We start from the raw sequence: 230686 nt of genomic DNA on the forward strand, positions 1-230686 counted from the left end.
ATATAACGATGGAGATAGAGTTGATAATGCCTGTGGCGATGGAGCCGCAGTTAAGGTTTGCAATAAGGGAAGGCGGGAGAACTGTGGGGTCAGGCGTAGTTACTGAAATTATAAAGTAAAAAACTGGAGAATTATCAAGATGGCTGAAAGATTTATTATAACTATGGCTTGCAGCATATGTAAAAACAGAAACTATTATTTTGACAGAGGGAAAAAGCAGGAAGGAAAACTTGCTTTGAAGAAATTTTGTAAAAACTGTGGCAAGCGTACTGAACATAAAGAAACAAAATGATTTTTGAGATAAAAACTTAAAATATTTTGGCATATATTCTTTTATTCGTAAAATGCCGTAATAATTTTGTTGACATCAGCATAGATTTTAAACATAAAAAAAGAAGCGCGGTCTCTGTAATGATTATTGAACAATAGAAGTTTGGGGGCATAAGCTAACGGTAAACTGTTGGTCTCCAAAACCAGCTTTGGAGGTTCAAATCCTTCTGCCCCCGCTTCTCAATATAATTTTGAAGGTGTAATATGAATTTAATAAAGAATGTTATACAGTTTTTCAGAGAAGCATATTATGAGCTTACGAAAGTTACATGGCTTGGCAAAAAAGAAGTTGCAGGCACCACGTTTGTAGTTGTGATATTTGTGATTATAATGTCTATTTTTGTAAGCATAGTTGATATAATTCTCGGCAGAATTTTAGGTTTTATATTATAAGTTTGAGGTAAAAAATGGCTAATCAATGGTATGTTGTACATACATATTCTGGACATGAGGATAAAGTAAAAAAGAGTTTGGAAATGTCCGTCGCAAATTTAGGCATGCAGGATATTATTTCACAGATTCTTGTCCCAACTGAAGACGTAATTGAAGTAAAACAAAATAAAAAAAGAATAAAAAAGAGAAAATTTTATCCGGGTTATGTTTTTGTCGAGATGACTGTCAATAATAGTACATATTGGCTTATCAGAAACACTGCCGGAGTTACCGGTTTTCTAGGCGGTGTAAAACCTGTTCCGATGGCACAAAACGAAGTGGCAAGCCTATTGAACATTATCATCAACCCTGATGTTTCTAAACCTAGACCGGCCGTTTCGTTTGATAGAGAAGAGAACGTGCGTATTATTGAAGGACCGTTCAAACATTTTATCGGCATTGTCGAAGAGATTAATCAGGAAAGAGGTAAACTAAAAGTCATGGTAATGATTTTCGGAAGGCCTACTCCGGTTGAACTCGATTTTTTACAGGTTGAAAAAATATAAATTAGTTTATAGGAGTAAATAAAATGGCGCCAAAAAAAGTAAAAGCAATGATTAAACTTCAGATTCCGGCAGGCGGAGCAAATCCCGCGCCTCCAGTGGGACCTGCATTAGGCCAGCAGGGTGTAAATATAATGGATTTTTGCAAACAGTTCAATGAAAGAACGAAAAAAATGGAACAGGGCATGACAATTCCGGTAGTTATAACCATTTATGAGGACAGATCGTTTACGTTTATAACAAAAATGCCTCCAGTGTCAGCGCTTGTAAAAAAAGCGGCAGGTGTTGCAAAAGCTTCCGGGGTTCCTAACAGAAATAAAGTCGGTAAAATTACTACAGCTCAGGTTGAAGAAATAGCGAAACAGAAAATGCCAGATTTAAACGCAAACGATGATATAAATGCCGCTAAACTTATGGTTGAAGGCACTGCCAGAAGCATGGGCATTGAAATAGTAAAATAATAAGAAAATGAGAATGTGGGAGCAAATTAAATGTGCATAAAACCACGGGAGAAAGAAATGGGAAAAAGACTTAAAGAAGTTTCAAAATTGGTGGATAAAAGCAAGTTGTACACTTTAGATGAGGCTGTTAGTTTGGTAAAGCAGATTGCAAACGCTAAATTTGACGAAACCGTAGAACTTCACATTAAACTTGGAATCGATCCAAAACAGAGCGATCAGATAGTCAGAGGAACCGTAACTCTTCCGCACGGGATAGGGAAAACAAGAAAAGTGGCCGTTATAACGAAAGGCGAAAAACAAAAAGAAGCTCATGACGCTGGTGCCGATTTGGTCGGCGGAGACGATTTGATAGAAGACATATCTAAGGGTGTCCTCGATTTTGACATTTTAGTTGCAACTCCCGACATCATGAAAGATTTAAGTAAAGTCGCAAAAATTTTAGGGCCTAAAGGGCTTATGCCTAATCCTAAAGCAGGTACCGTAACTTTTGAAGTCGGAGAAACGGTAAAAGAGCTTAAAAAAGGCAGAGTCGAATATAAAAATGATTCGTACGGCATTATTCACTGTTCGGTAGGCAAGGTTTCTTTTGATAAAGAAAAACTTGCGGATAATATTAAAGTATTATTTGAAGTAATTTTAAAAGCCAAACCTTCAAGTTCAAAAGGTCAATATATAAAAAGTATCTCGATTTCCTCTACAATGGGACCTGGAGTATATCTCGACCAAAAAATATAATACGAAATCATAAACAACCGACAATGAAACCCGCCGTATTTTTTATACGGCGGGTTTTTTGTATTGATATGGAAAGTACCATACAGGACTTTGACCACTCTTTACTGCTGTAAAAACTTTTTTAATTTTGTTTTGAGCTTTTAACACTGCCAAAACGTAGCGGATTTAAGTTTATTGATTTGTTCATTATATTTTGTCGTATAATTTGCATTGCTGTAAAATTGCAAAATAACCGCCTTTTCGACTGCATAATATAATCTGCACAAAGAAAATTTTATATAGGAGATAAGTATATACCTAAAAATCATTTATCGGATGAAAGAAGTTCCACTAAAGCGGGTTGATTGAACGTTTTTGCATAATCTAGTGCCGTCAGTCCGTCAGGAGCTGTTTTTTTTCTGTTTGCACCGAGTTTAAGAAGGGTTTTTACCGTATTATAGTCGCCTTTTTTCGCCGCTGACATAAGCGGAGTCATGCTCAAAGAGTTGATGTGATCAATATTTGCTTTTTCCGATGATAGATATTCCATCATGTCTGTATCTCCTGCAGACATCGCGTAAAATATTGGAGTATTGCTTTCCGAGTCTCCCAAATTGACGTCGGCGCCTTTTGAAATAAGGAGCCGTGCGATTTCTTTGTTTTTTAGTTTTACGGCGGCGATCAGCGGGGTTATGCCATTTTTGTCAGAGAGATTTATAAGCGCTCCTTCGTTTAAAAGAATTGCAGATATTTCATCCGATGATGCTTCAACAGCTGTCAAAAGAGGAGTTTTCCCTGATTTGCTTTGGGCATTTATGTCTGAACTATATTTCAAAAGCATAATGACGTTTTCCATTTTTGCATTTGCACAGGCATGAATCAGGGCAGATTTTCCATCGATGTTAACTTTATTTACATCTGCCGATTCACACATAAGATATTGGGCTATTTCAAAATTGCTTTTTGATGATGCTATCATAAGCGGAGAGTTTCCATATTTGTCAGTTTTATTTATATCCGCGCCGTTTTTGACAAGAAATTTCACGATTTCAAAATTTTCTGCACTCACGGCCGCCATAAGCGGAGTTGAAGAATCGTAAAAAGGTTTGTCAGTGTCTGCACCTTTTTTGATAAGTTTTTTGACGGTTTTGTAATCATTTCTCTCGATCGCATAATGCAAATCGTATTCGTCGGCATTGAGAAAACGAATAAAAACTAAGAATACGGTTAATGATAAAAATAATGAGGTAAGTATTTTCATATATTAACACAATACCATAAAAATATTAATTTTTCAAAAATACGTGTCGGCAAAACAAAGGGGTATTTGTCGTATTTATTCCGCTTTTGAGAAAAGAAGCGGCGGGCATAGCATGACAGAATATTTATTTTATTTCATTATTGTTAAAGAAGACGTTATAAATATTTCTTACTTTGGAGATTCTGTTCCTGCCGATAACGGCGAAACTCTGGAATCTTACGCAAAAAACAGAAGAGTTGAAATAATTATAAAATAGCTGTCTAGGAGATATGATTTTATGCCGACAACATTTAAAAAAACTTGGCTCTTTTTATGCGTTTTTTTTCTTTTTGCATGTACAAGCAATGCGCAGATGTGGATTTCAGAGAGATTTAAGGATGACGTTGAAATTCGCCAAAGAAGCATAGAACTTGAAAATTTATCAAAAGAACGGGAAGAGAAAGAAGTTTCGCAAAGAAGCGCAGACGGTCTAGAAGATAAAAATGACAAAAAAATAATAAATCTTCAAGAAATTAATTTTTCTCACAGCGATGTTTTAAGCCGTGAATTTTTTGAAAATTTAAGAAAAAAATATCTCAATATAAATTTAAGCGCCAACGACATATTTTCTCTTGTGGAAACGATAAATCAAGAGTATATGCAAAAAGGCTATATAGCTTCGCGGGCATATTTAAAGGAGTAGGATATTTCAAGCGGAAAACTTTTTGTTTCTCTGGTTGAGGGCATGATACTTTCCGTAAACGTCAAAGGCAATAAAACGACATCTGAAAACTATCTTCAAAGATATTTATTTTTAGGAAATGCAGGCACATTTAACGCCGATATTACAAATCAAAATATACTTAATTTCAACGCCTCAAACGACGCGCGCATGCGCATAGCGCTTTCTCCGGGGGAAGTTTTCGGAACATCCATAGTGGATATTGTCGTTGACGAGCCAAACAGATATTCATTCAGCGCGTTTATTGATAATTACGAGCAGAAAGAGACGGGAAAAATCAGGTACGGGGGATATGCTGCGGTAAGAAGTCTCACGGGGTATAGGGATATATTGAATGCAGGTGGAGTTTTTTCATTATTAACCCTATACCTGTGGGGAATAACTTAGTCGTCATTCCCGTGAAAGCGGGAATCCAACAAGTTTAAAATTGAGTTTTTAGAGAAAATTCTTCAAAAATAAAAAGCAGCAAAAAAATAAAAGGGAGGAAGTAAAGATGAAGAAAGTAATTTTGTTTGTAGTATGGTATGTTTGAGTGCATGTGGTAAGGATGAAAAAGTAACCGGTGGTTCAGGATTGCCAGCTGGGTGGAACGCTAGCTTGGAGTCAAATATTCCATCTTTCACTAGTTGGCATGTAGGAACAGAATCAAGTTGAGTCTAGTTATGATACTTCTTCAACACAATGGTGGGTAGAACAAGAAGGTAATATAGTAACGCTTAGTGATACTAAAGGCATAAATACACAAATTACAGCACAAAATTCTGGTCATTTTGTATTACATATGAGGTTTAAAGGTTCAAATCCTTATCAGGATTTACAATTTCATTAAGAGGTATAGATGAAAAAAGCATTGTTATTAGGGATATTGTTTAGCTTAGTTATATTCTTTGGAGGTTGCGGAAAAAGCGGCGCTGGGAAGAAAAACCCGGTAACGCATAATACGGTTAACGGGAGGCAGTTATATTTTACGCCAGCGAGTAATTATTCGAACGTGGATTCCGATGAAAACAATCTGATTTTAGTATCAGGGCAGAAATATGACTTTAAAGCATACGTGGATAAATATGATTCTGAAAGCGGTTATTGGGAATCTGATAATGAATACAATTGTTCAGAGACATTATGGACGATAAGAGGTATAGGGTATTTTGGAAGAGAGGGAGTAACATCGATATCTGGAGAAACGGTAACAATAACAATAAAATGCATCGGCAAATACGAGTGGAAGTTTAAAACTGGAACTAGACGGCATGATATTTTCTTTTCCTGTGAAAGTGGTAGAGAGTTTGTAAATAATAAAAATATGCAATAGTATATGCATAATGAGGATATATGATGACAGCGTTAATATAAAAAAAAGAGTGGAGAGGGAACACTCTTTCTGCTCTTTGTTTTTTGCATAAACTTATCAAACATCTATTTTGCAAATTAACTCCACTTGTGCTATATTTTATGTGAAATATTTATGAATCATTTTGAAAAGGAAACAATGAAAAATACTGTATTTGTTTTGATTTTGGCATTAATTTTTATATTTTCTTCTGTATTCTCGGCATACGCCGATGAAGGAAATGTTATATATAGGACGCAAAGAAATTCAAGGGTAAAGAAGAAAGTTGTTCTTACCGATGAAGAATTGTTTCAAGAAAAGCAGGAAGCTTTGGCTGCAAAATTAAAAGAGCTTGAAGAAGCAAAGGCTGTGGCAGAGGCAAGAAGAATGGATGAAGAAGCTAAAGCGCAGAAAGAAGCGGAAAAGGCTGAACAGGAAAGAATTAAAAAAGAGGCGAGAGAACAGGCAGAAAAAGAAAGGCTTGAATTTGAAGCGGCAAAAAAGGCAGCAGAAGAGGAAAAGAAAAGAATTGAAGGGGAAAAGCGAGCGATAGAAGAAGAAAGAATAAGATTGGAAAAAGAAAGGAAAAAATATGAGTTGCAGGAAAAGGCCAGGGTTGAGCAGGAAGCCAAAGCAGCTGAGGTTGCCAGAAAGCAGGCAGAAGAGGAAGAAAGAGCAAGAATAAATAAAGAGAAAAAAGAAGCAGCGGAAGCTAAAAAGATGGCTAAGGAAGAAGAAAAGCGTAGAAAATTGGAAGAGGCAGAAAAGCAGGCTCAGGCTAAAGAGAGAGCAAGGATAGAAAAAGAAAAAGCGGAAAGAGTCGAGCGTGAGAAGATAATAAAAGAGGAAGCTGCAAGAAAAGAAGCCGAAAGAGAAGAAAAAGAAAGGCAAAGAATTGAATTTGAAAAAATATTGAAAGCTGAAGAAGAGGCAAAAACTGCGGAAATTGCCAGAATAAAAGCCGAAGCTGAAGAAAAGTTGCGTATAGAAAAAGAAAAAAGCGAAAGAGAAAGGCGCGAAGAAGAAGTCACTAAAAAAAGAGCAGAAGAAGAAGCAAAAATTGCGCAGAAAGTAGAAAAAGAAATGCAGAAGTTTCTTGAGAGAGAAAAAAGAGAAGCACAAAAGACTGAGGTTGTGACACTTGAGTCTGCCAAACTTGCCAGAAAGCAGACAGAAATCGAAGAAAAAGAAATCGCCGCAAGACAGAAACGCGAAACTGAACTTGAAAAGAAAAGAGCTAAAAAGGAAACAAAAACTGCACAGAAAATAGAAAGGGAAAAACAGCAATTTCTTGAAACTGAAAGAAAAAAGGCGGAGAAAACCGCAAAACGCGAAGCCGAAGAGCTGGCAAGACAAAATGCCGAATATGAAGCCGAAATTTTGCAGCAGCAGGTTATTCAAAAACGTTTGGAAAAAGAAATTTCCAAAAAAACCGCAGCTGAACAAAAGATGCGTGAAGCGGAAGAGAAACGCAGGGTTGAAACCGAAATCAAGCTTGAAGCCGAAAGGCAAAAGGAAGCCGCAAAGAGAGAAAAGGAAGAAACCAAAAGAATTACGGCCGAAAGGAAATTGAAAGAGGCACAGGAAAAGAGATTGGCTCAAGAGGAAGAAAAAAGATTAAAAAAAGAAGAAAAGTTAAGAAAAATAGAAGAGCGCAAAATAGCCGAAGAAGAAGCAAAGCTGCTTGAAGAGCAGAAAAAGAGAGATGCTGAAGAAAAAATCATTAGCGAAAAAGAAGCTGCGCGTATTGCCGAAGAAAAAAGATTGCAGGAAATTGAAGAGAGAAGAATAGCCATTGAAGCGGAAAAACAAAGAAGGCAGAAGATAGAAGCCGAAATAGCTGAATTTGAAGCAAAATTGGCCGAAGAACAGCGCAAGAAAGAAGAGAAAGTCAAAATCATCGAAGAAAGAGAAGCTGCAAAAAAAGCCGCCGAAGAGCAAAAACGGCTGGATGAAATTAAGGCATACGAAATGAAACTTGCCGAAGAAAAAAGGTTAGAAGAGGAAGCTGAAAGAAAAGCTGCAATTGAGGCCAGAATGAAAGCCGAGCAGGAAGCCAAAGCAGCCGAGCTTGCCAGAAAGCAGGCAGAAGAAGAAGAAAAGAAGAGAATAGCCGAAGAAAAACAAAGAGCAAAAGAATTAAAAATAAAGCAAAAGGAAGGGCTTAGAGCTAAAAAAGAAGAAGAAAAATATCGTAAGCAAAAAGCCAAGGAAGAGGCGGCTGCTAAAAAAGCGGCAGAAAAAGCCGAACAGGCAAGGCTAAAAAAAGAAAAAAAGGAAGAGTCCAAACGGGAACCCAAACAAAAAATATCCGATACGGAGAATGAAAAACTTCCGACTAAACTGCCACAGGAAACTTCTGTACAGAAAAAGCCTGTGCCTACAGTTAAGCCGCAGCCGGACGCTACTGATAAAAAGCCTGTTGCCACCCGGCCTCCTGCGGATATGTTGAAGTCGGGGGAACAACTTAAACTCAGTTTTGTATTAACGCAGGACAAATTGTTTGCAAGCAGTTCTAAGTTTGAACTTTCTGACAATGGAATGAAAGAAGTTGAGAAAGCTGCACTTGCGATAAAAAGGTATATGACGGCTAACAAAAATAGAAAATATAAAATCTACGTTGAGGGATATTCAGACTCCACCGGAGGCAGAGAGATTAATAGGAAGTACTCTTTAAGAAGAGCGGCCGTCGTGGCAAATGAGCTTTCGGAAAATGATGTGGATTATGAAATTATTGAACCGAAAGGATTGGGTGCGATGAATTTCATAAACAAAAGAAATACCTCAGCTCCCGAAAACAGAAGAGTTGAGATAAAAGTGGTAATAATTGCCAAATAGAAATCAGTTTTTAAAAGTGTCAAATTATATCTTCCGGCAAATATAATCCGGAGGATTTTCTTTTGCAGTTTGATAATTTTTAAAATAATCTAAAATATGCTATAATTACTGTTAATTTTAAAGTTAAATTTATGGATAAAATACGTGAAAACATTATTTATATAAAAGAAAACATAGAATCTTTAAAAAAGGTGGACAATGTTGAAATTGTTGCCGTTACAAAAACCTTTCCATATCAAGACGTTTTACAAGTTTTGGAATGCGGTGTCAAACATATAGGAGAAAGCAAAATTCAGGAAGCATTGCCTAAGTTTGAACAAATAGGAAACGGTTTGAAAGGTGTTATCAAGCATTTTATAGGACATCTGCAGTCGAATAAAGCTAAAAAGGCAGTAGAAAATTTTGATTTAATTCATTCTTTAGACAGCCTTGGTTTGGCAAAAGAAATATCAAAATATGCTCACAATACTGCAAAAACACAAAACTGCCTAATTGAAGTCAAAGTTTCACAGGAAGAGACTAAAACTGGTATAAAGCCTGAAGAGGTAAAAGATTTCTGTTTTCAATGTCTTGAAATGCCAAACATTTCTATTAAAGGATTGATGGTAATCACGCCTTTAAGCTGCAATCCCGAAGATTCGCGTCCTTATTTCAAACAAATTTACGATCTATTTACCGATATGCAAAACTCTTTTGGAAAAGATGATTTCAATATTTTGTCTATGGGGATGTCCGATGATTATAAAATTGCCGTTGAAGAAGGTTCAAATATGGTTCGAATAGGTTCGGCAATTTTCGGAAACAGGTATTATGGGAATAAATAATAAAACTATAGTTTTTGTCGGTTCGGGAAATATGGCGCAATCGATAATAGCCGTCATGATAAAAGCCGCAATCGTAAATCCTGAAAACATAATATGCAATGACATTGTTCAAATCAAACTTGACTTGCTCAAAGAAAAGTACGGCGTTTTAGTTTCTTCCGATAAAAGAGAGTCCGTTTCGAAAGCCGATATGATATTTCTTGCCGTTAAGCCTCAAAATATGCCGCAGCTGCTTGAAGAAGTTAAACCTTTCATAAAGCTGGGAGCTTTGGTAATATCAATAGCGGCAGGAATAAGCACGAAATATATTGAGGAAACTCTTGGTGGGAAAGTGTCTGTAGTAAGAGTAATGCCGAACACTCCGGTTCTGGTTGGCTGTGGTGCGTCAGCTCTGTGCGGTGGAAAATTCGCTTGTGATGAAAATTTAAAAGATGTTAAAGATATTTTTGAAGGGGCGGGGATAGCGCGCATTATGTCCGAAGATAAGTTTGATGCCATTACTGCTCTTTCGGGTTCGGGTCCGGCTTATGTGTTTTATTTATGCGAACTGATGCGTGAAGCAGGCGCAAAGCTCGGTCTTGATGTGGAAATTGCTGCTGATTTTGCTGTTCAAACCGTTTTTGGCGCAGGACAAATGCTTGCGCAAACCTCTATTGACGCGGCCGATTTAAGACGGAATGTTACGTCACCGAACGGAACGACTCAGGCGGCTTTAGAATATTTTAAATCTCAGAATCTTTCGGATATCGTATTTGCTGCAATGCAGGCAGCAGTGCGCAGGTCCAAAGAATTTGGCAGATAGGAGGATCGGAAATGATCATAAAAGTAAGAGTGATACCTAATTCTAAGAGAAATGAGGTAGTAAGCAGGATAGGATCTATTTTAAGAGTAAAAATTTCCGCTCCGGCAGTAGAAGGTAAGGCTAATGAAGAACTATGCGAATATTTGTCGGATTTTTTTGATGTAAAAAGGTCTATGGTGTATTTAAGAAAAGGTGAACGCGGAAGAGAGAAAACAATCGAAATTTGCGGCCGCTCGGAAGAAGAGCTTGATAAAGTGCTGGATACGATACCGTAAAAGTCAAATTAATCGTTTAGACAGAGGCATATAAACAAATGGATAAAACGAACAAAAAAGATTACTCTAAAACCGTAATTTTACCAAAAACCGATTTTCAGATGAAAGCAAATCTCGCGCAGAGAGAGCCGGCTTTTATTGAAGAATGGGAAAAGAATAAAGTTTATTTCCACATATGCGAAAAAAATAAAGGCAAAGAAAAATTCATTTTTCACGATGGACCTCCTTATGCCAACGGGCATATACATACAGGAACGGCTTTAAACAAAATACTTAAAGATTTTGTGATAAAATATCGCTCAATGTCCGGCAATTATGTTCCTTTTACTCCGGGCTGGGATTGCCATGGTCTGCCTATAGAAACGCAGGTGTTGAAAGAACTTAAAACCGATAAGAATAAAGTTGACAGGCTTGTTTTCAGAAAACAGGCGGCAGATTTTGCGATGAGGTTTGTTGAAATACAAAAAGCGGAATTTAAAAGGCTAGGAGTTTTGGCAGATTGGGAAAATCCGTATTTGACGTTAGACCCTAAATATGAATCCTCGATAGTAAAAGTTTTCGGACAGCTTACTGAAAAAGGACACATATACCGCAAAAGGAAACCGGTTTACTGGTGTCCTTCATGTGAAACGGCTTTGGCGGACGCAGAAGTAGAGTATGCGGACCATTCTTCCGATTCCATCTTTGTTAAATTTCGGATAAAAGAACTTCCAGCAGCTTTAAAAAATAAAGAATCAAAGTTGAAAGATTATTCCATTCTCATATGGACGACCACTCCGTGGACATTGCCTTCAAATGCTGCTTTGGCTTTCAACGGGGAGGCTGGATACATTGCAGCGGTATTTGATTTTGAAGACGACAGACGGGAAAAAATAATAGTTGCCGAAGCTTTGGCCGAAAACGTAAGAGAAAAAATAAAAGCGAAAAGTTTTACGAAAGAAATTGAAGCTAAAGGTGTTGATTTCGTAAATATAAAATGTCAAAACCCTGTCGTTGACAGACGTTCAGAAGGAATACTTGCGGACTTTGTCAGCATGGAAGACGGAACGGGAATAGTTCATATAGCTCCCGGTCATGGGCAGGAAGATTATCATGCTGGGCTTGAATACGGACTGGAAATAATATCTCCTTTAAATGACAGAGGGCAGTTTACGAAAGAAGTTCCAGAATTCGAAGGGCAGAATGTTTTTAAAGCCAATTCTTTGATAATAGAAAAACTTGAGAAACAAGGAAAACTGCTTGCCAAACTGCAGATAGAGCATTCTTATCCGCATTGCTGGAGATGTAAAAAGCCCGTAATTTTCCGCGCTACGCCTCAATGGTTTTTAGGTATTGAACATGAAGGTTTAAGAAAAAAACTTTTGCAGTCTGTTAAAGACGTAAACTGGATACCGAAATACGGAGAAAATAGAATTTCCGGCATGCTTGAAAGCCGTCCGGACTGGTGTCTAAGCCGTCAGCGCTTGTGGGGAGTGCCGATACCGGTATTTTACTGCAAAGATTGTGGCGAAGCACTGCTTGATTTGAAAATAATTTACAGGATTTCAGAAATATTTAAAGAAAAAGGTTCGGATGCATGGTTTGACATGAGTGTAGAAAAACTGCTTGAAGGCACGCGGGCAAAATGCCCTTCGTGTTCTGGCATAAATTTCAGAAAAGAAGAAGATATTTTAGATGTTTGGTTTGATTCAGGAGTCTCTTGTGAAGCTGTTTTATCAAGTGGAAATTATAAAGATTTAGCATTTCCTGCGGATTTATATCTCGAAGGAAGTGACCAGCATCGCGGCTGGTTTCAAACTTCACTGATTCCGTCTGCAGCCATAAAAGATACCGCTCCCTATCATAATGTTTTAACGCACGGATTCGTTGTGGACGGTCAGGGCAAAAAAATGTCCAAATCCGTAGGCAATACGATTGCTCCAGAAAAAATAATATCCAAATATGGTGCAGACATCTTAAGGCTTTGGGTGGCTTCAAGCGATTACAGGGAAGATATAAGAATATCAGATGAAATACTTAAAGGTTTAAGCGATTCATACAGAAAAATAAGAAACACGGTGCGCTTTTTGCTGGGTAATATCGGAGGTTTTGATGCTTCGAAAACTTTATCTTTTAAAAATATGTGCGAAATAGACAAATATGCTTTAAGTCGTCTTCAAGGTTTAATTAATGGGTCCATAGCTGCTTATGAAAGTTATGAATTTCATAAAGCGGTTAATTCCATAAATAATTTCTGCGTGGTGTTTTTGAGCGGATTTTATCTTGACGCGTTAAAAGACACTCTTTACTGCGACAGTTTGAATTCCAAAGCCAGAATAAGCGCACAGTCGGCAATGCTTGAAATTTGTTCAGTTCTCATAAGGCTTGTTTCTCCTGTGCTTTCGTTTACTGCTGAAGAAGCGTGGAAAGAAATTGTTAAAATTTTGCAGCAATCGCCGCAATCGGTTTTTCTTGCCGATTTTCCACAGACTAACAGCAAATATATTCTTGAAGCCGAAATACTTGAAAAATGGGACATGTTGCTTGAAATAAGGCAGGCCGTAATGGCTGAAAATGAAAAATTGAGGCAGGAAAAAATAATAGGTTCGAATCTCGAAGTCAGGTTACATATTTCTTACGGCGAAAAATATTTTAAAGTTTTTGAAGATGCGGATTTGGCGAATTTGGTTTTCAGCAGTTGGGACATAAATTTTTCAAAAACTGAAGTCGAAAATGAGCTTTTTATAAAAGCCGAAAAATCCGGATTTGCAAAATGTGACAGGTGTTGGAGACATATTGACGGCATAGACGAAAACGGTATATGCCGCAGGTGTGCAGAGGCTTTAAAATAATGAAAAAACCGGTGGTTCTGGCAGCCGCTCTTTTAATATTTGATCAGATTTCAAAATATTTTATTGACGTTTTTGTCATTTATGGGAGTTCAATAAAAGTTATTTCGCATTTTGATTTTTTTAATATAACAAACGTGCGCAATACAGGAGTGGCTTTTAGCTTTTTTCAGGACAGAAATTTAATGCTTGCCGTTCTTTCCGCCGCGGTGCTTGTGTTATTTTGCGTATGGCTTTATAAAAATGGGAAAACTCTTTCAAAAGTTCAGCTATATGCTTTTTGTATCATAATAGCCGGCGGAACGGGAAATGTGATTGACAGGATTTTCAGAGGCGCAGTGGTGGATTTTTTGGATTTCGGAATAAACTCGTTAAGATGGCCTTCTTTTAACGTTGCTGACTCATCCATATGTATTGGCGCGTTTTTAATAATATTGGATTTAATCAAGCCTGTTTTTAAAAATAAAAAGGTATGAAATTATGCATCCTATACTCTTAAGTTTCGGTGGATTTACAATTTATACATATGGTCTTTTTGTGGCTGTCGGCTTTTTTTTGGCGGCTTTATATGTTTCTAAAAACATTAAAAGCGATATTATTTCACAGGATGATATTTACTCTCTGTTTCTATATGCAATAATATCGTCTATAATCGGTGCGCGGCTGTTGTATGTTTTAACAGAAATGCAGGATTTTATGAAATCTCCGCTGGACATTTTTAAAATATGGAACGGCGGTCTTATTTTTTACGGAGGTTTTATCATTGCTGTTACATATATAGTGTGGTATACAAAAAGAAAAAAAATCCCTTTAGCACGTTTAAGCGACATTATGGCGCCGGCGCTGGGGCTGGGTCATTTTTTCGGGCGCATAGGCTGTTTTTTTGCGGGCTGCTGTTATGGAAAAACTTCCAATATGCCATGGTCGGTAGTTTTTAATAATACCGATACTTTAGCTGTCAAAGGCATTCATATTCATCCTACTCAGCTTTATGAAGCTTTCGGAAATCTTGCGATATTTACGATACTTCATTTTTATAATAAAAAAGAACACGCCGCAGGCAAAACTTTTGCTTTATATCTCATAATTTACGCCATTCTAAGATTTACCGTAGAATTTTTTAGAGGAGATTACAGAGGAGCAGAACTCGCTGGCCTTTCCGTTTCACAGATAATTTCGGTTTTTCTCTTTTCCGCAGGATTATTTATCATTTATAAAACTGGTAAAAAATGAAAGAAAAAATAACTTATAATAAAGTTGAAAGAGAAAGAATAGATTTTTTTCTGGCTTGCGTTTATAAAGATTATTCACGTTCATACTTTCAAAGGATTACCGAAAAAAATAAAGTGTTTGTAAACGGCAAATCCGTTCTTTCAAGCCATAGATTAAAATCCGGTGATGAAATAACCGTAGAATTTGAAAAAGAAAAAATTTCCAATGAAATAAAACCGGAAAAAATAAATATAGACATTATATATGAAGATGACGATATTATTTTGATAAATAAGCGTCCAGGAATAGTCGTTCATCCTTCCTACGGACATCTCTCAGGCACTCTTTTAAACGCATTGAAATATCATTCTAAAGGAAAATATGTTCCTTATATGGTGCACAGGCTTGACAAAGATACTTCTGGTATAATAGTTTTTGCAAAAAACGAGAAAGCAAAAATCAGCCTTTCAAAACAGCTTCAAAAAAGAACGGTAAAAAAGACATATTATGCCGCTGTAAAAGGAACGATAGTTGAAAACAGGGGAAGAATAGAGGCGCCTTTGGGAAGGTCAAAAGAAAACAGAAAGCTGATGTCGGTGAATTCGGCGGCAAAAAAAATGGCTGTAACGGAATTTAAAGTCATGGAAAGAAAAGGCGATTTCACACTTGTTGAAATAAGAATCATCACAGGAAGAACTCATCAGATAAGGAGCCATATGAAATATATAAATCATCCTGTAGTAGGCGATACCCAATACGGAGGACCTGAAACGATTGACGGAAAAGAATTTAAAAGACAAATGCTCCACGCATATGCCGTAACGTTTACCCATCCAAAAACTTCAAAACCTGTAGAATTTAAAGCACCTCTTTTAGACGATATGAAAGAAATCTTCAAAATCTGACTGTTTGTAAAAGCCGTAAAATTGAACCCTATAGAATTCTAAAATATGGATAAAATTGCCGGTAAATATTAATAGTTTGAAGGATATTTTTGAAATACAAATTTATCTATTCGCCAAACTTTTCAATTTTAGCGGCAACACCCCTTTATGTCGTTATTATACCACTAAATCAGGAATATTTTTATTTGGATAATTTATATTGAAAAAAATAAATAAATATAGTAATATCTTAATTAGTTAGATTAAACTAAATAAATTATATCTATAAAATAAAATTTAAAATTACAAAACAAATATGGAATTTTATACAATCCCTGAAATAAATAAAGTATTAATAGAATATTGTGCGCCTGTACTTTTGCGCCGAAAACCTGCGGCTCTTTTTACTTTGCCGTCCAAACAATATTTGTCTTTACTAAAACAAACTATAAAAAATGCGCTTAATATTAAAGTGCTGCGCATCTATCAAAAAGGTATTTTAGTAATGATATACGATTATATTTTGCTTGAATCATTGCTTTTAAAAAATGAGAGCATACATGACGCTCTGCTTTTATTTGGATATAGCTCATATACAGATATTGATGACTATTTATGTCATTTGAAAAATAAATTTCAAAATGGCAGCATTTTTCCTCATGAGATAGGTTTATTTTTGGGCTACCCTCCGGAAGATGTTTTTGCTTTTATACACAATAAAGGGCAGGCATACAAATATTGCGGTATTTGGAAAGTTTATAGCGATGAAGAATATTCGCGCAAATGTTTTGAAGAATATAAATATTGCGCAGAATGCCTGCGCAAACATCTTTCAAACGGCGGCAGGATTGAAAATTTTAAAACTATTTATGGAATACAAAAAACGGGAGGAAGCATTTATGAGTAAAGTTGCGGTTATTTATTGGAGCGGGACGGGCAATACCGAGGCGATGGCCAAAAGTATTGAAAAAGGTTTGAAAGAAAAAAGCGCCGAAGCCGATGTTTTTGAGGTTGGTTCAGCTCCGGCAAATTTAGATGCTTATGAAAAAGTAGCTTTCGGTTGTCCTTCAATGGGTGCCGAAGTTTTGGAAGAAAACACTTTTGAGCCTTATTTTACATCGGTTGAGAAATCTCTTAAAGGTAAAAAAGTCGCATTATTTGGTTCTTACGGCTGGGGAGACGGTCAGTGGATGAGAGATTGGGTCGAGCGGACGCGGTCCGCGGAAGCCTTGCTTGTTGATGACGGATTCATACAGAATGAAGCTCCGAATACAGACGAATGCGAGTCATTTGGAAAAAAGTTTGCGGATTTTTAATAATATCCTAAAAGTTTATTAAATTTATAAACCGGCGGCATATTGAATACCGCCGGTTTTTCTTTTTGCCTAGAAAAATCATAAAGAACTATTGACAAAAAATTAACTTAGTGGTAAAATAGCACTTGATTAAAACAAGCGCTAAATATATGGGAGCGCTAAAAAGTGATTAAAATATGTTTAACTACATAGTATCATAAACAAAAAGAGGATTTAATGCGCCACGTGTCAGTAGGAGTTCTCCATGAAAGAAAAGCAAAAATATTAAATGCTGTAATACATCATTTTATTAAGACGGGCAATCCTGTCGGTTCGAATATATTGACAGACGAATACGGCATTAAACTTTCGACTGCAACGGTAAGAAATCTTATGGCGGAACTTGAAAAAGAAGGTTTTTTAACACAGCCGCATACTTCGGCTGGAAGGGTTCCTACTGATAAAGGGTACAGAGCTTATGTGGATTCACTTATCAATCTGCAAAAATTTGCTATTGAAGAAGAGGAAAGAATAAGAAAAGAGTATGAGCGTAAAAGTAAAGAAATAGAGAGTTTTTTATCGGAAACTTCAAAAATACTTTCGTGTTTATCGCATTATACAGGATTTGTTCTTGCTCCGAAAACGCAGTACAATGAGATTGTAAATGTGGAGCTTGTACAGATTGCACGTGAACAGCTTTTAATAGTTCTTTTGACTCATACGGGAATTTTAAAACACAGAACCGTTAACGCTTCTCTCGGACAGTCGGAACTTTTAAGACTTAAAAATTTTTTAAATCAAAACTTAAGAGGGGTTACTCTGGCGCAGGCAAATTCAAAAATTGTGAGTAGAATAAGAGAATTTCAAAATAATGAAAAAAACATATATAACATTATAGGACAAATAAGCGATGTGCTTTTCGGAATTCAGGATGATTTGTACATAGGTGGGACGTCAAACGCCATATCAATTCCGGAATTTAACGATTTTGAACCTATTAAATCCATGATAAAGTTGAATGAAGATAAAGAAAAACTTATGTGCATAATAAATGACGACTTGGACAGTAAAGGGATAAACGTAAAAATCGGCTCGGAAAATCCTCAGGAAGAGTTGAGGGATTTGAGTATAATCACCAAAGTTTACAGTGACGGCGATAAAGCTGTTGGAGTCTTAGGCATAATAGGCCCGAAACGTATGCATTATGACAAAATGATGTCTTTGGTCGGAGCTGTTTCAAAATTATTAAATGATTTTTTTAAAAAGAGTTAGTGAGGAGGATGAGTATAAGTGGCCGAGAACATAAAAAAACAACTAGAGCAAAATTGCACTTGCGAAGAAGATGCGCGCGAAGAAAAACTTTCGGAATTGGAAATTCTAAAACAGTCTTTTGACGAGAAGAAAAAGGAAGCCGAACAATATTACGACCAGCTTTTAAGACTTAAAGCCGATTTTGAAAATTACCGTCGCCGTGTGGAAAAAGAGAAAAAAGATTATCTGGACTGGGGAAAAGAAAAAATTCTTTTAAAACAAATTTCGATGGACGATATTTTGCAGCAGGCATTGAAAAGTGCAAAGAGCGGTGGAAAAGTTGAAGATATAATAACCGGTTTGGATATGGTAAACAGAGAGTTTGAAAAAATGCTTAGAGAAGAAGGTGTCGAAGAAGTAGTATGCGATAAATTTGACCCTAATTTCTGCGAGGCATTGGATACAGTTGACAGTGGTGAAGAAGAAGGGACAATTTTGGATGTTTATCAAAAAGGTTATAAAATGAACGGAAGGCTCATAAGGACGGCAAAAGTGAAAGTTGCAAAAAAGCAAGAGGGTGACGGCATAAAACCGTAGTAAAATTAAAATTAAGTTAAAAATAAAATCGGAGGAAAATAAAATGGCTAAGATTATAGGGATAGATTTAGGAACGTCAAATTCTGCTGCAGCAATTATGGAAGGAGGCAAAACTACTCTTATACCGTCGGCAGAAGGCACTACTCTTGGGGGAAAAGCTTTTCCTTCATACGTGGCTTTCACCAAAGATGGACAGTTGCTTGTCGGCGAGCCAGCCAGAAGGCAGGCGGTTACAAATCCTGAAGGCACGATAAGCGCTTTCAAAAGAAAAATGGGAACAGATTATAAATATAAAATCAATGATAAAGAGTTTACGCCGCAGCAGCTTTCGGCTTTTATTTTGCAGAAAATTAAAAAAGATGTCGAGTCATATCTTGGAGAAAAAATAGAGAAAGCCGTTATAACGGTTCCCGCATATTTCAATGACAATCAGAGGCAGGCTACAAAAGATGCAGGTGCGATTGCTGGTCTTGAAGTTGTAAGGCTCGTAAATGAGCCGACGGCGGCTTCGCTTGCTTACGGTATCGATAAAGTCGGCAGGGAGCAGAAGATACTCGTTTTTGATCTCGGCGGTGGAACTCTCGATGTGACAATTATGGAAATGGGCGCAGAAGGCACGTTCGAAGTTCTTTCGACTTCCGGCGATACGCAGCTTGGCGGAACGGATATGGACAATGCTTTAATAAATTATATAGCCGAAGATTTTAAAAGAACAAACGGTATAGATTTAAGAAACGACAAAATGGCGGTTCAGCGTTTAAAAGAAGCAGCGGAAAAAGCCAAAATAGAACTTTCAAGCGTTTTGGAAACAGACATAAATCTTCCGTTTATAACGGCTGACGCTTCAGGTCCAAAACATCTTACAATGAAATTTACCAGAGCTACTCTTGAAAATCTGGTAAGACCTATAGTTGAAAGATGTAAAACTTCAATAGACACAGCCATTAAAGATGCCAAATTGCCTGTAGATGGAATCACAAAAATAATTCTTGTGGGAGGTCCAACGAGAATGCCGATAGTGCAAAAATTCGTGGAAGAGCATGTCGGCAAGAAAGTTGAACGAGGAATAGACCCTATGGAATGCGTTTGTTTCGGCGCAGCTGTACAAGCGGCCGTATTGACCGGAGACGTCAAAGACATTCTCCTGCTTGACGTAACTCCGCTTACTCTAGGCATTGAAACGGCGGGAGGAATAAGAACTGCTTTAATAGACAGAAATACTACGGTTCCAGCAAAACGGTCTCAGATATTTTCAACTTATTCGGACAATCAGTCCGCGGTTACAGTTAACATTCTACAGGGAGAAAGACCTATGGCGAAGGATAATCTGTCGCTTGGACAGTTTACTCTTGACGGCATAGTTCCCGCTCCCAGAGGCGTACCACAGATAGAAGTTACTTTTGACATAGACGCAAATGGAATTTTACACGTAAGTGCCAAAGACAAAGGAACAGGTAAGGAACAGTCGATTAAAATATCGTCTTCAACAAAACTTTCTAAAAACGATATAGACAAATACATTAAAGAAGCCGAACAATACTCTTCCGAAGACGAAAAAAGAAAGGAAGAAATAGAAGTAAGAAACGAAGCTGACAATCTGATTTATTCAGTTGAAAAAAGCCTCAAAGAACACGGCGACAAAATAAGTGGCGATGAAAGACTTAACATAGATAGAACTTTAGCCGATGCAAAAGAAGCTTTAAAAGGAAACGACATAGAAAAAATAAAATCTACGAAAGAAGCGTTGACATCTGCAAGCCATAAATTAGCCGAAGCGATATATAAGGCAAGTCAGGCACAGGGCGCACAGCAACAACAACCATCCGGTCAGGATGCAGGTTCAAACTCAAACTCTCAATCTGACGGAGACAATGTCGTAGAAGCTGAAGTTGTCGATGAAGATAAAAAGTAATTGTGCCGCAGGGACGTTGTTTTTGGCACAAAATTAAATAAGCTGTAGAATATTTTATGGAAAAAATATCAAGGAAAGAAGACAGCGGGAAATATTTTCATATAATGCCGCAGGTAATTGCAAAGGAAAATATTTTTCATGATGATAATTCAAAAGGTTATTATTTATTATTTAAATTGCTTGAGAGATTCAAAAAGTAAAGCAAATATTTTTATATTTGCTTTTTGCTTTATGGATAACCAAGCACCCCTTTTGCTTGAAGCTGAAAATATATCAAAATGATCTTCTTTTGTGGACAGCGTAAAGACAAAATATTGACTATTGCTCAATATAAAATCGTCTGAGAAAACAGTCTTTAAATGGCTTGAACATGATGATATTGTTTATGAGTCTTTTGAAGAAGAATTGGCAAAAAGATACAATATTCAAAAGATTTATTAAATAGTTAATAAAGGAAGCTATTCAAGAATTGATAGAGCATAGCGGAATAAGTTTGAGGAAAGCGGCAAATTTACTTGAAATAAAGAAATAAATATCCAAAAAAAAGGTCTATAAGTAATTGCTTATGTCAAAAACAGCGTTCCTGCGACACTGTGGACATATAAGGAAAGGAAATAGTAATGGCAAAGAGAGATTATTATGAAGTTTTGGGAGTTACAAAAACGGCTTCTGTCGATGAAATAAAGTCTGCTTACAGAAAGCTGGCTTTAAAGTATCATCCGGACAAAAATCCCGGAAATAAAGAAGCCGAAGAAAAATTTAAAGAGATAAACGAGGCCTACGAGGTGCTTTCGGATGCACAGAAAAAGCAGCACTACGATGCTTTCGGACATGATGCCGCAAATGGCGGTAGTCCTTTCGGCGCGGGCGGGCAGGGCGGATTTCAATATTCCGACGACGTGGGAGATATTTTAGGGGATATATTTGGCAATATTTTCGGAGGCAGTTCAAAAAGGGGCGGCAGAACGTCGCGGAGAAGAGGTGAAGATTTAAGAGCTGACATTGAAGTTTCATATTTAGATGTAATGAAAGGCAGAGAAGTTTCGATAGAAGTTCCAAGAAAAGAAACGTGTTCGCTTTGTCAAGGAACGGGAAGTAAAGATGGGAAAAAACCGAAACAATGTCCCCAATGTAAAGGTTCAGGAAGTATAAGATATTCACAGGGATTTTTTTCTTTTCAGCAGGAATGTCCCCAGTGCAAAGGCTCGGGAAGCATTATAGAAAATCCGTGTCCCCAGTGCAGAGGCGGAGGAACGGTTAAGACAAAAAAAACCATAAAAGTAAAAATTCCAGCAGGTGTAGATGAAGGAACTTCTTTGAAAGTCACCGGTTCTGGAAACGCCGGCTCAAATGGATATCCGTCGGGTGATTTGTATGTTGTCGTTCATTTGAAACGAGACCCTCATTTCCACAGGGATGGAGATAATATTTATACAGAAATAAAAGTTTCGTTTCCGCAGGCGGCTATAGGCACTGAATTTGAAGTTCCCGTAATTGAAGGAACGGTAAAAGTAAAAATTCCGGCAGGCACTCAGCCGGGAACGACTTTAAGAGTTAGAGAGCAGGGATTTCCGCGTCTCGGCATAAGAAACGCGCGCGGCGACTTGTATGTTAAAATAGACATAGAAGTTCCGAAATCTATGAATACTGAGCAGAAAAAAGCTCTTTTTGAATACGCGAAATCCATGGGAGAAGTTTCTGTAGATGCAGTTTATCAAGATGATAGTTTTTTCAGAAAAATTTTCGGCAAATAAATGAAAGAACGGCATAAAGAAATTTCTAAAATTTCTTATTTCAAACTGTATGAACAATTTAATATATGCTGTCGACGATGAAGAAGACATATTGGAGCTTATAGAGATTAACCTTAGAAAGAATTTTTTTAAAGTTAAAACTTTTAGCAGTTCTTCTTTTTTTTTGAAAGCTTTAGAAAAACAAAAGCCTGATTTAGCCATAATTGACATAATGATGCCTTATCCCGATGGTATCGAACTTTCAAAAATCATGAAAACCAGTGAAGAATTTTCCGGTATTCCCATAATATTTTTAAGTGCTAAAAGCGATGAAAGTGACAAAATTATAGGGCTGGAAATGGGCGCAGACGATTACATTACAAAACCCTTTTCAGTTAAAGAACTTATTGCCAGAATTAAAACCATACTCAGAAGAATATCTGCCGTAAACACAAATGTGCATGAAAAGAAACTTTCACAACCGCATAAAATAAAAATAGACAAAGAAAAGTTTAGAGTTTCCGCAGCCGGCGAAGATATTGAACTTACAGTTACGGAATTTAAAATTTTGGAATTGTTTTTGTCAAAGCCGGGCGCTGTTTTTTCAAGAGATAAAATACTTGATTATCTTTGGGGCGATGATAAACTTGTAATAGACAGGACCGTAGATGTGCATATAAAAAATTTGAGGGAAAAACTTGGAAAATACGCGTCGATGATAAAAAATATACGCGGTCTTGGATACAAAATTGAAGAATAGAAAGACTTTGTTTAAGACGCTGTTTATGTTATTTATAATAAAGTACGCCATTTTGGCCGTACTTTTTTTTGCATGTGCCAAAAAATATGTCTATCGGGCAAATATGGAACTTTTCATCCATGAGCTTGGCAGTAATGCAAGGCTCATAATGCCTTTGATAAAGGGTACTCTTTCAGTAGGCGATTATGCTTCTTTAAATAATATGATACGCAATGTGTCGGACGATTCGAGCAAAAGAATAACGATTATTGATGTTTATGGAAATGTTTTAGCCGATTCGCAAAATGATGTGTCTGCTATGACTAATCATATCAACAGAGATGAAATAAGAGAAGTTATGGCAGGAAACCCTTATGGAAAATCGCTCAGATACAGCGCCACGCTTCAGGAGAATATGCTTTATTTGGCGCTTCCGGTAAAGGACGGCACAAAAATTTCAGCGATTTTACGAATGAGCGTTCCGATAAAAAGAATAAGCGTGTTTACAAATACAATATTTAAAAATATGGCGGCGGCTTTTATTTTTATTGCAGTATTGGCATTGACTGCGGCATACGCGATATCTCAAAAGATTTCATCGGGAATTTCGCGGCTGAGCAAAGCTGCTTTAGAGATGTCACATGGAAATCTTGGGGTTAAAGTTGACATAAATGGCGATGACGAAATCTCAGGGCTTGCCGAAACATTTAACAAAATGTCCAGCGAAATAAGAGTTTTGTTTGAAGAAGTTAGCAAAGGCAGAGAAATGCTTGATAAAGTTATAGCTTCTGTTTCCGATGGAATTTTGCTCATGGATAAAAATGGGAAAATTCTTTTGTTTAACGAAGCGTTTAAAAAGATGTTTGAAGGTGCACAGACGGAAAGATATTTCTGGGAATTACTAAGAGGCAAAGAGATTGAAAATGCATTTGAAAACGCCAAAGACGGTTGCCTTCATACCTCTTTGTCAGGTGAGTTTTTCTCGGGAGAAATGTATTTTTCTTATGTTTTTTCAAAAGTAAAAAATGAAGATAAATTTGTAATATCTTTTAAAGATATTACAAATTTAAAACAGCTGGATAATTTTAAAAAAGATTTTGTAACAAATGCTTCGCATGAATTAAAAACGCCCGTAACAACCATAATAGGTTTTTGCGAAACTCTTGAATCTGAAAATCTCCCACAGGAAAGCAGGCATTATATCGACATAATAAAAAAACAGGCTCAGCGTCTGTCAAATATAATAAATGATTTGCTTTCTGTTTCATCTTTTGAAAATATGAAAGAACCGGAAAAAAGTGAAGTCAACATTGCTAAAATAATAGATACTGTGACCGGTTTTTATAAGAAAAAAGCTTTGGATAAAGGCATAAAAATAAGCGTGCGTATATGGGAAGGGCTGAAGAACATTTTTGCAAATGAATTCAATATGGAACAGTTGTTGACAAATCTTGTTGACAATGCTGTAAAATATACGGAAAAAGGAGAGATTGTCGTAGAAGCCAAAAATTATGGCGATTTTGTCTTATTGACCGTTTCTGACACAGGTATAGGAATAGCAAGAAAATATCTTTCAAGACTTTTCGAAAGGTTTTATGTCGTAGACAAATCACGTTCTCGTAAAAGTGGTGGCACTGGGCTTGGACTTTCGATTGTAAAACATATAGTACAGTCGCATGGAGGAACGGTTTCACTTGAAAGCATCGAGGGGGTAGGCAGTCGATTCATGATAAAACTTCCTGCAATTATTAAATAGTATAAAATGTAAACAGTTATATATTGTTTACATTTTATAAAGTTGAAAATTTTAATATTTTTTGTTATTATAATAGTCATTCGATTGAAACTGAAAATAATAAAGGAAGTTGAAAAATGAATAATGATAAAAAGAAAGTAAAACCTCAGACAATGCAGTTGAGAAAGAAAAAATTTCTGCTTCTTGCACAAAGGTCACTCGAACAAATAAACTGCGAAATAAAAAATCCTCAAAAGCATAAAAAAGATAATATGCATTATATAGAAGAAGAAATAGAAAAAATGAAAGAAGCTCTTTCGACAATGATATTCCAGCCTACTTATCCTCTGCATATAGTCGATCATTGGCACCCAAAAGATAAATTTGGTGATTTGTTGCTTGATCTGTACTATGCCTATCTTGATTTAGAGTAAATCAACCCGATATTTTTCTTATGCTGCAAACAGTATGTTTTTTACTGCTCTCAATGAGCCGTTATAATTATTTTTTTCAAAATTTATTTTAATTCTCCTTTCGTTATATATTTTAAATATCATTGCGAAATATGCAGCTGAAACTCTGCCTCTATATTCCCCTCCTTTTGCAAAACCTTCTTTTTTGACAAAAAATTCCGGAAGAGTGAGATTATCCTCCAGATATAAAATTAAAGTTTCAAGCAGTGTTTTTCTTTCCGAATGCGATACGTGCATAAGATAATAGTACAGATAAAACGGGTATGCGCTGCCTTTTTTGATTGCACCGTATTCTGTTAACGCATATTTTTTGAATTTTGCAGCGGACTTTTTTATATATGTGTTAAAATCATCTATATTTATCAAAGCACTTAAAGAGAAAAGCATAAGAATGTCAGGTGAATAATAATTTTCTATGGTATTTTCAAAATATTTTTCTTTTATCGAATTTTTTGTCAGGTATATTTCATCTTCCAGATAGTCCGCACGCGCTGAATGTCCGACGATTTTATTCGCGGACGAACAAATTATCAAAGCGTTTAAATACAAAGCTTCGGACTCAAGAGAATCTATTTCGTTATATCTGCATTTTTCGACAATATTGTCTAAATAAGGGATTATTTTTTTTGTAAGCTCGTATTTTTCTTCAGCATATAAATCGTTACAAAATAATGAAAATTGTTCTATAAGCCATAACAATAATACCGTATTGCTTCCGTTATCTGAGATGGTTTGCCAGTTTTTAAAATATTTATAAAGTTTTGAGGCAAAAGCGTTTTTGTTTCCGCCTCCTAAATATAAACCGTATAAAGACATTATATCGCTTGTCTGTGGAATATAATTTATAAAGTTATCTTTTATAAAAAACGAGTCGGCAAAAGCAGATACCTTAGACGGAAGCTCTTCGTTTACAGATTTATATTTGCCGTCGATAAGTCCATTCACGAAACCGATCAGCTGCATAGTGTAAAGGTGTTTATTTTCTGCGATTGTGTGATTGTTTTTTAATTCGAGAACGTCTATATAACGCATTACGGGGGAAGTGCTGTCAAAATTGCTTAAATATTTTCTTGCGATTTGAAAAAGAGAACTGCCTTCAGAAATATAAGCAAAAAACTCTTCGCCTTCTTTTCCGTTAGTTTTTATATACGAATAAATAGCGTTGAAAATAAGAATGCCCTTTGCTTTGATTTTATATACGACCTTTTCTTCATCGGATATAATTATTTTCCCTGCTTCTGCCGATAATGTTTTATTTCTCTTTGCTTCTCTGTATCCCAGCATATAATATTGCAGCTGGTCAGAATAAAAAGATTTTTTCATTTCTCTTTTACTGCGGCTTATGTTTTCCAGCTTTATTGCAGCATCGGAGAAAAAAGATAACGTGAAATTTATATGGTCAAAACCGCAGTTTTTTATCGTATACAGCATTTCTTCAACACCGGTAGAATCGCTTATGCCTGTTTTGTATATGGCGTTTTGAACATTTTTTGAAGTTAACGCATAAGTGTTTTCTTTCCCCTGATATATCTCGGTATCGTTGTCCTCATATATAAGAATCGTTTTATCATTTAAACCATTTTGAAGTTTTTTGCGAAGATATTCACAGATATGTCGTTTGTCTTTATAGGAATCTATATTTGTTATGAGAAATCCGTCAAAAGAAATGCTCTCTTTTAAAAAATTTAATTTCTCTATAACTGCGAATTCTTTTGAAATTCCGTTATACTGTGCAAATAATATTTTTTCACCGTTGTTGCAGCTTTCGAGAAAACCATCGCTTGAACCTGCGGATTGTGCTAAAGTCATCAAGTTTACTTTGACAAAAAGTTTTATTCCCTTTTCTTTTAATTTTTTGCAGGACTCTCTAAGCTGATTGAAAACCATATATTCCATATATTTGATTTGTTCGATGGCATTATCCCATTTATGCGCGTATGCGGATTTTACTGCGACAATTTCTTCATCGGTCAAAAAATTTTTTCCGCTTAATATTAAAGCTGCCATATATTCAAACCCTTTCTCTGAATTTGTAATAAAATTCGTTTTTTTAAATTTTTCAAATTCTGAAACTTCTTTCGGTTTTGTTTTCAAATATGACAACAATATTCCTGCTGCATAAAATCTTGATGGAACATTCTTCCAAGATTTAAGCTCGGCTTTTTCTTCAAACATAAGCCCGAGAAAACTGTTGTCTTTATATCCTATTCTGTTCATTTCCATTTTCAAATCGGCCAGCATGGGATTAAAAATATTTCCTATTACTGAACCTTTATCCGTCTCGGCATATAAATTTGAAATAATCGCCGAATTGATAACTGCTGGGTCAGCAAGCTTGTTGAGCACAAGAATATCCGATACAATGTTTAAATTTAATGATGGAATTATTCTCTGAGTCGTATTTTCCGTAGAGGTTTCTATGTTTTCTTCGCCATTTTTTGGTGTTAAAGCACTTATCACATCAAATAAAGAATTTATGTATTTTTTTGCATCGGTATAAAAAATGTTTTTATCGAGCTTTACAAGCTTATAATCCTGTGAATCTATTTCCGCGTTTATGCTGCGCCCGAAATTTAATATGAAAGCTGCTTTGGAAAACAATGCCGATATAAGCCCGAGACAAATGGTTTTTTCTGCGATAATATTAAAGTTTTCGGCTTCCTGTGGGAGCTTTAACGGTATTTTTTCTTCCGGAGGAAAAACTATAATATCTTCACTTATGTTTTTATTTATATAAATACTGCAGAAATTTATTTTATTAAGTGTTTCGTCGTTAAAAAATATGTCGTCTATGGTTTGAGGATTGGCAAAAACGCCGGCACCGTCTATCGATATCAGCGAAATCAGATTATTCTGCAATGACTGCTTTGTAATACCTTTAAAATTAGCTGATTGTTTTCCCGAGGATAAAGACTCTTTTAAAAATGCCAACATACCTCTTCCTAGAAAAACTCTTTTTCTTAACGCATCTATGCCATTGTCATATTCCTGCGACAATATACTGTTTATTATTTCGCATTCTTTTTCACTGAGAGTTCCGCTGTATAAAGGTGCGAAAGTTAAGATAGGACAATCATCGGCAAGTTTTTTTATTATGACTTTTGCCGAAACTTCTGTGTCTTCAATGGGAATATTGATAATCGTTCCATCTTCTCCAAAATTTTCGATGTTGTTTTCCAAAACCGCGCTTATGGAATTTATTCCGGCTTGTCGTGAAACCTGAGCGTGCCGTTTATAATCCGGATTTAAGTTCGGAGACAAAAAAATACATATCTTTTGAGTGTGCGAAATATTTTGTGTTACTTCATTTGCGAGTTTATTTGATGTGGATATAGGGTTTAACGTATGTTTTATGGAAGCTAAGCAGGGTGTAAGGATTGACGAACGTTCAACTTTTTGCAGATCATCGTCAAATTCTTTTTTATCCTCATATCTTTCCAAAAATGATTTTATAAAATTATAATATTCATTTGTCGGGTCAGCTTTGCTCAACATAGTTTCGGGCGATTGTACGATATTTATTTTTAGCGGTCTCTCGGAATTGATATAAAATTCTTTATGCAAAGCAAATATCCTAGAAAAAAAGTCATAATACTGCTTTCTTGTTCCACGGTTGGATATAGAAGCTGCCATCTTGGACAGATATACGTCTGCCGATTCTCCGTTGTTTAACATAATGTAAGGTATCATGATATGGTGAAAAAAATCTATCGGAAATTTAGTTCCTTCATAGTTTTCGACAAAATTTCTTAAAGCGTCTATGTAATGTGCAAAACCTTCAGCTTTGACTCCGCTGAGGGATATTGACATAAGCCCGGAAAACGTTGATACTTGTTCTTCGCTACCCTGCTTTTTTATGATATTTTCTAAAGTCTTTCTGAGCATATTGTCTGGAATTTGTTCTGGTTCAAAAGTTTTATATATTTTTTTTATAAGACTCTGTCCAGGTATTTCTTCGCCTATTTCTCCTGCTATAAATAAAGGAAGATTTTGCGATCGTATCTGCTCATAACTTGCCTGCGCGCTTAAAAGCATTATGTCTCCGGACTGTTTTAAATTTCCCAAATACACATAAGAAGGATCTGCAATTACTAGTGAACCTTTTTTCACATTGTTTTGAATAAGTCCTACGGAGTTAAGCAAGGATATTTCGAGCGGTGTCGTCTTTTCCGAATTTATCGCAAAAGCGATTTCATCTAAAATATTTTTATGATTTGAGTTTCCGATATTTAAAATTATTGCTTCAATTTCCGATATATCTTTATCCGCTGTTTCGGGATATTTTATTTTAAGTTCTCCTGAGTTTATATAAGAAAGAATCTCTATCAAAACATTTGTGTCCGACGGACCAGAATTTATTATAAATTCAATTTTTACATTTTTTAAGTTTCCTTTTGACATTATCTTTTTAATCGCTTCCTTTATTTCATTTATACCGACGTTATCAGAACTTATTGAGATAAAAAGTACATCGGGAACTCTTCCGTAACGGACTTTTGACAGCTGAGAGGCTTTGCTTTTTATTATTTCATTTCTTGGATGCTCCGATGTTGGTTTTTCATTTTTTATTCCGTAAATTATATTTGACACTTTAGTGTAAAGCAAGCCATAAACTATTGAAATCCAATGCATAACTATGGAAACTCCGACTCCTGTTATAAAAACCATAAAAAACCTATAAGGACTTTCATAAAAACCGTTCCCGATGGAGTTTATTAGAAAAAACATAAGCGGAAACAATCTTGTCAGCATTTTTCTGAATTTCCACGGCTCGTTAATCCCTATGTCAAATTTTTTCGGGTGGCTTTTGGCATACAGATATTGTTCGGAAAAAGATATGATTTTTTCATTATCATATAATCCGGGTACAAGAGCGTTGCCGATATTTATTAAATTATGCATAGACTTTAAAAATCCTTTTTGTGAAGCATAAATGCCAAAATTTATTCCCATTACGTATCTTACTGCCGCAAGTATCTTAAGTTTTTCAAGAAAAAACAATTTTGTGTTTTTTGATATTCTGTAACCGTTTAAAATGTCCGCATTCATGGCATAACTGAGAGCTTTATAATACGATTGTGCATATTTTCCAATTTCTTCAAAGCTTTTTATTTCAAGAACGGCGCTTTCTTTTTCTAAATCTGTCATATTCTTGATTTTATCCATAGAAGCGTTATAAAGCAGGCTGAAATCTTGTATTATCGAAATAATCTGTTCTTTGTTTTCTGGTATAAAAATATCTTTGTTAAAGACTGTGATTTTGATAATTTGTAAAGCATATTTTCTCATTATTTCAAGCGTATTGACGTTTAGATCGCCGGAATATAATACGCCATGCCATTTTAATAAATAGTTTTGGGAGGCATTTACTATGTCTTTTTGTGGCATTGAAGAGGCAAGATTTTGCATTGAGTTTTCCGAAGGAAGAACGAGATTTTGAAAATATATGTTTGAATAAAATGCTTTATATTGAGCATTTCCATCTATTTCAGTGAGTATGTTTGAAAGTTCTTCTCTTATTTGCGAAAGAGTACGTTTGTCTCCTTCTTTAAAATATAATTGTACTTTTTCTTCGGCTTTGTGAATTTTTTTCAAAAGTCCAGAATTGTCTTTTGATACGGCATTTTTCAAGTCTTCTAAATCTTTTGATATTTCTATAAGCAGTGTATCTTCATCCGAGATGTACTTGAGCTTTTTGAAATATGCTTCGTCAGTTTTTGAAAAATTTTTAATTTTTTCCAAATAGAATTTATTACGTTTGCCGATAAAAATCATAAATCTGTGCAAAAATACGGATAATCCAAGTCCCGTACAAAGTGAAAAGATGATAGTGCCTATTACGCCCGTCTGCCCTATCAGCAGCAAATTGCCGTGTACGCTTGCAAGTGCGGCTATAAAAGCGTATGCAAGAGATTGTATGGTCAAAAATATCGACAATATTCGCTGTATGGCTTTTCTATCTCCCCATCTTTTTTCTATGCCCAAATATGTTTTTTCTGCAGGATGTTCTTTTTCAATAATAAATGTATTTACATCGTATAAAAGAGCGTAATAGTCATACATGGAACCACTTATAGAGTTGCCTAATGCGCAAAGTTTAAAAATTTGTTTTCTGAGAGACTCTTTCTCTTTTTGGAAATTTGTATGCATGCCGAATATCATTCTGTTAAAATGCATTATCTTTGAACGTTCAAATATCGATGATTTAGGAAATATGTATCCGCCGAATATCGATATATTCTCAAAACTGTCCAAGATTCTTAAATATTCGAGCGAATAATATCCGGACAATATAAATAGTTTTTTGAGATTTTTAAGAGTTTGTGCGTCATTGGGAGGTATTCCGCTGTTTTCAGCGATATATTTGTCGATTAACTCTATATTTGTTTCACATTTTTTGACCATGTCTTTGTAGATTAAAACACTTTTTCTTCTTTGAGTATCGTAACTCTTCTTTTTCAATCTCGTATTGATGATTGTTTGGAAAAGCTGATTGTATGAATGTTCTATGGAATTTATAAAAGTGTTATCGCTCGCTTTTTGCAAAAAATCAGAAGCAGGGGTATATTCATATTCAATAAAATCCTGCGGTAAAATTGTTTCTTCCAGACTGACATAAAGAGAATGGGGTTGTTTATAAGTGCTTATATTTATGTTTTCTATAATGTTTTGAAAATTTGGATTCAGTAGCGAATCAAAAAATGACGAATAATTTTCATAAAATTCACCAAACTCTTTATCTATGCTCATTTTCACGAAATACGATAAAGAATCTTCATGATTTTTCATTCTTAAAACAGGTATGAGAATATGCTGTATGAAATCAAGCGCAGGCGGGAAATTTGCCGCGTTTTCATTTCCATAAATATAGCTGTAGAGTTTTGATATATGTTCCCAAAATGACAGATAAATATTTTCATCTTCAAATCTGAATAAAATATTGCCGGTGGTGGTTTCGAATTGTCTGATTTCCCTATTGTCAAGATAGGAAGCTTTTTCCAGAAGGCTCTTTCTTTCAAGTTTGTCACCTATTTTTTCAATGTCGAAGTTATAGTATATTTTAGGAATATTTTTTTTACCAGTTTCGTCTTTCATTATCCACGGCATTTTGTAATTCAATATTTCGTTGTAACTTGCCATTGAAGATATTATTGTTATTTCGCTTTCGGGTTTCATATTTCCGATATAGACATTTCCTGGATTCATGAGAGCGATTCCACCTTTACCGCCGAATGACTGACACGCTCTTACCCCGTTTAAAATGCTTAATTCAAGCGAAGTTATTTTTCTTGCGTTAAAGTTGAATGGCAGTTCTCTGCATACCGCCGATTTGTCTAAACCGTCTATATTAATCGCGCATATTTTTAAATCCGACCATTGCTTGTATTTTATATTTTTAAATCTTATGCGCTTTTTTAACGATTTTATATATTGTGCTATTCCTACAAAAGACGCTCCCGTGCCGTTATCGCTGACATGAATAAATTTAAAATTGACTTTTCCGAGAGGAGTTAAAGATTTCAATTTTTTAAGAGCGTTTTTATAGTATTTTATGTCGTCTTTGTTTTTAACGCATATAAGTACAATGTCTGGCATGGCACCATTTAAAGAATCCAAAGTTTTTGAATATTCGTTCATGATAACGGATTCTCTTGTTGAGTAATTTCTAATAATATTTTGCTTTTGCTTCTGCTTATTAAAAATTTTGACAAGAAGATTTCTTATTGGATTTAAAAAACTTTTTAGCTTTGTTTCTTGCTTATTTTCAATATTATTTATGATTATTCTCTTATTCTTATCTATGGCGGCTTTTAATGGAATTTTTCTTTTGGAAAACCAGTCGTTTACGGCTTTAATCGTTTTTTGCGAGTAGATATTGTCAAAACCTGCCCAAAAATCGATTAAAGCTTTAAAATTATTTCCCTCTAAGCCTATACTTATGAGCGGTGGTGCCAGTGCTGAAGAAACTGACGCGGCGGATATTTGAATAACGCTTTTATATAAATTTTGCGAAGTTTCACATACAGTAGGCATTAAAGATATATAGGATAAATCATCTTTAATCAAATCGACAGTTGTCCCGTGGAAACCGCCTATTACCGCCACATTGACGCTTTTATACGATTTATTGTTAAAAATAATATTATTTTTTGGGGTTTCGCCTGCAAGCGTCCTTTGGATATTTTTATAAAAAATGCTGTTACGTAAAATATTGTTTTCATAGTATTTGACTATTTCGTCGTCGGATAATATCTCGGATATTTTGAGATAATCTTCTTTGTTTAAATATTTGAAACAAGTTTTCAAAATCGAACTTTTATTTTCCAAAACATAATAAAATTCTTTTTCCGACACAGTAAGGGTTTTGTATTTATCCAAAATATCCATAAGAAAATATAAATATACATCTGCATCCGCATATGAAGAGCTGATTATGCCGTCCTGCAATATTTCTGTTTGCAATATGAGCTTGTTTGGGTTTAAAGAGTTTTTAAGCTCATTGAGGTATAACAACCTGGCCAAATTTGGAAACTGTATTAGGATATCATTGAAACGGGTATTTAATAGTGCATATAAATCCGACAGAAATTTGCCGCTTCCGCTTTTTGATGGTTCTTCTGTCAACTTAACAAATTCTGAATATGGAATATTCTTTTTCAAAAATTCCCATACAGAATATATATCTTTGTAAGCATTTTTTTCATTCAAAGATTCTTTTAATTGAGCTATTGTTAAATATTTGTTTATTTCATCATAATATTTTAAATCTATGGAAAAATCTCCGAAGATGCTTCCGGTTTTGCGTATAGATCTTCCCGTGTTTTTGTCAGGATTTTTTACTTCTTCTATGGTTTTTATAATGCCGCGGCTTTTTTTGCCGGCGCCGTAATATAATCTTTCTTTCATGGCTGACAGGAAGCTTTCATTGTTTTCATGTTTTTTGGAGGCTGTCTTTAAGTTGTCTACATATATAGCCCAATCTTCCAGTCCGTAAATGTTTCTAAAATCATTATTTACGGCAAAAACTTCGGCGCCGCTGGCAAGTCCTGAAAAAAGAAATATATCCATGATTTTTTTCTTTCCATCATCTTTGCCGTCAATATTTGAAATATCTATTTTACCATGCGGCGCTCCTTCTGCAAAAACATAATTTAAAACACCGCAGTCATGTAATTTTGAAAGCAGATTGAATATTAGTTTTTGAATATCTGGATTTGTGTGCATATCGTTTACGAATATTATGAGAGGAGTGTCGTACTTATATGATGAATCGACAACTGTAAATCCGCTGAAAATGTCGGATACGACATTTTTATTGTTTGTGGTAAAAGCGTGGCATATATCTGAAGATGCCATTAAAAAAATACATAAAGAAATCGTTAGAGTTATAATTTTTTTTGAGATAGTCATGATGTAAATCTCCTTTTTGTCATATGATAAGAAACAGAAATTAAGAACTTATAAATGTTTTGTTAAAAATGGGTTAAAAATATTTGATGGAATTTAAAAGCGATGTGACTGGCTGAAAATGCTGTTATTTTATGCTGTGACAAAGGACAAGCATGCGCAAAGTTGGTGAGCGTTTTTTATGAATAGTTTATTGCTAACGAAAAATTAACAATTCCTTTATTTTCTCTTAATTTACGTTTTGTATTATTTTGTTGTGAAGAGACAAAATCCGAAGCGGAGTCTTTGAATAACGGACTTGAAATGTCCGCAAAAAAGGGAGGAAAAGGAATGAAGTTTTCAAAAGTGGTATCGGTTTTAGTGGCTGCGGCATTTTTATCAGGAACATCTTTTGCCGGAGAAGTTGACAAGCTTGCAAATATGCTTGCTGAAAAAGGTCTTATTTCATACGGGGAGGCGCAGCAAGTTGTTACGGAAACAAAAGAATCTACAAGGCAGCTCACTGCAAGTGGTTTGAATCCTACGCTTCCTGCGTGGATACAGAATATGTCTATTAAAGGGGATATAAGGGTAAGGCACCAAGTCGATTGGGACGGTGCAAATACAAGAAACAGAGAAAGATTAAGACTTCGTTTTGGAATCGAAACAAGGCCTGTTGAAAGCATTAAAGCGGCGTTTGGAATCGCCAGCGGAGCTCTCGGAGGAAGTGGAGACAAAAATCCTACATCGACAAATCACACTTTTCAATCATTTAATAAAGTACCATTATTTATAGATTATGCATATTTGCAATATGATCCCGTGAGTTGCCTTAAAATAAGCGGCGGTAAAGTCAAAGGAGGAACGCATCTGTGGAATCCCACAGATTTAATCTGGGATACCGATATTAATCCCGACGGTTTTGCTGTCAATTTTAACAAAAGCGCTGGTTCAAAAATAAATATTTTTGCCAATGCGGGCTGGTATATTTTAAATGAAGGCAGAAACGGAAGAATAATGCCCGACACATATATTATTCAGCCTGGAATTTCTTTTGCTACTGGAAATTTCAGCGCGAAGTTTGGTCTTTCTTATCAGCAGTTTAATATGAAAGATAGAGAAGTTGTTTCAAACGAGTCAGGCTCTTATTTGCTGCCCAACGATTCGGATTTCAGATGTATTAATCCGGGCATAGAACTTAAGTTGAAAGAAGTCATCGCGGGCTTAACTTTAGGTATTTTCGGCGATTATGTCAAAAATACCGATGATACCGTTCACAAAAATAATCTTGAAGGCCGCGTTTTTGGTTTTCAATTCGGAAGTGATAAGATTGCGGAATTTGGAACATGGCAGATTAAAGCTATGAACAGATATTTGGAAGAATATGCCGTTCCTTTGGGATTGGGTGATTCAGATGCTTATGGAGGAAAAGGAAACAGTAAAGGCTATGAAGTCATATTGACTTTGGGCATTGCCAAAAATCTGTCGTTTGGGTTCGACTATTATCAAATGGAACAGATTGATGGGTCGAAAAATCCTAAAAGTCTTGCCCAGTTCGACTTAAATTATAAATTTTAAAATTTAAAACAAGGAGAAAAAATAAATGAAAAAATTAATAATCGCAGCTTTGGCGTTTATTTTATGTGCTGGCAACTTGTCAGCCGCAAGGATTGTTGTTGAAGGTTCCACGACGGTTCTTCCGATAGCGCAAAGAGCAGCAGAAGAATATATGGACGCAAACTCTTCCGCAGATATCACGGTAAGAGGCGGCGGTTCTGGAGTGGGAATAAATTCATTAATTTCAGGAACGTGCAATATAGCAAATTCATCAAGAGAGATTAAAGACAACGAACTTCAGTCCGCCGCGTCGAAAAAAGTAAAGCCAAAAGCTTTTGTCATAGCCATGGATGGAATTGCAGTTATAGTGAATAAAAATAATAGCATATCCGCGCTCTCCAAAAAACAAATAGCGGACATTTATACTGGAAAAATAACAAATTGGTCTCAGGTTGGCGGAAAAAATGAGAAAATAGTTGTAATTTCAAGAGATTCGGCAAGCGGAACTTTTGAATCTTTCAGTGAGCTAGCTTTAAACAAACAAAAAGTCGTAAGCGGTGCTCTGATGCAGGCTTCAAATCAAGCTATAGCAACTTCGGTTTCGACGACTCCCGGAGCAATAGGATATGTAGGTTTGGGTTATGTAACATCTTCAGTTAAATCTGTAGCTGTTGATGGCATTGAAGCAAGTGTGGAAGCAGTTTTGAAAAGCAAATACGCTTATTCAAGACCTTTATATATGTACACTAACGGCGAGCCAAAAGGAGAAACAAAAAATTTCATAGATTTTATTTTAAGCGATGACGGACAGACCATAGTGACAGAGGAAGGTTTTGTGTCGTTGAAATAAATATCCGATGGCGCTTTACGAATTGGGGCGGCACATACCCCGCCGCCCCGCCGCACATTATAAAGGAAACGAATGAATAATTTTAAAGAAAAATCAATTAAAATGCTTTTCGCAATTTTGGCTTTTGCTTCATTGTTCTTTTTATTGGGAATAATTTTCGTTTTATTTAAAGAAAGTGTTCCCGTTATAGCAGAAATCAATATATTAAAATTTTTATCTGGTAACCAATGGTATCCGACTCACGAACCTGCAGAATTCGGAATTTTGCCTTTAATAATGGCGTCTTTATGGGTTACGGCTGGTGCGATGTTTGTATGTGTTCCGCTGGGCATAGGAACGGCTTTGTATATAAATGAACTGTCGTCAATCAAGCAAAAACATTTTTTAAAGCCTCTTATAGAAATTTTAGCTGGCATACCGTCGATAGTATATGGTTTTTTCGGAATGCTTATAGTGGCTCCACTGATACAAAAAAGTTTTGCCATACCCACGGGATTATGCGCTTTTACAGCGAGTTTAGTGCTCGGCATAATGGCAATCCCGACGATAGCAAGTATATCGGAAGATGCTTTAAGCTTTGTGCCGAAAAGTTTTAAGGAAGCTTCTTTCGCTTTAGGTGCAAACAGATGGCAGACGCTTATAAAAGTTACCATACCTGCGGCCGCGTCTGGAATTTCTACTTCCGTGATATTGGGGGTAAGCAGAATTGTCGGTGAAACGATGACGGTCTTAATGGTTTCCGGAGGAGCGGCGGTTATACCTAAATCTTTTTTTGACCCTGTCCGTCCGATGACATCAACCATCGCCGCGGAAATGGGAGAAGCCGCAGTAGGAAGCATACATTACCATTCGCTTTTTGCAATAGGTTTAATATTATTTTTGATAACTCTTATTTTTAACGCCACAGCTGAAATAATAAGCAGAAAATACAGAATAAAGTTAGGTTTAGATAGATGAAAAATAAAATAGCTCAAATTTTAGGATTTTCTTTAATAACGGCAAGTATTGTAATAACACTGATATTTCTAGTCACTATAATTTATCTTATTGCTTCAAGAGGTCTTCCAGTAATATCTTGGGAATTTTTAACGTCTGTTCCGAGAAAAGGAATGACAGCTGGAGGCGTAGCGCCGGCGATTATAGGAACTTTTTATTTGACGATCGGAGCTATAATTTTCGCTTTGCCTTTCGGACTGGCCTGTGCCGTATATTTAAATGAGTACAGTTCCAAAGGTTATATGGTAAACATTATAAGAATGAGCATAAACAACCTGGCGGGCGTTCCTTCCGTAGTTTTTGGACTGTTTGGGTTGGCTGTTTTTGTCAAGTTTTTCGGTTTTGGAATTTCGATTTTATCGGGAAGTCTTACACTTGGAATATTGATTCTTCCTGCAGTCATTTCTGCATCGCAAGAAGCGTTGATGGCTGTTCCATACTCTATAAGAGAAGCCTCTTTTGCGCTTGGAGCAACGCAGTGGCAGACTATACGGAAAGCTGTAATTCCTGCAGCCATTCCGGGAATTATGACAGGAGTTATTTTAAGCATAGGAAGAGCTGCTGGCGAAACCGCGCCGATACTTTTTACTGCGGCAACTTTTTATAAAAGAGGTTATCCCGATTCGATTTTTTCTGAAGTTATGGCGCTGCCTTATCATATATATGCGCTTATGACCGAAGGGACAAAACCGGAACAGCAGGTTGTCATAGCTTACGGCTGCGCTCTTATACTTTTGATTGTGGTGCTTATGATTTCATCCATTGCGATATTTCTTAGAAATAAATATGGGAGTTCTTATGTCAATTGAACAAAATATCAGAATAGAAGCAGCATGTGTAAACTTTTATTATGGTGACAAAAAAGCCATAAAAAATATGAGCATTAATTTTTACGATAGAAAAGTTACAGCTTTAATCGGACCTTCGGGCTGTGGCAAATCGACTTTTATTAGACTGCTCAATAAAATGAACGATTTGGTACCAAATACCAAAGTCGAAGGAAACATTTATTTTGACGGCGGAGATATTTTAGACAAAAAATCCGATGTCGTAAAAATAAGAAGAAAAATAGGGATGGTTTTTCAGAAACCCAATCCTTTTCCCAAAAGCATATTTCAAAATATAAGCTACGGTTTGGAAATAAACGGCGGAAAAAGTAAAAAGGCCGTAACTGAAACCGTTGAAAAATCTTTGAGAAAAGCAGCTTTATGGGATGAAGTTAAAGACAGACTTCATGAAAATGCTTTAAAACTTTCTGGAGGGCAACAACAGAGATTGTGCATAGCGAGATGTCTTGCCGTAGAACCGGAAGTCATTCTTTTTGACGAACCCTGTGCCAGCCTTGACCCTATCTCTACAAATAAAATAGAAGAACTTATTTTGGAGTTAAGAAAAAATTACACAATCGCCATCGTCACGCACAATATGCAGCAGGCGGCAAGAGTTTCAGCTTATACGGCTTTTATGTATTTAGGTGAGCTTATAGAATTTAATTCTACAGATAAAATGTTTATAGCGCCGAAAAAAAAGAAAACCGAAGAATATCTGTCGGGAAAGTTTGGTTAAGTCGCTGCCTCTTTTAAAAAATTTAAAAGCAAGAAAATGTAAAATAAAAAATTTATGGAGAGAAAAAATGTTTTCAGAAAAAATTGTCCTGTTGAAAAAAGGCATAATTGATTATGCTGAACACGTTGAAAAAATGATTGTTGAAAGCCTTGAGCGGACAATGAAAAGGGACGAAGCCGTCCTGCACAATATAATAGAAAAAGAAGAAGCCGTTGCAAACAGATATGAAATTGAATTTGACGAAATCTGTGTAAATTATATTGCAAGATACCAACCGGCCGGAAAAAATCTGAGAATGATAATAAGCGCCATAAAAATGAGCAACGATTTAGAAAGAATGGCGGATCATGCGGTAAATATAGCTCAGAACGGCTTATTTTTAATTTCACATCCTTTCGTGAAGCCTTTTATAGATATACCGAAAATGAGCGAGATAACTGTCAGCATGCTCAAAAACGCGATAAAATCTTTTGTAGATGAGGACATGCATCTTGCAAAAAAAGTTTTGGAAAATGACGGGGAAGTTGACAGTTTAAAAATAAAAACCGTTGACGAAATTACCTACATTATGAGTGAAGAACCTAAAACCGTAAGCAGAGCGTTAAAAATTATAAACATAGTTTCAAATCTTGAAAGAGTAGCCGATTTGGCGACAAATATTTGTGAAGATGTCATATATCTCACTGATGGCATGATAGTCAAACATCATCAGGCGGATGCTTAAAGTGTTTAAAAAATATGAAAATTTGTCTGAGACGTTCTATATCTTTAATAAGGATTTAATATCGAAACCATTGCTTCTGTTTTTGTTGTTTTCTCTCTTTGTGAATAAGATTGTCTAACTGTGGAAAAGTGGACAAGACAAGCAAAGAATCAAAGATATGTTTAATCAAATCCAGCAAATAGAATATTGGCTCAACAACATACCAACAGAATGCCTCAACTATTTTACCCTTCAAGATGTCTTTACTTCAACTCTACTGTTGCATTAGCAGCTTGAATTCGTCAATTTTTTTGATTTTATTTTAAGGATTTAATAAAATACGATATTATGTCAAAAACTATAAAAAAGTTGCAAAAAGGCAGTATCATAGTTGTTTCGGCGCCGTCAGGAGCGGGAAAAACCAGTATATGCGATGCAATTATAAAAGAAGATAAAAATACAATTTACTCCATTTCAGCTACGACCAGACTTCCCAGATCACATGAAAAAAATGGCATTGAATATTTTTTTGTCAGTGAAACTAAATTTAAAACAATGATAAAAGAAGAAAAATTTGCTGAATGGGCCAAAGTTCACGGCAATTATTATGGAACTCTGAAATCTTTTCTTGATAAAACTTTAAAAAGCGGTAAAAACATTTTGCTTGACATAGACGTGCAAGGTGGGATAAATATTAAAAGGCAGTACCCTCAGGCATGCATGATTTTTATAATGGCTCCCGATTTGAAAACTATCGAGAAAAGGCTTAGATACAGAAATACAGACAGTGATAAAGTTATAAAAGAAAGGATTAAAAATGCCAAAAAAGAGCTTAAATCGTTTCCAAAATACGAATATTTAGTAATAAATGACAATTTTGAAAAGGCCGTGAAATCCGTATCAACAATAATAAAATCTTTGGAATATAAGATAAAAAAAGGAAAAAAATATTTTTAGGAGAATTAAAATGCTACAGGCAAAACCTTTGGAACAAGCCGTATTTGAATCAAAAATGGGAAGATATGAAGTCGTTAAGCTTGCATTGGAATGGATTGAAATAAAAAAACATGAAGACAATTATAGAAAATTAAGTCAGGCCGGACTCATAACAAAGGCTTTAGATGAAGTTCTAGATGGTACTGCGACTGCTGAAAAAATAAAAGAACTTAAGAAAAAAATAAAAATAAAAGAAACTAAAGCCGAATCGGAGTCCGAATCGACTAAGGCATAATTATGGATTTAAAAAATAAAAACGTAATAATGGGCATCTGCGGAGGAATAGCCGCATATAAAGCCTGCGATATAATACGCGGGCTTGTTAAGCTTGGCGCTAATGTAGAATGCATTCTTACATGCGGCGGCTCAAAATTTATAACTGCTTTGACTTTGCAGACTTTATCTAAAAACAGAGTTTACGTTGGAATGTTTGATGAGCCTGCCGTATGGGAAATAGAGCATATATCTCTGGCAAAAAAAGCCAATATGATTGTTATTGTTCCTGCGACGGCCGATATAATATCAAAGCTGGCATGCGGCAGAGCGGACGATTTGCTGTGTGCGACCGTCCTTGCTTCAAAATCAAAAATACTTGTCTGTCCTGCCATGAACGTTAATATGTTCAGACATAAAGCCGTTCAGACAAATATTCGCACTTTAAAAAGCTACGGATATGATTTTGTCATGCCTGAAAAGGGTGAACTTGCTTGCGGTGACATAGGAGACGGAAGGCTTGCCGGTAGTGAAAATATCATTTCGGAAATTATCAAGGGGCTTTCCAAAAAATGTCCAAAAAAAATCTGATATTTTTAATAACATCAGGTTCAACGAAAGAATATATCGATCCTGTGAGATTTATAAGCAATGATTCTTCCGGGAAAATGGGTGTGGCTCTTGCAAAACAGGCTTTGGCAAAACAAAATAAAGTTATTTTCATATGTGGAAGAAGTGAAGTTCTGCCGCCGAAAAAAGTAAAACTTATAAATGTAGTAAGCGCTTTGGATATGTTTAATGCGGTTAAAGAAAATCTGGATAAAGCAGACATAGTGATAGGTGCAGCCGCTGTAGCCGATTTTGCGCCGGTTTCACTTAAAAATCAAAAGATAAAAAAAGCTGCAAAAATTCCTGTAATAAAACTAAAAAAGAACCCTGATATAATAGCTTATTGCGGCAAAAATAAAAAAAACCAGATAGTTGCAGGCTTTGCTCTTGAAACGGAAAAGTTTCTTGAAAATGCTGAAAAAAAACTGAAATCCAAAGCTCTTGACTTAATAATAGCCAACGGCAAAGAATCTATGGGAGCTGATAAAACTTCGGTCAATATAATTAACAAAGACGGAACTGTTATCAAAATAAATAATTCGGATAAAAATGCAATAGCGGGAAAAATAATAGATGAAACAATCGGAATATTCTCAAATAATAAAGCTGGCAAAAAGGTCCCTTGAAGAGTATCAAAACTGGGACGAAGACGAAATTTATAAGGATCCAGTGATAAAACCCGCGACTGATAAAAGTTTGGAAAAAAATATTGGTGAAAGCAGCTTTTTTGTGAAAAAAGCAGGACCAGCACAGGAACTTGCGGCGTTAAAAGCTGAAACCGATAAATGCGGTAAATGTCCGCTTGGTTCAAGCAGGCTAAACTGCGTTTTTGGAGTAGGAGCAGCCGACGCGGATTTAATGTTTGTCGGTGAGGGACCTGGTTTTGATGAAGACCATAAAGGAGAACCTTTTATAGGAAGGGCAGGCCAGCTTTTAACAAAAATAATCGAAGCGATGGGTTATACACGCGAAACAGTGTATATAGCAAATATAGTAAAATGCCATCCGATGAAAGACCCTTCCGATCCAGAACTGCGTTCTAATGACAGACCCCCCACTCAGGAAGAAATGGACGACTGCCGTCCTTATCTTGACAAACAGCTTGAAATAATACGACCTAAAATTATCGTAACTCTCGGAGCATCTTCGACGAGAGGGCTTCTTGGAAGCGAAGAATCCATAAGCACTATACGCGGAAGCGTGAGAGAATATAACGGCATAAAACTTATGCCTACGTATCATCCGGCGGCATTACTTAGAAATCCGAGTCTTAAAAAAGTTGTTTGGGATGACATGAAAATAGTCACGAAATTTCTCAAAACAGGCAAAATATGAAAGTTCTCGAGGTTGCCGTTGCCGTACCTTTAAATAAAGCATTCTACTACCTTCCTCCGGAAAATATTGCTGCAGAAAATGTTGTGGGAAAAAGAGTAAAAGTTCAGTTCGGAAAAAGAAATTTGACAGCTTATGCTTTGTCCGTATGCGAAACAAAAGAAAATAAATTCAAATTGAAAACTGTTACAGAAATTCTGGATAGCAATCCTATAATTACTAAAGAGTCGGTTGAGCTTGCAAAATATATAAGTGCAAATTATGTGTGTTCTTTGGGGGAAGCGCTTGCGTCCATAATTCCACCATCCATAAAAGCTTCCCCAAAAAAATCTGGAAAACTGTTTGTGAGTGAAGATAATGTTTATGGCGCAAGGCATTTGCTTAATACAGGGCAGCAAAACGCCGTTGATTTAATCAATAACGGCATATTAGAGCAAACCTCAGGGAAATTTCTTCTCTTTGGAATAACCGCTTCCGGAAAAACCGAAATATATTTAAATAATATTGAATATGCTTTGAAACTTGGCAAAAGCGCGATAATGCTTATTCCTGAAATTTCCCTCACGGCGCAGTTTGTGGACATTGTCACAAAAAGATTTATTGGTAAAGTCGGCGTCTGGCACAGCTCCGTAAGCAATATTGAAAAATATAAATTATATATGAAGGCTAAAAACAGCGAAATAAAAATTATGCTCGGGGCACGCTCTGCGGTTTTTGCTCCTTTTGAAAATCTTGGCTTAATAATTATTGATGAGGAGCATGAACATACGTATAAGCAGGAACAAAAACCGTCTTATGATGCCAGAGAAGTGGCGTTTTGGAGAGGGAAATACCATAAAGCCGCAGTTGTTTTGGGATCTGCCACTCCTTCTTTGGAAAGTTACAAAGATGCGCTTGAAAATAAACTTACGTTGATTACGCTTCAGGAAAGAATCGATAAAAAGCAGATGCCCGAAGTGAAAGTTCTTTCTTTAAAAAACAGGCTTTATCTCAGAAGCATTCTCATGACGGAAACGATAGAAGCGATTTCAGACGCATTAAGCAGAAAAGAGCAGATAATCGTTTTTTTAAACAGGAGAGGTTATTCTCCTTCCATAATGTGCCGTAATTGTGGAAACGTTTACCAATGTCCGAACTGTTCTATATCGATGGTTTTTCACAGAAACCCGGATTTGCTGAAATGCCATTATTGCGCAGAGACAAAAGAACTTCCTATAACCTGTCCGATATGCAAAAGCAAAGAAATATCCGTTTTCGGTACGGGAACACAAAAAGTTGAAGATGAATTAAAAAAAATGTTTCCAAAAGCAAAAATATTCAGACTTGATGGAGACACGGCGTCTTCAAAAGAAGTTTATCTTAACGCTTACAAGGGAATAAAAAATGACAAATACGACATTTTGCTTGGGACTCAAATGATTGCGAAAGGTTTTGATTTTCCGCGCGTTAGCCTCGTCTGTGTTATTGACGCTGATACATCCTTATATCTTCCAGATTTTAAGTCGGCTGAAAAAACTTTTCAGATGATTACGCAGGTTGCCGGTCGTTGCGGCAGAGGCGATATGCAGGGTAATGTGATAGTTCAGACGGCGCACCCCGAACATTATGCCATAGAACATGCCAAAAAACACGATTTCGAATCTTTTTATAAAGTGGAGACCGAGCATAGAAAAAAGCTTTTTTATCCGCCTTACTGCGATGTAGCCAAAATAGCTGTACGGAATAAAGACGAAAAAAAAGCCATACATGATTCCGAGCAGCTTCTAATGTTAATCGAAAATATTGCAAAAAGTCTCGCCCTTCCAGTAAAAATTTTAGGGCCGTCTCCCGCTTATATTGCAAAATTGCATAACACTTATAGAAGGCATATAATTATTAAAGGCAAGAAAGAAGACATTTTAAAAGCTGTTCCTTTAATAAGCGAATACAAGAAGTCTACAGGAACACAGGTCAGCATAGAAATTATGCCGTCGGATTTAATATGATAGGAAATATATTAGCAGTATTTTTTGGAGGTGCGCTCGGTGCATTGTTTAGATTTCTGATTTCGGAATTTTTACCCGTAATCAGATGGGGAATACCTTTTACAATAATAATTGTAAACTTTACAGGCTGCTTCATTATGGGTTTTGCCGATTCTTTTTATGAAAGTAAAATTGTTGATTCTTATATAAGATATTTTCTTACGGTAGGACTGCTTGGCGGGTTTACGACTTTTTCGACATTTTCTCTGGAATTTTATGGTTTGATAAAAAGCGGGAATATTGCAGGATCGTTTATATATTTGTTTATTTCAGTTTTTATGTCACTTGCTGGATTTATTGCTGGGTATACAGCTGCACGACTGTTAAAATAATTTTGTTTTGAAATGCGGAGACAAAGAAAGTGGGAAATAAAGAAAAATTTGATAATATATAAAAAATTTGACATTGAAAATACTTTCTGGTATAATTTCCGACATTGTTATTGGGAACGTGGTGTAGCCTGGTTTAACACACTGCCCTGTCAAGGCAGAGACCGCGGGTTCAAATCCCGTCGTTCCCGCCAAGTATATCGTTACAACTTGATATACATGGCGAAGAAGACAATGAAGAAGCCGCTTGTCCGGTTATGGAATCGGATTTTGGCGGCTTTCGCATTTCTCCAGCTAAACTTTCCTTAATATCTACAAAATAGTTAAAAGGCTGTCTGTAAATAATTTTAACAGTTTTGCCTTCAAGAATACTCCCAAAAACCTTAAAATATGGGATTTTTCTATTCTGCTTTATTTCAGCTTTAATTTTAAATCATAGATACTGCCGTGTCTGACACTTCTGTTCCACATTCCATGCATTTAGTCAAAGCCATTGTATAACTCCTTTTATTATATGTTTTTTGTTAGGTGTCTTGAAATCGGTAAAATAAAAAGGCGGCAAATTATATGAGCCACTTAGATAACCCTATAATCTCCGTCTCTGCCTGTTTCCGAAGAAACAGGTTAAAAACAAACGATTATTTGAGGCTCTAAGTGTGTCAAATAAGGTTTTTTATCTTATCCAGCTCAGCACAGTCTTTCTCTGCACTTCCAACAAATAATCAATATTAAGTTTTAATAAACCTTTTGGCTTACGTATACGACAAATGCTCCTAAATCTAACTTTCTTGTATTATATAAAACCAATTCCGGGATTACAAACCATTTAAAATTAAAGATTTTTTTTGATATAATTCTAGAGTCGGTTCTTATCGTATAATCTGGATATTTCAATTTGGAGAGTATTGGAATGTTGTTGCAGACAGATATTAACGATTTAATAAAACATTACGAATTAACAAATCAAGAGGGTTTTTTGTTTTGCTTGTTTGAAGCAATATCAAATGCCCTTTATTCTTCTATTGAAAATACCGATGTAAAAATCAAAGTAAATTTTACGAGACAATACAAGGCAAATGAGATAATAGAAGATAAAGATAATTATATTAAATCTTTTATCATAACAGATAATGGCACTGGTTTTAACGATGTCAACTTTGATAGTTTTACAAGAAAAGCATATAAAACAAATCACGCTTGCGGAAAGGGTTTAGGAAGAATGGCATTTCTTAAAGTTTTTCAAGATGTTAGCATAGACAGTTATTTTGAAGAAAATTCAAAGTTATTTCATAGAAGTTTTGTTTTTGATACATCTGAAATAAAAGACAATAAAGAAAAAGTGAAAGAATCACATAATATTGAAACATCTATTTTATTCAACAATATTAAACCTCAATATCAAAAAAGCACCTTAATTAGCATAGATGATTATCACAAGGAAATACTTAATCATTTTTATATCTTTCTATACTATTTAATAGAAGAAAATAAAACTTTTGAGATTAAATTAACGGATGATAGCGGGAAGGTCTCCGAGAGAATAATCAATACTGAAAATTTAAAAAGTGATAAAGTCAAAAAGGAAAGTATTAGTATTACTGATACTTCTGCATTAGGCGGAATTGATAGTAAAGTTGATTTTGAAATCCTGCATATTAAAACTAAAAATATTGAAGAAAATAAAGCCTTTTACATCGTTGATGAAAGAGCAGCTGGAACAATAAATAATCTTAATTTGCCGCCAAACGTCTTAGAGGATAAGAATGGCTTTAGATACTTTTACAATGTCTATTTAAAGTCTTCGTATTTGAATAGATTTTTGAATGAGTCAAGAACACAGTTGTCCATTCCTACTGATAAGAAGAATCCCAATAAGAGCTTTGTAACTTCCGATAAAATAGAAGCATTGTTAAAGGATAAAGTTGATAAATTTTTAAATTATGAAATTGGAGTTTTAGAGAAGAAAAATGAAGATAGAGTTAGAAAGGTGTTAACTGATAGCGAATATAATAAAATTTCAAATAATAAAGCATATTTATATTTATTGGCAGATGAAGAAACTAAAAAATCATTACTTGGTTCAATTAGATATAATGATTCAAAGAATAGTATTGTTTCAAAGATTAAAGTTTTTCACGAGGAATTGCAGATTAAAACGATTGAAAAAATCAATAGCCTTGTTGAGAATATAAAAGATGTAAAAGGTGATGTTGACTTAAAAAAATTAGAGGAAGAAATAAATGATTTATCTATAAAAGTTAACCTTGAAAATTCTGTTAATCTTTCAAGTTATATTATGTATAGAAAATATGTTTTAAGTTTGTTTAACAATGCTTTGGAGTTATATAAAAATAATAAAAGTCAAAATGAAGCATTATTCCACAATTTATTACTGCCAAAGAAAGCCAACAATAATATTGATTCAAATTTATGGCTGCTTGATGAATTATTTTTGTATTTTGACGGGGCAAGTGAGCAATCTATATCAGATATTAAAATAAAAGGTTCCAAGATAATTAGGGATTTATCTGAAGAAGAAGAGCGGCAATTGAATGAATTTAATGAAAAAAGATTAAACAAACGAATGGATTTACTGTTTTTTCCAGAGGAAAGGAAATGTATTATTATAGAGCTTAAAGATCCAAAAATAGGGGTAAATGAAAATGCAGGGCAAATGGACAAATATGTGGAATTGTTGGCAAATTTTGTAAAGCCTGAGTTTGCAATAGAACATTTTTACACTTATTTGATAACAGATAATTTCAACAAATATGATAAACCGTCAGGCTATAGAAAAATATATAACATTGATGGTTTTGTAAGAGATTCTGCTGATATTAAAAATTTTGAAAATGATTTAACTATAGCCAACCAGTATTCAGAAATAATAAAATATACAGATATATATACAAGAGCAAACAAACGTAATGAAATATTTTTTAATAAACTAAACATTCTATTGAATTAAACTGTTATTTTTATTTGTAAAATGATATGTTCATAATGATAGTTTGCTTTTAAAGTAAGGAGGAAATAAAAATGGCAAAAACAGTAAAAGCTTCAAGAAGTGCAGTTACGGGTAAGTTTGTTTCTAAACAATATTCTCAGCAACATCCTAAAACAACAGTTAGAGAAACAATTAAAAAGAAGAAATAAAAGGTCTTATCGTATATTTTCTATATGATGTTATCTAAGTGAACGGGTATAGTAGAGAATGCAAAATAGTTGTAAATAATTTTAACAGTTTTGCCTTCAAGAATACTCCCAAAAACCTTAAAATATGGGATTTTTCACGGTTATCTGCTGTTCTATAACGTAATTCAAGGTTATTTACTATATTTAGCATTCTATGGGCATTTTGGAGCACTTTTTGGCTATCTGCTTCACAATAACTTAACTTGCTTTTGAGTGTAGCAAGCTCTTCTGTCAATTCCTTTTCCTTTATACTGAATATTTCTTCATTTTTTATACCATCTAAACGCATATCATATAAGTTATGAGGAGTTCTTTTTTGTTTGTTTTTAAGTGTTCTTGCTGTTTTGATATTTCTTTTATACCTTTTTCAATCCAAGAAACAATAACATCTGGTGTAGATACTGATTTTATAACAGGCAAAAATAATTCAGGCATATTTTCTTCTCTGATATACCCGCTGTGTTTATGCTGTCCTTTTGAAAAACTGCAGCGATAATATATATATTTCTTTTTTGCATTTTGTCCGATAATGGTACAATCGCATTTTCCGCATACTAATAACCCTCTGTATGCAAAGTCTTTTTTGCTATACATGGTCTATGAATGTTTTGCAGGGCTTTTTAGGCATTGACCTTTCCCCAAAAAACACATCCATTTGTAAGTTAGTACAGAAATAAGCAAAATATAAGCAAATGGAGGAGGTTTATGGGAAAGAAGAAATTTAGCGAAGAGCAAATAATCGGGATATTGAAAGAGGCGGAAAGCGGTGTGAAGATAGTGGATTTATGCAGGAAGCACGGAATGAGTGATGCGGCATATTACAATTGGAAAACAAAGTATTCGGGCTTAACAGTAAGTGAATTAAGACGGCTTAAAGCATTGGAAGAAGAAAACAGGCGGCTAAAAAATATAGTAGCAGAACAGGCGCTGGATATAAGGGCATTAAAGGAAATAAACGAAAAAAACTTTTAAAGCCTGAGGCGAGAAGGAAGGCAGTAGAGCATTTGAAAGGAAGTCTTGGGCTGAGTGAAAGGCGAGCATGTAAAATAGCAGGCATAGACAGAAGCAGCAAGAGATATAAGAGCAGAAAAAATGATGAGGTGATAAGAGAAAAGCTTATAGGGTTGGCACAGGAGAAAAGGCGATATGGAAGCCCGAGGCTGCATATACTGTTAAGACGGGAAGGATATGTGATAAATCACAAAAGGACGGAGAGAATATATAAAGAAGCGGGTTTATCGTTGAGAAAAAGAAGGCGTAAAAAACAGATATCAGTGATAAGAAAACCGTTGGAAACGGCAAAAGAAGCTAATGAGCAGTGGACGATGGATTTTGTGTTTGAAAGTTTATGGAGTGAAAGAAGGATAAAGATATTGACGATAATTGATAAGTATACGAGAGAATGTCCGTATTTAGAAGTTGATACATCGATAAACGGCAGAAAGATAGTAGAAGTATTGGAACGGATAAGGGATGTAAGAAATTTGCCGCAAGTGATCACGTTAGATAATGGACCTGAGTTTACGGGAAAGATATTGGACGAATGGGCATATAGGAATCAAATAAGGTTGGATTTTATAAGACCGGGGAAGCCTGTAGAAAACGGTTATATTGAAAGTTTTAATGGAAAATTAAGAGATGAATGTTTGAATGAGAACAGATTTTTGAATATCAGAGAAGCGAAAAAAAATAGAAGAATGGCGTAAAGATTACAATGAAACAAGACCACATAGTTCTTTAAACGGTTTAAGTCCGAGTGAATTTATGAAAAAACAAGCAGAAATTACAGCTTCAAAAACGGCTTTTCACTAACTTGCAAGTGGATGAACTTTTGGGGAAAGGTCACTCCACCAAAAAAGCATCAATATTAAGTTGTTTTAGGTTGTGTAAAACACTCCCTATAAGTATTATATAAAAATACAACAATTATTTATATGAAAGAAAATAATATAAAACAAATTATAGAAATACAAATATCGTATCTAGTTTTCTAAGCTATTTGTTTTTACTATAATTTAGTCACATTGGGGGGGATATGAGAATTAAAAAAGCAATCATAAAAAATTATAAAACTTTTAAACATTTTGAAATCTCATTTAATGAAGATATCAATATAATTATAGGTAATAACGAGGCAGGAAAAACCACATTGCTTGAAGCGTTGCATTTAGCCCTGACATGTCAAATACATGGTAGAAATTTAAAATATGAACTTTCTCCTTATTTTTTTAATCTTGATATAGTTAATGAATATATTGCTAATTTACAAATAAATTCACAAACTCCATTGCCAGAAATAAAAATTGAGATATTTTTTCATGAATCGGATAAGTTGAAAGATACTATTTTTTCTGGCAGAAATAATTCTTTACTGGAAGATGCTTATGGTGTATCTTTGACAATAGCTTTTGACTCTGAATTTCAAAATGCCTACACAAGCTATATTGCAGAACCTGCAAAGGTGAAAAACATACCTATAGAGTATTATGAAGTTAAATGGTACACCTTTTCTAATGCGCCTTTTAAATTTACACAACTTCCTTTTAAGAGTTTATTTTAACAAATATTGAAAGCAAGTATTTAAACACAGCAGATAGGCATATTTCTGATATTATAGATAACTATTTAATGGATAAAGAAAATGCCAACCTTTCGCTAATGTACAGGAAATTGAAAGAGTCATTTGGTGATGAAGAAAGTATTAAAAATATTAATAAAAAACTTGTAGAGTCCAGTTCCTCAGTAACAGATAAAAAACTTGCATTATCAGTTGATATTTCTACAAAGAATACATGGGAAACAAACCTAACTCTTTACCTTGATGATGTTCCATTTAAATATATTGGTAAAGGGGAACAAAATGCTATTAAAACAAAGCTTGCTATACAAAATAATTTATCAAAAACAAGTATAGTTATGATTGAAGAACCCGAAACAAGTCTTTCTTTCGGCAATATGCATAAATTGTTAAAAAACATTACAGAAAATTGTTCCAATAAACAAATTTTTGTAAGTACGCATAGCTCTTTTATATTGAATAAAATAGGTGTTGAAAAAGCTATCTTTATTCATAATAATAATGCCATGTCAATGAAGGATATTTCTCCAAAAACACAAGATTATTTCAAAAAATTACCTGGCTACGATACCCTAAGGGTTGTTTTATCAAGTAAAAGCATTCTTGTTGAAGGTCCATCAGATGAGTTGATAGTGCAACGGGCGTATCTTGATACTCATAGCAAACTTCCTATACAGGATGACATTGATGTTATGTCTGTTTCTATGGGTTTTAAGCGTTTTTTGGAAATAGCTAAAAAATTACAAAAAAATATAGTTGTTGTAACGGATAATGATGGAGATATTCCCGCATTGCAAAGCAAATATTCTGATTATCAAAGTGAATCAAATATTAAGATATGCTACTCAAAAGATCAATCTTTAAATACCTTGGAAACAAATATTGTGGCTGTGAATGATTTGGAAGTATTAAATTCAATTCTTGGTCAAAGTTATTCGGATAAAAAATCTCTTTTAACTTATATGATAAAAAGTAAAAATAAAACAAAATGTGCGCTACTAATATTTGAAAGTACACATAAAATTACAATGCCTCAATACATTTTAGATGCTATCCAATGACTGTAAAAAATAATCGTTTTATTTTTGCGGCAGCGGGAACGGGAAAAACAACTCAAATCGTTTCCCAAGCCTTATCTATACCAGAAAAAGAAATATTAATGACTACATACACAATAGAAAACACTAACAATATAATTGATGAAATTATAAGAAAAAACGGATATATTCCTCCAAATATAACTATCTTATCTTGGTTTTCTTTTCTGCTTACTGACCTTATACGCCCATATCAAACATTTCTTTATGATAAAGAACGAATATCAGAAATGGTTTTTTCTAATAAAATTTCAAATCTTTACACTAATAAAACCGATGTTGATAAATACTATTTTAGACGTAATTCTTCAGCTATATATAGCGATAAAATGTCTGCATTTGCCTATGAATGTAATAAAATAGGGGATAATGCAAGTGTAAAAAGACTTGCCAAAAGATACCACTATATATTCATTGACGAAACACAGGATTTAAGTGGTTGGGATTTAGAAGTTATGGAGGATATATTAAATTCTGATATAAACGTTGTTATGGTTGGAGATTCGAGACAAACAACATATAAGACCCATCAGACAAGAAAGAATTTAGCTTATGTGGACATTTATACGTGGTTTGAATATTTGGTTAAGAGAAATTTAGGAAAATTAGTTGTAATGGATAAATCTTATAGATGTAAACAGGAAATTTGTGATTTGGCAGATAGCTTATATCCAAATTTGCCAAAAACAACATCTTTGAATAGTGATACTGTGGAACATTGTGGATTATTTTATATAGCCACATCGGATTTAGCTACATACTATCAAAAATATAAGAAACCATTAATTCTTGTATATGACAGAACTTCACATTCTAAAGCTGGAGGTTTACCTACAATTAATTTCGGGAAAGCAAAAGGTCTTACTACGCATAGAAGCATAATAATACCAAATGGACCTATTGCGAAATTTTTAAAAACTGGAGAGCATTCTCATATAGCAAAAAGTATTGATAAGTTTTATGTGGCGATAACAAGAGCTAAATATAGTGTCGCTTTTGTTACTGATGACACTGTCGTTTTGCCATTAGTAACAAAATATTCAATATTCTGATATAGCTATTTCAAAAAGTTAAATATTACTTACTATTTGACTTTTACCCATTGAGTTTTGTCTTGATTTAACGAGTAAGTTTCATTGCTAGTATTATAATGTAGTATATTTCTTTTTTGAAGCGATTTCAGACATTCTCTTGTTGTGAGAACGTAAAGGTCTGCTCTTTCATCAACAAGTTGCCAATCTGCAAGAGCTTTATTATAGATATATAGAATGATATGAGAAAATATACAAAAGAAGAAAAGAAATCACAAACAATATCTATGCATGCACTTGAAGTATGGCGAGGTAATAAGAAATGGTTTGATGCAGCCGGAAAACCATTAAATTGTACTGAATGCCAAAAAATCTATAAGAAAGTATATGGTCATATTAAAACATATTTATATCATCATTAATATATAAAGAAATGAAAGAAAAGGGGTATTTAGAAGAAAGATATAAGACTGTTGACCCAGTTAAACGCTCAAAATCTTTTCCTGTTTTGCCCAATTTATAGCTTTTATGTTAGATAATTGTTCAAAAATCAATAGTATAAAATGCAAGAAAGCTATTCAACTCCTACATTTTACCCCGTATTACGTATTAGTAGATGCTTAGAACTTTATAAATAATTAAGAGCCTTGAAGTCTTGATTTTTTAACGGATTTTGAGGTTTTTCTTTTTCCGCATAATCAATGCTTTTCTTAATATATACAAAGTATTTAAAAGGCTGTCTATAAGCGGCTTCAGAGATGTAATTCATGCCTGAAGGTATTAAATTTTGGTTATTTGATTGTTTATAGCGTAATTCAAGGGTGGGTTATTGTGTTAATAATTATTATATATAATTACAAAATGATATTTATCCAGTTTGCATTTGGGATTTCAAAGATGTAAAATTTTCAATATTTGTAAGGAGGGTTTGGTTATGGAAAACAAATACGATGTAATAGTTATCGGAGCGGGACATGCCGGCTGCGAGGCCTGTCTTGCGACCGCAAGAATGGGTTTTAAAACTCTTATAATTACTTTAAATGTCGATTCTATAGCAAGAATGCCTTGCAACCCTGCCGTCGGTGGCATTGCAAAAGGGCAGATGGTAAGAGAAATAGACGCTATGGGCGGAGAAATGGCATGGGCAACAGACCATGCGGGGATACAATTTAAAATATTAAACAGTTCAAGAGGCCCTGCGGTTTGGTCGCCGAGAGCTCAGTGCGATAAAGAATTGTATTCCGTGTTAATGTCGAAAACGCTTCAAAATACGAAAAATCTCGATATTTTGCAGTCTGAAGCGACTTCGTTAATCGTAAAAAATGGTAAAGTCTGCGGAGTTAAAATACTTACGGGAGAAAGAATTGAAGCAAAATCCGTAGTCGTCACTACAGGAACGTTCTTGAGAGGAACTATACATCTTGGTAAGATGTTTTTTAATGGTGGCAGATTTAACGAAAGAGAAGCCGCTCATCTGTCAAAATCGTTAATTGAAGACTGCGGGCTTAAACTCGAGAGATTTAAAACTACCACTACTCCGCGTATCAACTCAAATTCAATAGATTATTCAAAAATGAGCGAACAGCCGGGAGACGTAAATCCCAAACCCTTTTCGCATTTCACAGAGATGGAAAGGTGGAGAAAAAATTTAAAACAAGTCTCATGTTGGCTTACTTACACAAATCCCATAACGCATAAAATAGTCGGAGATAATATAGATTTATCATCGATACCGATAAGTAACGGTGACAGTAAAAGTCCGCGCTACTGTCCTGCCATAGAAGAAAAAATCGAAAGGTATCCGCAAAAGACAAGTCATCATATTTTTGTGGAACCCGAAGGATATAATACGAATGAAATTTACCTCAACGGCTTATACACCGGACTGCCTTTCAATTTACAGCAGCAGATGATAAACTCTATAGCCGGACTTGAACATGCAAAAGTTATCAGATACGCTTATGCTATAGAATACGATTATTCAAGTCCTTTGCAGATAAAAAAGAGTTTGGAAACAAAAACCGTAGAAAATATTTTTCTCGGAGGCCAGATTAACGGGACAACCGGATATGAAGAAGCCGCTGCACAGGGGTTTATCGCAGGAGTAAACGCAGGCCTTAAGATTTTAGGCAGGCTTCCCTTAATACTCGGAAGAAACGAATCTTACATAGGAATTCTCATAGATGATATAACCACAAAAGGTATGGACGAACCTTACAGGATGTTTACATCACGTGCGGAATACAGGCTTTCAATAAGAAATGACAATGCGGATTTGCGGCTTATGGACATAGGCCGTTCAATAGGGCTTATTTCTGACGCTATGTACAAAAAGTTTGAATTGTACAAAAAAACTCTAACGGATATTTATGAAGGAAACGAAGAAAATATTCCTACAGATGAAGAACTGGCACCTTGGTCGCTTGAAAAAGTTAAGGAAGAGCTTTATATACACAAAAAATATGAAGGGTATATTGAAATACAAGATAAAATGGCTGCAAAAATGAAAAAAAGTGAAGACCGTAGAATTCCAGACGATTTCGATTATAGTAAACTCGTTTCTCTTTCTGCAGAAACCAAGCAGAGACTTTTTGAAGTGAAACCTCAAACTCTTGGACAAGCCGCAAGAATACATGCCATAAAACCTTCAGATATTGCCATTTTGACGGTTTATCTCGAAAAAGAAAGAAAACGGAGAAAAAATGAAAAACAAATCCATTGATATTTATTTTTTTGGCGGAACAGGAAGCATCTATCTGTCCGCTAAAAAAATTGTGGAAATATTTCATAAAGACGAATGAACTGTAAATATTATCCACCCTATCTCTTTGTTTAGCATTACTATAATTTAATTTTTAATTTGTTTGTATTTTTTCATTCCTGCTTTTTACAAACTTATCCCTGTTATTCACATCAAACTGGATTTGTCTGCAAAAAGAAAAAGAATCAAAAAGAGAATTAACGACATGCCCTGCCTCAACTTCTTTTCCTTCTTTAAAAAACAAATGGCAACTATCAGAAATAACAAAAATATCAACTTTGTTTTTGCAAATAACTTCAGATGCTGTGTTTAACATAGTGAACTTGGTAAATATAAAAACAGATTGAAAGTTCATTTAGAATCTGGTAAAATTTTACTCTATAAATAATATGACAAAAAGGAGAAAGCAGTCATGAGAAAGCCGTTGATGGCAGGAAACTGGAAGATGAACAAAACAGTTGAAGAAGCGGTAAGCATGGTAAAGGCTTTGAAAAAAGCAGTATCGGATATTGAAGATGTAGAAATTTTAATTTGTCCTGCGTTCACCGCTCTTTACGCGGTAAATAATGAAATTAAAGGCACTAATATAAATTTGGGTGCACAAAATCTTTTCTGGGAAGCAAAAGGCGCGTTCACTGGAGAAATTTCTCCGTACATGGTAAAAGATGCGGGCTGTTCTTATGTGATAATAGGACATTCGGAAAGAAGGCAGTATTTCGCCGAAACCGATGAGACGGTAAACAAAAGAGTAAAAGCCGCTTTTTCAGCCGATCTCATTCCGGTCGTATGCGTCGGAGAAACTCTTGAAGAAAGAGAAAAAAACATGACTTTTAAAGTTATCGAAACACAGATAAGAGGTGGTTTGGCGAATTTGAGTGAGGAAGAAGCCTCAGCAATAGTCATAGCTTATGAGCCTGTTTGGGCTATAGGCACAGGAAAAACTGCAACGCCGCTGCAAGCTCAGGAAGTGCACGACTATATAAGAAAACTCTATAAAGAAATATATAAAGATGCTGCTGCTGACAAAATAAGGATTCTTTATGGAGGTTCGGTAAATCCAAAAAACGTTTCCGACCTTATGAAACAGCCGGATATAGACGGCGGTTTGGTAGGCGGAGCAAGCCTTGAAGCTGAATCATTCTCGCAATTAGTAAAATATTCAAAATGAAAAACAAAAAATTCATAACCGTAAATGTGTCTAACAGGCACATTCATTTGACCAGAGAGCATGTCGAAGCTCTTTTCGGAGAAGGTTACAGACTCAGCGTAAAGAAAGTTCTTATGCAGCCCCAGCAGTTTTCCGCTAATGAAGTCGTTGACGTTTTGGGACCGAAAGCCGCTCTTGAAAATGTTAGAATCGTAGGACCCGAAAGAATTCAGACACAGGTAGAAATTACCGCGGCAGAAGCAAGAAAAATAGGCGTTGAGACTTTTGTCAGATTGTCCGGCGATTTGAAAGGAACAGCCGGAGTTATTTTAAAAAGTGCAAAAGGCGCAGTCGAACTTAAAGAAGGCTGCATAGTGGCAAAAAGGCATCTGCATTTTCCGCCACGAGATGCGGCGGAAATGAAACTTAAAAATGGAGATGTAGTTTCCGTAAAAGTTTCAGGAGAAAGAGCACTGTCTTTTGAAAACATGGTAGTAAGAATTGATGAAAAAAACGCTGAAATAGAATGTCATTTGGATATAGATGAAGCCAATGCGGCATTGATAAAAAGCGGTGATAAAGTGGAAATAATAAAATGAAAAAAATAACAAAAGTGGCGTTTGGAAATGATCACGCAGCAGCGGAAGTAAGAAATACAGTTAAACAATATCTGACAAGCATAGGATATGAAATAGAAGATTTCGGTTATGAAGGTACCGGAATCTGTGATTATCCTGACTATGCCGAAAAAGTGGCATATGCGGTTCTTCAGGGGAGAGCCGACAAAGGAGTTCTCATATGCGGTAGCGGAATAGGTATGTGCATTGCTGCCAATAAAGTTAACGGAATAATTGCCGCTCCATGTTGGGACGAAGATACGGCCGCTCTGGCAGCGCAGCATAATTGTGCAGATATTTTGTGTCTCGGTTCGAGAAAGGCGACCGTAAGCGAACTTTGCCACAGAATAAAAATATGGCTTGAAACTTCTTTTGAAGCCCGTCATGAAAAAAGAATAATAAAAATAAAAAAAATTGAGGAAGCACAATGCAAAGTTTAATTGTGTCTGCCTTTGATATAAATATGAAAGAAAATTTATTGTGGCGGCTAAATGCAGTTATGTATACGCTTCCTGACTGGGATATAAGAGACGGCTTGAGGTTTGAAAAATGATAAAAAAAATATTTTTAATGACTGCCTTTTTTCTTGTTTTACAGGCTTGCGCTACTCCGACGGTCATAATAAAGCAGGACTATGATTTTGCTTCGGTAAGAAGCGTAAGAGTCGGAAAATTTGTTTCGAACACCGATTATTCAAATTCCGGCAGCGTGGTGCAAAACGCTTTTATAAGGCATCTTCTTGCGAAAGGATACAATGTGAAAGCCGGTCATGATACGCAAAGCGATGTAATTATCAGAGGAAGCGTTACGACATATGTTCCCGATAAAAAATATCTTATCAGGCTTCCGGAAGAAAACAATTTTTATAACAGAAATTCAAGACATGCGTATACCGTAATTTATGCAAGCGATATTACTGAGATAAGCGGTTCTACGATGTACGATTTGGGTCCTGCTTTAGGATTAAACGAGCCGAATAAAATTATGGCAAGCAATGCGACGGTAGGAGTTTATGCATATATGGAAGACAGCGAAACCGGAGAAATAGTTTGGTCGGACTCATATACGTATGAAGGGCTGGATTTGTCATCAACGCTTGAAGGCGCTGTAAAATACGTATTAAGGTCTTTGCCTGTTCTTAATCGCAACGATGGAATAATAAAATGAAAACGTTTTTCAGCAGCCACTGAGAAGAATTCGAATTTATTTTTTCCATTACACCATACTGTATATAATAAATAGCAGCACGTTTAGAAATTAATATTTTAATGGAAATAACAGGGAGGCATAATGAAAAAGTTTTCGACTTTTATTCTGTCATTAGTTTTTTTGTCGGTACAATGCTATGCTGAAGTTGCCGTAACTGTATATAACAATAACCGTGCACTTGTAAAGGAAGTAAGGGATGTGTCACTTAAAAAAGGCGCTCAGACGCTTGAGTTTGACAATGTCGCTTCACAGATAGACCCAACAAGCGTTCTGCCGAAATTTTTAAGCGACGCTTCAAAAATCAAAATTCTTGAACAGAATTTTGATTACGATTTAGTCAGCACGGAGAAACTTCTCACAAAATACATAGGCAAGGACATTGAAATTGAAAGAACAGGAGAAGACAAAAGAAGTAAACTTGCCGGTAAGTTATTGTCCGTTTCCGGAGGGCTGGTCGTTCAATCATCAAATAAAATAGTAATAAATCCGCAGGGCGAAATTTCTCTTTCGAAACTTCCTGAAAATTTGAGATTGAAACCCACGCTTGTATGGCTTATCGACAGTGAACTTTTTGGAACAAAAAAAATGGAAGTTTCCTATCAAACCGGAGGCATGAGCTGGAATGCTGATTATGTTTTGGTAACCGATGAAAAAGATACAAAAGCCGATATTACCGGTTGGGTGACTTTGCATAATAACAGCGGCGCAGAATTTAAAGATGCTAAACTTAAACTTATCGCCGGAGACGTAAATATTGTCCGTCCCGCCTTGTCAGGAAGGAGAGAAGTATGGGATTTAAAAATGGACAAAACGGCGAACATTCAGTCATTTCAGGAGAAATCGTTTTTTGAATACCATATTTACGAACTACAAAGAAAATCAACGATTAAAAATAATGAAATAAAGCAGATAGAGTTTATTACCGCTTCAAACGTTCCGGTAAAAAAAGTTTTTACTTATAACGGTGCGCAAAACGATACTAAAGTAACAGTAAATCTTGACTTTAAAAACTCCAAAGAAAATAATCTTGGAATTCCACTGCCAAAAGGAAGGATAAGAGTAAATAAATATGACGGTGATTCAATGGAATTTATAGGAGAAGACAATATCGATCATACAGCAAAAGACGTGAAGCTTTCTATTTATATAGGAAACGCTTTTGACATAACAGGAGAAAGAAAGCAGACAAGTTACAAAAACATCTCTTCAAAAAGCGTTGAAGAAAGCTATAAAATAACTTTAAAAAATAGCAAAAACACGACGGTTGAAGTCAATGTAGTCGAATCTATGTACAGATGGAATAATTGGGAGATAACACAGAAATCGGACGTTTTTACAAAAAAAGATTCCAGAACGGTGGAATTTTTGGTAACTGTTCCCGCAAACGGCGAAAAGGAAATTGCTTATACTGTAAAATATTGGTGGAAATAAAAGGATAGGTTATGAAAAAAATATTTTTCTTATCTATCTTATTGTCTTTTTTTGCCAGATTTGTCTCAGCTGATGTTGCCATAACAGTTTACAATAACAATAAAGCGCTGATAAAAGAAACAAGAGAAATTATGCTTAAAGAAGGCGTTCAGACTGTTCGGCTGAAAAAGATATAAAAGCCGATATTATAGGCTTGGTAACTTTAAATAATAACAGTGGTGCAGAATTTAAAGATGCAAAATTAAAACTTGTGGCTGGCGATGTAAAAAATATATCGCCGCCTAAAAATATAGCGCAGGATGAATTAATGGTGTTTAAAACAGCCGACATTGGGCAGTCTTCCAAATCTTATTTTCAGGAGAAATCGTTTTTTGAATACCATATTTATGAACTGCAAAGAAAATCTGCGATTAAAAATAACGAAATAAAACAGATAGAGTTCATTTCAGCGAGAAATGTTCCGATAAAAAAAGTTTTCACTTATAATGGCGTACAAAATGGAAACAAAGTAACAGTAACCCTTGAATTTAAAAATTCCAAAGAAAATAATCTGGGAATTCCATTGCCTAAAGGGAGAGTGCGAGTAAATAAGTATGACGGCAATTCAATGGAATTTATAGGAGAAGACAATATCGATCATACAGCAAAAGACGCTAAACTTTCGATATAAAGGGAGAAAGGGAACGTACGCATTATACGAACTTTGCCCATAATAAAACTATTGAGGAAACCTATAAAATAACTGTAAAAAACAGTAAAAACAACGCTATTAACGTAAATATCGTCGAACCTATGTAGAATCGGAAAGAATGGAAAATCATTGAAAGCTCTGTGAAATTTAATAAGAAAAATTCGCATACTGTAGAAGTTTTGATAAACGTAGCAGCTAATTCGGAAAAGACAGAGACTTACACGGTAAGATACTCATGGTAAATGGAATAGAAAAATATATCGATTATACGCTGCTCAAACCCGATACGCCTTTTGACATGTTTGAAAGGCTTTGCGCCGATGCCGAAAAATATCGGTTTTATTCTGTTTGTGTTCCTCCTTATGTCGTGAAAGAGTGTAAAAAGTTTCTTAAAAATTCTAAAGTAAAAATTACAACCGTTATAGGTTTTCCTTTAGGATACAATTCGACGCAGACAAAATTATTTGAAATGCAAAAAGCTATATCCGATGGAGCCGATGAAACAGACATAGTAATGAACGTATCGGCTTTTAAATCTGGCAGAACCAATTATGTGCTAAACGAGTTAAAAGAACTCAGAAAATCGGCTGGAAAAAGTGTTCTCAAAATCATTATTGAAAGCTGTTGTTTAAGTAAAGAAGAAATCGCGGCAGTTTGCGCTCTAGTGTCGGAAAGTGGTGCAGATTTTGTTAAAACTTCGACGGGGTTTGGTTCCGGTGGTGCAAAAATCGGAGATATAAAATTGATAAAAAATTCCATTCCCCGGCATATAAAAATAAAAGCTTCCGGATGTATAAAAACTTTACAGCAAGCGCAGGAGTTTATAAAAGCAGGAGCTTCAAGAATAGGTACATCGTCACTTTTAAGTGCAGAATTTTAAATGGGAAATATGGAGATGTAAAGCTGCATTTGAAAAGATATAAGTGATTTTCTCAAGCGGCTTAATTCCGGCAGTTATGTCAAAAAGATGAAATTTAATAGCATTGTAAAAAAGGAGCTGTAAATGCAGACATCAGATTTGAAAATAATATCTGCGGAGGTGCGCAAAGATATTATCAAAATGCTAGGGCTTGCGGGTTCTGGACATCCTGGCGGGAGTTTGTCTTCAGTAGAACTTTTGGTCAGTTTGTATTTTAACCATATGAAATTTAATCCTCGCAATCCTGATGATCCGAACAGAGATTATTTTGTCCTTTCGAAAGGGCATGTATGCCCGGTTCTATATGCGGTTTTAGCCCAGCTTAAATGTATAGACGTAGACGAACTTTGCACTTTAAGGCAGGCGGGGAGCCGTCTTCAAGGACACCCGGCAAAAGACAAAAAACTACCTGGCATTGAAATTTCAACAGGTTCTTTGGGATACGGGCTTTCTATAGGCGCGGGCATATGCGCAGGCATTAAACAATTAAAAAAAGAAAATAGAGTTTATGTTTTGATGGGAGACGGCGAACAGCAAGAGGGAAGTGTATGGGAAGCCGCAATGGCCGCGTCGCATTTAAAACTTGACAATTTGTGCGCGATAATCGATGATAACGCTTTGCAGATTGACGGGGAAACAAAAAAAGTCATGAACATACAGCCTTTGGCCGAAAAATATAAATCTTTCGGCTGGAACGTAATAGAAATCGATGGACACGATTTAGATGCAGCAGATAGAGCTTATGCGTCGGCTAAAACTGAAACATGCAGACCTACGGTGATAATAGCAAAAACAATAAAAGGCAAAGGTGTTTCTTTTATGGAGAATCTTGCGGAATGGCATGGTAAGGCTCCTTCAAAAGAGTTGGTTGTCAAAGCTATTGAAGAAATAGATGCCGCCGCGCTGGATAAAAAAATTTAACATATAAATAAGACTAGGAGATAATATGGTTGAAGTGTTTGGAAAGAAAGCCACAAGGTTCGGTTTTGGGGAGGCTTTGGTTGCGCTAGGTGAAAAAGATCCAAAAATATTTGTTTTGGGAGCGGATACTGTTTCTTCAGTGGCAATAAATGATTTTCAGAAAAAATTTCCCGATAGGTTTATAAATGTAGGGATAGCAGAAACAAATTTGATAGGCATGGCCGCCGGACTTGCCGCAGCAGGTTTTATACCGTTTGCCGCGACTTATGGAGTTTTTGCTTCAGGCAGACCGTGGGAACAGATAAGAACTACAGTTTGTTATTCGAATTTAAATGTAAAAATAGGTGGTTCTCATTCAGGACTTATGGTAGGTCCAGATGGTGCGACACATCAGGCTTTGGAAGAAATTGCAATAATGAGATGTATTCCAAAAATGACTGTAATAGCGCCCTGCGATTTAATCGAAACTAAAAAAGCGACAATGATGTCGGCATATTTTGACGGTCCTGTGTACATAAGATACGGAAGAGAAAACGTTCCTATTTTTACAAAACAGGAAACACCTTTTGAAATAGGCAAAGCAAATGTTTTGCGCGATGGAAAAGATGTGGCGATTCTTGCCTGCGGAACAATGGTTTACGAAAGTTTGATGGCGGCTGAAATTTTGGAAAAGAAAGGAATTAAAGCAAGAGTTGTCAATATTCACACCATAAAGCCCATTGATGAGAAAGTGATTATAGATGCTGCTAAAGACTGTGGCGCCATAGTTACGGCCGAAGAACATCAGATTTTTGCGGGTTTCGGTTCGGCTGTTGCAGAAGTTATAGTCAGAAACAGTCCCGTCCCGATGGAGTTTGTCGGAGTCGATGATTCATTTGGTGAGTCGGGAGAAGCTTACGATTTAATTGAAAAATTCGGTTTGAAAGATGTAAATATCGCGCAATCAGCTGAAAAAGTTTTAAAGAGAAAATAATGCCGATAAACAGAATAATTCTGATTGTTTTAGACAGTGCCGGAGTTGGCGCTCTTGCGGATGCAGCCGAATACGGCGATGATGGGGCAGATACAATCGGGCATATTATCGACAAGGTTGGAAACGGTTTTCATCTTCCTAATCTTGAAAAGCTTGGTCTTTACAAAATTTTGGAAAGAAAAACAAATTGTCAGAATTTGGATATTATCGGCTGTTATGGAAAAATGATTACAAAATCGCCTGCAAAAGATACAACGGCAGGTCATTGGGAAATGGCTGGAATAGTTTTGGATAAGCCTTTCCCAACTTATCCGAACGGTTTTCCGCAGGAGTTAATAACCGAATTTGAGAAACTTATCGGAACGAAAATTTTAGGCAATTGTGTGGCAAGCGGTACGGAAATAATTAAACATTTTGGAGATGAACATTATAATACGGGCTATCCTATTGTCTACACTTCGGCGGATTCGGTCTTTCAAATTGCCGCTCATGAATGCGTTTATGGATTGGACAAGCTTTATAAAATATGTAAAATTGCCAGAAAAATGCTTATTGGTAAATATGTCATCGGAAGAGTTATAGCAAGGCCTTTTATCGGAGAAAGTGGAAATTATACTCGTACGGCAAATAGAAAAGATTATTCGCTTACTCCATTGGAGACTACAGTATTGGACGAAATTAAAAATGCGGGTGGAGAAGTTGTCGCCATAGGAAAAATAGAAGATATTTTTAATGGGAAAGGGATTACAAAAACCGTTCACACCAAAGGCAATGCAAATGGCATGGAAGTTACGGCGGAAGAAATAAGGGTTGGCGGCATAAGCAGTAAAAAAACTCTTATTTTTACTAATCTTGTCGATTTCGATATGCTTTGGGGACATCGCAGAGATATAATCTCTTATGCAAAAGCCTTGAAAGAGTTTGACGATTTTCTTCCGGCACTCATGGGCATGCTCGGAGATGGAGATATGCTGATAATAACGGCAGACCACGGATGCGATCCGTCTTTTACGAAACATACCGATCATACAAGGGAGTACGTACCGCTGTTGGTGTACGGAAAAAAGTTACAAAGAAATATCAATCTCGGCGTCAGAAAGACTCTTGCGGATACCGCTCAAACGATAGCAGATATTTTTAATCTCCCGCCGCTTAAGAACGGCACAAGTTTTAAGAAAGAAATAGAAACTTAGCGATTTGAGCGGAATTTTATTTACACAGCGGACAAAGGTAAATGAAGATGGTAAATGTTTTGGAAAAAATACAAAAAACAAAAAAGGCGATTCTGCCTCATTCTGGTTTTAACCTTTCTGCGGCTGTCATTGCTGGTTCGGGATTGGGAGAGCTTAGAAACTCTTTTACGGTTCTTAAAACCGTTAAATATTCTAAAATTCCATACTTTGCAAAAACTACAGTTAAAGGTCATGACGGCGAACTTCATTTGTGCCGCAGCGCAAAAACAGACTTTTTGATTTTTAACGGGCGCTTTCATTTTTATGAAGGACATTCTCCCGAAGATATAATTTATCCCATAAGAGTTGTAAAAATGCTTGGAGCGCAGAAACTTATAATTACAGCCGCCGCAGGCGCGGTAAATAAAAAATATCATGCTGGCGATGCGGTCATTTTAAGCGACCACATAAATTTTACAGGAACAGACCCTCTCAGAGGAAAACATTTTTCGGTTTTTGGAGAACGTTTTCCGAACATGAGCAGTGTTTACGATTTATCTTTGAGAAAAGAAGCATTGAAAGCGGCAAAAAAATATGCATTAAGAGTGCATGAGGGAATATATTTTGGCGTTTCGGGTCCATCGTATGAAACTCCAGCCGCTGTAAAAGCTTATGAAAAACTCGGAGCGGACATTGTAGGCATGTCTGTAGTTTATGAAGCCGAAGCTGCTGTGCAAATGAATATGCGGATTCTCGGCCTTGTTTATGTATCAAATATGGCGGCTGGAATTCACCATATTTCTTTAAAACATGAAGACGTTTTGAAAACCGGAAAACAAACCGTTCCAAAATTTGCCGCCATAATAAAAGAAGTTTTGGAGAAAACTAAGTGAGAGTATATGATATAATATATAAAAAAAGAAACCTTCAAGCTCTTTCGAGAGAAGAAATAGAATTTATGGTTTTTAATTATAACAATGGGGAAATTGCCGACTATCAGATGTCGGCTTTTTTAATGTCGATTTTTTTTGCTTCAATGACCGATGAAGAAATGTTTTATTTGACCGAAGCTATGACAAAGTCCGGCGATATAATCGATTTGTCTTTTTTGGAAATGCCGACAGCAGATAAGCATTCCACCGGAGGAGTAGGCGACGGAACTTCTCTTATTGCTGTGCCGATTGCAGCAAGTGCCGGTATATGCGTTCCGATGATGTCAGGAAGGGGTTTGGGACATACAGGTGGAACATTGGATAAATTGGAATCTATTCCGGGTTTCAGAGTAAATATAGATAAAAAGGAGTTTTTGGAATTTCTGGAATACGCCAATATGGCATTCATAGGGCAGACGCGTGAAATAGCGCCCGCGGATAAAAAAATGTATGCTTTACGCGATGCGACCGCTACGGTAGAATCGCTTCCTTTGATATGCGCCAGCATTATGTCAAAGAAAATTGCAGAAGGAGTGCAGACGCTTGTGCTGGATGTTAAAACCGGAAATGGTGCGTTTATGAAGTCTCATAAGGATGCGTTGGAATTGTCACGGAAAATGATAAGTATCGGAAAAACTTTTAAAAGAAACGTTTCCGCGGTTATTACTGATATGAATACCCCTTTGGGAAACTGCGTGGGAAACTCGATCGAAATTAAGCAGACAGTCGAAATATTGAAAGGTGATTTGAAAAACGATTTATACGAACTTTCAGTTGACCTTGCCGCCATGATGATATTTGGATGTGCTAAAGCGTCAAGAATTGAAGATGCGCGTGAGATTGCAAAAAAGCAAATTTCAAGTGGCGCTGCGCTTGAGAAGTTCAGACAGGTAATAAAGATGCAGGGTGGAAATCCGTCTGTTATCGATAATCCCGTCGGCGTTTTGCCTCAGGCAAAAAATTCGTTAAAGATTAAAGCTGTCAAAACCGGATATATCTCTTGCATGAGAACAAGAGATATAGGCATTGCCTCAGTTATGGCGGGAGCAGGAAGAAATAAAAAAGAAGATTCTATAGATTACAGCGCGGGAATTATGCTGTATAAAAAAACTGGAGATTATGTAAAAGAAGGAGAGACAATCGCAGAACTGCTTTACAATTGTGATAAAAATATTGACGAAGCATTATTTCTTATGAACGGCTCTTATATAATTTTAGAAGAAAAAACAGTAAATCCAGAACTTATAAAGGAAAGACTAAACTAATGGATACGGAAAAAGACAGATATTGGAAATTTTTTCCTAATAATTCTCAAAAAATATCGGAAATTTCACACTCTCTTTCAATTAATCCCAAAATTGCCTCGGTTATGTTAAACAGGGGAATTGACAGCGTTGAAGAAGCCGCTGTTTTTCTGTATGGAGGAATAGAACATCTTTACAATCCTTTTATTTTTCCTGATATGCAGAAAGCTGTTGAAAGAATCAAAAAAGCCATAAGCGGCAAAGAAGCCATTTTGGTCTACGGAGACAGAGATGTCGATGGCATAACCGCCATAAATGTCGTGGTTAACACGATAAGACAACTTTGTGGAAACGCTCAATGGTACGTTCCTGCAGATGAAGGATACGGCATACATAAAGATATACTTACAAAATATTATGCCGAAGGCGTAAAACTTATGATAACGGTTGACTGTGGAATATCCGCTTTTGAAGAGATAGATTATGCCAACAGTCTGGGAATAGATGTTATTTTAACCGATCATCACGAGCCGCCGTATGAAGGCGTTCCTCATGCGTATGCAATTATAAATCCCAAAATTATGGATTCTCCGTATCCGTTTAAAGATATTGCCGGCTGTACGGTAGCTTTTAAAACGGCTCAGGCTTTGGTTATGTCGTTTGCAAAAGACTATGACAGGGAAATCATAATTTGCTATGCGCAAAAGCAGGAGTCATATTTTGATGGATTTTATATGAAAATTAAAAATGACATTTGTATCGATAAACGTCCTTTTTCTTCTGCTTCCGAGATAAAAAGTATTTTTAAACAGGCTTTTAAGTCATATACTAACAGTAAAGAACTGAAAGAAACCGTTATGACAAGTGATGCTCTTTTGAAAGATAAAATCGAAGTTTTTGTAATTCGCGATTTTGATGGAAACGAAAGTATTGAAAAGAAAGTAATGCGCAGCTATAAAATCAAGAGGAATAACGAATCCAGCGCAATGAAAGAGTTCTTTAAAAACAATCTGGATTTATGTGCTTTGGGAACGATTGCCGATTCTATGCCATTAATTGATGAAAACCGCATAATAGTTAAAAAGGGGTTGGAATTGATAGCTGGAAATCCGTCGGCAAGGCCGGGGCTCGGTCTTTTGATTGAAGACGCTTTCGTTTCAAAAAATATACAGTGTATAAATTCCAGAGCCGTTTCATGGAACGTAACGCCCGTTCTTAATTCTTCCGGCCGCATGGGAAGAGGCATGCTTTCGGCGCAGCTTCTTATGACAAAAGATTTTTTTCAGGCAAAAAATCTTTATGCCGATATAGTAAAACTAAATGAAAACAGAAGGTGGCTTCAATCAGAAAATATTGAACAGTTCAAAATTCTTCTAACACAGCAATGCGATTTGGAACATGACAAAGTTTTTATAGTTGACGCGGCCAATCTTGAACACGGCGTGACCGGAATAGTAGCTTCACAGATGGTAAAAACATATATGAAACCGGCTTTTCTTTTAATTTCAGATGGCAATGAGGCCATAGGTGCAGCTAGATCAGTTGTGGGTTTTGATTTGATTGCAGCTCTGGAAGATGTTAAAGATATTCTTCTGAAGTACGGCGGTCACAGTCAGGCTGCTGGGTTTACGATTACCCATTCAAAGATTGAAGAATTTAAAAAGAGAATTAAAGAATATGCCGAAAAAAATATCATTGGGATTGATCCGTGCAAAAATATTGAAATTGATTGTGAACTTAAAATTTCAGATATAAATCTTGATTTTCATAAGCAGCTTGAAGTTTTGGAACCTTTTGGCATGGAAAACCAACGGCCGCTGTTTTATATAAAAGGTGTTTCCGTGACGGAAGTTTCAGTTTTCGGTGGAAATTATAAGCATGTTAAATTTAAAGTGTCACAGAAAGGCAGCAGGAACGTTCAGGTAGTTTTTTGGAATAGTGGAGAGATTGCCGATATGCTGCGAAAAGAAAGTCTGGTAGACATAGTGTTCCACATTGACATTATGGGCAAAAATGACAAACAGATTGTGCAGATGTGTGCTGTAGATATAAAACCGTCTTATTAAAAGAAGCACTTATCATGACAAACAGGAGGGCATAATGTCAGAAAAAGAGAATTCGGCAAAAATTGCATTTATCGGAGGTAGCGGGTTATATGAAATTGACGGTATTGAAAACGTCATTGAAAAAGATATAGACACGCCGTTTGGAAAACCTTCAGATAAAATCACAATAGGGACGATAAACGGAATTAAGTGCGCGTTTCTTCCCAGACATGGCAAAGGGCATACTCTTCTTCCGTCGGAAATAAATCAAAGAGCGAATATGTACGCTTTAAAATTGATAGGTGTGGAACAGATAGTGGCTTTTACGGCATGCGGATCGCTGAAAGAGAAAATGAAACCAAAAGATTTCGTTATTCCCGACCAGATTTTTGACAGGACAAAAAATAGGATTAACACTTTTTTTGGAGAAGGGATAGTCGCTCATGTCGGTATGGCAAGACCTTTTTGCGATGAAATAAGAGAGATTATACATCAGTCAGTTTACGAGTTGGCGATAGAGCATCATTTTGGCGGAACTTACGTATGTATTGAAGGTCCTCAGTTTTCATCTAAAGCTGAATCGGAAGTAAATCGCAGTCACGATTTTTCCATAGTAGGCATGACTGCCATACCGGAGGCGAAACTTGCGCGTGAAGCGGAAATGTGTTATGCAAACATATCTCTGGTAACGGATTTTGACGTGTGGAAAGAAGGGGAAGAAGTTACAAACGACGCCGTTGTCGCCACAGTAGCTGCCAATATTTCAAACAGCAAAAAAGTAATTAAAGACATTGCCGTAAAACTTTCACAAAGGCATACAAAATGCAACTGTCACAAATCTTTGAAGTCGGCAGTTATGACAGCTGCGGAAAAACTTTTGATAAGCCCATCGTATAAAAAACTAGCGTTGTTTTTAGATAAATATTATAACAAATAATATTCCTATGAAAGAAAAAACCTATGTAAACCTTATTGAGAAAGCGAAAACTGCTGCAAAAAACAGTTATAACAAATATTCCAAATTTGCGGTTGGCAGTGCGGTTTTATGCGCAAACGGAAAGATATACTGTGCGGCAAACATTGAAAACGTTTCTTACGGGCTTACTTCTTGTGCGGAACGCAACGCTTTGTTTAATGCCGTGTCAAACGGTGAGAAGAAAATTGAAGCCGCAGCCGTCTGGACTAAATATGGAAATATTTTTCCGTGCGGCGCGTGCAGACAGGTAATTTTCGAGCTTGCGCCTGAAGCCGATGTTATAATAAATAAAAATGATAAAGATATTATAGTGATTAATATACGAGATCTACTCCCTTTTCCTTTTTTGGAAAAAAATTTATTTTAGAATCCAGACAAATGCCAGAAGTTTAGAAAATAGAAACTTGTAAGCTAACGGTAAAGATCCCAACTGCCAATACTATTTTCTTCATCTGTTTCTCCATTGTTTTTATCAATTTCCTGACAAGAGCAATATATAGGGGTTTATATGAAAATTATATATACTAAAAGTCAACTTCATACTAATAAAACACATAAAAACTTTATAATTTCATTTTACTGTTGATATGTCGCCATATCATTAGAACGTTGTTTTTGACATAAAAAATATTATTATGTGCCGCTTGAAGTGAATTGTCCCCAAAAAATCATAAAAATTTAGGTTGTGGTATTTATGGTGTTTTATAGGCTCTTCAAATTTCGTTAAAAATTAAGTATGATTATAATAAAGTAAATAAAATTTTAAAGGAGAAGAAAAGTTATGAAAAAGTTTAGTCTTGTTTTATTGGCATTGACGTTTATGTTTTCGGCGGCAATTTTATATGCTCAAAATGAAAACGCAGAAGTCGGAAGTGAAACTGAAACCTCCGTACCTGTATCTCAAGAAACAAGCGTACCGGTTGTAACGACCATTAAGACAATGGCAAAAACTACTCCTGCGATAACGGCTAAAATCAACAAAACGAATGAAAACAAAGATGAAGAAAACGTTGCTGCTCTGATAACTGAAGCGCAAAAGAGTGAAGCCAAACAAAATGCCTCTATGATAAAGAAACAGGCAAAAGATTTGACCGACAATGCGAAGACGGCAAGAAAAAAAGCCGAAGCCGACGCTAAAGTTATAAAAACACAGGCTAAAAGCGATGAAAAAATAGTAACCGAAAAAGTCGTCACGATGAAAGAAAAAGCTACGGCCGAAAAAAAGCATTCTGATGCGGAAGCAAAAGCGCTTGAAGACAAAGCAAAAGCAATAAGAGAAATGGCAAAAAACAATTATAAAGAAATCGTAAATGAAGCCAATGCGATGGCGCAGAAGGCAAAAGAAACCAGAGAAGCCGCTTTCAGAAGAGCGGATGATTTGGTCAGTACTGCGATACAAAGTGAAAAAGAAGCAAGAAAACAGTCGGAACTTCTTTTACAGAGTATTCCTCAATAACAAAAAATACGAAAAGAAAAGGATTGAAAAAGAATAATCAAATCAAGAATCTTTCCCATATCGTTAGTGGATATTGCCGTTAGAATGCAAGATTTGACATTTCATTTAGGCAGCTCAAAATTTGTTATTCTGGAAAAGTCAAGCAGCTTGCTGAACGTTTTGTCGAAGATTTAAAATATAGACATTGTAGATAGATGATAAATATAATAAATTAAAAAATTTGTTTTCCGGTGCAGACTTAAAACTTGTGCCGGATTATTCCTTTTCCTCAAATAGTTTCAATTTCTAGAAATTTTCCATCAAAAGTGTGCGCGGTATTTTTGTCTTTGTCTTTGATGAGGCTCATTTTCTCCTTTAATTTTCTTTATAAAAAGACTATAATAAATTTATGAAAAAATATATAAGGGTAATAATGTGTTTTTCTATATTTTTGTCTTTAGTATGTCGAGATTTTGCTTTTTCCGCAGCACAAATTGCATACAATGCCAAGATTTTTTTAAGAATTCCAGCAAATGCTGGATTTATATCCGCCAAAAACGTTTCTTCCGAAAACAAAATTTCCATTATAAACATACAGGATTTACATTATAATCCATCAGTTCAAAAAAACATATCTTTAATACTTGAAAATATAGAAAGACAAATTTCGCCTGATGTGGTTTACGTCGAAGGTGCGGTTGGAGAAATCGATACTGGCTGGATAAGTGACATTGGCGATAAGAAGCTTCGCAAGGACATTGCAGAGCATCTTATTTTAAATTCACAGCTTACAGGATACGAATACTACCGCGCGATAAGCGCTGCGGGCATGAGAATTTACGGTATTGAAAGCGAAAAAGTATATAACGATAATTTTTTGCTCTTAAACAAAATAACTGATTACAAAGACGAAACCACTAGGCAATTAAAAATTTTCAATGAAAGCGTAGATGAAATAGCTAAGTCATTTCACGGTGAACGGCGCCTTGACGGTTTGATAAGAAAATATAGAGAAGGAAAAATTTCGCAGATAAAATATTATTCGGTTTTGATAAAGTTATACGATAGTTTCTGCGGCGGGAAAAAGCTTTTAAATATAGCGGGATATTATCCCAAAAATTACCTTTTTAATATAAAATCATTTATTCTGAATTCGCGCGAAATTTCGCTATTGTCTAAAAATACGATTGAAAGACAATATGCCGATTTTTATAATTCTATAAAAAATATGTTACCTTACAAAGAATATGCGGTTTATTCCTCACTAGAAGACAAAACGGAAAATACTTTACGTTATATGGTTCGGTTTGAGCTTGCAAAAAAATATAATGAACTGTTTTCATATCTCACCTGTCTTAAAAATTTAAAATCTATCAACCCTTTAGAGCTTAGAAATGAAGAAATAAGGCTTATCGATTGTTTGAGAGTGGCTGTTTCGGATAATATTGTGCAGCAGGATATGGTTTTTATCAAGGATTTTTCCATTTACTTTAACAGTTTTTTCAACAACAGTATAACCTTTGACGAGTATAAATATTTTTCGAAAAATTTTAAAAAATTTGAAGAGCTTTATTCATATTATAACGATGGCGGTATCCCAGAATTCTTTGTTGAAAATTTTGAGTTATTCGATAAATTTATTTCCAATAATGTTTTAAGAAACTCCGTGTTTGCAGCAAACATTTTAGAAGTTGCGCAAAAGCAAGGTTATAAAAATATCGTTTTAATAACCGGCGGTTTTCATACGGAAGGATTGGAAGAAATTTTTAAAGATGCTGGAGTTAACTTCATAGCATTGACCCCCAATGCTATACTGCGTAAAGATACGCAAGATATATACGATTACAATGTGAAAAAACAATCGGGCGTTTTAAACAATGCCTATGCTTTAAAGCCTTCATCGGTTCTTCCCGAAGAAGAACGGCAGAGAATTATTTTATCTGCCGTTGAAAGCGTAAGGCTGCTTATGGAAACCAATCCGCAAGATTATAATCTAAAGCTTGAAGAAATAGCTGGGCATATTCCGATTTTAAAAGGCTTAAAGGTAAAAACTGGATTTTTAGGAGATTCTAAACTCGTATTTACGTATATTGACGGAGAAATTCGAGATATACGCATTAAAGGCAGCGATGGTAAAAAATCGTCATTAAAAAAAAGGATAAGGTCATTATTTCCATATTTTAACGCAGATAATTATTATAAAGATATTTTTAAATATATGCTGTTTGTCACGTCATTTTTATTTGCTTTTAACATAAACAATACCATTAGTGCCGCTTTGATGATTTTTTTATTTCCACCTGTTGCGATACTCATCTTGCCGGCTATACAAGCTCTTATGCTTTCCGTTTATATTTTTAAGGACAATAAGTCTGTTACGGAATCCCCAAATTATGCTTTACGCATTAAAGAAATGCCAGAAGGCGCGGAGTATTTAAAACAAACTACTTCCATACCTGTATACGACGAACCTTGGCGCATTATCAAACGCACTCTCGAATACGCTATAGATGCAAGAGACAGATACAACAAAAAAGCCGGAGGAGAATATGCAAATATCGTAGTAAGCGATGATGGACTTATGGTTTTTGCAAAAAATAATATTGAGTCGGCTTTAGAAGAAATAGAACGGAAAAATCAAAACGGACAACAATTGAGCACAGAAGAAGAGGAGATTTACTATAGAATTTCTTTTTACAAAGAACACAATATAGGTGTTATAGCAAGACCTAAAGATAAAACTAAGTACTCATGGGGCGATTTCGAAAGAAGAGGACTCTTCAAAAAAGCGAGCAATTTAAACCATTCTTTAATAATAAATAAAATATTGGGAGAGCTTATAGAAAACGGAATGTCATATGAAGATGCTGTAAACAGTGTAAAAAAGCAGCTCATAAACGATAAACCTATATTTGAAAATACATATATATCTGGAAATATTATGGTAGGAGACATCATTTTGCTTTTAGATAAAGATTCAACCGTTGCACCCAATGCCATATCGGCTACTATGACGGAATTTGTGATAGATACGTCTTTGGGATATACACAAAACCAAACAGTTATAAATAATCCCGACGAGACTAGAACCTCGCAAATGCGCGCACAGGAAGGGGATATTATTTGGAAATATGTGGTTCCTTTAGATGCAAGAAATGGATTTGTAAAATTTTTGGGTCACAACGGTTTTATACGAAGAGCCGCTCTTGAGAAATCAGGCTTTTGGTCCGAAGATAATGTGGCCGAAGATTTTGCTATGATTATGAAAATGATTACTATAAAAGACGATATGACAGGAAGAAATTATCATGGCAGACAAATACAATACGAGCATATAACTTTTGAGGAACTTTCCGAACTGAGCATAGAGCAGCTTCAAAACTATGCGTCCAAAAGCAATATAGATTTATCTGAAACAAATTTTTCCTATGAAGAAATAATTGAAAAGCTTGCAATTTTTGGATATACGAGAAAAGAATTTAATGAAATATTAAAAACCGTAAAAGCTCAAAATTCAGTTCCTTTAAGAGCTTTGAATATAATGTTAAATATTTATCTCGAATCGGTTATGTCATTTGGGGAAGGCATGCCGGAAGAGCCTCTTGAAGCTATCAAACAGATGTCAAAATTTGGATTTGGAACTACGGAATTGTGGCTTAATCCCGTCAAGGAATGGTTAAAAAAACGATCGCCGATAACGCCTTTATACAAAGGGGTTCTTTCGGCAAAGCATTTGGATTTCTTTTCAAAAATGAATTTGACTATGGGTTTTATAATGTTTTTATACCCTGTACTAATAACACTTTTTGTGTTTAGCGCACTTTTTTCCCCGTTTTTTCCGTCGTTTTTTAGGCTTGATTTTATACCGCTTATGCTGTTTACGATGCTGGCGGTCAATACACCTATTGTAGTTGACGTTGTCAAAAAAAATAAAGATCGCGGTTTGTTGATTATTTTGAAGGCTCTTTTTCCATCGATTATTGAAAGAGCCGTTTTTAACGTGAGTGTCATGCACAATTCGGCCATAGGTGTGATAAACAGATTGCTTGGAAAAAAGGAAACATTTGGTGCAACCAAAGTTGGTAAGGGAGAAAAAACGGGTGGTATATGGAAAAATGTCAGAGAAAATTTGAAAATTCAATACAGGGCAGGATATCTGTATTTTTCAGCAGTTGCTTTAGTATTAGCACTTTCTTTATTTTTTTCTTTACCGCTTGATGCATTTATAATACTTGCAGGCTTGGGTTCTCTTAATATTCTTCAGGCTATGTTTGCTCCTGTTTATTTTGATTCTTCATTAAGAAAAATTCAGATTTCTAAAAAATTCCGCGATAATATAGCTTATTACGGAAATTCTGCAAGAAAAACTGTTTATTGGCTTTCGAGAAGTGGAAATTTTTCTGCAAAAACCGCTTACAAATTGCTTGAGATGGGATTTAATAATGTCGTAATAGAAATGGATAATTCCAAAAAGGGGGATTTTTTGACAAGATATGACATTGATGGCATAAATTCTAACTTTTCCGTAAGCGCGGCTTTTGAAAATGGACTAATGCGGTTCTATATCAACTCTTCAAATGAAGATTTATTGGATATACAAAAAGATAAGGCTCTTAATGAAGCTTTAAAGCATATAAAGCTTCTTTTATACGGTTCGCCGTTTTTGTCGCCGGATAACAAGAGCTTAAAGATGGTAAAAAAACTATACTCTAAAAATAAACATTTTGGCAGCATAAAATTCAAAGACATAAATTTTGGCGACTCTATAATTTTGCGGGATTCTCAAGATGGCGTTTATAAAACCAAGCAATACATTAACGCTTTGTCTGAAAGTAAAAAGAAAAATGTTATTGCAAAGTTTGAATTTAGAAATGTGGCTCAAATTAAACATTTGTTGAAACAATCATTTTATGATGAAATATTTTTGTCTGTTGAAAATGATAAAATAAGCGCGGATGGAATAAAAAAATTGTCGCAAATATTTAAAAATAGGTACGTGGGGTTAAGCATAGGCGTTGATTTTAAACAGGATAACAAGGACAATGAAACTTTTATAAAAAATTTATCCAAAAATAAAAATATAAAAAATCTTATTATAAATTATACTGGTTTTAGTGGAGAACAAATACTTGAATCACTTAAAAGTTTTGCCGCCTTGAAACAAACAGGAATATTGGTGCGCATAGATGAGGAATTGTTGAAAGATGATATTTTTATATCGGAGATTTCGAAGCTAAAAGATTTGGGTATTTCTTTATTTCAACACAATTTTATTGATTTGGATTTCAAAAACGTGAATTATGGCAATTATTCCAATTTTATAGAAGATGCTTATGAAACAGACATAAGAAACGTGCTTTTCGACATAGAATCTTTTGCAAATATGGCGGCTAGGTCAAATCTGGCTGAACAAATAAATTTGAGCCGATTGGATTTTGATGATATATTTAAGAAATCCACCGAGTCAGACACTGCGGCTATTCTTGAAAATATTCTGTCAGGTTCTATAACTGAAGAAGAAAATATAGATGCAGGCTCTTTGAATATTTACAACTCTAAATCTGTCAATGCAATTTTACAAGCCGCTTAACAAATAAAAAATATACATTTTATTAGAAAACATCTGCTCTTTATGACAGTAATAACAGTAATATTCGTATATTTTGCATTAATACACGACTTGACCGATTAGGTGTCCCTTAATTATTAACACTATACCCCGCAGCTTGCTGTGCGGTATCCCGTATTTCCTGCTTACTCCCTCTTTTATATTCTCCACTATTAGCTCATCCCTGAATTCGTCGGATATTTCTTCCCTTGTCATAAAAAAGCCTCCTTTGGCTTTTGTATTTTACCATTAGAGGCTTTTTTAACCTCTGCTCCCTGTGGACAGACTAGCTTTAGCAAGCAGCAAATAGGGTTTTGATTTATGATTTTAATTAATTTTCTTTAAAAAAGTGTCCCAGAACTTTACCAATAATTTCTAACTTGTTTGTTTTTATTTCTTTATCCTTGGAATTGGCATGTAATGCCAAAATGCTTCCTTTCTGTACAGAAGTTTTAGCTATTGTATAGCCCATATCGGTTTTAATGAACATGTTTTTATCATTTAGAGGACTTATCATCTTTTTTATTACACAAAAAGAGCTTTTTGGGATTTCTGGAAGCATATTGTCGCTTTCATATCTTATGACAAAGGTGGCATCCGAAAACATGCTTATCGGAAGTTCCATAAAATCTTCGAATTCATTTTCCGCATACTTAAAATATCCGTCTTTTTTCCCATCGGTGATATTCAAAATTGGAACATTTATGATTTTAGTCGGTATCGGCATACTGTAAGTGGCTTCGAAACTCTCTATTATATTGATGCCGGCTTCTTTTATTGCGCTGATAATTCTGTCGATTTGCAGTCTACTCAAAGGATGTTTGCCTTCAAGCCAGTTCTCAACCGAATTTACCGGCAGCTTTAATTTTTCTGCAAGCCACTTTGGAGTTTTTTCCAAATCCTTTAAGGCAAGCAGCGCATTCTTTCTTACGACTGCTTCATTGCTTTTTGAATCATAAATTAACTGTTCTTCACTGACATTAAAAAATTTTGCCAGTTTTGAAACTTCGTAAACATTTGGAGTCCTCTTCTCATTTTCCCAGTAATTTACCGTGACCCGAGAGATATTAAGCTCTTTTGCAAGTTCATCTTGTGTGAGATGTCGTTCCCTTCTCATTAGTTCAAGCTTTTTTGAGTTAAATTTTTTCATATTCTGCTCCATTGACTTACTGTAATACTTTTAGTATTTTATGTATATTACAGTTGTCTTAAAATAAATAATGCGTTTCTTTTTAAGAACATACAAAGCTATTTTCTTTAAAATACGCATATTATTGTATTATTATAGTATATAATACTAGCGCAACCACAAATTAATTTCAATATTAACATTGAAATTTAATTGACAACTAATTATAATTATTAAAATGAACAAAATATTTAAGCTTGTATATATTATATCATTATTTTTGTGTTATTTGTCAAGTACTTTTTTTGCAGATGAACTTAAAATAACTAAAATATCTACGGAAAAAGATAATTACAGTATAGTATTGAATAACGCAATAACTATCAATAATATTGCATTGAAGAAAAATAGAAATAACACAAAAATTATAATATTTCCGAGCTATGCTGGAAAAGGAAAAATTTATACACAATTTTCTGTTTTAAACAGGGAATATTTGTTTTATCTTGCCCATTCAATTTCTGAAAATAAGATTTATGATTTTGCAGGAGAAACTTTGTTTGAAATAAATAAGTTTTCACAGACAAAGAAAAAAGGTGGCATAAAAGCTTTTGCTTCCGTTATCTTTGAAAATCTCCTTGAAGTGGAGTGCAGAGTTATGGAAGGAAAAAACGGTTTATGGATAGCGTGGCCGGCAAACAAAACTTCAACTGGCTGGAAAGCCGATTTTATCTTTGTCGATAAAGATCTTAAAAATCGAGTGGAGAAAAGCCTTATTCAGAGATACGATAAAAAAGAAAATGAAAGAAAATAAATTAAGTAAAAACGTTCTTGACATTTTGTCATCGGTAGTATTTCCCGTTGTCGCAGGCGGTCTTTTTATAGTATGGATTATACATTTTATTAAAAACCCTCCGATAATTTTTTTTCTCATATCAATATTAGTTTTGGGTTTATATTATTTTTCCGGACGAGTGTACAGCGGAGTCCTTACCGCATTTGCCGTCATCGCCGCTTTGTTTGGCATCATATTTATCGGCGACAGTTTTTCGGCATTTTTAATTTTACTAGAAAGCGCTTGGCTTGTCGCTTTTTATTTTGTTTTGGAAATGTATACCAATCATTATATTTCAATGAAAAACAGGATGCAAGAAGAGTATGCAACTTTGGACAGAGAGATAACGTTCAAAGATTCGAAAATAAAAGAAGATAATAAAAGAATAAACGCGATTATGCAGCAGATAGACGGCTTTCAGACTATGGGAAGAATGATTCAAACATTTGAGGATTCTCTTAATGAGCGGGAAATAATAGAAAAGTCCGGTAAGCTGGCATCAATGTTTATCGGCAGTGGAAACTGGAAGTTAAAAAAAAACGTTAGCGGTGATATTTTTGCAAAATATGTAAAAACAACTATGCAGCCTTTGATTATCACGGACTTATCAAATGATGTTCGTTTCCCTATGTTTAGAAACAGAGAATTTTCGGTTATTGCGTTTCCCGTGGAAGTAAACGGCGTTTTCTGGGGAATGCTTATAGGAAGTATGCCAAAAAGTAATGCCTTTGAAAATGCAGATATGCGACTTCTTTCAATTCTATCAGGGATAATAAATACAGTTTTGAACAATGCTTACCTTTACCAAAAAATACAGGATTTGGCCATTACCGACGGGCTTACAGGTTTATATACACAGAGCTATTTCAAAGAAAGATTAAAAGAAGAAATGAAACGCTCCAGAAGTAATAAAGTCAAGCTTTCCGTCGCTGTAGTGGACATAGACTTTTTTAAAAAGATTAACGATATGTATGGACATTATTCCGGTGATGTTATTTTACAACAAGTTGCAGTTCTTTTAAGAGGAAGGCTTAGGGAAACAGACCTGATTTCGCGTTATGGCGGTGAAGAATTCGGCATTATAATGCTTCATACTGATGCTGTTGAAGTAAAAAAAATTCTTGAAGATATAAGAAAGAGCATTGAAAAAGAACGCTTTTTTCTTCCTATAGAAAGTTACACGCCCATACAAGTAAAAATAACCGTAAGCATAGGGTTTGCCGAACTTGAAGGAGATTCGCTATCCATAGAAGACGGACTTATAAAGAAAGCTGATAAAGCGCTTTATAAAGCAAAAATTTCAGGAAGAAACTGTACGGTAAAATATGAGAATGAAAACTAAAATTGTTCCATTGATTATTATTATAGCTTTGTCTGTTTTATATTATCTCCTTCCAAAAGGAATGGACATGATGGCATTGGCATATTTTATTATGCTTTCGGGGCTTTATTACGGGAAATGGGTTAAACAATCCGTAATAGCTGGCAGTATTGTGGCGTCTTTTGTCATGATAAAATATACAAACGAATATCTTTTTGTATGCATTGCCTCTACGGCATTTTTTGTATCGGTTATCCCTATACCCTATTATTTTTTAAACAAAACAAAAAAAGAAGAAAAAGAACTTGCAGCAAAAAACGCCAGACTTAAAGAAAAATATACGGATATTCTGGTCGAGTATTCTCATACTTTGGAAGAAAGAAAAAAATATGAAGATGATATAGAACGCATAATGCAGCTATATCTTATAGGAAAAGATTTGTCAAAAAGTGTTTTTATGCAGGATTATATAGAAACTGTTTTAAGGTCTCTTATGGGACGCGGCGGAGTCATAAGTGTGAACTTATTTAAAAGAGAAAAAGGGAAATGGGTTGCTCTGGCTTTTTCAAAACCCTCACAAAAAGACAGCTGGATAAAATATATGACTGGCAACAAATCTCTTGAAAAAGAAAATGGCTGCGCTATAGCCGACACTCCTGATTTTTGCACGTCTGAAGAAAGAATAGTTTTCTTGCCGCTGAAAAGTGAACACAAACTACTCGGCTGCATTTTAATGGCAGTTGAAAAGGAATACATTCTGCATTATGTTGAAGAGGGAGCGATTTTAGGTCCGCAGATATCGCTTGGGGCCAAAAGAGTAAATCTTTTTGCCGAAATAAGTGAACGTTCAAGAAATGACGGACTTACCGGATTGTATTTAAAAAGATATTTTATGGAAAGGCTTCACTTGGAAATTCAAAGAGAAAAACGTTATTCTGGTGGTTTTTATATTATTATGTTGGACATAGACTATTTTAAGAAAATTAATGATAAATACGGACATCTAACTGGAGATAAAGTTTTGTGTGCAATAGCTAAAATCCTCGTTGACTGTGTTCGTCCGGGAGATTTCGTCGGCAGATACGGTGGTGAAGAGTTTATCGTTTTTATGCCCCTGGCTAAGCAATTCGATGCCAAAAAAGTTGCTCAGGAAATAAATGACATGGTTAAAAACAAGAAATTTTGTGAAAATAACGAAATTTTTCACGTAACCATAAGCGCAGGCATAAGTTGTTATCCTAAAGATGGTCAAACGATAGACCAAATAATAGAAGCCGCAGATAAAGCACTTTATAAAGCTAAAGAAAAAGGCAGAAATAGTGTTGTTTTGTACGGAAGCCGATAAACTTGCTGCTGCGGCTACAGATCATTCCATTTTTATCTTTCAACTAACGGTTTTTGCCAATTCTTGACTTGAGCTGTCTAAAAGGATATAATAAGCAATCATTTTCTTAAAAAATCAATAAATTTTGCTTGGGGGAAAGATGGCTGGAATTGTCCTAAAAAACGTTTGGAAGCGGTTCGGAAATTTAGATATTGTAAAAAATTTTAATCTTGAAATACCAGATAAATCTTTTTGCATACTTGTAGGACCTTCCGGCTGCGGAAAAACTACGACACTGCGCATGGTTGCCGGCCTTGAAGAAATATCCGAAGGCGAAATATTTATTGACGGCGTAAAAGTCAACGATGTCCCTCCAAAAAATCGTGACATAGCAATGGTATTTCAAAGTTATGCACTTTACCCTCATATGACGGTATATGACAATATGGCTTTCGGATTAAAGTTAAGAGGTTACAGCAAAAAAGAAATACAGCAGCGTGTAAACGAAGCTGCAGAAATTTTAGGCATCGGACATCTTTTGGAAAGGCGGCCTAAACAACTTTCGGGCGGTCAAAAGCAAAGAGTTGCCGTAGGAAGAGCAATAGTGAGAAAGCCTAAAGTATTTTTATTTGACGAGCCGCTTTCGAATTTGGACGCGAAACTCAGGGTTCAGATGAGAGCGGAGCTCAAAAAGCTTCATGAAAGGCTTCAAAGCACCATGATATATGTTACGCACGACCAGACAGAAGCTATGACTATGGGTGACAGAATATGCGTTATGAAAGAAGGAATAATACAGCAGATAGCAGGTCCTTTAGAACTTTACGATGATCCAGCAAACAAATTCGTTGCGGGTTTTATCGGAAGTCCTCCGATGAACTTTTTTGAAGTTGACGTCATAAACAAAAACGGAGAGATATTTCTAAACGAAGGAACTTTTGAAATAGCTTTGCCTGCTCACCATAAAGATAAAGTTATGCCTTATGCCGGCGCAAAAGTTGTCATGGGAATAAGACCGGAAGATATATACGATAAATTATTTTATAATTTTACAAATAAAGAAATAATCAGTTTTAGCGCTACCGTGGAAATAGCCGAACTGCTTGGCAGCGAAATATATCTGCATTTAAACACTGGCAAAAACGCTTTAGTAGCTAAGGTAGACGCTCATAATCATGCAAAAACCAACCAGATAATAGAGCTTGTATTTAATCTCGGAAAAAGCCATCTTTATGAGCTGAAAGATGGTGTAAAAATTATTTAGAAGGTCGCAGCGTATGAAAAAATTTTTAATATCCTTTTTGGCGGGTTTATTTATCTTAACGGTAAACGCTTGTTCAAATCCCAGAGTTGATAAATCAGAACCTCCGGCCCCAAAACCCAATAATTATATTGATACTGCGGCAGTAGCGGCAAAAAAGATAGATTTTTATGCGCGGCTTGCTTTTGATTTGGCCGATGGATACCTTTCCGATCAAAGCGTAGTAAGAAAAAAATATGGTAAAGATAGCAAGTATGTGGAATCACTTGATTTTGGAAATGCAAAAATTGAAGGGACAATTTCTTCTTTGGATATAAGCAAACCTGTTTTTAAGTATTGGTATCGTGACGAACATGGTACGTCTAATGTTGTGCTTTATGAAAATCTCGATGGTTTTACTACAAGAGATGGAAAAAGAGGAGCTGTTATAGCAAAGGCATCGGGTGCCACTTATCCTACTTATCAATACAGCATAACTTTTTCCCAAACCGATATTCCCAGAGAAGAAGAGTTATTTTTTCCCGTAACTCTTTCAACCGCTCCCCCTTATTTGACTTCAAGAGGTGCATCAATAAATATATCTCTTATTAAAGTTAAAGTTTTGAATTCTTCTGGAGTCTCTAAAGAGTTTGATGTTACGTTTACGAATATTTCTGGAAAAATTAAAGTTGTGGGAGCGGGATATAAACCAAAGCCCGCAGATGAATTTATAATAACCAGCGGAAAAATAAGTTTGACTGGTACTGACACAACAGTTACTCCTAATATGACTTGTACTATTGAACTGGAATATACCGATGATAAAGTCGAAAACAGAACCTACAATTTTACGGTAGTCAGTGGCACTTCAACCGTGAAATATACATATAATATAGATAAAGATACGGCATTCTATACCAAAGATTCCGAACCATCAAAAAAATATTATGTCTATTGGGATTATCCTTTATGAGATGCAATTTTAAAAAAAAAAGCTTTACCAGATAAGGTAAAGCTTTTCTTTTTGTATAAATAATTTGTGGAGATGTGAAATGAAGAAACAAGATACACAAAAACTTTTAAAGGCCGCTCATGAGCCTTCAATTCTTGCCCAAAAAATGCATCCTTTTTATAAAGGAAAAATAGAAGTGCTGCCGAAATGTAGAATTAAAGATTTCAATGATTTCTCAATATGGTACAGTCCGGGCGTTGCCGCGGTATGCGCCAATATTAACAAAAATCCACAGCTTGTTTATGAATATACGAATAAGTGGAACAGCGTAGCCGTAGTAACCGACGGCACAAGAGTTTTAGGTCTGGGAGATATTGGACCCGAAGCGGGAATGCCCGTTATGGAAGGAAAAGCTCTTTTATACAAATATCTTGGCGGAGTTGACGCATACCCTATCTGCCTTGGCACAAAAGATGAAAAAAAGATTATTGAAACGGTGAAAATACTTCAACCTTCTTTTGGCGGAATAAATTTGGAAGATATAGAACAGCCAAAATGTTTTCCGATACTTCATACTTTAAGAAAAGAATGCCGCATACCCGTATGGCATGACGATCAACAAGGCACGGCTCTTGTAACGCTTGCGGGATTTATCAATGCTTTGAAAGTCGTAAATAAAAAAGCCGGCAAAGTTAAAGTTGCCATGATAGGTGCAGGTTCGGCAAATATCTGTATAGCCGGACTTCTAATGCTTTACGGAGTAAAGCCCGGCAATATAATTATGACCGATTCAAAAGGCATTTTGCACAAAGGCAGAATCGAACTCAAAAATTCTCATCCTGAAAAATGGGAAATGTGCGTTAAAACGAATGAAAAAGGTGATCAAGGATATATTGAAGAAGCTATGGAAAATGCAGATGCGGTTATCGCGCTTTCTACTCCGGGACCGGATATTATTAAAAAAGAGTGGATACAGGAAATGGCTAAAAATCCGATAGTTTTTGTCTGTGCAAATCCCGTTCCAGAAATTTGGCCTTGGGAAGCTAAAGAAGCGGGAGCTGCCGTTGTTGCTACCGGCAGAAGTGATTTTGAGAATCAGGTTAACAACTCATTGGGTTTTCCAGGAGTATTCCGCGGTGCACTAGACATAAGAGCTTCAACCATAACCGACGGAATGTGTATAACCGCTGCAACAGAACTTGCAGCCTGCATTGCAGACAATAAAATAAGGCATAATAAAATTCTACCCACTATGGACGATTGGAGAATATTTCCGCGGGTAGCGGCTGCTGTAGGAATGAAAGCGATAAAAGAAAAAGTTGCTGGCAGAAAAATGACAAAAGACATACTGTTTAATCAGGCTGCGGAAATGATAAAAAGAAGCCGAAATATAACCCGGATCATGATGCAGAAAGGGTACATAAAAAAATATAAATAAGGACAAAAATGCGTACTATAACGGCTGACGCAATTACTGCAGCGGTTGAAAAACTTTGTGCGGAAACGAATTTTGAGCTGCCACATGATGTTTTAAAAACTTTGAAAAAATCAGCTTCAAAAGAAGAGGGTATTGCAAAAAGCATCATGAATGAAATCATTGAAAATGCTGCTATAGCACGTGAAAAAAAAGTGCCTCTTTGTCAGGATACGGGTGCGGCCAACTTTTTTATAAAACTCGGCAAAGACGTGCAAATTGATGGTGGCAATATTTACGATGCCGTAAACAAAGGCGTTGTCGCGGGATATAAAAACAATTATCTGAGAAAATCGATAGTTTCAGATCCGCTTGAAAGAAAAAATACCGGAGATAATACTCCCGCAAACATTTATATAGATATTGTCGAAGGCGACAATATTGAAATAGATTTTTTACCTAAAGGCGGAGGAAGCGAAAACGCCAGTGCTTTAAAAATGCTTGAACCTTTGTCCGGCTGGGATGGAATAAAAGAATTTGTCTTAAGTGTGATAAAAGATAAAGGTAAAAATGCTTGTCCGCCTTTAGTGGTAGGCGTTGCTATAGGTGGAGATTTTGCTTCAGTAGGTAAACTGGCAAAAAAAGCGCTTTTAAGAAAAATCGATATGCAAAACGCCGACCCTTTTTATGCCGAAAAGGAATGTGAACTTCTAAAAGAAATAAACAATCTCGGCATAGGTCCCATGGGAATGGGTGGTAAAACTACGGCTTTATCGGTTTTAATTGAAACAAATCCAACTCATATAGCTTCGCTCCCTGCAGCAGTCAGCATTCAATGCCATTCGTGCAGAAGAAAAAAGACGGTGATATAAAAGAGTCCTAACGGATGGAAAATTAGAAAAACAATAGCCGCAAAAGCTCATTTGCCATTGTGCGCGTTATTACAAAATCTTGACAAAAACTCAGAAAAGTAGTTTTTGAAGCCTGATGACCTAAAACAGGACAAATTAAATTGAAGATAAATGTAAAAGATTTGGCATTAGATACAAGCATAGTAAAAGCTGGGGAACAGATTTTACTTTCTGGCGTTCTTTATACTGCCAGAGATGCCGCGCATTTAAGGCTTATAAAAATGCTTGACGAAGGTGTAAAAATGCCGTTTGAATTACAAAATAGCGCAATTTATTATTGTGGACCTTCTCCGGCAAGACCCGGAAACGTAATCGGAGCATGCGGCCCTACTACTTCGGCAAGAATGGATATTTTTACGCCGCGCATGCTTAAAGAAGGTGTAAAGATACTTATAGGCAAAGGCGCCAGAAAAGATTTTGTCATAGATTCAATAAAAGAAAATAAAGCCGTTTATCTTACGGCAACAGGAGGCATTGCGGCTTTGCTTTCAAAAACTGTTAAAAAAGCAGAGGTAATCGCTTTTGAAGACTTAGTGCCCGAAGCTATACGCAAATTGGAAGTTGAAGATATGCCTCTTATCGTAGCCATTGATTCAAAAGGCATAAGCATTTTTGATATACTATAATATATGTATTTTTTCCGTATTTATAAAATTAAAAAAGAGGGCGTTTTATGTTTCTTGCTTTAGATATAGGAAATACGAATATAACAATAGGACTTTTTAAGTTTGAAAACGGAAAAGCGGCTGAAAGCCCGGCAAAAGTCTGGAGAATGTCTACGGAAAAAGGTCAGACAGCCGATGAATACGGTACCTTGCTGATGGACATGTTCTATTATTCGGGTTTCAATGCCGCTGAAGTTTCATATGTGGGCGCTGCAAGTGTAGTTCCTTCGCTTAACAGTGTTTTTGAAGAGTTTGTCAAAAAATATTTTAACAAAAAAATCTTTTTCGTTAATTATTTAAACAGAGGCGGATTAAAATTTGCCGCAGGTAATCCGAAAGAAGCCGGCGCGGACAGAATAGCCGATGCGATAGCCGCATACTCTCATTACGGTGGAGGTACGGTTGTCATAGATTTTGGAACTGCGACAACTTTTGATTGCATAGACCAAAAAGGCAGGTATCTCGGTGGCTCCATAGCTCCGGGACCTGCAATGTCCGCACAGTCTTTAAGCCTGAAAACATCCCAGTTGCCGCATGTCGAAATAAAAAAGCCGGCGAAATCCATTGGCACTGCTACCGTTGAATGCATACAGTCCGGTTTATATTTCGGTTATATAGGACTTGTAAAAGAAATAATCGCGCGGATAAAAAAAGAGATGAAAGTCAATAATATAATTGCAACCGGCGGGCTGGCGGAATTTATGTCCGGCGAAATAGAAGAAATTAAATCCATATGCCCTGATTTGACTCTTGAAGGAATAAAAATCATCTGGGAAAAATCTTATAAAGTTGGGAAAAAATGAAAAAATTTTTAATTATGGCTTTATTGGTTTTTTACAGCGGCACGCTTTTTGCTCACCCTTATGAAGCTTTCAATATAATGCTTTTTCAGTACGAATTTGATGGATACGGTTCGGGCAGTAGGGCAAAGGCTCAAAGGTATCTTGACGAGCTTGCAAAAGACGTTGGTCAGGCCATAGCCGGCGGTTCGTATGGAGTGGTAGGGAATTTTGACACTTTAGGTTTTACCATGAGCATAAAAATGTCTTATCAGCAGGTTACAACTGCAGACGTAATAGTAATGAGAAATGGCGACACGGCAATTTATTATCCTATAATACAAAGCGAATTTTTTCTTTCGGAAAAAATGACAGGAATCGCAAGAATTTCGTATTCCAACGATTCTTTTGTTGCCGGCGGAGGCGTAAAGTATCTGCTATATGAAGGCTATGATTATATTCCTACTATTTCGGCGCAGTCAATTTATAACTATCTTTTAGCCGATGCAGATGATCCATATAAACTCACTACCGGCGAAAATCGTGTAAAATTTAATGCATGGAATATAAAAACTGCGGTTACAGCTTATTTTGGGGATATTCCTTATATACAGCCATATGCGTTTTTAAGTTATGACATAACCGGTTTACACGCTGTCACTTCAAACAGAGCCGGAATGTCTTCAATAATTTCGGGCATAGGTTACGGGATAGGCGGTCAAATGGTTTTAAGTCCTTTAAATCTTTCTTTTACTTTGTCGGTTTATGAATATCGAATAAATTATAATTTCGGAATTTTTTTTAATTTTTAATTTCCTTTCCTTCAAAATTTCCACAAAAAAATAAAAAATGCCTATTGACAAAAAAAATGAATATTTATATAATCAGCAATCATAATATTTGAGCGCTAACATATCAAGAGCGCTACAAAAAATAAAATGACAAAAACTAAGGAGGGATTTCAGAATGATTAGACCATTAGGTGACAAGATTTTAGTTAAGCCTGTAGAGGCAAAAGAAGTAAAAAAAGGGGGTATAATAATTCCCGATACAGCGAAAGAAAAACCTCAAGAAGGTGAGGTTATAGCAGTGGGAAAAGGCAGAACTACCGATGACGGTAAAATTATAGCCCTTGATGTAAAAGCCGGAGACAAAGTACTTTTTGGAAAATACTCGGGCACGGAAATAAAAATTGATGACGTTCAGTATCTTATAATGGGTCAGGACGATATTCTCGGCATATTGGAATAATTAAACGAGAAAGTTTAAATTCAGAATATTTATTAAGGAGACAAGAAAATGGCAAAACAGTTAATTTACAATGATGAAGCCCGTAAAGCTATGAAAAGCGGAGTTGATAAACTTGCTAATGCCGTAAAAATTACTTTAGGTCCTAAAGGAAGATATGTGGTATTGGACAAAAAATTCGGTTCTCCGACAGTGACAAATGACGGTGTAACGATTGCAAAAGAAATCGAACTTGAAGATCCTTTTGAAAATATGGGAGCGCAGCTTGTAAAAGAAGTCGCTTCCAAAACCAACGATATTGCCGGCGATGGTACGACTACTGCGACAGTTCTTGCCCAATCTATGATTACTGAAGGGCTTAAAAACATTACAGCTGGGGCAAATGCCAATCACATAAAGAAAGGTATTGAAAAGGCCACTACTGCTGTAATCGATGAACTTAAAAAAATCGCAAAACAAGTAAAAAATAAAGAAGAGATAGCGCAGATAGCTTCAATTTCGGCAAGCGATAAAGAAATAGGCAATCTTATAGCGGATGCCATGGAAAAAGTCGGCAAAGACGGTGTCATAACCGTTGAAGAAGGCAAATCTTCAGATACCACTCTTGATGTTGTCGAAGGGATGCAGTTTGACAGAGGTTATACTTCGCCTTACTTTGTTACCGACACAGAAAGAATGCAGGGAATTTTGGAAGAACCTTACATTATAATTACGGACAAAAAAATCAGCTCAATGCAGGAAATTCTTCCATTACTTGAAAAAGTTGTACAAACTGGAAAAGCTTTTATAATAATTGCGGAAGACATTGAAGGTGAAGCGCTTGCGACTTTGGTTGTCAATAAAATCAGAGGTACTTTAAAAGTTATGGCGGTAAAAGCGCCGGGATTTGGCGACAGAAGAAAAGATATGCTTCAAGACATAGCGATTCTTACAGGCGGAACGGTAATTTCCGAAGAAACAGGTTTAAAACTTGATAAAGCGGCAATAGATATGCTTGGTCAGGCAAAAAGAGTTGTGGTGGACAAAGAAAATACGACAATAGTTTCCGGATTGGGAAACAAAAAAGAGATAGAAGCAAGAATTTCGACTATCCGCAAGCAGATTGAGGAAACCAAATCCGATTATGATAAAGAAAAACTTCAGGAAAGGCTTGCAAAACTCGTAGGCGGAGTAGCCGTTGTCAACGTAGGAGCCGCAACGGAATCCGAAATGAAAACAAAAAAGTTCAAAGTCGAAGATGCATTAAACGCCACAAGAGCGGGAGTGGAAGAAGGAATAGTTGCTGGCGGAGGAGTAGCGCTTTTAAAAGCCCAGTCTGTTTTAGAAAAAGTAAAAGCGGTTGATGCTGATGAAGAAACCGGAATAGCTATAGTCTGCAAAGCGCTTGAAAGTCCGATAAGAATGATTGTCGAAAACGCAGGACTCGAATCCTCAGTTATCGTAGATAAAATTAAAAATTCGAAAGATGCGTCTTATGGATACAATGCCGATACGAACGAATATGTAGATATGGTAAAAGCCGGAATAGTAGATCCTGCAAAAGTTACAAGAACGGCTTTAGAAAATGCTGCTTCAATAGCTGGACTGGTGCTTACTACAGAAACTTTAATTACTGATATTCCAGAAAAACATCCGAAAATGCCCATGGGCGGAGGAATGCCTCCGATGCCGGAATATTAATTTCCAAAAAACCCAAAGTAGAGAAGTATAAAAAAAGCCTCTAATGGTAAAATATAAAAGCCAAAGGAGGCTTTTTTATTCAATGTTTATATTATTTCAAAACTAAAATCGGACTGTTATCTTTGCGGTGCCAATGAGGTAGTGCAATAATTGCATTTTCCGTCAGGAGTTTATATAATTTTATATCCGACGACAGGAGGATGAATATGAGTTTTAATTACAGAGAATTTTCCATATTCACTCCGCTTTTCAGTGCTTATTTCTTAAAATATTTCAATTTATATTGAGGGCATTATGAATATAATAGATGGGAAAAAAATTTCAAATGATGTAAGGCTAGAAATCAAGAAAAAAATTGAACGATTAAAAAAAGAAACGGGCAAACTTCCCGGACTTGCAACAATACTCGTAGGAGACGATCCTGCAAGTCAGGTTTACATTAAATCAAAAATTAAAGCCTGCATTGACGTGGGAATACATTCGGAACACTGCACGATGCCGAGAAATTCTTCTAAGGAAGAAATTATTGCAAAAATAAAAGAACTTAATGCCAATTCGGATATTGACGGCATATTGCTGCAGCTTCCGCTGCCGGACAACAGGAACGCTCAAGAATGCATAAATGCCATAAGCCCTCTAAAAGATGTCGATGGACTTCACCCTTTTAATGCTGGACTGCTGAATCTTTCGAAAAGCTGGAAAGAGATTGCAGAAAAAAATATTTTGGTTTCCTGCACCCCGCTCGGCGTAATATATCTGCTTCACAAATCTGGTATTCAGATAGAAGGAAAAACTGCTGTAGTGATAGGAAGGTCGAATCTTGTCGGCAAACCTTTGTCAATGCTTCTTCTGGCAAACAATGCGACTGTAATAATGTCGCATTCAAAAACGGAAAATTTAAAAGAAATATGCAAAACCGCCGATATTGTCATCGCGGCAATCGGAAAACCAAAATTCGTTAACAGAGAGTTCATTAAATACAATGCGTGTGTAATTGACGTTGGCATAAACAGGCTGCCGGGAGGACTTTGCGGAGACGTAGATTTTGAAGATGTCAAAGAAATGGACATAACGATAACGCCGGTTCCCGGAGGAGTTGGACCTATGACGATAACAATGCTGTTGGAAAACACGATTAAAGCTTTTGCAAATAGAAGATGAAAAAAGAAATTTTATTGAAGCCAAAAAAAGCTTCTTTGGATTTATTTTTAAGCCTTGAAAAGAAGAAACTTATCAGGCTCATACGTCCGCTGAAAAAAACCGTCGAAACAAAAATAAAGACTGGGTCCGTCGGCAGGTTTTATACTTCTTCGTCCAAGTTTGGAGCGCATACATTGATGAGCGTCGGAAAAAGAAACGAAGAGATAAAATTTAGCTGCCATGACGACAATGAAGATTTTTTGCTTATAAATCCTTTGGGTTTAAAATTTAAAAAACTGTATCTGATTCTTTCTTATTTAAAAAAAAGGAATTTATAAAAAAAGAAGCCGCCGCAAAATTGACGGAAAAAGATTTTATAGCCATTGGACTTGAATTCAATAATCCTTCTTTAAGTTTTTTTATAATGATAAAAAACACGGTTCACTGTGAAATCACGGATAAATCGAAAGGACAGCATCCTGTATTTTTTGTAACAGAACCGTCGCGGCTGAAAGACAATAAAGTAAGAATGAAAAATTTTAATATATGTCTGACGGAGAGCAAATGAACTTAGATTTTGCCGTAACGGCGTTTCTTCCGATTATAACAGGTCTCTTATATTTTTTTATGGCTTTTGAGGTAAAAAGAACAAGCAAATATCGTTCAATAATGTTCGGCGAAATAGGATTTAAAAAACTTGAGATCGCATTTATAATGTTCGCGATTTATTTTATCACACGTCCTCTGCAAAACATAACGGGCCCGCATCCGTGGCCTATGATAATAAATTCGGCAAGGCAGTTTTTTTTGATGTCGGTAATAGCGCCATCGATACTTGTCGCGATTTTTCATTGGGTTCCCGCGACCAGCGGTGCGCCAAAATCATCGACATTTGCGGCTTACATAATAGGTTCGTTAATGGGAGTAATTTTTGTTCTTGTAAACACCATCGCCGCTACGAGTTCCAAAATCATTTACTCCTGGGGAATTATCAGTATGTACGATCCCGTATGGTTTGCATCCGGAGTCCCTCTAATACAGCTTGTGATTATACATTTGATATGCCAGTTCGTTTCTCCTGTAGGATTTCTTCTTCTTGCCGCGGCGTATGTAAAGCATAGAAGACACAATTATCAGCTTACACATATTTACAATTTAATGCCGAAAAAATGGAGATACCTTGAAGCGAGTCTTATGATACTGGCGGGTTCGTTTCTCGCCGCGGGAACTGCCGTGGTTTTCGGTTCTTATTATACTTATGTATGGGTGATTTATTTTATCGGAGCGATAATTTCCGGAGCATTTGAGCTTATCGGAATCAAACTTCCGCCCAGAGAAATTCCAGATGATTTAAAATAAAACTATTGCATTTTATAATTTTCATTTATATAATACGCATATGAAGTTATTATCCCGCTTAAGCGGAGAAAAAAAATGCCGATAGGCAAAAGGAGCCGAACGATGGCTTGTGGATGCAAAGGGAAGAAAGCAGTAGCGCCGAAGAAAAAAGTTGCAGTAAAAAAAGCGGCTGCGCCGAAGAAAAAAGTTACGTCGAAAAAAACCGTAAAAAGTGCTGTTACAAAGAAGAAGAAATAAGAGTGTTTGGTTTGTATAAAAAAGCCGTCTCTTGAGAGACGGCTTTTTTATTATGATATTTTCCGCCGGTTAGGTCTATTTTATATATTTATAGCACTACTTTGCAAAGTCGAATTTTAACTATATTTTAGCCATTAGTTTTACTTTAATTTGTTCGTTACAAACATTGCCATTTACTATCAGAGTTATACTCTCTATTGCATCTATGCCGTCTTTATTTACTCCCCTCATCCTATCTGATATTTTCACGTAGACAATACTTTTGTCTGTTTGCCTTTTTTATCCAGCATTACCACTCCCTTAAATCCTTTTTCCACATTATACTCAAAATCCCATTGCCATAACTCTACATTATCCCCCGTTGCAGTAAAAGTTATTTCTTTATCCTTTTTAGTTCCTGCTTCTTTCCATTCGTAGCTAAGTGTTATACGTGGAGGTTTTTTTATAGGGATTATTCTATCCCTTCTTAGTCTGACTGCTTCTTCTACCGCTACCTTCCCAAACGAAAATACTATGATATATCCACGCCTGCAATTTTTATCAAAACGCTTCATTATAGACTGAGAATTATCGGACTATATTATCGCTTTGTTTTTTAAAGACAGATACAAATGCTAGATATCAAGGGTATATGTTTTATTTTAAGGAGCGTTTTTTTCTCTTTTGTATCCTATATGAAAATACAAAAAAAAGGAGTGATTTTATGTTTTACGGTTATATTCGCGTGAGTACGGATAAGCAAAATATGGAAAATCAGAGATTTGAGATTGAAAAATTTGCTAAGGATAGAAATATCATTATTGATGAATGGCTTAGTGAAACCATTAGTGCAGGCAAAGCGCTGGAAAAAAGAAAATTTGGCAAGTTAATGAAAAGATTGAAAAACGGCGATACTGTAATTTCTACAGAATTATCTCGCTTTGGCAGAAATTTAATGCAGGTTATGGGTATTTTAGATTTTTGTATGAATACGGGGGTGCGAATTTTAACCGCAAAAGAAAAATATGAGTTAGGGGATAATATAAATGCCAAAGTTTTAGCTTTTGCTTTTGGACTTTCTGCAGAAATTGAAAGGAATTTAATTTCACAGAGGACAAAAGAAGCTCTTCAAAGAATCCGTGCAGAGGGCAAAATTTTAGGACGACCAAAAGGCAGAAAAAATACAAGCCTAAAATTAACCAATAAACGCGAGTATATAGGGGACTTGTTAAAAAAGCATAAAAGCAAAAGCGCTATAGCGCGAAAATTAAAAGTACATAGAACGACTTTAAGTAATTTTATAAAAAGTAATATATTTTTCTAAACGCTTATATAATATAGTCTAATGTTAAAGCATTGAGTTTATTTTTGGTTTCACGCCAATGCCAATAATATAACAGATAGGTATCCATATAAGCAATAAACGCTTTGCCATGTTTATAGTGGATTATATGGACAAGTTCGTGAACAATAATGAAGTCAACTTTCACTTATGGCTGTATTCAGATTAACAAAAAAAGCAAACAAATTGTTTGAAAGTTTGTGCTTGGAGTAAAAAAGACAGATTTTAAATTTGATTAATTCCAGTTTTTCTATAAACGAAAGGACATTAGTTTACATATAAAAACTCTTTGGACTCAGTGCCAAAAGAATGTTTAAAAATAAGCTCCGACGGCTGGACTCGAACCAGCAACCGATCGGTTAACAGCCGATTGCTCCACCATTGAGCTACGTCGGAACTAATTATTTTTTAATTTGTTAAATAGCCCTTTGTTTAAATCGAATGTACTAATTATACATTTTTTGAAAAAAAATTCAACTATATTTTTTCGCTGAACATATTTTATATTAAAATAAAAATGATATAATAACACAAAAGATAAAAATGATATGTCAAGAATATAAATATTCGCAATAATACGGATAAAAAACTATATGAAATAGCATCTTTGCAAGTAACTGCGTAATATAAGGGTTGATTAATTACTCATGGTAAAAGAATATAATTTTGAAAAATATTTTGACTGTCTTTTAAAAATAGTGCCGATAAATATAGCTGCTCTTGCAGCAATGACTGCTTACAGGGTATTTTTTTTATTTTATTTCGCAGATTTTGGAAGTTTAAAAGGACTTTACATCGATATTTTTAAAGCTTTTGTGCTGGGGCTTAGATTTGATTTGTCGGTTTTGGCATATTTAAATTCATTCGTTATTTTAATTTTTACGGTTTTTTTGTTTTTAAGAAATTTGAAAGTTTTTAAATTGTTTACCGTCATAATAAAATTATATTTCTGGCTTGCTTTTACAGCAAGTGCTGCTTTAACTATAATAGATTTTGGGTTTTTTACTTATTTTTATGAACACATAAATCTCTTATTTTTTCAGTTTTTTGAAGACGATACGGTTAGTCTTGCAAAAACAATAGTTTATGACTGGCGTTTCCCGATGGCGTTTACAGTTCTTGTCTTCGTAAGCTATACGGCTTATAAGTTTAGTTCGTATACGTGTAAAATGCTTCTGAACATGAAATGCATAATAGCTTCGTCATATTGGAGTTTTCCGCTAAAAACGATAATCGTTTTGATTGTCATATGCATGACTTTCATTACGGCAAGAGGAACCGTATCGATGTTTCCGCTTGGAACTTTTCATACGCAGATTTCGACTAATCATTTTATTAATAAACTTTCAATATCCAGCATGCATTCTCTGACTGATGCTTTATACGCTAAATCCGAACAAAGCAGAAACAAAATAAAGCTTTATGAAAAGCTGGGAATCGAAATTGACTCTGTAGATTTATCTATATTTAATAAGATTACACCACCGAACAGCGATATCACAGTGCTTAAACCGAATGTTGTTTTTATCGTACTTGAAAGTTTTGGCGAAGTACCGATACTTTATAACAGTGAAAATTTCAACGTTTTAGCCGGATTGAAGAAGCATTTTGACGAAGATACCGTTCTTTACAATTTTCTGGCGGCCGGCAGAATCACGATTCACTGCCTTGAATCCACAATTTTAAATATGCCGCAAAGACCTTATGCGCTGCAAATTACGCAAAGCCCTTTAGCATATAACGAATATTCAAGTGCAGCTGCTCTGCCTTATAAAAATGCTGGATACGATACGAAGGCTATTTATGGAGGAAGTCTTACATGGAGAGGAATTGAAAGCTTCTTTAAAACGCAAGGATTTAATAAAACTTTTGGCGAAGGAAGCATCAAAAATAAATATCGACACGAATGGGGCATAAACGATGCTCAATTTTTTGAAATAATTTTAAGAGAGCTCAATGAAGCGACTGATAACCCTAAGTTTATTTATGCGATGTCTACGGGAACGCATCCTCCTTACGAAATACCGCCTTATTACAAGCCGCTTCCTTTAAATATTCCCGCAGAACTCTTACGTATGATGCGCGGAGAAAAGAAATACGGCAGAAAAATATTCGAAACTTATCAGTTTGCCAATCATGAAGCTGCAAAATTTTTAGACGCCATTAAGAATTCGGACCTGGCTGAAAATACTATCGTCGTAATCACCGGTGATCATAATTTGAGAGAAATTAATCCTCTTCCAAAAGAAGATTTATTCAAAAAATATGCTGTCCCAACATACATTTATATGCCGAAAAAGATAAAAAAGCAGATTGACGCAAACATCGCTGCAAGCCATATGGACATAATTCCGACGCTTTACGATTTGTCTCTTTCGGAAACAGCATATGTAGCCGCAGGCGTGAGTTTATTGGACGATTCAAAAAAACATATAGCGTTTAACAGCGAAGGTTTTATTTTGTCGGAAGATAAGGTGGTTTTGTATAATATTGATTCGGATGAAATTTTGTATTTTAACTTTGACACAAAATCAAAAACTTTAACTGAGACGCAATATTCGCAGCGGCACGGAGAAATGCTCGATTACTACAAAAATATAGTTGCAGCTGCTGATATTTATCTCAACACGAAAAAATAAGACATAAGTTTCACAAATTTAAATAAGGAGGAATGGAATGGTTACGATTTTATTGTTTTTAGTCGCTTTGCTTGTTTTGTTTGTCTTGATTGCAGGACTATATCTTCTTGTGACATACAATGCATTTGTCGCTCTCAAAAATAGGGTGAAAGAAGCATGGAGCGATATTGAAGTTCAGATGAAACGCCGTTATGATCTTATTCCGAATCTCGTAGAAATAGTTAAAGGTTACGCGTCGCATGAAAAAAGTACGCTTGAATCCGTTATTCAAGCAAGAAATATGGCCATGGCAAGCAAGGGTTCTCTAGAAGACAAAGCCAAAGCGGAAAATATGCTTACTGGAACTTTGAAATCTCTTTTTGCGTTGTCTGAAAATTATCCGAATCTTAAAGCAAATGAAAACTTTTTGGAATTGCAGAGAGAACTTACAGATACAGAAAATAAAATACAGGCAAGCAGAAGATTTTATAATTCCAACGTGCTTGCGATAAATACCAAGCTTGAAATGTTTCCCAGCAATATAGTAGGAAGAATCTTTGGCTTTGAAAAACAGGAATTTTTTAAGCTCGATGAAAACGAACAGTCCGCTAGACAAGCCGTTAAAATTTCTTTTTAATCAAAGGATTGATAAATGGCAAATATTACAACTTACGATTTTATAGATTCAAATAAAAGAAAAACGATACTGCTTATGATTCTTTTTCTGGTAAGTCTTGTAGTTTTGGTTTATCTGGCAATCTTGTTATTTAGCGCTGTGGGTTCTCCAAATCCAAACAACAACCATATTTCATCCGTCGCCACAGCAAACCGTCTGGCAATACAGGTGCTGCCTGTCGTATCCGTTATTGCCATAGCATGGGTGCTGATAAGCTATTTTTTCGGCCAGAAATTTATTCTTTCTGCAGCGGGCGCGGTAAAACTCACGAAAGAATCGGCTCCAGAAATAATAAGAATTGTCGAGAACATAGCGATAACGGCAGGGCTGCCGATGCCTAAAGTTTACGTAATTAACGATAACTCTTTAAATGCTTTTGCAACGGGAAGAGATCCCAAACATTCTTATATAGCTTTGACAAAAGGCATCATTAAGAAACTTGAAAGACCAGAACTTGAAGGCGTCATTGCGCATGAAATGGCACATATAGGCAACAGAGACATAAGGCTTATGCTTATAATGGTTGTCTGCATAAGTTTTGCCACCATAGCAGCCGAAATATTGCTCAGGATAGCAATGACAAAAAGCGGCGGCTCAGGTAAAAATAAAGGCGGCGGACAGGTTTTATTTTTGGTATTGGCTCTGGCATTATATCTTTACGGATATCTTGTTGCCCCGCTGATAAAGCTCGCAGTTTCAAGGACGAGAGAATATCAGGCGGACGCTACGGCTGCTCTTTTAACTAGAAATCCTGAAGGACTGGTGAATGCTTTAAGAAAAATATCAAAAAATTCCGTCGTAGAAAAACTTAACGACAAAGAAACTATGGCAGCAATGTGCATAGTAACACCGTTGTCTCCGGAAAAACAAAATTCGCTTTTTTCAAAAATTTCGGGTCTGTTCGCGACACATCCTCCGATTGAAGATAGAATAAAAGCTTTAATGACAATGGATGGATACAGAAGCTGAAAAAATAATAGAACGGATACAACTCTCTAAATGCAGTAGTAAAATTAGAGATATCTTAAAGTGTAAGAAAATGTCTTGGTTTCAAGACCCCTCTAGGAGGTTTTTAATTCCTATAAGTTAAGTCCGGAGGTTATTTTATGAGAAAAATTATTGCACTACTTATGCCCTTTATTGTTTCGGCATGTATTCCTATGACAACTATGCAGCAACGGTTGGTGCCGAGAGAAAAAATAAGAGAAATCAAGACAAAAGCTGAGGACACAAGTAGAACTGAATCACTTGCTTTTAAGGAGCTTGATGGGTATTTTTTAAAAAACAGTGTAAAACTTGTCGATGACGTCAATTTTTTTGTTATAAGTTCTCAAAAAATTTTTGACAATTTTCTCAGGCAGTCAAAAACAATAACGGATGTAGCTGCTTTTCCAGATTTTAAAAATAATCTAACTGTAATAATTGCAATGAAACCCTCTCAAATTTTAAATGATATAAAAATTGTAAAGGCATATTTTATAGAGAACGATATTTATATAGAGTATGAAATAGTTCCGCAATCGACGCCGGAAATAGGATATTTTACTTCAAATGTAAAAACTTTTGAAATAGAAAAATCAAAACAGGTTTTAAATGTAAGTTTTGTTGATACGAACAAAAACATGACAATACTTCCGTTTGGCAGAAGAACGGCCGCTTCTCCCGTAAGTATTGATGCTTTGCTGAAATACTATACAGGAAGATATAAGGGAACGATTCCTGCTGCGGATGATGCCGGCATTGCAATGATTTTAACTTTATCAAACGATTATACATATCGTCTTGAGCAAAGTTATCTAAGCAACCCCGCAAGGACTTTTGAATCAGCCGGGAAATGGTCGCCGAGTGACGATTTATCTTTTTTTGTGTTAGATTATGATAAGCCTACAGATGAGCAAATGGCTTTTTATTTTTTAGGCAGAAGTATTATAGAAAAACTTGATATTTACCATGAGAAAATAGAAACATCCCCAGAACTTTACAGATTGAAAAAATGAGAAATAAAATGAATTTGTCAAAATATACGCAGACGGCTTTGGCAGCAGCTGAGGCTGGCGCTAAGGTTTTGATGCGGCATTATAATAAAGATTTAAACATAGAATATAAAGGTGAGATAGATCCAGTATCTCAGGCCGATAGGAATGCGCAAAAAGCTGTTATAAAAGTCGTGAAAAATGTTTTTCCTCAGCATGGTGTTTTAGCCGAAGAAGACGGCGTAAATGATATAAAGAAGGATTTTTGTTGGATAATAGATCCCCTCGACGGTACGGTAAATTTTGTTCACGGACTTCCGATGTTTTGCGTTTCGGTTGCTTTAAAATATAAAAAAGATATAATTTCTGGAGTTGTATATTCCCCTGTAATGAAAGAAGTTTTTGCCGCCGAAAAATCAAAAGGGGCATATCTTAATGGAAAAAAAATAAAAGTTTCTGAAATAAAAGAATTTATACGGGCATTGCCTGTAACGGGCTTTCCATATTATGTTAGAGAAAAAAGTGAAAGAGCAATAAAAAATTTTACGAATATCATGATGCGCACGCAAGGTATGAGGCGGCTCGGTTCCGCAGCTTTGGATTTAGCTTATGTCGCCTGCGGAAGATTTGAATTTTTTTGGGAAGAAGGCCTAAATCCGTGGGATATAGCGGCTGGAGCGTTAATTGTCAAAGAGGCAGGTGGGATAGTTTCAGATTACTACGGAGACAAAGATTTTATCTTTAAAAATACCATATTGGCTTCAAATAATAAAATGGTACATAAAACGGTTTTGGAGATACTGGGATGAAATCGGAAGATAAGAAAAAAAATGTCCTAAAAATAATAAAAATACTTGATAAACAATACAAAAACGTCGATATTGCCTTGGGATTTTCAAATCCTTTCGAACTTCTTGTGGCCGTTATTTTGTCGGCGCAATGTACAGATGAGCGCGTCAATAAAGTGACTGAAGTTTTATTTCGCAAATATAAAACATTAAAAGATTATGCACAGGCGGATAGCACTGAGCTTGAAAATATTATACGTTCAGCTGGTTTTTTTAGAAATAAAGCAAAAAATATTATTAATTCGGCAAAAATGGTGCTTGAAAAATATGGTGGGAAAGTTCCACAGACAATGAAAGAGCTTTTGGAACTTCCTGGAGTTGCAAGAAAAACGGCTAACGTAGTTTTAGGCAGCGCTTTCGGAAAAGCCGAAGGCATAGCTGTAGATACACATGTCATAAGAATTTCAAATTTGTTGAAACTTACAAAATACGATGATCCCGTAAAAATAGAAAAGGACTTAATGGAAATAGTTCCACACAAAAATTGGAGAAAAATATCTTTTTTAATACAAACTCTCGGAAGACGCGTATGCAAGGCCCGCCACCCGGATCATGCACAATGCTTTTTAAATAAAATATGCCCCTCAGCAAATGTTTAATGTTGCTAGGGTCAAGGAGATATGCACTATTTAGATTAAAGAATTCCCTATTCGAAAACAGTCGGCTGTTAAAAATTAAAGACCTGTAGTCTTAAATAATTACAGAATTATCCCATTGTGAATAGTGTATTACTTAATTAGTTCATATTTTTTTAAGTCTTTTATAATTTCGTCTGCATAATATACTTTCAGTTCCTTATTAAGAGCCTTGACATCCCAATCCAATGATACATATTTACGTTTTTTTATGTCTTTGCCGCTGTGGTCTTTTCCTATAATCTCTTCAACATTTATCTCTTCCATAATTTGCCATAATCCTAATGTTGCGGAAAAACATTTTTTAATAATTATCTTATATTCATCTGTTTCTTTCGCTTTTGCAAGAAGTTCATTCCATAATTTTAATAAAGAATCTTCACGTGCGTTTTAGGTAATTCTTTTAATTTTTGTGAAGCCAATGTATTGCCGTCAAAACATAATTCATTACGATAATCACGTTTATCGCTGCCTTTTAGACTGCGACACTTATTTTTAGGAGTTAAGGCAGTATAAAAAAGCATTTTTTTAAAAATATGTTATCTTTCAAATAAGAACCTTGTCCATCGTAGCACTTAGAGTACACGTCTGTTTTCCACTATTTGTCATAAGGAAAATAACTTGCTACAAATATCGGGAGTTTTTCAACAAAATTGTCGGAGCGAACATAAAAGCCGTGACCACGATATTCTGCCGCACGAAGTAATCCAATGTGTTTTCTATCAATTAAAAAGCTGTCAGCAATCATATATGCAATAATGTTATTATTGTAAAGTGGTTTATTTATGGCAATTTTTCTTCCATCTTTTCCAAATTTTGTGCCGTCTTTTTCACAAAGAATCTCGTCTATTTTGTCTGTTTCCATTTTATGCTTGTCGTATGCTTCAGTCAAATTAATGTGTGCTTTACGTAAAATTATATCACCGACCGATTCCGCACAAACAACAGCCTCGTTATTTTGTATATTATAAGGTGTCATTGGCGGTAATTCCTCACGACTTTCATCTATGTTTTGCCACCACATCACACCTGTTGCCGAATTTTGCGGAGCATGAAATTCTTTACGATTACATAAAAATCCGCCGAGAAACTTTTTATTTACAAGTTCTTGATTACGCCAATACTTTGTTGGCGAATATACAATAAATGAATCGGTTGTATTTTTAAGATAGTATTTAAAACCTGACCATATAAAAAGATTGCCAAGCTCGTTTGTGGCTACGCCCTTAACTTCCTTTTTATTTCTTTACAAACAAAACTTTTTTTCCATTTATTTTCCTTTCGTCCCGTTTTTTGAGATCCACCGCTCCCTGATTTAAAATATGGAGGATTTTCCACAATAATTTTAACGCTGTTATTATCCATAACCTTTTCACGATATATTACGAGCATCAATACGATAACGAATAAGGGATTCGTCTTTAACGATATTTATTAATTCAGCTCTTTTATCAATATCGTCATAGCGTATAGTTTCATATTGTATAGTGTTATATATGAGAGGCATCCATTTATTGTTTTTGCTTGCAGCACCAAAATAATTGCCGTGTATCTGTTCATATAAATCTTGTGTTTTGTAAATATAAGCAGTTTCACGAATAAGGTCATTCAAAATTATGGTGGCAGGCATTGTTTCGCCACGTTCTCTACGAGAGCAAGATATTTAATTGCTTGCCATAATGTTTCATTTATACTGTCTATTGTTTTTTTATTTTCAAACAAACAGCCACGAAAAACACCATCAGTGCTGTGAGATAAATCGGAATTTATTCCCAACATTTTGTAAAAATTTTCTTGTAATACTATTTCTTGTTCCACGCATACCTCAAAGTTTAAACTAAAACACACTGTTTTAATAATCCATCAAAGCTATTGCCGTTCATTCTAAACGTAAATTCGTTGATATATCTCTTATATTTTACTGAAATATGATGTAAATTCCATAGATACCTCTTTTCAGTAAAGCCCAAAAACTTTCAATCCCGTTTGTGTGGACACCGCTACTGCTAACATATTGCCCTGCTGAATGATTTACTGACAATATAATATAAATGATTATAATGTATTTTCTTAGGTTCAGTATGACAATGATATACTCCTTCTGTTTTACCGCATTTCGGACATACAACATTGTCGTTATATCTAATCTTAATAAAGTAATCTATTACTGCCTTTTCCGTTGGGAACTTCTTTTGAAATTCAAAGTAATTCATTGCCTTTCTCCTTAACATAACAATTGACTTGCAATTTAATTTTAAGTATAATTTTTAAATATTTTGATAAGCGGGCCTGTAGCTCAGTTGGTTAGAGCACTCGACTCATAATCGAATGGTCGTAGGTTCAAGTCCTACCAGGCCCAATTAAAGATAACTCTTGAGAAATCAAGGGTTTTTTTATTTGCCGTGATGTTTAAAACTTGCTATAATAATCAAAAATTTGTTAAAAAAGGGTAGTTAGCTCAGCGGAAGAGCACTCGCCTCACACGCGAGTGGCCGCAGGTTCGATCCCTGCACTACCCACCATTTAAAATGTGAGGCTGAAATTATAAATTTTTATAAATGGAGTGAAAATGGAAAATTTGAGACAGGATTTGGAACTTTTGTACGAGCTGCAGGAGTACGATATAAAAATAGAAAATATCAGAAATGCCATCTCGGATGTTCCTTTGCAGATTGATAACAAACAGAAAGAACTTGAAATAAAAAAACGAGAAATGGAAGAAAAGAAGAAAAACTATGTAAATCTGAACTCTTTAAGAAAAGAAAAAGAAGCGGTTCTAGACGCAAAAGAAAAAGCTATAGGAAAACATTCTTTGGAATTAAACACCATAAAATCAAACGATACTTATAAGGCTTTGCTTTTGGAAATTGGAAAAGCCAAAGCGGATAAAAGCATCATTGAAGATGAGATTTTAGAATTGATGGACAAAATAGAAAACGAAAATAAGATCGTAAAAGATAGTGAAACAGAACTGAGAGAATTTGAAGTCAAAATAAAAAGCGAAATTGCGGAGATTGAAATTTCCGCAAATAAATATTCGGATGAAATAAAAAAAATTGAAGAAGAAAGAGAGCGGCATAAATTAAAAGTAAATAAAAATATTCTGCAGCAGTACGAAAGGATTCGCGAAGGCAGAAACGGGCAGGGAATATCTATTATAGAAGGTGAAAGCTGCGGCGGATGTGGAATGGTTCTCAGACCTCAGTTGATAAATCAGGCACAAAAATGTCATGACCTTATATTTTGTGATAACTGTTCAAGAATACTTTTAAAAAAATAGGAAAATATTGTACAGACGGACGCGCGCTCGCTTCACTTTCTGTATTTGTGAAGAGGAAAGTCCGAACTTTACCATCAGTCAGTTTTCTGATGATGGAAAACGGTAGCAGGTAATCCCTGTCGCGCGTGAGCGCAGAGGTGCGAGCAGAGACGCCTCGGCCGGAAACGGCCAGGTATCCTTGTACAAGGATAAGCTTTTACAGTAATGTAATAGGTGAAACGGCTAAATCCTTATCGGAAAGCAAGGCTGAAGTATGGCCGCTTGACCGTTAAAAGTGATTTTAACGGCAGAGAAATGATCGCGCTTTCAAAAAGTTTACTTTTTGAAAGACAGAATTCGGTGTACGTTCCGTCTGTATTAAAATAAAATGGAAACAGCAATCTGCATAGGTATCGGTTTGGCCGGAGGTGTTTTAAGCGGTCTTATGGGAGTGGGAGGGGGGATAATTTTGATTCCCCTCATGATTATTTTTTTGAAAATGACACAGCATCAGGCTCAGGGAACATCTCTTGCAATAATAATGCTCAGTTTTTTTTCAATGTTGGTCTATTATAAAAAAGGATATGTAAATTTAATCGTCGCTGCTCTTATAGGGATAGGTTTTATAGCCGGAGGTTTTATCGGAGCATATTTTGCAGCTTCTCTTCCGGAAAATTTGCTAAGAAAATGTTTTGCGGTTTTAATGATTGCCGTAGCGGTAAAAATGCTGTTTTTTAAATAAAATGGATTATCATATCTCCGTAATGCCTTCCGAATCATCACAATATCTTATAACCGATCCTTCGGGATTGTACGTCGATTGTACGTTCGGCGGCGGAGGCCACACTTCCTATCTTCTTGATAAATTCAGAGATATAAAAATAATCACTTTTGATTGGGATGCCGCCGCATTTGAAAGATTTTGTGAACGCCGTGCCGATTTTGAAAACCGAGTGACTTTCATGCGTGATAATTTTAAAAATATTAAAAATGCTTTGGAAAACTCGTCAGTGGGCAAAGTCGATGGAATTTTGGCCGATATCGGGGTTTCTTCCAAACAGTTTGACGACTTGGAAAGGGGTTTTTCTTTTAATTCTAAAAACCTTGATATGCGCATGGATTTAAGAAATCCGCTTACGGCAAAAGAAATAATAAATGAATACGGCGAAGAAGAACTGGCGGACATATTTTATAGATACGGTGAAGAGCATTTGTCGAGACGGATTGCAAAAGCAGTTGTAAATCGTAGAAAAAGAGGCATAATAAATACTTCCATAGAGCTGCGCGATATAATTTGTTCAGTTAAAAATCTGGAAGGAAGAATAAATCCGGCGACGAAAGTTTTTCAATCGTTGAGAATTTTTGTCAATAAAGAACTTGAAAATTTGGAAGGGCTGCTCGATGCTGCTCCGGGACTTTTAAATGATGGAGGGCATATAGTCATAATAAGTTTTCATTCTCTTGAAGACAGGATCATAAAACAGAATTTTAGATGGAACGCTTCCAGAAACATATATAAAATCCTTACGAAAAAAGTCATTACGGCAAGTGCTGAGGAAATAAACGCCAATCCGCGTAGTAGAAGCGCGAAAATCAGGGCTGCGGAGAAAATATATGTATAAACCTTTTGCAGTTGTCATATGCATAATATTTTGTGTTTTTGTATATCTTTGGCAGCAGACTACGGCTACACGTCTCGGCTTTAAAGTGAGCGAAATGCAAAATGAGTATGAAAAAATAAGCGCTGAAAACGACAATTTGCTGTTAAAAATAAATTCGATACTGGCTTTGGAAAAGATGGACAAAATTGCCCAAGAAAAACAGCTTTCAAAGCCCGATGAAAAGTCAGTGGTTTATATAGATTAAAAAAATGAAAAGAAAAATTGAATCTGTTAAGAGAAGAAAAATATTGGCTTTCGCCGTATTTTTCATTTTTTTTGCTTTGTTTGTCAAACTTATTTTTGTCCAGCTTTTTATGTATCCTAAGATAAACAGAGCCGTAGAAAAAATGGTTAGGCGTGAAAATATTGAAATGCCGAAAAGGGGAGATATTCTCGACGCAAAAGGAAGAGTGCTGGCGACGAGTGTCAGAAGGTATAATCTTTTTATCGATCCTAAAATAATCGTCGATTTGAATGAAGTCAAAAATAAGCTCGCCGCTTACGGAATTAGGATTAAGCAAAAAACAGTAAAAGAGTTCGGAGGCAACTCATATGTTCCACTTGCTTTTAATCTGGAAGAAAAAACCGTCAGAAAAATTAAAGCGGAAAAAATTTTCGGCGTAGGTTTTGAAAGCAAGTATGCAAGACAGTATCCGGAAGGAAGGCTTTTAGCGCATATATTGGGAATAACCGGTGCTGATGGCAGCGGGTTGGAAGGAATAGAAAAAATCTGCAATGCTTATTTGTCCGGAGAACAGGTTAAAACAATGCATTCTAAAGATGGTCGCGGCAGAGTAATACGCGATAAATTTGTGGATACTACAAAAATTCGCGGGTTGGACGTTACTTTAACTATAGATAAGAACATGCAATTTATTGCCGAGCAGGAACTCAGAAAAGCTTTTTCAGATTTTAAAGCAAAGAAAGCAATGTGCATAATTCAAAATCCCAAAAACGGAGAAATCCTGGCGATGGTTTCTCTTCCAGATTTTGATTTTTCCGATGAAATAAAAAATGTTGGCGTATTGAGAAATGCGGCGATAAGCGATATTTTTGAGCCCGGTTCGACTTTTAAAATCGTAACGGTTTCGGCTGCTCTCGATAAAAATAAAATAAAATTTACCGATACTTTTTATCTTGAAAATGGAAGAATGAAAATCGGAAAACATACGATTAATGATGATCATAAAATTGCCGGTTATGCTTCACTGAGCAGATCCATGGAACAGTCGTCAAACATAGGAATGGTTAAAATCGCACAAAAGACCGGAAGCCGCGATTTTTATGATTACATAAGAAAGTTTGGTTTCTATTCTTTGACGGGAATAGATCTTCCAGGAGAAGCTAAAGGCATTTTGCTTGACGAGAAAAACTGGAGTTCGTTAAGTTTGCCTACAATCTCCTTCGGGCAGGGCGTAGGGGTGACAGCGATACAGCTTATAAATTCATTTTCCGCCATAGCCAATGGCGGCGTTTTGATGAAGCCGATAATAATAAAAAATATTGAAAATACGCTGCCGGAAAATATGTCATTTTTTGAGCCCAAAGAGATAAGGCGCGTAATTAGCGAAGAAACTGCCAGAGAAATGAAAAAAATCTTAAAGAATGTCGTGGACAAAGGTACCGGTAAAACCGCTAAAATACCCGGATATTCCGCAGGAGGGAAAACCGGTACGGCGCAAAAGATAGACCCTGTGATGAAAAGATATTCTACGAAGCATTATGTGGCTTCATTTTGCGGAATGCTGCCCGCTATGAATCCGGAACTCGTGATTCTCGTCATAATTGACGAACCAAAAGGAGATTATTATGCCGCTTCGGTAACTTCTCCGGTGTTTGCCAAAATAGCCGCAAGAGCAGTTCAGTATCTTGATCTGCGAAAAGACGAACCTGAAGACGTTAAAAATGATAAAATAAAAAATGAAAATAAAAAGGTGAAAAGATGAAAGCAAAAGATATTTTTCCAGTTCAAGATATGCTGTTTGCAGGAGACGGAGATATCGAAATTTCCGGAATTTCCTACGATACAAGAAAATTACAAAAAGGTGATGCTTTTTTTGCTTTACCCGGTCATATGACTGACGGAAAAAATTTTATCCGCGAAGCCGCTGAAAAAGGTGCTTCAGTCATAATTTCACAAGAAAAAGCCGACAATGTCGTTTTACCGCAAATAATTGTTAAAAACATCTTTTCTTTTATGTCGGAGTTTAGTGCCAAATTTTATAATTATCCCGACAGAGAAATGACGATTATAGGTATTACCGGAACTAACGGAAAGACTACTATTACTTATATGATTGAAAGCATTTTGGCTCATTGTGGGATAAGTTGCGGTGTTATCGGTACAGTTAATTACAGGTACGGTGGAAAAGTTTTTAACGCTCCCAATACCACGCCTCAATCCGCAGATATATACAAAATGATGAGGGAAATGTGCTCTTGCGCAATAAGATATCTTGTTATGGAAGTTTCTTCTCACGCGCTTGCTTTGGGACGTGTCGCGGGAATAGATTTTGATATTGCCGTTTTTACAAATTTGACTAGAGATCATCTTGATTTTCATAAAGATATTGAGAGTTATTTTGCGGCTAAAAGCCTTTTATTTTCAGAGCTTGGCAAAGGTATAAAAAGTAATATTAAGTATGCTATAATTAATGCCGATGATAAATACGGCAAAAAGCTTTTTAAAATTGATATTAATGCCAAGAAAAAGTCGTACGGCGTAAAAACAAATGAAGTTGATTTTAAAGCCGCAAATATAAACGTTTCAAGCGTCGGAAGCGAGTTTAATGTGATTGCTGCAAATGCTATGGCGGAGAGAGTTAAAATAAAACACATAGGTTTACACAATATATATAATGTTTTGTCGTCTATTGCCGCATGTGTTGCCTGCGGTATAGATTTTAAGAGAGTCGTTGAAGCTTTGAACGGATGCACACAAGCTCCCGGAAGGCTTGAGAGAGTAAATACTAAAAATTTAGGTTTTGAAATAGTTGTCGATTATGCACATACAGATGACGCGCTTAAAAACGTTTTATCGGCTTTAAATGATTTAAAACCGAAAAGGATAATAACGCTTTTCGGCTGCGGCGGCGACAGAGACAGGACAAAAAGGCCTTTGATGGGAAAAATCGCAGTTGAAATGAGCGATTTTGTTTTCGTTACTTCTGACAATCCCAGAACCGAAGATCCTTTGCAGATTATTTTAGATATAGAAGTAGGAATTAAAAGAATAGGAAAAACAAATTATAAAATCATTGCAGACCGCGAACATGCCATAAAAGAAGCTGTTATGATGGCAAAAAAAGGAGACATAATTCTTTTAGCCGGCAAAGGGCATGAAACCTATCAGATTACAGGAACCCAAAAGATACCTTTCAACGATATTGAGTTTGCACAAAAATATTTGGATTTAAAAGAAAAACAAAAGGCATCGTTAAAATCCTGGCAGACACAGCAAAAGGAGTTCGATTTTTAATGGAGTCATTTTATCTTAAGGATTTTATTAAAGCCGTAAACGGAAAGTTTTTATTAGGCGATCCAAATCTTCTCATAAAAAGCGTTTCGATAGATTCCAGAACCATTAAAAAAGGACAATTTTATTTTGCCTTAAAAGGTAAAAATTTTGATGGACATGATTTTATCAAAGAATGCATTGAAAGAGAAGCAGGAGGAATCGTATATTCTAAAGATGACATAGACTTGACTAAATCTTTTCCACTCTTTCCTTCAATAATAAAAGTCAATGACACTCTTATCGCTTTGGGAGAGCTTGCAAAAGCGTATGTAAAACGCTGCAAAAAAGCAAAAGTCATAGGCATAACGGGTTCAAACGGCAAGACGACGACTAAAGAAATATTGGTTTCGATACTGAAAAGAAGGGGTAAAACAATTTGCAATAAAGGAAATTTTAACAATAGAGTAGGACTGCCTCTCTCCGCACTGAATCTTCAAATGGATACCGAATACGCCGTATTTGAAATGGGAACATCGCTTAGTGGAGAAATCAAAATTCTTTCGGATATAATATCTCCAGACGTGGCCGTAATTACGAACATCGGTTATTCTCATTTGAAAACTTTTGGTTCGCCTATAGGCGTTTTCAAGGAGAAAAGAGCATTACTCGACAGTGTTTGCGCTGATGGCTTCATAGTTTTAAATGCCGATGATGAAATACTGAAAAATGTTTCTCAGAAAATGTATTCTAAAGTTATAACTTTTGGATTTTATGGCGGAGCTGATGTTTACGCGCACAATATAACTTTATGGTTGGATAAACCTAAATTTGAGCTTTATATAAACGGTGTCTCGATTTCTGTGACGATGCCGCTAAAAGGCAGATTTAATATCGCCAACGCTCTTGCCGCTTCCGCAGTTGCGGGAGGATTGGGTTTTTCTGCGGAAGAAATTAAAGATGGAATAGAAGCTTTCGTTCCTCCACCAATGCGGATGGAAACTGTAAAAACCAAATCCGGAGTTATTCTTATAAACGATGCATATAATGCGAATCCTTCATCGGTAAAAGAAGCACTGCAGAGTGTATGTGAATCTTATCCGGACAGCGATATTAATCTTGTTTTTGGTGATATGCTTGAACTGGGGGAAAAAGCCGAAGTTTATCATGGCGAACTCGGAAGTTTTATAGATGGACTGCATAAGATACACAATATTTATCTGCTTGGAGAATTAAGCAAAGGCATGAAAAATTCTATAAATAAAAAACCATCATACCATGTGGAGAACAAGAAAGAACTTTTGGAGCTTTTGGAGAAAAACAGTAATACTGCAAAAACTGTTTATCTTTTTAAAGGTTCGCGCAGTATGAAACTTGAAGAAGTTTATGAATCTTTTAAGATGAAATTGGATTAGAGGAGAAATAAGTGCTGTATCATATTTTTTATGGTTTAAGCGAATATTTCAGCCCGTTTAACGTTTTTCAATATATTACATTCAGAGCAGGAGGTGCGGTTTTGACAAGCCTTGTCATCTGCCTTTTGGCAGGGCCTTTTGTCATCAATAAATTGAGAAATCTGAAAGTGGCACAAACCGTAAGAAGTGACGTTCCTTTTACTCATCATTCAAAAAATGGCACTCCCACTATGGGAGGCCTTTTAATTTTAATATCCATAGCTGTTTCCGCTCTGCTTTGGGCGCGGCTCGACAATAGATTTATAATATGGCTTATTTCTGGTACGCTTTGGCTGGGCTTTATAGGTTTTTGGGATGACTATATAAAACTGAAAAGAAAAGACCCGCGAGGACTTTCCGCCAAAGGAAAACTTTTTGGTCAAACGGTTTTTGCAGTTTCTTTTGCCGCATACTTGAGTTTTTTTCCGGCCAATCCTGATTATTTGACGGCGGTAAATATTCCATTTCTTAAAAATGTTTTTGTTGATTTTTCATTTTTTTACTTCGTATTTGTGATGATAATAGTCGTGGGTAGCTCGAACGCCGTTAATTTGACCGATGGTCTGGACGGTCTTGCCTCTGGATGCATAGTCATAGCCGCTTTTACTTTGGCTTTGTTTGCGTATTTTGCAGGACATTTTAAGATAGCGGGCTATTTGAAAATAGTTTCTGTTCCTGGCGCCGGTGAAATTACTGTTTTTCTTCTTGCCGTTGTCGGAGCTGGATTGGGCTTTTTATGGTATAATTCGCATCCAGCTGAAGTTTTTATGGGAGATACCGGCAGTTTGTTTCTGGGCGGGGTGCTCGGAATGACTGCTGTGTCAATAAAACAGGAATTGATTTTAGTGCTTATAGGAGGAGTTTTTGTCGTTGAAGCCCTTTCCGTGCTGATACAGGTATCGGTTTATAAAAGGACAAAGAAAAGAATTTTTAAAATGGCGCCGCTTCATCATCATTTTGAAATGCTCGGCTTGTCAGAAACAAAAGTTACGATAAGGTTTTGGATAATAGCTATAATACTTGCAATACTTTCATTTGCATCGCTGAAGCTGAGGTAATATTAAGTGAAGAAAATAAAACAGGCCGGCGTTTTGGGTATAGGAAAAAGTGGTGTTGCGGCTGCAAATCTCGCAGTGAAACTTGGTTATAAAGTTTTTGCCAGCGATAGCGGCAAAGAAAGAGAAATAAAAAATCTCGATAAAAAAGTTATGAAAGAGTTTGGTGGGCATACTGATAAAATTCTTACTTCTGATTTTGTCATAAAAAGTCCGGGAATATATCCCGACATTGAAATCATTAAAAAAATTAAAAGAAATAAAATTCCAATTATCAGCGAACTTGAGTTCTCTTTAAAAAATTCAAAATATAAAAAGCTCATCGCGGTAACGGGAACTAACGGAAAAACGACGACTACGGATTTGCTTTCAAAAATAATAAAAGCAGCTTATAAAGATTCAATAGTGACGGGAAACATAGGATTTCCTCTTTCTGATAAAGCTTTGCACACGGCAAAAAATACTTTTATTACGATGGAGCTTTCAAGTTATCAGCTTGAAGATTCTCCTTCTTTCTGTCCAAATATTTCTATTCTGCTTAACATTACCCCCGATCATCTTGAACATCACAAAACCATGCATAAATATATAGCTGCAAAAAAAAACATATTTAAAAATCAGCGGGCAGGAGATTTTTCAGTTATAAATTTTGATGATAAAATATGCAGAAAAATATCTTCCGAAATAAATGCCAAGAAAGTTTTTTTTGCTAAAAGACCCTTAAGAAATGGCGTGTATTTTGATAAAGGTTCGATAGTGATAAATATAGGGAAGAAAAAGTCGGTTATAAAACCAAAAATTCAAATACCAGGGACGCATAATGTCGAAAATATTCTTGCTGCTGTCGCTGCGTCCTACTGCGTCGGAATGAAATCCAGCATAATAGAAAAAGTCATATCTTCGTATAAAGGCGTCAAACACAGGATAGAATTTGTACGCAGAATAAATGGTGTAGATTATTATAATGATTCAAAATCCACAAATGTGGACTCTACCAGAGTCGCTTTGGAAGCTTTTGAAGGAAACATTTTTCTTATTTTGGGAGGCATAGATAAAGGCGCTCCCTACATTCCTTTGAAAAATTTAATAAAAAAAAGAGTGAAAAAAATCTATCTTATAGGTGAAGCCGCAGAAAAAATAAAAAAAGAGTTGGCGGGAGCTTCTTTTTTAGATTGCGGAAATATCGAAAATGCTGTTAAAGAGATTTTTAAAACTGCCGAAAGCGGAGATACGGTTCTTTTGTCTCCGGCATGTGCTTCTTTTGACCAGTTCAAAAATTTCGAAGAGCGCGGTAAATTTTTTAAAAAAATGGTTAAATCAATTAGTGAGTAATTAATATTTTTTTGCATAATTTCCATTTTTGATACTATTTCTTATTCTTCGCTGAAATATCCTATTTGATATATATTATCCGTTCCTCCTCTGTGATTGTTCATTCTCAAAGTGAATGTCTGCTGATTGGCTTTTATATACATATCCGCTACAACAATATTTATATCGCTGTTGTCAATACATCCAGCCAAATCTTTCCATGCCAAAATCCGCCAAGTTATAGTCCAATAAAAATCCTCTACATTTGATTGAGCTATATACATATGCGGAATTCCGCTATCGCCGCCAAAGTTTACGGCGAATCTCACCCATGTCGGTTTTGTAAAAACTTTTGGAGCTGTTATGGTTACTGTCTCGGCGCTTGTAAATCCGTATAAGTGTGTTTTGGAATAAACAAACTTCGGAACGCTGTACTGTGCAAGTTTTGTTTTGGCTGCGGTTGTAATATTTGATAAATCTAATTTGGCAAGAAATGTACTAAATAGCGATTGCGCTATTGTTGAAATAGTTGTTATGTTATCCAAATTCAAGCTCGCTTTGTTTGCTAATCCGTCAATAAACACATTATAATTTGCCTGCGAAGCGGGAACTACAGTATTTGATACAACCATCATTAACGGAAACTGAATATGACGAGGTTGAAATCTGTCTCCCGTATTGACTACTCTTGAAGTGTCGAAAGTGGCTCTATTACTTCTGTTTACCGAACTTGACGCTGTTACAGAACTACCGTATAAAGCAGTGTCGCCTTGTCTGAATGCTCCCTCACCCACTGCTACTAATCCCTGTGGACCTCCAAGCGTGCAGTCAAAATGGCCAGTGATATTTACAATTTGAGCTCTGCCGTATTGTCCTATATTGCCTATGGTTAAACACTGCATTATTGCAACTCTATCATCAAGACGTGGCATTTTAAATTTTTGATTTACGCTGTCAACACCGACAAAGCCGACATTGCCGGAATTATTGTTGTAAGCAGTTTCCCATTGCGTATAAGTTCCCGTGGGTATTATGTTTGTCAGAAGATAATTATCGTAAAAATTTGGAAACATTGAACGCGTATATTCCCCGCCGTATAATCTTAACAAGCCTTCCGGAGTGTCCGTTCTTGCTAAAGATTTAATTTCTCCTATATAAGACAGAGGAGCCACAGCGGTAACAAACCCGATAAACTGCCATGAATAAATCGGCGTCGGAGTGTTTGGAGTATCTACCAGCTGCCACATTCCTGAATTAAATAAGTTTGTCACCCATGTTTTATTCCATACTTCTGAGGCTGTATGAGTTACACCGTTGATTACATATGTGGATTGCGAAATATCGTTTACGTCTAATGTCCATGTTCCGCCTGCACCAAAAATATCCTGACAGGCATAAAGCGTAAGTTCTTCCTGCGTCGGTTGTGCCGAATCAAAGTTTTTAGCGGTTAATGAGCCTCCCGCCGCCGCATTAATTTTTTGATTAATTGCGGTCAAGACTTGATTTAATATATTTTCATCCGTCGTCAAACCCGCGTCAATTATAATATTTTTAAGCTCCGCGGTAATCTGGTTTAATTCCTGCGCTTTCCAAACAGTAGATGAATTCGGCAGTACTCTTGCATTTTGTTTTTGTCCTATATCCATTTTTTACCTCTTATTTTTGACAGATACCAAGTCAAAATTTAATTGATTTTTTGTTCCAACAATTCTATTTGTTTTTTCAGCAATTCGTTTTGTTCTCTCAAAAGTTCTTTTTCGCTTTGTTTGTGTTCTTTTACTTTTGTTTTTTTTGGCTCTTTGCCTGCTCTATTTATCTTTGGAAAATTAAAATCAAATTTGTATCCTATGTTAAAGTTGAAAGTTTGGTAATTTATGCGGTTTTCTTGTACAAGAATATTCTCCAAGTATAGTTTATACATTTCATTATCAGAAGCATATAAAAACTCAAAAATAAAATTTTTATATTCATAGCCTATCCCGAGTCCGTAATGTAAACCAAGATTTTCTTCTTCTATATCTTCATCAAAATCCATAATTTTACTAACGCCGATTTGTAAGATGGAGTATATATCTTTATATATACTCACTTTAGGCGAAATATAAAATGCTTGCAGCGTAAATCCTAAGCTGTCATAATCTTTAACGTTTCTTTTTATCTGCTGAGCATAGCCGATTCCAAACTTAAAAATTGAATTTATTTTCCTGTAATATTCCAAATAAAAAACAGTCCCAATGTTTATATTTGAGAAATTTGAATTTTTTTGTTCATTAAAAAGAACAAAAGTTCTTTCTTGAGAAAATATTGAATACGGCGTTATGCCAAATTTCAAGATGAGCGAATTCTGTTTATCGGCAAATACGCTTTGAGCTAAAAACAAAAATAAACCTAAAAATAATATTTTTTTCATTTTTAATCCTCACTATTTTCGGACATCAAAAGTTTCCTGCGGCTGATATGCGAATTCTTTTGCCTGTTCAACGGGTATGTCAGTATCCGCTGTGTAATCGATTAAATCAAGAGTTGTAATTCTTTTATTAAAATCCGTTTTGATGCCGACAACTTTACATTTCATATAATAAGTTCCTGTTTCTTTCCATTTTGTCAAATCTGTAAACGTCCGTTTTGCAAACAAATTATTATTGTGAAGCATTCTAACATAATCGCCGAGTTCAAGTTCCAAATCAATAATTATGTCAATAGTCAACCTCAACCGTAGTTTTGAAAGTTCTGCATAAATTGTCGGAGCAATAGCATAAGCGAGGTCAACATTATCCGCGGGAAGCAGCTGCGATCCTGATATTTCATAAGTCCTTTCGCCATATTTTTCTTTATTTGTCGGGTGCGGCTCATTTTGCTGGTCGCTGTCAATAACTTTTATATAGTTGCCGTAAGTAACTACAACGCGCGTTTTCAGCCTTGCAATATCGCTTTTTGCACCCGACATTGAAATAATCTCATTATCGGTTAGAGCTTTATATTCCGATGTTTGCTGCCTATTTCTAAAAAAGAATTTATCGTCATAGTCAAAACGATTTCATATATCGCAAGAGAAGCTAACTCTTCTAATGCCTGTAAAATTGACATATTTGTTAGATTACAGATGCTGAGTGGGATGTTTTGTTGTTGATAATAAGACGCATTCATATTAGACAAATTCAAATCATTGCCTTTTGTCGCATTATTTTTTATAACAACTTCAATATAGTTTGAAAAATTATTTATATTACTTCCAATATCAAGTTGTATCCAACTGCTCCACTGTGCATTTGGGTTATCTTTATAACGTGCTTCTATAGATAATTGCGGCATTCCTCCTATAACAGATACATTTGCCTTGAAGTTTGTCCACTGTATAAAATCAGATAATCCTGAATTTGATAAGTTAAATCTTATACCAGACTGGCTATACACAATACCCGCGTTGTCTATGAGTTGTATATTCTGAATAATCAGTTTTCCTGTTCTATACTGCCATATATATAATCCATTCAATGTTCCGTCTGATATCGATATAGAATAGATTAGCGAACTATTTTTATAAATATAAAAAATATTGTTCTGCATACTAAAATTAAAATTTGCAGATCGACCGCCACCTGAAGTTTGAACTAAATTTCCATCTACAACTATCGCAAAACCATCAGAATAATAAAAATTATGATTGTCATAAATCAATATTGTGTGATTTGCAAATATAAATCTTATATAACCAAATGTAGCTATATCTTCGTTGTATATATCCATATTGATACTGCAGAATAAAGACCAATTGCCTGAAGAATAGATTTCAAAATTTCTTGATGCACCGCCACCAGATTTTTTTGGTCTATAACTATATAATTATTACCATCTACACTATTTGCATAAGTAATACTATTGTGTGTATTTGTAAAATTGAAACGAGTTGAGACATTTTGAATAAAATTATTCAGATATAAAATTACATTATTTTGAAAAACAACAGGATCAACAATCCTATGCGATTCGGCTACTCCTGCGCTCGTCAACAATTCATTCACAAGTGTATCAATCGTTATGCCTTTTTTCCAATAAATATAATCCGCACATATATTTTCATTTGATAGCAGAGCGGATTTCAACTCTATAATTGCGCCGTTATTGTAATCGTTAAGCTGTGAAACTGTATAATCTGTTTTTTCGGTTAATTCAACGGCGTCTGAAAGGCTTGTTCCTTTTAACACTCTTTGAATTCTGCCGACTGCGGCATTTGCGGTTTTGCAATGAGTGGTATCTTGCTCGGTCAATTGTTCATTTTTAATTTTTGTTGATACATTTTCCGCTGATATTGTTTTTAGCCAATCAAGGCGATTTAATACTCGCAATTCCACAAGCACTTCATCTTGTCTGTAATTTGGCAATTCCGTCAAATATCCAGTAAAACATTTGACATAATCGTTTAATGTCGGACTTCCTATATAGTATTCAAGTTTTGAGCCGTAAATAATGTAAGGCTGGGGAAATAATCCGTCTTCTTTATCCTGCCAGAAGCGGTTATTCTCATTATATAGCGTCAAAGCCAAATTGCCGACTTTCCAAACATTTGCGGTATCATTATCAAGCTGCTGGGTAATTGAAACATTTGTGCCTTTATGGTTTATTGCGTCGGTAATGTCAACAGGAGTTGTTTCAATAATGTAAGAAGAAGATGCAGTATTCCATTTACGACGGTAAAGTAAAAGTTTATGATGGAGTTCCGATATATTATTATGCTTAAGAAGTGATTTTATTGTAGGGCTAATTTGCCGCATTTTCCTGTGCCTCTAATTTTAAATTGAAGTCAAGCAGCCCGCTCCACCTACTTATTTTGTAATCCAAATCCTGCCGTCTTATAAATACTTCATAGACATCCCTGTCTTCAAAATCCGCAAAAGGGATTATCGTTATAAAGCCGTCCCTCCTGATAAAATTTTTTAACAGCTTGTATTGCTCTTTTGACATATTTTTGATGTTGATATTTGCCGACCATTTGCTGAAATCCGTCCAAGTTATAAGCCTGCCGTTATAAGTTTCTCAAACTGCCGTCTTTTGCGGTATAATTTACGTCGGTATTAGTAGTCGCCTGTAAATCAAAAATTTTTTCTAAAACTCTTAACTGTCCGATTTTTATGCCTTCATTGTTAAAAGTGCTTTGTATGTTAAATATAATTTTTGAAGTCGTTATTTTTTGAGGCAGGGTTATTTTTACTTCGCCGTTTAAATTGTCAGTCAGCGTATAGGCTAAAACTTCATTTTCAGAGTTGTCAATATATTTTATTTGCATTGTCTGCACATTGCAGTTTTGCAAAATAATCGTGTCAATATTTCTTGCTAAAAGTTCCCCAAACTTATCTTTAAACCAACAAGAAAAATTTAACGACGTCTGTGCATACATAAATGCCAAATCGTCGTTATAACATTCGAAATCGCAGAGTTTTAAAAAATCAAGAGGCTGTTCGCTTGATGTCTCAAACAAGCATTTTGTATTTAAATAATTGTATGAATATATTTGTATGGGATTATCTATAGCTTTTGTCATAATGCCACTCCCGACTGCTTTGCACCAACATTATACGTTACTCCCGCAAACTCTAAAGCTTCAAGAGTTCCGCGTCTTATGGCTTGCGTCAAACTGCTTAAGCCGCCGATACTTGAAGTAATTTCTATATTCTGGTTTATGGTAATTGGCGCATTCCCGTTAGATTCAATTCCGGCGCCGTTTGCCAAATTCCACAGATTAGCCTGCTGATTTTTGTTTAAAATCATTTCGCCGCTGTTTACACGGGCAATCATATTGTCGCCGTTCCAAGAGTTTCCGCCTATAATGCCGCCTTGCTCAAATGCTCCCGCCATATTTGCAATAGCCATAAGCCCAGCCAATACTATTGCCGCCGTCACTACTTTTGTATATGGGTTTGGATCTTTTGCGCCGGCATCTGTTGCGCCTACAATTGCGTTAAGAACTGATTTCCCAAGCGCTATGGTTTTTTCCACCGCGAAAGCTGCAAGCTCTTTTGCAATTATATCGGTAAGTGCTTTGATAATGGAATCTTTGAGAGTTCTCCAAATATTCGTTACCGCCATTCCAAACTTTCCCCATGTGTCAATTTGACCGTCAACTAAATTTTGTATTGTTTGGGATATTGAGGAAACAAGCTCGTTATATATTCCCATAAAAACTTCTTTCCAATTTGTAGTTTGATTTATTATCTCTTCAAATGCAAGCGCCCATCCGCTGACAAATTCATAATTTCCAAGCTCGTTTAGCTCTTTTTGATTTTCATATTCCCGCTGCCGTAAAGCATAATACTCTGCACTTCCTTTTTCAGAGGCTGCAAGCCTCTCTTTAATTTGCTGCTGCTCTAACATCAAAGTATCTTGTTTCTGTTTATTGTTGAATTCATCAAATTGAGCTTTTTCATAAGAAATACGGGCATCAATATCTTTTTTTCTGTCTTCGTTTATTTGTTTTTCCACATCAAGTAAAGCCTGTTTGAGTTCAATTTCCTTAAGAGTATTTGTTTTAACATTCGCCAATTCCTGCTGAACCAATTGTAAAAAATTAATTTTTATGCCCGATACTATTGCAGCGATTGTATATTTTGACATATCTAAATTGTTTAATAAAAGCGTAATGGCAACTCCCAATGCCAATATGGCGGTTACTGTTAATCCTATGGGACCGGTAATAATAGTAAAAGCGGCGGCAACTGCACTAATTCCTAAGGCTAGTTTTGAAATAATGGGTAAAATCTGCTCTTCTATTACATTTTTTAACTCTGAAAAATTTGGAAGGCTTGCAGCTTTATTTAAGCTGTCTAAACTGCCTCTAGATTGATTTAACCCTGCACTAAATGCAGAAACTGCCGCGACTATACTAGAAAAAGCATTGCTGACTTTTTTAATATCTTCGCTTGTTTTTGCGATTTCTTGGAGTTTATTTCTGAATTTCTCTAATGCTTTAGCATCTGTTTCTATTTTAACAGACAAATTTTCTTCAGCCATTTTTGTCACCTTTTATTTTGTGGAAAATTTTACATATCTGTTGAATTTACTTTTTTATGGATATTAGCTCTTGAGGAAAAGACTCAATATTTAAAATTTTTGTATATTTTTCATAGGTTTTCCTTTCAAATTGCCGCTTCTCATGGCATTATCGGGCAACATTTAAAAATATATCCTTATATTTAGTATCATCGTATTCTATGAAATTTTTTTAATATTCAATAATTCCCGACGCGCTTACATATGCAAAATAAATGTTTGTTGCTTCATCTCGACTGAATACTCTTCCATCTTTATAAATTACGCATCTTATTGTACCTGGACTTTTGCTCAGTGCCGATATAGCTGCGTAAAAAAAATCGTAATCTCTTTTAAGCTTAATCCTAAAACTTTTAGAATAAGGCAATGATACATTGCTGTAATGTTCTGAATCACCGTCAGCATTATTCAGGCTGATATCGGCTCTGGCGGCCGTCCCCGTAACTTCATATTCTATAATATACTCCTTTTTTCTGTCGCAGGAAGAAAACAAAACGGTGATAAATACAAAAGCAAATACGGCTAATAAAAATTTCCTTGTTTTTATTCTGTTTTGCATAACAAAGGTCATCTCCTTTAACTTTATTTATTATCTTTTTTTCCGTGCTTTTTATGCAAAGCCTGCATTAATATAAGAAGTTCTTCGGGCTGAGGTTCTTTTTGTTCGGCTTGCGGATCTTTGCCGATAATATCTTCTATGGAAAGAGCGCGTTTCCCTTTGCCTCTGTTGACGTTTGCTATAGCTGCCGTAATAAGAGCGGCATTGGCTAATTCTCGGCGATCATTTTGATATTTTCTTCCGCATAAAACTTGAAACAGTTTAGGTGTTAAATTCCAAAACTGTTTTTCCGTCAAATTTAAATCATAAAGAGCAATGCCCCAGAAATCTGATATTTCAGGGGCATTTATGCCAAAGGGGAGGGGGAACCTTCTTTTTTATTTTCCGGCATGGCGTCTTTTATAAGTTCTGTTATCGCCGCGCCTATTGCGGATATATTTGACAAGTCAATAATATCGGCGGTTTCGTCTAAAGTGATATTTTCACATGCACTTTTTAAACACGCCCATAAAAGAACTAAAGTGTCAGTACCGCTGAACTCGCCGTTCATTTTAAAGAAATTTTTGCCCGTTTCTTTTTCAAAAAGCATTATTGTTTTAAAATTAAACTTTAACGTTCTCTCTTTATCCAAAGTAATGGTTTTTATTTTTACAAGTTCGCTCATAATTTATGCTCCTGTAGGAATTGTTGCTGGGGTAAATGTGGTCGTCCCAGTGATTTTTAATGTGGCAGTAAAAGGAATTATTTCGCCTTCAGCTAAATCTCCCACTCTTTTGCAGCTTGAACAAGTCGCCTTTCCTGTAAGCTTTGCAGCAGAACTTTCGCTGCCGACAGTAACTATTTCAATGACCCATTCAAAAACATTACCACTTTGAAAAAAACTGTATATCGCATCTTGCCCTGAGTCAACGGACTTATAATTTCCTTCAAGAGAAATTTCTCCGGGATCGGTAGCGCCGGAAATAAACTCTTTATTTCTGCCTGAACTGTCTAATGTGCTTACGTCTATCTGGTCTGTTACTGCTTCCGGTACGGTTATTGTCTTTAAATCTCCGACATAACTGTAATTTGTATCGCCAACTATGCGTACACCAAAATTACTCCCGCGAGACATTCTTGCCGAACAGTCATCTTTAATCCTTCCTGTGATTAGTTTTTTGCAAATACTTCAAAATCTAAATTTATACGTTTAATTTCCGTCGTTTCTTCATATATTTCCGCATATCCGGTTTTTGTTATTATTCGTATGTCCGTTTCGGAAGCAGTCCATTTTGACATTTCCTGTTCTAAAACGACGGCAATATTATTTGCCTGCGCATAGTCTTCAAATACTACGCTGATTTGGATTTGTTTGCGTCCCTGTATGGAATCGCCTTCAAGAGTATATTCAGAAGAATCTGAAACTATGCGGAAAGCCAAATAAGGTTTTTGTGCTTCGCCAGGAGCAGCAAGAGGATAAATGCGGTTTGAGACTAAATCAGTTATTTCCATGTCCTGCAATAAATAATTATAAAGCTTAATTCCCAAAGACATTTTATGCCTCTTTTTTATTTAGACATATTGTGCAATCTCGAAGAAAAATAATTTATGCGGGTATTTTGAACTAGTGTTATTTACATTATATTACAAAAATATCCTGAATATTATAAGAATTTATGTGTTTTAATGTCAAATTTATCTTTGTAAATATCACAATATATTGAACATTTTGCCATTTAAGAAGCTGGACGAATAATAAAAAGGCATCTGATAGTTTAAAGCTTTGTGATGTTTTTATTGTGTTATACAAAAAAGCTAATTTTTAAGTCTTTCTTGCATTTTTTCACCATATATTGCTAACATTTTAGCAATAATTTTTGAAATTTTAATTTTTTGAATGCTATTATCAAAAGGACAAAATGTTCAACGTAGATTTTAAAAAATATGATTATTCTTTAATGTTTATCATTGCTATCGCTGTGGTTTTCGGCGCAATGATGGTATTTTCTTCGAGCGTTATCATGGCAGACGTAAGATGGTCAAGCCCTTATATGTTTTTTTTAAAACAGATGATTTGGGTAATAGTAGGTTTTATTTCCATGATGATAACAACTTTTTTTATCGACTATAAATTCTATCGTAAATATTCCAAAATTTTGTATATAATCGCTTTAACGGCGGTTATAGCGGTTTTAATATTTGGCGTGACAAGAAGCGGTGCAAGAAGATGGTTTAGCTTAGGTTTTGCTACGATTCAACCTTCTGAAATAGCTAAAATTGCAATGGTAATAATTATCGCGGAATTTATAGAAAGAAAGAAGGATTTAATAGGAGAATGGAAAGGATTAATAGCGCCTATAGTCTTTTTGCTTTTTATTATAATCCCGATAGCCTTAGAACCTGATTTGGGCGCTCCTGTATTAATTGCCGGAGTTTGTTTTGCAATGTTATTTTGTGCCGGAATAAAATTGCAGACCGTATTTGTAATGGCCGGTGCGGGCATCCTTTTAATGACGGCAGAAATTTTAAGAAAACCGTACAGACTTATAAGAATGCGCGATTATTTTGATTCCATAATTAATATTGACGCTTCGTCTTATCAGGTAAAACAATCGCTGTACGCTTTGGGTTCTGGCGGTTTTTTCGGTAAAGGACTTGGCAAAAGTGAAATGAAACTCATGTATCTTCCCGAAGCACATACGGATTTTATTTTTCCGATAGTAGGAGAAGAACTCGGATTTATCGGCGCTGCGGGTGTTATATCTTTTTATATATATATTTTTTTTAAAGGTATTGAAATAAGCAAAAACGCTCCGGATAAATTTACAGAATATCTTGCTCTGGGAATAACGTTTTTGATAGTGTTTCAGGCTTTGATAAATTTATCAGTTGCTACGGGCATATTTCCCGCGAAAGGGCTGTCTTTGCCTTTTATATCTTTCGGTGGAACTTCGCTGATAATAAATATGGCTGCCGCAGGAATACTTATAAATTTATCACAATATAAAAGGTATTGAAATGAAAAATAAAAATATTATTATAGCCGCAAGTGGCACGGGAGGACACATATATCCAGGTATAGCTTTGGCGCAGGAACTGAAAGAAAAAAAATATAATCCAGTTTTTTTTGTGAGCAATAACGAAACTTCTGGAGAGATAATAAAAAACAGCGGTTTTGACTATGTATCATTTAATCTTTTTGGCATGCCAAGAAAAATTTCTTTTTCTTTTGCTGTCTTTTTTATCAAATTGATTTTTGCTTTTTTAAAAGCTTTAAAGAATATGTTTAAACTGAATCCCATTGCGGTTATAGGTGTGGGAGGTTATATTTCAGCGCCTGCCGTCATTGCCGCAAAAATATACGGAAAGAAAACTTTTATACATGAGCAAAATACGATTCCGGGAATAGCAAATAAGTTTTTAAACAGATTTGCCGGCAAAACGTTTATAAGCTTCAGAGACAGTGAAAAATATTTTAAAAATAAAAAAAGTATTATTTTTACCGGTTACCCCGTGAGAAAAGAGATATTGGCAGTTGAAAGAGAGTCCTGCTGTAACGCTCTTAATTTAGACAAAAATATGTTTACTCTTATGATTTTTGGCGGAAGTCTCGGCGCCTTAAAACTTAACAAAATAGCTTTTAAAGCCATAAAAATAATTTCAGAAAAAATGGATATTCAGGTTATACATATAACCGGGAAAAAGGGCTTTGAAGAGATAAATCAGAAAATCAGAAAATCGGCAAATTACCGCGTTTTTGATTATATGCATAATATAGCCCAAGCTTATGCCGCTTCCGATGCGGTTATATGCAGAGCTGGAGCTGGAACAGTTTTTGAATTGACATTTCTTAAAAAGCCTGCAATTTTGGTTCCATATCCATACGCTGCGGACAATCATCAGTATTATAATGCAAAAGAAGCAGCAAGAAACGGCATGATGACGATTATTGAGGAAAAAGATTTAACCGCCGAAAATCTTGCCGGTACAGTTGAAAATATAAAAAGGAGGTTGAAGCCAAATATAAAAAATTCCGTATCTAAATTTCCTCAAGAAATAATGGCGGAAGAGATAATAAATGGCATAAGTTAATAAAAAATGGATACTATTTTAATTTCTAACGATGACGGCGTTAAAGCTCCCGGACTTCAACCGCTGATGAAAGAATTGTCTAAGATAGGAAAAATTTATGTAGTTGTTCCCAAGAATCAGATGTCAGGTTCGGGGCATTCCATAACGCTTGCAAAATTTAAAAAAGCCGAAAAAATAAAAAAAAATTTTTACACTGTTAAAGGTGGAACTCCAGCGGATTGCATAAAATACGCACTCTACTCTTTTTTAAAAAATAAAGTAGACCTCGTAGTTTCGGGAATAAATACATGTCCCAATCTTGGACAGGACGTTATATATTCTGGAACGGTCGGCGCGGCAAGAGAAGGCGCTTTAAAAGGGATACCTTCGATGGCTGTTTCTGCGGTGGAAATGTACGCTCAGGATTATGAAAGTTCAGCTGCCGCTGTAAGAGAAATAGCAGAGAAAATTTTAAAAAGAAAAGAATATTTTAAAAATATCTGCCTCAATATTAACATACCTAGAAATTATAAAGGTGTTAAAATCGTGCCGTTAGGTCTGAGAGCTTATGATGAAAACGTAGAAACTCACGTTGACAAGGAAGGAAACTTCACTTATAAACTTTCAGGCAGATACGTTTCTGGAGGAAAAAACAGAGGAACGGATATAGATATGGTAGAACAAGGTTACATATCGGTAACTCCGCTTATGCTTGACCAGACGGATTATAATCTTGTCAAAAAAGTAAAACTTTGAAATTTCAATGGAAAACAAATTTAAACTTGTTTCAAAATTCAAGCCGTCCGGCGATCAGCCGCAGGCAATTAATGAACTATGCCGCGGCTATAATGCCGGCGTTGACATGCAGGTTCTGCTTGGGGTTACAGGTTCTGGCAAGACTTTTGTCATGGCCAATGTCATAGAAAAACTGCAAATTCCTACTTTGATAATTTCACCTAACAAGATACTTGCCGCGCAGACATACGCCGAGTTCAAGTCTTTTTTTCCGAATAATGTGGTCGAATATTTTATATCATATTACGATTATTATCAGCCGGAAGCTTATATTCCTTCAAGCGATACTTATATAGAAAAAGATTCTTCAATAAATGATCATATTGACAGACTTCGTCTTAAAGCTACTACCTCTCTTCTTGAAAGACAAGACGTTATCGTCGTAGCTTCAGTTTCATGTATATACAATCTCGGTTCGCCTTCGGATTACCGCAATATGTGCGTTGAGATTGCCGCTGGAGTCGAAATATCAATACATCGGATATTAAACGAACTTGTATCCATTCATTACGAAAGAAACGAAGTCGAATTTATACGCGGCAGGTTCAGAGTTAAAGGTGACACAGTTGAAATTTTTCCAGCCTATCTTGAAACTGCGGTAAGAATAGAATTTTATGGCGATTTTGTTGAAAACATAAAAGAGTTTAATCCTTTGACCGGCGAAATTTTACATAAAAAAGACAGAGCTTATATTTATCCTGCAAAACATTTTGTGACCACAGGACCAAAACTTGTAACCGCTTTGAAGACAATAAAATCAGAACTTGATGAAAGGCTTGCAGTGCTTAACTCTCAAAAAAAACTACTTGAAGCGCAAAGGCTTGAACAAAGAACAAAATACGATATGGAAATGCTTGCCGAAACAGGATTTTGTCATGGCGTTGAAAATTATTCAAGACATCTTGCCGGAAATCCTTCGGGTACAAGACCAACTACTCTAATCGATTATTTTTATGAAGCGAATGATGATTTTTTAATAATAGCCGATGAATCACATATATCGCTTCCACAGATTCGCGGCATGTATGAAGGCGACAGGAGCAGAAAACAGACTCTTGTGGATTTCGGGTTCAGGCTCCCTTCTGCTTTAGATAACAGACCTTTAAAATTTTATGAATTTGAGAAACTTATAAAAAAATCCATGATGGTTTCAGCGACACCAGGAACTTATGAGCTGGAAAAAAGCAAAAAGCATATAGTAGATCTTATAATACGTCCAACAGGACTTATTGACCCGGAAGTTATAGTCCGCCCTATCGAAGGACAGATTCGCGATATGATGAATGAAATTCAAAAACGCGTTGAAAAAAAGCAAAGAACGCTTATTACGACGCTTACCAAGAAAATGTCTGAAGATTTGGCTGCTTATTTAAAAGAAAAAGGATTTAAAGTGGAGTATCTTCATTCTGAAATAGAAACTTTGGACAGAATCGAAATATTGAAAAATTTAAGGCTTGGAAAATTTGACGTGCTTGTCGGAATCAATCTCCTAAGGGAAGGACTTGACCTGCCTGAAGTTTCTCTTGTGGTAGTACTTGATGCGGATAAAGAAGGTTTTCTTCGTTCTGAGCCGACGCTCATACAAATATGTGGAAGGTCAGCAAGAAATGTTGACGGTACAGTAATATTTTACGCCGATAATATGACTGGCTCAATGCAAAGAGCACTGAAAGAAATGAGCAGGCGCAGAAAAAAGCAGATAGAATATAACAAAAATAATAAAATAACGCCAAAATCGATTATTAAAGCTGTCCATGAACTTGACGAGTTCAAAAATATTTCAAGGGCGGAAGGTGTAACAAGCCTAATAGCTGAAACTCAGGCTGAATACATATCTTCTGGAAATATTGACGGGGTAATAAAAGATATTGAAGAAAGGATGAAAGAAGTCGCCGACAGTCTTGATTTTGAAACTGCCGCATTACTGCGTGACAAAATGCTTGAACTCAAATCCATGCGTGCAGATAAAGGCAGAGGCAGGGTAAGAAGGCAGAAATGTGGAAGATGAACAGCGACGAATAATAGAAGCAAACGGCACAAATGTAATTTCCTCTTTTATCTTTGTCCTAACATGAATTTTTTTATCCTCTGGGGTGGTATTTTTTGTGTTGCTGTTTGAGTTTATTGTTATCGATATGGGTATATATCTGTGTTGTCGAAATCGAACTGTGCCCCAGCATCTCCTGAACGAAACGTATATCGGCACCACCTGTGAGAAGATGGCTGGCAAAAGAATGTCTTAAAGTGTGTGGAGTTATATTTTTGGCAATCCCTGCATTTTTAGCTATATTTTTCAGCTGGCGCCAAAATTCTACCCGCGAGAGTTTTTTGCCGAGCCGCGATATGAAAATATGCTCGTCTTTGTCCACAACAGGTTTTCTTTTCCGCAGATAAATATCTAAAAAATACCGCGCTTTAGCCCCAAATGGAATAAGCCTTTCTTTCGATCCTTTCCCAAAAACTTTAAGAAAAGCCTCATCAATGTTAATGTTTGAAAATTTTAAGTTTATAAGTTCTGATACTCTTAATCCGGTGGCATACAGAACTTCAATCATGGCTCTGTTTCTTATGTTCATTTCATCAGAACCGTTAACCGAACTTAAAAGAAGTTCAACTTCTTCAAAAGAAAGCATTCCTGGAAGGTCTTCGGAAATTTTCGGGGCCGTAAGATATGATGTAGGATTATTTTTTAGTAAATTTTCAATATTTAAAAATTTATAAAACTGTCTTAAAGATTCAATCATTCTGTAAATCGAACGCGGCTTTAAGCCTTCATTTTTTATTTCCCATAAAAAATCTGTTATGTCATTATGCTGCAAATTTTCGGGTTCGAGAGCTTTTTTTTTACAGAACTCAAAAAATTTATTTAAGTCCGATCTATATGCCGAAATGGTATTTTTTGATAACCCTTTTTCAACGGTTATATAGCTTATAAAATCGTTTAAAGTCTTATTAATATTTATCATAAGTTCCATTAAGATAAGGATTGTGTTGGAGTTCGTTCGCAAGTGTCGTACGGCTTCCGTGTCCCGGATAAATTACAATGGAAGGATTTAATTTTTTGATTTTCTCAAGAGAGCAGATGATTTCTCCAAAATCTCCACCTGGAAAGTCTGTCCTGCCGATTGTTCCAGCAAACAAAATATCTCCGGTTATTATAAAATCGTCAAATAAAAGGCAAATGCCTCCTTTAGTGTGTCCGGGAGTGTGAATGACCGTAAATTTCGTAAAAGAAAGGCTGACTTCCTGATTGTCTTCAAGCTGCATTTCCGGAGTTTTCACGGACTGCGGATTGCCAAACAGTGCCGAAACGTTGAGCTGCGGGTCGGCAAGAATGCTCGCTTCTTCTTTATGAGCGGCCAAAGGTATTTTGTATTTCAAGCGTATCAATTCGTCCGCAAGAATATGGTCGTAATGCCCGTGAGTGTTGATGAGCAACTGCGGTTTTAAAGCATTTTTTTCTATTTCAGCGACAACTTTATCTCCGTCTTCGCCGGGATCAACTATTAAGGCATGCAAAGAATCCACGTCATAAACTATGTAGCAGTTGGCTTCAATGCGTCCTGATATTATCTTTTTTACTTTTATCATTTTAAAATTATATTAAAAATCTGCAAAATTATATTCGTGACAACTCCTGCGGCCATATCGTCAGCAGTTATTCCAAACCCGCCTTTTATTTTCTGAAGATTTTTTATAAACAGCGGTTTTGAAACGTCAAATATCCTAAACAGCACAAAAGCCAAAAATAAAAACAAAATCGTCTTAGGTAAAAACACTACCGCAAGCCATATGCCTGCAACTTCGTCTATTACTATTCTCTGGTCATCTTTTTTGCCGTAAATTTTTTCCGCAAGAGATGAAAATAATACCGAAGCAAAAAACATAAATATTACTGCGGCAGCCTGAAAGATAAAGTTTTCCGGAATAAAAAATGCCCAAATCAAAATTCCGACAAGACTTCCGGCTGTTCCCGGAGCATATTTCACATATCCTGCCCCGCAAACCGATGAAAAAAATAATATCATTTTATGCATTGTCTTTTAAAAGCCATCTGTGTTTAAGTATGTAGTGCGCTCCGGAATAAATCGTCATTACAGTTGTGGCAAGCGTCACCCAGTAAGGCATTTTTCCGATAATAATGGCAAGAGTACGGTACGAACCATTGTCAAAAGTGGCTATAAGCTGCGGAGTGATTCCGTAATATTTCAGGAAATATTCATGAACTATAAGTATCAGTAAAACAAGTATTATTGCCACTATTTGCGAAGTCGTTTTAAACTTTCCGGCTTTATCGGCCGGTATTATTACGTTTTTTGAAGCGGCGATGGAACGCAGTCCCGTTATCAAAAATTCTCTTGAAATAATCGCTATTACCATCCATCCAGGGATACACAAAACATCAATATCCACAAAACATATAAAAGCGGCCGAAATCAAAAGTTTATCAGCAAGAGGGTCTAAAAAAATGCCAAGCGATGTAATTGTGTTATTTCTTCTTGCTATCTGTCCGTCAAGTATATCTGTAAGAGAAGCTATGGTGAAAACCAACAGTGAGAGGATGCTGAACCAAAAAGAGTGAAGTTCCATAAAGACGATAAATAACGGCACCAGACAAATTCTAGTTATTGTAAGTTTATTAGCTAAATTCATTTTTATCTTTTTTGCAGCATAACAGGGCTGCGAATCTCCGCTTTTATATTGTAACCATCATTATCTTTAATGACAATTTTATAAAATTTACCTACATCAAAAACTTTATCAGACATTATTAAAGTAGTTCCGTCAACTTCTGGAGACTGAAATATACATCTTCCGCCGATCAGATATTTTTTGCCTTTTATAACACAGTTTTCGGCAAAAAATTCCGTTTCAGAATTTTTTAAAAACTCCATTTTCGATTTAAAAACTTCGTACTGCACTTTTTCTATTTCAATCCTTCTCTTTTTAGTTGTTGCAGAACTTATATGATTTTTAAACTTTGAAGAAGGCGCATCTTTTTCATCAGAATATTCAAATACTCCCACATATTGAAAATATCCTTGTCTTATAAAATCAATAAGTTCGCGTATGTCGGCTTCTGTTTCACCGGGAAATCCTGCTATAATGGAAGTTCTTAACACCATATCCGGAAGTTTATTTTTAATTTTTTCAATTATTTTTCCGGTATTCAAAGGCCTTCTCATTGAATAAAGAATGTTTTTACTTATATGCTGTATCGGTATATCCATATAACTGCAAATATTTTTATACTCTTTGAAAACATCAAGCAAAGAATCCGTTATGGCAGAAGGATAAGCGTACATCAACCTTATCCATCTGAGACCTTTGATATTTGCAATTTTTGAAAGAAGCTTATCCAGTGCAAAAGCATTATATATGTCTGAACCGTAAGAAGTAGTGTCTTGGGCGGTCAAAATAAGTTCTCTGATGCCAGTACTGACCAAAGAACGCGTTTCGCTATAAAGCGATTCTATCGTGCGGCTTGTATATTTTCCTCTCAGATTTGGAATTATGCAGAAGCTGCAGCCGTGATTACAGCCTTCGGCTATTTTTAAATAAGCCGAAGGTAAAGAGGAAGAAAGAGATCTGTAATTCGAATCGTTAAAACCCCCTGCGGCAGCCTGATTGACGGGTTTTCCATTTAAAATTAAAATGGGAAGCCTATCCAAAGTTCCTGTTCCGACATATCCGTCTATTGAGGGAAATCTTTCCATTATTTCTTCCTTAAGAAGCTGAGGCAAACAGCCTGAAACATAAACTTTTACGTCTTTTTTATCCTTTAAACGAAGAACGTCGTTTATGTATTTTTCCGATTCTTCCCTTGCATCTTGAATAAAAGAACATGTATGTATTATGACTATATCGGCTTCCTGAACATTTCCGCTTATAAAAAAACCTTTATTTTGCAAATTTCCTAGAAGATATTCGGCTTCAACGGTATTTTTAGAGCAGCCAAGAGCTACTACGGCAATGGCTTTTCTCATTTCTTAAAGCCGCCTCTTTAAAACCAACATATTGACGTCGTTAACCGCGCCTTTTCCTGCGTTGATCTCATCTCCGTTAAAATAAATGGTGGCGCCTGGAGTATATCCTATATTTACGACAAAATCATTGTTTGCCTTCCATTCTTTTTTCGTACCTTTCACTATGGTTCCCTGAAATATTTCTCTTCCGTCTCCTTCGACTTTTATCCACACATTTTCTACTGCATTAATTACAAGTTCCTGTTTTTCCTGTATCTTTCTTTCTGAAAGTGCTGTTTTAGTATCGTTTTTCGCCTGAGCGCTTTGTTGTTCTTTAGGAAAAGGGTTCAATTCTTTGTTCTTATTTTCTTCTTCGGTTGATATGACCTTCTGAGGTATATATTCCAAATGTTCCTGTTTCATTTGTAGTTCCTGAATTTTCTGAAACTGTATTTTTTTCTGTTTAAAATCTAAAATTTTATCTGTATCCTCAGTCAAAACTGAAATATTTTTACTGAGATATAAAAAAGTAGCAAACAAAATGCCTGCTACCAATACCGTGGCAAAAAGCTTTTTTAAATCGCTGCCTCTTTCTTTAATTGATTTTTGAGATTTTCTGCCGTTTTTATTTTGCTGACAGTTTTCTTCTTCATTTTTATCGCATTTTCTTTTTTCATACTCTATAAGCAGCTCTATTCCGTTAAAACCTAAAAATTTTGAATACGACTTTACAAAACTTTTATAATAAATTTCAGCTGTAAATACCGTCTTATCGCCTTCTTCAATAGCTGAAATGTACTTTTCCTGAATCTTTGTCGCCGCGTGTACTTTTTCTAAGTCTAGACTAAGCTCTTTACGTTTTTCTTTTAAAATCTTTCCGAGTTCTTTCATCAATAATACCTAAATCCTAATTAAGTTCTATAACTTCCACTCCTTCAGAATGCTTAAATTTAAAAATATCTTTTTTAAATTTCTGATTTATTTTATATTCCGAAATATTTACTGTCACCGCAAGTCCTGCTGCTGTAACAACAGCTTTTGATGCAAGAAAGCTGGTTTTGTCTATGTGAAGCTGCATATTCCAATCACTCTTTTTTGCTGGAGTAATTTCAATAATATAATTTTTATCGTCTTCGCCCACATAACTTACGGAATTGTCTTTTTTAATCGTTTTCCAACTGCTTCCAAAATTTACCATTGAAGCGACGGTAAAATCTCCATTGATGACGTCTTTCCAATTGTCTATGACCGCCTGCGCATTTTCTGGGGTATAAATCGTAATCTTTTTTCCTTCAATGTATATTCTCTGTTCCTGAGGGGTTTTCTGGACTATAAAAATAGTGTCGGGTTTTTTATACTTTAAATTTCCAGTAATATTTTGTTTTTCTTTTGTAGAAGAATAAAAAATTTCCTGCGAATATGATATTTCGGCTGTATTGACTTTTTTATCTGCGGCCTCAATTTTGGAAAGAATATCGTTTAATTTGGCTTCGTTGTCCTGTGCAAAAATATTCATCGAAAAAACAAATAATGCCGCAAACGCAAAAATGTTTATTCTTTTAATCATTTTATACCTCCATGTCAATTTATTTTTACCTTTACCGGCTGTGCACATTAAAACTTTCCGCTTTGGCACAGCTAAGAGATCCTTTCTAGATATTCATTTATTCTATCATAATTTATATGCCATTTGTTAGTTCCTTCTGGCTTTGTAATAAATCCTTTCATTTCGAGAATGCTGAGTATATTGGTTGCCCGCGCAGAACTGCCGAAATTAGCTTTAAGCAAATCCTGTGAAATTCTTCTGCGTTCATTTATAAGAATAAGAGCTGGAATCAAATCTTTTAAGTTTCTTTCCCGTTCAGGATTTTCAGTTTCGGCAGAAACTTCTACTGCTATCGGCTCATAAATACGCGGAAAGTTTTGTTCTTTTATAAAGTTTATTATTTTTTCGGCTTCTTTTAAAGATACGAAAGCGCCCTGTAAACGTACAGGTCTAGCTTCTCCGGGAGGCAGAAATAACATATCTCCTTTGCCTATTAAATCTTCCGCACCTAAAGCATCTAAAATTACGCGCGAATCTATTTTTGAAGTTGTCTGAAATGACAACCGTGCGGGGAAATTTGCTTTAATAACGCCTGTAATAACGTTAACTGAAGGTCTTTGTGTGGCAAGAATCAAATGTATTCCTACGGCTCTTGCCATCTGTGCAAGCCTTTGTATAGAATCTTCGATTTCTTTCTGTGCCACGAGCATTAAATCTGCAAGTTCATCTATGATGACGACAATATAAAACTCTTTTTCTCTTCCTGTTTCGAACATTTTATTATTATAATCTTCTATATTTCTTACCATTTCTTTGGCAAATCTGTTATATCTTTCGTCCATGACATTGACAAGCTTTTTAAGCGACGAGGCTGCTTCCCGCGGATTTGTGATAATGTCCGCATCGGCAGATGATGTACATGGATTGTAAAGATGAGGTATATCATTATAGATTGGCATTTCGACGCGTTTTGGATCTATAATCATAAATTTTACTTCATCGGGACGGGCTTTATATAAAATCGAAAGAATTATTGTATGTATTCCTACGCTTTTACCCGAACCCGTAGCGCCTGCTATAAGCAAATGAGGCATTGAAGTCAGATTTGCGACATAGCCTTCTCCATCCGTAGTTTTTCCCAAAGCCAGCGACAACAGAGATTTTGAATTTTCAAAAGTGCGGCTTTCAAGGATTCCGCGCAATCCGACGATTACGCTTTCTGGATTTGGGACTTCTATGCCTACAGCTGCTTTTTCTGGAACAGGGACGACTCTTATAGAAGAAGTTCTCATTGCAAGAGATATGTTGTCAATAATATTCGTAACGGCCTGTATTTTAACTCCGGGAGCCAAAACCAAATCGTAACGCGTAACTACGGGACCTGGAATAATATCTTTAACTTCGGCTGTTATGTCAAAATCGGCAAGTGTAGTTCTTAAAAGTTCAGCTCTTTCAAGCAGTTGTTCTTTCTTTGTTTCGAAACTCGTTGTCTGATCATTTTTAAGTATATTGGTCGGAGGCAGTCGGTAATCAAAATCTTTGCCTATTGCTTTTTCAGTTTTTTGTTTTTCTTTTTCGGTCTTTTCTTTATTTAATTTTTCTTCTCTTTCTTTTTTGTTGACAATATTGGGTTTTAGAGGTTCAAATTTTGCAATCTCAGTTTCCGATTGAAAAATAGGCGGTTCCTGCTTTTTTTCCAAAACATTCGGTTTAGATTTTTCTTCCTTATCGGGTTTTTCCACAAAATCTCTGATAAAATGGTATACGGCCGAACTAAATGAAATTCTGAATAGTCTTGCGATGGAATATATGAAAATGATAGAAACAATGCAAAAGCCAAGCGTAATACCTAAAAGTTGCTCTAAAAAAGGATATAGTTTGTTTCCAAGCCAGCCGCCAGCAGTATTTACCTCAAATAAAATGCCGGAAAAAGAAAACAACACAGTTCCTGATACCATGCACGCGACAGACCATATAAAGTCCATTCTCTCTCGTAACTCCATAGATTTACTTATATGAACTACAAAAAACCAAAGAAAAATAAAAGGAAGAATATATGTTCCAGTACCGAACATCTGTGACATCACTTCCGAAAACGCTTTGCCTATTATACCGGAATTCTCAGGCACTATTATGGCATAGGCACATATAAATGCAGCCAAAACAAAAAACAGGGCTGCAACTTCCCTGTTTCTATCTGCATTATTTATTTTTTGTTTTTTATTTTTTTCTTTTTTCTTTCCGGCCACTTTTGCTATCCTCAGGGCTTTATAAACCAAAACCGAGCAGAGAACAGTATTTAACGGAAAATGCTCGGCGAGGCTTCATTACCGCATCCGTTATTTAAGAGAAATTCTGTAGCTGTAATCGCTCTGTATTATAGTTACCTTGTTTTCCCTTGAAAGCCAACCTAAAGCAAGATAAAGCATGGTATTCGACAAGCCTAAATTTGCCTTAATTTTTATCGGAGAAGATTCTCCGTTCTCATTTAAATATTTCCAAATTTCTCCCGCCGCGGACCCTATTCTGTCAATCATTTCTGTCATATTTAAACCTCTAGTTTAAACTTTTTCTACTTCAAACAAATCCTGCCCAGAATTTACGGGCTTGCCGTTTTCGACAAGAATTTTTATGATTTTCACTTTAAACGTGGCTTTTATTTCATTCATAACTTTCATGGCTTCGACAATACACAAAGTTTTTCCTGTTTCGACCGTATCTCCTTCTTTGACAAATACAGGGGAAGACGGCGATGGTGACTTATAAAAAACTCCCGTTATGGGAGATTTTATTGTTTCTCCCAAACCTGATGGTGGTTCATGTTTAGGCTGTCGGTTCTGCAAGGTGATTTCCACAGTTTCCGGAACTTTTGCCGAAGGAGAAAAAACATGTGGTTTTGTTTTGTCGGGATTCTTTCTTTTAATGCGAAGTTTGTAATCTTTGGAATTTACTTCCAATTCCTCAATTTTTTCATCTTTCATTATTTCATAAAGAGATTTTACTTTATCTTTAATGTCATTGGCCATGATTTACCCTTTTGTTGTTGTATTCAAAGGCTTTTTTGTCATATCCGTAACTACTACCTACCATACATATTCAATGAATTTTTTGCATAGCCCAACATAATATAATTAACTATTGCTTTGCGGCCTTCATGCTGAGATTTACTCTTCCCTGCTTGTCAATTTCTATAACTTTAACCGTTACTTCATCACCTTCTTTAACTACATCTTCAACTTTTTTTGTATGTTTTTCCGCAAGCTGTGAAATATGTATCAGCCCTTCTTTTCCTGGAAGGACTTCTGCAAAAGCGCCGAAAGCCATAATCTTAACTATTCTTCCTTTATATATTTTCCCGACCTCAACTTCAGCCGTCAATAATTCTACATAATCTTTCGCATGCTGAACGCCTTCGGCGTCGGTTCCTGAAATATATACTTTTCCGGTTTCTTCTATATCAATTTTAGCATTTGTCTCTTCCTGAATTTTTCTTATATTTTTTCCGCCGGGACCGATAAGTTCGCCGATTTTATTTTGCGGAATCATAATGCTTACCATCTGTGGAGCAAAATCCGATATTGATGGTTTAGGAACGGAAATTACCGCGTCCATTTTATCTAAAATAAACATTCTTCCGCGTTTTGCCTGTTCCAGCGACTGAGCAAGAATTTCTGTAGTAAGACCTGAAATTTTTATATCCATCTGCAAAGCCGTAATGCCTTTTCTTGTGCCTGCGACTTTAAAATCCATATCGCCCAGATGATCTTCCATTCCCATAATATCCGTAAGGATGACATAATTATCGCCTTCTTTCATAAGTCCCATAGCCACACCTGCACAGCTTGATTTAACAGGAACGCCGGCGTTAAACAAAGCAAGCGAACCTCCACAAACCGAAGCCATTGAAGAAGAACCGTTGGATTCCAGAATATCCGACACTATTCTTATGGTGTATCCAAAATCCTCTTCTTTCGGAAGAATAGGTCTTAAAGCTCTTTTTGCCAAAGCGCCGTGGCCTATTTCTCTTCTGCTTGTAGATCTTTCGCCTTTAGGCTCTCCTGTGGCAAATCCCGGAAAATTGTAATGCAGCATAAAACGCTCTTTATATTCTCCAGAAAGTTCATCCATTATTTGCATGTCTCCAGGTGTGCCAAGCGTAACTGTAGCTAATGCCTGAGTCTGCCCTCTTGTAAATAGTCCTGACCCGTGAACTCTGGGAAGAATATCGACTTCACATGTTATAGGTCTTACATCTTCAAGTCCGCGCCCATCGCTGCGAACTCTTTTATTTAAAACAAGCTCTCTTGCTTTCTTATAAAAGATATCTTCAAGAATCATGCTTATTGCAGCCGCTTCTTCGGGATATTTTTCAAGCATTCTTGCGGTAATATCTTTTTTAAACGCTGCCCAAAAAGCATCTCTTTCGTCTTTTTCTTTGATAATTACACACTCTTCGGCTTTTGATACAGCTTCGGACTCAATATCGGCTTTTAGAGGTTCATTAACTACAGGCTCGGACACAGTTGTTTTAACTTTTGTAGGCAAACTTTTCTGAAATTTACAAATTTCTTTTATGGTTTCTTTGGCAAGATTTAAAGCATCAAGCATTTCCGATTCGGAAAGCTCCAAAGCGCCTGCTTCAACCATTGTCAAGGCTTCTTCCGTACCGCTTACAACTAAATCCAATTCGCTTTCTTTTTGTTCGGATCTCAAAGGATTTACAATAAATTGTCCATTTACCCTGCCTATTCTGACAGATGCAATAGGCACCGCAAAAGGCAACTCCGAAGCCGTTAAAGCCACCGATGCGCCCAAAATAGCCGCAATATCGGCGTCATTTTCTCCGTCATGCGAAAGAACAATTGCAGAAATCTGTGTATCATTTCTCCAGTATTCAGGAAAAAGAGGCCTTATGCTTCTGTCTATAAGCCTGCTTACAAGTATCTCGCTGTCTCTGGGTCTTGCTTCTCTTTTAAAAAAGCCGCCGGGAATTTTCCCTGCGGCAAATGTTCTTTCTCTATAATCTACGGTCAAAGGCATAAAATCCGTTCCAGATTTAGGCTCTTTTGACCCGACTGCACTGACTAAAACAGTCGTATCTCCAGATTTGACAAGGCACGAACCGCTCGCCTGTTTTGCCATTTTACCGCATTCTATAATAATTTTTTTCCCGGCAACTTCAATTTCTTTTTTTAAATACTCCACTTTTACGCTCCATTGCCCGGCATATTTTGCACAAAAGATCCAAGAAAATGCCTTTTTTAAGCGTTTTATTGCATCCTTTGTAGCCTGCCGGGACTATTTTTATTTTGTTTTGTAAATAACTTACTTTCTAAGATCGAGTTGTTTTATTAAGGTAGTATAACTGCCTTTGTCATGCTTTTTGATATAGTCTAAAAGTCTCCTCCTCTGCCCAATCATTTTTAGGAATCCAACTCTTGAAGCAAAATCCTTTGGATATTTTTTAAAATGGTCAGAAAGATATTTGATTCTTGACGTAAGAAGTGCAACCTGAACTTCTGGAGAACCCGTATCTGTTGCATGAGTTTTAAACTGTTCAACAACCGCTTTTTTTTCAAATGCCATCTTTGCCGCTCCTTGCCTTTTATCACAAAAATTTATACCACAATATTTGTTGATTTTATCATATTTTATTTCAAATGTAAACCAACTAAAACATCACAACATATTGGAGATTTTAGTTTTTGAAAAGATGTTGGAATAATGAAGCGGCGTTTGATAATTTAAGCCTTTATGATGTTTTTTTGAATTATACCAACAAAAATCAATTGTTTTTTTATCCGGATTAATTTATAATATCATAAAAAAATAGAGGAAAGGAGAAAGTATGAAAACGTTTGTTCTTGATACCAACGTCCTTCTTCACGATCCGGATTCCATTTTTTCTTTTGCGGACAATAAAGTGGTCGTTCCAATGACAGTTATCGAAGAGCTTGACACTTTCAAAAAATTGAACGACGAAAGAGGCAGAAGCGCTAGGCTTATTACCAGAAGCCTTGATGAGCTGAGAATGATAGGAAAGCTTTCCGATGGAGTGAAACTTAAATCCGGTGGAATAATTAAAATTGAAATGAGCGGCAATAATGTCGCCGATTTGCCTAAAGATTTTTCGGGACAGAAGTCAGACAATCAGATTCTTTCAATAGCTTTGGTCCTTAAGCAAAAAGGCGAAAGAGTAATTTTTATAACAAAAGATATAAATCTCAGAATCAAGGCTGAAATATTGGATGTTCCCACTCAGGACTATGAAAAATCAAGAGTAAAAATAGAAGAGTTGTATTCCGGCTGGCGCGAAATAAAAGTTCCGGCTTCAAAAATCGACCAATTTTATAAAGAAGGGAAAGTTTTGATAAAACAGAACTTTTATCCCAATGAATGCGTGGCTTTAAAAGACGAAGCTGGTTCTTCAAAAAGCGCTTTGACAAAATTTTCCAAAAAAGATAATGCTCTTGCACCGATTTTTCATCAAAATGCTGCTCCGTGGGGATTGAAACCTTTAAATATAGAACAAAAGTTTGCCGTAGAACTTCTACTCTGCAATGATGTTAATCTTGTAACTCTCATAGGTTTGCCCGGTGCCGGAAAGACTATTCTTGCTTTAGCCTGCGGCCTTCAAAAAACCGTAGAAGAAAGATATTTCAGAAAACTTTATATAGCAAGACCGATTATACCTATGGGAAGGGACATAGGATTTTTGCCTGGAACAAAAGAAGAAAAACTCGATGCATGGATGGGTGCGATTAACGACAACCTTGAATTTTTGGTTGACAAAGGGCATCCTGATGGAAAAACCGAAGAAAAAATAGACTATTTGTTTGGTTCGGGACAGATTGAAGTCGATTCTCTTACTTATATAAGGGGCCGTTCTTTGCCGCAGCAGTACATTATTATAGATGATGCGCAAAATCTTACTCCGCATGAAATAAAAACTATAATTTCCAGAGCAGGAAACGGGACAAAAATAGTTTTAACTGGTGACCCCTATCAGATAGACAATCCTTATTTGGATGCTTCTTCAAACGGTTTGACATATCTTGTCGAAAGGTTTAAAGGGCAGGAAATTTTCGGGCATATAACATTTTCAAAAAGCGAAAGAAGTTCTCTTGCGGCTTTATCCTCAGACCTCCTATGAGCAAGGATGTTGAGTGAGTGCAATGAAAAAATTTCTAAACATAGAGCAGGAATATGAACTCATTGTCCGGGTTCATATAAAGGTGAATCTTCTATAATGGGAACCTTACTGTGTTGTTGAAAAACTTGACAAGGCTAAAGTGTCATTGGAGAAAATGTAAAAATTTATAATGATAGGATACATAAATAAAGGCGTTTTTCTCAATTATATAGATTGTCCGACTTTGGGCTGGATGTCGAAAAGAGGGTTGGTTCCGCGTCAGAACGGACTTAACGATAAACTTTTGATGCTTGAAGGAAGAAATATACACAAATTGTCGTGGAAACTTTTTCCAGATGCAGTAAATGCCAAAAAAAGTGACATACTTGATTCCAACCAACGCACAAAACAGCTTATAGAAGAAGGCGCGTGTACAATTCTAGAAGCTTCTTTTGTTGCCGGCGGTTTTTCCGTCAGGACAGATATAATAGTGAAAACTAAGAACAACAGATGGCATTTATATGAAGTAAAATCCGGTAGCAAGTATAAAGTCAAATATGTTGAAGATATGGCATTTAGCGCCATGGTTTTGTCGAAGTATGGACTTCAAATTGAAAAAGCCTCTCTTATGCATTTGTCGCATAATTACCGTTTGGGAATGAGCGAAGAAAAACTTTTCAGCTCTTTGGACTGTTCCGAAAAAGTTTGCACAAAAGCCTCCGAATATTCTGGCATTTCACAAAAAGCTTTGGATGACATAAAATCTGATAAAATGCCCGACCCTTTTCTTAAAAGGCAATGCAAAAATTGTCCAGTTTTTGATGTCTGCATGGGAAAAGGCATGAAAAATCATATTTTTGATTTGCCGCGGCTTTCTGGAATCGCCATTGAAGGGCTTATAGCGCTCGGCGCGGACACTATAGATAAAGTTCCGGTCGATTTTGAGCTTACTGAACATCAAAAAATAGTGAAAAACTGCGTTCTTACCTCAACATATTATGTCAGTAAAAATCTTAAAGCAGAACTGGAAAAAATAAAATATCCGGTTTTTTATCTGGACTTTGAATCCGTAACCACGATAATGCCTCTTTATCCGGACATTGCTCCGCATACACAGCTTTTAACGCAGTTTTCGATACACAAAAGCGAAAATGTTGAGGAAGCGTTAAAGCATTTTGAATATATAGCCGATCATACAAAAGACTGCCGTCGCGAAATAGCCGAAAAACTTGTCAAATGCTTTGGCAGGGAAGGAAGCATAATAACTTATTCGAATTTTGAAAAAGTCGCAATAAGAAGGCTTGCCCCGATGTTTCCTGATTTGACCGAAGCTTTAAAAAATATAATTGACAGGCTTGTCGATATTGAAGCCATAGTGCGCAATAATTATTATGACGTAAACTTTCATGGACGCTCTTCGATTAAAATAGTTCTCCCTGTAATGGTACCCGAAATGAATTATAAAGATCTTGAAATAGGCGAAGGCGCAGCTGCTGCTGCGGCATTTTCATTTATGGCTATGGGGCTATACGATGAAACAAAAATTAACGAAACGAAAAAAAATCTTCTGCAATACTGCGCTCAAGACACGCTTGCCATGGTCAAAATTCATAAATTCTTAATTGACGCTGCCGCTGAAAAATATAGAAATTAGCTCACCGTTTAGACTGCATATCATTAATATGAATATGATATGAGTAAAATAGCAGGCTAATCAAAAGAAAAATCCATATATTTTTTAAGAACTTACATTTTTTGGCATAATTAAGCATCTTAACCGCATGGGGGGCAATAATCTCCTTCAAAGACACAGGAATGGTCTCAATAATGAAACAGGAGAACTTTATATTTTAGTCATTGCATGTAAATATATCTGCTGCAAAAAGCGGGAAAAGTGAAAACAATAGCAAAAAAAGAAAAAGCTTTAAATTATGAATATGACAAAATATGCTTTATTTTATATAATCTTCTATAAAAATGGGGGAGATTTAAATGTCAATTTTGATTACCGGAGCGGCAGGGTTTATCGCGGGCAAAGTATGCGAAATGCTTCTAAAGTCGGGGAAAGACATCGTTGCAATAGACAATATGAACAATTATTATGATGTGAAAATAAAAAATTACAGGCTTAGAAATCTGAAAAAACTGAAAGGTTTTATATTTTATAAATCAGATATTGAAAATAGAAAAAGTATTGAAAATATAGTAAAAAGACATAAAATTACCGCTATTATAAATCTTGCCGCAAGAGCAGGAGTGCGTTATAGCATGGAAAATCCGTTTATATATGTTTCCACAAATACTATGGGTACGCTTAATCTTCTTGACATTGCAAAAGATTACAAAATCAATAAATTTGTTTTGGCATCAACTTCTTCTTTGTACGCGGGGCAAAAAATGCCTTTCAGCGAAAATCTTGCCGTAAACACTCCTATTTCTCCGTACGCCTCTTCGAAAAAAGGCGCGGAAGCAATTTGTTATTCTTATCATTATTTATACGGTTTGGATATAACGGTTGTCAGATATTTTACCGTTTATGGACCAGCTGGAAGACCCGATATGAGCATAATACGTTTTATCAAATGGATTGATGAAGGAAAACCGATTGAACTTTTCGGGGACGGTTCACAAAGCAGAGATTTCACTTATGTCGATGATATAGCAAGAGGAACAATTAAAGCTTTAAAAAAAACCGGCTATAAAATTATAAATCTTGGAAGCAATAGACCGTATAAACTCAGCCATATGATTAACCTTATAGAAAAATATCTCGGAAAAAAAGCAGCATACGATTATAAACCATTCCATAAAGCTGATATAACCGCGACATGGGCTAACATAAACGAAGCAAAGAAAACATTTGGCTGGACGCCAAAAATTTCTTTAGAGCAGGGCATAAAAAAGACAGTAGATTGGTATATTGAAAATAAATCATGGTTTAAAAATGTTAAATTGTAAAAAATTCATTAAAGGAAAAATAATGTATAAAGAGTTACTGCGGAAAATTAATGACAAAAAAGCGAAAATAGGAATTATCGGTCAGGGATACGTCGGGCTCCCTTTGTCTGTTGAGCTTTGCAAACGCGGATTTAAAGTGACGGGATTTGAAGTTGATAAATCTAAAGTTTCCGATATAAATAGAGGAAAATCTTATATAGGCGATGTTTCATCGGATGATATGAAAGAGCTTGTCAAATCCGGCAGCTTTGACGCTACGTTAGATTTTAAAAGCCTTTCAAAAGAGGACGTAATAATAATATGCGTTCCGACACCTTTAAGAAAGTCAAAAGATCCGGACGTGTCTTATATTTTGTCTGCGGCGCAAAATGTTAAAAATAGTTTAAAAAAAGGTCAGCTTGTAATTCTTGAATCCACGACTTACCCGGGAACTACCAAAGATCTCATGTTGCCGATTTTGAAAGAAACGGGGCTTGAAGCGGGAAAAGATTTCTTTTTGGCTTTCAGTCCAGAAAGGATCGATCCTTCGAATAAAAAATTCGGAATACAAAATACTCCTAAAGTCGCAGGGGGAGTTAGTGTTCATTGTACGGAGCTGGCGGCGGCCGTTTACGGTTCGTTTACAAAAGTGCAGAAAGTTTCTTCGACTGAAGCCGCCGAAATGGTAAAACTTTTGGAAAACACTTTCAGAGCGGTAAATATTGCGCTTGTCAATGAAGTGGCTTTGATGTGTAATAAACTTGAGCTAAACGTTTGGGAAATAATAGATGCGGCTGCGACAAAACCTTTTGGCTTTATGCCTTTTTATCCCGGACCAGGAATAGGCGGGCATTGCATTCCTTTAGATCCTCACTACTTATCGTGGAAACTTAAAACTTTAAATTTTTATTCAAGATTTATAGAACTTGCCGGCGAAATGAATTCAAAAATGCCGGAATACGTCGTTTCAAAAGTCACAGACGCTTTAAACTACAAATCGAAAGCTTTAAAAGGTTCGAAAATTATCATTTTAGGCGCAGCGTACAAGAAAAATGTGGCTGATGTAAGAGAATCGCCCGCTCTTGACGTGATAAATCTTTTAATTTTGAAAGGTGCTAAAGTCTCTTATTACGATCCCTATATACCTTCAATAAAAAATTGCAACTGCGGGCAGAGCTTATTTTCGGAAAAAAATCTTGACGGACTGAAAAAATATGATGCTGTAGTTATCATAGCAGACCATACCTGTGTCGATTATAAAAAAGTCTTAAAAGATTCTAAAATAATAATAGACACGAGAAACGTGTTCAAAGATAACAAATCGGGCAAAATCGTAGGAATATAAAATGAAAAAAAAAGAAAATTTTTTGAAAATTTTTATAAATAATCTGCGTTATTTGTTCAGATATAATATTAAACAGATGGAAAAAAATTCTGTCAAAAAATATGAACTTCCATTTTTGTTTGATAATCTAAAATACGAGTTGGAGTATGATAATGTAAAGCCTGTCAGACCTGAGATATTCGATTATAATGAGACGATAGATATTCTTATAAAATCGGATAAAAGTTTGATTCGTTACGGCGATGGAGAGTTTATGGTAATGATGGGGAAATCCATACCTTTTCAGGAATATAACGAAGATTTGGCAGATAAGTTGAAAAATATTCTCAAAACCAAATCCGAAAAAATTCTTATAGGAATTCCATACGTTACATTTTATTCGTTTGATTTAATGACGGAATATGCAAGAGAATATATGTGGCAATGGAGTATTGAAAACAGAAAAAAGATTATTGAACTCATTGATATTGAAACGAAATACTGTGATACTCTGTGCAGCCAGGTATACGCCAATTATAATATCGATTTTAAGGAATACTTCAAAAAAGTGCAAATGATTTGGGAAGGAAAAGATATAGTGATAATATGCGGCGATAGAGTTTTTAAAAATATAAAAAATAATATTTTCGATAATGCTGCGTCTATAAAGTATTTATATACTTTGTCCAAAAATGCTTTTTATAAATATGATGAGATATTGAAAGAAGCGCTGAAAGAAGATAAAGAAAGACTTATTATAGTTATTTCTGGTCCTACTGCTAACATTTTGGTAAATGATCTGGCGAAAAACGGATACAGAGCCTTGGATTTTGGACATATAGCCAAAGATTATGATTATTACATTGCAAATGTAATTCATACCAAAGAATCAAATCGTCAATTTTTCAGCCCGGATTAGTTTTGTTTTGAAATTTTCATATAAAAATTAAGTATTGAAAGGAGGAAGTTATGGCAAAAGATGAAAAACTTAAAGCTTTGGATTTGGCTCTTTCACAGATAGAAAAAGATTTTGGAAAAGAAGCTATTATGAGGCTCGGTGAGAAACACGCCAAAACGAAAGTTGACGTGATACCTACGGGTGCGCTGCCTTTGGACATAGCGATAGGTGTCGGCGGAATTCCCAGAGGAAGAATAATCGAAATTTATGGACCTGAATCTTCGGGTAAAACTACTTTGGCATTATGTATGGTTGCACAAACACAAAAATCTGGCGGAATAGCCGCATATATAGACGCTGAACCTGCGATGGATCCGGAATATGCTGCGAAACTTGGCGTTGACATAGAAAATCTTTTGATTTCACAGCCTGATTCCGGCGAACAGGCATTGGAAATTGCCGACAAACTCGTCCGCTCTGGGGCTGTTGACATTATTGTTGTTGATTCAGTGGCGGCATTGGTTCCGAGAGCCGAAATCGAAGGGGAAATGGGAGATTCTTTCGTAGGTTTGCAGGCAAGGCTTATGAGCCAGGCTCTTAGAAAGCTTACGGCAAATATATCGAAATCAAAAACGTCAATAATTTTTATAAATCAGCTAAGGCAGAAAATAGGCGTTATGTGGGGAAGTCCTGAAACCACCCCAGGAGGGCTTGCTCTTAAATTTTATTCTTCAGTAAGGCTTGATATCAGAAGGATTGAATCCGTTAAGAAAGGTGATGAAATTTTGGGCAATAGAGTAAGAGTAAAAGTAGTAAAAAATAAAGTTGCGGCTCCGTTTAAACAGGCCGAATTTGAAATAATGTTTGGCGTCGGGATAGACAGAATGGGTTACCTTGTGGATATGGGCGTCGCCGATGGGATAATAGATAAAGCAGGAGCTTTTTTCAGTTATAACGGCGATAGGCTAGGACAGGGAAGAGATAATGTAAAGATATATTTGAGAGAACATCAGGAAATAGCTGTGGAGATAGAATCTAAAATCCGCGCTAAAGCTTTTGGCGTCGGAGAATCTTCTGAAAAGGATAATAAACAAGAAGAAACAAAAACCGAAGTTTCGGCTGCCAAAGAAAAAAATATGAAAATGCAAAAGAAGAGTTAAAGAGTGGACTGCGGAGCTATTGTATTTCGTCTTTGCCGAAACAGGATAATAAGTTTTCGCAAAGCTAAAATACATTAAACTCATTCTTTGTTCTATCTTTAAAAAATAGGGGTTGAAAAATGAAAAAGTATCTTTTTTGTTTATTAAGCATGTTTATTTTTACGGCTTTTCTGAATGCCGAAGTGCCAAATGAAATAAGGTATAACGGAAGGCTTAAAAGTTACAAAACTCCTGTAAATGATACAGCGAAATGAATTTTAAGATGTATGAAAGTGAAGCAGGAGGGACGGCTCTGTGGGAAAGCGGTAATAAAAATATTAGTGTGACAAGCGGGATATTTACTTATACAATGAGTCCGAATATAGACTGGCGTAAAAAAGATATATGGCTTCAACTGGTTGTAAACGGCATAGAGCTTGCTCCCAGAGAAAAAATAATGGCACAAGCGTATGCTTTACATTCAAAATCAGCTGAAAATTTGACAGCATCTTCGGAAATAAAAGTTAATATTTCTACCATTACTTCTTCAATAGGTCTTAATAACAGCGGTGATCGGATTATCTTATAAAGAATACAGGAGAGAAATAGAATGAAAATTTTAATTACAGGCGGTGCGGGCTTTATAGGTTCAAATATTGCGGATGCCGCTGTTGAGAACTCTCATAAGATTGTAATTTTGGATAATCTGTCTTCAGGCAAAAAAGAAAATATAAATAAAAAAGCGAAATTTTATAAAGCGGATATAGTTAATGCCAAAAAGGTGTCTGAAATCTTTAAAAGGGAAAAACCTGATATAATTATACACTGTGCGGCTCAGATTGATGTAAGAAAATCTGTGTCTGACCCTAAGCATGATGCAAAGATTAATATTCTCGGTTCTTTGAACATACTAAAAGCCTGCGTCGAAAATAGAGTAAAAAAAGTCATATTCGCATCTTCGGGTGGAACGATTTACGGAGAATGCGGTTTGAAAGCTCCCGATGAAAATGCTTTTCCTAATCCTTTGTCTCCTTATGGGATTGCAAAATATTCCGTAGAAAATTACATAAAATTTTACTCGGAAATTCATGGGATTAAATATACGATTTTAAGATACGGAAATGTTTACGGTCCGAGGCAGGATCCAAAAGGTGAAGCTGGAGTCATAGCGATTTTTGCGCTTAAAATGCTTAATAATGAGGCAGTCACGGTATTTGGCGATGGCAGACAGCTGAGGGATTATGTGTTTGTTTCAGATGTCGTAAACGCTAATTTAAAAGCTATTACAAAAGCCGACAATCAGATAATAAATATAGGCACGGGAAAAGCGGCTGCATTAAATGATATAGTTATGTTAATGTCTAAATTATCGAAGACAGATAAAAGACCGGTGTATAAACCCAAAAGAGAAGGAGAATTGTTTAAGAGTTTTCTGAATATAAAAAAAGCGGCGAAAGTTTTGATGTGGAAACCGAAAATAAATATTAATCAAGGAATAAAAGATACTATTGATTATTTTTCAAAATAAAATTTACATGAGTTTTTAAATAAAATTAAGAGTTTCAATGGGGGCTTATGAAAGCTTTTGTTTTGGCGGCGGGTGCGGGAACGAGATTAAGACCTTTAACACATGATATTCCAAAACCTATGATTCCGATACTCGGCAAACCTGCTTTATATCATACTTTAAACAATCTCGGAAAATATGGTTTTGACAATGTTTGCATAAACCTTTTTCACTGTCCGGACTGTATAACCGATTATTTCAAAAATAATTATATGGATATAAAGCTCAGTTATTCTTTAGAAAAAAAACTACTCGGCACAGCTGGAGCCATAAAGAAGCAGGAAAAATTTTTAGACGAAACTTTTACCGTTATGTCGGGTGACGGACTGACAGACATCAACCTTGAAAAAGTTTTGGCTTTTCATAAAAAGAAAAAAGCTTTGGCCACGATAGTTTTAAAAAAGACTGATATAAGACTTGAATATGGCATTGTCGTTACAGATAAAACCTCTAGAGTAAAAAAGTTTGTGGAAAAGCCGAAATGGAGCGATATTTTTGCTGACATGGTAAACACCGGGATATATATTTTTGAGCCGGAAATATTAAAATATGTCCCTGAAAATAAATTTTTTGATTTCAGCGTGGATTTGTTCCCCCTATTATTAAAAAATAAGAAAAAAGTTTTTGCTTATCCGATGGAAGAATATTGGACGGATATCGGTAACATTCTAGAATACAAGAAAGGCGTTTTTGACGCTTTGGACGGGAAAGTGAAAATTAATGTCTCCGGATGTAAGAAACAAGGAAGCTATATAAGCAAATATGCAAGGATTGATGAAAGTGCAAAAATAAAATGGCCTTGTTTTATAGATGACAATGCATATATAGGCAGAAATGTTATTATTAATCCTTATTCGGTTATATCCCAGAATGTGAGAATCGAAGATAATGCTGCCATAAAAAGTTCAGTTATATGGGAAGGTTCTCGTATAGGTAATGGTGCAAAGTTAAGCAATACTATAGTAGGATATAAAGGCAGAATTCCAGATGGCATTATGCTGTTTGATTCAATAATAATGAGTTAAAAAATACAGGAGAAAGAAAATGGCTAAACAAAATGGATATGTTTTTACTTCAGAGTCAGTAACTGAAGGACATCCTGATAAAGTCTGCGATATTGTTTCAGACAGTATTTTGGATGCGATACTTACACAAGATCCGAAGGCAAGGGTTGCCTGCGAGACTTTTGCGTCGCCGGGACTTCTTATTATTGGCGGAGAAGTTACCACGAAAACTTATGTCAATATTAAAGAAATTGCAAAAAAAACGCTTAAAAAAATAGGCTATGACAGTCCGGAATTTGGTTTCAGTTATGAGGATTGCGCGATAATAAACTTGATAAACGAGCAATCTCCAGATATTGCACAGGGCGTCGATACTGGAGGTGCAGGCGATCAAGGTCTTATGATAGGATTTGCTTGTAAAGAGACAAAAGAACTCATGCCTTTGCCCATAGTTTTAGCTCATAAACTTGCGATGAACCTTGCGCAGGTAAGAAAAAAAAATATTCTGCCTTATCTTGCCCCCGATGGGAAAACGCAAGTCACGGTTGAATATGAAGATTGGAAGCCGAAAAGAGTTGCAGCCGTAGTTTTATCCACGCAGCATACAAAAGCAATTCTTGATAAGAGCGGTAATAAAATTACGGAGAAATCAAAAAAAGAAATTTTTGACAAAATAATAAAACCTGTGCTGGGCAAATTGATAGATAAAGATACAAAAATCCATATAAATCCTACAGGAAAATTTGTTAAGGGGGGTCCTGCCGCCGATACGGGGCTTACCGGCAGAAAAATTATAGTCGATACCTATGGGGGAATGGCTCCTCACGGGGGAGGCGCATTTTCTGGCAAAGATTCCACCAAAGTTGACAGAAGCGCCGGCTATATGGCAAGACATATTGCAAAAAATATCGTTGCTGCAGGTTTTGCGGATAAATGTACAGTTCAGCTTGCTTATGCTATAGGTGTTTCCGAGCCTGTTTCAGTTATGGTTGACACTCACCACAGTGGTAAAATTGCAGGAGAAGTTCTCGAACCGGCTGTCAGAAAAGTTTTCCCGCTTACCCCTAAAGGCATTATAGATTATCTTGATCTTAGAAAGCCAATTTTTGCAAAAACAGCAGCATACGGACATTTTGGCAGAGAAGACAAAGACTTTAAGTGGGAAGCGGCAAATAAGGTTGAAGAACTTATAAAGACAGTTAACAAGTAGAAAACTTAGATAGCTTTGAAGTCTGGAAGTTTACTAAAGACAAAGACTTTGTTAAACTTCTAATCTCTCTAAGTCTCCAAACTTCCAACAAAGGAGATGTTATGAAATACGATATTAAAGATATTAAATTTGCACAAAAAGGAAATAAAAGAATTTTATGGGCAGAAAAAGAAATGCCCGTATTAAGGCAAATAAAAGAAAGATTTTCAAAACAGAAACCTTTAAATAGAAAAAAAATAGCATGCTGCCTTCACGTTACTGCTGAAACCGCCAATTTAGCGATAACTTTGAAAGCAGGTGGAGCAAATGTTTACTTATGTGCGTCTAATCCTTTGTCGACTCAGGACGATGTTGCGGCTTCGCTTGTAAAACATCATAAGATACCCGTTTTTGCGATAAAAGGCGAAGATAATAAAACTTATTATAGTCATATAAACACACTTTTGTCCGCTTCTCCGGAAATAACCATGGATGACGGAGCAGACCTTGTCACGACGATAATTTTAAAAAGAAAAGATTTATTGGAAGATATTATTGGCGGCACAGAAGAAACTACGACAGGAGTTGTGCGGTTGAGAGCGATGGAAAACGACAAAGTTTTAGCTTATCCCGTTATAGCCGTAAATGACGCTTTGACAAAACATTTTTTTGATAACAGGTATGGAACGGGGCAGTCTACGATTGACGGGATAGTCAGAGCTACAAATATTTTGCTTGCAGGAAGAGTTATCGTAGTTGTCGGTTACGGTTGGTGCGGAAGGGGATTTGCGATGAGGTCGAAAGGGTTGGGTGCACATGTTATAGTTACTGAAGTCGATCATCTCAAAGCTATAGAAGCCGCTATGGATGGATATGAAGTTATGAGAATGAAAGATGCCGCTAAAAAAGGAGATATTTTTGTCACGCTTACCGGCAATTTAAACGTTATAGATAAAGAACACTTTTCTTTAATGAAAAATGGAGCTGTTGTCTGCAATTCAGGGCATTTTAATGACGAAATAAATTTAAAGGCTTTAAAACAGATATCGAAATCCGTTACCAATGTCAGAAATTTTACCGATGAATATACGTTAAAAAATAATAAAAAAATATACGTGCTCGGTGAAGGAAGACTTATAAATCTTGCGGCCGCAGAAGGTCATCCTGCAAGCGTTATGGACATGTCATTTGCAAATCAGGCTTTATCTGTCGAATATATCGTTAAAAATCATAAAAGTCTTGATAAACGCGTATATGCCGTTCCGGAAGAACTCGACAATGAGATTGCGAAGCTTAAATTAAACGCAATGGGCATAAAAATAGATGTCTTGACCGCAGAACAGAAAAGATATCTAAATTCATGGCAAGCCGGAACTTAAGGAAAAATAAATGATAAATATCGCTTTTGGTCTTGACGACAATTTCGCCCCTCACTGCGGAGCCGCGGTAGTTTCAATATTGAGTAATCATAAACTTTTATCCGATGAGGATAAAATACATTTTTTCTTTTTTGGAAATCTCAGCAATGAAAACAAAGAAAAACTTTCCTCACTTAAAGAAATTCAGGATTTTCGAGAAACGTTTATTGAGGTAGATAATTCCGAATTTGACAAACTTCCCCTGCGTAATGGGCAAAGAATCGCTATTTATAATGTATTGATGATACCCGATTTGATTCCCAGTGAGATAAAAAAAGTAATTTTTCTTGACTGCGACATTATAGTAAATAAGGACATATCAGAACTGTGGAATATCGACATTAAAGACCATCTGGTCGCGGCAGTGAAAGACAATTATATGGGAAAACAAAATTATTTTAATTCGGGAGTGATGGTTTTTAATTTGCCAAAGCTTCGTGAGTTTTGTTTCTACGATAAATGGAAAGAATACATAAAATATAATGTCTATAAAATGACTTTACACGATCAAGACATATTAAATCCCGTTTTAATGTCAAATACTTTTTATCTTCCGGTAAATTGGAACGTTCATCACGGTATTTATTTGACTTTATACAAACAATACGATAAAAAAGATATTGACTCTTTTCTTTCTTTCTGTAATATAGTTCACTATTCCACGAAAGTAAAACCTTGGCATTCTCTTTCGGTGCATCCGCTGAAATATTTATATTTCAAATATGCGGAAATTACTCCGTGGAAAAATCAAATAAAAAAATATTCATGGTATGCTAAAACAAAAAGTTTTTTAAAGATATTTTTTAAATATTGGTTTGTTCACCCTGTCTTTTTTGTCAAACCTAAATTCTGGAAGAGTATAAAACAAAAAGGCTGGCTGATGACATTGTATTAAATTAAAATAGGATGTCGATATAAATAAAGACAATAAAAATAAATTTTTGATTTTAAAAATATGATTTTGATGTTGAATTTTTAAAATTAACCAAGCTTGCATTTTTATAAATGTATTTCTTAAATATTGGTTAGTGCACCGACAGGCCTTTTATTAAACCTAAATTTGGAGAACGGCCAGAAAGGCTTGACGAGGAGTATATTGTAATATGATAAAGAAAATAAGAATATGGTTTAAGGAATTTAGAAAATATTTTGCTAAATTAATCTTTGATAAGAAAATAAATCCATCTGCATTTTTGAATATCTCCGAGTCAAAAAATATTTTATTTTTAAAATATGACAATAAAATTGGAGATATGGCAGTACTGTCTCTGGTTTTCAGGGAATTCAAAAGATATTATCCACAAGTCAGAATTTTAGTACTGTGCGGCAAAGATAATAAAGAAATAATCAAATATAATCCGTATGTTGATGAGATAATTGAAATAAGCGGGAAATTTATAAAAGATTTCGGAATATATAAAGCGCTGAAACAGATGACAATAGATATAGCTGTTGATTTTTTTATATTTAATCCAAGACCCAAACATCTGTTTGCAATAAGAACTATTGCTCCGAAGTTTTTGATAGGGTTTCACAAACAAAATTATAAGATGTACGATTTTTCTATCAATTGCGATGTAAACGAACTCCATATTTCAAAAAGATATGAAAGTCTTTTGAAAGAGCTGGGGATAAAGCCTTCTTCTTTGGATTATGATATTTTTTTAAATCCAGAAGATGAAAGAAAAGCGAAAACTTTATTTAAAGATGGCAAAAATAATCTTATAATAAATCCTTTTGCCGCAAGTAAGCATCGCAGTTTTTCTTTTGAAAAATTGCAGGAACTCATAGTCAAATTGAAAGAAAAGAAAGATTTAAATATATACGTAATATGCCCAAAAAGATATTCGAATTTGCTGAATGGTTTATACGGAGCTGTATTGTTGGATATCGATTCAATATTGGAAAGCGCAGCTTTTGTCAAATACTGCGATTATATAATCTCTCCGGACACTTCAATTGTTCACATTGCCGCCGCTTTTAAGAAAAAAATGCTGGCTTTATTTTTGGATTATTCCGATTTCGAAGAAAAGATATGCAAAGTTTGGGCCCCTCCAGATTATGAAGGAGCATTTAAAGTATGCGTTGATACAAAAAATGGTGCTTTAGAAAACGATATTAAGAACATAGACAATAGTTTGATAATTGAAAAATTTATAAATTTGACATTAAGGGTAAATTAATGAAATTAATGATTTCTGTTCCTATTTTTAACAGAAAAAAGTATCTTGAAATTACTGCAAAATCTCTATACGAATGTTTGAATATTGACAAAACTTCGATTAAAGTTTTTGATGATCAAAGTACCGAATTTGACATAAATTACCTTAAGACGCTTTTCAATAAAAAGAATACGGAAGTTATTGAACGCGATAATAAACACGAACATGCAGATGCGCATCAGTATCATATAATTCAGGATTTTTTAGCTACAGATAATGACGTTCTTTTGTTTTGTGATTCCGATTTGTTGTTAAGACCGGATGCAATAGATTATATATTTAAAACATTTGACAGAACTGACGGCATGCTTGGGCTTTATAATTCCGAACTTCACAGAGATATTTACTTTGACGGCGAATTTGTTTATAAGGAAGATGTCGGCTTTGCCGGAATATGCGTATCCAGAAAACTGTTGGAGAAATTTATTTCAGTGCAAAAAAAAGGACGATCAATGGATTTTAAGCTTTCAAAGTTTTTAATATCACAAGGCGTCAGGCTTCTTGTTCCAAAAAGCTGCTATGTTCAGCATATTGGGTTTGACGGTCAAAACTGCGGAAGTTTTTCAGTTGAGTTTACTCAGAATTTTATGCCTTTATCCGAATTTAATAAAGAAATAATACATAAAATGATTCCGATAGCAATAAAAATGCAGTCGGATATGATAAAGTATCTTTTATTTAGCGACAAGTACAGGCGGCACGGTTTTATGCTGCACCAGCCTCATAAATATCTGACAAAAAATAGAAAAATAAAAAAACTCAAAGCGTATTATGCCGAAAATTATCCGGTTAAGAGAAACAGTGATGAAGAACAAGACGCTAAAGCTTAGAAATAATTTTTTTAGATTGGAACTTTCTATTGCATATCTTTTAATATTTCTTGCAATCTTTTTCATTTCAAGGACGGCTCTATATATTGCCGCACAAACTTTTTTTAAGGGTGTTCCCATAACAGTTTTTATATGTGTGCTTGTGCAGGGAATGCGTTTTGACATATTTGCGATCTGTACCTTTTGCGGCGCTTTTATATTTTTGCTGAATCTTCCGGTTAATTCAAAGAAATTTATTAAAATAATATGTGCATTTCTGAACGTTTTCATTCTTGTTTTTTTATTTGTTCTTGCCGCCGACGTAATATATTTCACACTTTTTGAAAAACATCTTACCACTGAATTTTTACTTGCAGAAAGCCACTTCGGCTATTTTTTAAGCCTTGCCTTCGGTGAATACATTTTTATGACAATTTTGATAATAGCTATGACAGTTTTGTTATTTTACTTTTCGTTAAAAATCATTGATAAGTTTTATACTCCTCCGAACAGAAAGATTGTGTTTAACGCTGTTGTTCTTGCAGTAATGACATGCCTGATTATTATCGCTGTGCGAGGCGGCTTGCAGGAAAGGATTCTTTCCATATCAGACGCCTATAAAAAAGGACGCATAATGGGAGAGTTGAAGCTCAATGGAATTTTTACTTCTCTGATAAGCATAAGATCGAAAACCGAAGCGAATAAAATAAATATAGAGTTTGAAGATGCACTAAATATCGTAAAGAAAGCTCTTGCGGATCCAGGAGAGTTTCTGCCCAATGAAAAATATCCTCTTATGAGACAGAGAATTAAATTTAATGTTGTCGGTAAAGGCTATAATGTTATTATAATTCTTCTGGAAAGCTGGCAGAAAGATTATATAGATTCCATGGCAGGCACATCATACGGAGTTACTCCTAATTTTGACGCGTTGGTCAAAAAATCAATAGTGTATGATAGATTTTACGCTAACGGACAGCGCAGCATAATGGGGCTTATGTCGGTTTTTTTTGGCTTTCCTTATGTACGCGGGCTTCCGTATATGGGATATGGACTTGAAAATTTTGGACAGACAAGACTGCCACTTATACTTGCTGAAAACGGATATGACAATGTATTTGTTCAAGGGGACAAGAGAGAGTCTGATAATGCCATAGCGCTTGCAAATTACCTCGGTTTTAAAGAAGCGTACGGCAAACAAGATATACCTCTTCTTAACAGGTATGACGCTAATATCAGTAAAGGATATGATCTAGATGGACTGCAGTTCTTTTTTAATAAAGTTAATTTACTGAAAAGGCCTTTTTTCGCTTTTTATTTTACCACCACAACCCACATACCTTATGCGAAAACCATTTTGAAATCGCTGGAAAAATATCAGGAAGATGGCACGGAAAAAACGGGATATCTTAACAGACTTTATTATGCGGATCATGCCTTGGGCGAATTCATGAGACAGTCGGAAAACGAACCTTGGTTTGAAAATACCGTTTTTATAATGTGCTCGGATCATCAGGCGTACGGCATTGGCGGAAAACACGGCGAGTTTGAAAAAACTAAAATGGATAAAACTTTTAAGATACCTATGATTATATACTCTCCTGCGCTGTTCAAGCCTGAAGTAAACAATGAACTCGGCAGCCAGTTCGATATTGTACCGACGATAATTGATATTCTTAATATTGAAACGCCTTATTCATCGCTGGGGAAAAGTTTATTCTCAAAAGCGGATAAAAGATTTGCATTCCTTTCATATGAAGGGGATCAAGTTTATCTGATAAATAACGAAGGCGCTGCATGGCAGGATTGGAAAGCCCAGTCAAACAGCAGCTATGATATGAATAAAGAAAATGGTAAACTTTTGTTTTCCGTAGAAAAAACGATATATAATCTTATAATACAAGATAAATGGTTTGACAAGAAAAAGCTTAACTAAAAGCGGCTTTTTATAAATTTAATTTTTAATCCGATAATTTTGATTATTTTATATTTTCTTTTGTTCTATGACTTCGGCTCAGGTTGTGAATATTTAAAAACGGCATCTTTAATGCCTTCTTTTGTCGAACCAGTAAATTTAAATATTTTGCGATATACATATAGTTTGTTAACACAATTTCAATTTTCACTGATTTACTTTTAATATTAAAATTACATGTATGAGATTATATTTATTCGCATTTTAAAGGCAGTAAATAGGCTGAGTTTTTGTGAGGAACTGAATATCACATTTTGGCTTTTAAATAGTCGTTGATAATATTGTTAAAATGCTGTCATTTTTGTATAATTTTGCGAATGGATAAAAAGCGGATAAGCAATTATGTTTCCGATATAATCGAAGATATAAAGAAAAACGGCGATAAAGCTATTTTTAAATATCTCAAGAAGTTTGACGGCATTGATTTGTCTAAAAAGGGTTACAAAGTCTCTCAAAAGACAATTGATGAAGCCGTAAAATGTGTTCCTGCCTCATTAAAAAAAGTCTTAAAAGCCTCATATTCAAATGTATCAGCTTTTCACAAATATGAATACTCACAGATAAAAAAGAGCTGGAAATTTACAAAAAACGGCGTGACGGTCGGACAATTTTATAATTCCATAGAATCGGTGGGGCTTTATATTCCAGGCGGACATTTTTCTTATCCTTCTACCGTGATAATGGCTGCCATTGCGGCAAAAGCTGCTGGTGTTAAAAGAATAGTTATGGCAACGCCGCCTAACAAGATGAGTGATGCAGTTCTTTATACAGCTCGATTATGCGGTATAGAAGAGATATACTGTATCGGTGGAATAATGGCCGTTGCCGCTCTGGCTTATGGGAGCGAAACCATAAAAAAAGTTGATATGATTGTCGGTCCAGGAAATGCTTACGTAAATGAAGCCAAAAGGCAGGTATTCGGGCAAGTGGCGATAGATTCGCTGGCAGGCCCGAGTGAAGTCGCTATAATAGCCGATAGAAACGTTCCAGAAAAATATGTTATTTATGATATAATGGCGCAGGTTGAACATGATCCTATGGCAAAAGCATATCTATTATGCGAGTGTAAAAGAAAAATAGCGAGAATTAAAGCTGGACTTCCCAAAGAAGCGTTTAAACAATTGAAAATCGTGCATTGTTCACAGGAAAAAGCCGTTGAGAAAGTTAATATTATAGCTCCAGAACATCTTGAACTTTTGGTAAAAGATTTTTCAAAACTCATAAAAAGCATAAAAAATGCAGGAGCAATTTTTGCCGGTTATCAGACACCTACTGTAGTCGGAGACTATTGGGCGGGTCCATCTCACGTTTTGCCGACTGGTGGATCGGCAAGATTTTCAAGTGGATTGTCGGTAATGTCATTTTTAAAGAAAACCTCTTATATCGAAATGAATAAAAGTAATAAAAAAGCTTATAAAGAAATTATGGCTTTCGCGGAGTGTGAGGGAATGTCATACCATAAAAAATCCACACAGGAGAGATATGAAAGTTAATTTGACTCAGAGAGAAATAGAATATATTTTATTTTTGATTAACCGTTTTGTAGAAAGTTCTGCGGAAAAAACATTTCTTTTGCAAACGAATATATCGAAGAAGATTTAGAGCTTATAGATAAACTTGAAAATCTTTTAAAACTTTTTGAAATCGAAAGGTTAGGGCTTGGAGAAGCTGCAAAAAATAAATACCTAAATTAGGAAAATATGAAACAGAGAAAAGCAAAAATAAGAAGAAAAACAAACGAAACTAACGTTTTTGTGGACTTAAATCTTGACAAAACCGTAAAGCCCTATATTTCATCTGGGATAGGTTTTATGGATCATATGTTTAATTTATTTGCTGTCCATTCAGCTATAGCGTTGAAAATCAAAGCTTCCGGGGATACTTACATAGACGATCATCATCTGGTCGAAGATATAGGAATAACGTTAGGACTTGCGCTGAAAGAAGCGATAGGTGATAAAAAAGGGATTGCCCGTTACGGACATTTTCTTCTTCCTATGGATGAGGCTTTAAGTTATGTCGCTTTAGATTTTTCGGGAAGATTTTATTTAAGCTATGAAGCCGATATTAAATTTCAGACGACAGGATTCAACTATGATTTAATACAGGAATTTTTTTATGCCCTTGCCAGCAATGCGGGTATGACGCTGCACATAAAAATGATAAAAGGAAGAAACAATCATCATATTGCCGAATCTATTTTTAAAGCTTTCGGCCGCTCGTTAAAACAGTCCGTGTCGTATTCAAAAGGCAAAAGGACAATTCCGTCGACAAAGGGCATTCTTTGAAAAATGAAACAGGCAAAAATAGCGGTTATCGATTATGGTTTTGGAAATATTAAAAGCGTTTTAAATGCTTTGGCATATTGTCGAGCGGAAGGTGAAGTAATAAACTCTCCGGAAAAAATATTGGAATATGACGGCGCAATACTTCCTGGAGTAGGCTCGTTTGGGCCTGCTGCAGATTTTCTGAAATCTGCAGGGTTTGACAAAGCCATACATGAATATGCTGGGTCGGGAAAAATGCTTTTAGGCATATGTCTCGGTTTTCAGCTTTTTTTTACAAAAGGATATGAGAACGGTCGGCATCAAGGACTTAATCTCATAGAAGGTGAAGTTAAAAAATTTTCGTTTAATGACAATAATATGAAAATTCCACATATGGGCTGGAATAAAATCGCTATTGCGGATAATGTTTATGCAAAAAAGATGTTTGACGGTATAGATGATAAAGAAGATTTTTATTTCGTGCATTCATATTATGCCATGCCAGAAAATAAAGAAAAAGTTTCAAGTTTTTGCGATTACGGTATAGAGTTCTGTTCTTCAATAGCGTACAAAAATATATGGGGAAGCCAGTTTCACCCTGAAAAAAGCGGAGAAAAAGGATTGAAAATATTAAGCAATTTCATAAATGAGGTAGAGAAATGATTATAATTCCGGCGATTGATATAAGACAAGGCAACTCGGTCAGGCTTAAACAAGGGAAAATCGATGAAGAAACTATACATTCGATGGATCCTGTTTTTATCGCAAAACTGTGGAAAGCAAAAGGTGCTGAAAGAATACATGTTGTCGATTTGGATGGCGCTTTCAGTGGAACCGGACAGAACTCAAAAATAATAAAAGAGATATGTAACTGTGTGGAGATTCCCATTGAAGTCGGCGGCGGGATAAGAAATATGGAAAGGGTTAATGAAATTTTTAAATTGGGTGCATCTTATGTCATTTTGGGTACTGTGGCGGTGTACAATCCTGAAATAGTAAGAAAAGCGATAGACAAGTATGGCGCGGAAAAAATAATTGTTGCGGTAGATGCTAAAGATGGAAAAGTCGCTATAGGTGGCTGGAAAGACATAACGCCGCTTGGCGTTTCGGAGCTTATCGAAAAACTTAAAGAAATCGGTGTTAAAGAAATCCTTTATACCGATATTTCAAGAGACGGAATGCTTGCTGGTCCTGATTTTGAAGGCTTAAAAAAACTCTTTAAAAGCGGCATGCGCATAATAGCATCTGGAGGAGTTAAAACCGTTGATGATTTGATTAAACTTAAAGAATACGAGGATGATGGTGTTTTTGCAGCGATAGTCGGAAGTGCGTTGTATACAGATGATTTTAAGCTTGAAGATGCTATAAAAATTTTGGAAGCCTTAGATAATAAGGAAAAATAATATGCTGGGAAAAAGGCTGATACCCTGTTTAGACGTAAATAAAGGTCGTGTTGTCAAAGGCACAAATTTCATTGATTTAAGAGACGCTGGAGATCCTGTTGAAGTGGCGGAAAGATATAATGACGAAGGCGCAGATGAACTGGTTTTTCTTGACATTACGGCCACTCACGAGGGGAGAGACACTACGGTAGATTTGGTAAGAAGAACAGCTGAAAAAGTTTTTATACCTCTTACAGTTGGTGGCGGCATCAGAACTCTTGATGATATAAGGAATCTTTTAAACGCCGGATCGGATAAAGTTTCCTTAAATTCTTCTGCAGTTAAAAATCCGGATATAATAAAAATCGCAAGCGATAAATTTGGAATGCAGTGCATAGTCGTAGCGGTAGATGCTAAAAAAGTGTCGGATAATAAATGGAACGTTTACATTCACGGCGGTAGAATCGATACGAGGCTTGACGCAGTTGAGTGGACTAAGAAAGTCGTCTCTTTGGGAGCGGGTGAGATCCTTCTTACAAGCATGGATAAAGACGGTACAAAAGATGGCTATGATTTGGAACTCCTAAAAGCTGTGTCGAATGCGGTAAATATTCCAGTGATAGCTTCCGGAGGAGCGGGTAAAATCGAACATTTTGCTGATGCATGTGAAAATGGAGCATCGGCGGTTTTGGCGGCGTCCTTGTTTCATTATAAAGAACTTACAATTAAAGAAGTTAAAAATTATTTAAAATCTAAAAATATTTCCGTAAGGTAAGAAGGCGTAAATACTGGAGTCAAATCAGCGATGAATTCGTTCTCTTCAAAAGACGGCGCGGCAGGCTGAATGCATGCTTGAAGTTTTAAAAAATAATGCTACAGGCCAAACTGTTTTGGAAAAGATTTCTGGAAAATTTCAAAATAATAACAACGAGAAAAAGTAACAGGGAGCATATAAGTGAAAAAAGTAATTAAAGTTTTAAAATTTGACGAAAAAGGATTGATTCCCGTGGTTGTGCAGGATTGGAAAGACAATACCGTTTTAATGGTTGCTTATATGAATAAGGAAGCGGTAAAAAGAACGCTTAAAACGAAGAAAGCTACGTTCTGGAGCCGTTCAAGACAATCTTTCTGGGTTAAAGGCGAAAGTTCGGGAAACATACAGAAAGTTAAAGAATTTTATTATGACTGCGATGGCGACTGTATAGTCATAAAGGTGCAACAGATAGGTGGAGCAGCATGCCATACAGGTTACAGAAGCTGTTTCTTTACAAAAGTAACATCTTCCGGAAATACTAAAGTCGTAGGGAAAAAAATATTTGATCCAGCGAAAGTATATAAAAAAGGAAAATAATAATGGCAAAAGTGAAAATATGCGGTCTTGCAAACTATAATGACGCACTTAACGCCACGAATTTAGGTGCTGATTTTTTAGGATTTCATTTTATAAAAGAATCTCCAAAAAAAGTGTCTGAAAAACTTATCGCGGGTATAGTTTCCAAGCTGCCACCTTTTGTAACGCCGGTGGGTGTTTTTCTTGGGCAGGAAGAAAATGTTATATATAAAACCGTAAAAAAATGTGGTCTAAAAAACATACAGTTTAACGGAAGCGAAACTGCGGATTTTTGTAAATCAGTACGTGAGAAACTCGGAGTAAAGGTTTTTAAATATTTTAAACTTGAAGGAGATGAAAATGCACTTTTAAAACTTCAGCTGTATTCGGAAAAAGTCGATTATTTTGTAATCGACGTTTCTTATGTTGACGTCGACACCGTAAAATATAATTATGAACTTGTGTCAAAAGCAGCGGACTTGAAAGTTCCACTTTTTATTTCCGGAAACATAAAACCCGAAGAAGTTAAAGAGGTGTTAAGCTCTGCCTCTCCTTTCGGTTTGGATGCAGACACGGGAATCGAAAGGCTTCCGAAAAGAAAAGATTATGACAAAATGAATACATTTATAAGGTATGCTCACGGATTAAAGTAATGGAGAAAGAGATATTTGTCCAGTATTTTTGTTAAAAAAACGATAGACGACAAAAACGCATACAAATTTTTTAAAGGTAATAGGATGAATAATAAAATTGCAAAAGAGACTCTTGAAATAGAGTCCAAAGCAGTACAAGAACAGCTTAAGCATCTTGACTTTAACTTTGACAGAGCGGTAAGTTTGATAAAAAACTGTAAAGGAAGAGTCGTGGTTATGGGTTTGGGAAAATCTGGACTTATAGGAAGAAAAATTTCAGCTACAATGTCTTCGGTCGGTATTCCTTCGGCTTTTCTTCATCCTTCGGAAGGGCTTCACGGCGATATAGGTATGATTATGAGAACCGATGTGGTTATAATGCTTTCCTATTCAGGAGAAACTGATGAGATTAAAAAAGTCTTGCCTGTTTTGCTGAGAATGAAAATAAAAGTTATAGTTATGAGCGGAAAAGTAAAAGCGTTGGTCTGGAAAGACTGCGGCTGTGTAATAGATTGTAGCGTTGAAAAAGAAGCATGTCCTTATAATCTTGCGCCTACTTCTTCTACGACAGCTATGCTTGCAATGGGAGATGCCTTGGCACTTACGGTTTCGAATCTGAAAGGTTTTAAAAGGGAAAATCTCGCGTTGTTGCACCCTCTTGGCGCCATAGGCAAAAAACTTACGATGAAAGTTGGAGACATAATGAGAAAAGGTAAACAAAATCCGGTAATAAAACAAAATGCTACCGTAGAAGAAGCTCTTTTGATTATGACAGGAACAAGAATGGGAGCGACGAGCATAGTTGATTCGTCGGGAAAGATTACAGGATTTTTTACCGATGGTGATTTAAGAAGGCATTTGCAGCGCGATGAGAAAATATTAAAGAAGAAAATAATCGAAGTTATGACAAGAGATCCTCGTACTGTAATGCCTGAAATGATGGCCGTTGAAGCGGCAGAAATTTTAAACAGGTATAATATAGATAATATTCCGGTCGTGAATTCCAAAGGAACCCTTTTGGGAATTTTGGATCAGGGTGATTTGCTGGCTGAGGGAATATTTTAAAAATGCAGTGTGGATAGATAAATTTAAAAAAATTAAAATACACAAAGGCTTAAAAGGCGTTTGGGGGTAAAATGGTAACAACAACCGAAAAATCATCGACAAAAAAAGGATTCCCGGCGGGAATTTGGACTAAATGTAAAAAATGCGAACAGATATTTCTTCAAAAAGATTATGAAGAAAATCTCATGGTATGTCCGAAATGCGGATATTATGCGCGTCTTAATGCCCGTAAAAGAATAGAATTTACGGTTGACAAAGGCACGTTTGTTGAAAGCGATAAAGACATGAAGCCTGTTGATTTTTTAAATTTCCCGGGCTATGCAGAGAAAATAAAAAAATCTTTCTCCAATGAGGCCGTATTAACAGGAAAAGCCAAAATCGGCGGTTATATCGTTATGATTGCAGTTATGGATTTTGAGTTTATGGGCGGTAGCATGGGCTCGGTTGTAGGTGAAAAGATAGTAAGAGCGGTCGAAAGCGCAATAGAAAAAAAATGTCCCGTTATAGTGTTTTCGGCTTCAGGAGGAGCGAGAATGCAGGAAGGGATTTTATCTCTTATGCAGATGGGCAAGACCAGCGCGGCTCTTGCCAGACTTTCCGACAATGGACTGCCTTTTATTTCAGTGCTTACAGATCCTACGACAGGCGGAGTTGCGGCAAGTTTTGCCATGCTTGGCGATATAAATATAGCTGAACCCAAAGCTTTAATCGGTTTTGCTGGTCCCAGAGTTATTGAGCAGACTATAAGACAGCAGCTTCCCGAAGGGTTTCAACTTTCTGAATTTCTTGAAAAACACGGAATGGTGGATATAGTCGTAGAAAGAAAATATTTGAGAGACACAATAATAAAATCATTGAAGTTTTTTGTTAAGAAATAAATGTTTTTTGATTCTTTAAAAGAATATGAAGCAATGAAGCCAGGCCTTACGAGAATTAAAAGATTCCTAAATACTGCGGGCAATCCGCAGGAATCTTTTAAATGTGTTCATATAGCCGGCACTAACGGAAAAGGTTCTACAGCAGTATTGGCAGCAAACGCTTGCATTGAGAGCGGATACAAAACAGCTTTGTATACTTCACCTCATTTGAAGGATATAACTGAAAGAATAAAAATTAACGGCAGGAATATACCGAAAAAAATTTTTGAAAACATTGCCGAAAACTATTTGTCTTTGGCGGAGAAATGCAAATTAACGTATTTTGAATATTTAACGGCAATCGCTTTTATATATTTTGCTCGTGAAAAAGTTGAAATTGCTTTTATTGAAGCCGGTCTCGGCGGAAGATTTGATGCCACAAACGTAATTAAAAATCCGCTTGCATGCATAATAACTTCGATAGCTTTCGATCATAGAGAAATTCTCGGCAGCAGCATATCAAAAATATCTTTTGAAAAGGCCGGAATTATCAAAAAAAATGCAGATGTAATATGCGGAAAGCTTTCAAAAACCGCTTTAAATGTAATAAAAACTAAAGCTGAACCGTTTATTTTCAATGGTGATTTTGAAGCGGTAAACGTACACTTTGATGATAAAAATTTCAAATGGCAGTTTGATTACCGCGGTTTAAACAGATATATAAAAAATATAAAACTTTCTCTACGCGGAAGACATCAAGTCATAAACGCGGCCGTTGCGGCCTGTTGTGCTGAAATTATTCAAGAGAAAGGTTTTGCCATAAATTCATCCGCGTTAAAACGCAGCTTTCTTAAAACGAAGTGGCCCGCAAGATTTGATGTCAGAAAAGTTAAGTTTAAAAATAAATGCTTTAAACTTATTATAGATGGCGCACATAATCAACAGGCAATAGAAGCATTTCTTGACACTTTAGAAGTTTACGAAAAGAAGAAGATCGATTTTCTGTTTGCCGCGATGAAAGAGAAAGAATACAAAAAAATTATAGAAAAAATCTTTCCTTATTCGGATAAAATTATTTTGGTAAAGCTTAAAAATGGCAGAGCTGCAGGTGTCTCGGAACTAGAGAAAGAATTTTTAAAATATAAACCGAAGAAAAAAGTTTTTACCGTAGAAAGTGCCGCCGATGCATTTGAAATTCTTAAAGACGGGGAGTCTGCCGCGGTTGTAGGCTCTTTTTATCTGGCAGGCGAACTTTTAAAAATATAAATAATAAGGACTAGAAAATGGCAAAAAAACTCTATCTCGGCATAGATATGGGCGGAACGAATATTAAAATTGCGATAGTTAACTCTAAAGGTCTAATTATTGAAGAAACTATGATAAGAACCGATTTGGCTCAAATCCCGTTAAAGCTAGTCCAAGACATAATAAATCAAGCTTCCTCATTAAAAAATTATTCTAATACAAAAAATATTGGCATAGGTATTGCCGGTGATGTTGATTGCGATAGAGGCATCGTAAGGTTTTCACCAAATATACCGAAATGGAAAAACATCAAACTTAAAAAAATAATTGAAAAACTCACAAAAAAAAGCGTTTTTGTGGATAATGATGCCAATACCGCGGCTATAGGTGCTTTTTGGCTTGATGCTAAAGGAAAATCCAATAACTTGGTATGCATAACTTTGGGAACTGGTGTCGGTGGCGGTTTAATTTTTGGCAAAAAACTCTATAGAGGAACTACTTGTACGGCCGGCGAAATAGGGCATATTACTGTAGAACCCGGAGGACGCAAATGCAAATGCGGAAATTGCGGTTGCGTGGAAACATATGTGGGCGCAAATTATATAACTCAATACTGCACAGATTATTTAAATATGAATAAATCAAAAATAATAGATGAGATGACAGGTAAAGATTATTCTAAAATAACGCCGAAAGTGCTTCATGAGGCCGCATTAAAAGGCGATAAGTCCGCTGTTGAAATTTGGAAATATATCGGAGGAAAGTTAGGTATTTTGCTTGCCGACGTATTAAATTTTGTTAATCCTGATACGATAATATTGTGCGGCGGAGTAAGTCATGCAGGAAGATTTTTAACTGATCCTGCGAAAAAAGAAATGAAAACAAGAGCTTTTAAATCAGCGCAGAAAGCTTGTAAATTAAAAGTGTCTAATTACACGAGCAAACTCGGCGTAGTAGGTGCCGCCATGCTTGCCGATCAATAAGTTTCGATGAAAACTGCTGCTTCAAGAAAAATTATTCCTTTTGTATTAATTTTGGCTTCGGTTGTTTGTGCCTATGCTTATCAAGTGGACATTTCTGCTGATAATCTTCAATACGATCAAAATTGCGGCATAATTACTGCGGAAGGCAATGTCGTTTTGGTATGGCAGGACAAAGAGGTAAAATCGGATTATGTGGAATTTCTTATAGAAGAAAAGATTATGAACGCCATGGGACATGTGCGCATAGAGGAAGATGGCAATTCTTTTTTTGCTGAAAGCATAACATATAAATATGATGACGAAACAGGTGAGATAAGGGAATCTATGGCTTATTCATCGATAATTTTTATGCGTTCGAAAAGCATGGACAGGAAAGGTAAAAACACTTTTGCTGTAAACAATATAACCATATCAAACTGTGATTTAGACGAACCTCACGCGTATTTTAAATCGAAAAAGGGAAAGATAACGCTCAATGAAAGGGTAACTATATATAATGCCGTATTTTATATAGGCAAAATCCCTATTTTCTATCTTCCTATCGTTACAAAATCTTTAAAAGGCGGAAAGGGCATTTCTTCAAAATTTATTTACGGAGCTGAACCCGGTTTTACAAATAACGGAGGAATATCTGTAAAATCGTTTGTGCAATATCAATTTACGGATTCCTTTAAGGGAAAAGCCGTGCTTGATTATTATGGCACTAGAGGCTGGGGGTATGGTACTGAATTTGATTATTATTCTTCCAATGCAAAAGGAACGATTTATGCGTATTATATAAAGGATTTAACCGCCGGATATAACAGATGGACATTGCGTCCTAATTATTGGCATAAAATTAATAAAAATTGGACTATTCAGTCTCAGGCTGAACTTATAAGCGACGAAAGTTTTAATAATTATTACAACGATGATTGGAACAGAGTAATGAGCACTTTGCATTCTTATTTTTCAATCACCAGACAGGGAAAAAGCACAAATCTTTTAATAGCAGCAGACAGAGTCGATACCTATGACAGTATCAAAGGCGATTATGAAACTACTTCAATAACTCTCCCCAAAGTTACTTTCAACATTTATCCCAAAAAAATACTGTGGGATTTAGTCAATAATTTTACATTTAATTATGCAAATATGTATAAAAGATATACAGCCGTTGATCCATTTTACAAAAACACAGTCGATGCAACTTATACTGTTGCCAGGGATTTTAAATTTGGCAGAAAGTTTACGTTAAAACCTTCTTTGGGCATAACGGAAAACTGGTATGACAAAGATGATTATGGCAATGAAGACAACAGTTTTAATACCAGATATTTTGCGACTTTAAATTCACGTTTGAGAGTTACGCGCTGGATGGACTGGAATCTTGCTTATAACGTGCGCATAAGAAGCGCCAGAAACTCTTTTAAAATAGATGATGATTCTAATGAACACAATGATTATGGCATTGAAACAAACTCCCTTTCGTTTACGAATTACATGTATATAGGCAACAGGACTACGGTACGCAATTTTACATCTTATAATTTTGTCGATTACAAAACCGTCCAACCAGTAAGATGGTCGCCTCTTACTACGGAAATAATTTATACGCCTAAACATTATATGACAGTATATTTAAAGCAAACCCAATCCATATCCCCGTTTTTGTTTAAATCGGCTCAACTGGACATTACTTTAGGAGAAATCGAAAAAGTTTATTTTAATTTAGGCGTTTTTTACCAGTATTACGATGAAAAACTCAATCCCTCAATGGCTTACAGAAATCAAGAAATAGATAATATCATAGGCTTCGGACTTTGGCTTAATCCAAAATGGCGGCTGGACTATAATATAAGAATAACTTCGAGAATTGATAAGATATATTCGAGAATGAACGAGCACGAATTCAAAATATATAGAGATATGCATTGTTATAATTTTGGGCTTACGTGGAAAATAAGAGGAATATATCATGAAGTTTTTTTCAAATTTGATTTAAAAACGAATATGCCTTTTTCAAGAACATCAGATGTACGGAGACAGGTCGACGCAAATGAAAGCGCTGAAATCTTTTATCCTTGGCGTTAATTAAAAAGTTTATGCCATAATATAAAATAATCGGAGAAATAAATGGAACTATTAGTAACTGGAGGAGCGGGATTTATAGGGTCTAATTTTATAAGGTATATTTTAAATAAGTATCCAAAATATAAAATCATTAATTATGATAAGCTTACCTATGCCGGCAATTTGGATAATTTGAGAGATGTTGAAAAAGACCGTCGTTATAAATTTGTTAAAGGCGATATATGCGATTTCAATCTTGTAAACAAATATATTAAAAATGCCTCTGCTGTTATTAATTTTGCAGCGGAAACGCATGTTGACCGCTCGATTTTAAGCGCCGATGAGTTCATAAAAACTGCGGTTAATGGAACGTTCTCTCTTTTGGAATCCTCAAGAGCAAATAAAATAAAGAAGTTTATTCATATTTCTACCGATGAGGTGTATGGAAGCATTTTGAAAGGCTCTTTTACGGAAGAATCTCCACTGTGTCCCAACAGTCCGTACTCTGCTGCAAAAGCGTCTTCAGATATGTTGGTGCGTTCTTATTTTGTCACTTATGGACTGCCGGCAATTATTACAAGGTGTTCAAATAATTACGGGCCTTATCAGTACCCTGAAAAAGTTATTCCTCTATTTGTCACAAACGCCATCGATAATAAAGAGCTTCCTTTATACGGAGACGGTAAAAATGTAAGAGACTGGCTTTACGTTTTAGATCATTGCAGGGCAATAGACATAATTCTTCACAAAGGCAAAGATGGTGAGGTTTACAATATAGGCGGTGGCGCTGAGATGAGAAATATAGATCTTACAAAAAAAGTTCTTAAAATCATGCGCAAACCTTTATCCCTGATAAAAAAAGTTTCCGACAGAGCTGGGCATGACAGAAGGTATTCCATAGACTGTTCCAAGCTTGAAAAGCTAGGATACAAACCTGCATATACATTTGAAAAAGCTCTGGCAGAAACAATAAACTGGTACATGGAAAACACATGGCTTTGGCGTAAACTCAAAGATAAAGATTATAAAAAATATTATTTGAAACAATATAAATTAAGATATATCAGACCGGAACAAATCTGAAAGTTTGATTTGGAAATGATTAAAAAATTCTCAAAAACGATTATTGTTGACGGGAAAATATTTATGGCATACGCAATATGCGTGAAAAAGGATTTGAATGTCACACCGCAGGAAAACACCCTTTCTTAAAAAGATTTGAATATTTTAAATAAATAATATAAAATCTTGTAAACTAATCATTTTAAATAGTATATAACATGATTGATTATAAATTTTTTAAAAAGAATAAAGGGCAAGCTCTGGTAGAAGCTGCTTTAACAGCTCCGTTGATAGTTTTTTTTCTTTTCACGATTGTATGGTTTGGGCAGATAATGTTGACATGGCAACAACTTGTCAGCGCGGCTAGGTACGGCACAGACTTAATTGCCTATACTCCTTATAGTAAAGAAGAAATCAAAAAGGATATAGTCAATTATCTTTGTCACGGAAATAATATAGGCAGAATACTGTCGAGAGATCCAGATGATTTGGATGTAAAAGTCGAAATAAATGATTTAGAACGCCCGATAGATTTCACATTATCTATCGATAATATAGGTGCATTTAATCCTATAAATATTTTAGAGATGGTAATGGATTCTAATCCTATAGTTCCCGCAATGTCTTATGTAGAAATTAAATACAGGCATAAAATTCCATTTATTCTGAGATTTTATAGAGAAGAAATATATATAAAAACGCGTCTTGAAGTTTTGGCCGATTCAGGCGCCCCGAAAAGCAACAGGAGAAGAAGATAAAAAATCCGTTTGATTTACAATTAGGCGGTTAGACTCGAATAATATTAAAAGACTTGCACAATGCAATATGATCTAAACAGGGAGGTTAAAATGTTCAGATTTCTCAGAAGCAGAAGAGGGCAGGGTATGGTCGAATACATACTTATAGTGGCCGTGGTTGTCGGAATTGTTTTTGTAGCTTATAAAGCTATGGGTGGAAATGTAAAAACACAGTTTACAAACGCTTCAAATAAAATTGCTACTGCACATGTTCCGGATTAATCCGTAGGAATATTTGCTTATGAAAAAATCAATTTTAATTGCAATTATTTTTGCGATTTTGGCTGTATTTTTTGCCTATACTTATCTTTCCAATCTTGAAAGCACGTACAGAACTATGGCTGAACCCATAACGGTTGTAATCGCCAATCAAAAAATCAGTCAAGGCTCGGTAATAACAAAAGAGATGTTATTAGAAAAGAAAGTTCCAAAAGAGTACGTGCAGCCTAAAGCTTTTGCCACAATAAATAATTTATTTACAAAAGAAGGAAAGTCCATTTATATTTCTTTAAACACCGTTGAAGCCGGCGAGCAAATAATGTCCACAAAAGTTTCAAGAGCAAACGCCGAGACCGGAATAGTCAATATTATTCCCGAAGGTTATAAAGCTTTGGCCGTAAATTTTGATGTGGAAAGTTCAAACGTTATCACTCCCGGCAGTAGAATAGATATTTTGAGCGTTATCGAATATGAGGACACAGATGGTAAAATGCAGGAATCGATATTTATGATAGCTCAAAATATTTTGGTTTTAGCAGTCGGAAACAATTATCTTGGTTCAGTCGCTCAAAAAAATGACGATGAGTCAAGACGTGGATCGATAATCACGCTTGCAGTAACTATTGAAGAAGCGCAGACTATAATGCTTGCCGCAGATAACGGCAGTCTTAAATATATTATACGTCCAGCAGGCGACAGTGAAATTTATAGTATTAAACCTATGAAAATTTCCGATGTTATAAAAGATATTTCAACAATTGCTGTTCGGCAAAAATCCGCTTTCGGAAACGATAAAGAAGATATAAAAGCGATGAAACAACGTCAGAAAGAAGCTTTAGAAATGATAAATAAATACGCAAATCAGAAATAGGTAAAAATGCTTCTAATTTCACCTACATGCAGTTCTCTTCACAGAGCGTTGATAGCAAATGGATTATCTTCGGTATGTAAAAATAACGGATACGAAAATATCATTTTAGATTTTTCCGTGCCTGGAACTGAAGCTTTTTGGTCTGTTTATAAAAACGGAATGAAATATGTCGAAGATATTTTGCCCGTTTTACCCGCAATAAATCCTAAAATGATAAGAAGTTTATTATCTTCTGGCAATATTAATTTTGTGCTGGGACTTAAAAACAAAAAAATTGGCGATATTAATTATGAAAGCATTGTTTATTTGATTGATGTGGTTGAAAATGCCTATAAATACATTTTTTTAATTCTTCCAGAAGAGTTTAACTACAATGTTTCGGAAATTATAAGAAAATCGCAGTCAATACTTTTACCTTTTACTTCGGATCCGATTTCGGCCAAAAATGTTTTGCTAAACGCCGAGTTTTTGTCGGAAAAATGTGCCGCAGCGTTAAAAATATTTCCCTTGAAACTTGACATCGGCTATGAATTCCACAGCGAAAAAATACTGCATTTATCTCAAATATTTAAAAATTGTTTATCCGCTGATTTTAATTTTGAAACGCAGAGTCGGATACTTTCTCCAAAATATTCTTTTAAGGACAGTTCGGATGGTTTTGTTTTGGCTTTAAACGAAATTATCAGACGTTGCAGTTCATATTTAAACAAAAATGCAGATATGGACGAAAGCGGTAAAAACTATTTTCAAAATGAAGAAGTTTATAAAGAGCTGAGAAATAAAATACATACCGAGCTTGTAGAACGAATGAAAGAATATGCTGACGAAATCGATACCGAGCAGCTTAAAAAAACGTCGAGAATAAAAATAGACGAAATATTAAAAAAGCTCGATATCAAACTTCCTGACAATATTTCCCAAAGGCTTTTTAAAGAACTTTGCGATGACGTCGCGGGACTTGGCGTTTTGGAAGATTTTTTAAAAGATAGTGCAATTACCGAAATTATGGTCAACGGACCTGACAGCATTTACATAGAAAAAGCCGGAAAACTTACAGAAACGGGCATTTCTTTCCCAGATGAAAAAAGACTTAGGACTGTTATAGACAGAATTGTTTCTCAGATAGGCAGGCATATTGACGAAGCCTCTCCGATTGTCGATGCAAGACTCAAAGACGGTTCGCGTGTAAATGCTGTTATCCGCCCAATTTCTCTAAACGGACCGATTCTTACAATAAGAAAATTTTTGAAAAATAAACTTTCTGCACAAGCTTTGATTGACTCAGGAAGCATAAGCAAAGAGATGATAGAGTTTTTAAAAACGGCGGTGTTGCTTAAAAGGAATATAATCATATCCGGAGGTACAGGAACAGGAAAAACAACGCTTTTAAATGCTGTATCATCTTTCATTCCGCCAAAAGAAAGACTTGTAACCATAGAAGATTCGGCGGAACTGCAGCTTCAGCAAAAACATGTGGTAAGGCTTGAAAGCCGTCCAAAATCCACCGAAGGCACAGGAGAAATAAGCATAAGAAGACTCGTAGTCAACGCCTTAAGAATGCGTCCTGACAGAATTATAGTTGGAGAGTGCCGTTCCGGAGAATCTCTTGACATGCTACAAGCTATGAATACAGGGCATGAAGGCAGCATGTCAACCGTGCACGCCAATTCAGCGCAGGATGCAGTTTCACGGCTTGTAACTATGGTGTTGATGTCTGGAGCAGATCTTCCGGAACGTTCTATAATTTCACAGATAGCTTCTGCTGTAAATGTCATAGTGCAGCTTACTCGTTATTCCGATGGTTCAAGAAAAATATCTTCAATAGCGGTCATAAATAAAACCGACGATGAAAGAATTTTTGAAATTAAAAATGTATTTCAGTTTGAATTAAAAGGAATCAAGCAGGAAAAGCAACAGGGCGAGTTTAAGCCTTCCGGTTATATTCCCGATTTTATAGTAAACGCTTCAAAAAGCGGAATTAATATTGATATGGAAATTTTTAAATGATTAAAATACTGTTGTTGATTACTTGCGGCATTACGGTTTTTCTGATATTTTTTTCAATTATATCGGTAATTAAAGGTAGTAAAAATAATAAAAAAAACAGAAATCTTAATTTAAAATTTAAAGAGATGACCTTTTTAAAAAAGAGAATATTTATGGCTGTCATCATTTTTTTCATAACGGTGATAATTCTGCAAAATACTATCTTTGCTTTAATCGCCTTCATATTATACATTTATTTTGATTGGCATATTCAAAATAACAAATCCAAACAAATGGCCGTTCTGATAGATAAACAAGTCATAGAAGCTCTAACTATCATTAAAAATTCCGTACAATCCGGACAATCTTTAGCACAGGCTATGGGTACGACTGGAGAAGAATTAAAAGAACCTATTAAAAGTGAGTTTATTAAAATGTCTGAAAGTCTTTCTTTGGGAGCAAGTTTTGACAAGGTTTTAATCAACGCATCGGAGAACGCACCAAGTAGAGAATTCAAACTTATGATAGACACCATACGCATATCAAAAGATTCAGGTGCAAGTCTTACTGGCATATTTGATAGAATAATTTTGGCGACTTCGCAAAGGTCCGCCATGCGAGCGAAAGTTGATGCTTTAACAGCGCAGGGAAGAATGTCCGGAAATATAGTGAGCGTTATACCTTTTTTTGTCATTTTAATGATGTATACTATTGAGCCTGATATGATGAGATCATTATTTACCACTCTTGCTGGAAATATGCTTCTGTTTATAGTGGTTATAATGGTGTTAACCGGTTCTTTTGTAATAAGAAAATTAACGGAGATAGATTTCTGATGTTTTTATTATTGTTTTGCGTTTCATTGTTTATAGCCATTTTTTTTGCCGCAGATATTTTTCTTGCAGGAATCACTACTATGGAAACTGAGGGAAAAGTACACAATGCCGTTGAAAAGAAAAAGAGTAAAAGTTTTATAATACCTGTAATTTTGCGCTGGGCTGACGGAATCGGTTTTTTATTTTCAAAAATCAAATATAAAAAATTTCAAAACTATATGCAAAAACTTCAGTCGGATTTAACCGCTCTCGGCGGTGATTATGAGAAATTTGACTCACATCAACATTTTGCCTTGTGTTTATTTTCGATGTTTACTGGAATACTTTTCTGCGTGTGTTTTATAAGTACGGATATTATACTCATAGTTATAATTGCAGTTTTATTTTTTTCTTTGCCGATTATAAAAGTAAAAGAGGCCGTAAAAAGGAGAAGAGAAGCTGTTCTTAAACAACTTCCGGATATGGCAGATTTGTTATCTGTCATGATGGAGTCAGGTTTGGATTTTTTCAGCGCCGCCGATAAAGTCATTACAATTTTAAAGGGACCTCTTGCCGATGATTTCAAAGATTCTTTGGCAAAAATCTCACTCGGATACGACAAAAAAGCAGCTTTAAACGAAATGGTCGTCAAAAGTGGAGTAGAACAGCTCGGATTTTTTATCAGAACTATTAATATGGCTTTAGATGCCGGAGTTGGCATGTCCGACACTTTAAAAAGGCTCGCCGAACAAATGAGGATGGAAAGAACCGCCGCGGCAGAAAAAAAGGCGCAGGAAGCGCCGATAAAAATGCTTATTCCTCTGGTACTTTTTATATTTCCGACGATATTTATAGCTATTTTTGGTCCCATCGTAATAAATTTTGTACAAACCGGCGGATTTTAAACTCTATGACAACAGTATATCTAAAATCCTTAAATAGTAAAAATTGTATTTAAGATGTTAAATATTGAGGAAGAGATATATCTTTTTTAATCTTGATAGGCTGCATGTTTCTTTCTGTAGAACAAAATATTCTTATACACAAGACCGCTTTTGTTTGATATAATAGAAAAAAGTCTTATGATTTTAAAAAAATTATAATATATTGAGACATTCTATGCAGGATTTCATTCCCATTTATAAGATAAAGAGGAAATAAAATGAAAAAAAAGAAATTGATTTTTATTTTTTGCTGGTTTGTTTTTGCTTCTGTATTTCTTTACGGATGTGGCAATGGTAATATTTTTTCTTGGGCGCACAATTCCGGCAGCGGCGATTATGCTTCATTGATGTCGGATGGCGATGCCGCCATGAAAGATAAAAATTATAAAGATGCCGAAAAATATTATTATGGCGCCATGAATAAAAAACCAGATGATAAGGAAGCAATTTACGGTTATTGTTCGGCTGTTTTTGCGGATGCGGTAAATCCAATATTTACCGATATCGTTAATACTATAATTAACGAAGAGTCAGGGGGAAAGCTTTTTGAGAATTTAGATCGTAACAAATTAACAAATTTGGAAGATGCTCTAGAAAAAGTTGTCGGTAAAAATAACGATCTGCTTTCAAAAGTGGTTGATGACGGCGATATTTCATATAAAGAAGGTATGGTTGATAAGAATTTAAATGCCGCCGTTTCCTATCTGCTTTACGGTGTATTACAAATAATAAATAGCCCTGACCCTGATATCAAAAATGCAATTATATTTGATAATAATTTTGAAATTGATTCTATTCCAGATTATAATGATCAAAGTGCCAGCCCAGCAGTGAGAAATGCAATTTCCGAACTGATTGCCTATGTAGAAAAAGCGTACAAATGTGTAGAAAGAATTTCTTCGGATTACGGAATAGATACTTCCCTTATAGAAGATGTCCGAAAAAATAATATGAATATTAGAGAAGGTTTAATAAATAAAGGATATACAGTTAATTTTTAACTACTATTAAGGAATAAAAATATGAAAAAATGTCTACTTTGTCTCTTGTCAGTGCTTTTTCTTTTTGCTTCCGGCAGCGTTTTCGCTTTTGAAGACAGCCAGGCTTTGATAAAAGGAATTCGTCCGATGAGTATGGGCGGAGCGTTTACGGCTGTAGCAGATGATGAAAATGCTTTTTTTTATAACCCGGCAGGCATAATGTATAGGAAAGGAAGTCTGTTGCAGATATTTGGCATAGATTTTTCGGTTAATACGGCAATTTTTGATTTTGCGAATTTTTTAAATGACAATAAAAGCGATCTAGAGGATTTTGATTCTCTCAATTCAGAAGATCAATCGGAATTGTTAAAAAAAATTAACGATCAGATGATAGATCTTTCTCCGAATGTACTTTTTTCTCTTCCCAATTTTGCTTATATTTCAAAACCTATAATGATTTCTGATAATTATTTGTCGTGGGGTGCTGGATTGTTTACCTTGTTCAATGCAAATTTTAAATTTAATCAAAGCATGATAGTTCCGAATTTTTCATATCTTGCTGAAGTTACGGCTGTGGCGGCCATACCGATTTCTTATAGAATTGATTCTTTAAAGGCTTTAAAGATGCCTGGAAAATTATCCATCGGTACAAGTTTTAAATATATATACAGAGGCAGAGCTTCCGAGTCAAATATGTCGGTTGTTGAGTTTGAAGATATGAGCATTCCGTATCAGATAGGCAGCGGTTATGGAGTTGATTTCGGATTAATTTATCACTTAAATCCGAGATGGAATTTCGGTATGCAGCTTACCGACGCTTTTTATACGAATATAGAATACGATAAATATGAAGATGACGACAATCCCGTTAAGTCGAAATCTGCATATACCGCTGGGATACGTCCCGAATGGAACATAGGCGTTGCGTATTTCCCGGACAGAATTTATTATTGGTCGGGAAAATATTTTGAAACAGATAAAAGATTTACTTTTGCCGCCGATTTGACGGATATAGCAAACGGCGATGAAACTCTGACAGACTCCTTTTGGAAAAAACTTCACTTTGGTGTGGAATATAAACTCGCTCCCTTTGCTCTAAGAGCCGGTTTTAACTCCGGATACCCTACCGTCGGAGCAGCTGTTGCTACAAATGTCGTTCAGCTTGAATATGCATTTTATGGAGAAGAAGAAGGCAGGTACGCAGGACAGCAGCCTTCATGGTTCCACAGAATTCTTTTCTCAGTAAAAATAGGAGAAAATAAAGGAAGAGCTTATGGAAAATCTTATGAAAAAGAAAAATCAAAAACTGAAAGTTCAGATGAAAAAATAGAGGATGATTCCGACATAAATGAAATTTCTAGCGCAGAATCAGAAAAAGAAAATTTAGAAGATATTAAGCCTGCTGAAATACCTAAAGATGCAAAAGAAATAATCAGCAAAGCCGCGGAAATAATGGAGATTAAATAAAAACATTACTTTCGTTCATCTCCGATTTTACCGATGCAGTTATTGTCGCATAAAATTGAAAGTTTGGCTTAAAATTAGTAAAATTACCGCTGTTGATACTTTGACCATTGTGCGGGCGTAGTTTAGTGGCAGAATGAAAGCTTCCCAAGCTTTAGATGTGGGTTCGATTCCCATCGCCCGCTTTTTTATTCTGAATTTTTCCGATAGGCTTATTTAAATTTCCACTAAAATTGTAAACCTCAAAGTCTAGTATCGATAAGCAGTTCCCATATATATGCTTAGAGGAAGAAATGGCAAAACTTGAAATATACAAATACGGCGATAAAATTTTGAGAAAAAAGACGGAAAGCGTAGTCGAAATAAACGAAGAAATAAAAAAACTTATTTCGGACATGTTTGAGACCATGTATGCCGCGCCAGGAGTGGGGCTTGCGGCTTCGCAGATAGGAATTTTGTTGAGAATCTGCGTTATAGACGTGCATCCCGACGGTAAAAGCGCTCCTTTGGCTATGATAAACCCGGAAATTATTGAAGGTGAAAATAAAATTCTTGCAGAAGAAGGCTGTTTGTCTTTTCCCGGTTTGTATGAAAAAGTTAAAAGATTTGAAAGAGTTACCGTCGAATATATGGACTTAGACGGCAAGAGGCTCAGAATTAAATCTGAAGGCTTTTTAGCAAAGGCCGTTCAGCATGAAATAGATCATCTTTACGGAAAACTTTTCATAGATTACTTGCCGGATTTTAAGAGAAAAATAATGGAAAGAGAAATTAAACGCATTAAAAAAGCAGGTTTATGGTGAAAATATTATTTTTTGGCACGGCTTCAATTTCGGCAGCATTTTTGGAAAGTCTGCATAACAATAAGCATGAAATACTTTGCGTTACGATGCCTGATAAACCGGCTGCAAGGGGACAAAAACTGACTGTTCCCACGGTAAAAATATTTGCCTCACAGCACGGCATACAATGCATTCAGCCGTTGAAATTTACTTCTGAAGTTGTTGAGATTGTGAAAAATTTTAATGCCGACGTGGGCGCCGCGGTCGCGTATGGAAAACTGATTCCCGAGTCCGTATTTTCCTGTCCGAAATACAAAACTTTTAATATTCATTTTTCGCTTTTGCCGAAATACAGGGGAGCAGCTCCTGTACAGTACGCGATTTTAAACGGAGAAACGGAAACGGGCGTATCTTCTTTTTATCTTGAAAAAACTCTCGATACTGGCGATATAATAATATGTAAAAAGTGTTCAATCAACATAGACGATACGTCGGAAACTCTTTTTAATAAGCTTATTCCACTAGGAATTGCAGCGATGAACGATACTTTAAAGATTTTGGAATCGGAAAATGTTAAAGCTCTTCCTCAGCAAGGAGAGTCTTCATATGCGCCAGCTATTAAAAAAGGAGATGGTTTGATAAATTGGAATTGCGATGTAAAAAGTATATATAATAAAATAAGGGCGTTTTATCCGTGGCCGTGCGGATTTTCAATAGTTTCAAAAGGAAAACTTGAGGGTAGTCGCATAAAAATAATCAAAGCGGAAATCCTTGAGAAAAACACGATAAATGAAGATTATGGATATGTATATTCGATAGAAAAAAATAAAGGTTTTAGCGTATCATGCGCAAAAGGCAAGCTTTTGGTAACCAAAGTTCAACCGGAAAATAAACCCGTTATGGACGCGTGGGCTTTTATTTACGGCAGGCAGCTTGCAAAAGGGGACGGGTTAAGCTAGTGAGGGTTTTAATGTAAATTAAACGGAGGCATAATATGTCGGAAATAAATCTTACCGAAACAAATTTTTCAAAAGAAGTACTAGAGTCAGATGAGCTTGTAGTAGTTGATTTTTGGGCGCCGTGGTGCGGTCCGTGCAAAATGCTTTCTCCCATTATAGAAGAGCTTGCAAAAGAATACGAAGGCAGAGCAAAGATATGTAAGCTTAATACGGATGAAAATATGAACATAGCTTCGAAATACCAGATAGCTTCAATTCCGTGCATAATTTTGTTTAAAGGCGGTTCTGCTGTTCAAAAAATAATAGGTTTTAGGCCTAAAAATGATATAAAAAAGGTAATTGATAATGCAATATAAAAAAATATTTTTATTTTTTGCTTTTTTGATGTTTACTGTAGTTTACGCATATGCGCAGCAAGCTCCAGATTTTACTCTTCAGGATACAAATGGTAAAGCCGTTACTCTGTCAGACTATAAAGGTAAGGTCGTTTTTATTGATTTTTGGGCAAGCTGGTGTCCTCCCTGCATATCTTCAGTGCCGGCGGTAAAATATCTGCATAAAAAGATGTCGGCAAATCAAGATGTTGTAGTTCTGGGAATTAACAGCGGAGAGGATGCAAAAACCGTTGCGAGTTTTATGAACAATATGGGAATCGATTATCCGAATTTGTATTCAAACAATTCGGTGATACAAAAGTATAAAATAACTGGAATACCCGCTTTTTTTATAATAAATAAAAACGGAGAAATCGTAAAAAAATATAGCGGTTATAGAAAAAATTTAGAGAAAGAATGGTATGAAGAAATAGAAAAATTGTTGAAATAGAAAAGCAAGACTGCCTGTAAAAGAATCAGTTTTTTAAAACAGTTTACAGATATTGAAATTGAAAAATATAAAATTTCTCTTAATTTACAAACGGGATATATAAATGTTATATGATGTTATCATTATAGGCGGTGGTCCGTCAGGTTTGACTGCCGCCGTTTATGCTTCAAGAGCAGGGCTTTCGACTTTGCTTATAGAAAAAGCCGGCTGTGGTGGTCAAATGGCAATTACGGATTTGCTTGAGAATTATCCTGGATTTAACGGAATAAATGGATTTGAACTGGCTATGAAATTTGAAGCGCAGGCAAAAGAGTTTGGAACAGAAATAATTTATGATGAAGTGCTGGAATTGGAACTTAACGGCGATATTAAGCATGTTATTACTGTCAACGACAAATACAGCGCAAGAACCGTAATTATTGCCGCAGGGACAAACGTTAAAAGACTCGACATTAGTGGAGAAGAGAAATTTATCGGCAGCGGAATATCTTTTTGTGCTACGTGCGACGCGCCTTTTTTTAGAGATAAAGACATTCTGGTGGTAGGCGGTGGAGATTCGGCTTTGCAAGAAGCTATTTATCTTGCAAAATTTGCTAAAAACGTTACCATTGTTCACAGGAGAGACGCGTTCAGGGCAGCAAAGATTCTGCGAGAGCGAATTCTGACTTATCCAAATATTTCGATAATGTATAATACTATTCCTCAGGAAATAATAGGAACGGATGCCGTAGAAGGAGTGAAGTTGAAAAACATGAAGACAGAAGAAATTCGAATATTAAAAGTTCAAGGTGTTTTTGTTTTTATAGGTTTAATTCCTAACACCGGCTTTATATCGTATATGACGCTGGACGAGTTCGGTTATATTATTACCGACGATAATATGAAAACTTCAATTAAAGGGGTTTTTGCCTGTGGTGATATAAGAAAAAAAGATCTTAGGCAGATTGTTACGGCAGCTTCCGATGGAGCTCAAGCCGCAATTTCGGCTCAGTATTATATTGAAAAGTTCTTAAAATAACAATGAAAAAATTCTACATAATTGATGGCAACGCGTACATACATAGAGCTTATCACGCTCTGCCGCCTCTTTCCACGTCGTATAATCAACAGGTAAATGCAGTTTACGGTTTTATAAAGCTTTTATTAAAAATAAAAAATACTTTTAAGCCCGATTATATCGCCGTCTGTTTCGATTATCCTGCGAAAAATTTCAGGCATGATATATTTCCCGAATATAAAGCTCACAGAAAACCTTTAGATGAAGCTCTAATAAGTCAAATGCCGATTGCCAGAGAAGCGGTGAAAGCTTTAAATATTGTAGAGATTGAAGAGAAAGGCTATGAGGCCGATGATTTAATAGCGGCAATAGCAAAAAACAATAAAAAAGAAAAAATAGAAACGGTAATAGTTACGGGAGACAAAGATATTTTGCAGCTGGTAGAAAACGATTATATTCTCGTGTGGAACGATTCAAAAGATATAAAGTTTGATGAAGAAAAAGTCGAAGAAAAATTTGGAGTAAGACCTAAACAGCTTGCCGACGTATTTGCTTTGATGGGAGATGCTTCCGATAATGTGGCAGGAGTTAAGGGAATAGGTGAAAAAACTGCTGTTAAACTTATAAAAGAGTACGGCACTCTAGAAAACGTTTTAAAAAATGTGAAATCCATTAAAGGAAATATGGGAAAACTCTTGGATCAGGGAAAAGAAGACGCGATAAAAAGCAAAAAATTGGTGGAACTTACTGGAGACATTGGAATTGTAAGTAACAAAAGCGAGGAGGCTTATGCAAATAAGGAACTGGATTTAAGCAAAGCCTTGTCTTTTTTTAAAAAATACGAATTTAACAGTCTTATAGATAAGTTTTGTGGTAAAACTGGAGAAAAAGAGCTGTCGGCAAAAAAAGAGGAAATTCGCGAAGACGAATACGGAGATATACAGACGGAAACAGTTACATCTTCCCGGAGAGCCGCAGAAGTAGCCAAAGAAATAGAAGAAAGCGGAATTTTTGCGTTAAAGACCGTAGGCTCGTCTGCCGATTCTTTAAAAGCGCAGATTGTCGGTGTATCGGTGTGTATTAAAAATAAAGTTTTTTACATTCCAGTATGTCATAATGATTTTATATCCGAACAAATCGGCATTGACGAATTTAAGAAGATTTTTTCTCATGTTTTATCTTCTGAAAAAGTAAAGAAAACAGGTCATGATTTAAAACATGAAAGAAATATATATGCATTAAACGGCATTGAAATGCATGGCATATATTTTGACATAATGCTGGCCTCATATTGTTTAAATCCCGCTAAACCCCATGACATGTTGTCGATGTCAAAAGAATATCTAAATTCGGAAGCAGGAGATGACAGCTATCTCAGAAAAGCTTCTAAAAAAATCCTGCCTGCAGATTCCTCGATAGAACAAACTGCCCATTACGCGAATTCGATTTCTTTTTGCGCGTATCGTATTTTTAAATTATTTGAAAGAGAGATAAAAGATAAAAAAATATCAGAGCTTTTTTATAATATTGAAATGCCGCTTCTTAAAATTCTCTCGGAGATGGAGATTGCCGGCATTAAAGTTGATACAGAATTTCTGGGCGGATTGGATAAAAAAACGTCCTGTGAGGTTAAAAATATAGAAAACAATATTTACAAAATTTCCGGAGAAGAATTCAATATTAATTCTCCAAAACAGTTGTCTGCCGTAATGTTTGAAAAACTTAATCTTCCGGTTATAAAAAAGACTAAAACCGGCTATTCTACCGATGAAGAAGTTTTAAATGAGCTTTCTTCTTATGAGTTTGCGTCGGAAATTTTAAAGTTCAGGGAATTGCAGAAACTTAAGAGCACTTATATAGATCCGATAAGAGAGTACTGCCTGTATTACGGCGGCAGAATTCATACGATATTTAATCAAGCGGTTACGACTACCGGAAGATTGTCTTCTACGGAGCCCAATTTGCAAAATATTCCGATTAAATCTGAATACGGCAGAGAGTTCAGAAAAGTTTTTGTCCCGGAGAGAAATAAAATATTCATTTCTGCTGATTATTCGCAGATAGATCTGCGCGTTTTGGCTCATATATCAGCAGATAAAAAACTGATAGAGGCTTTTAAGCGCGGATACGACATTCACGCCGCTACGGCCAGAGAAGTTTTTAACATAGCGGACGGACAGCCTCTGAGTGACAATTTAAGAAGCGCTGCAAAGTCTATAAATTTTGGAATAGTGTACGGAATGTCTCCTTTTGGGCTGTCAAAACAGCTTAATATCGCATTTGCAAAAGCAAAGGAGTATATCGATGGATACTTTGTCAGATATGGCGGCGTAAAGAAATGGATGGAGAAAATTGTTGAAGATGCCACGGAAAATGGCTATGTTTCCACAATTACCGGCAGAGTCAGATATATGCCAGAGCTTAAATCTTCAAATGTACAGATAAGAGCCGCAGGGGAAAGAATGGCGATGAATACTCCGATTCAGGGAACTTCGGCGGATATTATTAAAATAGCGATGATAAACATATATAATGAAATAAAAGTGAACAAACTGCATTCTCTGATGCTTTTGCAGGTTCATGACGATTTGTTATTCGAAGTTCCGCAAGATGAAAAAGACATTATGATAAAAATAATCAAAAATAAAATGGAAAATGCGGTAAATCTTTCCGTTCCACTGGTTGTAGATGTTAAAATTGGAAAAAACTGGGGAGAGATGAAGAAATGATAATAGGACTTACGGGTGGCATAGCCATGGGAAAAAGTGAGAGTGCGAAACATTTTAAAAAAATGGGCGCCTACATAATAGACGCCGATGAGATTTCTCATGAGCTTACGGCAAAAGGGATGCCCGCCCTTGATGAACTTGTAAAATATTTCAGCAAAAACATATTGCGCAAAGATGGCGCTTTAAACAGAAAAAAACTTGCCGAAATAATTTTTACCAATCCAGAGTCGAAACTTAGGGTCGAAAAAATTTTGCATGCGTACATAATTTCATGCATTAATAAAATAATCGCAAAAAAATATAAAAGGCGCAATATAGTAATAGACGCACCTCTTCTTTTTGAAGTCGGACTAGACAGAATATGCGACAAGATAATCGTAATTTGGGCTCCTTATGACGTGCAGTCAAAAAGGCTTGCCAGTCGTGACAGGTTAAACGAAGAACAGGTAAAGAAAAGAATAGACTCCCAAATGTCGATAGAGAAAAAAACAGGATTAGCGGATTATGTCGTTGACAATACGGGTTCAAAAGCGGCATTGGGCAGAAAAATAAAGGAGCTGTATTTGTTATTGACAACCAGAATAAAATGATATATAATTTGTCATCTTATAACATTCACTGAAAATCATTAAAATAACCCATAGGAAAATTAAATAAATCAAGAATTGTCATTTCCGCTTCTTTATGCTTTCCCAAAAAATATTCACCATAACCAATATTATAATTATAGCTATCAACATGAAACTCTGGAGGAGTTAATGGAAAAAGAGAAATCCATGGACGTATCGGTTTTGTCTAAAAGAACAATGGCAGAACTTACAAAGCTTGCAAAAGAACTTAAGCTTGACTCGGTAGCCGGCTTAAGAAAACAAGAGCTTATTGCGAAAATACTGGAAGCCCAGACAAAAGAAAATAGTCTGGTTTACGATGAAGGAGTTCTTGAAATTCTTCCCGATGGATTCGGTTTTTTACGTTCTCCTGATTATAATTATCTTCCGGGCCCGGACGATATATACATATCTCCTTCACAGATAAAAAAGTTTGCTTTAAGAAAAGGTGATACGGTTGCCGGATATGTTCGTCCACCGAAAGAACAAGAGCGTTTTTTTGCATTGTTGCAGGTAAAATCTATCAACGGTCAGGAAAATCTTGAAAATATAAGAGAGCGTTCTCTCTTTGATAATTTAACTCCTCTATATCCTAATGAAAAAATAGTTATGGAAACGAAAAAAGAAGAAGTCTCAACGCGTGTAATAGATATGCTTGTTCCGATAGGTAAAGGTCAAAGAGTTTTAATAAACGCCGCGCCGAGAACTGGAAAAACCGTTTTGCTTCAGAAAATTGCGAATGCCATAACCGAAAATAATCCAGATATAATTCTTATGGTTCTTCTTATAGATGAAAGACCGGAAGAAGTTACGGACATGCAGCGTTCCGTCAATGGAGAAGTCATATCTTCGACATTTGACGAACCTTCGGACAGACATATTCAAGTTGCTGAAATGGTAATTGAAAAAGCTAAAAGAATGGTTGAAAACGGCAAAAACGTTGTAGTTCTTCTCGATTCCATAACGAGATTGGCAAGGGCGTATAATACTGCAATTCCGTCAAGTGGAAGAGTTCTTTCCGGAGGACTTGATTCGAACGCTTTACAGAGACCCAAAAGATTTTTTGGAGCGGCGCGAAATATCGAAGAAGGCGGAAGTCTGACAATAATAGGAACAGCTTTGGTTGAAACCGGCAGCAGAATGGACGATGTTATTTTTGAAGAATTTAAAGGAACCGGCAACTGTGAAATTTATCTTGACAGAAAACTTGCCGACAGAAGAGTGTTTCCTGCCATAGATTTACTGCGTTCCGGCACAAGAAAAGAAGAACTGCTGTTGAATGAAGATGAAAAAAATAAAATGTGGATATTGAGAAAGTGGATGAGCTCAATGAATTCTATAGAAGTAATGGAAGAGCTTACGAAGAGAATGCTTACTTCAAAATCAAATAAAGATTTCCTTAAGCAAATGGAGTTGTCAAGTCTTGAAGGATTATGAAATGTTCAAAAAAGGTATTAGCGAAGAGCAGCACAATTTAATAGTTTCAAAGACAAAAACGACAAAGAAGATATATGGAATAGAATGGAAAATATAAGAAAATTGATAGAGCGGTGATGACTAGATTAAATCTCAAAAATGCTAAAACAATATAATTTATATACTTATACCTCAGAGGTTTAGAATGCCGCCGGCATTTTGGAATATATCGGAAAGAATTAAAAAAAATGATTTTCCTTTTTACTGTTTGCTGGCTGTTTTATCTTTATCCGTTTGTGGTGGATTTGTTTTTTCCGTTACATTCCAATCGGTTTTATTTATTATTCTTATTACCTGTTTTGCCTTTATATTTATAAAAAAAAAATTAAAAAATAATAATATATTTATTTTTATGTCTCTTCTTTTGACCGCCATATTTTTATCTTATCTTGGTGCGGATTTTCAGGTAAATGTCAGAAATGTGTCTTTGGGTTTTTTAAATGCGGTAATAGCTTTTTTTATAATGCTTTATGCGGATAACAGAAATAAGGAAAACGTTCTCCTCTCTCTTTTATTTTTAGGTTTGTGGGTTTCTTTTCTTTTATTTATTCAAATTTTTACAGGAAATAATATTGAACAGTCCGCATTTCTTAATATCAATATTATCTCCGGGTTCCTGCTTGTTGTTTATACTTTGGCTTTAGGGTTTACGGAAAAAAATAAGTATCCTGTTTTTTTTCTATCCGTGTCTTTAATAATTTTTTTTGCAATAGCGGTTACTCATTCAAGAACGGCAGTAGTTCTTGCTTATGCTGTGACCGTATTTTATTTTTTAATAATCAGGAAAAACAACTACTTCCATATTTTTTTTATAGCAGTTTCATGTATTTTAATTGCAGGCATTGTTTATGCTTTTTATACAAAAACTGGATTACAGAGCTTATCCGAAAGATTTATATGGTGGAAAACAGCTTTGTTTATGTTTAAAGAAAATGCACTTTTTGGTGTGGGGTTCGGAAATTACGGTGCGTTGTTTTTATATTACAGGCCGGAACCTGTTTTGAACACTTTGTTTGCGCACAATATATTTTTGCAGCTTCTTGCCGAAACAGGCATATTTGGAATAATATCTTTTGCTGTAGTTTTTTATATTATGGGAAAGAATGCCGTGATTTCATTTAAAAATAAGAATGCGGATTTAATTTACATGAAATCCGTTGTGGCAAGTATTATAATTTTTCTTATTTTCAATATCATGGAGTACAGCTTTTATATTCCCGCCTGTTTAACGACATTTTTTGTCCTTTGCGGGTTTTTATGCCATTGTGAAACTGAAAGGAGAAAAAAGAGTTTTGCATTTTCGGCCGTGGTTGCTGCAGTTGTATTGTTTGCAATTTATACGGTTGTTCCTTTTGCCGTTGCGGAACAATATTATAAAAATGGACAGAGATATGCGTCAAAAAAAGATTATAAAAAAGCACGGGAACAATATCTGAAAGCTGTAAAGTATGATGGTAAAAATCCAGAATATCTCCATCAGGCGGCAGATTGCAGTTTTGGGCTTTATATTTTGAGTTCACAGATGGAAAAACATTATTTGCAGGATACTATAAATTTTGAATCGCAGTCCGAAAAATTATATACTCATTCCGCGCAGATAAAATCTGGACTTGCAAATCTTTATAGATTGTCTGCGGATATGCAAAATGCGCAAAAATACTCCGAAGCGGCGCTTAAATGCGATAAATTTAATCCCAATTACGAGATTATTCATTGAAGATAACGGCTTTTATTAGTGATATTTATGTTTAACAGCAATGCATTTGCTCAAATTCCTTTCAGTTTGAGAGTTAAAAAGACTGTTGCAAGAATAATGCCAATACTGGAAAAAGAGTTTCGAAATAAAAAATTAAAGTTTGGTGCAGATGTTTTTGTAAGGATATTAAAGGAAGAATATATTTTGGAAGTGTGGGTCAATGATGGACGACAATATTCTCTTTTGAAAGAATATCCCGTATTATTCGGGAGGACTTGGTACGAAAACTAAAATTGGGTATCAAAAAAGTCCCGATGAAAATTTTGAAAGGCATAAAAACAGCTCTAATATTTCTTCTTGGAAAGAACTTTCCGAAGGGTACGGATATTTTGATAAAACCGGAATTCCACCGAAAATGCTTGTAAAACGCTAAAGTGCAGTATTATGTGTCTGAAAATACATAAAAGGAGACGTGAGTCAAAATGCAAGCCTTAAATTTAATGAGAAAATATAAAAAGGCCTTTTTCTTTTGTTTTTTATTGGCATTGATAGCGATAGTGTATTTTCGCAGCTTAAAATATGATTACACTTACTTTGATGATGATGTTCTTGTTATTCTCAATCATGATTTTATTTCGAATTATAAAAATATTCCAAAATTTTTTCTCAAAGGTGCGTTTTATACGGGCGATAATTCTTTCTATAGGCCCATTTTAACCCTGTCATTTTCCATAGACTCTATGATTGCTGGCAAAAATCCTTTTATGTACCATCTTACTGGATTGCTGCTTCATATTTCCGCAGTTTTTTTGATTTTTGTTTTTTTGAGAAAACTTGAATTCAATGAAATGCTAGTTTTTCTTTTTACGTCGATCTTTGCAGTGCATCCGGCGTTTGCTCATGCAGTTGCATGGATTCCCGGAAGAAACGATTTATTGCTTACCGTCTTCGTTCTGCTTTCATTAATTTTCTTATTTGACTATTTTAATAAGGAAAAGAAAAACACCGTAAAAATATTTATGGCGCTTTTTTTGTTTGCTCTTGCTGTATTTACGAAAGAGAGTGCAAGCACAATGGTTGCGGTTATGCCTGTATTTATGTTTTTATTTTGTAAAAATATCCGTAAAAAGGATTATATTGTTGTTTTTACGGCCTCTGCTCTGATTTTTTGCGCTTATATAGGATTGAGAATTTATGTTTTGACGGGCAATGCCGCGGAAATTACTTTCGATTTTTTAAAGACAATAAAATCTATTCTGATTTATTGTGAATATCTTGTTATTCCTTACCGCATATATCTTTTTCCAGATAATATAGATTTGAATTTTTTGACATTTTTTTCAAGTTTAATGGCATTTGTTCCACTGATGGCTTCTTTATTTTTTAATATAGGAAGAAAAAAAGTCATTTTGTTCGGTGCGTTTTGGTGCTTAGTATTTTTAATGCCCTCTTTTATGGCATCAGAACGTATAATTTCATTTCTGCCTCATAGACTATATGTAATATCAACGGGATTTATAATCATGTTTATAGAATTTTTTAGTTCTGCGTCAGAAAAATTCAAGCCTGCTGGAAAATACGTTATTTTTTTGCTTTTTATATTTATAAGTCTATTTACATGGTCGTCTTGTATTCATGTGAAGAAATTCCAAAATAAATATATTTATATTTCACATGCAATAAGCGAACAGCCGCAGTCCAATATGTTGAGATGTAAAATGGCACAGTACTATGCGGAAAACGGAAAATATGAAGAAGCTAGACGAGAACTTGCTAAAGTAACAAGCAAAGACGGAACTTATAGCAGCGTTTATTACGAAATGGCCGGATATGTCTTTTCGCTTGAAGGCCGTTATGACAGAGCGATTGAACTTTTTGAGCAACTTATTGAACTCTTTCCCAAACATGAGTCCGCTTTAAATAATATGAGTGAAATATATTTTTTGAAAGGTGAATATGGCAAAGCTTTGGGATATGCAGAAAGACTCATTGAAATTCGTCCTGAACGTTCGGATTACAAAATTCATTATGCTAAAATTAAAAATAAGTATGACAATATATCGGAGAATAAATAGTCCGCTTATAAAAAAGAATTTCTTTTATATAAGCTGAAGACGACTTCAAGTTGTTAATACGACAGTAGAATTAAAAATCTCCTGTGGTGTGAAATAATCAAGGCATTTGCAATTTCATCTTGCGATATAGTATCAAAATTTATTCCTTTTGGAAAAAATGACACTGCCTGCTGCAATAGCTGCTGTTGTTTGCAAAAGCAAAACTGTTATCAACCCACTGAAAAAGAGGGAGAAGATAGTCGACAAAAAAGCAGGCGTTCACTAAACAAAACAAAAGAAGCAATAGAAAAAGAAATAACAACTTGTTATTTCTTTTTCTATGAATGTGTGCGACGTAGCTGCGGGGTAGTCTTTTTTTGTCCTAGTGGGCGGTTTACACAAGGCATATTTAAATGTGTTGGCATTGTGATTGCCTGCTAAGGCTTGCCGTTGTGAATTGCCCACTGCAAAGGACACTCCGTGCCGCGCACCCTTCTCAAGAGGGGAAGTGCTAGCGCACGGCAATTTATAACAACGTACGACAAAGACAAATTAAAGACAAAACCTTCTTCTGTATAAAGTTCTTTGTGGTGTATTCATAATAATAAATATAGTATTACTTTTTCATAGTTTTAACTTGGGTTCCTGCCTTCATGAGAAAAACTAAATATTGCTCAAACACAAATAAAAGTGTAAAATCATAAACATAAATGAAACCTTTTAAAAAAGGAGGACAATATGGCTGAGAAAGTCGGAATTATTACGTCGGGCGGAGATGCACCTGGAATGAATGCAGCGATAAGAGCCGTTACCAGATATGGCATTTCGCTGGGTTATCAGATTGTGGGAATAAGAAGAGGATTCAAAGGTCTTCTTGATGATGAATTTATAACTCTCACTCTGCGTTCCGTCAGTGGTATAATAAATTCCGGAGGAACGATATTGCATACGGGAAGATGTCCTGAGATGAAAACTAAAACCGGCATGAACAGAGCGGTAAAAACCATAAAAGAACTCGGTTTGTGCGGATTGATAATTATAGGTGGAGACGGTTCTCTTGCAGCTGGGCACGCTTTGTCAAAGCGAGGAATAAAAGTTATTAATATTCCGGCTTCAATAGATAATGATATATATGGAACGGATGAAACTGTAGGTTACGATACCGCCGTGAATACAGCCGTAGAAGCTATAGACAAAATAAGAGATACGGCGACAAGTCATGACAGGATTTTTATCGTAGAAGTTATGGGAAGAGAACATGGATTTTTGACGCTTGACGTGGGTATTGCGGCGGGCTGCGAATTCATAGTCGTGCCAGAAATGAAATATGATATAAAAAAACTTGCCGATGAGCTTATCAGAGGTAAAGAAAGAGGAAAAACTTCGGAAATCATAGCTTTTGCAGAAGGTGTCGGCTCTTCAGTGGATTTTGCAAAAAAAATTGAGAAAATGACTGGACTTGAAGTAAGAGTCAGCAATCTCGGATACATTCAGCGTGGAGGACGGCCTACGGCAAGAACCAGAATACTCGCTTCAAAATTCGGTTTTATGGCGATACATTTGTTTCATAAAAAGAAATACAATATGCTTATCGGTATGACTGATGGAAAGGCTTCCTGCATGCCGATTCCTCGCGCGATAAAATGCGAAAAGTCGTTCAATGAAAAAGAATTAAAAATATTGAGAAATCTATCAATCTAAAAGGAAATGATGCTGATGAAAGAAGCATTGGAAATGATTAAGAGAGGCACAAACGAAATTATCGATGTAAAAGAACTTGAAAAAAAACTTTTTTCCGGAAGAAAACTCAGGATTAAACTTGGTGTGGATCCTACTGCTCCGGATTTGCATTTAGGACATACCGTAATAATAAACAAACTCAAAACTTTTCAGGATTTGGGACATCAAATAGTGTTTTTAATCGGCGATTTTACTGCAAAAATCGGCGACCCTTCGGGTCGTTCAGAAACGCGTCATATGATGACGGATGGACAAATAGCGGAAAATACTAAAACTTATACCGAACAGGTTTTCAAAATTTTGGACAAAAGTAAAACAGAAGTTGTATATAACAGCAAATGGCTGGGAGAGCTTGGGATAACGGGGTTGCTTAAACTTGCGGCAAAAAACACAGTTGCGCAAATGCTTGAAAGAGACGATTTTGATAAAAGATATAAAGAAGACAAACCGATAAGCATTGTTGAATTTATGTATCCTTTGCTGCAGGCTTATGATTCCGTTGCATTGAAAGCCGATGTTGAACTCGGAGGCAATGATCAAAAATTCAACTTGCTTCTAGGAAGAGACATGCAGCGCGATTACGGACAGGAAGCTCAGATTGTGATAACCATGCCGCTGCTTGAAGGTACGGACGGCGTAAAAAAAATGTCCAAATCATACAATAATTATATAGCGTTAAATGATTCCCCGCAGGATATGTTTGGGAAAATAATGTCAATTTCCGATGGGCTTATGTACAAATATTTTGAACTTTTAACGCAAAGAAATTTAAAAGAGATGAAATCCATACACCCGAAAGAAGCAAAAATGTTTTTGGCTGAAGAAATTACGGAAAGGTATTACGGCAGCAGTGCAGCGTTTGCCGCTCGCAAAGGCTTTGAAAAAATTTTTGCCAAAAAAGATATTCCCGATGAAATAGAGGAATACAATCTGAAAGCTTCGGTTGTAAAATTGTCGGATTTGCTTGCAGAAAGCGCTATGGTTTCAAGCAAGAATGAAGCTAGAAGGCTTATCGAGCAGGGAGGCATCAAAATAGATTCACAAAAAGTCGTCGGGGATTTTGAGATAAAAATGGAAAAGCCCTTTATAATTCAAGCAGGAAAAAGAAAATTTAAAAAAATAATGCCGTCAAAATAAATAGAGGAGACTCTTATGAAAGTCAAACGTATTGCTGTGTATCTTTTAGCGATAATTTTCGCCGGAGGATTATTTGCATGTTCCGCAGCAAAGGTTACCAGAGTTGCCGCTGATGAAATAATTGATTTCAGCGGAAATTGGAATGATACAGACTCTCACCAAGTATCAGCTGAGATGATCAGAGACGCCATAGACAGACCGTGGGTCGATGAATATTTAAGAAAATTTAACAAAAAACCCAGAGTTATTGTAGGAATTGTAGTAAATAAAAGCGACGAACACATAACAACTGAAACTTTTATCAAAGATCTGGAAATTGCGCTTACTAATTCAGGAAAAGTCGTTATGGTTGCTTCAAAAGACCAGAGGGGCGAATTAAGGGAAGAAAGGGACGAACAGTCCAGAAACGCCAGAGTCGGCACCGTGAAAGCACATGGGCAGGAGACGGGCGCGGATTTTATGATTAAAGGGCAGATAAATACTATACCTGACCAAAAAAAAGGTGCCGAACTGAAATATTATCAGGTTGAACTTGAAATGATAAATATTGAAACAAACGAAAAAGTTTGGATAGGACAGAAGCAGATTAAAAAAGTGATAGCTAAAAAAAGTTACAAATAATATTATAAAAAAATGTTAAAAACTGTGAAAGTGCATCCGCTTATGGTTTTACCTGTATTATTTTTCGTGTTATTGTCGTCCGGGTGCGTTTCTAAAATGAAAAAATATTATTCGGACTTAGAAGCAAAACTCGGAGCTGGTGATTATGAGGCTGCGGCGAAATTTGTGGATAAATCTAAAGACAAATACGGTGAAAAAAATATTTTGCTTTACTATCTTGATTCGGGAATGGTCAATCATCTTGCAAAAAAATATAAAGAGAGTATAAAAAGTTTTGAGTCTGCTAAAGATAAATTTAACGAATATTACCAAAAAAGCATAGCCATTGGAGCAGCCTCAATAGTATTTAATGATAGCGCTATGCCTTATTACGGCGAAAACTATGAAAGAATTCACATAAACGTTTTTGAAGCTTTAAACTATATATTGGAATCCGACAAAAACGAGGCAGCTGTTGAAGCAAGACAGGCAAATGTTTTATTTAAAATTTTTGCTGTAGAAAAAAATTATAAGAATTTTTATAATGACGATGGCTTTGTAAGATATTTTATGGGTTTAGTTTATGAAAATGCCGGCTATCTTAACGATGCTCATGTTTCTTATTATCTCGCATTGAAAGCTTATGAAAACGGTCTTGCCTGCATAATTCCGCCACAGGATTTAATTAATGATGCTTACACTACGGCGCTGATAATGGAAATGCCCGGCAGAGCGGCAGAAATAAAATCAAACTTTCCTGATGCAAAAGAAGTTTTTGTGCCGAAAGGTCACGGAGAACTTATAATTATTGATTATAATGGAGTGATTGCGCAAAAGATAGACGATGTATTTGATATTGTTTTGTCGCAGGCATGGGTATACGTTGACAATGTTGAAGTTGACAGCGATGAAAAAGAAGAGTTTGACAAAGCCAAATCCGTAGTTATTTCGGCTTTTGCCAAAGATTATATAAAAGTGGTATTTCCAAAATATAAAAGGGTTGTTAACGATATAAAATCATTTTTTGTAACTTTTGAAGGGAAATCCACTCACGCTTATGAAGCACAAAATTTTACGGAAATTGCCGAAAAATGCCTTAAAAATGATATAGCGAAAGTTTTTGCAAAAACGGTTGCAAGAGCTGCCGTAAAATACGTTATAGGAAAAAGCGTTTCAAAAGTGGTTGAAGACAATACTAAAGGCAGTGGCTGGGGTTCTTTGACGCAGGCAGGTTTTAATATTTTTAATTCTCTGACGGCAGAGGCTGACAAACGCAGCTGGCGCACTCTTCCCGAAAATATTTTGATGGCAAGAGCATATCTTCCTGCCGGAGAAAATAAAATTACGATAAATTTTCTGGGAGTTTCCGGAGAAATTCTCTCTTCAGAAAAAATTACGGTAAATATTCAAGCCGGCAAAAAAACATTTAAAGTTTTAAGGATTACAATGTGATTAAAAAAATGGTTTTATCTTTTTTGCTTATCTGCATTCCGTGCTTTGTTTTAACTGCCGAATTTCCTTCATGGATAAAAAGCGGAAAAAGTCCGCTCTATCCGACCGAGCGGTTTCTTACCGCTGTTGGAAAAGGAGCAACCGAAAAAGAAGCCATTGCGGATTCACAAAAAAATATTATCCAAAAAGTTATGGATACTCTTATTCTTGAAGGTTTTGAAAAAGTGAAAATAAGCATTTCTCCGGCCACTTTGCTTAAAGCGTTTGAAGAAAGGTACTCTTATAATGATAAAGAAAATAGGATTTATTATGTGTTTGCAACGGTCGACAAGAATATGGCGCGCATAGATATTGAGGATGATTTGTACGCCGCAGAACAAGCTCTTCAGTACAGAACTGCCGTTTATGAAACTTCAAACATTTCCGTTGCATTGAAGATAAAAGCCGTAAACGAACTTTTGGAACTGTATGCAAGAAGGGATTCAATAGTAATGTTGAAAAAAGCTTTGTCGGAAAGCATAGTAAATACAGAAGTAGGCGCATTTGAACGTGAAAAACTTGCTATGGATAGAAAAAAGCTTTTTGAAAATATAGTCTATTATATAAACGCGGAAAATTTTAATACGGCAAAATTAGCAAAATTTATGGAAATAAATCAAATTTCTGTTCTTGGCAGACTGCCGCAGTTTCCACCGGATGGCAGCAAAGCGGTGGTTGTGATAAACTGCAAAATACAACTTGATAAAACGATTGATAAAGATAATATGTCGTGCAATTGGATTGCCGACTTAGTTTTAAGCGATGCTTTCAATGAAAAAACCATGATTTATTCCGACACTGCTACCGGCGATGAAACGGGTGCGGATGTAAATGAATCCATCTTAAAAGCATTGTCCGCCGCCGAAAAAGAAATGAACTTGATGGCTGAAGAATTTTTTAAAAATATTAATTGAAAGAATTTTATAAATAAAAATGTTATAATTATCCACTTTCTGTAAAATATAAGAGGAACAATGTTTAAAATCATTTTAAAAGAGGAACTCGGGCAAAACGTAAAAAGCTTTTTTATTGAAGCTGCAGATACGGCGAGAAATGCAAAAGCCGGACAGTTTGTCATATTGAGAATAAACGATAAAGGGGAAAGAATTCCTCTAACCATTGCCGATACAGATGCACAAAAGGGGCTTGTGCGTATTATTTTTCAGGAAACTGGAAAAACCACTTACGAACTTGGAACTCTTAAAGAAGGCGGCTATATAAAAGATTTTGTCGGTCCTTTGGGACAGCCTACGGAAATCGAAAATTATGGAAACGTTGTTGCTGTTGCTGGAGGCGTGGGCACGGCAGAAGTTCTGCCGGTAATAAAATCTTTGAGAAATGCGGGAAATAAAGTGACAGCGGTTGTGGGTGCAAGAAATAAAGATTTGATAATTCTCGAAAAAGAATTGAGAGAAATCTGCGATGAACTTCTTTTTGCTACAGATGACGGCTCTTACGGAACCAAAGGGTTTGTCACAGACATTTTAAAAAATATTATTGATAAAGAAAGCGTAAATATAGTTTATGCCATAGGTCCGGTGCCGATGATGATGGCCGTCGCAAATCTCACTAAGGAAAAAAATATCAAGACCTTGGTTTCTCTTAATCCTATTATGGTTGACGGTACGGGAATGTGCGGAGCATGCAGAGTTACGGTTGATGGGAAAACGAAATTTGCATGTGTCGAAGGACCTGAATTTGATGCTCATAAAGTAAATTGGACAGAACTGATTTCACGGCTTTCTCTTTTTAGAGATTTGGAAAAAGTGTCTTTAGATAATTATAAAAATAATTCGGAGTGTAAATGCGGCAGAGAATGAAAATGCCCGAAAGGCTTCCTAACGAAAGAAACAAAGACTTTCTGCAGGTAAACATCGGTTATACCCGCAAACAAATGCTTGAAGAAGCCAAAAGATGTCTTCAATGTAAAAAACCATTTTGTGTTGAAGGTTGCCCCGTTGAAATCAATATTCCTAAATTCATAAAAGAACTGTCAGATGATAATCCCGCCCAAGCTATAAAAATCATAAAACAAAAAAATAATCTTCCCGCCGTATGCGGGCGCGTCTGTCCTCAGGAAAGCCAATGTGAAAAGTATTGTATTCTTTCAAGAAAAGGCGAAAGCGTCGGCATAGGAAATCTTGAAAGATATTCAGCCGATTGGGCTGCGGCTAACGCGCAGAAAAAAACTTCACCCTCAGATATAAACAAAAACGGCATAAAAATTGCCATAATAGGTTCTGGACCTGCTGGTCTTACCGCCGCAGGTGATTTGGCAAATATGGGTTATGAAGTTACCGTTTTTGAATCACTGCATGATATAGGCGGTGTGCTGCGTTATGGCATTCCGGAATTCAGACTTCCCTTAGATGTTTTGGAAATCGAAATAGGCAATTTAAAGAGTATGGGAATAGAATTCATTTTAAATACTTTAGTGGGACGGACAAAAACCGTGAAAGAATTATTTGAAGAAGATTTCAAATCGATTTTTATCGGTACGGGTGCGGGTCTTCCCGTGTTTTTGGGAATTGAAGGCGAAAATTTAAATCATATATATTCTGCAAATGAGTTTTTGGTGCGCGTAAACCTTATGCGTGCGTTTGATTTTCCGAATTATGATACACCGGTCTATAAAGGAAAAAACATAGTAATCATAGGCGGCGGAAATACGGCGATGGATTCCGCAAGAACGGCGTTAAGGCTCGGTGCTTCAAGCGTTAAACTTGTTTATAGAAGAACCGAAAACGAAATGCCCGCCAGAAAAGAAGAAAGGCTGCATGCGCAGGAGGAAGGAATCGAGTTTATAACTTTGACAAATCCCGTTAAATTTATCGGAGATGAAAAAGGTTTTGTAAAAGCGGTTGAATGTATAAAAATGGAACTTGGTGAACCTGACGAATCAGGAAGAAGACGTCCTAAAAAAGTCGAAGGTTCAAATTTTGGCATTGAAGCCGATATGGCGATTTTAGCTTTAGGTTTAAACCCTAACCCCGTGCTCCCTTCTTTGACGGAAGGATTAAATACAGACTCTCACGGTTATCTAATAATAGACGATAATTATATGACTTCAATACCGGGTGTTTTTGCTGGAGGAGATATAGTCGGAGGTGATACTGTCATTCAGGCTATGGGAATGGGCAAACAGGCCGCAAAAAGAATAAACGAATATTTAAAAAATTTACACCCGACTAACAATTAATTTTTATATCTAACTCTTCCTTCTTTCTCACCGCTTTATACTCATTGTATTTCTTTCCTTTATTATATTTAAAAAAAGCATATCTATTTTGACCTTGACGTAATGTTTGACATATAATAAAGTTTTTGTTAAAATGCTTCTCTATGAACATTAACATATGGTTGATTATATGTTTAGTTTTGGCGGCAGTATCAATGGTTTCCATTTCGGTCTATTTGATATTTCTTCTTATACAATTGAAAAAAACCGCAAAAGAAGTTGAAGAAGCTTTTTCAAAAGTGAATTACGAGCTCGATATACTCAATAAAGTTTCTGGAAAGGTTTTTACTTTCACGGAAAAAGTGTCGGCGCCTCTTATTTCGGCCGGCACAGCTGTTTGCTATATTTTTTCGGCTTTTAAAAAAAGAAAAAACGGAAATAAGGAGGAAAAAAATGTGTGACAAAAAAGATAGTTTAGCGGCTTTTATACTCGGTGGAATAATAGGTGTGGCTATCGGTATTTTATATGCGCCCAGATCCGGAAGAGAAACGAGATATAATTTGAGGAGAGTCGGCGAAGATATTGCGGATACGGTAAGCGATTTAAGTGAAGATATGAAAGAAACTGGACGTAAACTTTACAATGAGGGTCGTGAAAAAGTTATGACTGGAAAAGATAAAATAAGCGAAGCTTTTGAGGCAGGCAAAAAAGCTTTTGAAAAATACAAAAAAGAAGATTAAGATTTTTTGCAATGCGCCGAGGTAGCTCAGTCGGTAGAGCAACGGTCTGAAAAACCGTGTGTCGGCAGTTCGATTCTGCCCCTCGGCATATTTATGAAGACATAAAGTCTTGTTTAGTTTTTTCTAAACAAGGCTTTTTTTAAGAATGATATTTTTTTATTTGACTGGAAGATTCTTAAAAAGTATAATTTCAATGTTATTTTGTGCCGATGTAGCTCAGTTGGTAGAGCAATTGTTTCGTAAACAATAGGTCGGAGGTTCAAGTCCTCTCATCGGCTAAAAGATGTAAGTCGGTTTTTAAGCCGGCTTTTTTTATTAGCTTATATTTTATAATTGAGGTAAAAAATTTAAATTTTAAATTATAAAAGCAGAAATAACTTATAAAATGAACACAAATGAATAATTTGACTAAAGCTTGTCGAATAAGTATAATTTAACTTATTATTTTAAATTAATTTCGTATTTTATCATATAGTTTCTGATATATATAAATATTGGAATATTGTATATGACCAAAGGTAGAGTTAATGTACGCATATTCTTCATTTGTTCAGAAAAGCCTAACAAAAATCATATTGTATGGGATTCCAGTTTTATATTTTTTGATAGCCGTAGGTTTTTATTTAAAAACATATGATTCGGCGCAGATAAAAATAACACTTCTTCATCTCGGAGGTCTCTTTTTAATTGCCGTTTGGATTATTGCAAGAATTGAGAAGGGTAAATTTGGTTTCTTTAAGAAAAATTTTGTTTTTATCCTACCTGTTTTAGCTTTTCTTGTCTCCGGTATTATTTCATTTGCGCACTCTCCGTTTCCTTATACAAGTTTAAATGAAGTTGTAAAAAGATTCATTTATTGCTTTTTTGCGTTAATATTAATAACAGAATTTAACGACGAAAAGAAAATTTCACGCATATTGAATTGGCTTATTGCAGCTGCTTATATAGCATGTATATATGGCGTGATACAATTGCTCGACTATTATTTATTCCCACCGCCTCCAGATTCCGGATTGGATCCTTTTCTGTGGAGACAGGCATTCGGTCACAAAATATTCTCGACTTTCGGAAATCCAAATTTTTTCGGCGATTTTCTTGTAGTTATGAATCCTATTGTACTGGGTTTGTATTTATATAAAAGAAATTTTTATCTAATGTTTTTGTGGATATTAATATTAATATGCGCGATATTTACGGTCTCAAAAGGCACGTGGCTGGGATTTTCAGCAGGGTCTTTTGTTTTTGTTCTTGTATATTTGTTTACTATTTTCAGAGAAAGACTTACAAAAAAAATGCTGATTTTTGGCGGTATAACTATAATGGCAATATTTTTGATAGCTTTTTTCGCAATATTTGCGCAGACGAAAAAAAGAACTGACAGCGCATCATTTAGGCTGTTTACCTGGCTTTCTGCTTGGGAGATGATAAATACAAATCCTATTTTTGGTACGGGGATAGGCTCTTTTTACGTTACATATCCGGCATGGAGAAGGCCGCAAATATTTTTTATTGAAGCCAAGCATAACACAGAAAGCGATCACCCCGAGAATGAATATCTTGAGGTATGGTTTGATGAGGGAATAGTCGGTTTTGTGCTTTTTCTCTTTTTAATATGTTTTGTTTTTATGGCGGGATATAAAAATATTGAATTTTTTCATTCCGGAAAAGGCAGCAGGGACAGCCCCATGCCTTATATACAGTTGGGAGTGTTGGCAGCTTTTGCGGCGCAGCTTGTGCATGATATGGTTTGCGTTTCACTTAGATTTGTTTCTTCAGGTATAATGTTGTGGCTGCTGATAGGGATTACACTTTCAATATGCGTTAATTCTTCTAATGATAAAATCATTGCCGAAGATTCTAAAAATATAATTCCGTTGCCGATAAAATTAATTGTGCAAGTGATTGTAATTATTTTGGCGGTGATATCTATAAAATATTTTGCGGGCTATTTTAAAGCCGACTATCTCCATTCCAGAGCTATTCAATTATCAAAAATATCCAATTGGGATATGGCGCTAAAAACGTACGATGATGTCAACAAAGCCAACCCATCTTTTCCGATGTCAAGATATTTTCAGGGCAATGTTCATCTGGACAGATGGAAAGCGGGAGATCCGATATTGGCTGAAAAGTCATTCAAAGAATTATGGAAACTTGCGCCTAATTATGTGCAGTCTAAATATTTGGCGGGTTTGATGTATCATAAAAATTTTAACGACGCTTTATCTTTGAAAAATAAATATGTACAACAAAATAATCATGAAAAAGCTAAAGAAATGGAGATACCGATAAAAGAAAATTATGATTTAGCAGTAAAATACTATAATGAATACATGATGATAGATCCTATTTTCCCTTTGACATATTATCAGCTTGCATCAATTTATTCAGCTGTTGGAAATTTACAGATGGTGGAAAAAACGTTAAAAGATCATTTGGAATATCCGGCTAATTTAAGCCGACATCCTCATGATTTCTGGGTGGAAAATTGGGAAAAGAGACGTTCTCTCGAATATTCGGAAACATATGTTCATCTCGGGCATTTATACTTGGCAAACAGTAAGTTTCAAGAAGCACATGATGCCTATATTAAAGCTTTGGAGTTAAATCCAGATAATATAAATGCACTTAAAAATCTCACTAATGTATACGCCGGCAATAATGAAAAAATAACGCAGGTGTGGCTTGAAGTTTTTAGAAAATTTCCTAATGACGAGGACGCAATTAAATATTTAGAGCCGTTAGGATTGATTAAGAGAATAAAATGAGCATAAGTCCGGATATATTATTTACAATAGCAGGTTTTCCCGTTACCAATACTGTTATTTCCACTGTAATTACGGATATTGTTCTTATTGCGTTAGTTCTTTCGATAAGAAAATTTATGTCAGTAAATCCCGGCAAAATTCAAAATGCCTTTGAAGCCGTATCTGAATATTTTTATGATATGACTTCAGGTAATGCCGGAAGCAGAGCGTCTTATATTCATCCGTGGGTGTTGTCGATATTTTTGTTTATAGTGGTTTCAAATTTAACCGCGCTTTTTCCGGGATTTGAAACTGTAAGATTTTTAAACGCTTCGGACGGACATCACGGAGTTCCTTTGCTTAGAGGCGCTACGAGTGATTTGAATCTTACCCTTGCTTTAGCCGTAATTTCCGTAGTAATGACACATTATTTCAGCGTAAAGTACACGGGAATAAAAGCTTATATAGGAAGATTTCTTTCGTTTACTATGTTTCCTATAATGCTTTTTGTGGGAATCTTGGAGTTTATGAACGAGATAACAAAGCTTATCTCTTTTTCTTTCCGTCTTTTCGGAAATATTTATTCGGGAGAAGTGGTTATAAGCACAATGTATTCGATGTTTCCTATAGGACTTCCGGTTCCTTTTATTATGCTGGAAGTTCTAATTGCAGTTATACAGGCTATGGTTTTTGCCATACTTACAATGTCATTTATGAGTATGTTTACAGATAAAGCACACTAAATTTTAGGAAAGGAGATGTAGAAAAATGACTTTTACACTTGCAGGCGGAGTTATTGTTGCAATCGGAGGTTTAGGACCGGCATTAGGCATTGGTTTTATCGGAGCAAAAGCGGTTGAAGCTATAGGACGCAATCCCGAAGCGTCAGGCAAAATAATGACAAATATGCTGCTCGGCATGGCTTTTGCAGAAGCTATCGCTATCTATTCACTTTTATGTGCGTTTATCATGAAGTAAAAAGAGAAAAAAATGGAAATTCTAAGCACATTAGGTTTGGAAGGAAAAGTTTTTATTGCCCAGCTCATAAATTTTCTTGTAGTGGTTTTTATATTAAAAATAATTTTATATAAGCCGCTACGGAAGATGCTTAATGAAAGAAAAAACAGAATTGAAAAAGGTCTCCAAGATGCCGCCGACGCGAAAATAGCTTTGGAAAATGCCGGAGAGGAAAGAAAAAAAATTCTTGCCTCTGCCAAAAGCGGCGCCGATGAATTAACGGCTTTAACCAAAGCTTCTTTAGAAGAGATAAAGATAAAATTGACTCAAGAAGCGAAAAACCGTTCCGAACAGATTTTGGAAGACGCAAAGCAAAAGGCCGCTATGGAATTTGAAAATATGAATAGGCAAATAGGTAAAATTTCCGTCGATATTTCTGGAAAAGTTATGATGCATGTTTTTTCAAGTTTATTTACCGATGAAGAAAAAAATAAGATTTTGGCAAGGGCGCTTGATAAAATAGAGAAGGTCGGATATGAAAAGAAATCAAATTAGAGAATTTGCACATTCCATAGCCGTTTATGGTTACGTATCAGATAAAGATGCACAGTGGATATTAAATAACTTTTCAAGAAATGATTTAAAGGTTTTTATGCGTTTATTGGTGCAGGAACTAAAAGACAGAAAAGTCACAGCCTTTTACGCCGGAAGCATTAATGAAGAAGATAAAAAGAGGATAATATTGCTTTTTCCGGATAAAGAAATTGAATTCAAACGCGACGATGAAAATTTAGGAGCAGGGCTTAAACTTGAATACAGCGGCTTTGTTCTGGATTACAGCATTTCAGGAATAACAAAAAGAATACTAAGTAGCATAAGAGAGAGCTTATGAAACCAGAAGAAATAATACAAAAAATAGAAAAACAATTATATTCTGTGGACGTAAATCCGGAGTTGGTTAATTTCGGTATAGTCGAAACCGTAGGAGACGAAATCGTTAAAGCATCGGGACTTTCTAATGTCGGCTATTACGAAGAAGTTTCGTTTGATGATGGGTCTCTCGGGTTTGTTTTAAATATTGACGAAGATTACGTTTCAATAGTCATGCTTACGAATTCCGGACATATTGTGCGTGGAATGAGAGTTAAAGCTACCGGCAGTATTTTAAGTATAAATGTGTCAGAAAAGCTTATTGGCAGAGTTGTCAATGCCGTGGGGCAGTCTATAGACGGCGTAGAAATTAAACATGACAATTCCGTAAAATATCCGATAGAAAAAATAGCGCCCGGAATTATTGAAAGAGCTTCCGTAGATAGACCTTTAAAAACCGGAGTTAAAGCTATCGATTCGATGACGCCCATAGGAAGAGGCCAGAGAGAGCTTATTATCGGCGACCGAGGAACGGGCAAAACGGCTTTAGCCGTTGATGCAATTATAAATCAAAAAAAGCTTGATATGGGTTTAAAAAGAGTCATATGCATATATTGTTCCATCGGTCAAAAAAAGTCTAATCTTGCTTCGATAACTGCAAGATTAAAAGAAGAAGGTGCGATGGATTACAGCATAGTGGTTGCGGCTACTGCTTCAGATGCCGCTTCAATGCAATACATAGCTCCACTGGCAGCATGTGCGATAGGCGAGTATTTTATGGATAAAGGTGAAGACGTTTTGGTAGTTTACGACGATTTGACAAAACATGCATGGGCGTACAGACAAATTTCGCTGCTGATAAAAAGACCTGCGGGACGTGAAGCTTATCCGGGCGATATTTTTTACCTGCATTCAAGGCTTTTGGAAAGAGCTTCCAGAATCTCTGATGTAAGAGGAGGCGGTACGCTCACGGCTCTTCCGATAATTGAAACGCAGGGAAATGACATGTCGGCGTATATTCCTACAAACGTTATTTCAATCACTGATGGACAGATATATCTTGAAGCCGATTTGTTTAACGCGGGAATACGTCCGGCCATTAATGTCGGCTTGTCAGTTTCGCGTGTGGGCGGAGCTGCACAGACAAAATCAATGAAACAGCTTGCCGGACCGGTAAGACTTGAACTTTCGCAGTTCAGAGAATTGCAGTCGTTTACGCAGTTCGGAAGCGATTTGGACGAAGATACTTTAAAAAGGCTTGAAAGAGGCAAAAGAATAACCGAAATTTTAAAACAGCCGCAGTACAGTCCATATGACGAAATCTCCGAAATTCTTTCGATTTTTGCTGTAACGTCGGGCTTGCTTGACGATATTGACGTTGATAAGATAAGAGAAGTCGAAGACGCTATGATTGAATATGTAAAGAAAAATTATCCCGAGACGCTTAAGAAGCTTTCAACCGGTGCAAAACTTGAAGATGAACTCAGGGAAGAACTAAAAAACAATATAGAAGAATTTAAAAAGAAAAGCAATTATGGCACAGAACTTACAACAGCTTAAAAAGAGAATAAAAACTTCTCAAAGCATAGCGCAGATTACAAAAGCTATGGAAATGATAGCTGCGTCAAAAATACGCAAGGCACGGGCGGCAGTTGAAAAACACAATCCTTATGCAAAAAAAATAATGTATATGGTTCAAAAAGTGCTTACGGATAAAGATTTACACGAAAGCATAGAACTTCTTGCCAAAGAAAAGATGGCTCAAAAAAAACTTATTTACGTTATTTCTCCAGATAAAGGGCTGGCCGGCGGGCTTATTGTAAATCTGTTCAAAAAGCTCGCTTCTTATGCATCAAAAGACGACTATATCGTAGCTATCGGGAAAAAAGCGGTAAACAATGCGGTCAAATATAATTTTAATGTTTTGGCTTCTTTTAATATGAGTACTTCATTTTTGGAATATTCTGGCGTATATCCGATGATAGATATGGCCGAAAAATTTTATATGTCCGGAGAAGTCGGAACGGTAAGTGTAATTTACACGCAGTTTAAAAATATGCTCTTGCAGGAACCAGTCAGCGAAGAAATACTTCCCGTAAAACCGGATAAAAATTTTGTCGATACTGGAATCGACTATATTTTTGAACCTAATGCGGCGCAGGTGTTAAAAGATTTGATTCCTCATTATTTTGAAGTTGAATTTTACAGCGCTCTTGTCAATGCCTATGCTTCTGAGCAGGCGGCAAGAATGACGGCAATGAAAAATGCCAAAGAAAATGCAAATGAAATAGCCGTGTCATTAACCAATATATATAACAAGTCCAGGCAGGAAAAAATTACCAACGAAATTTTGGATCTTGCGAACGGACAACAGGGAATGTAAAATGGAAAATAACGAAAAAGAAAATGCGCAAGGTACGGTTATCAGAGTTCAGGGTGCGGTCGTCGATTTTAAGTTTAGCGGCGGCGTGCCAGAAATTTTTGAAGCTTTGACAATGAAAATGTCCGACGGCAGAGATTTGGTTTTGGAAACGATGTTTGAAATGGACAATTCCGAAGTGAGAACCATAGCCATGGGGTCTACCGACGGCATGAAAAGAGGAATGAAAGCCCTGAGAACTTTTGCACCGATACGCGTTCCTGTAGGAGAAAAAACTTTAGGCAGAATTTTCAATGTTTTAGGGCAGCCTATAGATGCTCTCGGAAAAATGGACGAGTCGGTTGAAAGATGTCCGATTCACAAAAAAGCTCCGGATTTTGTAGATCAGAAAACGACTCCTGAAATGCTTGAAACTGGAATAAAAGTCATAGATTTAATATCGCCGTTTACAAAAGGCGGAAAAATAGGAATTTTTGGCGGTGCTGGCGTAGGAAAAACTGTTATTGTCAAAGAACTTATAAGAAATATCGCCACGGTGCACAAAGGACATTCTGTTTTTGCAGGAGTAGGCGAGAGAACAAGAGAGGGCACAGATTTATGGATGGAGATGGTCGAATCCAAAGTTATGGATAAAACCGTTTTGGTTTTCGGACAGATGAACGAGCCGCCCGGCAACAGAATGAGAGTGGCTTTGACCGCTCTTACGATGTCGGAATATTTTAGGGATGAAAAAGGCGAAGACGTTCTTCTTTTTATTGATAATATATTCAGATTTGCACAGGCTGGCAGCGAAGTTTCGGCTTTACTTGGAAGAATGCCTTCGGCCGTTGGGTACCAACCGAACTTGGCTCAGGATATGGGAGATTTGCAGGAAAGAATAGCTTCGACGAACAAAGGTTCGGTTACCTCGGTTCAAGCGGTTTACGTTCCCGCCGATGATTATACCGATCCTGCTCCCGTGGCGATTTTTGCACATTTGGACGCTACTATAGCGCTCGATAGGGCAATTATGGAACAAGGACTTTATCCGGCGGTTAATCCCTTGACCTCGTCTTCAAGACTTCTTGATCCGAATATTGTCGGAGAAGATCATTACAATGTCACAATGTCGGTAAAAAAGATTTTACAAAAATACAAAGATTTGCAGGATATTATCGCTATATTGGGCATGGACGAGCTTTCGGATGAAGACAAATTGACGGTTTCAAGAGCAAGAAAGGTTCAGAGATTTTTAACGCAGCCTATGTTTGTTGCTGAAACATTTACGGGTCTTGAAGGAAGATATGTTAAAGCTGAAGAGACGGTGAGAGGATTTAAAGAAATTATTGAAGGAAAATATGATGCTCTGCCGGAACAGTCGTTCTATATGGTAGGCACCATAGAAGAAGCCATAAAAAAAGCAGGAGAAAAATAATTTAAGTCCGGCAAGTTTGTAAAAACGGACTTTTTTATAAGAAAATAAAAAATGAGAAAGACAAATGAAAAAATTTGAACTTGAAATATTGTCTCCACAGGGGATCGCTTTTAAAGATGAGGTTTTATCGGTTTCCCTGCCGACTTCTTCCGGAATAATAACGGTTTTGCCCGGCCATACGAATCTTGTGACAAAACTTAAGGAAGGTGAAATTATAATAACTTATAACAGCGGAGAAAAAAGAATAACTGTTACTGATGGATTTGTCGAGATATTTGCAAACAGCGTTAACATAGTTACGGATTTTGCCGTTCCGTCAGACGATGAAAACAGGTATGAGATAGAACGGGCTATGAAACTTGCCAAAGATATGAAAAACAGAAAACAAAACACCGTTGATTTGGCGGTGGTTGAAACACAGCTTAAAAAAGCGGTTTATGAATTAAAATCTAATGTGGGGATTAGAAAGAAAAAAATATGAAAAAATATCATCCTTTTGTTTCCTTAATTATATGCTCGATTTGCATTCTTTTATCTTCATGTGTATCCGTCGATCAAAGCGGATTCGGCAAGCTGGAGCCGGATGATCAGATAGCATCGGAAACCCCTGTTATAAGCGCTAAAAAAGTTGAGCTTGGCAGGTATGATGATGGGACTTCTAAAGGATATAAATATATTTCAGAGGACGGCTCGGTAACTTTTGCTGAGGAATTGATAGATGAAAAGGGAAATCGTATTATCGAGGGACGAATCCCTGACGGGCTTATAGTTCAATATTATGACGAAGGGAATATTGCCGCCGAATTAAATTATAATGCGGGCAGATTGGAAGGAGTCGTGAAAGAGTATTTCCCTGACGGTATTGTATCTTCTGTAAAAAATTATAAATCGGGAGAATTAAACGGTCCTGTAAAAGAATATTATCCCAACGGTAAAATAAAGGAAGATTTCGTCTATATAAACGGACTTTTAAATGGTGCTTTGCGTAAATATTCGGATACCGGTACGATATTGTCAAGAGCCGAGTATCAGGATGGAGAATTAAATGGTACGTATAAAGAATTTTTTGTGAACAGTAAGGTAAAAATCGAGATTGAGTATATGAATAATAAAAAAGAAGGATACCAAAGAGAGTTTGACCCTTCGGGTATACTGCTGGCTGAATATAATTATACAATGAACAAACTCGAAGGCCAATCTAAAAAGTATTATGAAGACGGCAGCATACAGATGATTGCCAATTATGTAAACAATATACAAGAAGGAGAAACAAAAATTTTCAGTAATAATAATTCTGATCATCCTATATATATAGACATTTATAAAAACGGCAAAAAGATTAAAAGAAAAGCTTACAGCTCGCAGGGCAAACTGATTTTTACATTTGATTATTAATAATAAATTTTTAATACAGGAGCATAACAATGTCAGGGCATAATAAATGGGCAAGCATTAAGCACAAAAAAGCTATTACCGATGCTAAAAAGGGAAAGGCGTTTACAAAGATAATAAGGGAAATTGTCGTTGCCGCCAAAGAAGGCGGACCTCTTATTGAAAATAATGCACGTTTGAGAAAAGCTGTAGAGGACGCCAAAGAAGTGAATATGCCTCAGGATAACATTAAAAAAGCGATACAAAGGGGAAACGGAGAAATACCGGGAGCCGTTTATGAAGAAATAGTATATGAAGGATACGGTCCCGCAGGAGTAGCTTTGATTGTAGAAGTTACGACGGATAATAAGAACAGAACTGCTTCGGAGATAAGAAGAATATTTTCAAGCCATTCTGGAAATCTCGGCGAAACCGGATGCGTAGGCTGGATGTTTGGCAGAAAAGGATTTATAGCCGTCGAAAAAACTGCCGTAGATGAAGACACTCTTATGACGATAGCTCTTGATGCCGGCATTGAAGATTTTGAAAATGATGCCGATGGAGATGTTTACGAAATAACCACGACACCTGAAGATTTAGATAAAGTTAAAAATGTGCTGTCGCAAAAAAATATCAATGTCGCTTCTGCTGAAATAACCATGATTCCTCAGACATACATAAAACTTACCGGAGATGAAGCCAAGAGCATGTTAAAGCTGATGGATTCTCTCGAAGAACATGACGACGTGAAAAATGTTTATGCAAACTTTGATATATCGAAAGAAGATATGGAACCATTCGGAGCTTGAACAATAAGAAAACGGGAGACTCCACATGATAGTTTTAGGAATCGATCCTGGTCTTTCGCTTACGGGATGGGGAGTTATCTCAGCGTTGTCCCGCGATAAAATTATACCTTTACAATATGGCTGCATACGTACTAAACCGTCCGAAACTCTGTCTGAAAGACTGCAAAATATAAATATTGAGCTGCAAATGCTTATAAATACGTATAAGCCTGAAGTGGCCGCCATAGAAGAATTGTTTTTTTTAAAAGAAGCCAAATCTGTAGCTGCGGTCGGACAGTCGCGCGGAGCTATAGTTCTGACCGTGTCTTTAAATAAAATAAAATTATTTGAATATAATCCGAGACATGTAAAAATGGCTCTAACCGGGTACGGCTCTGCGGATAAAAGTCAAATGCAGCATATGGTTAAAACTCTGCTGAGGCTTAAAGAGATACCAAAACCGGATGATGCTGCGGATGCTCTGGCAATAGCTGTATGTCACATAAATACGGTAAGGACATTGGAATGATAGATCATATAAATGGAATATTAGATTATAAAACGCTTGATGCCGTAATCGTGGATGTAAATGGGATAGGATATAAAATCTACGTTTCGGTTTCTTCTTTTGAAAAACTTCCCGATGTGGGAAATAAAGTAGAAATATATATTGTCGAAGCGGTTTCTGGAATATACGGCGGAGTAATATGCCTTTATGGTTTTTTATCTCAGGAAGAAAGGGATATGTACATGATGATAAAAGAGGAAGTTCCAGGAACAGGAGCAAAAAAAGCTATGGAATATTTGGATAAAATTTCAAAATCGGCCACCGATTTTAAAACCGCCGTTATGTCAAAAAATGCCGCGATGCTTCACGATATTTTCGGTTTCACAAAAAAAACCGCCGATAAGCTGGTTACTGCACTGAAAGATAAGATTTCTTCGGTTAATGTTTCGGGAAAAGAAAAGTGGCAGGCTGCAGCGTATACCACGAAAAGTGATTTGGTTTCGGAAGCCATTGCAGGGCTTATAGCTTTGGGATATAAAGAATCTCAGGCAAGAAATGCGGTAAATAAATCATACTCTGAAAATGAAAAAATTACGCTTGAAGAACTGATAAAAAAGTCTTTGCAACAGATAGGATAAAATATGGAAAAAATTGAAAGAATACTGGAGAGTTCAAAATTAACGGAAGAAGAAAAGATAGAAAATACTTTAAGGCCGCAGTCTCTGGACGATTTCATTGGGCAGGATAAACTTAAAGACAATCTTAAAGTTTTTATAGAAGCCGCAAAAAAAAGGCAGGAAGCTTTGGATCACTGCCTTTTTTATGCTCCTCCTGGACTTGGAAAAACAACTCTTTCTCATATTATCGCAAAAGAAATGGGCGGGAATTTAAGAATAACTTCAGGTCCGGTGCTTGAAAGGGTTGGTGATTTGGCGGCTATTTTGACAAATCTTTCCGAAGGCGATGTGTTTTTTATTGATGAGATACACAGGATGAATCATCTTGTCGAAGAATCGCTTTATCCCGTAATGGAAGATTTTGAGCTTGATATAATTATCGGACAGGGACCGTCGGCAAAAACCATAAAACTTCCCGTACCGCGCTTTACTTTGGTGGGTGCTACGACGCGTGCAGGTCTTCTTTCAAGCCCTTTAAGAGACAGATTCGGCATTATCGGACATTTGGATTTTTACGCGGTAAAAGATCTCATACATATCGTAAAACGTTCTGCGTTTATAATGAATGTCGAAATTGACGAAGATGCGGCAGAGGAAATTGCAAAACGTTCTCGGGGTACGCCAAGAATAGTTAATAGGCTTTTAAAAAGAGTGAGGGATTTTGCCGAAATAAACGGAGGAAAAATTACACGTCCAATAGCACAGAAAGCTCTTGACTCTTTGGAAGTTGACAATGCGGGACTTGATAAAATGGACAGGCTGCTTTTGATCACGATGATTAATAAATTTAGCGGCGGTCCCGTAGGTGTTGACACATTAGCCGTCGCAATATCCGAAGAGTCTGACACTATTACAGATGTCTATGAACCTTATTTGATACAATTGGGATTTATAGCGAGAACTTCGCGCGGCAGAGTCGTAACTGAAGCAGGATACAGACATATCGGCGCTGAACCTCCGAGAAATTTTCAGAAAGAGCTTATATGAAACACAAACTTTTACTGCATATATGCTGCGCTCCGTGCTCGGCTTCAGCAGTAAAAATGCTGAGAGAGGATTTTGAAATATCTTTTTACTGGTATAATCCCAATATTTACAATAAGGAAGAGTATTATAAAAGAAAAGATGCATCGCAGAAATATGCCCGTGCGATTGATGTAAAATTTTATGAAGAGGAAAATTTTGTTTACGATTATGGCAGCCGGCTTTCCAAAGGCGGCGAAAACTGCGTTTTTTGTTATAATATAAGACTGGAAAAAGCCGCGCAGGCTGCAAAAAAAAATAATTTTGAGTTTTTTACGACGTCGCTTTTGTCCAGCCCTTACCAAAAGCATGACTTAATAGCACGGATAGGAGAAGAAAAAGCCAAAAAAAGTGGGGTTAATTTTTTATATGTTGATTTCAGGCCGGCATTTTATGAGGGAAAAAACTTGCTGAGAAAAGAAGGCTATTATATTCAAAGATATTGTGGATGTGCTAAATCGTACAATGAAAGATTTGCGGTCAATGAAGCTTAGCAAGATTTACTTCGTTTTTAGAAGCTGAGTTTTTTGTGGATATTACGGATATTTTAATATCATCTTTTAACTGTTTGACAAATCTTTTAAGATGCGCTAAATAAATATTAAAATGTAAGAAGCGATATCGTAGATATAAAATACAAAAATTTACCATTTCCATAAAGTATAAGCTTTAATTAGGAGTTTTTCTTGAGAAGTTTTTTGCTTACATTGCTGATTTTATTTTTTTCCGTACAAATAAGTTTAGCTTATACGGCAAAAAAAAACATAAAGGTCGGCATTATTACAAATGCCGATTCTTTCAGTGCTGCCGCGACTGACATTTTTTTTGTCAGCGATGCAGATGATAAAAAATATAAGCTTTCAAAAGGCATGACGACACTTACGGCTGTTGAAAAAGGTTTTAAAATGAGAAACTTCATATTAAAACCACCTATTAAGATAGAAAGTACAAACGGTATAATATTTGCCGATAAAAAACCCTACAGAGGATTTTTAACGGTTATAAAATTCAATTCTCGTGCGGTTGTCATAAATGTTTTAACGGTTGAAGATTATCTAAAAGGCGTTTTGCCTAAGGAGGCAAATCCCGGATGGGGAACGGAAGCTTTGAAAACACAGGCTGTAGCCAGCAGAACGTACACTCTTGCCAATATGGGAAGGCATGACAGTATGGGCTTTGACATGTGTGATACTACTCATTGTCAGGTTTACGGCGGAGCAGCATGGGAGTCGTTAAGCTGCAATATTGCCATTGCCGAAACAAAAAGCGAAGTTCTCACATATGATGCAAAGCTGGCACAGGCGGTTTTTCACGCCAACTGCGGCGGGCATACCGAAGATCCGAAATACGTTTGGGGCTGGACTAACGCTACTGTAGAATATTTAAAAGGTGTAAAATGTGGGTACTGCGGCAATGCTCCTCATACTCATTGGGAAACGACTTTAAGCGAAAACTTTATAATACAAAAGTTGTCAAAATACGGAGTGGGAAAAATTAAATCGATTGAAGTTAAAGACGTAACCCCTGCGGGATCGGCTATGGAAGTTACCATCAGGCATTCCAAAGGAATGTTTGACATGAACGCATATAAGTTCCGCCTTGCGGTAGACGCATGGAAGATAAAAAGCACTACGTTTGACGATATAAAAAAAGACGGGGACAAAATTACTTTTAAAGGTAGAGGATGGGGACATAAAGTCGGATTGTGTCAGTGGGGTGCTAAAGCGATGGCGGACGAAGGGAAAAAGTATAAACAAATACTTGAGCATTACTATCCGAAGACGAAAGTTGAGAAGGTAACGTATCAGCAATGAACTGCAAAGATAAATTTCTTGACAATTATGATTATAAAATTCCACCTGAACTGATAGCTCAAAAACCTGTACAAAACCGCTCTGATTCGCGCTTATTCGTAATCCATAAAAACAGCGATAAGTTTGAACATAAAAAATTTTTGGATATAACCTGCTATTTAGGCAGAGGGGATTGTATAGTAATAAATACCACAAAAGTGGTTCCTTCAAGACTTTTTGGCAAAAAATCGAGCGGTGGAAAAACGGAGATTCTTTTTTTGGAACCGTGCCAATCCGCAATGGAATACAAAGTTTTGACAAAACCCTTTCTTGAAACGGGAAAGAAAGTATATTTTGAAGATGGCTTTGAATGTATTGTCAAATCCAGAATGGAACAGGGCGAAAGCATAGTTGAATTTAATAGACCGCACGTATTTGATTTTCTGCAAAAATACGGCATAATGCCGCTTCCTCCTTACATAAACAGAAAAAACGGTTTAGCAGATGAATTTTCTGATATTGACAAAGAAAGGTACCAAACCGTTTATGCTGTAGAGCCTGGCGCTATCGCTGCCCCTACGGCAGGACTTCATTTTACAAAAGAGGTTTTACAAAAGCTGCAAAATAAAGGTGTAAATATCGCAAGGCTGACTTTGCATGTCGGATGGGGCACGTTTAAACCTGTTGTCAGCTCCGATTTAAACGATCATAAAATGATGTCGGAAAAATATTATATTGATACCGAAAATACAGCAATAATAAACGAGTCAATCAAAAATAATAAAAAAGTCGCGTCGGTAGGAACTACTTCGGCCAGAGCTTTGGAATCACTGGCAAAAGAAACCGGCTTTACCGAAAATGGAAAAACATATGTAAAAGAGTTTTTTGGTGAGACTTCAATTTTTATTTATCCGGGATACAGATTTAGAATAATAAACGCACTTATAACAAATTTTCATCTCCCGAAATCAACGCCTTTAATGATGGCAAGTGCCTTTTGTTCAAGAAAAACCATGCTGAAGGCATATAAAGAGGCTGTAAAAGAAAAATACAGATTCTTTTCTTACGGTGATTCGATGATTATAATTTGAAAGACAGATTATTGTAAAAGCTGTTATGTCGAGAAAATTCCGAGATTTACCGCTCTTAAGTATATATTTTATATAATATAAAAATCTATGGAAAAAAAATTAACTTACGAATTTATTAAAAACAATAAAGAAATCCGCACGTATCTTGAATTTACTGATTATGCTTTTGCCCAGATGGGATATAAAGAACACGGTTTAAGGCATTCCATTTTTGCGGCGGAAATTGCCGGACAGATTCTTAAATATCTCGACTACAGTGAAAGAGAGCAGGAACTTGCCAAAATCGCTGCATATTTGCATGACATGGGAAATATGATTTCAAAGCATGACCACGATCAGAGCGGCGCCGTCATGTTTTTGAACGTTTTAGATGCGGATTATTATGATGAAGACGCTTTTACCATTGCAAGCGCCATAGGCTGTCATGAAGACAAAAATATCGATCCTGCTTCCGCCGTTGCGGCGGCTTTGGTGTTGGGAGATAAGACTGATGTTCATCATGAAAGACTCAGAATCGAAGATATGTATCAACTGGACAAACATTCAAAAGTTATTGCGGCCTGTCAGAAAGTCGATGTTGCTGTATGCAAAGAAAAAGCGGCTATAGCTTTATGGCTTACCATCGACACGTCAATATGTTCCGTGATGGACTATTTTGAAATATTTTTAGCCAGAACAAATTACTGCAAAAAAGCAAGCCGCGTTTTAAATTGTGTTTTCGAACTCTACATAAACAAGGATAAATTTTTATAATGGAATGCGGCTCTTACCTACTGATAAAAAAATCTTCGCAATGTAAAGCGCGTCTCGGAAGAGTTTATACTGCAAGAGGCATTATCGATACTCCCGTTTTTATGCCTGTTGGCACTCAGGCTACTGTAAAAGGCGTGGCTTCGGAATTTCTTATTGGCTCCGGTGCACAGATAATTCTGGCGAATTCATATCATTTATATCTTCGGCCGGGAACGGATATTATAGAAAAAGCAGGCGGAGTGCAAAAATTTAATTCATGGAACCGTCCTATGCTTACTGATTCCGGAGGATTCCAGATTTTTAGTCTTAATGAAATAAGAAAACTGTCAGAAAACGGGGCGGAATTTCAATCTCACATAGACGGCTCAACTCATTTTTTTTCTCCAGAAAAATCGATGCAGATACAAAAAAAAATAGGCGCTGACATCATTATGTGTTTTGATGAATGCACTCATTATCCTGCGGATTATGAATACGCCAAAAATTCTATGGAATTGAGTTTGAGATGGGCAAAAAGATGCAAAAATGAATTTTATAAAGACGATGCTTTTGAAAAACAGGCTCTTTTCGGAATAATTCAAGGTTCTGTCTATAATGATTTAAGGAAGCGTAGCGCCGAAGAAATGGTGAAAACCGGTTTTACGGGTTATGCCGTAGGCGGTTTGTCTGTAGGAGAATCTAAAGAGAATATGCATTCTGTTTTGGAAAATACTCTGCCTTTGCTGCCTGAAAACAGAGTAAGATATCTTATGGGAGTAGGAATGCCCGAAGATTTATGGGAATGCGTTGAACGCGGCATTGATATGTTTGACTGTGTAATTCCTACTAGAAACGGCAGAAACGGGCAGGTGTTTACGTCTTTAGGCAAACTCAATATAAGAAATGCCGAATTTAAAGAAGATTTTACGCCTTTGGATCCGCAATGTAATTGTCCGACATGCAAAAGTTATACAAAAGCTTATTTAAATCATTTGGTAAGAGCTCAGGAAAGTTTATATCTAAGTCTTTTATCTTTACATAATATTTATTTTATGATAAACTTAATGACAAAAATAAGAAAATCATTGGAAAGTGATACATTTCTTGAAGCAAAAAAAGAGTTTTTTGAGAGATACTACTCAAAATCTTGCTAAATTGGAGAAAAAATGAAGAATTTATCAGCTTTGGTTGCATTTCTTTTAGTTTCCGTCGTAGTTATCCCTTCAGACGCATACGCTCAGGAGGCTTCTGGCAGAAGTTTATTTGGCGGTGGAATTATGCCACTGATTCTTATATTTATATTTTTCTATCTTTTTCTTTTAAGACCACAGCAGAAAAAAACTAAAGAACACCAGGCTCTTTTGAATGCTTTAAAAAAAGATGACAGCGTAATCACGGCTGGCGGAATATACGCAAAGGTTGTCAGCGTGAAAGAAAATATAGTTGAAATAAAAATTGCCGACGGTGTGAACATACAAGTTTCAAAACCTTCTATTTCTGCCGTTATCATGAAAGATGATGAAACTGCCGCCAAAGTGCCAGAAATAGTAAAATAAATGAATGGAAAAAGTTATAAATATTCAAATATAACTATAGAAGATGTAAAAAATAATCCAATAGTCATTAAGTTGATACAAGCGGCAAACGAATATCTTGGAACAATAGGGTATACTGAACATGGAATCAGGCATGTAAGTCTTGTCGCTTCGGTAGCTGCAAATATTTTATCAGGGCTTGATTATCCCAAACGGTTTCAAGAGCTTGCCGGAATTGCGGCTTATCTCCATGACATAGGAAATGTGGTTAATAGGCAGGATCACGGTCAGTCTGCGGCTCTTATCACTATGAGGATTTTGAAAGATATGGGATTTACTCCCGATGAAATTGCTCTTGTCATTTCAGCTATAGGAAATCATGAAGAAGAAATAGGAGATCCCGTAAACCCGATTGCCGCAGCTCTTATTTTGGCGGATAAGTCGGATGTTCACAAAACCAGAGTGAGAAATCCTGAGTTTGCCCTTTCAGATATACATGACAGAGTAAATTTAGCGGTGGAAATATCGTTTCTTAAAGTTTTAAAAAACAAAAAAATAATTTCGCTTCAGCTTACTATTGACACGCAAAAGTCGCATGTGATGGAATATTTTGAGATTTTTATGCCAAGAATGATTATGTGCAGAAGGGCAGCAAATTTTTTGGATTGTAATTTTGAGTTAATTATAAATGAAAGGAAATTACTCTAATGGGCAAAATTAATTGGAAGTTATGGAGTACGATTGTATTGATGGTTTTTTCGATTTGGTCGCTGTGGCCTTCGTTTCAATGGTCAAGAATGTCGGAAGACGCAAGAGCAAAAGCTGAGAGGGAGAAAAGTCCTATTTTGGGAAAGGTTGTTAAACTCGGTTTGGATTTGAAAGGGGGAACACATCTTCTTTTGGAAGTGGACTCTTCTAAGTTAGATGAAAATGTCAAGATAAAAGATGCGGTAGACAGAGCTACAGAGATTATTAGAAACAGAGTTGATCAATTCGGCGTTGCAGAACCCATGATTGCAAAGCAGGGAGATAAATGGATTGTTATCCAACTCCCCGGAATAAAAGATCCCAAATCTGCAAAAGAGCTTATAGGAAAAACGGCTTTGCTTGAGTTTAGAATAGTAAATAAGAGCAAAGAAGCCACTCAGGTGCTTGATTTGCTCAGAGATAAAGGAATTTCCCCAGAAGAATACAGAGAAAATCCTTCAGCTTATCCCGAAATAACGGAAGTTATGCCAGAAGGCGCTAATGTTTATGCAAGTAAAGAAGATGCTGGATATTACGTGCTTGACAAAGCCGTGCTTACAGGTGCTTCTCTTACGAATGCAAAAGTTGAATTCGGCGGACAGTTCGGCCAGCCTATAGTTTCAATAGAATTCAATAAAGAAGGCGGAAGAGCTTTTGCCGATATAACCGAAAGAAATATAGAAAGAAATCTTGCGATTGTACTCGATGATGTAGTTCAGTCGGCTCCCGTTATTCGTTCCAGAATACCTGACGGAAAGGCGATTATTGAAGGAAATTTTAACGCTGAAGACGCAAGACTTTTGGCCACCGTATTAAGAGCGGGTGCGCTTCCCGCTCCAGTAAACGTAATTGAAGAAAGAACAGTAGGTCCTTCTCTCGGCGATGATTCAATTAGAAAAGGTTTTGGCTCGGCTTTTGCGGGAGTTATACTCGTTCTTATATTTATGTTTGTTTATTATCGTTTATCCGGACTAATTGCAAATTTTGCATTGGTCATTAATTTGGTAATACTTATGGCTTTTATGGCATATTTCCAATTCACATTAACTCTTCCAGGTGTTGCAGGAATAGCTTTGACTCTTGCCATGGCGGTTGACGCTAACGTGCTTATATTAGAAAGAATAAGGGAAGAACTTATGGCTGGAAAAACGGCAAGGGTTGCCGTAGACGCGGGTTATCAAAAAGTATTCTGGACGATTTTTGATGCGAATATAACTACTTTGATAGCAGCCGTTTTCTTATTCCAGTTCGGTACTGGAACTATAAAAGGTTTTGCCGTAACTCTTTGGATAGGTCTTTGTATCAGCATGTTTACTGCTATAGCCGTAACAAAACTGATATATGAGTTTTTGTTTAAAGAAAATTTGTTATTAAAATTCAAAATATAGTCTGGGGGCATAAAGTGAAATTTATTAATTCCATCAACATAGATTTTATAGGAAAAAGGCGTTTAGCGTTTATTTTCTCATTAATTTTTATAGCAATAAGCGTAGGAGCGTACATTTTTAGAGGCGGTCCAAATTACGGTATTGATTTTACCGGCGGTATGCTTATGCAAATCTCTTTTGAGAAAAACGTCAGTTTGCAGGATGTAAGAAGTGCTTTGGAAAACAGTGGGCTTAATTCTTTTGAGCTTCAAACTTCGGAAAAATTGATTTTGATAAGAGCGAAGCGCGAAGTAGGTTCACAGGAAGAGTTTGAAAATAAAGTAAAAACCGCTCTGGCGGAAAAATTTCCAGATAATGCCATTAGCATAGATAAAGTCGAATATGTAGGTCCTTCTGTAGGAGAATATCTTTCTAAACAAGCTTTATATGCTTTCTTTTTTGCATTTATAGGTATAATTATTTATGTTGCGTTTAGATTTAAATCTACTTTATGGGGAGTTGCAGGCGTTATAGGCATTATTCATGACGTAATAATTTCTTTAGGTATGGTCATTCTTGTAAACAAAGAAATTGATATTACAGTTATCGCTGCTCTGCTTACCATTGCCGGCTATTCGATTAACGATACGATAGTTTTGTTTGACAGAATGAGAGAAAATATGCGTCTATCCATAAAAGAAGATCTTGCTGTTATGATAAATAAAAGTATTAACGCCGTTCTTTTAAGAACGGTTGTTACTACGATAACGGTTTTTATAGTTTCGGCTTGTTTATTTTTCTTAGGTGGAGAAGTTATTCACACATTTTCTTATATAATGGTTATCGGTACAACAGCGGGAACGTATTCTACGATTTTCCTTTGCGCACCGCTTGTGTATGAATGGGAAATCGGAAGACGTAACCGTTTAAAAGCCGCAAGGCAGCAGGGTTTGGTACGCGGTAAATAAGAGCGGCAATGAAAAAGATACGTAATTTCAGAGTTAATTTACGAGTTCGCGAAATTATACGCGTTGTAAAAAAGCTTACGAATACGGCGGAAATGACGATTGAAATCGAAGAAACCACACAAAAAGCATGTCGTTTTTATTCCGATTTTATAATGCCTTCGGTACTTTACGATACTTTTTCCAAAGACGACATTTCTTTTGTTTATGAAAAAGACGCTCCTTCAAAGTGGGTTGCACGGAGCGTTTTTTTTATTACAATAGGTGATAAGATTGAAGAATATCTCAAAAAAAATGAAAACATTTTTGGAGAACATTCCAATACTATACTTTCCGCAGTGGCAGTTGACGCTCTTGAACAAGCAAAAAATTTTACGCAAAGGCTTGTTGCCAATGAAGCGGAAGATGACAATTACGATATTTCAAGAAGCATAGACTTGCCTTCGGATTTATATGAAAAAGCTGCAAAAGTTGTTCCGATAGACAAAATAGACATATCTGTTAAAGATGGGAAATTGTTTCCGCAATATTCGATTTGTGGACTGTTTTATTGGATTCCATCTAGTAAGAAAAAAAGACAGAAGTAGGTCAACGTCGACTGCTATTCTGCGACTTTGTTGATATAGCGGAACTGCTAAAAGATTTTTCTAACTTGTGGTATGCAGGTATTGTGTAGTGCATAAAAAATTGAATTCCCATGACAACAATATATCTTATCATATACAATATATTATCATCGGTTTTGCTTGTGCCGGCGCTGTTTATTATTCTGATTTTCAACGGGAAATACAGAAAAGAAATTTTTTATAAACTTCCTCAGCGTTTTGTCAAGTGGGATTATCCTTCAGAAAAAAATTTAAAAAAAACCGTTTGGGTTCACTGTTCTTCACTTGGAGAAATTCGCGCCGTAGAGCCAGTTTTGGATTTGCTGAAAAAAAAATATAATATAATCCTCACCTCAATAACAAAAACCGGAAAAGAATATGCCGAAAAAATACAAAAAGCCGATTTTACTGCTTTGCTTCCTCTGGATTTGTATCCTTTTATGATGAAAGCGTTCAAAACTGTTAAACCGGATTTACTGATTTTAGTAGAAACAGAACTATGGGTTTCAATGCTTTATGCGGCGGACAAACAAAAAGTAAAAATAATGACTGTCAATGGACGAATGTCTGAAAAATCTTTTAAAATTTATAACACTTTAAAATTTTTCTGGGAACGTTTTATAGGGCTTATAGATGTGGTTTTGGCGAGAAGCAGCGATGATGCCGGCAGATTTATGGTTTTTGCCGGGAGTAAAACGCAGGTGTATGTAAGCGGGAATATAAAATATGACAGAGATTTTGCTGTAAAATCTTCGCGTGTGGATTTCGGACTTGATGCCAACGACAAGGTTTTTACCGCTGGAAGCATAAGAGAAGGTGAAGACGCTGTTATTGCCGACGCATATATAAAAATCAGAGAAAAAATGCCGGATATATATTTTTTTGCTGCTCCGAGACATTTGTCAAAAATTAAAAATGTTAAAAATACTCTGAAAGATAAAAAAATAGAATATCTTACATTTTCAGAAATGTTAAAAGGGAAAAAGCCTAACAAAAGATTTATTCTTATTGATGTTTTCGGGAAACTTCAAGAAATTTATTCAATATCGGACGTTTGTTTTGTCGGAGGTTCAATCATAAAAAAAGGTGGACAAAACCCGATAGAGCCAGCGGCATGCGCAAAACCTGTTTTATTCGGTAAAAATATGGACAATTTTAAAACTGAAGCTGAAATTTTGTTACAATATGGCGGAGGAATAACAGTATTTGACGGTGAAGATATAGTGGCAAAAATAGAAAAGCTTTTTCTTAACAGAGAATTTCTTACAAAAACTGGGGAAAATGCTTTAAAAGCTGTAAAATCTCAAAAAGGTGCGCTAAATATTACCGTCAATGCGATAAAAGAGCAACTTAAATAATGAAATTAAAAATACTTGCAAAAATTATATGGGTTGCGGCGTCAATTATAAACAAAACTCTCCGCGTTGAACTTTTAAATGCCAGCCATTACTATCCTTGTGAATCCATATACTCATTTTGGCATGGGAATGCTTTTACAATGCTTGTATTAAGCAAAGGCAGCGGTATTGTAATAATGGCAAGCAAATCCAAAGACGGCGCTTTAATGGCGGAAGTTCTTTCATCTTTTGGTTATCAGGTAGTAAGAGGTTCGTCGAGCAGGGGCGGAGAAAGAGCGCTGCTTGAACTTATACGACATGCCAAAAACGGCGACAATCTAGCTTTTGCCGTTGATGGTCCCAGAGGACCTTACCATGTTGTAAAATCTGGAGTAATTTATGCCGCTCAAAAAACCGCTCTTCCTGTTATTACCGTATGCAGCTCTTCAAAAAATAAAATTATACTGAAAAAATCATGGGATAAGTTTAATATACCTCTGCCGTTTTCAAAAACCATACAAATTTGGAGCAACCCCATATATGTTAAGCCCGAAGACGATATAGAAGCAAAAAGAATTGAAGTGGAAAAAGAAATGCTGAAACTTTTTGAGTTTACGGATAAAATTTTCTGGACGAAAAAAATATATAAATATCTTGAATTTCACCCTTTTCCTAAAATTTTAATTGTACAGCCGAGCCGTTTGGGAGACATAATTTTTTCGCTGCCAGTTCTTGCCGCGTTAAAAAGTAAATATCCGCATGCAAAGATAAGCTGGATTGTCGATGAAAGATGCGTGGAAATTCTGCGGGGCAATCCTTTTTTGGATAATATTTTCATTTGGGACAGAGCGCAAAAATCGTATGGGTATTACAAAGATTTAAAAAAACGTTTAAGAGAACAAAAATTCGATTTAAGCATAGATCTTCATGGGCTGGCTAAATCCGCTATGCTTGTGCATCTTGCCAAAGCGAGATTTAAATTGGCTTCTTCTTCCACAAATGGCATGAGGGAACTGTCGTGGCTTTTCTCAAGAGAAATAAAATCTAATGACCCGAACGCTCATTGTATAGAAAGACATATGGAAGTATCAAAATATTTGCGCTGTGATGAAAAAATAGAATATCCCATATCAATAGCGCAATCCGACTTTGAAAATGTAAAAAAGAAGCTTGCAGCGGAAAAAGTTGATGTTTCAAAAATGGTCGGCGTTCATCTGGGAGGCGGCTGGCTTTCAAGAAGATGGAAAACCACTAAATATGCGGCTCTTTGCGGAAGGCTTAAAAACGAGATTGGCGCGGATATAGTTTTAGTCGGCGGTAAAGAGGGCGGAACAAGCGAAAAAGGGCTCAACGAAGAAATAATATCTCAGACGGACGCTAAAATATGCGATTTAACAGGAAAACTCACTTTAAAAGAGCTTTGTGCTTTTCTTAAACTGTGCAGAGTTTTTGTCGGAAACGAAGCAGGTCCTATGCATATCGCTACGGCTTTAGAAATGCCTGCAGTCGCAATTTTGGGTCCTACAAATGCAAAAAGGACGGGTCCTTTCAGGGGGAAAACTAAAATTATACAGCATAGATTTTCATGTCAGCCTTGCAGAAACAGAAACTGTAAAAACGTTATCTGTATTGATGATATAACTGTATCGGAAGTTTTTGAAGAAGTAAGAAAGAAATATGAAAATACTGATAATTAAACCAAGTTCGTTCGGTGATATTGTTCAGGCCGCCGCCTGCGCTTCTGCTTTAAAAAAAGCTTATCAGGGCTGCAAGATAAGCTGGGTCGTTTTTAAACGCTGGGAAGAATTGCCTGATATTTTTTCTGATATTGACGATAAATACGTATGGGACAGAAAGATAGGAATAAAAGGTTTTTTTAAAGTTTTAAAAGAGATAAGAAAAACGAAATTTGACATTGTAATGGATTTACAGGGACTTTTGCGCAGCGCTTTGCTATCAAGAATGTCTAAAGGAAAAATTAAGATTGGCATACCCGGAATGAAAGAATTTAGTTCTGTTTTAATAAAAGAAATATATCCCGAAAATGCAAAAATGAACGCAACTCTGCGCAATCTTGAACCATTGCGTTTTTTGACAGGCAAAAAATTTGTTCCAGAGGTCAACATAAAAATCGGAGTGGATGCATTGTGTAAAGCCGCAGATATTCTGAAAAAATCAGGTGTAAAAAAACATTTCATCGTGTTAATACCTTTTGCGCGCGGCAAAGGCAAAGACTGGAATGTCGGCAATTATTTAAAACTTATCGATTTGATAAAAAATAAATATCTGCATTATGATATCGTTGTTTTAGGTTCAAAAAACGATTATGGCAAAATCAAATCCGAAAATATTATCGATATTTGCGGTAAAACAAGCCTTTTAGAGCTTGCAGCTGTTTTATCAAAATCTTTGCTTGCCGTGGGCGCTGATACGGGGCCTATGCATTTGTCTGCCGCATTAAATATTCCCTCTATTTTTATATTCGGCGATTCCGATGTAAATGAAACTTCTCCTTCCATAGGTAAATTTTCTGTAGTTGTAAACAAAGAAAACCAAAAAGAAATAAACGGGATAAAACCTGAACATATTTTCGGTGAGGTTCAAAAATGGATAAAATAGTTTTTTTTCATATGAATCAGCTTGGCGACTTACTTTTTTCTCTTCCGGTTCTTAAAGCTGCCAAAAAAGAATCTGGCGCAAAGATCATTTCCGTAGTAAAATCTTCTCTGTCTCCGCTTTTGCTCTCAAGCGGTGTGGTTGACTGCGTAATACCAAAAGAAAAATCAAAAATAAAACTCATAAACGCTCTGAGAAAAGAAAATGACGGAAAAGCTGTTCTTTTTTCTGAATCTCCAGCTTCGGTTCTGTCGGCTTATTTTGCTGGATTTAAAAATATGACCGGCTTTGAAACCGCGGCATTGTCCTTTTTATTTACAAACAAAGTAAAAAGAATAGGAGTTCCGTCAATATCAAATAATACGGAACTCGGTAAAGCAGCCGGGTTTAAAGATATTCAAAGCGATTATACGGGTATTGTAAATATCCCTGAAAAAAATATAAGCAATATAAAAGAATGGTTTTTAAAAAATAAATTTAATCCCGTCAACACAATTGCAGTTTCTGCAGGAGCAAGTAAAAAAAGGCGCGATAAATGTCTTCCAGTTAAAATATGGACTGAAATTATAGACTCTTTATATGATTTCGGATATAACTGCGTGCTTGCGGGAGCGTCGTGGGAAATAGAAAACTTAAGTAAAATCTCGGAAAAATCCAAATCTAGTCCTGCTCTGTTTACAGCAGAAAACGGCATTTTAGACAGTGCTGCTTTTTTTTCTTATTGCCCACTGTTTATAGGTACGGATTCAGGTGCAATGCATCTTGCTGCGGCTTTGAAAAAAAAATGTATCGGCATATTCACAAAAACCGATCCTATGCAAATAGGACCAATGCCTTTAAGAAATCACATAATAATCAAAAAAAATAATACAAATGAAGTTTCTGCAAAAGAAATCATTGAATCTGTAACATACTTGCATACGGCAAGTTAATAGGACTTGCTGGCCGCTAGGACTAACTAACTTGCCATGCGCAAGCACTTCCCCTCACAGAAGGGGAATAATAACTTTGCTTTTTGCAAACAATTTCAACTGTTACATTAGTAAGTTGTGAATCTACAAGAGAAAGAATTTAATTGAATTTTTAAGATTTTTTTGATAAAATTCTTTAACATTTTAAGATATGCGTTAAATAAGCACGCAGATGGATTTGCCGTTGGTCCCAAAAGGGGGCGGATAAGGAAGCCTGCGGAAGCCGCAGAGAGAAAATCTCTAAAAGCGGAACTTTTAACGGAAAAATCCGAAAAAGTAAAAACTAAAGGAGAGTAGTATGGCAAACATCACAATGAAAGCCTTGCTGGAGGCTGGTGTCCATTTTGGACATCAAACCAGAAGATGGAATCCAAAAATGGCCAAATATATTTTTGGAACAAGAAATAAAATTCATATCATCGACCTCCAAAAGACCCTCAAAGAATTGAAAAAGAACTATAAAGTCGTAAGAGATTTTATCGTTGAAGGCAGGGAAATAATTTTTGTCGGAACAAAAAAACAGGCGCAGGTTCCGGTGAAAGAAGAAGCTTTACGCTGTGGTGCTTTTTTCGTAGCGGAAAGATGGCTCGGCGGAACTCTTACAAATTTTGAAACTCTAAAAAAATCAATCGCACGCTATAAAGAAATAGAAAAAATGAAAGAAGATGGAATCTTCAATATTCTTTCAAAAAAAGAGCAGTCGCAGATAGAAAAAGAAAGAATCAAACTTGAAAAATCGCTGGAAGGCATAAAAAATATGACAAAACTTCCAGAACTTATGTTTGTCATAGACCCGCACGAAGAAGCAACGGCTATTTCAGAAGCGAGGAAACTCGGCATTCCTATCGTTGCGGTTTGCGATACTAACTGCGATCCTGACTTAGTCGATTATCCGATACCAGGAAACGATGACGCAATAAGAGCCGTAAAACTTTTTTGTTCTATAGTTGCGGATGCGGTTTTGGAAGGCAAAGGCGCCGTTGAAAAAAGCGATATGGACTCAACGACTGTCGAAGAAAAAGAATCTGAAGAACCCGAAGAAAACACTGTCGTAGAAAATGATGAAGAAGGAGAGCCGAATGTCAACTGAGTTAATTACAAAATTAAGAGAGATGACGAGCGCAGGAATAATGGATTGCCGAAATGCGCTTAAAGAAAATGCAAACGATATAGATAAAGCATGCCAGTGGCTCAGAGAAAAAGGCATGTCCACTGCGGTAAAAAGAGCGGGAAGAAATGCTAAGCAGGGTTTAGTTCAGTCGTATATTCATGGAAATGGGACTCTCGGAGTTTTGGTAGAAATAAATTGTGAGACGGATTTTGTAGCTAAAACCGAAGATTTTCAGAATTTGGTAAAAGAAATATCGATGCAGATAGCGGCCGTTTCTCCAACCTATGTAACGCGCGGTCAAGTTCCTGAAAGTATTCTTGAAGCCGAAAAAAACATATATAAAGCGCAGCTTAAGGAAGAGGGCAAACCGGAAAAAATCTGGGATAAAATCATCGAAGGAAAAGTCGAGAAATTCTATCAGCAGGTTTGTCTTATGGAACAGATATATATGAGAGATACTTCTGGGAAAGAAACGATAAAAGATCTTGTTGCAAACACAATTGCAAAAACTGGAGAAAATATCGTAGTCAAAAGGTTTGCGAGATTTAAACTAGGTGAAGAATAATGTCTGCTAAAAGAGTCCTTTTAAAATTATCCGGCGAAACACTCTCGGGAAACGGTCAGCCTTTAAGCGAAGAAAGCATTAACAGAACTGCAAAAGAGATAAAAGCGGCGTGCAATGCTAATGTTATAGAACTTGCAATAGTAATAGGCGCCGGAAATATTTGGCGCGGCGCTGAAAAAGCTGTAGAAAGAGTTACCGCAGACAAAATGGGAATGACGGCTACGGTTATGAACGCTTTAGCTCTTAGCGGCGCGTTAAAAAAGGCAGAACTGAAATCAAAGGTGTTCTGCGCGCGCGGGGTAAGCGGTTTTGCTGAAGATTTTGACAGCGATAAAGTTATTGAAAATATTGAAAATGGATATATAATTATTTTTGCAGGTGGAACGGGAAATCCTTATTTTACAACCGATACTACGGCGGCTTTGAGAGCTGCGGAAATAAAAGCTGACATTTTGTTGAAAGCTACTCAGGTTGATGGTATATACAGCGATGATCCCAAAAAAAATAAGGACGCCGTCAAATTTGACAGACTTACTTTTAAAGATGCCATAGAAAGACATCTTAAAGTAATGGATGTGGAAGCATTTTCTCTTTGTATGCGGGCGAATATTTCGATTTCTGTTTTTGATTTTTATATAGACGGGAATTTGAGAAAGATACTCGGCGGTGAAAAAATAGGAACGATAGTTTCATAATACCGGAGGGGTTAAATGCAATTACAGAGTCTCTTTTCAGTTTCTGAAGAAGCGATGAAAAAAACAATAGAAAAAGTTAAAACGGATCTAGCTTCAGTTCGTACAGGAAGAGCCAGCGCAGCAATTGTCGAAGGGATAAAGGTTGAAAGCTACGGTTCTCTTATGTCCATAAACCAAATTGCAGGCATAAGCGTTCCCGATGCTAAAACTATCGAGGTAAAACCATGGGATGTATCACAGCTTGGAGCTATTGAAAAAGCCATACAAAAAGCCGATATAGGCATGACTCCCATAAATGACGGAAAACTTATCCGCATTTCCGTACCTCAGCTTACCGAAGAAAGAAGGAAAGAAATTGTTAAAGTTATAAATAAAATGGCCGAGGATTACAGAGTAGCCGTAAGGAATGAAAGAAGGGTTCTCGTTGACGGCATAAAAAAAGCGGAAAAGGACAAGCTTATAACCGAAGATGACAGAAAAAAAGCCGAAAACGAAGCTCAAAAAGTTACGGATGCATATATTAAAAAGATAGATGAATGCATAGCTCTTAAAGAAAAAGAGATTATGCAAATATAGATGGGGGGAGGGTGGATGGCTTATAAAATTGATGTGGAAGCTTGTGTAGGCTGCGGGGCGTGTGAAGGAAGTTGTCCGGTTGCGGCTATCGAGCCGGAAAATGATAAATACGCAATAGACAGCGTAAAATGTACCGATTGCGGATCGTGTGAAGCGAGCTGTCCAGCAAGCGCTATTTCTCAGGCATAAAGGAATTCAAAGCTTGCGCGAAATCGACTTTTTAAATTTGCCGAAACATATTGCGGTTATTATGGATGGCAATGGCAGGTGGGCGAATAAGAGATATTTGCCCAGAATATTAGGACATAAGCAGGGGGTCAAAACCGTAAAAAAGATTGTTAAGGCTTCAAGCCGCCTTGGCATTCGGGTTTTGACCCTGTATGCTTTTTCTACGGAAAATTGGAAAAGACCTCAAAGCGAAATAAAAGGATTGTTTTCTTTGCTGCTTCAATTTTTAAAAAAAGAATTAAAAGAGCTTCACAAAAATAATATAAAGCTTAGGATTTTGGGGAATTCATCGAAATTTCCGGATGAAATACAAAAAGAACTTAAAAGTGCATGTAAACTTACCGGAAATAATAAAGGACTTGAACTTAATATTGCATTAAATTACGGAGCAAGACAGGAAATTTTAAATGCTTTTGAAAAAATTATCGCGGAAGGCATAAAAAATTTTACGGAAGAAGAATTTTCAAAATATTTATATACAGCAGGACAGCCTGAACCAGATCTGCTTATACGTACTGCTGGCGAGATGAGAGTATCAAATTTTTTACTTTGGCAAATTGCTTATTCAGAAATTTACATAACAGAAAAATTTTGGCCGGATTTTGACGAGAATGACTTAAAAAAAGCCATTATCGAATACCAAAAAAGAGAAAGACGCTTCGGCGCTTTATAAAGACAAGAGGATTTATGTTAATAACGAGAATACTTACGGCAATCGTGGGAATACCTTTGATATTTGTATGCATATATTTCGGAGGACTGCCGTTTTACATATTAATGTTTGTCATTATGTTTTTTTGTGTTCAGGAATATTTGAATATCTGCAAAAAATATAAACCTTATATGCTTACCTCTTTAATTTTATCGTCGGTTTTTTTTATAATTTTGCAATATTTTAAAACGTCAATAGGTCTGGCGGGCATTTCGGCAGTTTTGATACTTTTGATATTATTCGCTTTGGAAATGTTTGGAGAAAATCCGGAACAGTCCATTGAAAGAATATCCGTATCATTTTTGGGAGTGTTTTTTATTCCGCTTACTTTAATTCATATGGTATATTTGCGAGATATGAAAGGCGGAATGCAATTATTATTTTTTATATTTATAGTAGTATGGGTTTTGGATACCGCAGCTTATGCTTTTGGAAGAATGTTTGGCAAGCGCAAACTTGCTAAAAACGTGAGTCCTAAAAAAACCGTAGAAGGAGCAGTCGCCGGAATCGTTTTTGCGCTGATTGCCTCAGTTGCTTGCAAATATATATTTATTAATAATATACTAACGTTATC

At 35.9% G+C, this 230686-nt stretch carries 225 protein-coding genes, 8 tRNA genes, 1 other RNA gene and 4 pseudogenes (1 of these 238 cut by a window edge); 200 read left to right on the forward strand and 38 right to left on the reverse strand.

Translation table 11 applies throughout. From position 1 onward, the window contains the following. The 7 genes from LBD46_02785 to rplA all read left to right on the forward strand — a co-directional run. The coding region (locus LBD46_02785; GenBank protein ID MDR2426096.1) for a hypothetical protein at positions 1-119 on the forward strand (119 nt) is incomplete at its 5' end. Between the two features lie 20 nt (positions 120-139). Next, on the forward strand, positions 140-292 hold the full coding sequence (gene rpmG / locus LBD46_02790) for a 50S ribosomal protein L33 (protein ID MDR2426097.1): 153 nt from the start codon (positions 140-142) through the stop codon (positions 290-292). A 143-nt stretch (positions 293-435) separates the two neighbouring features. Next, positions 436-506 (forward strand) — tRNA-Trp (locus LBD46_02795). Between the two features lie 28 nt (positions 507-534). After that, positions 535-723: a preprotein translocase subunit SecE gene (gene secE / locus LBD46_02800; GenBank protein ID MDR2426098.1), complete on the forward strand. Its 189-nt coding sequence runs from the start codon at positions 535-537 to the stop codon at positions 721-723. A gap of 14 nt (positions 724-737) precedes the next feature. Then, the gene (gene nusG, locus LBD46_02805; protein MDR2426099.1) at positions 738-1268 is read left to right on the forward strand and encodes a transcription termination/antitermination protein NusG; all 531 of its coding nucleotides are present in this window, start codon (positions 738-740) and stop codon (positions 1266-1268) included. Between the two features lie 23 nt (positions 1269-1291). Continuing rightward, positions 1292-1726: a 50S ribosomal protein L11 gene (rplK, locus tag LBD46_02810; GenBank protein MDR2426100.1), complete on the forward strand. Its 435-nt coding sequence runs from the start codon at positions 1292-1294 to the stop codon at positions 1724-1726. Between the two features lie 57 nt (positions 1727-1783). Next, positions 1784-2461, forward strand: a complete 678-nt coding sequence (gene rplA, locus LBD46_02815; protein MDR2426101.1) for a 50S ribosomal protein L1 — start codon at positions 1784-1786, stop codon at positions 2459-2461. A gap of 304 nt (positions 2462-2765) precedes the next feature. Here rplA and LBD46_02820 read toward each other — a convergent pair whose 3' ends face one another. Then, entirely contained in the window at positions 2766-3701 is a 936-nt protein-coding gene (locus LBD46_02820; GenBank protein ID MDR2426102.1) for an ankyrin repeat domain-containing protein, read from the reverse strand. Positions 3702-3813: 112 nt separating this feature from the next. Between LBD46_02820 and LBD46_02825 the strand changes: the two genes are divergently transcribed. The 22 genes from LBD46_02825 (at position 3814) to LBD46_02930 (ending at position 25111) form a co-directional block, all read left to right on the forward strand. Next, positions 3814-3957, forward strand: coding sequence for a hypothetical protein (locus tag LBD46_02825; GenBank protein MDR2426103.1), 144 nt, complete (start codon positions 3814-3816; stop codon positions 3955-3957). A gap of 21 nt (positions 3958-3978) precedes the next feature. Continuing rightward, positions 3979-4383: a hypothetical protein gene (locus LBD46_02830; GenBank protein MDR2426104.1), complete on the forward strand. Its 405-nt coding sequence runs from the start codon at positions 3979-3981 to the stop codon at positions 4381-4383. 42 nt (positions 4384-4425) lie between these two features. After that, positions 4426-4809 (forward strand): hypothetical protein, encoded by a 384-nt coding sequence (locus LBD46_02835; GenBank protein ID MDR2426105.1) that lies wholly within the window; start codon positions 4426-4428, stop codon positions 4807-4809. 451 nt (positions 4810-5260) lie between these two features. Next, positions 5261-5734 carry a hypothetical protein gene (locus LBD46_02840; protein ID MDR2426106.1) on the forward strand — a complete coding sequence of 158 codons (474 nt, stop codon included), beginning with the start codon at positions 5261-5263 and terminating at the stop codon, positions 5732-5734. Positions 5735-5911: 177 nt separating this feature from the next. Next, complete coding sequence (locus LBD46_02845; protein MDR2426107.1) at positions 5912-8590, forward strand: OmpA family protein; 2679 nt, start codon at positions 5912-5914, stop codon at positions 8588-8590. Between the two features lie 131 nt (positions 8591-8721). Continuing rightward, positions 8722-9414 carry a YggS family pyridoxal phosphate-dependent enzyme gene (locus LBD46_02850; protein MDR2426108.1) on the forward strand — a complete coding sequence of 231 codons (693 nt, stop codon included), beginning with the start codon at positions 8722-8724 and terminating at the stop codon, positions 9412-9414. Next, positions 9401-10216, forward strand: coding sequence for a pyrroline-5-carboxylate reductase (proC, locus tag LBD46_02855; protein ID MDR2426109.1), 816 nt, complete (start codon positions 9401-9403; stop codon positions 10214-10216). Before LBD46_02850 ends, proC begins: the two co-directional genes overlap by 14 nt. Positions 10217-10227: 11 nt before the next feature. Next, on the forward strand, positions 10228-10491 hold the full coding sequence (locus tag LBD46_02860) for a DUF167 domain-containing protein (protein ID MDR2426110.1): 264 nt from the start codon (positions 10228-10230) through the stop codon (positions 10489-10491). 38 nt (positions 10492-10529) lie between these two features. After that, positions 10530-13322 carry an isoleucine--tRNA ligase gene (gene ileS / locus LBD46_02865; GenBank protein ID MDR2426111.1) on the forward strand — a complete coding sequence of 931 codons (2793 nt, stop codon included), beginning with the start codon at positions 10530-10532 and terminating at the stop codon, positions 13320-13322. Next, positions 13322-13795 carry a signal peptidase II gene (lspA, locus tag LBD46_02870; GenBank protein MDR2426112.1) on the forward strand — a complete coding sequence of 158 codons (474 nt, stop codon included), beginning with the start codon at positions 13322-13324 and terminating at the stop codon, positions 13793-13795. Before ileS ends, lspA begins: the two co-directional genes overlap by 1 nt. A gap of 4 nt (positions 13796-13799) precedes the next feature. Then, positions 13800-14552: a prolipoprotein diacylglyceryl transferase gene (gene lgt / locus LBD46_02875; protein ID MDR2426113.1), complete on the forward strand. Its 753-nt coding sequence runs from the start codon at positions 13800-13802 to the stop codon at positions 14550-14552. After that, entirely contained in the window at positions 14549-15436 is an 888-nt protein-coding gene (locus LBD46_02880; protein ID MDR2426114.1) for an RluA family pseudouridine synthase, read from the forward strand. Before lgt ends, LBD46_02880 begins: the two co-directional genes overlap by 4 nt. A gap of 295 nt (positions 15437-15731) precedes the next feature. Then, positions 15732-16322, forward strand: a complete 591-nt coding sequence (locus tag LBD46_02885; protein ID MDR2426115.1) for a DUF3793 family protein — start codon at positions 15732-15734, stop codon at positions 16320-16322. Next, the gene (locus LBD46_02890) at positions 16315-16731 is read left to right on the forward strand and encodes a flavodoxin (protein ID MDR2426116.1); all 417 of its coding nucleotides are present in this window, start codon (positions 16315-16317) and stop codon (positions 16729-16731) included. Before LBD46_02885 ends, LBD46_02890 begins: the two co-directional genes overlap by 8 nt. 216 nt (positions 16732-16947) lie before the next feature. Then, complete coding sequence (gene hrcA, locus LBD46_02895) at positions 16948-17982, forward strand: heat-inducible transcriptional repressor HrcA (protein MDR2426117.1); 1035 nt, start codon at positions 16948-16950, stop codon at positions 17980-17982. Positions 17983-18000: 18 nt separating this feature from the next. Beyond that, complete coding sequence (locus tag LBD46_02900) at positions 18001-18558, forward strand: nucleotide exchange factor GrpE (protein MDR2426118.1); 558 nt, start codon at positions 18001-18003, stop codon at positions 18556-18558. A gap of 43 nt (positions 18559-18601) precedes the next feature. Beyond that, entirely contained in the window at positions 18602-20470 is a 1869-nt protein-coding gene (gene dnaK / locus LBD46_02905) for a molecular chaperone DnaK (GenBank protein MDR2426119.1), read from the forward strand. 56 nt (positions 20471-20526) lie between these two features. Beyond that, a complete protein-coding gene (locus LBD46_02910; GenBank protein ID MDR2426120.1) occupies positions 20527-20670 on the forward strand; it encodes a hypothetical protein in 144 nt (47 codons plus the stop codon). A 420-nt stretch (positions 20671-21090) separates the two neighbouring features. Then, on the forward strand, positions 21091-22224 hold the full coding sequence (dnaJ, locus tag LBD46_02915) for a molecular chaperone DnaJ (GenBank protein ID MDR2426121.1): 1134 nt from the start codon (positions 21091-21093) through the stop codon (positions 22222-22224). A 49-nt stretch (positions 22225-22273) separates the two neighbouring features. Further along, complete coding sequence (locus tag LBD46_02920) at positions 22274-22963, forward strand: response regulator transcription factor (protein ID MDR2426122.1); 690 nt, start codon at positions 22274-22276, stop codon at positions 22961-22963. 103 nt (positions 22964-23066) lie between these two features. Next, entirely contained in the window at positions 23067-24698 is a 1632-nt protein-coding gene (locus tag LBD46_02925) for a HAMP domain-containing protein (GenBank protein MDR2426123.1), read from the forward strand. A gap of 116 nt (positions 24699-24814) precedes the next feature. Then, positions 24815-25111: a hypothetical protein gene (locus tag LBD46_02930; GenBank protein MDR2426124.1), complete on the forward strand. Its 297-nt coding sequence runs from the start codon at positions 24815-24817 to the stop codon at positions 25109-25111. An 18-nt stretch (positions 25112-25129) separates the two neighbouring features. On the opposite strand, the gene LBD46_02935 is transcribed toward LBD46_02930, so the two are convergent. Next, positions 25130-34561, reverse strand: a complete 9432-nt coding sequence (locus LBD46_02935) for a hypothetical protein (GenBank protein MDR2426125.1) — start codon at positions 34559-34561, stop codon at positions 25130-25132. 327 nt (positions 34562-34888) lie between these two features. Here LBD46_02935 and LBD46_02940 point away from each other — a divergent pair, with 327 nt between their 5' ends. The 15 genes from LBD46_02940 (at position 34889) to LBD46_03010 (ending at position 48680) form a co-directional block, all read left to right on the forward strand. Beyond that, positions 34889-36115: a putative porin gene (locus LBD46_02940; GenBank protein ID MDR2426126.1), complete on the forward strand. Its 1227-nt coding sequence runs from the start codon at positions 34889-34891 to the stop codon at positions 36113-36115. A gap of 25 nt (positions 36116-36140) precedes the next feature. Continuing rightward, positions 36141-36944 (forward strand): phosphate ABC transporter substrate-binding protein, encoded by an 804-nt coding sequence (locus tag LBD46_02945; GenBank protein MDR2426127.1) that lies wholly within the window; start codon positions 36141-36143, stop codon positions 36942-36944. 72 nt (positions 36945-37016) lie between these two features. Then, the gene (pstC, locus tag LBD46_02950; protein ID MDR2426128.1) at positions 37017-37901 is read left to right on the forward strand and encodes a phosphate ABC transporter permease subunit PstC; all 885 of its coding nucleotides are present in this window, start codon (positions 37017-37019) and stop codon (positions 37899-37901) included. Further along, the gene (pstA, locus tag LBD46_02955) at positions 37898-38749 is read left to right on the forward strand and encodes a phosphate ABC transporter permease PstA (protein MDR2426129.1); all 852 of its coding nucleotides are present in this window, start codon (positions 37898-37900) and stop codon (positions 38747-38749) included. Before pstC ends, pstA begins: the two co-directional genes overlap by 4 nt. Then, positions 38739-39506 carry a phosphate ABC transporter ATP-binding protein PstB gene (gene pstB / locus LBD46_02960; GenBank protein ID MDR2426130.1) on the forward strand — a complete coding sequence of 256 codons (768 nt, stop codon included), beginning with the start codon at positions 38739-38741 and terminating at the stop codon, positions 39504-39506. The genes pstA and pstB overlap by 11 nt, the downstream gene beginning before the upstream one ends. Before the next feature lie 67 nt (positions 39507-39573). Further along, positions 39574-40230, forward strand: coding sequence for a phosphate signaling complex protein PhoU (gene phoU, locus LBD46_02965; GenBank protein ID MDR2426131.1), 657 nt, complete (start codon positions 39574-39576; stop codon positions 40228-40230). A gap of 327 nt (positions 40231-40557) precedes the next feature. Then, complete coding sequence (gene gmk / locus LBD46_02970; protein MDR2426132.1) at positions 40558-41166, forward strand: guanylate kinase; 609 nt, start codon at positions 40558-40560, stop codon at positions 41164-41166. Positions 41167-41176: 10 nt separating this feature from the next. Continuing rightward, entirely contained in the window at positions 41177-41440 is a 264-nt protein-coding gene (locus LBD46_02975) for a hypothetical protein (GenBank protein ID MDR2426133.1), read from the forward strand. A gap of 2 nt (positions 41441-41442) precedes the next feature. Beyond that, positions 41443-42009 (forward strand): phosphopantothenoylcysteine decarboxylase, encoded by a 567-nt coding sequence (locus tag LBD46_02980; protein ID MDR2426134.1) that lies wholly within the window; start codon positions 41443-41445, stop codon positions 42007-42009. After that, entirely contained in the window at positions 41991-42653 is a 663-nt protein-coding gene (locus tag LBD46_02985) for a hypothetical protein (protein MDR2426135.1), read from the forward strand. The genes LBD46_02980 and LBD46_02985 overlap by 19 nt, the downstream gene beginning before the upstream one ends. After that, positions 42601-43362, forward strand: a complete 762-nt coding sequence (locus LBD46_02990; protein MDR2426136.1) for a uracil-DNA glycosylase — start codon at positions 42601-42603, stop codon at positions 43360-43362. The genes LBD46_02985 and LBD46_02990 overlap by 53 nt, the downstream gene beginning before the upstream one ends. Then, complete coding sequence (gene priA / locus LBD46_02995; protein MDR2426137.1) at positions 43359-45344, forward strand: primosomal protein N'; 1986 nt, start codon at positions 43359-43361, stop codon at positions 45342-45344. The genes LBD46_02990 and priA overlap by 4 nt, the downstream gene beginning before the upstream one ends. After that, positions 45341-45715 (forward strand): fluoride efflux transporter CrcB, encoded by a 375-nt coding sequence (crcB, locus tag LBD46_03000; protein ID MDR2426138.1) that lies wholly within the window; start codon positions 45341-45343, stop codon positions 45713-45715. Before priA ends, crcB begins: the two co-directional genes overlap by 4 nt. Before the next feature lie 112 nt (positions 45716-45827). Next, positions 45828-45906 (forward strand) — tRNA-Asp (locus tag LBD46_03005). A 716-nt stretch (positions 45907-46622) separates the two neighbouring features. Continuing rightward, complete coding sequence (locus LBD46_03010) at positions 46623-48680, forward strand: ATP-binding protein (GenBank protein ID MDR2426139.1); 2058 nt, start codon at positions 46623-46625, stop codon at positions 48678-48680. 506 nt (positions 48681-49186) lie between these two features. Here LBD46_03010 and LBD46_03015 read toward each other — a convergent pair. Then, complete coding sequence (locus tag LBD46_03015) at positions 49187-49501, reverse strand: zinc ribbon domain-containing protein (protein MDR2426140.1); 315 nt, start codon at positions 49499-49501, stop codon at positions 49187-49189. Positions 49502-49612: 111 nt separating this feature from the next. Between LBD46_03015 and LBD46_03020 the strand changes: the two are divergent. The 22 genes and pseudogenes from LBD46_03020 to LBD46_03125 all read left to right on the forward strand — a co-directional run bounded on the left by LBD46_03020 (position 49613) and on the right by LBD46_03125 (position 77676). After that, positions 49613-50719: pseudogene (locus LBD46_03020) on the forward strand (IS3 family transposase). A gap of 223 nt (positions 50720-50942) precedes the next feature. Next, positions 50943-52546: pseudogene (locus LBD46_03025) on the forward strand (ATP-dependent endonuclease). Continuing rightward, complete coding sequence (locus LBD46_03030; GenBank protein MDR2426141.1) at positions 52543-53634, forward strand: UvrD-helicase domain-containing protein; 1092 nt, start codon at positions 52543-52545, stop codon at positions 53632-53634. Before LBD46_03025 ends, LBD46_03030 begins: the two are co-directional and overlap by 4 nt. Positions 53635-54547: 913 nt before the next feature. Continuing rightward, complete coding sequence (mnmG, locus tag LBD46_03035; GenBank protein ID MDR2426142.1) at positions 54548-56335, forward strand: tRNA uridine-5-carboxymethylaminomethyl(34) synthesis enzyme MnmG; 1788 nt, start codon at positions 54548-54550, stop codon at positions 56333-56335. Positions 56336-56786: 451 nt separating this feature from the next. Further along, on the forward strand, positions 56787-57542 hold the full coding sequence (tpiA, locus tag LBD46_03040) for a triose-phosphate isomerase (protein MDR2426143.1): 756 nt from the start codon (positions 56787-56789) through the stop codon (positions 57540-57542). Then, entirely contained in the window at positions 57539-58120 is a 582-nt protein-coding gene (gene pduL / locus LBD46_03045) for a phosphate propanoyltransferase (protein MDR2426144.1), read from the forward strand. Before tpiA ends, pduL begins: the two co-directional genes overlap by 4 nt. Continuing rightward, positions 58117-58578, forward strand: a complete 462-nt coding sequence (locus LBD46_03050) for an RpiB/LacA/LacB family sugar-phosphate isomerase (protein ID MDR2426145.1) — start codon at positions 58117-58119, stop codon at positions 58576-58578. The genes pduL and LBD46_03050 overlap by 4 nt, the downstream gene beginning before the upstream one ends. 109 nt (positions 58579-58687) lie before the next feature. Next, the gene (locus LBD46_03055; GenBank protein ID MDR2426146.1) at positions 58688-59305 is read left to right on the forward strand and encodes a hypothetical protein; all 618 of its coding nucleotides are present in this window, start codon (positions 58688-58690) and stop codon (positions 59303-59305) included. Positions 59306-59428: 123 nt separating this feature from the next. After that, positions 59429-60778 (forward strand): DUF4139 domain-containing protein, encoded by a 1350-nt coding sequence (locus LBD46_03060; protein ID MDR2426147.1) that lies wholly within the window; start codon positions 59429-59431, stop codon positions 60776-60778. 11 nt (positions 60779-60789) lie between these two features. Then, the gene (locus LBD46_03065) at positions 60790-60954 is read left to right on the forward strand and encodes a hypothetical protein (protein MDR2426148.1); all 165 of its coding nucleotides are present in this window, start codon (positions 60790-60792) and stop codon (positions 60952-60954) included. Positions 60955-60971: 17 nt separating this feature from the next. After that, complete coding sequence (locus tag LBD46_03070; GenBank protein MDR2426149.1) at positions 60972-61448, forward strand: hypothetical protein; 477 nt, start codon at positions 60972-60974, stop codon at positions 61446-61448. Between the two features lie 256 nt (positions 61449-61704). Further along, positions 61705-62349, forward strand: a complete 645-nt coding sequence (gene deoC / locus LBD46_03075; protein MDR2426150.1) for a deoxyribose-phosphate aldolase — start codon at positions 61705-61707, stop codon at positions 62347-62349. A gap of 123 nt (positions 62350-62472) precedes the next feature. Further along, positions 62473-63309: a transketolase gene (locus LBD46_03080; protein ID MDR2426151.1), complete on the forward strand. Its 837-nt coding sequence runs from the start codon at positions 62473-62475 to the stop codon at positions 63307-63309. Positions 63310-63334: 25 nt separating this feature from the next. Beyond that, positions 63335-64282 (forward strand): transketolase family protein, encoded by a 948-nt coding sequence (locus tag LBD46_03085; protein MDR2426152.1) that lies wholly within the window; start codon positions 63335-63337, stop codon positions 64280-64282. Further along, the gene (locus LBD46_03090) at positions 64282-65475 is read left to right on the forward strand and encodes a phosphopentomutase (protein MDR2426153.1); all 1194 of its coding nucleotides are present in this window, start codon (positions 64282-64284) and stop codon (positions 65473-65475) included. The genes LBD46_03085 and LBD46_03090 overlap by 1 nt, the downstream gene beginning before the upstream one ends. 41 nt (positions 65476-65516) lie before the next feature. Further along, entirely contained in the window at positions 65517-66347 is an 831-nt protein-coding gene (locus LBD46_03095; GenBank protein MDR2426154.1) for a purine-nucleoside phosphorylase, read from the forward strand. Continuing rightward, positions 66344-67651 (forward strand): thymidine phosphorylase, encoded by a 1308-nt coding sequence (locus LBD46_03100; GenBank protein MDR2426155.1) that lies wholly within the window; start codon positions 66344-66346, stop codon positions 67649-67651. Before LBD46_03095 ends, LBD46_03100 begins: the two co-directional genes overlap by 4 nt. Then, the gene (gene recJ, locus LBD46_03105; GenBank protein ID MDR2426156.1) at positions 67651-69696 is read left to right on the forward strand and encodes a single-stranded-DNA-specific exonuclease RecJ; all 2046 of its coding nucleotides are present in this window, start codon (positions 67651-67653) and stop codon (positions 69694-69696) included. Before LBD46_03100 ends, recJ begins: the two co-directional genes overlap by 1 nt. 34 nt (positions 69697-69730) lie before the next feature. Beyond that, a complete protein-coding gene (mtnP, locus tag LBD46_03110; GenBank protein ID MDR2426157.1) occupies positions 69731-70612 on the forward strand; it encodes an S-methyl-5'-thioadenosine phosphorylase in 882 nt (293 codons plus the stop codon). A 7-nt stretch (positions 70613-70619) separates the two neighbouring features. Beyond that, complete coding sequence (gene cdd, locus LBD46_03115; GenBank protein MDR2426158.1) at positions 70620-71018, forward strand: cytidine deaminase; 399 nt, start codon at positions 70620-70622, stop codon at positions 71016-71018. A gap of 414 nt (positions 71019-71432) precedes the next feature. Further along, positions 71433-72107: a hypothetical protein gene (locus tag LBD46_03120; GenBank protein MDR2426159.1), complete on the forward strand. Its 675-nt coding sequence runs from the start codon at positions 71433-71435 to the stop codon at positions 72105-72107. Positions 72108-72495: 388 nt separating this feature from the next. Continuing rightward, positions 72496-77676: a hypothetical protein gene (locus LBD46_03125; GenBank protein ID MDR2426160.1), complete on the forward strand. Its 5181-nt coding sequence runs from the start codon at positions 72496-72498 to the stop codon at positions 77674-77676. Positions 77677-77754: 78 nt separating this feature from the next. Here the strand turns inward: LBD46_03125 and LBD46_03130 are convergent, their stop codons facing one another. Continuing rightward, a complete protein-coding gene (locus LBD46_03130) occupies positions 77755-77910 on the reverse strand; it encodes a hypothetical protein (GenBank protein ID MDR2426161.1) in 156 nt (51 codons plus the stop codon). A 115-nt stretch (positions 77911-78025) separates the two neighbouring features. Continuing rightward, the gene (locus LBD46_03135) at positions 78026-78844 is read right to left on the reverse strand and encodes an XRE family transcriptional regulator (protein MDR2426162.1); all 819 of its coding nucleotides are present in this window, start codon (positions 78842-78844) and stop codon (positions 78026-78028) included. Positions 78845-79061: 217 nt separating this feature from the next. Between LBD46_03135 and LBD46_03140 the strand changes: the two genes are divergently transcribed. The 17 genes from LBD46_03140 to LBD46_03220 all read left to right on the forward strand — a co-directional run bounded on the left by LBD46_03140 (position 79062) and on the right by LBD46_03220 (position 93928). Next, positions 79062-79637 carry a SpoVG family protein gene (locus tag LBD46_03140; GenBank protein ID MDR2426163.1) on the forward strand — a complete coding sequence of 192 codons (576 nt, stop codon included), beginning with the start codon at positions 79062-79064 and terminating at the stop codon, positions 79635-79637. Further along, positions 79624-81000 (forward strand): sensor domain-containing diguanylate cyclase, encoded by a 1377-nt coding sequence (locus LBD46_03145; GenBank protein ID MDR2426164.1) that lies wholly within the window; start codon positions 79624-79626, stop codon positions 80998-81000. The genes LBD46_03140 and LBD46_03145 overlap by 14 nt, the downstream gene beginning before the upstream one ends. Then, on the forward strand, positions 80990-82324 hold the full coding sequence (locus LBD46_03150; GenBank protein MDR2426165.1) for a GGDEF domain-containing protein: 1335 nt from the start codon (positions 80990-80992) through the stop codon (positions 82322-82324). The genes LBD46_03145 and LBD46_03150 overlap by 11 nt, the downstream gene beginning before the upstream one ends. 139 nt (positions 82325-82463) lie before the next feature. Continuing rightward, entirely contained in the window at positions 82464-83567 is a 1104-nt protein-coding gene (locus tag LBD46_03155; GenBank protein MDR2426166.1) for an ABC transporter ATP-binding protein, read from the forward strand. 13 nt (positions 83568-83580) lie between these two features. Beyond that, on the forward strand, positions 83581-84516 hold the full coding sequence (locus tag LBD46_03160) for a hypothetical protein (protein ID MDR2426167.1): 936 nt from the start codon (positions 83581-83583) through the stop codon (positions 84514-84516). Between the two features lie 79 nt (positions 84517-84595). Then, complete coding sequence (locus LBD46_03165) at positions 84596-85933, forward strand: NADP-dependent malic enzyme (GenBank protein ID MDR2426168.1); 1338 nt, start codon at positions 84596-84598, stop codon at positions 85931-85933. Between the two features lie 8 nt (positions 85934-85941). After that, the gene (locus LBD46_03170; protein MDR2426169.1) at positions 85942-86781 is read left to right on the forward strand and encodes a fumarate hydratase; all 840 of its coding nucleotides are present in this window, start codon (positions 85942-85944) and stop codon (positions 86779-86781) included. A 140-nt stretch (positions 86782-86921) separates the two neighbouring features. Continuing rightward, the gene (locus LBD46_03175) at positions 86922-87446 is read left to right on the forward strand and encodes a FumA C-terminus/TtdB family hydratase beta subunit (protein ID MDR2426170.1); all 525 of its coding nucleotides are present in this window, start codon (positions 86922-86924) and stop codon (positions 87444-87446) included. A 47-nt stretch (positions 87447-87493) separates the two neighbouring features. Continuing rightward, positions 87494-88288, forward strand: coding sequence for a type III pantothenate kinase (locus LBD46_03180; GenBank protein ID MDR2426171.1), 795 nt, complete (start codon positions 87494-87496; stop codon positions 88286-88288). Further along, a complete protein-coding gene (locus LBD46_03185; protein ID MDR2426172.1) occupies positions 88285-89076 on the forward strand; it encodes a hypothetical protein in 792 nt (263 codons plus the stop codon). The genes LBD46_03180 and LBD46_03185 overlap by 4 nt, the downstream gene beginning before the upstream one ends. 154 nt (positions 89077-89230) lie before the next feature. Continuing rightward, on the forward strand, positions 89231-89515 hold the full coding sequence (gene groES, locus LBD46_03190; protein MDR2426173.1) for a co-chaperone GroES: 285 nt from the start codon (positions 89231-89233) through the stop codon (positions 89513-89515). Between the two features lie 48 nt (positions 89516-89563). Continuing rightward, positions 89564-91192 carry a chaperonin GroEL gene (gene groL, locus LBD46_03195; GenBank protein MDR2426174.1) on the forward strand — a complete coding sequence of 543 codons (1629 nt, stop codon included), beginning with the start codon at positions 89564-89566 and terminating at the stop codon, positions 91190-91192. A 294-nt stretch (positions 91193-91486) separates the two neighbouring features. Next, positions 91487-92353 (forward strand): bifunctional methylenetetrahydrofolate dehydrogenase/methenyltetrahydrofolate cyclohydrolase FolD, encoded by an 867-nt coding sequence (gene folD, locus LBD46_03200; protein MDR2426175.1) that lies wholly within the window; start codon positions 91487-91489, stop codon positions 92351-92353. Continuing rightward, complete coding sequence (locus LBD46_03205; GenBank protein ID MDR2426176.1) at positions 92350-92670, forward strand: hypothetical protein; 321 nt, start codon at positions 92350-92352, stop codon at positions 92668-92670. Before folD ends, LBD46_03205 begins: the two co-directional genes overlap by 4 nt. A gap of 20 nt (positions 92671-92690) precedes the next feature. Further along, positions 92691-92900 carry a hypothetical protein gene (locus tag LBD46_03210; GenBank protein MDR2426177.1) on the forward strand — a complete coding sequence of 70 codons (210 nt, stop codon included), beginning with the start codon at positions 92691-92693 and terminating at the stop codon, positions 92898-92900. After that, the gene (locus tag LBD46_03215; protein ID MDR2426178.1) at positions 92897-93691 is read left to right on the forward strand and encodes a hypothetical protein; all 795 of its coding nucleotides are present in this window, start codon (positions 92897-92899) and stop codon (positions 93689-93691) included. Before LBD46_03210 ends, LBD46_03215 begins: the two co-directional genes overlap by 4 nt. A gap of 75 nt (positions 93692-93766) precedes the next feature. After that, positions 93767-93928: a hypothetical protein gene (locus tag LBD46_03220; GenBank protein MDR2426179.1), complete on the forward strand. Its 162-nt coding sequence runs from the start codon at positions 93767-93769 to the stop codon at positions 93926-93928. 245 nt (positions 93929-94173) lie between these two features. Here the strand turns inward: LBD46_03220 and LBD46_03225 are convergent, their stop codons facing one another. Continuing rightward, complete coding sequence (locus LBD46_03225; GenBank protein ID MDR2426180.1) at positions 94174-94482, reverse strand: hypothetical protein; 309 nt, start codon at positions 94480-94482, stop codon at positions 94174-94176. A 149-nt stretch (positions 94483-94631) separates the two neighbouring features. Between LBD46_03225 and LBD46_03230 the strand changes: the two genes are divergently transcribed. Beyond that, positions 94632-95231 carry a master DNA invertase Mpi family serine-type recombinase gene (locus LBD46_03230; GenBank protein ID MDR2426181.1) on the forward strand — a complete coding sequence of 200 codons (600 nt, stop codon included), beginning with the start codon at positions 94632-94634 and terminating at the stop codon, positions 95229-95231. A gap of 4 nt (positions 95232-95235) precedes the next feature. Here the strand turns inward: LBD46_03230 and LBD46_03235 are convergent, their stop codons facing one another. After that, positions 95236-95397 carry a M48 family metallopeptidase gene (locus LBD46_03235; protein MDR2426182.1) on the reverse strand — a complete coding sequence of 54 codons (162 nt, stop codon included), beginning with the start codon at positions 95395-95397 and terminating at the stop codon, positions 95236-95238. Between the two features lie 176 nt (positions 95398-95573). Continuing rightward, positions 95574-95645 (reverse strand) — tRNA-Asn (locus LBD46_03240). Between the two features lie 251 nt (positions 95646-95896). Here LBD46_03240 and LBD46_03245 point away from each other — a divergent pair. The 6 genes from LBD46_03245 to nth all read left to right on the forward strand — a co-directional run bounded on the left by LBD46_03245 (position 95897) and on the right by nth (position 101963). Continuing rightward, positions 95897-97888 (forward strand): LTA synthase family protein, encoded by a 1992-nt coding sequence (locus tag LBD46_03245; GenBank protein ID MDR2426183.1) that lies wholly within the window; start codon positions 95897-95899, stop codon positions 97886-97888. 37 nt (positions 97889-97925) lie between these two features. Then, positions 97926-98504: a LemA family protein gene (locus tag LBD46_03250; protein ID MDR2426184.1), complete on the forward strand. Its 579-nt coding sequence runs from the start codon at positions 97926-97928 to the stop codon at positions 98502-98504. A gap of 15 nt (positions 98505-98519) precedes the next feature. Beyond that, positions 98520-99512, forward strand: coding sequence for a M48 family metallopeptidase (locus tag LBD46_03255; GenBank protein ID MDR2426185.1), 993 nt, complete (start codon positions 98520-98522; stop codon positions 99510-99512). Between the two features lie 137 nt (positions 99513-99649). Next, positions 99650-100540 carry a copper resistance protein NlpE gene (locus tag LBD46_03260; protein MDR2426186.1) on the forward strand — a complete coding sequence of 297 codons (891 nt, stop codon included), beginning with the start codon at positions 99650-99652 and terminating at the stop codon, positions 100538-100540. An 8-nt stretch (positions 100541-100548) separates the two neighbouring features. Then, positions 100549-101325: an inositol monophosphatase gene (locus LBD46_03265; protein ID MDR2426187.1), complete on the forward strand. Its 777-nt coding sequence runs from the start codon at positions 100549-100551 to the stop codon at positions 101323-101325. Beyond that, positions 101322-101963 carry an endonuclease III gene (gene nth / locus LBD46_03270; protein ID MDR2426188.1) on the forward strand — a complete coding sequence of 214 codons (642 nt, stop codon included), beginning with the start codon at positions 101322-101324 and terminating at the stop codon, positions 101961-101963. Before LBD46_03265 ends, nth begins: the two co-directional genes overlap by 4 nt. A gap of 129 nt (positions 101964-102092) precedes the next feature. On the opposite strand, the gene LBD46_03275 is transcribed toward nth, so the two are convergent. The 5 genes and pseudogenes from LBD46_03275 to LBD46_03295 all read right to left on the reverse strand — a co-directional run bounded on the left by LBD46_03275 (position 102093) and on the right by LBD46_03295 (position 104040). Then, a complete protein-coding gene (locus LBD46_03275; GenBank protein ID MDR2426189.1) occupies positions 102093-102266 on the reverse strand; it encodes a hypothetical protein in 174 nt (57 codons plus the stop codon). 331 nt (positions 102267-102597) lie between these two features. Next, positions 102598-103023: a hypothetical protein gene (locus LBD46_03280; protein MDR2426190.1), complete on the reverse strand. Its 426-nt coding sequence runs from the start codon at positions 103021-103023 to the stop codon at positions 102598-102600. Positions 103024-103371: 348 nt separating this feature from the next. Then, positions 103372-103629: a hypothetical protein gene (locus tag LBD46_03285; GenBank protein MDR2426191.1), complete on the reverse strand. Its 258-nt coding sequence runs from the start codon at positions 103627-103629 to the stop codon at positions 103372-103374. Beyond that, positions 103614-103817 (reverse strand): hypothetical protein, encoded by a 204-nt coding sequence (locus LBD46_03290; protein MDR2426192.1) that lies wholly within the window; start codon positions 103815-103817, stop codon positions 103614-103616. Before LBD46_03290 ends, LBD46_03285 begins: the two co-directional genes overlap by 16 nt. 59 nt (positions 103818-103876) lie before the next feature. Beyond that, positions 103877-104040, reverse strand: a pseudogene (locus LBD46_03295) (transposase). A 244-nt stretch (positions 104041-104284) separates the two neighbouring features. Between LBD46_03295 and LBD46_03300 the strand changes: the two are divergent. From LBD46_03300 to murD, 12 genes are all read left to right on the forward strand, one after another. Beyond that, positions 104285-104358 (forward strand) — tRNA-Ile (locus LBD46_03300). 88 nt (positions 104359-104446) lie between these two features. After that, positions 104447-104521, forward strand: a tRNA-Val gene (locus tag LBD46_03305). A gap of 47 nt (positions 104522-104568) precedes the next feature. Continuing rightward, the gene (locus LBD46_03310) at positions 104569-105279 is read left to right on the forward strand and encodes a C4-type zinc ribbon domain-containing protein (GenBank protein MDR2426193.1); all 711 of its coding nucleotides are present in this window, start codon (positions 104569-104571) and stop codon (positions 105277-105279) included. Between the two features lie 11 nt (positions 105280-105290). After that, positions 105291-105639, forward strand: an RNA gene (rnpB, locus tag LBD46_03315) — RNase P RNA component class A. A gap of 7 nt (positions 105640-105646) precedes the next feature. Further along, positions 105647-106000 (forward strand): sulfite exporter TauE/SafE family protein, encoded by a 354-nt coding sequence (locus LBD46_03320; GenBank protein MDR2426194.1) that lies wholly within the window; start codon positions 105647-105649, stop codon positions 105998-106000. Between the two features lies 1 nt (position 106001). Continuing rightward, positions 106002-106880 carry a 16S rRNA (cytosine(1402)-N(4))-methyltransferase RsmH gene (rsmH, locus tag LBD46_03325; GenBank protein ID MDR2426195.1) on the forward strand — a complete coding sequence of 293 codons (879 nt, stop codon included), beginning with the start codon at positions 106002-106004 and terminating at the stop codon, positions 106878-106880. Beyond that, positions 106873-107124, forward strand: coding sequence for a hypothetical protein (locus LBD46_03330; GenBank protein MDR2426196.1), 252 nt, complete (start codon positions 106873-106875; stop codon positions 107122-107124). The genes rsmH and LBD46_03330 overlap by 8 nt, the downstream gene beginning before the upstream one ends. Positions 107125-107128: 4 nt before the next feature. Then, positions 107129-108865, forward strand: coding sequence for a penicillin-binding protein 2 (locus tag LBD46_03335; GenBank protein ID MDR2426197.1), 1737 nt, complete (start codon positions 107129-107131; stop codon positions 108863-108865). Further along, the gene (locus LBD46_03340) at positions 108862-110397 is read left to right on the forward strand and encodes a UDP-N-acetylmuramoyl-L-alanyl-D-glutamate--2,6-diaminopimelate ligase (protein MDR2426198.1); all 1536 of its coding nucleotides are present in this window, start codon (positions 108862-108864) and stop codon (positions 110395-110397) included. Before LBD46_03335 ends, LBD46_03340 begins: the two co-directional genes overlap by 4 nt. After that, entirely contained in the window at positions 110397-111788 is a 1392-nt protein-coding gene (locus tag LBD46_03345) for a UDP-N-acetylmuramoyl-tripeptide--D-alanyl-D-alanine ligase (protein ID MDR2426199.1), read from the forward strand. Before LBD46_03340 ends, LBD46_03345 begins: the two co-directional genes overlap by 1 nt. An 11-nt stretch (positions 111789-111799) precedes the next feature. Continuing rightward, entirely contained in the window at positions 111800-112885 is a 1086-nt protein-coding gene (gene mraY, locus LBD46_03350) for a phospho-N-acetylmuramoyl-pentapeptide-transferase (GenBank protein MDR2426200.1), read from the forward strand. A gap of 6 nt (positions 112886-112891) precedes the next feature. Continuing rightward, entirely contained in the window at positions 112892-114214 is a 1323-nt protein-coding gene (gene murD / locus LBD46_03355) for a UDP-N-acetylmuramoyl-L-alanine--D-glutamate ligase (GenBank protein MDR2426201.1), read from the forward strand. A gap of 41 nt (positions 114215-114255) precedes the next feature. Here murD and LBD46_03360 read toward each other — a convergent pair whose 3' ends face one another. The 13 genes from LBD46_03360 to LBD46_03420 form a co-directional block, all read right to left on the reverse strand. Next, entirely contained in the window at positions 114256-115839 is a 1584-nt protein-coding gene (locus LBD46_03360; GenBank protein MDR2426202.1) for a hypothetical protein, read from the reverse strand. Positions 115840-115877: 38 nt separating this feature from the next. Beyond that, the gene (locus LBD46_03365) at positions 115878-116603 is read right to left on the reverse strand and encodes a porin family protein (protein MDR2426203.1); all 726 of its coding nucleotides are present in this window, start codon (positions 116601-116603) and stop codon (positions 115878-115880) included. 12 nt (positions 116604-116615) lie between these two features. Then, on the reverse strand, positions 116616-117140 hold the full coding sequence (locus LBD46_03370; protein MDR2426204.1) for a hypothetical protein: 525 nt from the start codon (positions 117138-117140) through the stop codon (positions 116616-116618). Between the two features lie 20 nt (positions 117141-117160). Beyond that, entirely contained in the window at positions 117161-117940 is a 780-nt protein-coding gene (locus tag LBD46_03375) for a hypothetical protein (protein MDR2426205.1), read from the reverse strand. After that, complete coding sequence (locus LBD46_03380) at positions 117916-118965, reverse strand: hypothetical protein (protein ID MDR2426206.1); 1050 nt, start codon at positions 118963-118965, stop codon at positions 117916-117918. The genes LBD46_03375 and LBD46_03380 overlap by 25 nt, the downstream gene beginning before the upstream one ends. Next, complete coding sequence (locus tag LBD46_03385; GenBank protein ID MDR2426207.1) at positions 118952-119155, reverse strand: hypothetical protein; 204 nt, start codon at positions 119153-119155, stop codon at positions 118952-118954. The genes LBD46_03380 and LBD46_03385 overlap by 14 nt, the downstream gene beginning before the upstream one ends. 61 nt (positions 119156-119216) lie before the next feature. Continuing rightward, on the reverse strand, positions 119217-119732 hold the full coding sequence (locus tag LBD46_03390; GenBank protein MDR2426208.1) for a hypothetical protein: 516 nt from the start codon (positions 119730-119732) through the stop codon (positions 119217-119219). Continuing rightward, the gene (locus tag LBD46_03395) at positions 119729-121198 is read right to left on the reverse strand and encodes a hypothetical protein (GenBank protein MDR2426209.1); all 1470 of its coding nucleotides are present in this window, start codon (positions 121196-121198) and stop codon (positions 119729-119731) included. Before LBD46_03395 ends, LBD46_03390 begins: the two co-directional genes overlap by 4 nt. A gap of 211 nt (positions 121199-121409) precedes the next feature. Then, positions 121410-121796: a hypothetical protein gene (locus LBD46_03400; GenBank protein ID MDR2426210.1), complete on the reverse strand. Its 387-nt coding sequence runs from the start codon at positions 121794-121796 to the stop codon at positions 121410-121412. 23 nt (positions 121797-121819) lie between these two features. Continuing rightward, entirely contained in the window at positions 121820-122092 is a 273-nt protein-coding gene (locus LBD46_03405) for a hypothetical protein (GenBank protein MDR2426211.1), read from the reverse strand. A 50-nt stretch (positions 122093-122142) separates the two neighbouring features. Beyond that, complete coding sequence (locus LBD46_03410; GenBank protein MDR2426212.1) at positions 122143-122460, reverse strand: hypothetical protein; 318 nt, start codon at positions 122458-122460, stop codon at positions 122143-122145. 3 nt (positions 122461-122463) lie between these two features. Continuing rightward, the gene (locus LBD46_03415; protein MDR2426213.1) at positions 122464-122910 is read right to left on the reverse strand and encodes a hypothetical protein; all 447 of its coding nucleotides are present in this window, start codon (positions 122908-122910) and stop codon (positions 122464-122466) included. A 35-nt stretch (positions 122911-122945) separates the two neighbouring features. Next, positions 122946-123329: a DUF3168 domain-containing protein gene (locus LBD46_03420; GenBank protein MDR2426214.1), complete on the reverse strand. Its 384-nt coding sequence runs from the start codon at positions 123327-123329 to the stop codon at positions 122946-122948. Positions 123330-123694: 365 nt separating this feature from the next. On the opposite strand from LBD46_03420, the gene ftsW reads away from it, so the two are divergent. Genes ftsW through uvrB form a run of 4 tightly spaced genes read left to right on the forward strand, consistent with a single transcriptional unit; the run spans position 123695 to position 128649 of the window. Then, a complete protein-coding gene (gene ftsW, locus LBD46_03425; GenBank protein MDR2426215.1) occupies positions 123695-124792 on the forward strand; it encodes a putative lipid II flippase FtsW in 1098 nt (365 codons plus the stop codon). Position 124793: 1 nt separating this feature from the next. Next, positions 124794-125867: an undecaprenyldiphospho-muramoylpentapeptide beta-N-acetylglucosaminyltransferase gene (gene murG / locus LBD46_03430; protein MDR2426216.1), complete on the forward strand. Its 1074-nt coding sequence runs from the start codon at positions 124794-124796 to the stop codon at positions 125865-125867. Between the two features lie 6 nt (positions 125868-125873). Continuing rightward, on the forward strand, positions 125874-126602 hold the full coding sequence (surE, locus tag LBD46_03435) for a 5'/3'-nucleotidase SurE (protein ID MDR2426217.1): 729 nt from the start codon (positions 125874-125876) through the stop codon (positions 126600-126602). 7 nt (positions 126603-126609) lie between these two features. Further along, positions 126610-128649 carry an excinuclease ABC subunit UvrB gene (uvrB, locus tag LBD46_03440; protein ID MDR2426218.1) on the forward strand — a complete coding sequence of 680 codons (2040 nt, stop codon included), beginning with the start codon at positions 126610-126612 and terminating at the stop codon, positions 128647-128649. A 73-nt stretch (positions 128650-128722) separates the two neighbouring features. Here uvrB and xerD read toward each other — a convergent pair whose 3' ends face one another. The 12 genes from xerD to rpsO all read right to left on the reverse strand — a co-directional run bounded on the left by xerD (position 128723) and on the right by rpsO (position 139739). Next, positions 128723-129607, reverse strand: coding sequence for a site-specific tyrosine recombinase XerD (gene xerD, locus LBD46_03445; protein MDR2426219.1), 885 nt, complete (start codon positions 129605-129607; stop codon positions 128723-128725). Further along, positions 129594-130232 (reverse strand): MBL fold metallo-hydrolase, encoded by a 639-nt coding sequence (locus tag LBD46_03450; protein ID MDR2426220.1) that lies wholly within the window; start codon positions 130230-130232, stop codon positions 129594-129596. The genes xerD and LBD46_03450 overlap by 14 nt, the downstream gene beginning before the upstream one ends. Then, positions 130229-130678, reverse strand: coding sequence for a phosphatidylglycerophosphatase A (locus LBD46_03455; GenBank protein MDR2426221.1), 450 nt, complete (start codon positions 130676-130678; stop codon positions 130229-130231). The genes LBD46_03450 and LBD46_03455 overlap by 4 nt, the downstream gene beginning before the upstream one ends. After that, a complete protein-coding gene (gene pgsA / locus LBD46_03460) occupies positions 130671-131294 on the reverse strand; it encodes a CDP-diacylglycerol--glycerol-3-phosphate 3-phosphatidyltransferase (GenBank protein MDR2426222.1) in 624 nt (207 codons plus the stop codon). The genes LBD46_03455 and pgsA overlap by 8 nt, the downstream gene beginning before the upstream one ends. 2 nt (positions 131295-131296) lie before the next feature. Further along, entirely contained in the window at positions 131297-132628 is a 1332-nt protein-coding gene (gene rimO, locus LBD46_03465) for a 30S ribosomal protein S12 methylthiotransferase RimO (GenBank protein MDR2426223.1), read from the reverse strand. A gap of 3 nt (positions 132629-132631) precedes the next feature. After that, positions 132632-133498: a DUF4115 domain-containing protein gene (locus LBD46_03470; protein MDR2426224.1), complete on the reverse strand. Its 867-nt coding sequence runs from the start codon at positions 133496-133498 to the stop codon at positions 132632-132634. 16 nt (positions 133499-133514) lie between these two features. Next, positions 133515-134174 (reverse strand): outer membrane lipoprotein carrier protein LolA, encoded by a 660-nt coding sequence (locus tag LBD46_03475; GenBank protein ID MDR2426225.1) that lies wholly within the window; start codon positions 134172-134174, stop codon positions 133515-133517. Between the two features lie 71 nt (positions 134175-134245). Further along, a complete protein-coding gene (locus LBD46_03480) occupies positions 134246-136402 on the reverse strand; it encodes a DNA translocase FtsK (GenBank protein ID MDR2426226.1) in 2157 nt (718 codons plus the stop codon). 90 nt (positions 136403-136492) lie between these two features. Continuing rightward, positions 136493-136699 (reverse strand): winged helix-turn-helix domain-containing protein, encoded by a 207-nt coding sequence (locus LBD46_03485; GenBank protein MDR2426227.1) that lies wholly within the window; start codon positions 136697-136699, stop codon positions 136493-136495. Positions 136700-136714: 15 nt separating this feature from the next. After that, positions 136715-137179, reverse strand: coding sequence for an acetyl-CoA carboxylase biotin carboxyl carrier protein (gene accB / locus LBD46_03490; GenBank protein ID MDR2426228.1), 465 nt, complete (start codon positions 137177-137179; stop codon positions 136715-136717). A 109-nt stretch (positions 137180-137288) separates the two neighbouring features. After that, complete coding sequence (locus tag LBD46_03495; protein ID MDR2426229.1) at positions 137289-139358, reverse strand: polyribonucleotide nucleotidyltransferase; 2070 nt, start codon at positions 139356-139358, stop codon at positions 137289-137291. 120 nt (positions 139359-139478) lie between these two features. Then, complete coding sequence (gene rpsO, locus LBD46_03500; GenBank protein MDR2426230.1) at positions 139479-139739, reverse strand: 30S ribosomal protein S15; 261 nt, start codon at positions 139737-139739, stop codon at positions 139479-139481. 262 nt (positions 139740-140001) lie between these two features. Here rpsO and LBD46_03505 point away from each other — a divergent pair, with 262 nt between their 5' ends. The 94 genes and pseudogenes from LBD46_03505 to LBD46_03970 form a co-directional block, all read left to right on the forward strand. Further along, positions 140002-141306 carry a PhoH family protein gene (locus tag LBD46_03505; GenBank protein ID MDR2426231.1) on the forward strand — a complete coding sequence of 435 codons (1305 nt, stop codon included), beginning with the start codon at positions 140002-140004 and terminating at the stop codon, positions 141304-141306. Between the two features lie 169 nt (positions 141307-141475). After that, positions 141476-142939, forward strand: a complete 1464-nt coding sequence (locus tag LBD46_03510; protein MDR2426232.1) for a DUF2779 domain-containing protein — start codon at positions 141476-141478, stop codon at positions 142937-142939. A gap of 338 nt (positions 142940-143277) precedes the next feature. Further along, positions 143278-144243, forward strand: coding sequence for a GDP-mannose 4,6-dehydratase (locus tag LBD46_03515; protein ID MDR2426233.1), 966 nt, complete (start codon positions 143278-143280; stop codon positions 144241-144243). A gap of 22 nt (positions 144244-144265) precedes the next feature. Further along, a complete protein-coding gene (locus LBD46_03520; GenBank protein MDR2426234.1) occupies positions 144266-145567 on the forward strand; it encodes a nucleotide sugar dehydrogenase in 1302 nt (433 codons plus the stop codon). Between the two features lies 1 nt (position 145568). Beyond that, a complete protein-coding gene (locus LBD46_03525; protein MDR2426235.1) occupies positions 145569-146465 on the forward strand; it encodes a GT-D fold domain-containing protein in 897 nt (298 codons plus the stop codon). Positions 146466-146515: 50 nt separating this feature from the next. Beyond that, positions 146516-147490, forward strand: a pseudogene (gene recA / locus LBD46_03530) (recombinase RecA). 364 nt (positions 147491-147854) lie between these two features. Next, a complete protein-coding gene (locus LBD46_03535) occupies positions 147855-148172 on the forward strand; it encodes a hypothetical protein (protein MDR2426236.1) in 318 nt (105 codons plus the stop codon). 21 nt (positions 148173-148193) lie between these two features. Further along, the gene (locus LBD46_03540; GenBank protein ID MDR2426237.1) at positions 148194-149111 is read left to right on the forward strand and encodes an NAD-dependent epimerase/dehydratase family protein; all 918 of its coding nucleotides are present in this window, start codon (positions 148194-148196) and stop codon (positions 149109-149111) included. Positions 149112-149158: 47 nt separating this feature from the next. Next, on the forward strand, positions 149159-150175 hold the full coding sequence (locus tag LBD46_03545) for an NDP-sugar synthase (GenBank protein MDR2426238.1): 1017 nt from the start codon (positions 149159-149161) through the stop codon (positions 150173-150175). Between the two features lie 19 nt (positions 150176-150194). Then, positions 150195-151364, forward strand: a complete 1170-nt coding sequence (metK, locus tag LBD46_03550; protein ID MDR2426239.1) for a methionine adenosyltransferase — start codon at positions 150195-150197, stop codon at positions 151362-151364. 101 nt (positions 151365-151465) lie between these two features. After that, positions 151466-152722 carry an adenosylhomocysteinase gene (gene ahcY, locus LBD46_03555; protein ID MDR2426240.1) on the forward strand — a complete coding sequence of 419 codons (1257 nt, stop codon included), beginning with the start codon at positions 151466-151468 and terminating at the stop codon, positions 152720-152722. A 10-nt stretch (positions 152723-152732) separates the two neighbouring features. After that, positions 152733-153656, forward strand: coding sequence for a glycosyltransferase family 8 protein (locus LBD46_03560; GenBank protein MDR2426241.1), 924 nt, complete (start codon positions 152733-152735; stop codon positions 153654-153656). Positions 153657-153864: 208 nt separating this feature from the next. Next, complete coding sequence (locus LBD46_03565) at positions 153865-154944, forward strand: glycosyltransferase family 9 protein (GenBank protein MDR2426242.1); 1080 nt, start codon at positions 153865-153867, stop codon at positions 154942-154944. Then, complete coding sequence (locus tag LBD46_03570) at positions 154944-155813, forward strand: glycosyltransferase family 2 protein (protein MDR2426243.1); 870 nt, start codon at positions 154944-154946, stop codon at positions 155811-155813. The genes LBD46_03565 and LBD46_03570 overlap by 1 nt, the downstream gene beginning before the upstream one ends. Next, the gene (locus LBD46_03575) at positions 155788-157728 is read left to right on the forward strand and encodes a sulfatase-like hydrolase/transferase (protein ID MDR2426244.1); all 1941 of its coding nucleotides are present in this window, start codon (positions 155788-155790) and stop codon (positions 157726-157728) included. The genes LBD46_03570 and LBD46_03575 overlap by 26 nt, the downstream gene beginning before the upstream one ends. 356 nt (positions 157729-158084) lie before the next feature. After that, positions 158085-159260: a histidinol dehydrogenase gene (gene hisD, locus LBD46_03580; protein MDR2426245.1), complete on the forward strand. Its 1176-nt coding sequence runs from the start codon at positions 158085-158087 to the stop codon at positions 159258-159260. 207 nt (positions 159261-159467) lie between these two features. Then, positions 159468-160055 carry an imidazoleglycerol-phosphate dehydratase HisB gene (hisB, locus tag LBD46_03585; GenBank protein MDR2426246.1) on the forward strand — a complete coding sequence of 196 codons (588 nt, stop codon included), beginning with the start codon at positions 159468-159470 and terminating at the stop codon, positions 160053-160055. Positions 160056-160058: 3 nt separating this feature from the next. Next, a complete protein-coding gene (hisH, locus tag LBD46_03590; GenBank protein ID MDR2426247.1) occupies positions 160059-160697 on the forward strand; it encodes an imidazole glycerol phosphate synthase subunit HisH in 639 nt (212 codons plus the stop codon). Beyond that, positions 160694-161437, forward strand: a complete 744-nt coding sequence (hisA, locus tag LBD46_03595; protein MDR2426248.1) for a 1-(5-phosphoribosyl)-5-[(5-phosphoribosylamino)methylideneamino]imidazole-4-carboxamide isomerase — start codon at positions 160694-160696, stop codon at positions 161435-161437. The genes hisH and hisA overlap by 4 nt, the downstream gene beginning before the upstream one ends. Position 161438: 1 nt before the next feature. Continuing rightward, positions 161439-162191: an imidazole glycerol phosphate synthase subunit HisF gene (hisF, locus tag LBD46_03600; GenBank protein MDR2426249.1), complete on the forward strand. Its 753-nt coding sequence runs from the start codon at positions 161439-161441 to the stop codon at positions 162189-162191. A 180-nt stretch (positions 162192-162371) separates the two neighbouring features. Next, complete coding sequence (gene hisI / locus LBD46_03605; protein ID MDR2426250.1) at positions 162372-162767, forward strand: phosphoribosyl-AMP cyclohydrolase; 396 nt, start codon at positions 162372-162374, stop codon at positions 162765-162767. Positions 162768-162769: 2 nt separating this feature from the next. Beyond that, complete coding sequence (locus tag LBD46_03610; GenBank protein MDR2426251.1) at positions 162770-163399, forward strand: phosphoribosylanthranilate isomerase; 630 nt, start codon at positions 162770-162772, stop codon at positions 163397-163399. Between the two features lie 84 nt (positions 163400-163483). After that, positions 163484-164443, forward strand: a complete 960-nt coding sequence (locus LBD46_03615; protein MDR2426252.1) for a KpsF/GutQ family sugar-phosphate isomerase — start codon at positions 163484-163486, stop codon at positions 164441-164443. A gap of 71 nt (positions 164444-164514) precedes the next feature. After that, entirely contained in the window at positions 164515-165321 is an 807-nt protein-coding gene (gene accD, locus LBD46_03620) for an acetyl-CoA carboxylase, carboxyltransferase subunit beta (GenBank protein ID MDR2426253.1), read from the forward strand. Between the two features lie 33 nt (positions 165322-165354). Beyond that, a complete protein-coding gene (locus LBD46_03625; protein MDR2426254.1) occupies positions 165355-166566 on the forward strand; it encodes a hypothetical protein in 1212 nt (403 codons plus the stop codon). Positions 166567-166583: 17 nt separating this feature from the next. Continuing rightward, the gene (locus LBD46_03630; GenBank protein ID MDR2426255.1) at positions 166584-167528 is read left to right on the forward strand and encodes an ROK family protein; all 945 of its coding nucleotides are present in this window, start codon (positions 166584-166586) and stop codon (positions 167526-167528) included. 6 nt (positions 167529-167534) lie between these two features. Continuing rightward, positions 167535-169601 carry a hypothetical protein gene (locus LBD46_03635; protein MDR2426256.1) on the forward strand — a complete coding sequence of 689 codons (2067 nt, stop codon included), beginning with the start codon at positions 167535-167537 and terminating at the stop codon, positions 169599-169601. 42 nt (positions 169602-169643) lie between these two features. Next, positions 169644-170663, forward strand: a complete 1020-nt coding sequence (rfbB, locus tag LBD46_03640; protein ID MDR2426257.1) for a dTDP-glucose 4,6-dehydratase — start codon at positions 169644-169646, stop codon at positions 170661-170663. Positions 170664-170860: 197 nt separating this feature from the next. Then, positions 170861-171400 (forward strand): pilus assembly protein, encoded by a 540-nt coding sequence (locus LBD46_03645; GenBank protein ID MDR2426258.1) that lies wholly within the window; start codon positions 170861-170863, stop codon positions 171398-171400. A 90-nt stretch (positions 171401-171490) separates the two neighbouring features. Then, positions 171491-171661, forward strand: a complete 171-nt coding sequence (locus LBD46_03650; GenBank protein ID MDR2426259.1) for a class III signal peptide-containing protein — start codon at positions 171491-171493, stop codon at positions 171659-171661. Positions 171662-171680: 19 nt separating this feature from the next. Continuing rightward, the gene (gene cpaB / locus LBD46_03655) at positions 171681-172529 is read left to right on the forward strand and encodes a Flp pilus assembly protein CpaB (GenBank protein MDR2426260.1); all 849 of its coding nucleotides are present in this window, start codon (positions 171681-171683) and stop codon (positions 172527-172529) included. Between the two features lie 6 nt (positions 172530-172535). Next, the gene (locus tag LBD46_03660; protein ID MDR2426261.1) at positions 172536-174536 is read left to right on the forward strand and encodes a CpaF family protein; all 2001 of its coding nucleotides are present in this window, start codon (positions 172536-172538) and stop codon (positions 174534-174536) included. After that, complete coding sequence (locus tag LBD46_03665) at positions 174533-175351, forward strand: type II secretion system F family protein (protein MDR2426262.1); 819 nt, start codon at positions 174533-174535, stop codon at positions 175349-175351. Before LBD46_03660 ends, LBD46_03665 begins: the two co-directional genes overlap by 4 nt. Next, positions 175351-176235 (forward strand): type II secretion system F family protein, encoded by an 885-nt coding sequence (locus LBD46_03670; protein MDR2426263.1) that lies wholly within the window; start codon positions 175351-175353, stop codon positions 176233-176235. The genes LBD46_03665 and LBD46_03670 overlap by 1 nt, the downstream gene beginning before the upstream one ends. Before the next feature lie 257 nt (positions 176236-176492). After that, complete coding sequence (locus LBD46_03675) at positions 176493-177275, forward strand: hypothetical protein (protein ID MDR2426264.1); 783 nt, start codon at positions 176493-176495, stop codon at positions 177273-177275. Positions 177276-177296: 21 nt separating this feature from the next. After that, positions 177297-178721 (forward strand): hypothetical protein, encoded by a 1425-nt coding sequence (locus tag LBD46_03680; protein ID MDR2426265.1) that lies wholly within the window; start codon positions 177297-177299, stop codon positions 178719-178721. A gap of 111 nt (positions 178722-178832) precedes the next feature. Continuing rightward, positions 178833-178903 (forward strand) — tRNA-Gly (locus LBD46_03685). A 108-nt stretch (positions 178904-179011) separates the two neighbouring features. Beyond that, a complete protein-coding gene (gene def, locus LBD46_03690; protein MDR2426266.1) occupies positions 179012-179521 on the forward strand; it encodes a peptide deformylase in 510 nt (169 codons plus the stop codon). Then, entirely contained in the window at positions 179518-180459 is a 942-nt protein-coding gene (fmt, locus tag LBD46_03695) for a methionyl-tRNA formyltransferase (GenBank protein ID MDR2426267.1), read from the forward strand. Before def ends, fmt begins: the two co-directional genes overlap by 4 nt. 35 nt (positions 180460-180494) lie before the next feature. Continuing rightward, positions 180495-180815, forward strand: coding sequence for a thioredoxin (gene trxA, locus LBD46_03700; GenBank protein ID MDR2426268.1), 321 nt, complete (start codon positions 180495-180497; stop codon positions 180813-180815). Further along, a complete protein-coding gene (locus tag LBD46_03705; GenBank protein MDR2426269.1) occupies positions 180805-181284 on the forward strand; it encodes a TlpA family protein disulfide reductase in 480 nt (159 codons plus the stop codon). The genes trxA and LBD46_03705 overlap by 11 nt, the downstream gene beginning before the upstream one ends. 103 nt (positions 181285-181387) lie before the next feature. Next, a complete protein-coding gene (gene trxB / locus LBD46_03710) occupies positions 181388-182302 on the forward strand; it encodes a thioredoxin-disulfide reductase (GenBank protein ID MDR2426270.1) in 915 nt (304 codons plus the stop codon). A gap of 2 nt (positions 182303-182304) precedes the next feature. After that, positions 182305-185010, forward strand: a complete 2706-nt coding sequence (polA, locus tag LBD46_03715; protein ID MDR2426271.1) for a DNA polymerase I — start codon at positions 182305-182307, stop codon at positions 185008-185010. After that, positions 185007-185600, forward strand: coding sequence for a dephospho-CoA kinase (gene coaE / locus LBD46_03720; protein ID MDR2426272.1), 594 nt, complete (start codon positions 185007-185009; stop codon positions 185598-185600). The genes polA and coaE overlap by 4 nt, the downstream gene beginning before the upstream one ends. A gap of 186 nt (positions 185601-185786) precedes the next feature. Next, positions 185787-187055 carry a transcription termination factor Rho gene (rho, locus tag LBD46_03725; GenBank protein MDR2426273.1) on the forward strand — a complete coding sequence of 423 codons (1269 nt, stop codon included), beginning with the start codon at positions 185787-185789 and terminating at the stop codon, positions 187053-187055. A 184-nt stretch (positions 187056-187239) separates the two neighbouring features. Beyond that, complete coding sequence (locus tag LBD46_03730) at positions 187240-188811, forward strand: O-antigen ligase family protein (protein ID MDR2426274.1); 1572 nt, start codon at positions 187240-187242, stop codon at positions 188809-188811. A 27-nt stretch (positions 188812-188838) separates the two neighbouring features. Further along, positions 188839-189081 (forward strand): hypothetical protein, encoded by a 243-nt coding sequence (locus tag LBD46_03735; protein ID MDR2426275.1) that lies wholly within the window; start codon positions 188839-188841, stop codon positions 189079-189081. A gap of 191 nt (positions 189082-189272) precedes the next feature. Beyond that, positions 189273-190865 carry a DUF6056 family protein gene (locus LBD46_03740; GenBank protein ID MDR2426276.1) on the forward strand — a complete coding sequence of 531 codons (1593 nt, stop codon included), beginning with the start codon at positions 189273-189275 and terminating at the stop codon, positions 190863-190865. 717 nt (positions 190866-191582) lie between these two features. After that, complete coding sequence (locus LBD46_03745) at positions 191583-192545, forward strand: 6-phosphofructokinase (GenBank protein MDR2426277.1); 963 nt, start codon at positions 191583-191585, stop codon at positions 192543-192545. 15 nt (positions 192546-192560) lie between these two features. Then, positions 192561-193721: a tyrosine--tRNA ligase gene (gene tyrS, locus LBD46_03750; GenBank protein MDR2426278.1), complete on the forward strand. Its 1161-nt coding sequence runs from the start codon at positions 192561-192563 to the stop codon at positions 193719-193721. A 15-nt stretch (positions 193722-193736) separates the two neighbouring features. Further along, entirely contained in the window at positions 193737-194342 is a 606-nt protein-coding gene (locus tag LBD46_03755) for a penicillin-binding protein activator LpoB (protein MDR2426279.1), read from the forward strand. A gap of 96 nt (positions 194343-194438) precedes the next feature. Then, positions 194439-195773, forward strand: coding sequence for a hypothetical protein (locus LBD46_03760; GenBank protein MDR2426280.1), 1335 nt, complete (start codon positions 194439-194441; stop codon positions 195771-195773). Continuing rightward, a complete protein-coding gene (locus LBD46_03765; GenBank protein ID MDR2426281.1) occupies positions 195770-196726 on the forward strand; it encodes an LPP20 family lipoprotein in 957 nt (318 codons plus the stop codon). Before LBD46_03760 ends, LBD46_03765 begins: the two co-directional genes overlap by 4 nt. A 60-nt stretch (positions 196727-196786) precedes the next feature. After that, positions 196787-197632: a sulfide/dihydroorotate dehydrogenase-like FAD/NAD-binding protein gene (locus tag LBD46_03770; GenBank protein MDR2426282.1), complete on the forward strand. Its 846-nt coding sequence runs from the start codon at positions 196787-196789 to the stop codon at positions 197630-197632. Continuing rightward, positions 197617-199011: an NADPH-dependent glutamate synthase gene (gene gltA, locus LBD46_03775; GenBank protein MDR2426283.1), complete on the forward strand. Its 1395-nt coding sequence runs from the start codon at positions 197617-197619 to the stop codon at positions 199009-199011. The genes LBD46_03770 and gltA overlap by 16 nt, the downstream gene beginning before the upstream one ends. Positions 199012-199154: 143 nt before the next feature. After that, positions 199155-199451, forward strand: coding sequence for a hypothetical protein (locus LBD46_03780; GenBank protein MDR2426284.1), 297 nt, complete (start codon positions 199155-199157; stop codon positions 199449-199451). Further along, entirely contained in the window at positions 199444-199731 is a 288-nt protein-coding gene (locus LBD46_03785) for a YtxH domain-containing protein (protein MDR2426285.1), read from the forward strand. Before LBD46_03780 ends, LBD46_03785 begins: the two co-directional genes overlap by 8 nt. A gap of 15 nt (positions 199732-199746) precedes the next feature. Continuing rightward, a tRNA-Phe gene (locus tag LBD46_03790) sits at positions 199747-199819 on the forward strand. Positions 199820-199936: 117 nt separating this feature from the next. Continuing rightward, positions 199937-200009: transfer RNA gene (locus LBD46_03795), tRNA-Thr, on the forward strand. A 249-nt stretch (positions 200010-200258) separates the two neighbouring features. Beyond that, positions 200259-202499: an O-antigen ligase family protein gene (locus LBD46_03800; GenBank protein MDR2426286.1), complete on the forward strand. Its 2241-nt coding sequence runs from the start codon at positions 200259-200261 to the stop codon at positions 202497-202499. Next, complete coding sequence (locus LBD46_03805) at positions 202496-203221, forward strand: F0F1 ATP synthase subunit A (protein MDR2426287.1); 726 nt, start codon at positions 202496-202498, stop codon at positions 203219-203221. The genes LBD46_03800 and LBD46_03805 overlap by 4 nt, the downstream gene beginning before the upstream one ends. Before the next feature lie 25 nt (positions 203222-203246). Next, positions 203247-203456, forward strand: coding sequence for an ATP synthase F0 subunit C (gene atpE / locus LBD46_03810; GenBank protein ID MDR2426288.1), 210 nt, complete (start codon positions 203247-203249; stop codon positions 203454-203456). A 12-nt stretch (positions 203457-203468) separates the two neighbouring features. Beyond that, the gene (locus tag LBD46_03815; GenBank protein ID MDR2426289.1) at positions 203469-203990 is read left to right on the forward strand and encodes an ATP synthase F0 subunit B; all 522 of its coding nucleotides are present in this window, start codon (positions 203469-203471) and stop codon (positions 203988-203990) included. Further along, positions 203971-204327: a hypothetical protein gene (locus tag LBD46_03820; GenBank protein ID MDR2426290.1), complete on the forward strand. Its 357-nt coding sequence runs from the start codon at positions 203971-203973 to the stop codon at positions 204325-204327. The genes LBD46_03815 and LBD46_03820 overlap by 20 nt, the downstream gene beginning before the upstream one ends. Then, positions 204324-205865: a F0F1 ATP synthase subunit alpha gene (gene atpA / locus LBD46_03825; GenBank protein ID MDR2426291.1), complete on the forward strand. Its 1542-nt coding sequence runs from the start codon at positions 204324-204326 to the stop codon at positions 205863-205865. The genes LBD46_03820 and atpA overlap by 4 nt, the downstream gene beginning before the upstream one ends. After that, positions 205840-206688, forward strand: coding sequence for an ATP synthase F1 subunit gamma (atpG, locus tag LBD46_03830; GenBank protein ID MDR2426292.1), 849 nt, complete (start codon positions 205840-205842; stop codon positions 206686-206688). Before atpA ends, atpG begins: the two co-directional genes overlap by 26 nt. 1 nt (position 206689) lies before the next feature. Further along, positions 206690-208099 (forward strand): F0F1 ATP synthase subunit beta, encoded by a 1410-nt coding sequence (gene atpD / locus LBD46_03835; GenBank protein MDR2426293.1) that lies wholly within the window; start codon positions 206690-206692, stop codon positions 208097-208099. Positions 208100-208163: 64 nt separating this feature from the next. Further along, entirely contained in the window at positions 208164-208580 is a 417-nt protein-coding gene (gene atpC, locus LBD46_03840) for an ATP synthase F1 subunit epsilon (protein MDR2426294.1), read from the forward strand. Beyond that, complete coding sequence (locus LBD46_03845) at positions 208577-209494, forward strand: toxin-antitoxin system YwqK family antitoxin (GenBank protein MDR2426295.1); 918 nt, start codon at positions 208577-208579, stop codon at positions 209492-209494. The genes atpC and LBD46_03845 overlap by 4 nt, the downstream gene beginning before the upstream one ends. A gap of 29 nt (positions 209495-209523) precedes the next feature. Then, a complete protein-coding gene (locus LBD46_03850) occupies positions 209524-210279 on the forward strand; it encodes a YebC/PmpR family DNA-binding transcriptional regulator (protein MDR2426296.1) in 756 nt (251 codons plus the stop codon). Positions 210280-210304: 25 nt separating this feature from the next. Beyond that, complete coding sequence (gene ruvC, locus LBD46_03855; GenBank protein MDR2426297.1) at positions 210305-210787, forward strand: crossover junction endodeoxyribonuclease RuvC; 483 nt, start codon at positions 210305-210307, stop codon at positions 210785-210787. Next, positions 210784-211404, forward strand: coding sequence for a Holliday junction branch migration protein RuvA (locus tag LBD46_03860; GenBank protein MDR2426298.1), 621 nt, complete (start codon positions 210784-210786; stop codon positions 211402-211404). Before ruvC ends, LBD46_03860 begins: the two co-directional genes overlap by 4 nt. A gap of 3 nt (positions 211405-211407) precedes the next feature. Next, on the forward strand, positions 211408-212430 hold the full coding sequence (ruvB, locus tag LBD46_03865) for a Holliday junction branch migration DNA helicase RuvB (GenBank protein MDR2426299.1): 1023 nt from the start codon (positions 211408-211410) through the stop codon (positions 212428-212430). Further along, positions 212427-212960, forward strand: a complete 534-nt coding sequence (locus tag LBD46_03870; GenBank protein MDR2426300.1) for an epoxyqueuosine reductase QueH — start codon at positions 212427-212429, stop codon at positions 212958-212960. The genes ruvB and LBD46_03870 overlap by 4 nt, the downstream gene beginning before the upstream one ends. A gap of 192 nt (positions 212961-213152) precedes the next feature. Continuing rightward, positions 213153-214280: a SpoIID/LytB domain-containing protein gene (locus LBD46_03875; GenBank protein ID MDR2426301.1), complete on the forward strand. Its 1128-nt coding sequence runs from the start codon at positions 213153-213155 to the stop codon at positions 214278-214280. Next, positions 214277-215350 (forward strand): tRNA preQ1(34) S-adenosylmethionine ribosyltransferase-isomerase QueA, encoded by a 1074-nt coding sequence (gene queA, locus LBD46_03880; protein ID MDR2426302.1) that lies wholly within the window; start codon positions 214277-214279, stop codon positions 215348-215350. Before LBD46_03875 ends, queA begins: the two co-directional genes overlap by 4 nt. A gap of 87 nt (positions 215351-215437) precedes the next feature. Next, the gene (locus LBD46_03885; protein MDR2426303.1) at positions 215438-216103 is read left to right on the forward strand and encodes an HD domain-containing protein; all 666 of its coding nucleotides are present in this window, start codon (positions 215438-215440) and stop codon (positions 216101-216103) included. Next, positions 216103-217236: a tRNA guanosine(34) transglycosylase Tgt gene (tgt, locus tag LBD46_03890; protein ID MDR2426304.1), complete on the forward strand. Its 1134-nt coding sequence runs from the start codon at positions 216103-216105 to the stop codon at positions 217234-217236. Before LBD46_03885 ends, tgt begins: the two co-directional genes overlap by 1 nt. Before the next feature lie 12 nt (positions 217237-217248). Continuing rightward, on the forward strand, positions 217249-217638 hold the full coding sequence (gene yajC / locus LBD46_03895) for a preprotein translocase subunit YajC (protein MDR2426305.1): 390 nt from the start codon (positions 217249-217251) through the stop codon (positions 217636-217638). Further along, on the forward strand, positions 217639-218325 hold the full coding sequence (locus LBD46_03900) for an HD domain-containing protein (GenBank protein ID MDR2426306.1): 687 nt from the start codon (positions 217639-217641) through the stop codon (positions 218323-218325). After that, the gene (gene secD, locus LBD46_03905) at positions 218325-219752 is read left to right on the forward strand and encodes a protein translocase subunit SecD (protein MDR2426307.1); all 1428 of its coding nucleotides are present in this window, start codon (positions 218325-218327) and stop codon (positions 219750-219752) included. The genes LBD46_03900 and secD overlap by 1 nt, the downstream gene beginning before the upstream one ends. A gap of 14 nt (positions 219753-219766) precedes the next feature. After that, positions 219767-220699, forward strand: coding sequence for a protein translocase subunit SecF (gene secF / locus LBD46_03910; GenBank protein MDR2426308.1), 933 nt, complete (start codon positions 219767-219769; stop codon positions 220697-220699). 8 nt (positions 220700-220707) lie between these two features. Beyond that, entirely contained in the window at positions 220708-221283 is a 576-nt protein-coding gene (locus tag LBD46_03915; GenBank protein MDR2426309.1) for a hypothetical protein, read from the forward strand. Positions 221284-221393: 110 nt separating this feature from the next. Beyond that, positions 221394-222659 (forward strand): hypothetical protein, encoded by a 1266-nt coding sequence (locus LBD46_03920; GenBank protein MDR2426310.1) that lies wholly within the window; start codon positions 221394-221396, stop codon positions 222657-222659. Beyond that, on the forward strand, positions 222659-224335 hold the full coding sequence (locus tag LBD46_03925; protein ID MDR2426311.1) for a DUF374 domain-containing protein: 1677 nt from the start codon (positions 222659-222661) through the stop codon (positions 224333-224335). Before LBD46_03920 ends, LBD46_03925 begins: the two co-directional genes overlap by 1 nt. Next, entirely contained in the window at positions 224316-225257 is a 942-nt protein-coding gene (locus LBD46_03930) for a glycosyltransferase family 9 protein (protein MDR2426312.1), read from the forward strand. The genes LBD46_03925 and LBD46_03930 overlap by 20 nt, the downstream gene beginning before the upstream one ends. Further along, positions 225245-226186: a hypothetical protein gene (locus LBD46_03935; GenBank protein MDR2426313.1), complete on the forward strand. Its 942-nt coding sequence runs from the start codon at positions 225245-225247 to the stop codon at positions 226184-226186. Before LBD46_03930 ends, LBD46_03935 begins: the two co-directional genes overlap by 13 nt. 337 nt (positions 226187-226523) lie before the next feature. Beyond that, on the forward strand, positions 226524-227315 hold the full coding sequence (rpsB, locus tag LBD46_03940; protein MDR2426314.1) for a 30S ribosomal protein S2: 792 nt from the start codon (positions 226524-226526) through the stop codon (positions 227313-227315). Beyond that, the gene (tsf, locus tag LBD46_03945; protein ID MDR2426315.1) at positions 227305-227901 is read left to right on the forward strand and encodes a translation elongation factor Ts; all 597 of its coding nucleotides are present in this window, start codon (positions 227305-227307) and stop codon (positions 227899-227901) included. The genes rpsB and tsf overlap by 11 nt, the downstream gene beginning before the upstream one ends. Further along, positions 227901-228596 carry a UMP kinase gene (gene pyrH, locus LBD46_03950; protein ID MDR2426316.1) on the forward strand — a complete coding sequence of 232 codons (696 nt, stop codon included), beginning with the start codon at positions 227901-227903 and terminating at the stop codon, positions 228594-228596. Before tsf ends, pyrH begins: the two co-directional genes overlap by 1 nt. Before the next feature lie 15 nt (positions 228597-228611). After that, the gene (frr, locus tag LBD46_03955) at positions 228612-229172 is read left to right on the forward strand and encodes a ribosome recycling factor (GenBank protein ID MDR2426317.1); all 561 of its coding nucleotides are present in this window, start codon (positions 228612-228614) and stop codon (positions 229170-229172) included. A 15-nt stretch (positions 229173-229187) separates the two neighbouring features. Further along, positions 229188-229361, forward strand: a complete 174-nt coding sequence (locus LBD46_03960; protein MDR2426318.1) for a 4Fe-4S binding protein — start codon at positions 229188-229190, stop codon at positions 229359-229361. Next, complete coding sequence (locus LBD46_03965) at positions 229321-230073, forward strand: isoprenyl transferase (protein ID MDR2426319.1); 753 nt, start codon at positions 229321-229323, stop codon at positions 230071-230073. The genes LBD46_03960 and LBD46_03965 overlap by 41 nt, the downstream gene beginning before the upstream one ends. A 14-nt stretch (positions 230074-230087) precedes the next feature. Beyond that, positions 230088-230686 carry the 5' portion of a phosphatidate cytidylyltransferase gene (locus LBD46_03970; protein MDR2426320.1) on the forward strand. 202 nt of this gene lie beyond the right edge of the window, so only the first 599 of its 801 coding nucleotides appear in the window; the start codon lies at positions 230088-230090; the stop codon falls past the right edge of the window.

The organism is Candidatus Endomicrobium procryptotermitis, from assembly GCA_031279415.1.
GTDB classification, from domain to species: domain Bacteria; phylum Elusimicrobiota; class Endomicrobiia; order Endomicrobiales; family Endomicrobiaceae; genus Endomicrobium_B; species Endomicrobium_B procryptotermitis.

Excerpts from the sequence above, each read along its gene's own strand:
- rpmG (MDR2426097.1), top strand. The coding sequence starts at position 140 with ATGGCTGAAAGATTTATTATAACTATGGCTTGCAGCATATGTAAAAAC.
- secE (MDR2426098.1), top strand. The coding sequence starts at position 535 with ATGAATTTAATAAAGAATGTTATACAGTTTTTCAGAGAAGCATATTAT.
- nusG (MDR2426099.1), top strand. The coding sequence starts at position 738 with ATGGCTAATCAATGGTATGTTGTACATACATATTCTGGACATGAGGAT.
- rplK (MDR2426100.1), top strand. The coding sequence starts at position 1,292 with ATGGCGCCAAAAAAAGTAAAAGCAATGATTAAACTTCAGATTCCGGCA.
- rplA (MDR2426101.1), top strand. The coding sequence starts at position 1,784 with ATGGGAAAAAGACTTAAAGAAGTTTCAAAATTGGTGGATAAAAGCAAG.
- LBD46_02820 (MDR2426102.1), bottom strand. The coding sequence starts at position 3,701 with ATGAAAATACTTACCTCATTATTTTTATCATTAACCGTATTCTTAGTT.
- LBD46_02825 (MDR2426103.1), top strand. The coding sequence starts at position 3,814 with ATGACAGAATATTTATTTTATTTCATTATTGTTAAAGAAGACGTTATA.
- LBD46_02830 (MDR2426104.1), top strand. The coding sequence starts at position 3,979 with ATGCCGACAACATTTAAAAAAACTTGGCTCTTTTTATGCGTTTTTTTT.
- LBD46_02835 (MDR2426105.1), top strand. The coding sequence starts at position 4,426 with ATGATACTTTCCGTAAACGTCAAAGGCAATAAAACGACATCTGAAAAC.
- LBD46_02840 (MDR2426106.1), top strand. The coding sequence starts at position 5,261 with ATGAAAAAAGCATTGTTATTAGGGATATTGTTTAGCTTAGTTATATTC.
- LBD46_02845 (MDR2426107.1), top strand. The coding sequence starts at position 5,912 with ATGAAAAATACTGTATTTGTTTTGATTTTGGCATTAATTTTTATATTT.
- LBD46_02850 (MDR2426108.1), top strand. The coding sequence starts at position 8,722 with ATGGATAAAATACGTGAAAACATTATTTATATAAAAGAAAACATAGAA.
- proC (MDR2426109.1), top strand. The coding sequence starts at position 9,401 with ATGGGAATAAATAATAAAACTATAGTTTTTGTCGGTTCGGGAAATATG.
- LBD46_02860 (MDR2426110.1), top strand. The coding sequence starts at position 10,228 with ATGATCATAAAAGTAAGAGTGATACCTAATTCTAAGAGAAATGAGGTA.
- ileS (MDR2426111.1), top strand. The coding sequence starts at position 10,530 with ATGGATAAAACGAACAAAAAAGATTACTCTAAAACCGTAATTTTACCA.
- lspA (MDR2426112.1), top strand. The coding sequence starts at position 13,322 with ATGAAAAAACCGGTGGTTCTGGCAGCCGCTCTTTTAATATTTGATCAG.
- lgt (MDR2426113.1), top strand. The coding sequence starts at position 13,800 with ATGCATCCTATACTCTTAAGTTTCGGTGGATTTACAATTTATACATAT.
- LBD46_02880 (MDR2426114.1), top strand. The coding sequence starts at position 14,549 with ATGAAAGAAAAAATAACTTATAATAAAGTTGAAAGAGAAAGAATAGAT.
- LBD46_02885 (MDR2426115.1), top strand. The coding sequence starts at position 15,732 with ATGGAATTTTATACAATCCCTGAAATAAATAAAGTATTAATAGAATAT.
- LBD46_02890 (MDR2426116.1), top strand. The coding sequence starts at position 16,315 with ATGAGTAAAGTTGCGGTTATTTATTGGAGCGGGACGGGCAATACCGAG.
- hrcA (MDR2426117.1), top strand. The coding sequence starts at position 16,948 with ATGCGCCACGTGTCAGTAGGAGTTCTCCATGAAAGAAAAGCAAAAATA.
- dnaK (MDR2426119.1), top strand. The coding sequence starts at position 18,602 with ATGGCTAAGATTATAGGGATAGATTTAGGAACGTCAAATTCTGCTGCA.
- LBD46_02910 (MDR2426120.1), top strand. The coding sequence starts at position 20,527 with ATGGAAAAAATATCAAGGAAAGAAGACAGCGGGAAATATTTTCATATA.
- dnaJ (MDR2426121.1), top strand. The coding sequence starts at position 21,091 with ATGGCAAAGAGAGATTATTATGAAGTTTTGGGAGTTACAAAAACGGCT.
- LBD46_02920 (MDR2426122.1), top strand. The coding sequence starts at position 22,274 with ATGAACAATTTAATATATGCTGTCGACGATGAAGAAGACATATTGGAG.
- LBD46_02925 (MDR2426123.1), top strand. The coding sequence starts at position 23,067 with ATGGAACTTTTCATCCATGAGCTTGGCAGTAATGCAAGGCTCATAATG.
- LBD46_02930 (MDR2426124.1), top strand. The coding sequence starts at position 24,815 with ATGAATAATGATAAAAAGAAAGTAAAACCTCAGACAATGCAGTTGAGA.
- LBD46_02935 (MDR2426125.1), bottom strand. The coding sequence starts at position 34,561 with ATGACTATCTCAAAAAAAATTATAACTCTAACGATTTCTTTATGTATT.
- LBD46_02940 (MDR2426126.1), top strand. The coding sequence starts at position 34,889 with ATGAAGTTTTCAAAAGTGGTATCGGTTTTAGTGGCTGCGGCATTTTTA.
- LBD46_02945 (MDR2426127.1), top strand. The coding sequence starts at position 36,141 with ATGAAAAAATTAATAATCGCAGCTTTGGCGTTTATTTTATGTGCTGGC.
- pstC (MDR2426128.1), top strand. The coding sequence starts at position 37,017 with ATGAATAATTTTAAAGAAAAATCAATTAAAATGCTTTTCGCAATTTTG.
- pstA (MDR2426129.1), top strand. The coding sequence starts at position 37,898 with ATGAAAAATAAAATAGCTCAAATTTTAGGATTTTCTTTAATAACGGCA.
- pstB (MDR2426130.1), top strand. The coding sequence starts at position 38,739 with ATGTCAATTGAACAAAATATCAGAATAGAAGCAGCATGTGTAAACTTT.
- phoU (MDR2426131.1), top strand. The coding sequence starts at position 39,574 with ATGTTTTCAGAAAAAATTGTCCTGTTGAAAAAAGGCATAATTGATTAT.
- gmk (MDR2426132.1), top strand. The coding sequence starts at position 40,558 with ATGTCAAAAACTATAAAAAAGTTGCAAAAAGGCAGTATCATAGTTGTT.
- LBD46_02975 (MDR2426133.1), top strand. The coding sequence starts at position 41,177 with ATGCTACAGGCAAAACCTTTGGAACAAGCCGTATTTGAATCAAAAATG.
- LBD46_02980 (MDR2426134.1), top strand. The coding sequence starts at position 41,443 with ATGGATTTAAAAAATAAAAACGTAATAATGGGCATCTGCGGAGGAATA.
- LBD46_02985 (MDR2426135.1), top strand. The coding sequence starts at position 41,991 with ATGTCCAAAAAAAATCTGATATTTTTAATAACATCAGGTTCAACGAAA.
- LBD46_02990 (MDR2426136.1), top strand. The coding sequence starts at position 42,601 with ATGAAACAATCGGAATATTCTCAAATAATAAAGCTGGCAAAAAGGTCC.
- priA (MDR2426137.1), top strand. The coding sequence starts at position 43,359 with ATGAAAGTTCTCGAGGTTGCCGTTGCCGTACCTTTAAATAAAGCATTC.
- crcB (MDR2426138.1), top strand. The coding sequence starts at position 45,341 with ATGATAGGAAATATATTAGCAGTATTTTTTGGAGGTGCGCTCGGTGCA.
- LBD46_03010 (MDR2426139.1), top strand. The coding sequence starts at position 46,623 with ATGTTGTTGCAGACAGATATTAACGATTTAATAAAACATTACGAATTA.
- LBD46_03015 (MDR2426140.1), bottom strand. The coding sequence starts at position 49,501 with ATGTATAGCAAAAAAGACTTTGCATACAGAGGGTTATTAGTATGCGGA.
- LBD46_03030 (MDR2426141.1), top strand. The coding sequence starts at position 52,543 with ATGACTGTAAAAAATAATCGTTTTATTTTTGCGGCAGCGGGAACGGGA.
- mnmG (MDR2426142.1), top strand. The coding sequence starts at position 54,548 with ATGGAAAACAAATACGATGTAATAGTTATCGGAGCGGGACATGCCGGC.
- tpiA (MDR2426143.1), top strand. The coding sequence starts at position 56,787 with ATGAGAAAGCCGTTGATGGCAGGAAACTGGAAGATGAACAAAACAGTT.
- pduL (MDR2426144.1), top strand. The coding sequence starts at position 57,539 with ATGAAAAACAAAAAATTCATAACCGTAAATGTGTCTAACAGGCACATT.
- LBD46_03050 (MDR2426145.1), top strand. The coding sequence starts at position 58,117 with ATGAAAAAAATAACAAAAGTGGCGTTTGGAAATGATCACGCAGCAGCG.
- LBD46_03055 (MDR2426146.1), top strand. The coding sequence starts at position 58,688 with ATGATAAAAAAAATATTTTTAATGACTGCCTTTTTTCTTGTTTTACAG.
- LBD46_03060 (MDR2426147.1), top strand. The coding sequence starts at position 59,429 with ATGAAAAAGTTTTCGACTTTTATTCTGTCATTAGTTTTTTTGTCGGTA.
- LBD46_03065 (MDR2426148.1), top strand. The coding sequence starts at position 60,790 with ATGAAAAAAATATTTTTCTTATCTATCTTATTGTCTTTTTTTGCCAGA.
- deoC (MDR2426150.1), top strand. The coding sequence starts at position 61,705 with ATGGTAAATGGAATAGAAAAATATATCGATTATACGCTGCTCAAACCC.
- LBD46_03080 (MDR2426151.1), top strand. The coding sequence starts at position 62,473 with ATGCAGACATCAGATTTGAAAATAATATCTGCGGAGGTGCGCAAAGAT.
- LBD46_03085 (MDR2426152.1), top strand. The coding sequence starts at position 63,335 with ATGGTTGAAGTGTTTGGAAAGAAAGCCACAAGGTTCGGTTTTGGGGAG.
- LBD46_03090 (MDR2426153.1), top strand. The coding sequence starts at position 64,282 with ATGCCGATAAACAGAATAATTCTGATTGTTTTAGACAGTGCCGGAGTT.
- LBD46_03095 (MDR2426154.1), top strand. The coding sequence starts at position 65,517 with ATGAAGATGGTAAATGTTTTGGAAAAAATACAAAAAACAAAAAAGGCG.
- recJ (MDR2426156.1), top strand. The coding sequence starts at position 67,651 with ATGGATACGGAAAAAGACAGATATTGGAAATTTTTTCCTAATAATTCT.
- mtnP (MDR2426157.1), top strand. The coding sequence starts at position 69,731 with ATGTCAGAAAAAGAGAATTCGGCAAAAATTGCATTTATCGGAGGTAGC.
- cdd (MDR2426158.1), top strand. The coding sequence starts at position 70,620 with ATGAAAGAAAAAACCTATGTAAACCTTATTGAGAAAGCGAAAACTGCT.
- LBD46_03120 (MDR2426159.1), top strand. The coding sequence starts at position 71,433 with ATGAAAAAGTTTAGTCTTGTTTTATTGGCATTGACGTTTATGTTTTCG.
- LBD46_03125 (MDR2426160.1), top strand. The coding sequence starts at position 72,496 with ATGAAAAAATATATAAGGGTAATAATGTGTTTTTCTATATTTTTGTCT.
- LBD46_03130 (MDR2426161.1), bottom strand. The coding sequence starts at position 77,910 with ATGACAAGGGAAGAAATATCCGACGAATTCAGGGATGAGCTAATAGTG.
- LBD46_03135 (MDR2426162.1), bottom strand. The coding sequence starts at position 78,844 with ATGAAAAAATTTAACTCAAAAAAGCTTGAACTAATGAGAAGGGAACGA.
- LBD46_03140 (MDR2426163.1), top strand. The coding sequence starts at position 79,062 with ATGAACAAAATATTTAAGCTTGTATATATTATATCATTATTTTTGTGT.
- LBD46_03145 (MDR2426164.1), top strand. The coding sequence starts at position 79,624 with ATGAAAGAAAATAAATTAAGTAAAAACGTTCTTGACATTTTGTCATCG.
- LBD46_03150 (MDR2426165.1), top strand. The coding sequence starts at position 80,990 with ATGAAAACTAAAATTGTTCCATTGATTATTATTATAGCTTTGTCTGTT.
- LBD46_03155 (MDR2426166.1), top strand. The coding sequence starts at position 82,464 with ATGGCTGGAATTGTCCTAAAAAACGTTTGGAAGCGGTTCGGAAATTTA.
- LBD46_03160 (MDR2426167.1), top strand. The coding sequence starts at position 83,581 with ATGAAAAAATTTTTAATATCCTTTTTGGCGGGTTTATTTATCTTAACG.
- LBD46_03165 (MDR2426168.1), top strand. The coding sequence starts at position 84,596 with ATGAAGAAACAAGATACACAAAAACTTTTAAAGGCCGCTCATGAGCCT.
- LBD46_03170 (MDR2426169.1), top strand. The coding sequence starts at position 85,942 with ATGCGTACTATAACGGCTGACGCAATTACTGCAGCGGTTGAAAAACTT.
- LBD46_03180 (MDR2426171.1), top strand. The coding sequence starts at position 87,494 with ATGTTTCTTGCTTTAGATATAGGAAATACGAATATAACAATAGGACTT.
- LBD46_03185 (MDR2426172.1), top strand. The coding sequence starts at position 88,285 with ATGAAAAAATTTTTAATTATGGCTTTATTGGTTTTTTACAGCGGCACG.
- groES (MDR2426173.1), top strand. The coding sequence starts at position 89,231 with ATGATTAGACCATTAGGTGACAAGATTTTAGTTAAGCCTGTAGAGGCA.
- groL (MDR2426174.1), top strand. The coding sequence starts at position 89,564 with ATGGCAAAACAGTTAATTTACAATGATGAAGCCCGTAAAGCTATGAAA.
- folD (MDR2426175.1), top strand. The coding sequence starts at position 91,487 with ATGAATATAATAGATGGGAAAAAAATTTCAAATGATGTAAGGCTAGAA.
- LBD46_03205 (MDR2426176.1), top strand. The coding sequence starts at position 92,350 with ATGAAAAAAGAAATTTTATTGAAGCCAAAAAAAGCTTCTTTGGATTTA.
- LBD46_03215 (MDR2426178.1), top strand. The coding sequence starts at position 92,897 with ATGAACTTAGATTTTGCCGTAACGGCGTTTCTTCCGATTATAACAGGT.
- LBD46_03220 (MDR2426179.1), top strand. The coding sequence starts at position 93,767 with ATGCCGATAGGCAAAAGGAGCCGAACGATGGCTTGTGGATGCAAAGGG.
- LBD46_03225 (MDR2426180.1), bottom strand. The coding sequence starts at position 94,482 with ATGAAGCGTTTTGATAAAAATTGCAGGCGTGGATATATCATAGTATTT.
- LBD46_03230 (MDR2426181.1), top strand. The coding sequence starts at position 94,632 with ATGTTTTACGGTTATATTCGCGTGAGTACGGATAAGCAAAATATGGAA.
- LBD46_03245 (MDR2426183.1), top strand. The coding sequence starts at position 95,897 with ATGGTAAAAGAATATAATTTTGAAAAATATTTTGACTGTCTTTTAAAA.
- LBD46_03250 (MDR2426184.1), top strand. The coding sequence starts at position 97,926 with ATGGTTACGATTTTATTGTTTTTAGTCGCTTTGCTTGTTTTGTTTGTC.
- LBD46_03255 (MDR2426185.1), top strand. The coding sequence starts at position 98,520 with ATGGCAAATATTACAACTTACGATTTTATAGATTCAAATAAAAGAAAA.
- LBD46_03260 (MDR2426186.1), top strand. The coding sequence starts at position 99,650 with ATGAGAAAAATTATTGCACTACTTATGCCCTTTATTGTTTCGGCATGT.
- LBD46_03265 (MDR2426187.1), top strand. The coding sequence starts at position 100,549 with ATGAATTTGTCAAAATATACGCAGACGGCTTTGGCAGCAGCTGAGGCT.
- nth (MDR2426188.1), top strand. The coding sequence starts at position 101,322 with ATGAAATCGGAAGATAAGAAAAAAAATGTCCTAAAAATAATAAAAATA.
- LBD46_03275 (MDR2426189.1), bottom strand. The coding sequence starts at position 102,266 with ATGGAAGAGATAAATGTTGAAGAGATTATAGGAAAAGACCACAGCGGC.
- LBD46_03280 (MDR2426190.1), bottom strand. The coding sequence starts at position 103,023 with ATGTGGTGGCAAAACATAGATGAAAGTCGTGAGGAATTACCGCCAATG.
- LBD46_03285 (MDR2426191.1), bottom strand. The coding sequence starts at position 103,629 with ATGCCTGCCACCATAATTTTGAATGACCTTATTCGTGAAACTGCTTAT.
- LBD46_03310 (MDR2426193.1), top strand. The coding sequence starts at position 104,569 with ATGGAAAATTTGAGACAGGATTTGGAACTTTTGTACGAGCTGCAGGAG.
- LBD46_03320 (MDR2426194.1), top strand. The coding sequence starts at position 105,647 with ATGGAAACAGCAATCTGCATAGGTATCGGTTTGGCCGGAGGTGTTTTA.
- rsmH (MDR2426195.1), top strand. The coding sequence starts at position 106,002 with ATGGATTATCATATCTCCGTAATGCCTTCCGAATCATCACAATATCTT.
- LBD46_03330 (MDR2426196.1), top strand. The coding sequence starts at position 106,873 with ATGTATAAACCTTTTGCAGTTGTCATATGCATAATATTTTGTGTTTTT.
- LBD46_03335 (MDR2426197.1), top strand. The coding sequence starts at position 107,129 with ATGAAAAGAAAAATTGAATCTGTTAAGAGAAGAAAAATATTGGCTTTC.
- LBD46_03340 (MDR2426198.1), top strand. The coding sequence starts at position 108,862 with ATGAAAGCAAAAGATATTTTTCCAGTTCAAGATATGCTGTTTGCAGGA.
- LBD46_03345 (MDR2426199.1), top strand. The coding sequence starts at position 110,397 with ATGGAGTCATTTTATCTTAAGGATTTTATTAAAGCCGTAAACGGAAAG.
- LBD46_03360 (MDR2426202.1), bottom strand. The coding sequence starts at position 115,839 with ATGGATATAGGACAAAAACAAAATGCAAGAGTACTGCCGAATTCATCT.
- LBD46_03365 (MDR2426203.1), bottom strand. The coding sequence starts at position 116,603 with ATGAAAAAAATATTATTTTTAGGTTTATTTTTGTTTTTAGCTCAAAGC.
- LBD46_03370 (MDR2426204.1), bottom strand. The coding sequence starts at position 117,140 with ATGTCGGGTGCAAAAAGCGATATTGCAAGGCTGAAAACGCGCGTTGTA.
- LBD46_03375 (MDR2426205.1), bottom strand. The coding sequence starts at position 117,940 with ATGGATATATACAACGAAGATATAGCTACATTTGGTTATATAAGATTT.
- LBD46_03380 (MDR2426206.1), bottom strand. The coding sequence starts at position 118,965 with ATGCGGCAAATTAGCCCTACAATAAAATCACTTCTTAAGCATAATAAT.
- LBD46_03385 (MDR2426207.1), bottom strand. The coding sequence starts at position 119,155 with ATGTCAAAAGAGCAATACAAGCTGTTAAAAAATTTTATCAGGAGGGAC.
- LBD46_03390 (MDR2426208.1), bottom strand. The coding sequence starts at position 119,732 with ATGACAAAAGCTATAGATAATCCCATACAAATATATTCATACAATTAT.
- LBD46_03395 (MDR2426209.1), bottom strand. The coding sequence starts at position 121,198 with ATGGCTGAAGAAAATTTGTCTGTTAAAATAGAAACAGATGCTAAAGCA.
- LBD46_03400 (MDR2426210.1), bottom strand. The coding sequence starts at position 121,796 with ATGCAAAACAGAATAAAAACAAGGAAATTTTTATTAGCCGTATTTGCT.
- LBD46_03410 (MDR2426212.1), bottom strand. The coding sequence starts at position 122,460 with ATGAGCGAACTTGTAAAAATAAAAACCATTACTTTGGATAAAGAGAGA.
- LBD46_03415 (MDR2426213.1), bottom strand. The coding sequence starts at position 122,910 with ATGTCTCGCGGGAGTAATTTTGGTGTACGCATAGTTGGCGATACAAAT.
- LBD46_03420 (MDR2426214.1), bottom strand. The coding sequence starts at position 123,329 with ATGTCTTTGGGAATTAAGCTTTATAATTATTTATTGCAGGACATGGAA.
- ftsW (MDR2426215.1), top strand. The coding sequence starts at position 123,695 with ATGTTCAACGTAGATTTTAAAAAATATGATTATTCTTTAATGTTTATC.
- murG (MDR2426216.1), top strand. The coding sequence starts at position 124,794 with ATGAAAAATAAAAATATTATTATAGCCGCAAGTGGCACGGGAGGACAC.
- surE (MDR2426217.1), top strand. The coding sequence starts at position 125,874 with ATGGATACTATTTTAATTTCTAACGATGACGGCGTTAAAGCTCCCGGA.
- uvrB (MDR2426218.1), top strand. The coding sequence starts at position 126,610 with ATGGAAAACAAATTTAAACTTGTTTCAAAATTCAAGCCGTCCGGCGAT.
- xerD (MDR2426219.1), bottom strand. The coding sequence starts at position 129,607 with ATGATAAATATTAATAAGACTTTAAACGATTTTATAAGCTATATAACC.
- LBD46_03450 (MDR2426220.1), bottom strand. The coding sequence starts at position 130,232 with ATGATAAAAGTAAAAAAGATAATATCAGGACGCATTGAAGCCAACTGC.
- LBD46_03455 (MDR2426221.1), bottom strand. The coding sequence starts at position 130,678 with ATGCATAAAATGATATTATTTTTTTCATCGGTTTGCGGGGCAGGATAT.
- pgsA (MDR2426222.1), bottom strand. The coding sequence starts at position 131,294 with ATGAATTTAGCTAATAAACTTACAATAACTAGAATTTGTCTGGTGCCG.
- rimO (MDR2426223.1), bottom strand. The coding sequence starts at position 132,628 with ATGAGAAAAGCCATTGCCGTAGTAGCTCTTGGCTGCTCTAAAAATACC.
- LBD46_03470 (MDR2426224.1), bottom strand. The coding sequence starts at position 133,498 with ATGAAAGAACTCGGAAAGATTTTAAAAGAAAAACGTAAAGAGCTTAGT.
- LBD46_03475 (MDR2426225.1), bottom strand. The coding sequence starts at position 134,174 with ATGATTAAAAGAATAAACATTTTTGCGTTTGCGGCATTATTTGTTTTT.
- LBD46_03485 (MDR2426227.1), bottom strand. The coding sequence starts at position 136,699 with ATGACAGAAATGATTGACAGAATAGGGTCCGCGGCGGGAGAAATTTGG.
- accB (MDR2426228.1), bottom strand. The coding sequence starts at position 137,179 with ATGGCCAATGACATTAAAGATAAAGTAAAATCTCTTTATGAAATAATG.
- rpsO (MDR2426230.1), bottom strand. The coding sequence starts at position 139,739 with ATGGCATTTGAAAAAAAAGCGGTTGTTGAACAGTTTAAAACTCATGCA.
- LBD46_03505 (MDR2426231.1), top strand. The coding sequence starts at position 140,002 with ATGAAAACGTTTGTTCTTGATACCAACGTCCTTCTTCACGATCCGGAT.
- LBD46_03510 (MDR2426232.1), top strand. The coding sequence starts at position 141,476 with ATGATAGGATACATAAATAAAGGCGTTTTTCTCAATTATATAGATTGT.
- LBD46_03515 (MDR2426233.1), top strand. The coding sequence starts at position 143,278 with ATGTCAATTTTGATTACCGGAGCGGCAGGGTTTATCGCGGGCAAAGTA.
- LBD46_03520 (MDR2426234.1), top strand. The coding sequence starts at position 144,266 with ATGTATAAAGAGTTACTGCGGAAAATTAATGACAAAAAAGCGAAAATA.
- LBD46_03525 (MDR2426235.1), top strand. The coding sequence starts at position 145,569 with ATGAAAAAAAAAGAAAATTTTTTGAAAATTTTTATAAATAATCTGCGT.
- LBD46_03535 (MDR2426236.1), top strand. The coding sequence starts at position 147,855 with ATGAATTTTAAGATGTATGAAAGTGAAGCAGGAGGGACGGCTCTGTGG.
- LBD46_03540 (MDR2426237.1), top strand. The coding sequence starts at position 148,194 with ATGAAAATTTTAATTACAGGCGGTGCGGGCTTTATAGGTTCAAATATT.
- LBD46_03545 (MDR2426238.1), top strand. The coding sequence starts at position 149,159 with ATGAAAGCTTTTGTTTTGGCGGCGGGTGCGGGAACGAGATTAAGACCT.
- metK (MDR2426239.1), top strand. The coding sequence starts at position 150,195 with ATGGCTAAACAAAATGGATATGTTTTTACTTCAGAGTCAGTAACTGAA.
- ahcY (MDR2426240.1), top strand. The coding sequence starts at position 151,466 with ATGAAATACGATATTAAAGATATTAAATTTGCACAAAAAGGAAATAAA.
- LBD46_03560 (MDR2426241.1), top strand. The coding sequence starts at position 152,733 with ATGATAAATATCGCTTTTGGTCTTGACGACAATTTCGCCCCTCACTGC.
- LBD46_03565 (MDR2426242.1), top strand. The coding sequence starts at position 153,865 with ATGATAAAGAAAATAAGAATATGGTTTAAGGAATTTAGAAAATATTTT.
- LBD46_03570 (MDR2426243.1), top strand. The coding sequence starts at position 154,944 with ATGAAATTAATGATTTCTGTTCCTATTTTTAACAGAAAAAAGTATCTT.
- LBD46_03575 (MDR2426244.1), top strand. The coding sequence starts at position 155,788 with ATGAAGAACAAGACGCTAAAGCTTAGAAATAATTTTTTTAGATTGGAA.
- hisD (MDR2426245.1), top strand. The coding sequence starts at position 158,085 with ATGGATAAAAAGCGGATAAGCAATTATGTTTCCGATATAATCGAAGAT.
- hisB (MDR2426246.1), top strand. The coding sequence starts at position 159,468 with ATGAAACAGAGAAAAGCAAAAATAAGAAGAAAAACAAACGAAACTAAC.
- hisH (MDR2426247.1), top strand. The coding sequence starts at position 160,059 with ATGAAACAGGCAAAAATAGCGGTTATCGATTATGGTTTTGGAAATATT.
- hisA (MDR2426248.1), top strand. The coding sequence starts at position 160,694 with ATGATTATAATTCCGGCGATTGATATAAGACAAGGCAACTCGGTCAGG.
- hisF (MDR2426249.1), top strand. The coding sequence starts at position 161,439 with ATGCTGGGAAAAAGGCTGATACCCTGTTTAGACGTAAATAAAGGTCGT.
- LBD46_03610 (MDR2426251.1), top strand. The coding sequence starts at position 162,770 with ATGGCAAAAGTGAAAATATGCGGTCTTGCAAACTATAATGACGCACTT.
- LBD46_03615 (MDR2426252.1), top strand. The coding sequence starts at position 163,484 with ATGAATAATAAAATTGCAAAAGAGACTCTTGAAATAGAGTCCAAAGCA.
- accD (MDR2426253.1), top strand. The coding sequence starts at position 164,515 with ATGGTAACAACAACCGAAAAATCATCGACAAAAAAAGGATTCCCGGCG.
- LBD46_03625 (MDR2426254.1), top strand. The coding sequence starts at position 165,355 with ATGAAGCCAGGCCTTACGAGAATTAAAAGATTCCTAAATACTGCGGGC.
- LBD46_03630 (MDR2426255.1), top strand. The coding sequence starts at position 166,584 with ATGGCAAAAAAACTCTATCTCGGCATAGATATGGGCGGAACGAATATT.
- LBD46_03635 (MDR2426256.1), top strand. The coding sequence starts at position 167,535 with ATGAAAACTGCTGCTTCAAGAAAAATTATTCCTTTTGTATTAATTTTG.
- rfbB (MDR2426257.1), top strand. The coding sequence starts at position 169,644 with ATGGAACTATTAGTAACTGGAGGAGCGGGATTTATAGGGTCTAATTTT.
- LBD46_03645 (MDR2426258.1), top strand. The coding sequence starts at position 170,861 with ATGATTGATTATAAATTTTTTAAAAAGAATAAAGGGCAAGCTCTGGTA.
- LBD46_03650 (MDR2426259.1), top strand. The coding sequence starts at position 171,491 with ATGTTCAGATTTCTCAGAAGCAGAAGAGGGCAGGGTATGGTCGAATAC.
- cpaB (MDR2426260.1), top strand. The coding sequence starts at position 171,681 with ATGAAAAAATCAATTTTAATTGCAATTATTTTTGCGATTTTGGCTGTA.
- LBD46_03660 (MDR2426261.1), top strand. The coding sequence starts at position 172,536 with ATGCTTCTAATTTCACCTACATGCAGTTCTCTTCACAGAGCGTTGATA.
- LBD46_03665 (MDR2426262.1), top strand. The coding sequence starts at position 174,533 with ATGATTAAAATACTGTTGTTGATTACTTGCGGCATTACGGTTTTTCTG.
- LBD46_03670 (MDR2426263.1), top strand. The coding sequence starts at position 175,351 with ATGTTTTTATTATTGTTTTGCGTTTCATTGTTTATAGCCATTTTTTTT.
- LBD46_03675 (MDR2426264.1), top strand. The coding sequence starts at position 176,493 with ATGAAAAAAAAGAAATTGATTTTTATTTTTTGCTGGTTTGTTTTTGCT.
- LBD46_03680 (MDR2426265.1), top strand. The coding sequence starts at position 177,297 with ATGAAAAAATGTCTACTTTGTCTCTTGTCAGTGCTTTTTCTTTTTGCT.
- def (MDR2426266.1), top strand. The coding sequence starts at position 179,012 with ATGGCAAAACTTGAAATATACAAATACGGCGATAAAATTTTGAGAAAA.
- trxA (MDR2426268.1), top strand. The coding sequence starts at position 180,495 with ATGTCGGAAATAAATCTTACCGAAACAAATTTTTCAAAAGAAGTACTA.
- LBD46_03705 (MDR2426269.1), top strand. The coding sequence starts at position 180,805 with ATGCAATATAAAAAAATATTTTTATTTTTTGCTTTTTTGATGTTTACT.
- trxB (MDR2426270.1), top strand. The coding sequence starts at position 181,388 with ATGTTATATGATGTTATCATTATAGGCGGTGGTCCGTCAGGTTTGACT.
- polA (MDR2426271.1), top strand. The coding sequence starts at position 182,305 with ATGAAAAAATTCTACATAATTGATGGCAACGCGTACATACATAGAGCT.
- coaE (MDR2426272.1), top strand. The coding sequence starts at position 185,007 with ATGATAATAGGACTTACGGGTGGCATAGCCATGGGAAAAAGTGAGAGT.
- rho (MDR2426273.1), top strand. The coding sequence starts at position 185,787 with ATGGACGTATCGGTTTTGTCTAAAAGAACAATGGCAGAACTTACAAAG.
- LBD46_03730 (MDR2426274.1), top strand. The coding sequence starts at position 187,240 with ATGCCGCCGGCATTTTGGAATATATCGGAAAGAATTAAAAAAAATGAT.
- LBD46_03735 (MDR2426275.1), top strand. The coding sequence starts at position 188,839 with ATGTTTAACAGCAATGCATTTGCTCAAATTCCTTTCAGTTTGAGAGTT.
- LBD46_03740 (MDR2426276.1), top strand. The coding sequence starts at position 189,273 with ATGCAAGCCTTAAATTTAATGAGAAAATATAAAAAGGCCTTTTTCTTT.
- LBD46_03745 (MDR2426277.1), top strand. The coding sequence starts at position 191,583 with ATGGCTGAGAAAGTCGGAATTATTACGTCGGGCGGAGATGCACCTGGA.
- tyrS (MDR2426278.1), top strand. The coding sequence starts at position 192,561 with ATGAAAGAAGCATTGGAAATGATTAAGAGAGGCACAAACGAAATTATC.
- LBD46_03755 (MDR2426279.1), top strand. The coding sequence starts at position 193,737 with ATGAAAGTCAAACGTATTGCTGTGTATCTTTTAGCGATAATTTTCGCC.
- LBD46_03760 (MDR2426280.1), top strand. The coding sequence starts at position 194,439 with ATGAAAAAATATTATTCGGACTTAGAAGCAAAACTCGGAGCTGGTGAT.
- LBD46_03770 (MDR2426282.1), top strand. The coding sequence starts at position 196,787 with ATGTTTAAAATCATTTTAAAAGAGGAACTCGGGCAAAACGTAAAAAGC.
- gltA (MDR2426283.1), top strand. The coding sequence starts at position 197,617 with ATGCGGCAGAGAATGAAAATGCCCGAAAGGCTTCCTAACGAAAGAAAC.
- LBD46_03780 (MDR2426284.1), top strand. The coding sequence starts at position 199,155 with ATGAACATTAACATATGGTTGATTATATGTTTAGTTTTGGCGGCAGTA.
- LBD46_03785 (MDR2426285.1), top strand. The coding sequence starts at position 199,444 with ATGTGTGACAAAAAAGATAGTTTAGCGGCTTTTATACTCGGTGGAATA.
- LBD46_03800 (MDR2426286.1), top strand. The coding sequence starts at position 200,259 with ATGTACGCATATTCTTCATTTGTTCAGAAAAGCCTAACAAAAATCATA.
- LBD46_03805 (MDR2426287.1), top strand. The coding sequence starts at position 202,496 with ATGAGCATAAGTCCGGATATATTATTTACAATAGCAGGTTTTCCCGTT.
- atpE (MDR2426288.1), top strand. The coding sequence starts at position 203,247 with ATGACTTTTACACTTGCAGGCGGAGTTATTGTTGCAATCGGAGGTTTA.
- LBD46_03815 (MDR2426289.1), top strand. The coding sequence starts at position 203,469 with ATGGAAATTCTAAGCACATTAGGTTTGGAAGGAAAAGTTTTTATTGCC.
- LBD46_03820 (MDR2426290.1), top strand. The coding sequence starts at position 203,971 with ATGAAAAGAAATCAAATTAGAGAATTTGCACATTCCATAGCCGTTTAT.
- atpA (MDR2426291.1), top strand. The coding sequence starts at position 204,324 with ATGAAACCAGAAGAAATAATACAAAAAATAGAAAAACAATTATATTCT.
- atpG (MDR2426292.1), top strand. The coding sequence starts at position 205,840 with ATGGCACAGAACTTACAACAGCTTAAAAAGAGAATAAAAACTTCTCAA.
- atpD (MDR2426293.1), top strand. The coding sequence starts at position 206,690 with ATGGAAAATAACGAAAAAGAAAATGCGCAAGGTACGGTTATCAGAGTT.
- atpC (MDR2426294.1), top strand. The coding sequence starts at position 208,164 with ATGAAAAAATTTGAACTTGAAATATTGTCTCCACAGGGGATCGCTTTT.
- LBD46_03845 (MDR2426295.1), top strand. The coding sequence starts at position 208,577 with ATGAAAAAATATCATCCTTTTGTTTCCTTAATTATATGCTCGATTTGC.
- LBD46_03850 (MDR2426296.1), top strand. The coding sequence starts at position 209,524 with ATGTCAGGGCATAATAAATGGGCAAGCATTAAGCACAAAAAAGCTATT.
- ruvC (MDR2426297.1), top strand. The coding sequence starts at position 210,305 with ATGATAGTTTTAGGAATCGATCCTGGTCTTTCGCTTACGGGATGGGGA.
- LBD46_03860 (MDR2426298.1), top strand. The coding sequence starts at position 210,784 with ATGATAGATCATATAAATGGAATATTAGATTATAAAACGCTTGATGCC.
- ruvB (MDR2426299.1), top strand. The coding sequence starts at position 211,408 with ATGGAAAAAATTGAAAGAATACTGGAGAGTTCAAAATTAACGGAAGAA.
- LBD46_03870 (MDR2426300.1), top strand. The coding sequence starts at position 212,427 with ATGAAACACAAACTTTTACTGCATATATGCTGCGCTCCGTGCTCGGCT.
- queA (MDR2426302.1), top strand. The coding sequence starts at position 214,277 with ATGAACTGCAAAGATAAATTTCTTGACAATTATGATTATAAAATTCCA.
- LBD46_03885 (MDR2426303.1), top strand. The coding sequence starts at position 215,438 with ATGGAAAAAAAATTAACTTACGAATTTATTAAAAACAATAAAGAAATC.
- tgt (MDR2426304.1), top strand. The coding sequence starts at position 216,103 with ATGGAATGCGGCTCTTACCTACTGATAAAAAAATCTTCGCAATGTAAA.
- yajC (MDR2426305.1), top strand. The coding sequence starts at position 217,249 with ATGAAGAATTTATCAGCTTTGGTTGCATTTCTTTTAGTTTCCGTCGTA.
- LBD46_03900 (MDR2426306.1), top strand. The coding sequence starts at position 217,639 with ATGAATGGAAAAAGTTATAAATATTCAAATATAACTATAGAAGATGTA.
- secD (MDR2426307.1), top strand. The coding sequence starts at position 218,325 with ATGGGCAAAATTAATTGGAAGTTATGGAGTACGATTGTATTGATGGTT.
- LBD46_03915 (MDR2426309.1), top strand. The coding sequence starts at position 220,708 with ATGAAAAAGATACGTAATTTCAGAGTTAATTTACGAGTTCGCGAAATT.
- LBD46_03920 (MDR2426310.1), top strand. The coding sequence starts at position 221,394 with ATGACAACAATATATCTTATCATATACAATATATTATCATCGGTTTTG.
- LBD46_03925 (MDR2426311.1), top strand. The coding sequence starts at position 222,659 with ATGAAATTAAAAATACTTGCAAAAATTATATGGGTTGCGGCGTCAATT.
- LBD46_03930 (MDR2426312.1), top strand. The coding sequence starts at position 224,316 with ATGAAAATACTGATAATTAAACCAAGTTCGTTCGGTGATATTGTTCAG.
- LBD46_03935 (MDR2426313.1), top strand. The coding sequence starts at position 225,245 with ATGGATAAAATAGTTTTTTTTCATATGAATCAGCTTGGCGACTTACTT.
- rpsB (MDR2426314.1), top strand. The coding sequence starts at position 226,524 with ATGGCAAACATCACAATGAAAGCCTTGCTGGAGGCTGGTGTCCATTTT.
- tsf (MDR2426315.1), top strand. The coding sequence starts at position 227,305 with ATGTCAACTGAGTTAATTACAAAATTAAGAGAGATGACGAGCGCAGGA.
- pyrH (MDR2426316.1), top strand. The coding sequence starts at position 227,901 with ATGTCTGCTAAAAGAGTCCTTTTAAAATTATCCGGCGAAACACTCTCG.
- frr (MDR2426317.1), top strand. The coding sequence starts at position 228,612 with ATGCAATTACAGAGTCTCTTTTCAGTTTCTGAAGAAGCGATGAAAAAA.
- LBD46_03960 (MDR2426318.1), top strand. The coding sequence starts at position 229,188 with ATGGCTTATAAAATTGATGTGGAAGCTTGTGTAGGCTGCGGGGCGTGT.